The organism is Pantoea sp. FN0305 (assembly GCF_050113845.1).
In the GTDB taxonomy this organism is placed as follows: Bacteria; Pseudomonadota; Gammaproteobacteria; order Enterobacterales; family Enterobacteriaceae; genus Mixta; species Mixta alhagi.
Window position 1 is genome coordinate 1 of the sequence record NZ_JBNJSN010000002.1, and the last position, 225,443, is coordinate 225,443.

At 53.5% G+C, this 225,443-nt stretch carries 219 protein-coding genes, 8 tRNA genes, 1 other RNA gene, 5 pseudogenes and 1 other annotated feature (1 of these 234 running past the window's edge); of the genes and pseudogenes, 117 read left to right on the forward strand and 116 right to left on the reverse strand.

Going from position 1 to position 225,443, the window contains the following annotated elements; genetic code table 11:
- Nucleotides 1-342, forward strand: a pseudogene (locus ACQE3Y_RS03975) (VENN motif pre-toxin domain-containing protein); the annotation flags it as partial.
- A complete protein-coding gene (locus ACQE3Y_RS03980; RefSeq protein ID WP_426980938.1) occupies nt 339-800 on the forward strand; it encodes an immunity 42 family protein in 462 nt (153 codons plus the stop codon). The pseudogene ACQE3Y_RS03975 and the gene ACQE3Y_RS03980, both read left to right, overlap by 4 nt.
- 47 nt (nt 801-847) lie before the next feature.
- Here ACQE3Y_RS03980 and ACQE3Y_RS03985 read toward each other — a convergent pair whose 3' ends face one another.
- From ACQE3Y_RS03985 to norV, 4 genes are all read right to left on the reverse strand, one after another.
- Complete coding sequence (locus tag ACQE3Y_RS03985) at nt 848-1,027, reverse strand: SymE family type I addiction module toxin (protein WP_426980940.1); 180 nt, start codon at nt 1,025-1,027, stop codon at nt 848-850.
- Nucleotides 1,028-1,265: 238 nt separating this feature from the next.
- Nucleotides 1,266-2,129: an SAM-dependent methyltransferase TehB gene (gene tehB, locus ACQE3Y_RS03990; RefSeq protein ID WP_426980941.1), complete on the reverse strand. Its 864-nt coding sequence runs from the start codon at nt 2,127-2,129 to the stop codon at nt 1,266-1,268.
- 14 nt (nt 2,130-2,143) lie between these two features.
- The gene (gene norW, locus ACQE3Y_RS03995; RefSeq protein ID WP_426980942.1) at nt 2,144-3,277 is read right to left on the reverse strand and encodes an NADH:flavorubredoxin reductase NorW; all 1,134 of its coding nucleotides are present in this window, start codon (nt 3,275-3,277) and stop codon (nt 2,144-2,146) included.
- Between the two features lie 4 nt (nt 3,278-3,281).
- Nucleotides 3,282-4,748 carry an anaerobic nitric oxide reductase flavorubredoxin gene (gene norV, locus ACQE3Y_RS04000; RefSeq protein WP_426980943.1) on the reverse strand — a complete coding sequence of 489 codons (1,467 nt, stop codon included), beginning with the start codon at nt 4,746-4,748 and terminating at the stop codon, nt 3,282-3,284.
- Nucleotides 4,749-4,905: 157 nt separating this feature from the next.
- Here norV and norR point away from each other — a divergent pair, with 157 nt between their 5' ends.
- From norR to ACQE3Y_RS04030, 6 genes are all read left to right on the forward strand, one after another.
- Nucleotides 4,906-6,423: a nitric oxide reductase transcriptional regulator NorR gene (gene norR / locus ACQE3Y_RS04005; RefSeq protein ID WP_426980944.1), complete on the forward strand. Its 1,518-nt coding sequence runs from the start codon at nt 4,906-4,908 to the stop codon at nt 6,421-6,423.
- A 178-nt stretch (nt 6,424-6,601) separates the two neighbouring features.
- The gene (locus ACQE3Y_RS04010) at nt 6,602-7,123 is read left to right on the forward strand and encodes a DUF2778 domain-containing protein (protein WP_426980946.1); all 522 of its coding nucleotides are present in this window, start codon (nt 6,602-6,604) and stop codon (nt 7,121-7,123) included.
- Entirely contained in the window at nt 7,104-7,388 is a 285-nt protein-coding gene (locus ACQE3Y_RS04015; protein ID WP_426980947.1) for a hypothetical protein, read from the forward strand. Before ACQE3Y_RS04010 ends, ACQE3Y_RS04015 begins: the two co-directional genes overlap by 20 nt.
- A 178-nt stretch (nt 7,389-7,566) precedes the next feature.
- Complete coding sequence (locus ACQE3Y_RS04020; RefSeq protein WP_250652008.1) at nt 7,567-8,946, forward strand: glycoside-pentoside-hexuronide (GPH):cation symporter; 1,380 nt, start codon at nt 7,567-7,569, stop codon at nt 8,944-8,946.
- Nucleotides 8,943-10,985 carry a glycoside hydrolase family 31 protein gene (locus tag ACQE3Y_RS04025; protein WP_426980948.1) on the forward strand — a complete coding sequence of 681 codons (2,043 nt, stop codon included), beginning with the start codon at nt 8,943-8,945 and terminating at the stop codon, nt 10,983-10,985. The genes ACQE3Y_RS04020 and ACQE3Y_RS04025 overlap by 4 nt, the downstream gene beginning before the upstream one ends.
- Before the next feature lie 427 nt (nt 10,986-11,412).
- The gene (locus ACQE3Y_RS04030; protein ID WP_426980949.1) at nt 11,413-12,366 is read left to right on the forward strand and encodes an Rpn family recombination-promoting nuclease/putative transposase; all 954 of its coding nucleotides are present in this window, start codon (nt 11,413-11,415) and stop codon (nt 12,364-12,366) included.
- 149 nt (nt 12,367-12,515) lie between these two features.
- Here ACQE3Y_RS04030 and ACQE3Y_RS04035 read toward each other — a convergent pair whose 3' ends face one another.
- The 3 genes from ACQE3Y_RS04035 to ACQE3Y_RS04045 all read right to left on the reverse strand — a co-directional run bounded on the left by ACQE3Y_RS04035 (nt 12,516) and on the right by ACQE3Y_RS04045 (nt 17,826).
- Nucleotides 12,516-13,310 (reverse strand): SIR2 family protein, encoded by a 795-nt coding sequence (locus ACQE3Y_RS04035; protein ID WP_426974663.1) that lies wholly within the window; start codon nt 13,308-13,310, stop codon nt 12,516-12,518.
- The gene (locus tag ACQE3Y_RS04040) at nt 13,307-13,867 is read right to left on the reverse strand and encodes a non-canonical purine NTP pyrophosphatase (RefSeq protein WP_426974662.1); all 561 of its coding nucleotides are present in this window, start codon (nt 13,865-13,867) and stop codon (nt 13,307-13,309) included. Before ACQE3Y_RS04040 ends, ACQE3Y_RS04035 begins: the two co-directional genes overlap by 4 nt.
- 155 nt (nt 13,868-14,022) lie before the next feature.
- Nucleotides 14,023-17,826: an NAD(P)-binding protein gene (locus tag ACQE3Y_RS04045; protein ID WP_426981179.1), complete on the reverse strand. Its 3,804-nt coding sequence runs from the start codon at nt 17,824-17,826 to the stop codon at nt 14,023-14,025.
- A 695-nt stretch (nt 17,827-18,521) separates the two neighbouring features.
- Between ACQE3Y_RS04045 and zapE the strand changes: the two genes are divergently transcribed.
- Nucleotides 18,522-19,553 (forward strand): cell division protein ZapE, encoded by a 1,032-nt coding sequence (gene zapE, locus ACQE3Y_RS04050; RefSeq protein WP_426980951.1) that lies wholly within the window; start codon nt 18,522-18,524, stop codon nt 19,551-19,553.
- Nucleotides 19,554-19,713: 160 nt separating this feature from the next.
- A complete protein-coding gene (locus ACQE3Y_RS04055) occupies nt 19,714-20,571 on the forward strand; it encodes a glucose 1-dehydrogenase (RefSeq protein ID WP_426974660.1) in 858 nt (285 codons plus the stop codon).
- A gap of 47 nt (nt 20,572-20,618) precedes the next feature.
- Here ACQE3Y_RS04055 and ACQE3Y_RS04060 read toward each other — a convergent pair whose 3' ends face one another.
- From ACQE3Y_RS04060 to ACQE3Y_RS04080, 5 genes are all read right to left on the reverse strand, one after another.
- Nucleotides 20,619-21,440 (reverse strand): Cof-type HAD-IIB family hydrolase, encoded by an 822-nt coding sequence (locus ACQE3Y_RS04060; protein ID WP_426980952.1) that lies wholly within the window; start codon nt 21,438-21,440, stop codon nt 20,619-20,621.
- Between the two features lie 164 nt (nt 21,441-21,604).
- A complete protein-coding gene (locus tag ACQE3Y_RS04065) occupies nt 21,605-21,940 on the reverse strand; it encodes a hypothetical protein (RefSeq protein ID WP_426980953.1) in 336 nt (111 codons plus the stop codon).
- A gap of 59 nt (nt 21,941-21,999) precedes the next feature.
- The gene (gene sad, locus ACQE3Y_RS04070; protein ID WP_426980954.1) at nt 22,000-23,388 is read right to left on the reverse strand and encodes a succinate-semialdehyde dehydrogenase; all 1,389 of its coding nucleotides are present in this window, start codon (nt 23,386-23,388) and stop codon (nt 22,000-22,002) included.
- 576 nt (nt 23,389-23,964) lie between these two features.
- Nucleotides 23,965-24,201, reverse strand: coding sequence for a hypothetical protein (locus ACQE3Y_RS04075; protein ID WP_085067774.1), 237 nt, complete (start codon nt 24,199-24,201; stop codon nt 23,965-23,967).
- A 148-nt stretch (nt 24,202-24,349) separates the two neighbouring features.
- On the reverse strand, nt 24,350-24,520 hold the full coding sequence (locus tag ACQE3Y_RS04080; RefSeq protein WP_249893730.1) for a hypothetical protein: 171 nt from the start codon (nt 24,518-24,520) through the stop codon (nt 24,350-24,352).
- A 479-nt stretch (nt 24,521-24,999) separates the two neighbouring features.
- Between ACQE3Y_RS04080 and ACQE3Y_RS04085 the strand changes: the two genes are divergently transcribed.
- Nucleotides 25,000-25,194, forward strand: a complete 195-nt coding sequence (locus ACQE3Y_RS04085) for a hypothetical protein (protein WP_085067772.1) — start codon at nt 25,000-25,002, stop codon at nt 25,192-25,194.
- 53 nt (nt 25,195-25,247) lie between these two features.
- On the opposite strand, the gene ACQE3Y_RS04090 is transcribed toward ACQE3Y_RS04085, so the two are convergent.
- The 6 genes from ACQE3Y_RS04090 to ACQE3Y_RS04115 all read right to left on the reverse strand — a co-directional run bounded on the left by ACQE3Y_RS04090 (nt 25,248) and on the right by ACQE3Y_RS04115 (nt 30,996).
- Nucleotides 25,248-25,922, reverse strand: a complete 675-nt coding sequence (locus tag ACQE3Y_RS04090; RefSeq protein WP_426974656.1) for an ABC transporter ATP-binding protein — start codon at nt 25,920-25,922, stop codon at nt 25,248-25,250.
- The gene (locus ACQE3Y_RS04095; protein ID WP_426974655.1) at nt 25,915-26,754 is read right to left on the reverse strand and encodes an ABC transporter ATP-binding protein; all 840 of its coding nucleotides are present in this window, start codon (nt 26,752-26,754) and stop codon (nt 25,915-25,917) included. The genes ACQE3Y_RS04090 and ACQE3Y_RS04095 overlap by 8 nt, the downstream gene beginning before the upstream one ends.
- Nucleotides 26,744-27,601 carry an ABC transporter permease gene (locus ACQE3Y_RS04100; protein WP_426974654.1) on the reverse strand — a complete coding sequence of 286 codons (858 nt, stop codon included), beginning with the start codon at nt 27,599-27,601 and terminating at the stop codon, nt 26,744-26,746. Before ACQE3Y_RS04100 ends, ACQE3Y_RS04095 begins: the two co-directional genes overlap by 11 nt.
- Nucleotides 27,598-28,650: an ABC transporter permease gene (locus tag ACQE3Y_RS04105; protein WP_426974653.1), complete on the reverse strand. Its 1,053-nt coding sequence runs from the start codon at nt 28,648-28,650 to the stop codon at nt 27,598-27,600. The genes ACQE3Y_RS04100 and ACQE3Y_RS04105 overlap by 4 nt, the downstream gene beginning before the upstream one ends.
- Nucleotides 28,650-30,218, reverse strand: coding sequence for an ABC transporter substrate-binding protein (locus ACQE3Y_RS04110; protein WP_426980956.1), 1,569 nt, complete (start codon nt 30,216-30,218; stop codon nt 28,650-28,652). Before ACQE3Y_RS04110 ends, ACQE3Y_RS04105 begins: the two co-directional genes overlap by 1 nt.
- A 121-nt stretch (nt 30,219-30,339) precedes the next feature.
- Complete coding sequence (locus ACQE3Y_RS04115) at nt 30,340-30,996, reverse strand: CPBP family intramembrane glutamic endopeptidase (RefSeq protein WP_426974651.1); 657 nt, start codon at nt 30,994-30,996, stop codon at nt 30,340-30,342.
- A 216-nt stretch (nt 30,997-31,212) separates the two neighbouring features.
- On the opposite strand from ACQE3Y_RS04115, the gene ACQE3Y_RS04120 reads away from it, so the two are divergent.
- The 3 genes from ACQE3Y_RS04120 (at nt 31,213) to ACQE3Y_RS04130 (ending at nt 35,206) form a co-directional block, all read left to right on the forward strand.
- Nucleotides 31,213-33,825, forward strand: a complete 2,613-nt coding sequence (locus ACQE3Y_RS04120) for a bifunctional diguanylate cyclase/phosphodiesterase (protein ID WP_426980957.1) — start codon at nt 31,213-31,215, stop codon at nt 33,823-33,825.
- A 262-nt stretch (nt 33,826-34,087) separates the two neighbouring features.
- Nucleotides 34,088-34,384, forward strand: a complete 297-nt coding sequence (locus ACQE3Y_RS04125) for an I78 family peptidase inhibitor (protein ID WP_085067765.1) — start codon at nt 34,088-34,090, stop codon at nt 34,382-34,384.
- A gap of 279 nt (nt 34,385-34,663) precedes the next feature.
- The gene (locus ACQE3Y_RS04130) at nt 34,664-35,206 is read left to right on the forward strand and encodes a GNAT family N-acetyltransferase (protein WP_426974648.1); all 543 of its coding nucleotides are present in this window, start codon (nt 34,664-34,666) and stop codon (nt 35,204-35,206) included.
- A 44-nt stretch (nt 35,207-35,250) separates the two neighbouring features.
- Here ACQE3Y_RS04130 and ACQE3Y_RS04135 read toward each other — a convergent pair whose 3' ends face one another.
- Nucleotides 35,251-35,505, reverse strand: a complete 255-nt coding sequence (locus ACQE3Y_RS04135; RefSeq protein ID WP_085067763.1) for a biofilm development regulator YmgB/AriR family protein — start codon at nt 35,503-35,505, stop codon at nt 35,251-35,253.
- A gap of 398 nt (nt 35,506-35,903) precedes the next feature.
- On the opposite strand from ACQE3Y_RS04135, the gene cspE (ACQE3Y_RS04140) reads away from it, so the two are divergent.
- Complete coding sequence (cspE, locus tag ACQE3Y_RS04140) at nt 35,904-36,116, forward strand: transcription antiterminator/RNA stability regulator CspE (RefSeq protein ID WP_085067762.1); 213 nt, start codon at nt 35,904-35,906, stop codon at nt 36,114-36,116.
- A 184-nt stretch (nt 36,117-36,300) separates the two neighbouring features.
- On the opposite strand, the gene ACQE3Y_RS04145 is transcribed toward cspE (ACQE3Y_RS04140), so the two are convergent.
- Nucleotides 36,301-36,474 (reverse strand): general stress protein, encoded by a 174-nt coding sequence (locus ACQE3Y_RS04145; protein ID WP_250652022.1) that lies wholly within the window; start codon nt 36,472-36,474, stop codon nt 36,301-36,303.
- Between the two features lie 486 nt (nt 36,475-36,960).
- Between ACQE3Y_RS04145 and iraP the strand changes: the two genes are divergently transcribed.
- The gene (gene iraP / locus ACQE3Y_RS04150) at nt 36,961-37,215 is read left to right on the forward strand and encodes an anti-adapter protein IraP (protein ID WP_085067761.1); all 255 of its coding nucleotides are present in this window, start codon (nt 36,961-36,963) and stop codon (nt 37,213-37,215) included.
- Between the two features lie 44 nt (nt 37,216-37,259).
- Here iraP and proC read toward each other — a convergent pair whose 3' ends face one another.
- Complete coding sequence (gene proC, locus ACQE3Y_RS04155) at nt 37,260-38,072, reverse strand: pyrroline-5-carboxylate reductase (RefSeq protein WP_426981181.1); 813 nt, start codon at nt 38,070-38,072, stop codon at nt 37,260-37,262.
- 156 nt (nt 38,073-38,228) lie between these two features.
- Between proC and ACQE3Y_RS04160 the strand changes: the two are divergent.
- Together ACQE3Y_RS04160 and ACQE3Y_RS04165 are read left to right on the forward strand one after the other, a co-directional pair.
- Nucleotides 38,229-38,339, forward strand: a pseudogene (locus ACQE3Y_RS04160) (YetF domain-containing protein); the annotation flags it as partial.
- 11 nt (nt 38,340-38,350) lie between these two features.
- On the forward strand, nt 38,351-38,836 hold the full coding sequence (locus ACQE3Y_RS04165) for a YaiI/YqxD family protein (RefSeq protein ID WP_426974647.1): 486 nt from the start codon (nt 38,351-38,353) through the stop codon (nt 38,834-38,836).
- A 102-nt stretch (nt 38,837-38,938) separates the two neighbouring features.
- Here ACQE3Y_RS04165 and ACQE3Y_RS04170 read toward each other — a convergent pair whose 3' ends face one another.
- Nucleotides 38,939-39,673, reverse strand: coding sequence for a DUF2076 domain-containing protein (locus tag ACQE3Y_RS04170; RefSeq protein ID WP_426980959.1), 735 nt, complete (start codon nt 39,671-39,673; stop codon nt 38,939-38,941).
- 260 nt (nt 39,674-39,933) lie between these two features.
- On the opposite strand from ACQE3Y_RS04170, the gene aroL reads away from it, so the two are divergent.
- From aroL to ppnP, 4 genes are all read left to right on the forward strand, one after another.
- Complete coding sequence (aroL, locus tag ACQE3Y_RS04175) at nt 39,934-40,458, forward strand: shikimate kinase AroL (protein WP_426980960.1); 525 nt, start codon at nt 39,934-39,936, stop codon at nt 40,456-40,458.
- Nucleotides 40,459-40,643: 185 nt separating this feature from the next.
- A complete protein-coding gene (locus ACQE3Y_RS04180; RefSeq protein WP_250652027.1) occupies nt 40,644-40,835 on the forward strand; it encodes a YaiA family protein in 192 nt (63 codons plus the stop codon).
- A gap of 802 nt (nt 40,836-41,637) precedes the next feature.
- On the forward strand, nt 41,638-42,315 hold the full coding sequence (locus tag ACQE3Y_RS04185; protein WP_426974644.1) for an AroM family protein: 678 nt from the start codon (nt 41,638-41,640) through the stop codon (nt 42,313-42,315).
- Nucleotides 42,316-42,393: 78 nt separating this feature from the next.
- Nucleotides 42,394-42,678 (forward strand): pyrimidine/purine nucleoside phosphorylase, encoded by a 285-nt coding sequence (gene ppnP / locus ACQE3Y_RS04190; RefSeq protein WP_085067753.1) that lies wholly within the window; start codon nt 42,394-42,396, stop codon nt 42,676-42,678.
- Between the two features lie 78 nt (nt 42,679-42,756).
- Here ppnP and rdgC read toward each other — a convergent pair whose 3' ends face one another.
- On the reverse strand, nt 42,757-43,668 hold the full coding sequence (gene rdgC, locus ACQE3Y_RS04195) for a recombination-associated protein RdgC (RefSeq protein ID WP_250652029.1): 912 nt from the start codon (nt 43,666-43,668) through the stop codon (nt 42,757-42,759).
- A gap of 144 nt (nt 43,669-43,812) precedes the next feature.
- Here rdgC and mak point away from each other — a divergent pair, with 144 nt between their 5' ends.
- Nucleotides 43,813-44,721, forward strand: coding sequence for a fructokinase (gene mak / locus ACQE3Y_RS04200; protein WP_426980962.1), 909 nt, complete (start codon nt 43,813-43,815; stop codon nt 44,719-44,721).
- Nucleotides 44,722-44,737: 16 nt separating this feature from the next.
- Here the strand turns inward: mak and ACQE3Y_RS04205 are convergent, their stop codons facing one another.
- The 3 genes from ACQE3Y_RS04205 to sbcD form a co-directional block, all read right to left on the reverse strand.
- Nucleotides 44,738-45,109: a cell envelope integrity protein TolA gene (locus tag ACQE3Y_RS04205; protein WP_426974642.1), complete on the reverse strand. Its 372-nt coding sequence runs from the start codon at nt 45,107-45,109 to the stop codon at nt 44,738-44,740.
- Between the two features lie 70 nt (nt 45,110-45,179).
- Nucleotides 45,180-48,854: an AAA family ATPase gene (locus tag ACQE3Y_RS04210; RefSeq protein WP_426980963.1), complete on the reverse strand. Its 3,675-nt coding sequence runs from the start codon at nt 48,852-48,854 to the stop codon at nt 45,180-45,182.
- Nucleotides 48,851-50,080 (reverse strand): exonuclease subunit SbcD, encoded by a 1,230-nt coding sequence (gene sbcD / locus ACQE3Y_RS04215; RefSeq protein WP_426974640.1) that lies wholly within the window; start codon nt 50,078-50,080, stop codon nt 48,851-48,853. Before sbcD ends, ACQE3Y_RS04210 begins: the two co-directional genes overlap by 4 nt.
- A gap of 236 nt (nt 50,081-50,316) precedes the next feature.
- On the opposite strand from sbcD, the gene phoB reads away from it, so the two are divergent.
- The 6 genes from phoB (at nt 50,317) to proY (ending at nt 57,718) form a co-directional block, all read left to right on the forward strand.
- Nucleotides 50,317-51,006: a phosphate response regulator transcription factor PhoB gene (phoB, locus tag ACQE3Y_RS04220; protein ID WP_085067747.1), complete on the forward strand. Its 690-nt coding sequence runs from the start codon at nt 50,317-50,319 to the stop codon at nt 51,004-51,006.
- Nucleotides 51,007-51,020: 14 nt separating this feature from the next.
- A complete protein-coding gene (gene phoR / locus ACQE3Y_RS04225; protein WP_426974639.1) occupies nt 51,021-52,340 on the forward strand; it encodes a phosphate regulon sensor histidine kinase PhoR in 1,320 nt (439 codons plus the stop codon).
- A 12-nt stretch (nt 52,341-52,352) separates the two neighbouring features.
- Nucleotides 52,353-53,270: a PstS family phosphate ABC transporter substrate-binding protein gene (locus ACQE3Y_RS04230; protein ID WP_426980964.1), complete on the forward strand. Its 918-nt coding sequence runs from the start codon at nt 52,353-52,355 to the stop codon at nt 53,268-53,270.
- A gap of 194 nt (nt 53,271-53,464) precedes the next feature.
- Complete coding sequence (locus ACQE3Y_RS04235; RefSeq protein WP_426974638.1) at nt 53,465-54,568, forward strand: cobalamin-independent methionine synthase II family protein; 1,104 nt, start codon at nt 53,465-53,467, stop codon at nt 54,566-54,568.
- A gap of 405 nt (nt 54,569-54,973) precedes the next feature.
- Nucleotides 54,974-56,293 (forward strand): branched-chain amino acid transporter carrier protein BrnQ, encoded by a 1,320-nt coding sequence (brnQ, locus tag ACQE3Y_RS04240; protein ID WP_426974637.1) that lies wholly within the window; start codon nt 54,974-54,976, stop codon nt 56,291-56,293.
- Between the two features lie 69 nt (nt 56,294-56,362).
- Nucleotides 56,363-57,718, forward strand: a complete 1,356-nt coding sequence (proY, locus tag ACQE3Y_RS04245) for a proline-specific permease ProY (protein ID WP_426974636.1) — start codon at nt 56,363-56,365, stop codon at nt 57,716-57,718.
- Nucleotides 57,719-57,841: 123 nt separating this feature from the next.
- On the opposite strand, the gene ACQE3Y_RS04250 is transcribed toward proY, so the two are convergent.
- Both ACQE3Y_RS04250 and ACQE3Y_RS04255 read right to left on the reverse strand, forming a co-directional pair.
- On the reverse strand, nt 57,842-59,104 hold the full coding sequence (locus tag ACQE3Y_RS04250; RefSeq protein ID WP_426980965.1) for a mechanosensitive ion channel family protein: 1,263 nt from the start codon (nt 59,102-59,104) through the stop codon (nt 57,842-57,844).
- A gap of 110 nt (nt 59,105-59,214) precedes the next feature.
- Nucleotides 59,215-59,796, reverse strand: coding sequence for an ACP phosphodiesterase (locus ACQE3Y_RS04255; protein WP_426974634.1), 582 nt, complete (start codon nt 59,794-59,796; stop codon nt 59,215-59,217).
- A gap of 103 nt (nt 59,797-59,899) precedes the next feature.
- Between ACQE3Y_RS04255 and queA the strand changes: the two genes are divergently transcribed.
- From queA to secF, 5 genes are all read left to right on the forward strand, one after another.
- A complete protein-coding gene (gene queA, locus ACQE3Y_RS04260; protein ID WP_426980966.1) occupies nt 59,900-60,970 on the forward strand; it encodes a tRNA preQ1(34) S-adenosylmethionine ribosyltransferase-isomerase QueA in 1,071 nt (356 codons plus the stop codon).
- Between the two features lie 70 nt (nt 60,971-61,040).
- On the forward strand, nt 61,041-62,165 hold the full coding sequence (gene tgt, locus ACQE3Y_RS04265; RefSeq protein WP_250652041.1) for a tRNA guanosine(34) transglycosylase Tgt: 1,125 nt from the start codon (nt 61,041-61,043) through the stop codon (nt 62,163-62,165).
- 24 nt (nt 62,166-62,189) lie between these two features.
- Entirely contained in the window at nt 62,190-62,522 is a 333-nt protein-coding gene (gene yajC / locus ACQE3Y_RS04270; RefSeq protein ID WP_085067738.1) for a preprotein translocase subunit YajC, read from the forward strand.
- Between the two features lie 27 nt (nt 62,523-62,549).
- A complete protein-coding gene (secD, locus tag ACQE3Y_RS04275) occupies nt 62,550-64,397 on the forward strand; it encodes a protein translocase subunit SecD (protein WP_426980967.1) in 1,848 nt (615 codons plus the stop codon).
- A gap of 10 nt (nt 64,398-64,407) precedes the next feature.
- Entirely contained in the window at nt 64,408-65,376 is a 969-nt protein-coding gene (gene secF / locus ACQE3Y_RS04280; RefSeq protein ID WP_426974631.1) for a protein translocase subunit SecF, read from the forward strand.
- Between the two features lie 95 nt (nt 65,377-65,471).
- Here secF and ACQE3Y_RS04285 read toward each other — a convergent pair whose 3' ends face one another.
- Nucleotides 65,472-66,011 carry a DUF3251 domain-containing protein gene (locus tag ACQE3Y_RS04285; RefSeq protein ID WP_426974630.1) on the reverse strand — a complete coding sequence of 180 codons (540 nt, stop codon included), beginning with the start codon at nt 66,009-66,011 and terminating at the stop codon, nt 65,472-65,474.
- A gap of 170 nt (nt 66,012-66,181) precedes the next feature.
- On the opposite strand from ACQE3Y_RS04285, the gene nrdR reads away from it, so the two are divergent.
- The 6 genes from nrdR to pgpA all read left to right on the forward strand — a co-directional run bounded on the left by nrdR (nt 66,182) and on the right by pgpA (nt 70,259).
- Nucleotides 66,182-66,631: a transcriptional regulator NrdR gene (nrdR, locus tag ACQE3Y_RS04290; protein WP_038627640.1), complete on the forward strand. Its 450-nt coding sequence runs from the start codon at nt 66,182-66,184 to the stop codon at nt 66,629-66,631.
- 3 nt (nt 66,632-66,634) lie between these two features.
- Nucleotides 66,635-67,741: a bifunctional diaminohydroxyphosphoribosylaminopyrimidine deaminase/5-amino-6-(5-phosphoribosylamino)uracil reductase RibD gene (gene ribD / locus ACQE3Y_RS04295; RefSeq protein ID WP_426980968.1), complete on the forward strand. Its 1,107-nt coding sequence runs from the start codon at nt 66,635-66,637 to the stop codon at nt 67,739-67,741.
- Nucleotides 67,742-67,830: 89 nt separating this feature from the next.
- Complete coding sequence (ribH, locus tag ACQE3Y_RS04300) at nt 67,831-68,301, forward strand: 6,7-dimethyl-8-ribityllumazine synthase (RefSeq protein ID WP_085067733.1); 471 nt, start codon at nt 67,831-67,833, stop codon at nt 68,299-68,301.
- Nucleotides 68,302-68,320: 19 nt separating this feature from the next.
- Complete coding sequence (gene nusB / locus ACQE3Y_RS04305) at nt 68,321-68,740, forward strand: transcription antitermination factor NusB (protein WP_085067732.1); 420 nt, start codon at nt 68,321-68,323, stop codon at nt 68,738-68,740.
- A 57-nt stretch (nt 68,741-68,797) separates the two neighbouring features.
- Nucleotides 68,798-69,775, forward strand: coding sequence for a thiamine-phosphate kinase (gene thiL, locus ACQE3Y_RS04310; RefSeq protein ID WP_426974628.1), 978 nt, complete (start codon nt 68,798-68,800; stop codon nt 69,773-69,775).
- Nucleotides 69,756-70,259: a phosphatidylglycerophosphatase A gene (gene pgpA, locus ACQE3Y_RS04315; RefSeq protein WP_426974746.1), complete on the forward strand. Its 504-nt coding sequence runs from the start codon at nt 69,756-69,758 to the stop codon at nt 70,257-70,259. The genes thiL and pgpA overlap by 20 nt, the downstream gene beginning before the upstream one ends.
- Before the next feature lie 144 nt (nt 70,260-70,403).
- Here pgpA and dxs read toward each other — a convergent pair whose 3' ends face one another.
- Genes dxs through xseB form a run of 3 tightly spaced genes read right to left on the reverse strand, consistent with a single transcriptional unit; the run spans nt 70,404 to nt 73,430 of the window.
- Nucleotides 70,404-72,269 (reverse strand): 1-deoxy-D-xylulose-5-phosphate synthase, encoded by a 1,866-nt coding sequence (dxs, locus tag ACQE3Y_RS04320; protein ID WP_426980969.1) that lies wholly within the window; start codon nt 72,267-72,269, stop codon nt 70,404-70,406.
- Between the two features lie 19 nt (nt 72,270-72,288).
- Nucleotides 72,289-73,188, reverse strand: a complete 900-nt coding sequence (gene ispA / locus ACQE3Y_RS04325) for a (2E,6E)-farnesyl diphosphate synthase (RefSeq protein ID WP_250652047.1) — start codon at nt 73,186-73,188, stop codon at nt 72,289-72,291.
- Nucleotides 73,188-73,430 carry an exodeoxyribonuclease VII small subunit gene (gene xseB / locus ACQE3Y_RS04330; protein WP_085067726.1) on the reverse strand — a complete coding sequence of 81 codons (243 nt, stop codon included), beginning with the start codon at nt 73,428-73,430 and terminating at the stop codon, nt 73,188-73,190. Before xseB ends, ispA begins: the two co-directional genes overlap by 1 nt.
- A 231-nt stretch (nt 73,431-73,661) precedes the next feature.
- On the opposite strand from xseB, the gene thiI reads away from it, so the two are divergent.
- Nucleotides 73,662-75,110 carry a tRNA uracil 4-sulfurtransferase ThiI gene (gene thiI, locus ACQE3Y_RS04335; RefSeq protein ID WP_426974626.1) on the forward strand — a complete coding sequence of 483 codons (1,449 nt, stop codon included), beginning with the start codon at nt 73,662-73,664 and terminating at the stop codon, nt 75,108-75,110.
- A 38-nt stretch (nt 75,111-75,148) separates the two neighbouring features.
- On the opposite strand, the gene yajL is transcribed toward thiI, so the two are convergent.
- Together yajL and panE are read right to left on the reverse strand one after the other, a co-directional pair.
- On the reverse strand, nt 75,149-75,751 hold the full coding sequence (yajL, locus tag ACQE3Y_RS04340) for a protein deglycase YajL (RefSeq protein ID WP_426974625.1): 603 nt from the start codon (nt 75,749-75,751) through the stop codon (nt 75,149-75,151).
- Complete coding sequence (panE, locus tag ACQE3Y_RS04345; protein WP_426974624.1) at nt 75,705-76,625, reverse strand: 2-dehydropantoate 2-reductase; 921 nt, start codon at nt 76,623-76,625, stop codon at nt 75,705-75,707. The genes yajL and panE overlap by 47 nt, the downstream gene beginning before the upstream one ends.
- 132 nt (nt 76,626-76,757) lie before the next feature.
- On the opposite strand from panE, the gene ACQE3Y_RS04350 reads away from it, so the two are divergent.
- Nucleotides 76,758-77,249, forward strand: coding sequence for a YajQ family cyclic di-GMP-binding protein (locus ACQE3Y_RS04350; protein WP_250652051.1), 492 nt, complete (start codon nt 76,758-76,760; stop codon nt 77,247-77,249).
- A gap of 325 nt (nt 77,250-77,574) precedes the next feature.
- Here the strand turns inward: ACQE3Y_RS04350 and ACQE3Y_RS04355 are convergent, their stop codons facing one another.
- From ACQE3Y_RS04355 to ACQE3Y_RS04390, 8 genes are all read right to left on the reverse strand, one after another.
- Nucleotides 77,575-78,939, reverse strand: a complete 1,365-nt coding sequence (locus tag ACQE3Y_RS04355) for an MFS transporter (RefSeq protein WP_426974623.1) — start codon at nt 78,937-78,939, stop codon at nt 77,575-77,577.
- 126 nt (nt 78,940-79,065) lie between these two features.
- On the reverse strand, nt 79,066-79,953 hold the full coding sequence (gene cyoE, locus ACQE3Y_RS04360) for a heme o synthase (RefSeq protein ID WP_085067720.1): 888 nt from the start codon (nt 79,951-79,953) through the stop codon (nt 79,066-79,068).
- A gap of 13 nt (nt 79,954-79,966) precedes the next feature.
- The gene (locus tag ACQE3Y_RS04365; protein WP_141176762.1) at nt 79,967-80,299 is read right to left on the reverse strand and encodes a cytochrome o ubiquinol oxidase subunit IV; all 333 of its coding nucleotides are present in this window, start codon (nt 80,297-80,299) and stop codon (nt 79,967-79,969) included.
- Entirely contained in the window at nt 80,299-80,910 is a 612-nt protein-coding gene (locus ACQE3Y_RS04370; protein ID WP_085067718.1) for a cytochrome o ubiquinol oxidase subunit III, read from the reverse strand. The genes ACQE3Y_RS04365 and ACQE3Y_RS04370 overlap by 1 nt, the downstream gene beginning before the upstream one ends.
- Nucleotides 80,910-82,892, reverse strand: coding sequence for a cytochrome o ubiquinol oxidase subunit I (cyoB, locus tag ACQE3Y_RS04375; RefSeq protein WP_426974622.1), 1,983 nt, complete (start codon nt 82,890-82,892; stop codon nt 80,910-80,912). The genes ACQE3Y_RS04370 and cyoB overlap by 1 nt, the downstream gene beginning before the upstream one ends.
- Nucleotides 82,893-82,896: 4 nt before the next feature.
- Nucleotides 82,897-83,823 carry a cytochrome o ubiquinol oxidase subunit II gene (cyoA, locus tag ACQE3Y_RS04380; protein WP_085067716.1) on the reverse strand — a complete coding sequence of 309 codons (927 nt, stop codon included), beginning with the start codon at nt 83,821-83,823 and terminating at the stop codon, nt 82,897-82,899.
- 441 nt (nt 83,824-84,264) lie between these two features.
- Nucleotides 84,265-85,740: a muropeptide MFS transporter AmpG gene (gene ampG / locus ACQE3Y_RS04385; RefSeq protein ID WP_426974621.1), complete on the reverse strand. Its 1,476-nt coding sequence runs from the start codon at nt 85,738-85,740 to the stop codon at nt 84,265-84,267.
- Between the two features lie 54 nt (nt 85,741-85,794).
- Complete coding sequence (locus ACQE3Y_RS04390; protein WP_426974620.1) at nt 85,795-86,373, reverse strand: lipoprotein; 579 nt, start codon at nt 86,371-86,373, stop codon at nt 85,795-85,797.
- Between the two features lie 277 nt (nt 86,374-86,650).
- Here ACQE3Y_RS04390 and bolA point away from each other — a divergent pair, with 277 nt between their 5' ends.
- The 9 genes from bolA to ACQE3Y_RS04435 all read left to right on the forward strand — a co-directional run bounded on the left by bolA (nt 86,651) and on the right by ACQE3Y_RS04435 (nt 97,232).
- Nucleotides 86,651-86,965, forward strand: a complete 315-nt coding sequence (gene bolA / locus ACQE3Y_RS04395) for a transcriptional regulator BolA (protein ID WP_085067713.1) — start codon at nt 86,651-86,653, stop codon at nt 86,963-86,965.
- 308 nt (nt 86,966-87,273) lie between these two features.
- On the forward strand, nt 87,274-88,578 hold the full coding sequence (tig, locus tag ACQE3Y_RS04400; RefSeq protein WP_250652055.1) for a trigger factor: 1,305 nt from the start codon (nt 87,274-87,276) through the stop codon (nt 88,576-88,578).
- Nucleotides 88,579-88,918: 340 nt separating this feature from the next.
- Nucleotides 88,919-89,542 (forward strand): ATP-dependent Clp endopeptidase proteolytic subunit ClpP, encoded by a 624-nt coding sequence (gene clpP / locus ACQE3Y_RS04405; protein ID WP_085067711.1) that lies wholly within the window; start codon nt 88,919-88,921, stop codon nt 89,540-89,542.
- A gap of 129 nt (nt 89,543-89,671) precedes the next feature.
- On the forward strand, nt 89,672-90,946 hold the full coding sequence (clpX, locus tag ACQE3Y_RS04410) for an ATP-dependent protease ATP-binding subunit ClpX (protein WP_085067710.1): 1,275 nt from the start codon (nt 89,672-89,674) through the stop codon (nt 90,944-90,946).
- Between the two features lie 188 nt (nt 90,947-91,134).
- Complete coding sequence (lon, locus tag ACQE3Y_RS04415; RefSeq protein ID WP_426974619.1) at nt 91,135-93,489, forward strand: endopeptidase La; 2,355 nt, start codon at nt 91,135-91,137, stop codon at nt 93,487-93,489.
- Between the two features lie 337 nt (nt 93,490-93,826).
- Nucleotides 93,827-94,099 (forward strand): nucleoid-associated protein HU-beta, encoded by a 273-nt coding sequence (gene hupB / locus ACQE3Y_RS04420; RefSeq protein WP_038627591.1) that lies wholly within the window; start codon nt 93,827-93,829, stop codon nt 94,097-94,099.
- Between the two features lie 246 nt (nt 94,100-94,345).
- On the forward strand, nt 94,346-96,214 hold the full coding sequence (ppiD, locus tag ACQE3Y_RS04425; protein ID WP_426980970.1) for a peptidylprolyl isomerase: 1,869 nt from the start codon (nt 94,346-94,348) through the stop codon (nt 96,212-96,214).
- A gap of 139 nt (nt 96,215-96,353) precedes the next feature.
- On the forward strand, nt 96,354-96,725 hold the full coding sequence (locus ACQE3Y_RS04430) for a ComEA family DNA-binding protein (protein WP_426974617.1): 372 nt from the start codon (nt 96,354-96,356) through the stop codon (nt 96,723-96,725).
- A 108-nt stretch (nt 96,726-96,833) separates the two neighbouring features.
- Nucleotides 96,834-97,232, forward strand: a complete 399-nt coding sequence (locus tag ACQE3Y_RS04435) for a YbgC/FadM family acyl-CoA thioesterase (RefSeq protein ID WP_250652058.1) — start codon at nt 96,834-96,836, stop codon at nt 97,230-97,232.
- A 42-nt stretch (nt 97,233-97,274) separates the two neighbouring features.
- On the opposite strand, the gene queC is transcribed toward ACQE3Y_RS04435, so the two are convergent.
- Nucleotides 97,275-97,970 (reverse strand): 7-cyano-7-deazaguanine synthase QueC, encoded by a 696-nt coding sequence (queC, locus tag ACQE3Y_RS04440; protein ID WP_250652059.1) that lies wholly within the window; start codon nt 97,968-97,970, stop codon nt 97,275-97,277.
- Nucleotides 97,971-98,085: 115 nt separating this feature from the next.
- Nucleotides 98,086-99,123 carry a PLP-dependent cysteine synthase family protein gene (locus tag ACQE3Y_RS04445; protein ID WP_426974616.1) on the reverse strand — a complete coding sequence of 346 codons (1,038 nt, stop codon included), beginning with the start codon at nt 99,121-99,123 and terminating at the stop codon, nt 98,086-98,088.
- A 116-nt stretch (nt 99,124-99,239) separates the two neighbouring features.
- Between ACQE3Y_RS04445 and ACQE3Y_RS04450 the strand changes: the two genes are divergently transcribed.
- From ACQE3Y_RS04450 to amtB, 5 genes are all read left to right on the forward strand, one after another.
- Nucleotides 99,240-99,701, forward strand: a complete 462-nt coding sequence (locus ACQE3Y_RS04450) for an Lrp/AsnC family transcriptional regulator (RefSeq protein ID WP_426974615.1) — start codon at nt 99,240-99,242, stop codon at nt 99,699-99,701.
- Nucleotides 99,702-99,751: 50 nt separating this feature from the next.
- A complete protein-coding gene (locus tag ACQE3Y_RS04455) occupies nt 99,752-101,530 on the forward strand; it encodes a SmdA family multidrug ABC transporter permease/ATP-binding protein (RefSeq protein WP_426974614.1) in 1,779 nt (592 codons plus the stop codon).
- A complete protein-coding gene (locus ACQE3Y_RS04460) occupies nt 101,523-103,292 on the forward strand; it encodes a SmdB family multidrug efflux ABC transporter permease/ATP-binding protein (protein ID WP_426980971.1) in 1,770 nt (589 codons plus the stop codon). The genes ACQE3Y_RS04455 and ACQE3Y_RS04460 overlap by 8 nt, the downstream gene beginning before the upstream one ends.
- 249 nt (nt 103,293-103,541) lie before the next feature.
- The gene (gene glnK, locus ACQE3Y_RS04465; RefSeq protein ID WP_007886947.1) at nt 103,542-103,880 is read left to right on the forward strand and encodes a P-II family nitrogen regulator; all 339 of its coding nucleotides are present in this window, start codon (nt 103,542-103,544) and stop codon (nt 103,878-103,880) included.
- A gap of 35 nt (nt 103,881-103,915) precedes the next feature.
- A complete protein-coding gene (gene amtB, locus ACQE3Y_RS04470; RefSeq protein ID WP_426974612.1) occupies nt 103,916-105,199 on the forward strand; it encodes an ammonium transporter AmtB in 1,284 nt (427 codons plus the stop codon).
- Nucleotides 105,200-105,253: 54 nt separating this feature from the next.
- On the opposite strand, the gene tesB is transcribed toward amtB, so the two are convergent.
- Nucleotides 105,254-106,114 (reverse strand): acyl-CoA thioesterase II, encoded by an 861-nt coding sequence (tesB, locus tag ACQE3Y_RS04475; protein WP_426980972.1) that lies wholly within the window; start codon nt 106,112-106,114, stop codon nt 105,254-105,256.
- A gap of 215 nt (nt 106,115-106,329) precedes the next feature.
- On the opposite strand from tesB, the gene ACQE3Y_RS04480 reads away from it, so the two are divergent.
- Nucleotides 106,330-106,884, forward strand: coding sequence for a YbaY family lipoprotein (locus tag ACQE3Y_RS04480; RefSeq protein ID WP_250652063.1), 555 nt, complete (start codon nt 106,330-106,332; stop codon nt 106,882-106,884).
- Between the two features lie 30 nt (nt 106,885-106,914).
- Here the strand turns inward: ACQE3Y_RS04480 and ACQE3Y_RS04485 are convergent, their stop codons facing one another.
- Nucleotides 106,915-107,223: an MGMT family protein gene (locus ACQE3Y_RS04485; RefSeq protein WP_426980973.1), complete on the reverse strand. Its 309-nt coding sequence runs from the start codon at nt 107,221-107,223 to the stop codon at nt 106,915-106,917.
- Nucleotides 107,224-107,433: 210 nt separating this feature from the next.
- Between ACQE3Y_RS04485 and ffs the strand changes: the two genes are divergently transcribed.
- Nucleotides 107,434-107,530, forward strand: an RNA gene (gene ffs, locus ACQE3Y_RS04490) — signal recognition particle sRNA small type.
- Nucleotides 107,531-107,569: 39 nt separating this feature from the next.
- Here ffs and ACQE3Y_RS04495 read toward each other — a convergent pair.
- The 7 genes from ACQE3Y_RS04495 to ACQE3Y_RS04525 form a co-directional block, all read right to left on the reverse strand.
- A complete protein-coding gene (locus ACQE3Y_RS04495; protein WP_071883698.1) occupies nt 107,570-107,788 on the reverse strand; it encodes an HHA domain-containing protein in 219 nt (72 codons plus the stop codon).
- A gap of 27 nt (nt 107,789-107,815) precedes the next feature.
- Nucleotides 107,816-108,196, reverse strand: a complete 381-nt coding sequence (gene tomB / locus ACQE3Y_RS04500; RefSeq protein WP_085067696.1) for an Hha toxicity modulator TomB — start codon at nt 108,194-108,196, stop codon at nt 107,816-107,818.
- A gap of 148 nt (nt 108,197-108,344) precedes the next feature.
- On the reverse strand, nt 108,345-108,698 hold the full coding sequence (locus ACQE3Y_RS04505; RefSeq protein WP_426974609.1) for a hypothetical protein: 354 nt from the start codon (nt 108,696-108,698) through the stop codon (nt 108,345-108,347).
- 345 nt (nt 108,699-109,043) lie between these two features.
- Nucleotides 109,044-109,184 carry a type B 50S ribosomal protein L36 gene (ykgO, locus tag ACQE3Y_RS04510; protein ID WP_085067694.1) on the reverse strand — a complete coding sequence of 47 codons (141 nt, stop codon included), beginning with the start codon at nt 109,182-109,184 and terminating at the stop codon, nt 109,044-109,046.
- Nucleotides 109,185-109,199: 15 nt separating this feature from the next.
- On the reverse strand, nt 109,200-109,457 hold the full coding sequence (locus ACQE3Y_RS04515; RefSeq protein WP_085067693.1) for a type B 50S ribosomal protein L31: 258 nt from the start codon (nt 109,455-109,457) through the stop codon (nt 109,200-109,202).
- Between the two features lie 183 nt (nt 109,458-109,640).
- Nucleotides 109,641-112,790, reverse strand: coding sequence for an efflux RND transporter permease subunit (locus ACQE3Y_RS04520; RefSeq protein WP_426974608.1), 3,150 nt, complete (start codon nt 112,788-112,790; stop codon nt 109,641-109,643).
- A gap of 17 nt (nt 112,791-112,807) precedes the next feature.
- Nucleotides 112,808-114,004, reverse strand: coding sequence for an efflux RND transporter periplasmic adaptor subunit (locus tag ACQE3Y_RS04525; protein WP_426974607.1), 1,197 nt, complete (start codon nt 114,002-114,004; stop codon nt 112,808-112,810).
- Between the two features lie 140 nt (nt 114,005-114,144).
- On the opposite strand from ACQE3Y_RS04525, the gene acrR reads away from it, so the two are divergent.
- Nucleotides 114,145-114,774 (forward strand): multidrug efflux transporter transcriptional repressor AcrR, encoded by a 630-nt coding sequence (gene acrR, locus ACQE3Y_RS04530; protein ID WP_426974606.1) that lies wholly within the window; start codon nt 114,145-114,147, stop codon nt 114,772-114,774.
- Nucleotides 114,775-114,781: 7 nt separating this feature from the next.
- Here the strand turns inward: acrR and rsmS are convergent, their stop codons facing one another.
- Together rsmS and ACQE3Y_RS04540 are read right to left on the reverse strand one after the other, a co-directional pair.
- Complete coding sequence (gene rsmS / locus ACQE3Y_RS04535) at nt 114,782-114,937, reverse strand: pleiotropic regulatory protein RsmS (protein WP_426974605.1); 156 nt, start codon at nt 114,935-114,937, stop codon at nt 114,782-114,784.
- Between the two features lie 10 nt (nt 114,938-114,947).
- Entirely contained in the window at nt 114,948-115,190 is a 243-nt protein-coding gene (locus tag ACQE3Y_RS04540; RefSeq protein WP_426974604.1) for a GlsB/YeaQ/YmgE family stress response membrane protein, read from the reverse strand.
- A 129-nt stretch (nt 115,191-115,319) separates the two neighbouring features.
- Here ACQE3Y_RS04540 and ACQE3Y_RS04545 point away from each other — a divergent pair, with 129 nt between their 5' ends.
- From ACQE3Y_RS04545 to ACQE3Y_RS04585, 9 genes are all read left to right on the forward strand, one after another.
- Nucleotides 115,320-115,697: a DUF454 family protein gene (locus ACQE3Y_RS04545; protein WP_426980974.1), complete on the forward strand. Its 378-nt coding sequence runs from the start codon at nt 115,320-115,322 to the stop codon at nt 115,695-115,697.
- A 207-nt stretch (nt 115,698-115,904) separates the two neighbouring features.
- Nucleotides 115,905-116,456 (forward strand): adenine phosphoribosyltransferase, encoded by a 552-nt coding sequence (gene apt / locus ACQE3Y_RS04550; protein WP_085067686.1) that lies wholly within the window; start codon nt 115,905-115,907, stop codon nt 116,454-116,456.
- Nucleotides 116,457-116,535: 79 nt separating this feature from the next.
- Nucleotides 116,536-118,479: a DNA polymerase III subunit gamma/tau gene (gene dnaX / locus ACQE3Y_RS04555; protein WP_426974602.1), complete on the forward strand. Its 1,944-nt coding sequence runs from the start codon at nt 116,536-116,538 to the stop codon at nt 118,477-118,479.
- Nucleotides 117,821-117,882: a sequence feature (DnaX frameshifting element), on the forward strand. It overlaps the preceding gene by 62 nt.
- A gap of 54 nt (nt 118,480-118,533) precedes the next feature.
- Nucleotides 118,534-118,863 (forward strand): YbaB/EbfC family nucleoid-associated protein, encoded by a 330-nt coding sequence (locus ACQE3Y_RS04560; RefSeq protein ID WP_085067684.1) that lies wholly within the window; start codon nt 118,534-118,536, stop codon nt 118,861-118,863.
- Nucleotides 118,863-119,468 (forward strand): recombination mediator RecR, encoded by a 606-nt coding sequence (gene recR, locus ACQE3Y_RS04565; protein ID WP_085067683.1) that lies wholly within the window; start codon nt 118,863-118,865, stop codon nt 119,466-119,468. The genes ACQE3Y_RS04560 and recR overlap by 1 nt, the downstream gene beginning before the upstream one ends.
- Nucleotides 119,469-119,571: 103 nt before the next feature.
- On the forward strand, nt 119,572-121,440 hold the full coding sequence (htpG, locus tag ACQE3Y_RS04570; protein ID WP_426980975.1) for a molecular chaperone HtpG: 1,869 nt from the start codon (nt 119,572-119,574) through the stop codon (nt 121,438-121,440).
- Between the two features lie 249 nt (nt 121,441-121,689).
- Nucleotides 121,690-122,334: an adenylate kinase gene (gene adk, locus ACQE3Y_RS04575; protein WP_426974600.1), complete on the forward strand. Its 645-nt coding sequence runs from the start codon at nt 121,690-121,692 to the stop codon at nt 122,332-122,334.
- A 232-nt stretch (nt 122,335-122,566) separates the two neighbouring features.
- Nucleotides 122,567-123,526, forward strand: coding sequence for a ferrochelatase (gene hemH / locus ACQE3Y_RS04580; protein WP_426974599.1), 960 nt, complete (start codon nt 122,567-122,569; stop codon nt 123,524-123,526).
- A gap of 56 nt (nt 123,527-123,582) precedes the next feature.
- Nucleotides 123,583-124,887, forward strand: coding sequence for an inosine/guanosine kinase (locus ACQE3Y_RS04585; RefSeq protein ID WP_426974598.1), 1,305 nt, complete (start codon nt 123,583-123,585; stop codon nt 124,885-124,887).
- A 34-nt stretch (nt 124,888-124,921) separates the two neighbouring features.
- Here ACQE3Y_RS04585 and ybaL read toward each other — a convergent pair whose 3' ends face one another.
- Nucleotides 124,922-126,613 (reverse strand): YbaL family putative K(+) efflux transporter, encoded by a 1,692-nt coding sequence (gene ybaL, locus ACQE3Y_RS04590; protein ID WP_426974597.1) that lies wholly within the window; start codon nt 126,611-126,613, stop codon nt 124,922-124,924.
- A 504-nt stretch (nt 126,614-127,117) separates the two neighbouring features.
- Between ybaL and ushA the strand changes: the two genes are divergently transcribed.
- Nucleotides 127,118-128,830: a bifunctional UDP-sugar hydrolase/5'-nucleotidase UshA gene (gene ushA / locus ACQE3Y_RS04595; protein ID WP_426981182.1), complete on the forward strand. Its 1,713-nt coding sequence runs from the start codon at nt 127,118-127,120 to the stop codon at nt 128,828-128,830.
- 38 nt (nt 128,831-128,868) lie between these two features.
- Here ushA and ACQE3Y_RS04600 read toward each other — a convergent pair whose 3' ends face one another.
- The gene (locus ACQE3Y_RS04600; RefSeq protein ID WP_426980976.1) at nt 128,869-129,300 is read right to left on the reverse strand and encodes a multidrug/biocide efflux PACE transporter; all 432 of its coding nucleotides are present in this window, start codon (nt 129,298-129,300) and stop codon (nt 128,869-128,871) included.
- 122 nt (nt 129,301-129,422) lie between these two features.
- On the opposite strand from ACQE3Y_RS04600, the gene ACQE3Y_RS04605 reads away from it, so the two are divergent.
- Nucleotides 129,423-130,289, forward strand: a complete 867-nt coding sequence (locus tag ACQE3Y_RS04605) for a LysR family transcriptional regulator (RefSeq protein ID WP_426980977.1) — start codon at nt 129,423-129,425, stop codon at nt 130,287-130,289.
- Here ACQE3Y_RS04605 and ybaK read toward each other — a convergent pair.
- The 3 genes from ybaK to copA form a co-directional block, all read right to left on the reverse strand.
- On the reverse strand, nt 130,286-130,765 hold the full coding sequence (gene ybaK / locus ACQE3Y_RS04610) for a Cys-tRNA(Pro)/Cys-tRNA(Cys) deacylase YbaK (RefSeq protein WP_426974594.1): 480 nt from the start codon (nt 130,763-130,765) through the stop codon (nt 130,286-130,288). The two genes, ACQE3Y_RS04605 and ybaK, sit on opposite strands and share 4 nt — an antisense overlap.
- Before the next feature lie 167 nt (nt 130,766-130,932).
- Nucleotides 130,933-131,736, reverse strand: a complete 804-nt coding sequence (locus ACQE3Y_RS04615) for a TraB/GumN family protein (RefSeq protein ID WP_426980979.1) — start codon at nt 131,734-131,736, stop codon at nt 130,933-130,935.
- 116 nt (nt 131,737-131,852) lie between these two features.
- On the reverse strand, nt 131,853-134,438 hold the full coding sequence (gene copA / locus ACQE3Y_RS04620; RefSeq protein ID WP_426974592.1) for a copper-exporting P-type ATPase CopA: 2,586 nt from the start codon (nt 134,436-134,438) through the stop codon (nt 131,853-131,855).
- A gap of 174 nt (nt 134,439-134,612) precedes the next feature.
- Between copA and cueR the strand changes: the two genes are divergently transcribed.
- On the forward strand, nt 134,613-135,020 hold the full coding sequence (gene cueR / locus ACQE3Y_RS04625; RefSeq protein WP_426980980.1) for a Cu(I)-responsive transcriptional regulator: 408 nt from the start codon (nt 134,613-134,615) through the stop codon (nt 135,018-135,020).
- 35 nt (nt 135,021-135,055) lie between these two features.
- On the opposite strand, the gene ACQE3Y_RS04630 is transcribed toward cueR, so the two are convergent.
- The 5 genes from ACQE3Y_RS04630 to tesA all read right to left on the reverse strand — a co-directional run bounded on the left by ACQE3Y_RS04630 (nt 135,056) and on the right by tesA (nt 138,856).
- Nucleotides 135,056-135,520, reverse strand: a complete 465-nt coding sequence (locus ACQE3Y_RS04630) for an NfeD family protein (RefSeq protein WP_426974590.1) — start codon at nt 135,518-135,520, stop codon at nt 135,056-135,058.
- Nucleotides 135,520-136,437: an SPFH domain-containing protein gene (locus tag ACQE3Y_RS04635; RefSeq protein ID WP_250652079.1), complete on the reverse strand. Its 918-nt coding sequence runs from the start codon at nt 136,435-136,437 to the stop codon at nt 135,520-135,522. The genes ACQE3Y_RS04630 and ACQE3Y_RS04635 overlap by 1 nt, the downstream gene beginning before the upstream one ends.
- 55 nt (nt 136,438-136,492) lie before the next feature.
- Nucleotides 136,493-137,350: a co-chaperone YbbN gene (locus ACQE3Y_RS04640; RefSeq protein WP_426980981.1), complete on the reverse strand. Its 858-nt coding sequence runs from the start codon at nt 137,348-137,350 to the stop codon at nt 136,493-136,495.
- A gap of 80 nt (nt 137,351-137,430) precedes the next feature.
- Nucleotides 137,431-138,204 carry an SDR family oxidoreductase gene (locus ACQE3Y_RS04645; protein WP_426974588.1) on the reverse strand — a complete coding sequence of 258 codons (774 nt, stop codon included), beginning with the start codon at nt 138,202-138,204 and terminating at the stop codon, nt 137,431-137,433.
- A gap of 31 nt (nt 138,205-138,235) precedes the next feature.
- Entirely contained in the window at nt 138,236-138,856 is a 621-nt protein-coding gene (gene tesA / locus ACQE3Y_RS04650; RefSeq protein WP_250652681.1) for a multifunctional acyl-CoA thioesterase I/protease I/lysophospholipase L1, read from the reverse strand.
- Between tesA and ybbA the strand changes: the two genes are divergently transcribed.
- Together ybbA and ybbP are read left to right on the forward strand one after the other, a co-directional pair.
- Nucleotides 138,827-139,513 carry a putative ABC transporter ATP-binding protein YbbA gene (gene ybbA, locus ACQE3Y_RS04655; RefSeq protein WP_250652082.1) on the forward strand — a complete coding sequence of 229 codons (687 nt, stop codon included), beginning with the start codon at nt 138,827-138,829 and terminating at the stop codon, nt 139,511-139,513. The genes tesA and ybbA overlap by 30 nt on opposite strands.
- Nucleotides 139,510-141,918, forward strand: coding sequence for a putative ABC transporter permease subunit YbbP (gene ybbP / locus ACQE3Y_RS04660; RefSeq protein ID WP_426980983.1), 2,409 nt, complete (start codon nt 139,510-139,512; stop codon nt 141,916-141,918). The genes ybbA and ybbP overlap by 4 nt, the downstream gene beginning before the upstream one ends.
- Nucleotides 141,919-141,954: 36 nt before the next feature.
- Here the strand turns inward: ybbP and purK are convergent, their stop codons facing one another.
- The 4 genes from purK to ppiB all read right to left on the reverse strand — a co-directional run bounded on the left by purK (nt 141,955) and on the right by ppiB (nt 144,884).
- Nucleotides 141,955-143,022: a 5-(carboxyamino)imidazole ribonucleotide synthase gene (gene purK, locus ACQE3Y_RS04665; RefSeq protein ID WP_426980985.1), complete on the reverse strand. Its 1,068-nt coding sequence runs from the start codon at nt 143,020-143,022 to the stop codon at nt 141,955-141,957.
- Nucleotides 143,019-143,528, reverse strand: coding sequence for a 5-(carboxyamino)imidazole ribonucleotide mutase (gene purE / locus ACQE3Y_RS04670; protein WP_250652085.1), 510 nt, complete (start codon nt 143,526-143,528; stop codon nt 143,019-143,021). The genes purK and purE overlap by 4 nt, the downstream gene beginning before the upstream one ends.
- Nucleotides 143,529-143,673: 145 nt before the next feature.
- Nucleotides 143,674-144,390 carry a UDP-2,3-diacylglucosamine diphosphatase gene (gene lpxH, locus ACQE3Y_RS04675; protein ID WP_426980986.1) on the reverse strand — a complete coding sequence of 239 codons (717 nt, stop codon included), beginning with the start codon at nt 144,388-144,390 and terminating at the stop codon, nt 143,674-143,676.
- A complete protein-coding gene (gene ppiB / locus ACQE3Y_RS04680; protein WP_249893841.1) occupies nt 144,390-144,884 on the reverse strand; it encodes a peptidylprolyl isomerase B in 495 nt (164 codons plus the stop codon). Before ppiB ends, lpxH begins: the two co-directional genes overlap by 1 nt.
- A 245-nt stretch (nt 144,885-145,129) precedes the next feature.
- Here ppiB and cysS point away from each other — a divergent pair, with 245 nt between their 5' ends.
- From cysS to ACQE3Y_RS04695, 3 genes are all read left to right on the forward strand, one after another.
- A complete protein-coding gene (cysS, locus tag ACQE3Y_RS04685) occupies nt 145,130-146,509 on the forward strand; it encodes a cysteine--tRNA ligase (RefSeq protein ID WP_085067661.1) in 1,380 nt (459 codons plus the stop codon).
- 210 nt (nt 146,510-146,719) lie between these two features.
- Nucleotides 146,720-147,478, forward strand: a complete 759-nt coding sequence (locus tag ACQE3Y_RS04690) for a DeoR/GlpR family DNA-binding transcription regulator (RefSeq protein ID WP_426974584.1) — start codon at nt 146,720-146,722, stop codon at nt 147,476-147,478.
- Nucleotides 147,471-148,562: an oxidoreductase gene (locus ACQE3Y_RS04695; RefSeq protein WP_426974583.1), complete on the forward strand. Its 1,092-nt coding sequence runs from the start codon at nt 147,471-147,473 to the stop codon at nt 148,560-148,562. Before ACQE3Y_RS04690 ends, ACQE3Y_RS04695 begins: the two co-directional genes overlap by 8 nt.
- Nucleotides 148,563-148,639: 77 nt before the next feature.
- Here ACQE3Y_RS04695 and ybcJ read toward each other — a convergent pair whose 3' ends face one another.
- Both ybcJ and folD read right to left on the reverse strand, forming a co-directional pair.
- Complete coding sequence (ybcJ, locus tag ACQE3Y_RS04700; RefSeq protein ID WP_426974582.1) at nt 148,640-148,852, reverse strand: ribosome-associated protein YbcJ; 213 nt, start codon at nt 148,850-148,852, stop codon at nt 148,640-148,642.
- Nucleotides 148,852-149,718, reverse strand: coding sequence for a bifunctional methylenetetrahydrofolate dehydrogenase/methenyltetrahydrofolate cyclohydrolase FolD (gene folD / locus ACQE3Y_RS04705; protein WP_250652090.1), 867 nt, complete (start codon nt 149,716-149,718; stop codon nt 148,852-148,854). The genes ybcJ and folD overlap by 1 nt, the downstream gene beginning before the upstream one ends.
- A gap of 181 nt (nt 149,719-149,899) precedes the next feature.
- Between folD and ACQE3Y_RS04710 the strand changes: the two genes are divergently transcribed.
- Nucleotides 149,900-149,976, forward strand: a tRNA-Arg gene (locus tag ACQE3Y_RS04710).
- An 18-nt stretch (nt 149,977-149,994) separates the two neighbouring features.
- On the opposite strand, the gene ACQE3Y_RS04715 is transcribed toward ACQE3Y_RS04710, so the two are convergent.
- On the reverse strand, nt 149,995-151,143 hold the full coding sequence (locus ACQE3Y_RS04715) for a site-specific integrase (RefSeq protein WP_426981184.1): 1,149 nt from the start codon (nt 151,141-151,143) through the stop codon (nt 149,995-149,997).
- 54 nt (nt 151,144-151,197) lie between these two features.
- Between ACQE3Y_RS04715 and ACQE3Y_RS04720 the strand changes: the two are divergent.
- Nucleotides 151,198-152,335 (forward strand): annotated as a pseudogene (locus tag ACQE3Y_RS04720) (IS3 family transposase).
- A 34-nt stretch (nt 152,336-152,369) separates the two neighbouring features.
- Here the strand turns inward: ACQE3Y_RS04720 and ACQE3Y_RS04725 are convergent.
- The 3 genes from ACQE3Y_RS04725 to ACQE3Y_RS04735 form a co-directional block, all read right to left on the reverse strand.
- Complete coding sequence (locus tag ACQE3Y_RS04725; RefSeq protein WP_426974580.1) at nt 152,370-152,678, reverse strand: hypothetical protein; 309 nt, start codon at nt 152,676-152,678, stop codon at nt 152,370-152,372.
- Between the two features lie 3 nt (nt 152,679-152,681).
- The gene (locus tag ACQE3Y_RS04730; RefSeq protein ID WP_426974579.1) at nt 152,682-152,951 is read right to left on the reverse strand and encodes a hypothetical protein; all 270 of its coding nucleotides are present in this window, start codon (nt 152,949-152,951) and stop codon (nt 152,682-152,684) included.
- Between the two features lie 350 nt (nt 152,952-153,301).
- Entirely contained in the window at nt 153,302-153,955 is a 654-nt protein-coding gene (locus ACQE3Y_RS04735; RefSeq protein ID WP_426974578.1) for a LexA family protein, read from the reverse strand.
- Between the two features lie 80 nt (nt 153,956-154,035).
- On the opposite strand from ACQE3Y_RS04735, the gene ACQE3Y_RS04740 reads away from it, so the two are divergent.
- The 17 genes and pseudogenes from ACQE3Y_RS04740 (at nt 154,036) to ACQE3Y_RS04820 (ending at nt 165,076) form a co-directional block, all read left to right on the forward strand.
- Entirely contained in the window at nt 154,036-154,221 is a 186-nt protein-coding gene (locus ACQE3Y_RS04740; RefSeq protein WP_426974577.1) for a Cro/CI family transcriptional regulator, read from the forward strand.
- Between the two features lie 126 nt (nt 154,222-154,347).
- A pseudogene (locus ACQE3Y_RS04745) lies at nt 154,348-154,625 on the forward strand (CII family transcriptional regulator).
- A gap of 234 nt (nt 154,626-154,859) precedes the next feature.
- Complete coding sequence (locus ACQE3Y_RS04750) at nt 154,860-155,651, forward strand: replication protein (RefSeq protein ID WP_426974576.1); 792 nt, start codon at nt 154,860-154,862, stop codon at nt 155,649-155,651.
- A 1-nt stretch (nt 155,652) separates the two neighbouring features.
- Nucleotides 155,653-157,002, forward strand: a complete 1,350-nt coding sequence (locus ACQE3Y_RS04755; RefSeq protein WP_426974575.1) for a replicative DNA helicase — start codon at nt 155,653-155,655, stop codon at nt 157,000-157,002.
- Nucleotides 156,999-157,181 (forward strand): hypothetical protein, encoded by a 183-nt coding sequence (locus ACQE3Y_RS04760; RefSeq protein ID WP_426980988.1) that lies wholly within the window; start codon nt 156,999-157,001, stop codon nt 157,179-157,181. The genes ACQE3Y_RS04755 and ACQE3Y_RS04760 overlap by 4 nt, the downstream gene beginning before the upstream one ends.
- 1 nt (nt 157,182) lies before the next feature.
- Nucleotides 157,183-157,380, forward strand: coding sequence for a protein NinD (gene ninD / locus ACQE3Y_RS04765; RefSeq protein WP_426980989.1), 198 nt, complete (start codon nt 157,183-157,185; stop codon nt 157,378-157,380).
- Nucleotides 157,346-157,802 (forward strand): annotated as a pseudogene (locus ACQE3Y_RS04770) (YbcN family protein). The gene ninD and the pseudogene ACQE3Y_RS04770 overlap by 35 nt, the downstream one beginning before the upstream one ends.
- Before the next feature lie 186 nt (nt 157,803-157,988).
- On the forward strand, nt 157,989-158,540 hold the full coding sequence (locus tag ACQE3Y_RS04775) for a phage N-6-adenine-methyltransferase (protein WP_426974573.1): 552 nt from the start codon (nt 157,989-157,991) through the stop codon (nt 158,538-158,540).
- A complete protein-coding gene (locus ACQE3Y_RS04780) occupies nt 158,537-158,677 on the forward strand; it encodes a hypothetical protein (RefSeq protein ID WP_426974572.1) in 141 nt (46 codons plus the stop codon). Before ACQE3Y_RS04775 ends, ACQE3Y_RS04780 begins: the two co-directional genes overlap by 4 nt.
- A gap of 228 nt (nt 158,678-158,905) precedes the next feature.
- Nucleotides 158,906-159,148 carry a recombination protein NinG gene (locus ACQE3Y_RS04785; protein ID WP_426974571.1) on the forward strand — a complete coding sequence of 81 codons (243 nt, stop codon included), beginning with the start codon at nt 158,906-158,908 and terminating at the stop codon, nt 159,146-159,148.
- 157 nt (nt 159,149-159,305) lie between these two features.
- Nucleotides 159,306-159,431, forward strand: coding sequence for a YlcG family protein (locus ACQE3Y_RS04790; RefSeq protein WP_426974570.1), 126 nt, complete (start codon nt 159,306-159,308; stop codon nt 159,429-159,431).
- Nucleotides 159,421-160,035, forward strand: a complete 615-nt coding sequence (locus tag ACQE3Y_RS04795) for a hypothetical protein (protein WP_426974569.1) — start codon at nt 159,421-159,423, stop codon at nt 160,033-160,035. Before ACQE3Y_RS04790 ends, ACQE3Y_RS04795 begins: the two co-directional genes overlap by 11 nt.
- A gap of 208 nt (nt 160,036-160,243) precedes the next feature.
- Nucleotides 160,244-160,618 carry a hypothetical protein gene (locus ACQE3Y_RS04800; protein ID WP_426974568.1) on the forward strand — a complete coding sequence of 125 codons (375 nt, stop codon included), beginning with the start codon at nt 160,244-160,246 and terminating at the stop codon, nt 160,616-160,618.
- 159 nt (nt 160,619-160,777) lie between these two features.
- On the forward strand, nt 160,778-161,023 hold the full coding sequence (locus tag ACQE3Y_RS04805) for a phage holin (RefSeq protein WP_426974567.1): 246 nt from the start codon (nt 160,778-160,780) through the stop codon (nt 161,021-161,023).
- 3 nt (nt 161,024-161,026) lie between these two features.
- A complete protein-coding gene (locus ACQE3Y_RS04810; protein WP_426974566.1) occupies nt 161,027-161,539 on the forward strand; it encodes a lysozyme in 513 nt (170 codons plus the stop codon).
- Nucleotides 161,520-161,972: a lysis protein gene (locus tag ACQE3Y_RS04815; RefSeq protein WP_426974565.1), complete on the forward strand. Its 453-nt coding sequence runs from the start codon at nt 161,520-161,522 to the stop codon at nt 161,970-161,972. Before ACQE3Y_RS04810 ends, ACQE3Y_RS04815 begins: the two co-directional genes overlap by 20 nt.
- 152 nt (nt 161,973-162,124) lie before the next feature.
- A complete protein-coding gene (locus ACQE3Y_RS04820; RefSeq protein ID WP_426980990.1) occupies nt 162,125-165,076 on the forward strand; it encodes a hypothetical protein in 2,952 nt (983 codons plus the stop codon).
- Between the two features lie 79 nt (nt 165,077-165,155).
- Here ACQE3Y_RS04820 and ACQE3Y_RS04825 read toward each other — a convergent pair.
- Nucleotides 165,156-166,330 (reverse strand): IS3 family transposase gene (locus tag ACQE3Y_RS04825; RefSeq protein ID WP_426980991.1). Its coding sequence is split into 2 segments (ribosomal slippage): nt 165,156-166,093 and nt 166,093-166,330, totalling 1,176 coding nucleotides; the frame shifts between segments, so codons are not numbered across the junction.
- Nucleotides 166,331-166,886: 556 nt separating this feature from the next.
- Between ACQE3Y_RS04825 and ACQE3Y_RS04830 the strand changes: the two genes are divergently transcribed.
- Nucleotides 166,887-167,354, forward strand: coding sequence for a hypothetical protein (locus ACQE3Y_RS04830; RefSeq protein ID WP_426981198.1), 468 nt, complete (start codon nt 166,887-166,889; stop codon nt 167,352-167,354).
- Nucleotides 167,355-167,465: 111 nt separating this feature from the next.
- The gene (locus ACQE3Y_RS04835) at nt 167,466-168,287 is read left to right on the forward strand and encodes a Cof-type HAD-IIB family hydrolase (RefSeq protein WP_250652094.1); all 822 of its coding nucleotides are present in this window, start codon (nt 167,466-167,468) and stop codon (nt 168,285-168,287) included.
- Here ACQE3Y_RS04835 and ACQE3Y_RS04840 read toward each other — a convergent pair.
- Entirely contained in the window at nt 168,284-169,474 is a 1,191-nt protein-coding gene (locus tag ACQE3Y_RS04840; RefSeq protein ID WP_426980993.1) for an iron-containing alcohol dehydrogenase, read from the reverse strand. The genes ACQE3Y_RS04835 and ACQE3Y_RS04840 overlap by 4 nt on opposite strands.
- 243 nt (nt 169,475-169,717) lie before the next feature.
- Here ACQE3Y_RS04840 and gntT point away from each other — a divergent pair, with 243 nt between their 5' ends.
- The gene (gene gntT / locus ACQE3Y_RS04845) at nt 169,718-171,034 is read left to right on the forward strand and encodes a gluconate transporter (protein ID WP_085067644.1); all 1,317 of its coding nucleotides are present in this window, start codon (nt 169,718-169,720) and stop codon (nt 171,032-171,034) included.
- An 87-nt stretch (nt 171,035-171,121) separates the two neighbouring features.
- Here the strand turns inward: gntT and ACQE3Y_RS04850 are convergent, their stop codons facing one another.
- Nucleotides 171,122-171,367 carry a hypothetical protein gene (locus ACQE3Y_RS04850; RefSeq protein ID WP_426974082.1) on the reverse strand — a complete coding sequence of 82 codons (246 nt, stop codon included), beginning with the start codon at nt 171,365-171,367 and terminating at the stop codon, nt 171,122-171,124.
- A 1,325-nt stretch (nt 171,368-172,692) separates the two neighbouring features.
- On the opposite strand from ACQE3Y_RS04850, the gene cspE (ACQE3Y_RS04855) reads away from it, so the two are divergent.
- The 4 genes from cspE (ACQE3Y_RS04855) (at nt 172,693) to tatE (ending at nt 174,866) form a co-directional block, all read left to right on the forward strand.
- Complete coding sequence (cspE, locus tag ACQE3Y_RS04855) at nt 172,693-172,902, forward strand: transcription antiterminator/RNA stability regulator CspE (RefSeq protein WP_038627478.1); 210 nt, start codon at nt 172,693-172,695, stop codon at nt 172,900-172,902.
- 340 nt (nt 172,903-173,242) lie between these two features.
- A complete protein-coding gene (locus ACQE3Y_RS04860) occupies nt 173,243-173,668 on the forward strand; it encodes a GNAT family N-acetyltransferase (RefSeq protein ID WP_250652096.1) in 426 nt (141 codons plus the stop codon).
- Nucleotides 173,669-173,713: 45 nt separating this feature from the next.
- On the forward strand, nt 173,714-174,505 hold the full coding sequence (locus ACQE3Y_RS04865; protein ID WP_426980994.1) for a deaminated glutathione amidase: 792 nt from the start codon (nt 173,714-173,716) through the stop codon (nt 174,503-174,505).
- A gap of 160 nt (nt 174,506-174,665) precedes the next feature.
- Nucleotides 174,666-174,866: a twin-arginine translocase subunit TatE gene (gene tatE / locus ACQE3Y_RS04870; RefSeq protein ID WP_085067639.1), complete on the forward strand. Its 201-nt coding sequence runs from the start codon at nt 174,666-174,668 to the stop codon at nt 174,864-174,866.
- Between the two features lie 90 nt (nt 174,867-174,956).
- Here the strand turns inward: tatE and lipA are convergent, their stop codons facing one another.
- The 13 genes from lipA to leuS all read right to left on the reverse strand — a co-directional run bounded on the left by lipA (nt 174,957) and on the right by leuS (nt 188,496).
- Nucleotides 174,957-175,922: a lipoyl synthase gene (gene lipA, locus ACQE3Y_RS04875; RefSeq protein ID WP_085067638.1), complete on the reverse strand. Its 966-nt coding sequence runs from the start codon at nt 175,920-175,922 to the stop codon at nt 174,957-174,959.
- 172 nt (nt 175,923-176,094) lie between these two features.
- Nucleotides 176,095-176,754 (reverse strand): lipoyl(octanoyl) transferase LipB, encoded by a 660-nt coding sequence (gene lipB / locus ACQE3Y_RS04880; protein ID WP_426974084.1) that lies wholly within the window; start codon nt 176,752-176,754, stop codon nt 176,095-176,097.
- Between the two features lie 84 nt (nt 176,755-176,838).
- Nucleotides 176,839-177,102 (reverse strand): DUF493 family protein YbeD, encoded by a 264-nt coding sequence (gene ybeD, locus ACQE3Y_RS04885; RefSeq protein WP_085067636.1) that lies wholly within the window; start codon nt 177,100-177,102, stop codon nt 176,839-176,841.
- A gap of 99 nt (nt 177,103-177,201) precedes the next feature.
- Nucleotides 177,202-178,413 (reverse strand): D-alanyl-D-alanine carboxypeptidase DacA, encoded by a 1,212-nt coding sequence (dacA, locus tag ACQE3Y_RS04890; protein WP_426974085.1) that lies wholly within the window; start codon nt 178,411-178,413, stop codon nt 177,202-177,204.
- A gap of 149 nt (nt 178,414-178,562) precedes the next feature.
- On the reverse strand, nt 178,563-179,654 hold the full coding sequence (gene rlpA, locus ACQE3Y_RS04895; protein WP_426980995.1) for an endolytic peptidoglycan transglycosylase RlpA: 1,092 nt from the start codon (nt 179,652-179,654) through the stop codon (nt 178,563-178,565).
- Between the two features lie 10 nt (nt 179,655-179,664).
- Nucleotides 179,665-180,777, reverse strand: coding sequence for a peptidoglycan glycosyltransferase MrdB (gene mrdB / locus ACQE3Y_RS04900; protein ID WP_250652683.1), 1,113 nt, complete (start codon nt 180,775-180,777; stop codon nt 179,665-179,667).
- Between the two features lie 8 nt (nt 180,778-180,785).
- The gene (gene mrdA / locus ACQE3Y_RS04905) at nt 180,786-182,690 is read right to left on the reverse strand and encodes a peptidoglycan DD-transpeptidase MrdA (protein WP_426980996.1); all 1,905 of its coding nucleotides are present in this window, start codon (nt 182,688-182,690) and stop codon (nt 180,786-180,788) included.
- 53 nt (nt 182,691-182,743) lie between these two features.
- On the reverse strand, nt 182,744-183,214 hold the full coding sequence (rlmH, locus tag ACQE3Y_RS04910; RefSeq protein WP_085067632.1) for a 23S rRNA (pseudouridine(1915)-N(3))-methyltransferase RlmH: 471 nt from the start codon (nt 183,212-183,214) through the stop codon (nt 182,744-182,746).
- Between the two features lie 3 nt (nt 183,215-183,217).
- Nucleotides 183,218-183,535 (reverse strand): ribosome silencing factor, encoded by a 318-nt coding sequence (rsfS, locus tag ACQE3Y_RS04915; RefSeq protein ID WP_085067631.1) that lies wholly within the window; start codon nt 183,533-183,535, stop codon nt 183,218-183,220.
- Nucleotides 183,536-183,623: 88 nt separating this feature from the next.
- Entirely contained in the window at nt 183,624-184,268 is a 645-nt protein-coding gene (nadD, locus tag ACQE3Y_RS04920) for a nicotinate-nucleotide adenylyltransferase (RefSeq protein WP_426980997.1), read from the reverse strand.
- A complete protein-coding gene (gene holA, locus ACQE3Y_RS04925) occupies nt 184,269-185,300 on the reverse strand; it encodes a DNA polymerase III subunit delta (RefSeq protein WP_426980998.1) in 1,032 nt (343 codons plus the stop codon). It lies immediately after the preceding gene.
- Complete coding sequence (gene lptE, locus ACQE3Y_RS04930; RefSeq protein WP_250652102.1) at nt 185,297-185,899, reverse strand: LPS assembly lipoprotein LptE; 603 nt, start codon at nt 185,897-185,899, stop codon at nt 185,297-185,299. The genes holA and lptE overlap by 4 nt, the downstream gene beginning before the upstream one ends.
- Nucleotides 185,900-185,913: 14 nt before the next feature.
- Nucleotides 185,914-188,496 carry a leucine--tRNA ligase gene (gene leuS / locus ACQE3Y_RS04935; RefSeq protein ID WP_426980999.1) on the reverse strand — a complete coding sequence of 861 codons (2,583 nt, stop codon included), beginning with the start codon at nt 188,494-188,496 and terminating at the stop codon, nt 185,914-185,916.
- Between the two features lie 288 nt (nt 188,497-188,784).
- Here leuS and ACQE3Y_RS04940 point away from each other — a divergent pair, with 288 nt between their 5' ends.
- Entirely contained in the window at nt 188,785-189,267 is a 483-nt protein-coding gene (locus tag ACQE3Y_RS04940; RefSeq protein ID WP_250652103.1) for a zinc ribbon-containing protein, read from the forward strand.
- Between the two features lie 47 nt (nt 189,268-189,314).
- Here ACQE3Y_RS04940 and ACQE3Y_RS04945 read toward each other — a convergent pair whose 3' ends face one another.
- The 9 genes from ACQE3Y_RS04945 to miaB form a co-directional block, all read right to left on the reverse strand.
- Nucleotides 189,315-190,040, reverse strand: a complete 726-nt coding sequence (locus ACQE3Y_RS04945; RefSeq protein ID WP_426974091.1) for an amino acid ABC transporter ATP-binding protein — start codon at nt 190,038-190,040, stop codon at nt 189,315-189,317.
- Nucleotides 190,041-190,718 (reverse strand): glutamate/aspartate ABC transporter permease GltK, encoded by a 678-nt coding sequence (gene gltK, locus ACQE3Y_RS04950; protein WP_250652684.1) that lies wholly within the window; start codon nt 190,716-190,718, stop codon nt 190,041-190,043.
- Nucleotides 190,718-191,458 (reverse strand): amino acid ABC transporter permease, encoded by a 741-nt coding sequence (locus tag ACQE3Y_RS04955; RefSeq protein ID WP_250652105.1) that lies wholly within the window; start codon nt 191,456-191,458, stop codon nt 190,718-190,720. Before ACQE3Y_RS04955 ends, gltK begins: the two co-directional genes overlap by 1 nt.
- A gap of 154 nt (nt 191,459-191,612) precedes the next feature.
- Nucleotides 191,613-192,509 carry an amino acid ABC transporter substrate-binding protein gene (locus tag ACQE3Y_RS04960; RefSeq protein ID WP_426981001.1) on the reverse strand — a complete coding sequence of 299 codons (897 nt, stop codon included), beginning with the start codon at nt 192,507-192,509 and terminating at the stop codon, nt 191,613-191,615.
- A gap of 384 nt (nt 192,510-192,893) precedes the next feature.
- Complete coding sequence (gene lnt / locus ACQE3Y_RS04965) at nt 192,894-194,426, reverse strand: apolipoprotein N-acyltransferase (protein ID WP_426981186.1); 1,533 nt, start codon at nt 194,424-194,426, stop codon at nt 192,894-192,896.
- Between the two features lie 44 nt (nt 194,427-194,470).
- Nucleotides 194,471-195,349: a CNNM family magnesium/cobalt transport protein CorC gene (gene corC / locus ACQE3Y_RS04970; protein ID WP_085067620.1), complete on the reverse strand. Its 879-nt coding sequence runs from the start codon at nt 195,347-195,349 to the stop codon at nt 194,471-194,473.
- A 77-nt stretch (nt 195,350-195,426) separates the two neighbouring features.
- Nucleotides 195,427-195,900, reverse strand: a complete 474-nt coding sequence (gene ybeY, locus ACQE3Y_RS04975) for an rRNA maturation RNase YbeY (RefSeq protein WP_250652106.1) — start codon at nt 195,898-195,900, stop codon at nt 195,427-195,429.
- Entirely contained in the window at nt 195,897-196,949 is a 1,053-nt protein-coding gene (locus ACQE3Y_RS04980; protein WP_426974094.1) for a PhoH family protein, read from the reverse strand. Before ACQE3Y_RS04980 ends, ybeY begins: the two co-directional genes overlap by 4 nt.
- A 208-nt stretch (nt 196,950-197,157) precedes the next feature.
- A complete protein-coding gene (gene miaB / locus ACQE3Y_RS04985; RefSeq protein ID WP_426974095.1) occupies nt 197,158-198,582 on the reverse strand; it encodes a tRNA (N6-isopentenyl adenosine(37)-C2)-methylthiotransferase MiaB in 1,425 nt (474 codons plus the stop codon).
- A 175-nt stretch (nt 198,583-198,757) separates the two neighbouring features.
- Between miaB and ubiF the strand changes: the two genes are divergently transcribed.
- A complete protein-coding gene (gene ubiF / locus ACQE3Y_RS04990; RefSeq protein WP_085067616.1) occupies nt 198,758-199,930 on the forward strand; it encodes a 3-demethoxyubiquinol 3-hydroxylase in 1,173 nt (390 codons plus the stop codon).
- An 85-nt stretch (nt 199,931-200,015) separates the two neighbouring features.
- On the opposite strand, the gene ACQE3Y_RS04995 is transcribed toward ubiF, so the two are convergent.
- From ACQE3Y_RS04995 to nagB, 11 genes are all read right to left on the reverse strand, one after another.
- Nucleotides 200,016-200,090: transfer RNA gene (locus tag ACQE3Y_RS04995), tRNA-Gln, on the reverse strand.
- A 26-nt stretch (nt 200,091-200,116) separates the two neighbouring features.
- Nucleotides 200,117-200,191 (reverse strand) — tRNA-Gln (locus ACQE3Y_RS05000).
- 6 nt (nt 200,192-200,197) lie between these two features.
- Nucleotides 200,198-200,274, reverse strand: a tRNA-Met gene (locus tag ACQE3Y_RS05005).
- 21 nt (nt 200,275-200,295) lie between these two features.
- Nucleotides 200,296-200,370: transfer RNA gene (locus ACQE3Y_RS05010), tRNA-Gln, on the reverse strand.
- A gap of 35 nt (nt 200,371-200,405) precedes the next feature.
- Nucleotides 200,406-200,480, reverse strand: a tRNA-Gln gene (locus ACQE3Y_RS05015).
- A 22-nt stretch (nt 200,481-200,502) separates the two neighbouring features.
- A tRNA-Leu gene (locus ACQE3Y_RS05020) sits at nt 200,503-200,587 on the reverse strand.
- Between the two features lie 7 nt (nt 200,588-200,594).
- Nucleotides 200,595-200,671 (reverse strand) — tRNA-Met (locus ACQE3Y_RS05025).
- A 218-nt stretch (nt 200,672-200,889) separates the two neighbouring features.
- Nucleotides 200,890-202,557 (reverse strand): asparagine synthase B, encoded by a 1,668-nt coding sequence (gene asnB, locus ACQE3Y_RS05030; protein WP_085067615.1) that lies wholly within the window; start codon nt 202,555-202,557, stop codon nt 200,890-200,892.
- A gap of 291 nt (nt 202,558-202,848) precedes the next feature.
- Nucleotides 202,849-204,069 (reverse strand): DNA-binding transcriptional regulator NagC, encoded by a 1,221-nt coding sequence (gene nagC, locus ACQE3Y_RS05035; RefSeq protein WP_085067614.1) that lies wholly within the window; start codon nt 204,067-204,069, stop codon nt 202,849-202,851.
- A gap of 6 nt (nt 204,070-204,075) precedes the next feature.
- Nucleotides 204,076-205,224 (reverse strand): N-acetylglucosamine-6-phosphate deacetylase, encoded by a 1,149-nt coding sequence (gene nagA / locus ACQE3Y_RS05040; RefSeq protein ID WP_426981002.1) that lies wholly within the window; start codon nt 205,222-205,224, stop codon nt 204,076-204,078.
- A gap of 67 nt (nt 205,225-205,291) precedes the next feature.
- Complete coding sequence (gene nagB, locus ACQE3Y_RS05045) at nt 205,292-206,092, reverse strand: glucosamine-6-phosphate deaminase (RefSeq protein WP_085067612.1); 801 nt, start codon at nt 206,090-206,092, stop codon at nt 205,292-205,294.
- A gap of 342 nt (nt 206,093-206,434) precedes the next feature.
- Here nagB and nagE point away from each other — a divergent pair, with 342 nt between their 5' ends.
- The 4 genes from nagE (at nt 206,435) to chiP (ending at nt 213,507) form a co-directional block, all read left to right on the forward strand.
- Complete coding sequence (gene nagE, locus ACQE3Y_RS05050; RefSeq protein WP_426974367.1) at nt 206,435-208,462, forward strand: N-acetylglucosamine-specific PTS transporter subunit IIBC; 2,028 nt, start codon at nt 206,435-206,437, stop codon at nt 208,460-208,462.
- 155 nt (nt 208,463-208,617) lie between these two features.
- Complete coding sequence (glnS, locus tag ACQE3Y_RS05055; RefSeq protein ID WP_250652112.1) at nt 208,618-210,285, forward strand: glutamine--tRNA ligase; 1,668 nt, start codon at nt 208,618-208,620, stop codon at nt 210,283-210,285.
- 201 nt (nt 210,286-210,486) lie between these two features.
- Complete coding sequence (mtr, locus tag ACQE3Y_RS05060; protein WP_426981003.1) at nt 210,487-211,737, forward strand: tryptophan permease; 1,251 nt, start codon at nt 210,487-210,489, stop codon at nt 211,735-211,737.
- A gap of 366 nt (nt 211,738-212,103) precedes the next feature.
- Nucleotides 212,104-213,507: a chitoporin ChiP gene (gene chiP / locus ACQE3Y_RS05065; protein WP_426981004.1), complete on the forward strand. Its 1,404-nt coding sequence runs from the start codon at nt 212,104-212,106 to the stop codon at nt 213,505-213,507.
- A 77-nt stretch (nt 213,508-213,584) separates the two neighbouring features.
- Here the strand turns inward: chiP and fur are convergent, their stop codons facing one another.
- The 4 genes from fur to ybfF all read right to left on the reverse strand — a co-directional run bounded on the left by fur (nt 213,585) and on the right by ybfF (nt 216,255).
- Complete coding sequence (gene fur / locus ACQE3Y_RS05070; protein ID WP_085067602.1) at nt 213,585-214,028, reverse strand: ferric iron uptake transcriptional regulator; 444 nt, start codon at nt 214,026-214,028, stop codon at nt 213,585-213,587.
- Between the two features lie 361 nt (nt 214,029-214,389).
- On the reverse strand, nt 214,390-214,920 hold the full coding sequence (fldA, locus tag ACQE3Y_RS05075) for a flavodoxin FldA (protein ID WP_085067601.1): 531 nt from the start codon (nt 214,918-214,920) through the stop codon (nt 214,390-214,392).
- Between the two features lie 139 nt (nt 214,921-215,059).
- Nucleotides 215,060-215,335 carry a LexA regulated protein gene (gene ybfE / locus ACQE3Y_RS05080; protein WP_085072204.1) on the reverse strand — a complete coding sequence of 92 codons (276 nt, stop codon included), beginning with the start codon at nt 215,333-215,335 and terminating at the stop codon, nt 215,060-215,062.
- 155 nt (nt 215,336-215,490) lie between these two features.
- Complete coding sequence (gene ybfF, locus ACQE3Y_RS05085; protein WP_426974099.1) at nt 215,491-216,255, reverse strand: esterase; 765 nt, start codon at nt 216,253-216,255, stop codon at nt 215,491-215,493.
- A gap of 252 nt (nt 216,256-216,507) precedes the next feature.
- Between ybfF and seqA the strand changes: the two genes are divergently transcribed.
- Together seqA and pgm are read left to right on the forward strand one after the other, a co-directional pair.
- A complete protein-coding gene (gene seqA / locus ACQE3Y_RS05090; protein ID WP_426974100.1) occupies nt 216,508-217,059 on the forward strand; it encodes a replication initiation negative regulator SeqA in 552 nt (183 codons plus the stop codon).
- A gap of 24 nt (nt 217,060-217,083) precedes the next feature.
- Entirely contained in the window at nt 217,084-218,724 is a 1,641-nt protein-coding gene (pgm, locus tag ACQE3Y_RS05095; protein WP_250652117.1) for a phosphoglucomutase (alpha-D-glucose-1,6-bisphosphate-dependent), read from the forward strand.
- A gap of 60 nt (nt 218,725-218,784) precedes the next feature.
- Here the strand turns inward: pgm and kdpE are convergent, their stop codons facing one another.
- Nucleotides 218,785-219,462 carry a two-component system response regulator KdpE gene (gene kdpE / locus ACQE3Y_RS05100; RefSeq protein WP_250652687.1) on the reverse strand — a complete coding sequence of 226 codons (678 nt, stop codon included), beginning with the start codon at nt 219,460-219,462 and terminating at the stop codon, nt 218,785-218,787.
- Between the two features lie 262 nt (nt 219,463-219,724).
- On the opposite strand from kdpE, the gene ACQE3Y_RS05105 reads away from it, so the two are divergent.
- The 7 genes from ACQE3Y_RS05105 to pxpA form a co-directional block, all read left to right on the forward strand.
- Nucleotides 219,725-219,928: a YbfA family protein gene (locus ACQE3Y_RS05105; RefSeq protein WP_250652118.1), complete on the forward strand. Its 204-nt coding sequence runs from the start codon at nt 219,725-219,727 to the stop codon at nt 219,926-219,928.
- 171 nt (nt 219,929-220,099) lie between these two features.
- Nucleotides 220,100-221,053 (forward strand): YbgA family protein, encoded by a 954-nt coding sequence (locus tag ACQE3Y_RS05110; protein ID WP_426981005.1) that lies wholly within the window; start codon nt 220,100-220,102, stop codon nt 221,051-221,053.
- A gap of 21 nt (nt 221,054-221,074) precedes the next feature.
- Nucleotides 221,075-222,538: a deoxyribodipyrimidine photo-lyase gene (phrB, locus tag ACQE3Y_RS05115; protein ID WP_426981007.1), complete on the forward strand. Its 1,464-nt coding sequence runs from the start codon at nt 221,075-221,077 to the stop codon at nt 222,536-222,538.
- On the forward strand, nt 222,525-223,268 hold the full coding sequence (locus tag ACQE3Y_RS05120; RefSeq protein WP_426981008.1) for a type 2 GTP cyclohydrolase I: 744 nt from the start codon (nt 222,525-222,527) through the stop codon (nt 223,266-223,268). Before phrB ends, ACQE3Y_RS05120 begins: the two co-directional genes overlap by 14 nt.
- Before the next feature lie 175 nt (nt 223,269-223,443).
- Nucleotides 223,444-224,100, forward strand: coding sequence for a 5-oxoprolinase subunit PxpB (gene pxpB, locus ACQE3Y_RS05125; RefSeq protein WP_426981010.1), 657 nt, complete (start codon nt 223,444-223,446; stop codon nt 224,098-224,100).
- Nucleotides 224,094-225,026 (forward strand): 5-oxoprolinase subunit PxpC, encoded by a 933-nt coding sequence (gene pxpC / locus ACQE3Y_RS05130; RefSeq protein WP_426981011.1) that lies wholly within the window; start codon nt 224,094-224,096, stop codon nt 225,024-225,026. Before pxpB ends, pxpC begins: the two co-directional genes overlap by 7 nt.
- Nucleotides 225,016-225,443, forward strand: partial view of a 5-oxoprolinase subunit PxpA gene (gene pxpA, locus ACQE3Y_RS05135; protein ID WP_426981013.1) — the 5' portion only. The gene runs 313 nt beyond the window's last position; 428 of the gene's 741 nt are visible here — the first part of the coding sequence; its start codon is at nt 225,016-225,018; the stop codon falls past the right edge of the window. Before pxpC ends, pxpA begins: the two co-directional genes overlap by 11 nt.

A 225,443-nucleotide genomic window follows, 5' to 3' on the forward strand; every position in this document is an offset into this window, starting at 1 on the left:
GGGAAAGGAAGCCCCTTACCTACGCCACAACCAACTGTTGCATCTAATGGTTTGGTATATAAATCGAATCCAAAGCATACTCCAGGTCAGCCAAGTAATAGACCTAATGCAGGTATTGAACCTCAGGATTCACTAAAGCTTTTTGAGCAATCAATTCCGAGCACAAAACAATACCCAAATAAAGAGGTTCGCTTTACTGTTGATAGCCAGGGGAATGTACACCGTTTTGTTGGTACGAATGGTGAGTATCACTGGAACGGAAGTACCGCAGATAAGAATGCTTTGACCAGTGACCAAATACCAACCGCAATCCAGAAAAAATTAGGAGTCAGAATAAAATGATTTATGGTGATCCGCATTGTTTTGCTCTCCAGTTTGATATTGTTGAATGCTGGAATGAACCGGATGATATCTGGAAAAATGGCCTTTTTACTTTATATATTGAGGGTAAAAAACTGTTTGATGTAGTAGATGTTTTTGAGTTGCGAACTACGTTTAGCTTTTATTCAAATGCACCAATTAATGAATTAGTTATCAACGAGTTGAATGTAAGTGCAGTTGAGCTATACAAGAATGCTAAAGATTATTTTCTTGGCGATGGTGAAGAATTGATTAATGGTTTATTTGATATGACTTGTGTTCCGATGGAAGATAATCGTTGCTACCTATATTTTATCAAGACAAATACTGGTGATAGGCTTGTATGGAGCACTGATGCTGGCGATAGTATAAAGGAAACAGTTCTCCCGTCCGGGACAATACTTAATGTAATTAATAAATTAAAAGTCTGCCCTTTATAAATCAATCCCGGCCATCTCGCCGGGATTTTACTATGCATACCAGTCAGTTACCCTTCCTCAGCCAGCCGTATCACCAGTTGCCCCGGCTGGCTGGTGACGTCCACCTTCTGCTCGGTCTCAAAGCCCATCTCAGCCAGCCAGTCGCCCTTAAGATGCAGACCGGGCGACTGGCTGTAATACAAAAACTCCCCGCTGCGCGTCGCATGTCTGCGGCTGATATAGCCCACAGTGTACCGGCGGGTTGTGGTTGTGACGGTCTCTGGCCACCGCTGCCCTTGTAAATAGACCCGTTTTAGTTCCATGCACTTTTTGAGATCCCGGCCAGATATAAGCCCTGAAAAAATCGTTTTCCCGCCGCTGCAACCAACCCGTTTATCTGGCTAAGCCGCGTCAGTTATTTAATCTGGCTGACCGCCGCATAGCTCAGGTAAGCGCTATCCGCAGTACCGTTGAGCAGACAGATACTCAAACCGGCTTACGCGCCAGCAGCGTTGCGAAGCGCAGCTTAATACGATTACCTTGCGCGTCAGTTTTATGCAGCGCGCCGGGGTTCTCGTTGTACTTCAGAATATCCCAGCCGTCGTAATAGCCCAGCAGCTCGCTGCGGCTAAAGGTAAAGGGGAACGGCATCGGACAGGGATAGTCCGGCGTACTCATTGCCGCCACAATCAGATTGTGGCCGCCCTGCGTGGTGGCCTGCTGCATCTGAGCAATCAGCCCCGGGATCGTCTCCGGCTGCAAAAACATCATCACCACGGTAGAGAGCAGAAAATCGTACTGCTTCTCAATCGTGACCTGATTTAAATCGCACTGCTGCAGGCGAATCCCCTCCAGCGCCTCGGTGGCAATAATCTGTCGCAGGCCATTCAGGCTGTCGCTGTTTTTATCCCAACCCTCAACCTCAAACCCCTTCTGATGCAGATAAAGCACATTGCGCCCGTTGCCGCAGCCTAAATCCAGCACGCGCCCCGGCGGAATGTTTTTTGCCGCTTCCACCACCTCAGAATGCGTCGGCGTTAGCTGATAGCGGCGGTGATAGTAATCCTCCGGCTTGCAGTAAAGTGCCAGCTGGCACTCCATGTCCGGGCTGAAACCGGTCACGCGATGCAGTTGCTCCGGCCCCAGACGCGGCGGGCGGGAATCAGCGGTTAAGGTTAAAGTCTCGGTTATCTCGCCCAGCTCAGTCAGCAAGGCGAGATCCAGCGTGCCTTTATACAGCTTCGGCTGCGCCCAGCTGCCCGCCTCGGTGCGGTAAGGCTGCTGCCAGGCGGGCGGCAAGGTATCACTGTTCCAGCGCGGCAGCGTTTGATAACAAATCAGGTCGGTCATGTTTGGCTCCGTGTTTAACGGGTTAACTGTTTCAACAGGGGAAGCGCCTGCTTCATATGATCTTCACTGACCACGAACGCTTTGAGCTGTCCGACAGCGTCCACTCCTTTTGCCACAATGCCCGCTTTACTGAACTGCATCTCCCAGTTCAGATCGGGATCGCCCGCGCTGCCTGCCAGGTGCAGCGGCAGATCCGGCGTTTTAACCCTTACCAGCATCGCCGGCAGGCTCAGGCTGGCGCTGTTGCCGGTCAGGTTTTTCGCCAGCGTCATCGCTGCCAGCTGAGCCGGTTGCAGGTACGGCATCAGTTTGCCCTGGATCTCTGCACAGTCGCCCAGCGCAAAAATATCGGGATGCGACGTGGTCAGCCGATCGTCTACCACGATGCCGCGCCGCGTGGTCAGGCCCGCCTGTTGGGCCAGCGCAATGTTCGGACGCAGGCCAATGGCACATACCGCCGCATCGCAGGTGATCTGCTGGCCGTTGCTCAGCGTGGCGACCAGCGTATCGTGATAGCGCGCCAGCGAAGCCAGTTCGCTGTTAAAGCGCATCTCCACGCCTGCTTGCAGCAGGCGATGTTGCAAACGACCGCTGATTTCCGGCGGCATCAGCGCGGATAACAGGCCGCCGCTGCGATCGATTACCGTTACCTGTTTACCGGCGCGATTAAGGTCCATCGCCAGTTCAGTGCCGATGAGTCCGCCGCCAAGCAGCAGCACGCGTTGCGCGCCCTGCAGGCTCTCTTCACACTGCCGATACTCCTGCTGGCTGTTCAGGGTATACATCAGCTCACTGCCGCTGACCGGCGGCACCAGTGCCTCGGCTCCGGTAGCCAGCACCAGCTTGCCGTAGGCGAAGTCGCCTGCCGTGGTCTCAATGCGATGCGCGGCGGCATCAATACGCGTTACCCGCGTATGCGGATGCAGCATGATGTTGTTCTTCTCCGCATACTCAGCGGCGGTAACGCGGGTCAGATCGTCGGCCCGCTGCGCCAGAGAGAAAACGTGGCTCAGCTCTGGCTTATGGTATTCATCGCAGCTATCCGCCGCGATCAGGCGGATAGCGATCTCTTTATTCTGCTGACGCAGATTTTTAATCAGCTGTCGGGCGGCAAAGCCGGAGCCGATAATGACAATATCTGATGACATAGTCTTAGCCCTCGTACGGGTCAAAAACGTCTTTACCCATGCCGCATTCCGGGCAGAGGAAGTCGTCCGGTACGTCAGCCCAGGCGGTGCCCGGCGCAACGTCCTGAGAATCTTCGCCGGTCGCCGGGTCATAGACCCACAGGCATACGCTACAGATCATCTTTTGTTCAGCATCGCCTGAGGCGACGCTTTCCGGCGCGGCGCTAACCGGCACATTCAGCGCGGCGGCAGGTGCAGCGGCAGGCTCCGGCTGGGCAACGTTTGCTGGCAGCGGAGAGAGTGCCCACTGACGCGCAATAGTGCGGCCATGCTCACGGCACGCTTCCAGCGCTTTGCCGTCCGGACGCCATTTAGTTTTCAGGCTAAGGGACATCTCAAAGCCTGCGTCCTGTAAGCGGGTAGAGAGGCGATCCACCGCACCGCCGCTCCAGCCGTGCGAGCCGAAGGCGCTGGCGTGTTTGTTGCGGAAGCGCAGACCGGTGATCTCTTCAACCAGACCAGCGATTTTCGGCATCATCACGTTGTTCATGGTAGAGGTACCCACCAGCACGCCTTTTGAGCGGAACACATTGGTCAGCACTTCGTTTTTGTCGCTGCGCGCCACGTTAAAGATTTTCACTGCCACGCGCGGGTCAACTTCGTTAATGCCCTGAGCAATGGCATCGGCCATCATGCGGGTGTTGTTGGACATGGTGTCGTAGAAGATGGTGATGCGATCTTCCTGGTAGTCCGCCGCCCATTTCAGGTACAGCTCTACAATCTGCGTCGGGTTATCGCGCCATACCACGCCGTGAGAAGTGGCGATCATGCTCACCGGCAGGTTAAAGCCAAGGATTTCATTGATTTTCGGCGTTACCAGGCGGCTGAACGGCGTCAGAATGTTGGCGTAGTAGCGCTGGCACTGCTCAAACAGCTCAGTCTGGTCTACTTCGTCATTGAACAGATGTTCATCGCAATAGTGCTGACCAAAAGCGTCGTTACTGAACAGCACCGCATCTTCGGTCATATAGGTCATCATGCTGTCCGGCCAGTGCAGCATTGGCGTTTCCACAAAGATCAGCTTTTTGCCGTTACCGATATCCAGCGAGTCGCCGGTTTTCACCACGTTAAAATTCCACTCCGGATGATGGTGATGGCCATTAATTGAATCGATAGCGTTTTCAGTACAGTAGATCGGCGTATTGGGAATACGCGTCATCAGCTCGGTCAGCGCGCCCGCATGGTCTTCTTCCGCATGGTTGATGATGATGTAGTCGATTTTATCCAGATCGATTTCCTGCATCAGGTTGGTCACGAATTCACGGCTGAATTTATGATCGACGGTATCAATCAGGACGTTTTTCTCTTCTTTTATCAGATAGCTGTTGTAGCTGCTGCCTCGCAGCGTTTTATATTCGGTACCATGAAAATCACGTACTTCCCAGTCACGTTGGCCTACCCAGGTAATGTTATTTTTAACGTGAATGCTCATTTTGGTTCCTCAACAGGTTCATAAAGTTTCTTTTCTTATTGCATGCGGCGTGCCAACTTTTATTTCGTTGATATTTAAGCGTTTTAATTTTCGTGATTGTTAAAGTGACAATTGAGGTTTATTGTGTTTTCAACAATGGCATTGTGGAAAAGACAGCATGTCTATCTCAGTTGAAGGCCTGGCCGCGCTGGCCGTAGAGATCCAGAACGGACTTTCCCGCTCCGATCGTTTTAGCCGGATGATCGCCAGTATTCATCACCTGCTGCGGTGCGATGCCACCGCACTGTTGCGCTATGAGGCGCAGCATTTTCGTCCGCTGGCGACCGCCGGACTGGCACCGGATGTAATGGGGCGTCGTTTTAAAATCGAGGCGCATCCGCGTCTGGAAGCGATTGCCCGCGCCGGAGATGTGGTGCGTTTTCCGGCGGACAGCGATTTACCCGATCCCTATGATGGATTGATCCCCGATCGGCATGAGCTGCATGTGCACGCCTGCGTTGGGTTACCGCTGTTTTCCGGTCAGGATCTGATCGGTGCGTTGACGCTGGACGGCATGAATGCCAGCCAGTTTGATGATTACAGTGATGAAGAGCTGCGTGTGGTGGCAAGCCTGGTCGGCAGCGCTCTGAACAACGCGCTGCTACTGGAACAGCTGGAGCAGCCGGGCAACGCCTTTACGCTCGGCGCTCACCGGCAAAGCACCGGCGAAAGCAGCGAAATGATTGGCGAGTCGCTGCCAGTGCAGCAGCTAAAGAAAGAAATTGCGGTGGTGGCACCTACCGATCTTAATGTGCTGATCAGTGGCGAGACCGGTGTGGGGAAAGAGCTGGTGGCGCAGGCGCTGCATCGCCAGTCGGCGCGTGCTGCCAGCCCGCTGATTTATCTGAACTGTGCGGCGCTGCCGGAAACGGTGGCGGAAAGCGAGCTGTTCGGTCATGTGAAAGGGGCTTTTACCGGTGCGGTACACGATCGTACCGGCAAGTTCGAAATGGCCGATAACGGCACGCTGTTTCTGGATGAAATTGGTGAGCTGACGCTGACGCTACAGGCAAAATTGCTGCGGGTACTACAGTATGGCGATTTGCAGCGCGTCGGCGAAGACCGACATCTGAAAGTGGACGTGCGCATTCTGGCCGCCACTAACCGTGACCTGCGGCAGGCGGTGGCGGAGGGCAGTTTCCGCGCCGATCTGTATCATCGTCTGAGCGTATTTCCGTTGCAGGTTCCGGCGCTGCGCGAGCGTGGCGAAGATATTATTTTACTGGCCGGTTACTTCTGTGAGAAATGCCGGGTGAAATTTGGCCTGCAGCATATCGCGCTCAGCGCGGCGGCACGCAGCATGTTGAGCGGCTACGGCTGGCCTGGCAATATTCGTGAGCTGGAACATGCTATCTATCGCGCCACTATCGTTGCGCAGGCGGATGCCCGCAACGGCGATATTTTGCTGATGCCGCAGCACTTTTCCCTGGATAGCGCAACGGAAGTGGCGGCAACGCCGCCGCTGGCAGAAACCCTGCCGCAGCAGAGCCTGCAGGACGCCACGCGAGATTTTCAGCGGCAGTATATTTCCCGGGCGCTACAGGCCAGCAATAATAACTGGGCCGCCTGCGCCCGGCGGCTGGAAATGGACGCGGGTAATCTGCACCGTCTGGCGCGCCGGTTAGCGTTGAAATAGGGCAAAAGGTAGCTATGAGCGGCCTTTTGCTACCCAGTTGTAAACAGGATAAATTACAAGATTCGGTTAATTTAATAATTAACTCATTGAAAATTATTAAAAATAAACATTTACAGTGGGGCTTGGCTGCGTATTATTTGTGCATAGTGAGGATAATATGCAATGCAGGGAGGTATCTGTGCCGCTACATGGAAAGTTCGTTATTAACGATGCTGATTACGCGCCGTTGACAATATATGGTGTTGGCACCTTTATGGCCTGGTCGGGAAACGATATTTATCGTAATAAAGGAGGCTGCGTGGCTATACCCGATAATGGCCCTTTACCACCGGGGAAATACTGGATCGTGGTTCGCGCATCCGGTGGCCCAGGTTCTATAGCTAAAGCGCTGATAAAAGATACCGCCAACGGTTTTTTAGGGGATCCGTCTAATCATTGGGAGTGGTTCGCCCTTTACCGTGATGATGCCAGGATAGATGATTTTACCTGGATTAATGGCGTGCAACGCGGTCAGTTTCGTCTTCATCCAGCTGCTGGGCAAAAACAATCGTTGGGATGTATCACTTTACTGCATAAACCAGATTTTCAGCTGATTCGTACCCTGTTGCTCCACACCAATAAAATTAGAGTTCCGCGTGCTGAAGGGCTTTTATCATATGGCACTATTGAGGTGGTTAGCTATGGCAACAGCTGTCCGTAAAACCTGGCGGATTGTACTGTTTATTGCGCTGTTTCTGTTTTCGCTGCGCTTTATCCATCCGTACCCGATACAGTTCACGATCAAACAGTCTGGCCAACTGACTCAAATCGCAAATCGCCTGGGCTTTCGTGATCCGGAGATGTTTTATCTACTGGCGGTTATGCTCATCAATACGCTTATCACCTGCATACTCTATTTTATAGCCGTGCGTGGCTGGCGGCTGTGGCGGCAAAGAAAAGCGAAACCCGAACATCGTAACCCGTAACGCAATTTATCGTGGGCGGTCACCACAATCTACAGTCAGCTTGTTACCCGTATCACATAAAATAAAAAACATAAGACTTTAATCAGATCCCGCAATTGTTGTCGTTTGCCTGGCTCTCTATAACTGCTTTTCAGAGCCAGGGAGGGTGCCCCTTTGCAAACCAACAAGGCGGACCAAGATGCGAGCAACCTTATCGGTTAAAGAAAAAGTCAGTTACGGTCTGGGCGATATGGCAAGCCATATCGGCCTGGAAAACGTTATTATTTTTCTCACCTTCTATTACACCGACGTGGTCGGCTTACCGGCAGTGTTTGTCGGCACGCTGTTTCTGCTGGCGCGCATTGCCGATGCTATCGTTGATCCGGCGATGGGGCTGATCGCCGATCGCACCCATACGCGCTGGGGGAAATTTCGCCCCTGGCTGCTTTGGCTGGCGGTGCCGTTTGGTATCAGTTGCCTGTTAATTTACGCCGTACCTGAGTCGCTGTCGCTGACCGGCAAGATGATTTACGCCAGCGTAACCTACTGCCTGATGATGCTGCTTTATACCGCCATCAATATTCCCTACTGTTCGATGGGCGCGATCATCACCTCTGATGATACCCAGCGTGTTTCTCTGCAATCCTGGCGCTTTTTCCTCGCCACGCTGGGCGGAGCGATGTCCACTTTCCTGATGATCCCGCTGGCGGAGTGGCTGGGCGGCGGCAATAAGCTGGATGGCTATTTCAACGCCATGGCGGTGATGGCGAGCCTGGCGGCGGTAATGTTTTTGCTCTGCTTTTACAACACCCGTGAACGCGTCAGCGTCAAAGGCACCCATGAAAACTTTCGTGCCGACCTGCGCGATATGTTGCGTAACGATCAGTGGCGTATTGTCGCGCTGCTGGTGTTTTTTAATATCGCCTTCGGCGTGGTGCGCCTTGGGGCGATGATGTATTACGTTACCTATTATCTGGGCGATGCCAGCCTGTTTATGTGGCTGCTGGCCGCGCATATTGTTGGCAAATGTGTCGGCAGCGGGCTGGCAAAGTGGATGACCCGGCATCACAGCAAGCTTAAAGCCTTTACTTTTAGCGCCGTCGCCTGCGGTTTGTTAAGCATTTCCATTCTGTTTCTGCCAGCAACGCTGACGCTGCTGGTGGGCATGACCTTTATCGTTTCCAGCTTCTATCAGGTCACCACCACGCTGATGTGGGTCATGATGTCCGATGTGGTGGACTACGGTGAATATCGTCAGGGTAAACGCATGGACGGCACCATTTTTTCCACGCTGCTGGCGGTGCTGAAAATGGGCATGGCGGTGAGCGGAGCGATTGTCGGCTGGACGCTGGGGCTCAGCGGCTACGTGGCGCAGGCACCGCAGCAAAACCCTGCCGCTATGCTGGCTATCATTGCGCTTTTCTCCGTGATCCCCGGCGTGCTTTCACTCTGTAGCGCCCTGACTATGCGCTGGTATCGGCTTAATGACGACACGATGCGCCAGATTAACCAACATAAAACCGTGGCGGCGCAGCCCGCCGATGGATCTAACGCTTTGCAGCCACAGGAGTTGTCATGAGTGAATTACGTGCAGAATCGCACCGTCTAATCTGGCAGTTCGATCGTCAAACGCTAATTATCGAGCCGTGGGGAGAGAACAGCCTGCGGGTACGCGCCAGCTGCCAGCCTGACATTACGGATACTGACTGGGCATTGCTGCCAACGGCACCGCTGCGGGTAGAAATTACACAAGGAAACGAGACGCTTAGCCTGCGTAACGGCAATATTACCGCCACGCTGAACCAGCGCGGCCAGCTGGCTTTTTATAATCAGCACGGCGAACTGTTGCTGGAAGAGTTCTGGCGTCAGCGCACCACGGTAGGTATTGGTGCCACGGAGAAAAGTCAGGATAAATATATCAGCGCGCTGAAGCTGGATGGTCGCGAGTTCCGTCCGATTCCGGGCGGCAAATATCAGCTGACGGTGCGTTTCGAGGCGCGGCGTGACGAAAAGATTTACGGGATGGGGCAGTATCAGCAAGAGGGGCTGGATCTCAAAGGATGTACGCTGGAACTGGCGCAGCGTAATTCTCAGGCCAGCGTGCCTTTTATGGTTTCCAGTCTCGGCTATGGCTTGCTGTGGCATAACCCGGCTATTGGCGAGGCGACCTTCGGTAAAAATATTACCCGCTGGCAGGCGCAGGTCACCGATCAGATGGATTACTGGATCACCGCCGCCGATTCACCAGCGCAGATTGTGCGCCAGTATGGCCGCGCGGTAGGCACTGCGCCAATGATGCCCGATTTCGCTACCGGTTTCTGGCAGTGCAAGTTGCGCTACCGCACCCAACAGGAGGTGCTGGAGGTGGCGCGCGAGTACCGCAGGCGTCAGCTACCGCTATCGGTCATTGTGATCGACTTTTTCCACTGGCCAAATCAGGGCGACTGGTGCTTTGATCCGCTCGACTGGCCAGATCCGGCGACGATGGTCAAAGAGCTAAAAGAGATGGGCATCGAAACCATGGTCTCGGTCTGGCCGACGGTGGATAGCCGAAGCGCCAACTATGCGCGTATGAAATCGCGGGGATTGTTAGTCAACAGCGATCGTGGCGTATCGGTTAATCTGGATTTCCTCGGCAATACCACCTTTTTTGATGCCACGCATCCGGCGGCGCGAGAGTTTGTCTGGCAGGAGGTGCGGCGCAACTATTACGATCTCGGTATTCGTACCTTCTGGCTGGACGAGGCGGAGCCGGAGTATCGCGCTTACGATTTTGATAACTATCGCTACCATCTGGGGCCGGTGCTTGAGGTGGGAAATATCTATCCGCAAAAGTTTGCGCAAGGCTTTTGGGAAGGACTGCAACAGCAGGGCGAAACGGAGATCGTCAACCTGGTGCGCTGCGCCTGGGCGGGCAGCCAGCGTTATGGTGTGCTTGCCTGGTCGGGAGATGTCCATTCCTCATTTCATGCGTTGCGTAATCAATTCTCGGCTGGTCTGAATATGGCGATGGCCGGTATTCCCTGGTGGACCACCGATATTGGCGGCTTTCAGGGCGGAAATATTCACGATCCCGGTTTCCATGAACTGCTGATCCGCTGGTTCCAGTGGGCGGTATTCTGTCCGGTGATGCGTCTGCACGGCTATCGTGAACCGCAAATTCAGCCGCAAGAGGCCTGGCGTAACGGCATTGCGCAATGCAACAGCGGGTCGCCGAATGAGGTCTGGAGCTATGGCGAGGAGAACTACGCGCTGATGAAGGAATGTCTGCTGTTGCGCGAGCGTCTGCGGCCCTATATTCGTCAGCTGATGCAGGAAGCGCATCAGCAGGGCGATCCGGTGATGCGTCCGCTGTTTTATCACTATCCGCAGCAGGCGGAGAGCTGGCAGATAGAAGACCAATATTTGCTGGGACAGGATCTGCTGGTGGCGCCGGTACTGCATGCCGGTCAGCGTGAGCGCCGCCTTTGGTTGCCCGCAGGCGATTGCTGGATTACGCGCAGCGGGACGCAGTATCAGGGCGGTCAGTGGCTGACAGTAGAGACGCCATTGCATGTCATTCCGGTGCTGGTACGTGCCGAGGCTGACCCGGCGTTGGTGGCGGCGATGCGCGCCTGATTAATCGTAACCCTTTGCCTGAGGAATAACACCTCAGGCAATCAACTTAGCCAGAAACGCGCCAGCGTCTTATATGGCGCATCCTCCTTCGAAACACACTTCGTACCATCAGGCTCAATCCATTTTTATTAGCGCGTTATTAGCGAAAAAAGTGGCTGGGGATAAATTATAAATAGTGACGGAATAGTAAAGAAAATAATTTGTCTTTTTTAAACTTGCCCGCTAATAAGTAATTATTTTATGATAATTGAAATTATTTGACTGTTTTTTAAAGAGATTGATAATTATAAGTCATAACGTGATGCGTTAATTTATTTTGCTGATAATTACGTTATATTCATCGCTCAGAATCGTAATGTTGCCGGTAAATTAATTCAGGGAAGTTAATTATGAAGGGCTCTGTTTATCATTTTCAAAGTATGCGCGGATGAAGAAAAAAGGTTACACGCCAACGCCGCACGATGCCACGTTCCGGCTGTTTCTGACGCAGCCGGAGATCGCCCGGGATTTCATGGAACTCCATCTTCCGAAGGAGCTGCGCGTCATTTGCGATCTTAATACGCTAAAGCTGGAATCCGGCTCTTTTGTCGAGGATGATCTTCGTCAGTACTTCAGCGATGTGCTTTACAGCCTGAAGACCTCCGCGGGTGATGGCTATATCCACGTCCTGGTAGAACATCAGTCGGCTCCGGATAAGCATATGGCGTTCAGACTGATACGCTATGCCGTGGCGGCGATGCAGCGTCATATCGAGGCGGGCCATAAAAAGCTGCCGCTGGTGATACCCATGCTGTTTTACACCGGTAAACGCAGCCCCTATCCCTATTCCACCCGATGGCTGGATGAGTTTGATGATCCGGCACTGGCAGAAAAACTTTATAGGAGCGCTTTCCCACTGGTGGATATCACTGTAATACCTGACGATGAAATTATGAACCATCGCAGCATGGCAGCACTTACGCTGCTGCAAAAACATATTCACCAGCGTGACATCGCTACTCTTATTGATCGTCTGGCTACGCTGCTGATGGCTGATTATCTCTCTTCACCCCAGGTAATGGCACTGATACACTATCTGTTACAGGCGGGTGAGTCAGCCGATGCCGAAACCTTTGTTCGAGAACTGGCACAGCGTGTGCCGCAACACGGAGACGCACTTATGACCATCGCACAGCAGCTTGAACAGAAGGGGATTGAGAAAGGTATCGAAAAGGGGATTGAGAAAGGTATCCAGCTTGGTGAACAGCGCGGCATTGAAAAAGGGCGTAATGAAGGCAAACTTGAAGTTGCACGCAGCCTGCTGAAAATGGGCATGTCTCGCGAGTCTGTTTTGGAAGCCACCGGTCTTACTGAACACGAGCTGGCACAGCTTCGTCACTGATGTTTCATCCTTTACACTCCCTGCCTGGTCGTCAGCATTAGAGTAAAATGTCGGCCACATAAAGGGAGCGTGCGCTGCTCTTCCAGCAAAAGAGGCGATTTACCCCATCTCCTCTTTGTGGCCGTGCATAGCCACCCGCAGGGTAAGCCTCAGGCAATCAACTCAGCCAGAAAATCCCCCAGCGCCTTACGCGGATCATCCTCTTCCGAAACAATCATCTCAATACCCCACTGGCCTAATACCTCTTTTGCCACCGGATTACTCCGGTTAGTAAACAGATAAGAAGTGGGACGAGCGGAAGCCAGTCCGGTGCGGCCCCACATTTTTGTCAGACGATAGAACAGCAGGCGGATATTAAAATCGCTGATGCTGTAGCCGACAAAAAGCACTGAATTACCCATGACATCGTGCGTCAACTTAATATCCAGCGGCGAATCAAAATAGAGACGTTCAAAATAGCTGCTTTCATCCAGCACAATAGAGGTATCGTCATCAAAATCGCCGTGCAGCTTAATAATATGACGGCGGTTTTCAGTAAGTGAAACCAGATCGGCGGCGTTCGCCACTTTGTAATAGGGCACCTTGTGCGCGTCATGCGCCATCTCCAGCCAGCGATCGTAGTTGGTGGTATAGATGCGTGAAAAATGTCCCTGGGTAATCATGGTGTGAATTTCTGAGGAACGCACATCAATATCAGGACGGTGCCACTCGCGATCCATCCAGCTGCGCAGCGGACCCAGCGATCCCTTTTTCTGCTTGTAATACTCCGCCAGTGACAGATGGGTGCCGTAAGTATTGAAAATTTTCGGATCGTAGCCCAGCTCCTGTGCAAGATGAGCAATCAGCTCATGCCACTCCGGCAGGCCCAGGTTGCGTGAAACGCCTGCCCCGGCGAAAAGAATTAACTTTCCGGCATCGTAGGCACGTTTCAGTTCAGGTTTCATGGCAGATTCCTTGCGGTTTTCAAAAAGGCAGCAAAGCGATCCAGCGCCAGCCGCCGCATCGAAATTTCATGCTTTAGCTCACCCATTTCGGCAAAAGTCTGCGTATGGCCTTCCGGCACAAAGATGCAATCCCAGAGAAATTCACGCGAACCCGCAGGCTCAGCGATGATCTTACCGCGTACCTCGCCGGAAAACTGATACATTTTGCGCCCGTCGCAGTAGCCCAGAACGGTTTTCGCCGTGGCGCTCTGGCTGTCCAGCGCCTGCACCAGCGCGGTAAAGCGATCGGCATCCAGTCGATGCCAAAAAATGCGTGTCAGCCCGGCGGGCAGGCCGTTCAGCCCGTCCAGGTAAAGACCGGTATGCTCGACAAACAGCGGCCGCCCAATCAGGGAAAAGGCTTTGGTAAGTTTGTCGTGTACCAGCTCAACTTCATCTTCCGTTTGTATTTCCTCAATCCGACAGGCCACGGAGAGCACTTCTACACCGATGGGCTCAAGGATTTTACGTACTTCGTCCAGCTTGAGTTCATTACTGGAAAGAAACCGTATTTTCATTGCTTCACCTAATTCTGTCTCTGCCGGTATGGTTATGATTATGTGCGCAGGAAAGCGCCGACCGGTGTCAACCAGTGTAGACCAGATAGGGATGGGAAGGCAGCAGGGAAAAGCAGGGAAGGGGCATCGGGCAGAAAACCCGATGCCAGTTAATTTTAGTAGCCGGTTTCCTGTGTTTTCAGCGATCCTGCACGCTCTTTAACAAATTCCGCCGCGCGCTTACCTGCAAGGAAAGCGTGATCGGAGTTGTAGTATTCCCACTCGCTGTAGCGCCCCGATAGCAAAATATCCTGCTGTAGCAGCCAGTCGCGAATCAGCGCAATACTGGCTTTACGCGCATGATCGTACACCACGTAGGCATAGGGAATATCAATCTGATTAGCAGTAAGAATCGGGTCGTCGGCGGTAATCATACCCACCGCGATACACTCCTGGATGCAGCGCTCAATTAACGCATCGCCCTCTGCCGGCAGCGGCTTATCCGGCGAATAGCTGATCTCGAAAGTTAAACCGCAGCCTCCGAGCGGATTACAGAGCGGACTGGCATTACCCTGTACAAAGATGCGATGAAACAGGGTATCGCCCGGATAATAGATCCAGTGCTTCTCGGTTAGATTGGCGCGTCCCACGCCGATATTGACGCAGCGAATGGATACGTGACGCAGTTTTGCCACCGCATCGTGGATCTCCTGCGGCGCTTCATCACCGATCATTGCAATCAACTGTGGCAGCGGCATGGTACTGATCAGCTGATCGTAGCGATAGCGCCGTCCGTCAGTCAGCACGGCGATATGCTGTTCAGGATGCAGTTCGGCCAGCATGCTGTTGGTCTCCAGCTCACAGGCGAGATGCGGCAGAAAACCGTTCATCAGCGCCTGGAAGCCGCCTTCCAGCGGATAGCCAAAGCGCGCGTTCGGCCCCATGGGTTTCTCCAGCGGTGCCAGCGCGCCCTCAATGATTTGCGCCAGATCCGGCAGCGGTACGCGTCCGCCCAGCCAGGAGGTTTCCATCTCCGTTAGCGGCAGCGCCCAGAGTTTGCGGTTATATGGCAGGGCGAAATGTTTAGCGATGCCGCGTCCCCAGGTACGGAAAATAAACTGTTCAAAGTTCTCTGGCTGCGTCGTATTTTCCTGTCCGGCGAAGAGATCGCCATCTGGCACCGTGCCGTCGGCGCAGCAATCATGGCGTCTGGTTACCGATAGCGCGCTATTTGACGCTTCTGCGGCTTCATGGCTGACACCGTAGCGCGCCTCAATTGCGCCAAGGATACACTCTTTAATCACCTCGGCAGGCAGGCCATAGAGTGAACCCTGGAAGGGGTAGCGGGTATAAATGCCGTCGTTATAAACCCACGCTTCGCGCATCTGCCAGTGCAGGTTATCGCCCAGCAGCATTTCATACATTTTCAGGACATATGGGTCCTGCGAAAACATGATGTGTCCGGCATAGTCAAAGGTGAATCCTTTGTCCGTAATCGAACGACACCAGCCGCCTGGCGTGGCATTTTTTTCCAGTACCACGGCGCCTTTACCATAATGGTAGCCCGCGCTCAGTCCGGTTGGTCCGGCACCGATAATCAGACAGGGAACCACTGACTGTTGCTCGGTAGCAGGATTCAGGCGGCGGGTGATTTGCTGTACTTCATCGGCAATCACTGGCATGACGCTTTCCGGCACGGGCATAGGTGTTTTGGCAGCCCCTTTTTTCATCAGCGAGAACATCTGTTCCGCTGCCGCATCCCACGATGTGGCTGCCACCACCGCCTGCATGCGCTGCGCCAGCTGCTCACGATCGTCGGGGCTGATGCTCAGCGCCCGCTCACAGGCGTGAATAAACTCTTCGGGACGGTAAGCGATTGCGACCAGCTCTGCATAATGTCGTGCGACATCGGTAATCGCGGTGCTGACAATGGGCAGTTGGGCCGCCATATACTCCAGCACTTTGGTCGGGCTGATAAATTTTGTTGAGGCGTTTAAAGCGAAAGGCATCAGGCACACATCCCAGCCGGCAAGAAACTGCGGCAGCGCCTCGTAAGGTTGCTGACCCAACCAGTGGATATTAGCGCGCTGCGGCAGCGTAGCCGGATCGATTTTCACTACCGGACCAACCATCACAATTTGCCATTCCGGGTGCGCATCGGCCAGCGCGGCTACCAGCGACAGATCGAGGCGCTCATCAATTACGCCGTAATAGCCAAGGCGCGGGCGCGGTAGCATCTGCTGCTGTGGATGTCCGTTGCTGCGATCCAGCGCCTGTTCAAAATGAATGGCATCGACGCTGCTGGGAAAGCAGTAAATGGCGTGATGCTTGTGCTTTTTCGCTTCATACAGGCTGGAGCCGCCGGTAAACACCAGATCGGCACGCGCCATCAGCGCCGATTCACGTTGCTGAAGCTGGCGCGGAGCCATATTAAAGGCGGAAAGCTCATCCATGCAGTCATAAACCACCAGCGAAGGTGTAAAGGGCGTAAGCAGAGGCAGCGCCATCGGCGTATAGAACCAGACGACCGGTTGCTCTTGTTCATCCACCAGTGACGTCAGTAACAGCTGCAGCGTTGCGATTTGATCATCATGAAAACCCGGCGCGGCGATTGGCGTATGCGGCTGAATAACGGTGACGTTGGGAGCAGGATTCGAATAATGCAGCGCTGGCGATCCCGCCTCGTAAATCGGCTCTTCAATAAACAGCACGCGATAATGCTGTGCCAGACGAGACAGCAAATGCTGCGGACGCTGAAAAACAAAACCCCAACGCAAATGGCTAAAAACGATCAAAGTCTTTTGCTGCATACCATTCTCCTTATTCTCCGCGGTCGGAGCGATAAATGACTGAAAGTTCTGTAAAGTACGCTGCGCCTGGCAGAGCGCCGTGGCGTAGGGTTGATTGATAATGCGAAGAAAAGGATCGGGGCCATGGTGGTCGAGATCCCACAGCCCGCTACGCGGCCAGGCAAGCGGGTCATTCCATGCTGGTCGGTCGATAATGGGATAGAGGCAGACGCCGCACAGCTCAGCGCCGCTGAGCTGTGCCTGCGCAATATGCGCGGTCACCTCCGCGATCCAGGCACCGCGTCCGCTGCCTATATGGCTGGTTTCCGAGAGCAGTACCGGGCGTTGATAACGCTGATGCAGCTCCGTCAGCATTTGATGCAGCGGCTTGCGCCGACGATCGCCCAGATGCCAGTGCAGCCGATTCATGGAAGGGAATGCCCACTGATTATCGTGATAATAATTCGCGCCGATCAGGTCGAGATAGTGCGCCGCCCCGCCCAGCTCCGGCGCCAGTCTGCCGCTCAGCATATCCCATGCCTGAAACTGCGCGTTACTGTGGGACTGTGCCGTCAGCTTTGCCTCTGGCATATCCCCTTCTGACACCAGATGGATAATGGGATCGCAGTGCAGAATGCGCGCCCGGCTGTCGGCCTGCCAGATTGCGTCGCAGGCGGCCAGTGTCGCCTTAACTAACTGACGTTTACAGGCGTCGGCGGGATCGGATTCCGGCAGGTTAGCGCAGGGAAACAGTCCAACGGCAATCCCCCAGCTCAGGAAAGAGATTTCATTTATCGGCGAGTAGATCGGCAGTGTGGAATAAGGCGCAAGGAAACGCACGGTGGCCGCGCAAAAGGCGGCAAAGCGTGGAATAAAATCGTCAGAGAAAAGAGTAAGATCTTCTGGCCAGCCATAGTGACAGAGTGTCCAGCAGATTTGAATGTCCTGCTCCTGCGCCGCCTCGATACGCGAAACCAGCGAGGAAAAATCATATTCACCGTTGCGTTCGATAAGCCGCCAGCCCACACTTTCACGCACCGAATTAATATTAAAGGCTTTTAGCGCTGCATAATCCTCTTTAACCCGTATCAGGTGAGCGTTAGTGTCATTCATCGCTAACCGGGTGCCGTGCGGGTTAATATGATCCGCGCCTTCATAACCTGCCTGCCAGAATGAGGCAAAGGGTGTCATCATTATTTCTCCTGCAGCTTTGCCAGCATAATAAAGCGCGCAGCTGCATCCGCTGAATCAAAAGTAACGGCAAAAGCCGCTCAAATTTGTAGGCCATTAAAAAGCATGCCAGAAGGCAGAACCTGGTGGCTGTATAAGCAAGAGTAGAGGCTGGGGAGCCCTGGCAAATTAATAAAGTGATAAAAGACTAATTACGGTTACGCTTGTTTATATTGATTTAATTAAATAATTTAACAATGAGAAGGGTTAGCTTAAGTATAGGCAAGCCTGATCGCTGCGCAAGAAATGCGCGCCTAACCCTAATAAGTTAGGAATATCCTTATAGTGGTAAAGATAAAGAGGTGATTTTTATTAATGTATTTAGCAAAATAAGCGTGACGGTAACAGCGCCAGCTTATTTATTAATAAACGCCGCCAGAGAAAATTAAAATGATAAATAATAGAGTGTTGAAAAATGGTTTCGCTTTTTTTCCAGTAATAACCGGGCATGCGCGTGTTATGAATGTTTGAGCTACTTAAGCGCTTTGGTTATATATAAAAAAGCAGAAAGATGAGGGGCAATTTTAAAAAGATGGATGCTAAATTCTGTAACCGCATAACGCTCGGCGTTTTCCTCTACAGCGCGCCTTCGCCCTGCTGTTATTACTTTCTGTCCCGGCTATGATAGCGAAGAGATAACGCAACGGGACAGTGAAATGATGGAAACACGGCGGCAGGATACATCTGTTTTTCAACAGGTCATGCAGCAGCAGGCCGCAGAAAAAAACATCGTTCTGGACGGGCAACAGCTACAGCTTATTACCCGTCTGGATGCGTTAATCGCACCGGTGCTGTCACGCGCTCAGCGGTTTCATCACGGGCTCTACATCTGGGGCGAACCGGGACGCGGCAAATCATTTATTGCTGATGCGTTTTTTAACTGGGCACCGCTGGCGCAGAAAAAACGCGTGCACTTTCATCTTTTTTTCCGCGAACTGCATCAGATAATTGCGCGCGGCAGTAGCGTTGAGGCCGCGATCGAAGCCTGCATTGGCCGTTGTCAGCTGCTCTGCTTTGATGAATTTCATCTGCATGATATTGGTGATGCGATGCTCATCAAGCCTTTGCTGGAGCTGCTGTTTCAGCGCGGCGTATTGCTGGTTGCGACCTCAAATCATCCACCGGAAAATCTGCTGGCTAATCCGCTCTATCACCAGCGCTTTCTCTCATCGATTGCGTTAATCAGAGAGAAAATGGAGGTCATCGCACTAACCGGAGAAAAAGATTACCGCACGCTAACGCATGAAGCTCAGGGCGCGTTCAGATGTGGCGGACTGCTGATTGGCGCCACGCAGGCGCAGCGGGAACGGCTGGAACTGCCTGCACCGGCAGAAGCACCGGTGCCGTTAAAGGTAGGCTATCGTATCCTTGAAACGCTCTCACCTGCCGGGGCGTTTCTGCATTTTTCTTTCAGCGCGCTGTGCGCCGCGCCAACAGCGGTGATGGACTATTTACAGCTCTGCGAGCAATACCCGCAGTGGCTGGTGGAAGATGTGCCGCCGTTGGCCCAGGTTTCGCCTGCTATTCAGCAGCGTTTTATTAATGTGATTGATGTGCTCTACGATCGCCAGTGCCGGCTGTTTTTAACCACGGATTATCCCCTGGCGACGCTGACGCAGGGTGTGGAGCTGGATGATATTCAGCGCACCCACAGCCGCCTGAATGTGCTGCCGGTTTATCAGAGATAATGCCGCTGCGCTTGCGTTACGAGCGAGTCAACTATACTGAAACGGTATTCGGTTATTCAGTCATAGCAGCTTATGCTGCTGTATTAACTGAATAATAAGATGTTCCTGCATTGTATTGACGGCCTTTGTCGCCGTTCACCTGAAAGGAGACGTTTCTGTTATGACCAGTCGACCACAGCCGCCGCAGCCAGAGCAGCAGCAAGATGTACCCGGCACTATTTTTGATATGCAGCCAGCGCCCGATCACGGTGAAACCAGCTATAAAGGTTCGGGCCGCCTTGCGGGTAAAAAAGCGATTATTACCGGTGGCGATTCCGGGATTGGCCGCGCCGTGGCTATCGCCTATGCACGTGAAGGGGCCGATGTACTGATTTCCTATCTGAATGAGCATGAAGATGCCAAAGATACCGCTCGCCTGATTGAAGAAGCAGGGCAAAAAGCTGTGCTGGTGCCGGGCGATATTACCGAAGCGGAACATTGTCGCCATATTATTCAGCAGGCGGTCAGCAACTTCGGACAGATCGATATTCTGGTCAATAATGCGGCCTTTCAGATGACCCGGGATTCGTTGGATGAGATCAGCGATGAAGAATTTGACCGTACGATGAAGACCAATCTTTACGGCATGTTTTATCTCTGCAAAGGGGCGGTGCCGCATATGCCTGCCGGCTCATGCATTATTAATACCGCCTCGGTTAATGCCGACCAGCCGAAACCGAAACTGATTGCCTATTCAGCAACCAAAGCGGCAATCGTTAATTTTTCCGGTAGCCTGGCTGCGCTGCTGGCTGAAAAGGGGATTCGCTCTAATGTAGTGGCGCCTGGCCCCATCTGGACGCCGCTGATCCCCTCCACCATGCCCGTAGAGCAGGTGAAAAATCTGGGTAGTGAAGTACCGCTCCAGCGCGTCGGGCAACCGGCCGAACTGGCACCCGCCTATGTGATGCTTGCCAGCGATGAGGCCAGCTATATTTCTGGCTCAACCGTTGCGGTTACCGGCGGCGTTGCGGTTATCTGATACGAGAGTACGGCAGCCACACGCTGCCGTGATTCAGCAAAGCGGGATCAGTTGAAGGGATACTCTTTTGCCAGCAGGCGTGCAATGACATTCAGCGCGCCTTCATCATCATGACTCTCTGTACGGTAGCGCGCTGCCGCCGTTACCGCTTCTGTGGCGTTCGCCATTGCAAAACTGTAGCCCGCCTGACGCAGCATTTCGATATCATTGCCGCTATCGCCGATCGCCACTACCTCGCAATCGTCGATGCCCCAACGCTGCTGAAGCAAGCCGATCCCGTGCGCCTTGTGCAGGCCAGGAATAATCAGGTCAACAAAGCCGAAACCGCTGGAAACCGGATGCACAATATTCTTTGCCGTATTAAGCGCTTTGGTTAACCGCTCAATTAGCGGAGCGACACCATCATGCGGCAGATTAAGCGAAAATTTAAAAATGGTGTCATCGATATTGTTGAGATCGGCGCACTTTTCCAGGCGACGATAGTGATTTGACAGCAGCGCCACCACCTCGTCCGGCATCGAGGGAGAGATATAAGCACTACGCTTGCCGCAAACCACAGTATGAATTTCCGGCTCTTCGGCTAAGATTGCCAGCACCTGCCGGACACTCTCCGCACTAAGCTCTCCGCAAAATACCTCTTGATTTTGATCGCTGATCCAGGCGCCGTTTTCCGCCACAAATGCGATTTCATCAGCGATTTCACGGAAATAGCTGTGCAGCTGATAATACTGATTGCCGCTGGCCACCACAAAACGGATGTTTCGTTCTTTCAGCTGAGCATACTGACGCAAAAAACGCGTTTTGTTATAACGCTTGGCGGAATCAAGAAATGTTCCATCCATATCAACCGCAACCAATTTTACCGCCACCGGGTTCTCCTTCAGATAACAGATCGAGTTTTCGCCGCCCCGCGCCAGCAAAGGCGGAGTGGGTCGCTAAGATTAACAAGGATAGTGGCTGGAAGAGCGCTGTAAATGAGAATGTGAAAAAGCGGATTAGCGCCAGCTTTTTCACAGGGAGAAGCAGAGGGGGTTTACGGATTAACCACTAAGGTAGCCAGAGCATGCTGACAGGCATTTGTATCCTGAGCCAGTTTGATTTTTTCCGCGTCAGGCACTGTTTCCCAGGCATTTATCGCCCGGTCGGCTGCGATATGGTTAAACCTGATACGTTGCAACGCATACTCATTATTACTTCCTTCAATGATATTACGCATACTCGCAGCGTAGTTATCGTTCTGCTTACCAACCACGCCACACAGGATCCCTGAATAATAATCCTGATCGTCAGGATCGACATAGGTTAGGTAGCGCCATGTCATCACGCCTGCCACGCCCAGCAATAGCAGAGCTATCCACTTTTTATACAAACGTCTGTTTCCCTTATAGCAAAGGCCTGAAATAACGCCTTTCAGGCCAGATCATGATATTAGCGACGGTTACGCCACACGGTCTGCACATTACAAAACTCATGCAGGCCGAAGTGCGACAGCTCACGACCAAAGCCGCTTTTTTTCACGCCGCCGAAAGCAACGCGTGCATCGCTGGCGCTGTAGCCATTGATAAACACGCCGCCGCACTCCAGACGTTCCGCCATGTCAGCCGCCAGCGCGTCGTCTGCGCTGTAGATGGTAGCCATCAGGCCGAAATCGCTGTCGTTCGCCAGCTGTAGCGCATGCCCGGCATTATCTGCCACGGTGATTGCCGCTACCGGACCAAACATCTCCTGACGAAACGCCGTCATCGCGGGCGTCACGTTGCCCAGCACGGTCGGCATGTAGTAGTTGCCTTCACCAGCCAGCTTCTCTCCTCCTGCCAGCAGGGTTGCGCCTTCAGCCAGCGTTGCCATAACCTGCTGATGAAGTTCATCGCGCAGGTCGTAGCGCGCCATCGGACCGACGGTGTTGTCTTCCATGCGCGGATCGCCCATTTTCAGCTGCTTTGCGGCCGCGACAAACTTTTTACTAAAGGCGTCGGCAATGTCACGTTCAATAATAAAGCGCTTGGCTGCGGCACACACCTGCCCCGTATTCTGATAGCGTCCGGCAACGGCAGCCCGCACCGCCGCATCCAGGTCGGCATCCTTCAGAACAATAAAGGGATCGGATCCGCCCAGTTCCAGCACGCATTTTTTCAGCGCCGCGCCAGCCTGTGCGCCGATAGCCGCTCCGGCACGTACGCTGCCGGTAACCGTTACCGCCGCAACACGCGCATCGTTAATCGCCTGACTTACGCCGTCGTTGGTGGCGTTAATCACCCGGAGCAGGTGAGAAGGTAAACCGGCATCGTTAAACAGTTCCTCAATCAGCAGAGCGCAGCCCATTACGTTCGGCGCATGTTTCAACAGATAACTATTGCCCGCCAGTAAAATCGGTATGGCGCCGCGCAACACCTGCCATAGCGGAAAATTCCAGGGCATTACTGCCAGCACCGGGCCAAGCGGACGATACTCAATCACGGCCTGATTATTTTCTACCTGCGTCGGCTCGGCTGCCAGCATGGCGGGGCCATGTTCAGCATACCAGTCGCAGAGCTGCGCCGATTTTTCTACCTCGCCGCGCGCCTGCAGTATTGGTTTACCCATCTCGGCGGTAATCATCTGCGCCATCTCTTCGCCACGCGCCCGGATAGCGGTAGCCAGATCGCGTAATTTTTGCGCACGCTGCGCCAGCGGCTGCTGTCGCCATTGCTGGAAGGCCTGATGGTTTTCGGCGATAGCCGCATCAACCTGCTGCGCGCTGATGTAAGCAAGGGCGGAAAGAATTTCGCCGCTGGCAGGATTGCGCGAAATAGCATGCGTTTCTGGGGGAAATGACATAAGGGTTCCTTGAATATTTATATTGCTGATGGACTTACCTTAACGGTGATGAGTCGTGATGAAAAGTGAATAATGATGAGGGAATTGCTGTCAAAAAAAGAAGGGTTGCTGTAATTGTGCACCAGAATTGGAACAGCTTTTGTTATTGTCCCGATCGGATAGCGCTTCCTGCCTGCTAATAAGCGTCCGGCACAGAGGCAACTGCTGGGGAAAAGTCAGCTGGCGCGATAAAAGCAGGCATGAAAACAGCGAGGCCAACGTTTTAGCTACAGTAACAAAGCTTATTGATATGTTCGGCTGTGTAACGTCCAGGGAGAAGGTGATGTTGCTGAAGCTACTGATTAATCTGGCGTAACAGGATTTTCCTTACGATTCCTTAACGCCAGAATAGTTAAGATTGTGTTATCTTAACTGCGCACTGCTGGTGATGTGGCATTGTGCGCTTCAGTTTGCCATTTATGATGGCTTTTTCCCTTTGAGGTATGGAAACACTTTCCCGACGCGTATTTACGGTCGGGTTTTTCATCAGTTACAGGGGAAGCGATGACATTATGCGTAACAGACAGATTTATTACTTCAGGCCGCTTCAGGCCAGTGCAGACGGCGTGCCGGACGATTACCAGAGCCGGGAACGCGCCAGGCCTTGGCCGGATCGCCCGCGACAAACTCCAGCGTGGGTGAGAAATAGAACGGCAACCAGCCGTCGTAACCACTTTCCCACTCCCAGCGTACCGGGCAGGGCCAGAGAATACCATCTTCCAGAATGTAATAAATCCATCGTCCGCTGGGACGACGGGGCTTACGATTTTTCATGGGATTCACAACGATGTTGGTAAGTGCAATAACAGCTCATATTTTGACCTTTTTAATGGCGGATAGCAACCTGCCATCCGCCATTAAAGGAGATGTTTACGTTCTCTTACCTGATGCCTGGTGAACAAGAAGGTGCCCGCACAGAGCATTAACGATGAACTTCGCCACACAGCAGAACCGCATTAGGGCGGCGCTGATGAATACGCGCGGCCATGTGTTCGCAGGCGGCACGGGTGGGATAAATATGTTCGGTAACCGGCAGGGCATCACAGGCGTCATGACCACAGGCGCTAACTAAAAGCACAAATCCAATCAACATTCTCAGCTCCTTTTGCGCGCCCGGTGTCGGCTTCTTTTTTTCTTCCGTTGTTAAGTATAGCTGATAAGGCTGTATGAAGATTTGTTTACCTGAGCTAAGCCTGGTCCTGACATTACGCTAAACAACGAAACCCGGCGTAATCTCACAGGAGTGCAGGCTTATTCTTTTAGCCTTAGCACTGCGGATTGCCAATAAAAACTGCTGTCTGTCAGGAATAAGGAAGCGATGCCATTCTAAAAAACAGACATTCAGTGAGACGTCTGATAATCAGCGGATCGTCGCAGAACCTCAATAGTTGAGGGTTCGTTATCCTCATGCGCAGCAGATAAAACGCATTATTGGTATTGGTAAAAATAAAAACAGAGCGATTTATCTGATTCAATAAAAATCAGCCAGCTAACGTCACGTGCAGGCGCGGTTTTTTGGCGGCGTTTAGGCTAAACTCTGCCATTTCCACCCTTAATGACAGGAACGTTTTTATGTCGAATGAAATTGCTCATCCTTCCAGCAGCCCAAAACAGGCTGCGCTGCAGCTGGTAATTGAACTGGTACGCGCCGGCAAACTTAGCCCGCTTCAGGGCGATGCCAGCAACATGATCTCTATTTATGAGCAGTTCAAAACGCATTTTGAATCAGACAAAAAGAAAGACGCCTCCGATTCTGCGATCTCCTGAGTAGCTTAAAGCGCAGCAGGTACAGAGCAAAAGGTTACGTGTCCCGCGCCGTTTCAGGCGCGGGTAGCAATAATACGGCCTTCCGCCATCTGTACCGCGCGATCGCACATATGATCGATAACATCCGGATCGTGGCTCACCAGCACCATGGTTAAGCCGTCCTGCTGCTTTAGCTGATTAAGCAGATTGAGGATTTCCGCCTGTACCGACATATCCAGCGCGGAGGTCGGCTCATCCAGCAGCAGCACTTTCGGCTTTAACAGCAGCGCACGCACAATCGCCACGCGCTGACGCTGACCGCCGGAAAGCTGATGCGGGTAGCGATCGGCCAGCGCCGGATCCAGCCCAACGTGGTGAAAGCCTGCATTAATGCGATCGTTAATATTATCCTGCTTCAGCAGTTTTAACGGCTCGGCCAGAGTACGGCGCAGCCGATGGCGCGGATGCAGCGAGGCATACGGATCCTGAAAAACCATCTGCACCTCGCGACGCAGGTCGCCGGTAAAGATTTTACCCGGCAGTGCCTGGTGTCCGGCCAGCTGCATCTCTCCCTGCCAGTGCGGATTCAGGCCCGCCATGACCCACAGCAGCGACGACTTGCCGCAGCCGGAAGGCCCGACCAGCCCAAAGCATTCACCAGCGTTTACCGTCAGAGAAACCTCATGCACCACGGTGCGTAAATCGTAGCCCTGGCGATGTGCCACGCTAAGGTTCTGCAAATCAATCATGCTCAGGCTCCTTCTCCAGCATGCTGCGATCCAGCACCGGCAGCGGCTGACCATGCGTAGCCTTGCTGGGGCGGCATGACCACAGCGTGCGCGTATAAGGATGGGTAGCGCGCGGTAGCTCGGCGGCGGGCAGATTATCAAGCAGCTGACCTTTATACATCACCATCACCCGTTCACAATGTTCAGAAACCTGTTGCAGATCGTGACTGATCAACAACAATCCCATGTTGCGTTCTTCAACCAGTCGGCGGATCAGCGCCAGCACCTGATCGCGCATCGCATGGTCAAGCGCGGAGGTAGGCTCATCAGCGATCAAAAACTGCGGATCGGCGATCAGCGCGATCGCCAGCATCACGCGCTGCCCCATGCCGCCCGAAAGCTGATGCGGATAGCGTGTCATCAGCTGAACCGGCTGCGGCAATCCGACCGCAGCCAGCATCTCGGTAACCTTTTCCCGACGCTCGGTGCGGCTCAGACGATGGTGCAGTCTCAGCGGCTCCTCTACCTGCCAGCCGATGGTACGCGTGGGGTTAAGGGCATATTTGGGGTCCTGCATCACCATCGCCAGTTCGCTGCCGCGCAGCTGGCTCCAGCGTTTTTCATTCAGCGTCAGCGCATCGCGTCCGGCAACCTGCAGCTGCCGCGCCTGCAAATGCAGACCCGGGGCCAGCAGACCCATCAGAGAGCGTGCCGTCAGCGATTTCCCCGAGCCGGATTCGCCAACCAGCGCTACGCGCTCGCGGCCCAGGGTAAAACTTACCTGCCGTACCAGCGGTGTGACATGGCTGTGAATCGTCAGGTTATCGGCGATGATCAAAGGTTCAGTTGCCATGGCGGGTATCCAGTCGGTCACGCAGGCCGTCGCCTGTCAGGTTAAAAGCAAGGCTGGCGAATAAGATGGCGCAGCCCGGCGCAGCCGCCACCCACCACTGATCGAAAATCACTTTACTGCCTTCCGCGACCATTGAGCCCCATTCAGCGGTAGGCGGCTGTACGCCCATGCCAAGAAAGCCAAGACCGGCGGCGGAAAGAATAATCCCGCCGAGGCTGAGCGCGGCGCGCACCACGGCGCTGGGCAGACAGAGCGGCAGAATATGCCCAAACATCAGGCGCAGCCCGGTTATGCCCTGCATTCGCGCGGCAGCCAGATAATCACTGCGGCGCAGCGCCAGCGTTTCCGCACGCGCCTGACGCGCAAAGGGCGGCCAGCTGGTTAACGCCAGCGCCAGTGCGCCGTTAAGCAGGCCGGGACCGAGGATGGAAACCAGCGCCAGCGCAATCACCAGATTAGGCAGCGACAGGAAAATATCAGTGATCCGCATCAGCACACGCTCGGTCCAGCCGCCGAGGTAGCCCGCGACAATGCCGATCAGCAGCCCGAACGGAATGGTCAGCACTAAAATCAACGACACCAGCAGCAGCGTTGGGCGTGCGCCATAAATCACGCGCGACAGCAGGTCGCGACCAAAGCCGTCGGTGCCAAACCAGTGAGCGGCAGAAGGGGGCAGCAAACGGGCAGAGATAGTTTGCGCATTGGGATCGAAAGGCGCCAGCAGCGGAGCCAGCAGCGCGGTCAGTACCAGAATGGCCACCAGCGTGGCGCCAACTGCCAGCGTCGTCAACCGACGGCGGCGCGGTGCCGGCGTGACGATTTCCGCGTCGGATAAATGTTGTGTCATCGGGTTCTCGGATCGGTTAACCAGGTCAGCGCATCAACCAGCGCATTAAGCAGCACAAAGCAGCTGCCGATCAGCAGCGTTGCACCAAGAATGGCGGGCACGTCGGAGGCAAACAGCGCGGTCGTCAGATAGCGGCCCAAGCCGGGCCAGGCAAAAACCGTTTCCGTTAATACCGAGCCTTCCAGCAGCGTGGCGTAGGAGAGCCCCAGTACGGTAATCAGCGTGCCGCGTACGTTAGGGAAGATATGACACAGCAGAATACGCCCGCGACTGGCGCCTTTCGCCCGCGCCAGCGTGACATACTCTTTGCTGTTTTCTTCCAGCAGGGCGGCGCGCAGCAGGCGGGTAATGCCCGCCATCGACAGCATCCCCAGCACCACCACCGGCAGCCATAAATGTGCAATGGCGTTGCGGAACATCTCTCTGTCGCCCGACAGCCAGCTGTCAATCAGCACAAAGCCGGTTTTCGGCTCCAGCGTGTAGATCCAGATGTCATCCAGCCGTCCCGGCCCGGCAGACCAGTGCAGAACCGCGTAGAAGAGCAGCAGCCCCAGCAGCCCCAGCCAGAAAACCGGCACCGAATAGCCCAGCAGCGAAATCAGACGCGCCAGATTATCCAGCAGGCTGCCCGGCTTCCAGGCTGCCAGCAATGCCAGCGTAATACCGAATACCGCGCCGAAAATCATGGCGCAGGTGGCCAGCTCTAACGTGGCCGGAAAGGTGCGCGCCAGATCGCTGGCGACCGGCTGGCTGGTGATATTGGAGACGCCCAGTTCGCCGTGTGCCAGATGGCTCAGATAACGCCAGAACTGTACCGGCAGCGGCTTATCCAGACCTAAATCGTGACGCACCTGCTGATAAGTGGATTCGCTGGCGTGATCGCCTGCCACCTGTAACACCGGATCGACCGGCGACAAATGGGAGAGCATAAAGGTGAAAGCCAGCAGGCCCAGCAGCGTGACCAGCAAGGAGAGCAGGCCCGTGACGAGACGACGGCCACCGCGCCAGAATTGCCGGGCAAGCCCGGCATGCGTTGTGCGGGTTGCCATTACTTACTGACCTGGCTGTAGTAAACCATATCGGGGTTGATGCCCTGAACGTAGCCTTTCAGATTATCGCGTACGGCGATCAGGTTACGTGCCTGCAGGCCGACCACGTAAGGAGAGGTTTTCATCACTTCGCGCTGCATCGCCTGATAAAGCGCAACGCGCTTCGCCGGATCGCTTTCTGCGGTAGCGGCCAGCGTTTGCTTACTCAGCTCAGGAATATGCCAGTTAGAGCGCCAGGCGAGGGTTTTGCTGCCATCTTCCGGGTTATAGGCGAAGGCGGAGGCGTTGGTATTCGGATCGAAATAGTCCGCTCCCCAGGCGTTTAACGTGGCCTCATATTTATGCGCTTTCACATTGGTCGCGACTTCGGTGCTCAGGCCGGGGATCAGCTCTACCTTGATGCCGCCTTTTGCAAAGCTGGCCTGCAGTGCCTGGGCGATATCCAGATAGGGCGGCTGGTTACTGACCACCAGTTTAAAGCTGACATTGTTCAGCCCCGCTTTGGCTAAAATCGCCCTGGCTTTTTCCGGGTCGTACTGATAGGGCGTTTCGTTCAGCGCGCCCGGGAAGCCTTCCGGCAGGAAGGATTGATGCACCTGGAACTGGCCTTTCAGCAGGTCGTTGGCGATACCCTGATAGTCAAACAGGTAGCGTGCAGCCTGCCACAACGCCGGATTTTTCAGCGCGGGCTGCGCGTCGATATTGAACTGCATGTAGTAAAGCGAGGCCATCGGGATCGCCAGCGGTTTGACGCCCGGTTTGCCTTTCAGCGCGGAGATCTGGTCAACGCCAAGATTACGGGCAATATCTGCATCGCCCTGTTCCAGCAGCAGGCGGCGGGTCGCTGCTTCCGGAACGTTTTTGATCAGAATATTTTTCAGCTTCGGCGCATCGCCCGGAGAACGGGGATTGGCGGTCAACAGCACCACTTCATGCGGCACAAAGCGACGGATCTGGAAGGGGCCGCTACCGGCGGAATGGGTAGCCAGCCATTTGTTGCCCAGATCGTTATTTTTCTGGTTAGCCAGTACGGTTTTGGCATCCACAATCGAGGAGACCGGCGCGGCCAGCAGGCTCAGCACATAGGTTGGGCTGACATTGGCCTGCCAGCTAATCTGCACGTGGCGATCGTCGATTTTCTTCAGCTGGCTATCCACATTCTCTTTGGTCCAGCCGAGCTGGGTAAGAATAAAGGAGGGATCAAGGTTCAGCTTAACCACGCGCGCAAGGGAAAACATCACATCTTCCGGACGCACCGGATTGCCAGAGGCAAAGGTAGCGCCGTCGCGCAGCGTAACGATCAGGCTACGGTTATCTTTGCCCGCTTCCCAGTGGCTGGCCAGGGTTGGTTTCAGCTCGTTAGGATTCTGCGGATCGGACTGTAACAGGCGTTGATAAAGGTTGGTAAAAGCCTGCACGGAGGTGAGTTCAAATCCTTCAGCCGGATCGAAGCTACTGGCATCATCAATTGACTGGGCGATCACCAGCGTATCGGGAGGCGTTGCCGCGTTAGCAGCAAAGCTGGCGCTCAGGGCCAGCGTCAGAACTGCGGGAGCAAAAATTTTCATGACGTTCCTTACCGTTTTTTTCGCGAGTGTAAGGGAACTGAACAGCAGGCTGATAGTAGATTATTCGCTATGCTTAGCAGAAAAAGTTATAAAGCCGTTAAAATAGTTATAAATCCGCACTTCAGGCGTGTTGCACAAACCAGATGGACGGCAGCAGGGCAATCAGATTATTAAGCATATGCAGCACTACCGGCAGCAGCAAACCGTTGCCGCGCAGGCGCGCATAACAAAGCAGCACAGAAAATAGCGTCAGCACCGCCAGGGTTTGCCAGTGGATATATTGCGTATGCATTACGGCAAACAGCAGCGATGTCAGCAGAATGCAGGCAAAGCGGCTACGCGGCGCCCACAGCAGAAATGCCTGCAGCAGAAAGCCGCGAAACAGAATCTCTTCAAAAATCGGTGCCAGCAGCACGGCCGAAAACAGCAGAATGCCGAGCGAAAACGGCGTCTGTTGCGCCTGATCTTCCAGCCAACGCTCCGGTTGTAAAAACTGCGTTTGCGCCACCATCAGCCCCAGCAGCAACAGCATAAACAGCAGCGTGGTTTTCGGCTGCAGCCGTCCCAGAGGAATATCACTGCGGCGCGTTTGATAAAAACGATACAGCGGCCACAGCACGGCAAACTCAAACAGACAGAGAACCGGCACCAGCAACCCTTGTTGTTGTAGCGCGCTGTAATTGGGAAACCAGGTGATCGCAAGGGTAATCAGGTAATAAAGCGCAAAACTGCCGAGGTAAAACAGCGTCAGAAAGACTCTGCCGTATTGGCTTTTCATAGGCGGCTTAAACAAAAAGGGAAGAAGGGAAGTGTAACAACCGCCAGAATCGCTGTCGAGACGTCGGAGCGGCGCGCTTTTTTGCTAAACAGTGGCCGCCAGAGGCCGATAAGGAATATACGCGTGAAAAAAGCAGGAGCATACGCCGCGCCGCGATAGTTGCTGCGTAATGAATAGCGGAGGTTACGTAAACGCATTATTACCGGGGTTTTGTTGATGAATCTACCTTCTTTATTATCTTTTAACCTTCGCACTGAGGACACGCCCGCGACGCTTTTTACGCGTCGAACGCTGTTGGTTCTGGGCTGTATGTTTGCCACCGTGTTCCTGACTACCGCAGTGTTTATTATCGCTATTGCGATGCGGCAGAATACCACCGCACTGACGCAGGAGAAGTTCTTGTTGCGCAATGCCTGGCAGGATCGCCAGCAGTCTATTCTGAGCGATATCCGTGATTACGCATTCTGGGGCGAGGCCTGGAATCATCTGCATTTACAGGTAGATAAAGAGTGGGCCTTTACGCAGCAGAATTTTGGGCCGGGGCTATATGAAGAATATCACTATGAAGGAATCTTCGTTGTGGATGGCAGCGGTCGGACGCGCTATGCGGTGATTGATGGCCAGCTCTCCGATATGCCCATTGAATCACTGCTGGGCAAACAGGGCACCGTCATCGTGCAACAGGCGCGATCCTTTACCAGCGGAGATAACGCCCTGATCAAAAACGCACGTATTAAAGGATGGCCTGCAATTGTTGCCGCTGCGCCAATTACACCGGGTAAAGTGCCGGGGCTGGGGACGATTCCCGGACCGCCATCGGTGATGATTTTTGTTGACCGCTATACGCCGAATAAACTGCTGGCGCTGGGCCACAGCATTGGTATCAAAAACATGCATGCCCCTGTTGGATCGCAAACCGTAGCGACAGGCCTGATGCTGACGATAGAGCAGAGCGAACCTTTGCTTCTTGCCTGGGATAGCAGTACGCCCGGACACCATTTGTTAATGGTGACTGTGCCGCTGCTGGCGCTAACCATGCTCATGCTGGGTATTATTTCCCGGCGGGTGATCCAGCATGCGATGGATAACGCCCGGCTTTCCGACTGGCGCTTTGAGCAGCTCCGTCAAAGCAAACGTGAACTGAGCGACAGCGAGGCGCGCTTTCGCGATGTGGCGGAGGCCTCTTCTGACTGGATATGGGAAACCGACTCACGGGGCGTGCTGACCTATCTCTCCTCACGTTTTACGGCTGTAACCGGCTATGAGATTGCGATACAGCTTGGCAAACCGATAGATTGCCTGCTGGGCAGCTGCAGCCAGCCAGTTTCGGAATGGATACAGCGACAAAATAACAGCAACGACCGGCGTACGCTGCGCTGCCATTATCATTCGGCACAGGGCGAAGAGCGTATCTGTAGTCTGGTGGCGAAGCCGATAGAGGTGCAGGGCATAAAGGTCGGCTTTCGCGGCACCGTCTCGGATATTACGCTGGAAGTAGAAGCTCAGGCGCGTATCCAGTATCTGTCGCAACACGATACGCTGACCGGCCTGCCGAACCGCCACCGGATGAATGAATTTTTAAACGGCAAACTGCAGGAGCAGCCAACCGCCGCACAGCCGCTGGTAATGTTCAGTCTCGATCTCGATCACTTTAAGCCGATTAACGATCTGTATGGTCATGCCGCTGGCGACCAGGTATTAAACGAAGTCTCGCAGCGGCTGCGCGTCTGTCTTGGCGAGGAGGATCTACTGTCGCGACAGGGCGGCGATGAGTTTATTTTGCTGCTGAGCGGCCTGAGCAGCCATGAAGAGATTGAAGCGCGCTGCCGTTGTTTGATGGATGAGATCCACAAACCCTTTAATGTTGCCGGACAGTTGGTGAATGTTGGCGCCTCGATCGGGATTGCGTGTGCGCCGCAGGATGCGCTACAGCCGGAAGAACTGCTCAGAATGGCTGATATTGCGCTGTACCAGTCTAAAAATCTGGGGCGTAACCGCTGGGTTTTTTATTCGCCGGAAATGTCAGAGCAGCTGGTGCGGCGACGCGAAATGGAGCGCGCGCTGGGCCAGGCGGTGGTGCGCGATGAGCTGCGCCTGTTTTATCAACCGCGCTATTCGCTGCACAGCGGCAGCATGGACGGCGCGGAGGCGCTGCTGCGCTGGCAGCCGTCGCCGCCTGCGTTGGTGATGCCTGATAGCTTTATTCCACTGGCGGAAGAGACCGGACTGATTATTCAGATCAGCGACTGGGTGCTGCAGCGCGCCTGCCGTGATGCGTTGAGCTGGCCTAAGCCCTTCTATGTATCGGTGAATATTTCGCCGGTTGAGTTTTGCCGTGACGATCTGGCGGAACGTGTTGCCACGGTTTTGCGGGTAACCGGGCTGCCTGCGGAGCGTCTCGAACTGGAGATCACTGAAAATGTCACGCTTGAAAAGCCGGATAAAGTGCTACGGATTATGCAGCGTCTCAAGGCGCTTGGTGTGCGGCTGACGGTCGATGACTTTGGATCGGGCTATGCCTCATTGGGTTATCTGAAAACCTTCCCGTTTGATGGCCTGAAGATGGATCGCTCTTATATGAGAGATTTCCCGCATTCGCAGCAGGCGCACTCTATCGTTAACGGCATCATTGGACTGGGCAAAGCATTTTCACTGGTGATTACCGCTGAAGGCATAGAAAACGCGGAACAGTTTGCCGAACTGCAGGCGATCGCCTGTGATGAAGGGCAGGGATATTATCTTGGCCGACCAATACCCGCTGCGGATTTTATACATATGCTGGAGACGGTCGGGCAGAAACAAGTCAGTGAAACGGGTCAGCCGGGCTGACCCGTAGGGCGCTTAACGAACACGGATGGCCACGCAGGTCATCAGCACCGCAAAGCCGATAAAGACAACCAGTTCCATACAGCACCTCCTAAGAATAATCTTAGAAAATTATACGAATGGGGTGGTTGTTTTTTAGGCGATTTGTGCCGTTTTTATGACTGGGATCACAGTTCACTGTGGGTTAAGCCTTTCTGCACGTGCCAGACGATCGGTTAGGCTTTAAGGTCGGTAACTGAACGACTGGCCAAACAGGAGAATCGTGGTGAAATTTTATGGAAAGCTCGCGCTGATTACGGCGCTGGTTACGCTGGCGGCCTGTCAGCATGGGCAAAAAAATAGCGATAGCGCGGCGGTGACCGATCCTGATGCCGATCGCTGCGGCGCATCTGCCTATCAGAATTATGTTGGGCAGCCTTTATCGGCGCTGAGCAAGTTGCAGTTTGAGCATCCGGTACGGGCGATCCCTTACAATTCAGCCGTAACGATGGATTTCAATCTTAACCGGTTAAATTTCCTCGGCGATAAAGATAACGTTATTACCCGCGTCTATTGCGGCTAATAGTGTAACGGGCATGGCCGGAAAGTGTTTATGTCATCACTGTCACGCTGTTGTCATCATTAGCCGCCAGGATACAGGGAAACAGAATGATCTCCCCGTCATATAACACTGCAATGCTCGTCTTATTCATCCCGCCGCGTGCGGGATTTTTTTTGCCTGTTGCGTATCGCAGAATACAGCACGACCACAATCGGCTACGCTTGAAAAAAACGGCGCAGTGGCCGGATGGTTATAGCGATAGCGATAGCGATAGCGATAGCGATAGCGGGAGCAGGGAACATGCAGAAAAAAAGTACAGAAGTGATTGAGGCCACCACCGATTTGCTGGCGGCGCTACAGTCGCTGGACTACCGTTTTACCATTACCCAGGAGCTGGAAGCCGTTTTCGATCGCCCGGTGCGTGATGGTCTCTATTCCGTTACGCCGCGGGAGAAAAATTATTTTAACGATCCGCAGCAGTTTAGCCCGTTAGTTGATAGTCGCGACGGCGCGCTGTATGTGGCGCGGGTAGAAGGACAGCCAGCAGGTTATCTGGCGGTAAGGCGCAACTGGAATGGTCTGGCGCTGGTGGAGGATATTGCCGTTGACGGCGCTTTCCGGCGCTGCGGCTGCGGCTGCGCGCTGTTACAGCGTGCCATCCGTTGGGCGCGTGAACAACAGCTGGCTGGCGTGACGCTGGAAACGCAGAATACCAACGTGGCCGCTTGCCTGCTGTATGAAAAAATGGGGTTTGAGCTGGGCGGCATTGATCGCCAGCTTTATCGGGCGCTGCATGCGCATCCGGCGGAAACCGCGCTCTACTGGTATCTGTGGTTTCATTAAGCGCTTCGCCGCCGAAAGCAGAGTTGTTACAGCTGCGCCACTGGCTAAGGCATTTCGGCGGTGCTACTCATCAGCTGCGCCAACACATTACGATAGCTCTGCAGAACGCTTTCATCTTTTTCTAAATCCAGCTTCTTGATGACGCTGGCAATCAGCGCCTTATCGGTAGTGGGTTGGCCCGTCTGCATCAGCTCCGTCATAATGATAGCTAACAGCTCCGCTTCTTTGGGGGCATGCCATGCCGGGCTGTTAAAATAGTCGGTTATTTCCCGGCCAGCGCTGGTGGATTGTGTTCGCATTGTCAACCTCCAAAAACGCAGCATCGACCCACCATAAAGCGGGCCGTCAGATAATTAACAGGAAAAGCATGCCTTCGTCAGGCAAAACCGAGGACGTTGTCATCGTCTGTAAATATTGGCTATTTTTTAAACATAGAAGCGACAGCGAAAAAAGTCAGTAACAACCTGAAATATTTTTAGCGCGAAAATCTTGCTTGCATTGCCCCAGCGATTATGAGTAAATGCATCGTCGGTTTGTTAAACAGAACCGGGTATGCGAGCAGTTTTAGTAAAGCAGTCTGCAGTGTAAGAGTTATCTCTGATATCCCTTCTTCAGTATCGCCTTCCTGAGTGCCCCATAACATCTGTACACAAACCTGTTGCCCTCAGGGCGTTAATATCGAATGAAGGAAAGACAAATGTCTGCAAAACTGACTGGTTTAGTAAAATGGTTCAACGCTGAGAAAGGCTTTGGCTTTATTTCTCCGGCTGACGGCAGCAAAGATGTATTCGTACACTTCTCGGCCATCCAGAACCAGGGTTTCAAAACGCTGGAAGAAGGTCAGAGCGTTGAGTTCACCATCGAAAACGGTCCGAAAGGCCCGGCTGCTGCTAACGTAAACGTACGCTAAGCTGCCAGAATTCAAAAAACCCGCCTTTATGGCGGGTTTTTTATTGCCTGTTTTTTGCCGTCAGGTGACTTAGCGACCACTGCCGCCGTAAAAACAGACAAAAAATAACCCCGAAACAGCATTACTGCTCCGGGGTTTTAGTATCCTGCATTACCACAGCAGATAGCTTGGCAATGAAACCGGGTCAGGACTTACGGCCACTATTGCTGCTTTGTCCGCCTTTCTTACCCGCTTCGGAGGCTTTTTCACGATCGTTTTTGAAGTTGCCGCCGCTCTGCTGACCACCTTTTTTACCGGCTTCAGAGGCTTTTTCTCGGTCTTCTGCGAAGTTTCCTGAACCACCACGACGTTCTGCCATTATCGTCTCCTGATTACTTTTCCAGTTTGGTAAGCATCTTAGAATATGTATTATCAGTTGATTAATGCATATTCTGCGTTGTATCAATATGAATAATAGATGACTTCACTGATACTTCCAGTTATTGTAATTTACGGTTTCGTTTATTTAATTGATTGTTTTTAATAGCATTTATATAAGGATTTTTTTGCATTTTATATAAGTGACTGATGGTTAACAGAATAAATAATATTCAACCAAAGGTTTTACTTATCCTTTCAGGATCAATCTTAATAAGGTGCAGGGTTATATTTCGCTACGCTTGTTAAATGAATTAATCTGTGGATTATGAAGGCTAAATGCGATCTCAGCGCTCACTTATGTATAAAAAATCATCCTTTTTAGCAAAGCTATTCTATAAATATTGAAAAATATCAGCACCATCTGCTGTCATTTTGTTAACTGTAGTGATAGTGTCTGCGTTTACATTGTTACTGGGATCGTGTGATGAAACAGCTCATTGCAGAACTACTGGTTAAGTTGGCGGAAAAAGAAGCAGAGTCTAAAGAACTGGTTGCCCAGGTTGAAGCGTTAGAAATTGTGGTAACAGCGCTACTGCGTAAATTGGGTGACGAACAGCGTCAGGAGCTAAACAGAGGTATCAGCGAGGCGTTAATCGTCGCCTCGGACGGCGCCAGCGCCGAAGATGCCAATTTGCTCCATGGCTATATCGACAAGCTGCTTAATCATCCCCGCTATTGATAGTAAAACAGCCACATCGCAATCTGCGATGTGGCTGTTTGATCTCAACGCTTGCTTAATGCTTCCGAGCGCGCCATGCAGGCCTCCATTGAGGCGATCACGGCCGAGCGCAGCCCTTTCTGTTCCAGCACTTTAACCGCCTCGATGGTGGTGCCGCCTGGCGAACAAACCATATCTTTCAGCTCGCCGGGATGCTTGCCGGTTTCCAGCACCATTTGCGCGGCGCCTTTTACCGCCTGTGCGGCAAATTCATACGCCTGAGCTCGCGGCATTCCGCCCAGGACTGCGGCATCCGCCATTGCCTCAATAAACATAAAGACGTAGGCCGGCGCCGAGCCGCTAACCCCAACCACCGCATGGATAAGATATTCTGGTACAACGGCAGCTTTACCAAAACTGTTGAAGATCGCCACGATTTCGTCGACTTCTTCCGGGGTGACCAGCGGATTCGGCGTAACAGAGGTCATGCCTTCGTTAACCAGTGCAGGCGTATTGGGCATAACGCGCACAATTTTACGATCGTGTCCCAGCGTCATTGCTAAGGCATCCAGCGTTACGCCTGCGGCAATCGAAACCACCAGCGTCTCTTTATTCAGCGCGCCGGCCGCATCCTTAAGCACTTTCAGAATCACATTGGGTTTTACCGCGCCGAATAAAATATCCGCTTCTCGCGCAACCTCGTCGGCGCTTTGCGCGGGGGTAATGCCATATTGCTGCGCCATAGCCTGGTTGGTTTCTGTTTTATGGTCATAAACCCAGATGTTTGCTGCATCAACCTGGCCACCTGAAATCAGTCCGCCAATTATTGCTTTGGACATATTTCCGCAGCCAATAAAGCCTATTTTTTTCTCCAGCATGGTATTTCCCTCTGCGTAGCCATTTTTCATTACGCATCAGCTTACGTGATTCTGCCGCTTTATTCAGCTTCAGCTAAACTCCAGAGAGGTATAAGGAGAAAAATGGAAAATTTTCAGCAAGATGAAGATAAAGAATGCCACTATCCGGGAACCGCAGAGCGTATCCTGACTTCAGCGCGAAATAGGCAGGGGTTGGAGCGCCTTGATCAGATAAAGTTTGCCATTCTGGAGAAGAACGGCAAAATCAGCATTATTCCTCAATCCTGACAGGAAAGCCGATGCCAATTTGGGTGGATGCGGATGCGTGTCCAAAAGTCATAAAAGAGGTGCTCTATCGTGCCGCAGAGCGCAGTCAGACAGAACTGATTCTGGTAGCTAATCAGCCGCTCAGCGTGCCGCCATCACGTTTTATTCGTACGCTGCGTGTCGCGGCCGGTTTTGATGTAGCGGATAATGAAATCGTGCAGCGCGTGAGCCGCGAAGATTTGGTTATCACTGCTGATATTCCGCTGGCGGCGGAAGTGCTGGCAAAAGGGGCGGCGGCGCTGAATCCTCGCGGTGAACGCTACAGCGATGCCACTATTCGTGAACGCCTGACGATGCGCGATTTTATGGATACGATGCGCGCCAGCGGTGTGCAGACCGGCGGGCCGGCAACGCTAAATCAGCGCGATCGGCAGCAATTTGCGGCAGAGCTGGATAAATGGCTGTTACAACAGCGGCGTCATCGTGAGCAGGGCAACGCAGCGGGACAGCGTGGTTAGCAAATAAAAACGCCGGTGGGAGCTATCTTCCACCGGCGTTACGCTTTAGCACTGGCTTGTCAGCCTGACGGCTGTGTGGCTTATGCGCGTCAGGAAGGCGCTTCAGATAAAGCTGTCATCGTCATTGAAATCGTCATTGCCGAAATCGTTGCTGTCGAAACCGGCATTATCATCCTGCTGCCAGCTGGCATCCTGTAAAAATGCCCGATCGTCGACATTATTAAACGTATCCAGGCTGGTATCGAGCGGCTGAGGATCGGGCAGGGCAGGCTCATTAATAATGTTCACAATCTCTTCCGGCTGGGAGTGATGGAACATGCTGGTCAACATATCCGCCATTACTACACCACCCGCCACGCCCACTGCCGTTTGCAGCGCGCCGCCAAGAAAACCGCTACCGCCGCGTGCGGCGCCGTAAGGCTGCTGTGCATAGGGCTGCTGCTGCGGGGCATTATTGTACGGCTGTTGCGCGTAAGGCTGCTGCGGGGCGTTATTCCATACCGGCTGCTGCGGCGTAGACTGGCGCTGTCCGCCGCCAAACAGGCTGGAAAGAAAACCGCCGCTGCTCTGGCGAGCCGGTTGTTGCTGTGCCTGAGATAGCTGCTGTTGCGCCTGCGTCAGCTGGTTTTCCAGTTCGGTAACCTGTGCGCTCAATTTTTTCATTGCCGCTTCCTGAATCAGGATCGCCTGCGCCATATAGTAGGGCGCAGAGGGCTGCTGGCGGAGCTGCTGTTCAATCAGGCGCTCTGCTGCGGCATCACGTGGCGCAGACTGGCTTTCAGCCTGTTTTAGTCGGCTAAACAGACTTTCAATTAGACGTTGTTCTTCGCTCTGCATGGAACCTCCTTAAACAAGCGGTATCTCTTTATTTTGGTTGCTCTGTGGTGAAAGTAAATTAGCACTGCGTAAGTAAATATTGCCGGGAAGAACAGAGCATTCCGGTTCTGCTAAAAAGCGATGCATGGTTAAAAGCCTTTCCGATGCGTAAAAACAACGTTACAGCTGGCCCACAATATTTTTTCTCGGTATGATGCCCGCCATGCATAATTTGATGACCAGCTGCGGCGGAACGCAGTCATGGCGGAGGACAGGCTGTCATGTCGTTACCCATTTTTCTCATTGGCGCTCGGGGTTGCGGTAAAACCACGGTAGGTGAATCACTGGCGCAGGTACTGGGTTATCCTTTTTGCGATACCGATCATTATCTGCAGCAAAGCACAGGAAAAACGGTAGCGGAGATTGTCGCTGCCGAAGGCTGGGAAGGGTTTCGTCAGCACGAAACTGACGCCTTGATTGCGGTTACCGCACCGGAAACCGTTATCGCTACTGGTGGCGGCATGGTGTTGGCGGAAGCCAATCGTTGCTTTATGCAGGAGCGGGGGCAGGTTATCTGGCTACAGGCCAACGCTACGGTGCTGGCAGCTCGTCTGGCCGATTATCCGCAAACCTCGCAGCGTCCTACTTTAACCGGCCGTTCTATCACTGAAGAGATGGCGGAAGTGCTTGATGAACGCGCAAGCCTTTATCAGCAAACCGCACATCATATAATAGATGCCATGCAGGCGCCTGAACGGGTTGTCATGGCTATCCTGAACGCCTTACCTGTGGCGCGCGCCAGCTAAGCATGAGCCTCGCCTGCGGGGCCGTCGGTTATTAATCCGTCTGTTTTTGTTACCTTTCTTTTCCATTTCCCTGCCGCACTGGCGTGATTGTCTATACTTACTGCTACGCGCGCAAAAGCGAACGTTCTCGGCAGCAAGCGGCCTGAGAGTAGCGGAAACCACTTTCACCATAAGAGGGAAGAAAAATGCCAACAAGACCACCCTATCCACGTGAAGCCCGGGTTGTTCAGGTTGATAAAGGCGCTACAGGACAAGGCGCAACGCGCTACGAACTACGCGCCGATCACCCGAAACCCAACTCGCTGATTAGTGAGCATGAAAGCGAACAGGAAGCGCTGGATGCGAAAGAACGTTACGAGAATAGCGACAAAGAGTAATTCAGTCGGGCAGGGATGCCTGTGTAATAGCCTGCCGGATATACCCCGCTTAATAAGCCTGTTATTTGATCAATTAAATTAATCTTTCTCCGATTTTCTTTTGTTATTTTATCCAGATATTTTGCTAACCCTCTCCTCTTACTAAACGCGACTTGATAAAAATTACTGTTCTCTTTGAGCGTATAAAGGATCTCGCCTCAATGGCGGTTAAGGCTTGACTCCTTCCGGTTGATATTTTATTTTGCCCCTGCATTAATAATCGCCTGTGCTATCTAATTTTTACAGCTGTTAACCTCTGATGTCGTTTTTGTCATAAAACTGCTACCCTGCTGGCCAGCCTTTTGAAAGAAAAATGTTGGGAGCTGAGCATTTAATCGCTTAATATTCAGTCAATATAAGCCTGAAGAAAATGATGACCAGAAATAATCGATTTTTCAGTGATTAATCATCGAATCTGCGGGTGGTTTTTCATCAATTGTTATGCCAGGATAATATTAAATCGCTGATTGATTTATTAGCAGAATAATATTTTATTAATTTGCCATTACGGCAGTTAATAAGCCTGTTGCAAATAAATTACTGGGCTACCGTCATTAAGGGTAAGATGATTTTTATTAGTACAAGGTTAAATAACCTTTATGAAAAAGCGGTTTTTTATTGGGCAGAAATAATTAAAATCAGCGGCAGAAATATTGCCGGGCACCTGTTTTACGCCTGTTGCCGGTAAAACGGCACCCTAATGGCATAACGAATAGCTGGCCTGTAACCGGCCCGGCAATTTACTTGTATCGAAGAAGTAAATATGAAACAGACACTGGTAATACTTACCATCGCATACTCGCCGGACTATGATATCTCGCCGTTACTGTTGGAATCGCTGTCTGAAGCACAGCTGGAGCCAGTCAGTCTGCTGAACGCGCTTTCCTGCGAAGAGATAAATGAAAAATATGCTCCGCGTAAGGGCGAGAAGGCGCAGATAGTGCGGTTAGCGGAGGGCACAGAGATGCTGCTCGCGACCAGCCGCATTGAGCGGGGGCTGCAGCAGCTTATCAGCCAGCTGGAGTCGCGCGGCGTTGAAAATATTCTGTTGCTGGGTTGCGGGCAGTTTACTGAACTGCAAGCCCGCCATGCGCTTCTTATGGAGCCGGACCGCCTGATCCCTCCGCTGGTCGGCGCGATTGTCGGCGGCCATCAGGCGGGCATTATTGTTTCGGCTAATGAACTACTGCGTCAGCAGGCAGGTAAATGGCGCGTTCTGCGTAAGCCCGCCTGTTTTGCCGTTGCCGATCCGCTGCAGAGTGATAATCAGGCATTATTTGATGCCGGACTGATGCTGCTGGAGCAGGGCGCGGATGTGGTGGTGTTGGACAGCCCGGCCTATCACTCGCACCACTGTGACAGCTTACAGCAGTTGCTGGGTATTCCGGTGCTACTCTCCTGGCAATCGCTGGCGGAAATGGTCGCCGGAGTGCTGGCATAATCGACAATTTCAGATGACAAAACACGCGTTTAGCCCCTACACTGCCGATTCATCTATTGTGGTTTCGGGGGACGATGCATGCTGAACGTAAGCGAGTACTTTGAGGGAAAAGTGAAGTCGATCGGTTTTACCAGTGCCAGCACCGGACGCGCCAGCGTTGGGGTGATGGTGGAAGGTGAGTATGCCTTCGGAACCGGTCAGCCAGAGGAGATGACGGTGATCAGCGGCGCATTAAACGTGCTGTTACCCGGCGAAACCGAATGGAAAATCTATGAAGCGGGCGGTGTGTTCCACGTTCCCGGTCACAGCGAGTTTCATTTGCAGGTCGCAGAGCCAACCGCCTACCTGTGCCGTTATCTGTAACGCTAAATGTGCGCCGCCAGCGGCGCACATCCGTTACTGGCGCAGGACTCAGGAGAGTCCCACGCTGGGCAGCGCTGATTAACGCTGTGCCTCGCCGCCTAACGCTTCGGTCAGGTTACTGACCAGCGCCGCCAGTTCGCTGGTCATCAGAATAAAGTCTGCATCGAAACGCTGCGCAAAATCTTCCCGATCGATATCATCGTTTTGTTCACGTAGCGTATCGGCAAACTTCAGGCGCTTCAGAGAGCCATCATCCGCCAGCACCAGCTGAATACGTTCCTGCCAGTCCAGCGCCAGTTTGGTTACCAGCTTGCCTGCTTCAATATGGTTAGCAATCTCATCGCAAACCAGATCCTGTTTCTTACAGCGGATAACGCCGCCATCTTCCAGAATGGCTTTTAGCTCCGCTTCATCCATCAGTGCAAAGCCTGCCGGCAGATCGCCGGAGCGTACCCATTCGGTTAAGGTCAGCTCAATCGGATTTTCCAGCGTCAGCGGCACCACCGGCAGCGAACCGATGCTTTTACGCAGCAGCGCCAGGGTATCTTCCGCTTTTTTCGCGCTGGCGCAGTCCACCATAATCAGGTTATTGACGCTGTCGATCCAGAGATAAGTCTGGCTGAAGCGGCTAAAGGCGCGCGGCAGCAGACTATGCAGCACCTCATCCTTCAGCGAATCTTTTTCTGTTTTTTTCAGCTTGCGCTGCTGCTCTGCTTCCAGTTTCTCAATTTTGGCTTCCAGCGCCTGCTTGATCACTGGAGAAGGCAGGATTTTCTCTTCTTTACGGGCGCAAATCAGGATCTGTCCGTTATTGACATGCGTCAGGGCTTCACTACGCGAACCCATTGGCGAAACCCAGCCGGTTTTCGCCATATCCTGACTGCCGCACGGGGAAAAGGAAAACGCAGCGAGTTGTTTTTCCAGGTCGTCTGCGGACAGTGGAATGTCACGATTCAGACGATAAATCATCAAGTTTTTAAACCACAACATAGGGTTTTCCTTTGCCGGATGTGTATAAATTCACAGGTCATAAACGGTGCGCGCATGATAGCGAAACATCGGCGACGGGTCATTGCCTTTCCAGGCGCTGCCTTCTAATGTAACGCTCATCCTGACAAAAAAGAGGAATATCCTGTGCGTATTGGCATTGATTTAGGCGGTACCAAAACAGAAGTGATTGCCCTTTCTGATGCCGGTGAAACCTTGTTTCGCCATCGCGTTCCGACGCCGCGCCATGACTATCCGCAAACGCTACAGGCGATTGTCGATCTGGTCCGGCTGGCGGAGGAGAAAACAGGTCAGCAGGGCAGCGTCGGGCTGGGTATTCCCGGTACGCTGTCGCCTTATAGTCAGCGGGTTAAAAATGCAAACTCCATCTGGCTGAACGGCCAGCCGCTCGACAGAGATCTGGCGCGTCTGCTGGATCGTGAAGTGCGCATTGCCAACGATGCCAACTGTCTGGCGGTTTCAGAGGCGGTAGATGGCGCGGCGGCGGGCAGGGCGCTGGTTTTTGCGGTGATTATCGGCACCGGTTCCGGCGCGGGTATCGCTATTAACGGTGTCAGCCATGCTGGCGGCAACGGCAATGGTGGTGAATGGGGGCATAATCCGTTGCCGTGGATGGATGAGGATGAGCTTCGTTTCCGTGAAGAAGTACCGTGCTACTGCGGGCAGAAAGGCTGTATCGAGACCTTTGTGTCCGGTACCGGCTTCGCGACTGATTACCAGCGTCTGAGCGGGAAAAGCCTAAGCGGCGCGGAGATCGTTGCGCTGCTGAACCAACAGGATCCCTTAGCTGAACTGGCAATGAGCCGTTATGAGTTGCGTCTGGCGAAGTCGCTGGCACAGGTGGTTAATCTGCTCGATCCCGATATTATCGTACTGGGCGGCGGAATGAGTAACGTTGAGCGCCTCTATCAGACATTGCCAACGTTGATGAAGCCCTGGGTGTTTGGCCGTGAATGCGAAACGCCAGTGGTGAAAGCGCAACACGGCGACTCCAGCGGCGTGCGCGGCGCCGCCTGGCTGTGGCCGCTGGCCTGATCGAGGCGGAAAGCGCTTAGCCAGGGCGAAAGGTCACCATAATATTTTGCGGCGCGCCCGCTGGCGGCGTGGGGAGCTGCCGATCGCTGCTGACAGCCTGCCAGGCTTTCAGACAAAGCGCTTCGTCGCCCTCAGTGCGTAACACCTGATAGCCGCGCCGGGGATCGTAACCGATCGTTACATCGCAGCGCTGACCGTGATAACGATCCGCACGATCAAAATGGCGGGATACGCGCTGTTCTATTTCATTCACCCACGCGCAGTGCGCATGCTCCGCGTCGCTACAGCGGGCGGCAGAGTCAGGATGCGCGGGAGCGGGCTGAGGCGAGAGCTGACAACCGCTCAGCGCCAGCAGGGCAAACGCCGGGGCGAGGCGAAAAAACCACATATTTTTTCCTTACAGACTGATGAGTTGCGCAGCGCACGGTATCATGCGCGCTGCGCCGACAACAGGCGCATCAGACTGAAAATTGCCGCTCCAGTCGGCTGTAGCCAAGGCCGTTAACCTTACGCACTTTTATCTGTACCGGAATGCGCTCTTTCATCGCCTCGACATGGCTGATCACGCCAATGGTTTTGCCACTGGCGTTTAACGCATCCAGTGCATCCAGCGCGGTATCCAGCGTATCCGCATCCAGCGTACCGAATCCCTCATCAAGGAACAGGGATTCAATCCGGGTTTTATCACTGACCAGATCCGAAAGCGCCAGCGCCAGCGCCAGGCTTACCAGGAAGCTTTCGCCGCCCGACAGCGTGCGCGTATCCCGCCTGGCATCAGCCTGCCAGGTATCCATTACCTGCAGCTCCAGGGTATCGCTTGATTTACGCTGCAGCAGATAACGCCCATGCAAGCGATCAAGCTGCTGATTCGCCAGCCAGACCAGGTGATCAAGCGTCAGACCCTGCGCAAAGCGCCGGAATTTATCGCCGCTGCTGGAGCCGATCAGCTGATTAAGGTAACCCCAGTCTTCGACCTGCTGGGTATTCTCTTCAATTTGCTGCAGCAAACTCTGCTGCTGCTGACGCTGCGCATTATCGCTCTCCAGCTGCTGACGCCGTTGCCCTTGCTGACGAACCGTGTCATGCAATAGCTGCTGCTGCGCTGCCAGTACGGCTTCCAGCTCCGGTAGCGTGAGGTTTACATCATCAGGACGTTCAAGCTCATGCTGCGCCAGGCTTTGTTCAGCGCGCAGCGCCAGCGTCATGGCCTGCTGACGCTGCGCCTCCAGCTGCTGACAGCGCTCACGCAGCGCCTGCGCCTCCTGCTCATCCAGCAGTGCGGCACGGAAAGCCGCTTCATCACTAAAATGGCTCGCCTCCAGTGCCTGATTAAACTGCATTAACCGCTCGTCGTAACGTTTCTGTGAGGTCTCCAGCTGCTGCGCCAGCGAATTATGCTGTCCGGTCAGATTATTTAATTGGTCCTGACTTTGCTGCCAGCGCTGTTGCTGTTCACGCGCCTGATTTTCCGCCTGCAACAGACGCTGCTGCCACTGCTGACGAACTTCGGCAATTGTGCTGTCACCCAATAGGCCGTGGCGTTGCTGACGCAGCGTCTCCAGCTGCTGCTGCTGTGACCGCAGCAGGGTTTCAGCACGTTGTTTCTGCTGCGCCAGCTGGGCCAGCTCTTCGTTGACCGCGTTCAGCGCCGTATCGCAGGCGGCGAGGCGCGTCGCAATATCGGTAAGTACTTGCTCGCTTTCCTGCCAGCGCCGCCATTCCTTCTGACGCGCTTCCAGCCACGCCTGTTCGGCCTGCGGCTCCGGCGGCGTAAGCTGATGCTGAGCCAGTTCCTGTGCCAGCGTTTCAGTAAACTGTTGTCGCTGCGTCGTGAGTTGCTGACACTGCTGTTCCGCATCCTGCCGCTGCTGCTGACTGTAGCGCAGCTGCTGTTCCGCCAGCTGGCGCGCCTGTTGCTGTTGTTGCCAGCGTTGCTGACAGGCCGCCAGCGCCTCTTTTGCCTGCTGCAGGCTGCGGGCAGCCTGTTCCAGCTGCTGAAGCTGCTGCTGTAGCCGCTGCTCCTGCTGCTCCTGCTGGCCGATCCAGGCGCTAAGCCCCGCTTCATCCTCCAGAGACAGCGCCAGGTTCGCCGCTGCCAGCAGCGTTTGCCATTCATCCTGCTGGCGCAACAGCTCGCTATGAAGCGTCTGCTGCTGCTGGCTTAGTCGCGCCTGCTGGTTTTGCAACGCCTTTAGCTGTTCGCTACAGGTGACGCCGGCAATTTTTAACTGCTCCTCCTGCTGGCGTATCTCTTCAAGGCGCTGCTGATTTTCCGTTAAGGTCAGCGTCTGGTAGCGTTCCACCGCCGGATGCTCGGTGGATCCGCATAGGGCGCAAGGCTCACCGGCGACTAAGCGCGCGCGTTCCTGCTCAAGGCTAACAATGCGGCGTTCCAGCTCCAGACGCTTTTCCAGATCGACGCGATGCTGATGCTTCTCTTTCCACGCCTGGCGCTGCTCTGTAAGCTGCTGCGTTTGTAGCAGGATCTGCGTATCCAGCGCCTGCAGCTCCTGCTGTTGCTGGGCGTAACGCTGGCTCAGCGGGCGCAGCGTAGAGGAGACGATAGCCAGTTGCTGCCGCAGCGGGCGCTGCTGCTGTAGCTGCTCCAGCTGGTAACGCAGCGTGCTTTCCGGCTGTTGCTGAAGTGCAGTAAGTGCTTGCTCTGCCTGCTGTACCTTCTGGCGCGCCAGCTCCAGTTCGCTTTCCAGCGGAGCGGCCTGAGTCATCAGTTGCGCAAGCTGATGTTGCTGTTCGTCGCACTGTTGCTGATGCTGGCGCTGCCGGTTCTGCAATATGCTCAGGTTCTCCTGAAGCTGTTGCTGTTGCTGAAAACGCGCACGCCAGCCGCCCAGCAGATCGCCCCAGTTCACAACCTGAGCATGATCGCTGCGCCACTGTTGCTCTTGCTGCTGTTGCGTATGCAGCGTCTGATGTTCACTGCTCAACTGCTGCTGACGCTGTTGGCGCTGCTGTAGCGCCTGTTGGTTTTCCTGCAGCGTTTGCTGCTGAAGGCTAAGCTGCTGCGTCAGCGTATCAATTTGATGGTCAAGCGGGATCACCTGTTCGTTGATCAGGCTTTCCTGCTGTCGCCATTGCGTATTCAGCTGCTGCTGTGCCTGTTCAGCCTGTTGCTGTTTGTTCTGTAAAGTTTGTAACTGCTCACTGGCCTGCTGAAGTGAAGCGGAGAGCTGCTGTGCCTGCTGGTTAAGCTGTGCCAGATCCTGCTGTAGCTGCTGACGCTGCTGCCAGAGCGGACGCAGTTTTTCCGCCGGTTCCGATCGCGCCAGTTTCTGACGTTCCGCCTCGGCACATTGCCAGTTATTTTCCGCCTGCTGCTGCGCGCTGCGCGCCTGGTTTTTTTCTTGCTCCAGACGCTGCTGCTGACTCAGCCACTGCTGCTGCTGTCGTAGCGCGTTAAGCTGGAGATGCAGTTGGTTTTCCTGCTGCGCCAGCGCCGCTATTTCACTTTGCAGCGCTATTCGCGTCGCTTCATCCAGCAGCGCCATGCCAGCGGCGCGCGCCCGAAGCTGCTCCAGCTCCACGCGCGCCTGTTTATGTTGCTCATAAATACGCGATGAGAGCTGACCGTAAATCTCAGTGCCGGTCAACTCTTCCAGCAGCTCGGCACGATCGTTGGCGTCAGCGTTCAGGAAGGCGGCAAATTGTCCCTGCGACAGCATCATCGATTTGGTAAAGCGGGCAAAATCGAGACCGGTTAACTGAGCGATCATCTCCAGCTTATCTTTCACCTTATCAGCAACGATGACGTTATCCGCACAGCGCGCCAGCTCCACACGCGGCGCCTGCAGATTGCCGTCCACCGCGCCGCGCGCCCGGTTCTGGCTCCAGAAGGCGCGCCAGGCTTCACCTTGCACCTCAAACTCCACTTCGGCGAGGCATTCGGCGGTATCGCGGCTGATCAGCTCATTTTGCGTTTGGGATATTTTCCCCAGACGTGACGTTTCGTGATAAAGCGCCAGGCAAATCGCATCAAGCAGGGTGGTTTTACCGGCACCGGTTGGGCCGGTGATGGCGAAAAGTCCGCTGCTGGCAAAGGGCTCGCGGGTGAAATCAATTTTCCATTCGCCTTTGAGCGAGTTGATGTTTTTAAAACGCAGGGACAAAATTTTCATGGCTGGCTCTCCTCGCCCTGATAAAGCGCATCCAGCGTGCCGCTAAATAACTGGCGTACGCGCGTGCGCCGCGCCTCATCCATTTCCTCTTCCTGTTCCAGGCGTCGTTCAAAAACCTCCTCTACCTTTAGTTCGTTCAGCGTCTCATTTTGCAGACGAGCAAGCGCTCGCTCACGCTGTTCGCGGCTGCGGCGCATCAGCAGCACCTCCACCGGTAAACCTTCAGTTAGCGCCTGGATATGCTGCTGCATGTTATGCAGATATTCCTGAGTGGTGATTTCGATATCCAGCCACACCGGACGTGACGGAGAGGCATTGGCAAAGGGTTTTAGCTGCTGCTCGATCTCTGCCAGCGTGCCCTTGATGGTCTGCATTGGCTGAAAACCAGGCACCGGCAGCGGCTCAACGCTGGCCAGCTTGCCGTCGGCAAAACTCACCAAAAACACGCTTTTCTCGCTGCCCAGCTCATCGAAGCTGAGCGGCAGCGGAGAGCCGCTGTAGCGAATATGTTCGCTGCCGGCGATGCGCTGTGGGCGATGAATATGCCCGAGGGCAATATAGTCAGCGGCGGGAAACGCCTGCGCCGGAAACGCATCCAGCGTGCCGATATAGATATCGCGCACCGCTTCGCTTTTGCTGACGCCGACGGTGGTCAGATGGCCGGTAGCGATTACCGGCAGCGGTTTTTCCGCCTGCTGGCTAAGCTGACGAGCATGCTGGTAGCTGCGCTGATAGTGCTGCGTAATGGCGTTCAGCAGGCTGATCTGCTTTTGTTCGCCGGACTGACCCGCCTGGCTGCGCATAATGTCACGTGGCCGCAGGAAAGGGATGGCGCACAGCACCGCGCCCGGTGTGCCCTGGCGCGTGGTTAAGGTCAGCACCTGCTCTTCGGGATCGCTGCTGGCAGCGGCAATCACGCGCGTGTTCAAACAGGCCAGCAGTTCGCGTGATTCGTTGAGCGTGGCGACGGAATCGTGGTTGCCGCCCAGCACAATCAGCTGGCAGCCGGTGCGATGCAGATCCACCACGAAACGGTTATAGAGTTCACGTGCATAGCTGGGCGGCGATCCGGTATCAAAGATATCGCCGGCGACAATCACCGCATCGACCTGATGCTCTTCAACACGCTCAATCAGCCAGTGAAAAAAGGCCTGATGCTCGGCGGCACGGCTGCGGGTATAAAAAAACTGACCGAGATGCCAGTCTGAAGTGTGAATAATGCGCATAAAACTCCCAGCTAATAGCAGAACGCCGGGGCGATTATAACCAGAGCTAAGCTGCAGAGGGGAACTGGATTGATCATTACCTGCGTCTGGGTTTCAAAAAATGGTTACTGATTGCTTCACAAAAGCGTTACGAAAGCACCATTGGGGCCGTGCATTTTTCATAAATCTGTCATAAAACTGACGCATAATGACGCCGCAAATCCCCGTGACCAAGAGTCACATTCGCAGGAGCAATAATGGCTAAGCGCATTCTGGTTGTCGAAGATGAAGCCCCCATCAGGGAAATGTTGTGTTTCGTGCTGGAGCAAAATGATTATCAGCCCATCGAAGCGGATGATTATGACAGCGCTGTCAACCTGTTAATCGAGCCATGGCCCGATCTGATCCTGCTGGACTGGATGTTACCCGGCGGCAGCGGCATTCAGTTTATCAAACATCTCAAGCGCGAAGCGATGACGCGCGATATCCCGGTCATGATGCTTACCGCGCGCGGCGAAGAAGAAGATCGCGTGCGCGGCCTGGAAGTGGGCGCCGATGATTACATCACTAAACCGTTCTCACCAAAAGAGCTGGTGGCGCGCATCAAGGCGGTAATGCGCCGCATTTCGCCGATGGCGGTTGAGGATGTGATCGAAATTCAGGGGCTGAGCCTGGATCCTTCTTCGCACCGCGTGATGTCAGATACCACGCCGCTGGAGATGGGCCCGACAGAATATAAATTGCTGCACTTTTTTATGACGCACCCGGAGCGCGTGTACAGCCGTGAACAGCTGCTGAACAATGTCTGGGGCACCAATGTTTACGTTGAGGATCGTACGGTTGACGTGCATATTCGGCGGCTGCGCAAGGCGCTGGAGCTGACCGGTCACGATCGCATGGTGCAAACCGTACGTGGAACGGGTTATCGTTTCTCCGCTCGTTACTGATCGGAGTCTGCCTCGTGCTGGAACGCCTCTCCTGGAAGAGATTATTACTGGAACTGGTGCTGGTCTGTTTGCCCGCGCTGCTGGCTGGCCTGATTATCGGCTATTTGCCGTGGTTCCTGCTGTGCGCCGTACTGCTGTTGCTGGGCTGGCACTTCTGGAATTTGCTGCGTCTGTCACACTGGCTGTGGACCGACCGCTCTATGACGCCGCCTGGCGGTCAGTGGAGCTGGGAGCCGCTGTTTTATGGGCTTTACCAGATGCAGCTACGCAACCGCCGCCGTCGCCGCGAATTGGGAAACCTGATTAAGCGGTTTCGCAGCGGGGCGGAATCCCTGCCCGATGCGGTGGTGCTGACCACCGATGAGGGCACTATTTTCTGGTGCAACGGTCTGGCACAGCAGCATCTGGGGCTGCGCTGGCCTGAAGATAACGGTCAGAACATCCTTAATCTGCTGCGCTATCCTGAGTTTTCCCGCTATCTGCGTCAGCAGGATTTTGTTCGTCCGCTGACGCTGGTGATGAATAATCAGCTGCATATGGAATTTCGCGTAATGCCCTATAGCGAAGGGCAGTGGCTACTGGTGGCGCGCGATGTTACGCAGATGCACCAGCTGGAGGGCGCGCGCCGTAACTTCTTTGCCAACGTCAGCCATGAGCTGCGCACGCCGCTTACGGTGCTGCAGGGCTATCTGGAAATGATGGGCGATGCGGTGCTGGAGGGAAAATCCCGTGAAAAAGCGCTGCAAACCATGCAGGAGCAGACGCGCCGGATGGATGGTCTGGTTAAACAGCTGCTGACGCTTTCACGCATTGAGGCTGCGCCCGCTATCGATCTGGCGGAGAAAGTGGATGTGCCGATGATGCTGCGCCTGCTGCAGCGCGAAGCGGAAACCCTGAGTAATGGCCGGCATCATATTGCGTTTCATGCCGATGCGCAGCTAAAGGTGTTCGGTAACGAAGAGCAGCTCCGCAGCGCCATCTCTAACCTGGTCTATAACGCGGTCAACCATACGCCGGAAGGCACGCATATTGAGGTCAGCTGGCAATTCTGCAAACAGGGCGCGCTGTTTGCAGTGAAAGATAACGGGCCGGGCATTGCCCAGGAGCATCTGCCGCGTCTGACCGAGCGATTTTATCGGGTGGATAAGGCGCGATCGCGGGCCACCGGCGGCAGTGGACTGGGGCTGGCGATTGTTAAACATGCCCTGAGTCATCACGGCGCTCGCCTCACCATTACCAGCCAGCCGCATAAAGGGACCTGTTTTAGTTTTATCCTGCCGACAAGGTTGATTGTCAGCCAGCATCTGCCGGACAATGCGGCGCGTAAAATCTGACGGATGCAAAGTATGAAAATCATCATGGTGCTGCTGCTGCTGTTTTCCGGCGCGCTGCAGGCAAAACCCGCGCTGCTGGCAGGGAATCTCAGCAGCGTTGGCTCAGATACGCTGGGCAACCTAATGGCGCTGTGGGGCGAAAGTTTCAATCTTCAGTATCCGGGCGTTAATGTGCAGGTACAGGCCGCCGGATCCTCCACCGCGCCGACCGCGCTTGCCGCAGGCGCGGCACAGCTGGGCGCAATGAGCCGTCCAATGCAGCTTTCGGAACGTCAGCTTTTTCAGCAGCGCTACGGCTATCCGCCGCTGGCGGTGCCGGTCGCGCTGGATGCGCTGGTGGTGGTGGTGAATCAGGATAATCCGCTGACCCGGCTCAATGCGCAGCAGCTGGACGCGATTTTTTCCGTGACGCGGCGCTGCGGGGCACCCCGTTCACCGCATACCTGGGGCGATTTGGGATTACAACAGCTCAGCTGGCGCGATCGTTCGCTACAGCGGCTGGGGCGTAACTCGGCGTCCGGCACCTGGGGTTTTTTCAAGCAGCAGGCGCTTTGCAACGGCGATTTTCGTCGTGACGTGGGCGAATATCCTGGTTCTGCGGCAGTGGTGCAGGCGGTAGCGGGCAATCTTAATGCCATCGGCTATGCCAGCTTTGGCTTCCATATCAGCGGCGTGAAAACGCTGGCGCTGGCAAAAGAGGGCGAAGCGGTAATGCCCGATGCCACAACGATTCGTAATGGGCGCTATCCCTATGCACGCCCGCTTTATATCTATATCAATAAGCCGCCAGGCAAGATGCCGGAGCCGCTTACCGCCGCGTTTTTACGTCATGTGCTTTCTCCGCAGGGGCAGGCGCTGGTGACCCAGGCGGGCTACTTACCTCTTTCCGAACGGCAAATCCATCAGGCAAAGGCGCTGCTGGGATTATAAGCGCGCCGGTTTTTTCAGCATAAACATGAATATTTTTCATGTCTTGTGAATTTTCCTCCCTTGCCGCTGAACAAAAGTCATGAGACGCTGATTTCAGACATTTAGACATCCAGAAGTCTTAAATATAAAGTTCTGAAACTATTTCATCGGTAAATCAGCGGGGCGGGATCGCCTCGTTACAGGAGTTGAAAATAATGCAAAGAACAACCGCCCCTTTCCGTGCCGACGTGGTTGGCAGCTTTTTACGGCCTGCAGCGATCAAGCGCGCCCGCGAGCAGTTTGCCGCCGGAGAGATTGATGCTGCGGCGCTGCGTCGTGTGGAAGATGAAGCGATCCGCCACGTCGTAGAACAGCAGCGCGCCTGTGGTTTGCAGGTGGTAACCGATGGTGAATTTCGTCGTGCCTGGTGGCACTTTGATTTCTTTGACGGTCTGCAGGGCGTGGAGCGCTATGAGGCGGAGCAGGGGATTCAGTTCAACGGTATTCAAACCAAAGCGCGCGGCGTGCGCGTAACCGGCAAGCTGGGCTTTGGCGATCATCCGATGCTGGAAGATTTCCGCTTCCTTAACAGCATCAGCGGTGACGCTGTCGCTAAAATGACCATCCCCAGCCCGAGCGTGCTGCACTTCCGTGGCGGACGCAAGATGATTGATGCTGAGGTCTATCCAGACCTGGCGGACTATTTTGACGACCTGGCATTAACTTACCGTGATGCCATCAAAGCCTTTTATGATGCAGGCTGCCGCTATCTGCAACTGGATGACACCGTGTGGGCCTATCTCTGCTCGGAAGATCAAAAGCGTCAAATTCGTGAGCGCGGCGATGACCCGGAAGAGCTGGCGCAAACCTATGCGCGCGTACTGAACAAAGCGCTGGAAGGCAAACCAGCAGACCTGACCGTTGGGCTGCATGTCTGCCGGGGTAACTTCCGTTCTACCTGGATCTCTGAAGGTGGCTATGAGCCGGTAGCGGAGATTCTGTTTGGCGGCGTCAATATTGATGCCTTTTTCCTGGAGTATGATAACGAGCGCTCCGGCGGCTTCGAACCGTTGCGCTTTATTAAGCCGGGCAATCAGCAGGTGGTGCTGGGGCTGATCACCACAAAAGTCGGCGAGCTGGAAGATCCGGAAAGCGTGAAGGCGCGTATCGCTGAAGCAACGCAGTATATCGATATCAATCAAATTTGCCTCAGCCCGCAGTGTGGCTTTGCCTCCACCGAGGAAGGCAATAATCTTACCGCGCAGCAGCAGTGGGATAAACTGCGTCTGGTAGTGGATATTGCAAAAAACGTCTGGTGAGTGGCGTAAATGTGTGCAAACAGGCGCGTAAAAACGCGCCTTTTGTGCATTCAGGCCGACAACAATGAAGAAATTAACGCCGGGCTGGTGAAAAAAAAGTCACATCATGTAATGTGCTTTAGGCATAGCTTGAAGTGATTCTCTGGTCTGAAGCCTATATTCGTTATATCACTCTGCTTTTCCGATCCTGTATTGCCTTTCTTCGCTATAAACGTTTTACTTACGCCGCTTATCGCGGCTTTCCTCTGTGAAAAGAACAAAATTAGCTCATATCACTGCGTTTGCGGTCGTGAACAGACATTACTTAATTGATTTGTCCTATCCGACAGCATGTTAGCGTAGAGAGGGTGCAGTAAGCATTCACACAACATCCACCGCAACATCTGTAGCAGGCAATTCAGCTTTATGACACATCGTTTAACGTCGAAAGACATCATTGCGCTGGGCTTTATGACTTTTGCCCTGTTTGTTGGCGCAGGCAACATCATTTTCCCTCCCATGGTCGGTTTACAGTCAGGCGAACATGTCTGGATGGCGGCGCTTGGGTTCCTGGTTACCGCAGTGGGTCTACCGGTTATTACGGTGATCGCGCTGGCACGCGTTGGCGGCGGTATCGATGCGCTAAGCTCGCCAATAGGCAAAGCGGCTGGCCTGCTGTTGGCTACGGTCTGCTACCTTGCTGTAGGGCCGCTGTTCGCCACGCCGCGCACGGCGACCGTTTCCTTTGAAATCGGTATTGCTCCGCTGACCGGCGATGGCGCGATGGCGCTACTGGTTTATAGCCTGATCTATTTCGCGCTGGTGATCGCTATTTCACTTTATCCGGGCAAACTGCTGGATACGGTGGGGCATATTCTGGCACCGCTGAAAATCTTTGCGCTGTTTATTCTGGGCGTGGCGGCGCTGCTGTGGCCTGCGGGAACGCATATTCCGGCTACCGACGCCTACCAGAACGCGGCCTTTTCCAGCGGTTTTGTTAACGGCTATCTTACAATGGATACGCTGGGTGCGCTGGTGTTCGGCATCGTTATCGTTAATGCCGCGCGTTCACGCGGCGTGGACGACGCACGTCTGCTGACGCGTTACACCATTCTGGCCGGTCTGATTGCCGGTGTCGGCCTGACGTTGGTCTACCTGAGCCTGTTTCAGCTGGGGTCCGGCAGTGGTTCGCTGGCCGATCAGAATGCCAACGGCGCGGCAATCCTGCACGCCTATGTGCAGCATACCTTCGGCGGAATGGGGAGCTTCTTCCTGGCGGCGCTGATCTTTATCGCCTGTATGGTAACGGCGGTGGGGCTGACCTGTGCCTGTGCCGAATTTTTTGCGCAATATCTGCCGTTTTCCTATAAAACGCTGGTGTTTATTCTGGGCCTGTTCTCGATGGTGGTCTCTAACCTGGGCCTGAGTCATTTGATTCAGATCTCCATTCCGGTGCTCACTGCCATCTATCCGCCGTGCATCGTACTGGTTGTGCTCAGCTTTACCCTGAGCTGGTGGAACAAAAGCGCCCGCATTATTGCGCCGGTTATGCTTGTTAGCCTGGTATTTGGTATCATCGACGCGATTAAAACCACCGGCTTTAAAGATGTGCTGCCTGCCGTTAGCCAACACCTGCCGCTGGCCGAGCAGGGGCTTGCCTGGCTGCCGCCTTCGCTGGTTATGCTGATCGTTACGGCATTAGCCGACCGCATGATGGGGCAAGAGCGGGTCAGGGCGCATCATTAAACCTGATACAATTCGGTCTTAACCACGGGCATGCCCGTGGTTTTTCATTTCCACAGGTAAGATGTCATTATGCAAGAAACCAATAAGCTCAAACGCGGATTGAGCACACGCCATATTCGTTTTATGGCGCTGGGATCGGCGATTGGGACCGGGCTGTTTTACGGTTCTGCCGATGCAATAAAAATGGCCGGGCCGAGCGTGCTGCTGGCCTACGTTATCGGCGGTGCCGTGGCGTACATTATTATGCGTGCGCTGGGCGAAATGTCCGTCAACAATCCGCAGTCCAGCTCTTTCTCGCGTTACGCGCAGGATTATCTTGGCCCGATGGCGGGCTACATCACCGGCTGGACCTACTGCTTTGAAATCCTGATAGTTGCGATTGCCGACGTTACCGCGTTCGGTATCTATATGGGCGTCTGGTTCCCCGACGTGCCGCACTGGATTTGGGTTCTGAGCGTGGTGCTGGTGATCGGCGCCGTTAACCTGATGAGCGTCAAAGTCTTTGGCGAGGTGGAGTTCTGGTTCTCTTTCTTCAAGGTCGCCACCATTATCATTATGATCGCAGCGGGCCTGGGCATGATTATCTGGGGGATCGGCAACGGCGGCCAGCCAACCGGCATCCATAATCTGTGGACCAATGGCGGTTTCTTTGCGCACGGCATTGTCGGCATGCTGCTGTCGCTGCAGATGGTGATGTTTGCCTATGGCGGCATTGAAATTATCGGTATCACCGCCGGTGAAGCGGAAGATCCGCAAAAATCGATTCCGCGTGCCATTAATTCGGTGCCCTGGCGTATTCTGGTTTTTTACGTGGGTACGCTGTTTGTGATTATGTCGATCTATCCGTGGAACCAGGTTGGCACGCAGGGCAGCCCCTTTGTTTTGACTTTCCAGCATCTGGGCATTGCGGCTGCGGCCTCTATTCTGAACTTTGTGGTGCTGACCGCCTCGCTCTCGGCGATTAACAGCGATGTATTTGGAGTGGGGCGCATGCTGCACGGTATGGCGCAGCAGGGCCATGCGCCAAAGATGTTCATGAAAGTCTCCGATCGCGGCATTCCGTGGGTAACGGTTGTAGTGATGATGCTGGCGATGTTGATTGCGGTTTATCTGAACTACCTGATGCCGGAAAAAGTGTTCCTGGTTATCGCCTCGCTGGCCACCTTCGCCACCGTTTGGGTATGGATTATGATCCTCTGTTCGCAGATCGCTTTCCGCCGTACGTTGAGTAAGCAGCAGGCGCAGGCGCTGAAGTTCGCGCTGCCGGGCGGCAGCTATACCGCCATTTTCGGCGTGCTGTTCCTGGTGTTCATTATCGGTTTAATCGGTTATTTCCCGGATACCCGCATTTCGCTCTATGTCGGTGCGATCTGGATTGTGCTGTTGCTGGCGGGCTATAAGCTGGTGCGTAAGAAGTCAGCATGATAAAAAAAGCCGCAGCGATGCGGCTTTTTTTATGGGTATAGTAATTAATGCCTTTCTGGTTATTAACCGCCCTGAATGAAGTCTGTATTTCAGGGCCAGATATAAACAGAGTTGGGTGGCTGACTAAAGGTGAGGCTTATTCTCTGCGTTAGCGGCAAAAGCACGCCAGTCATAACCGGTCGGCGTTTGATGGACGCGCAGACCAAAGGCTGGCAGCACCGCATAGATATAGTCAAAAATATCAGCCTGAATACGCTCATACTCCAGCCATACCGTGGTATTGGTAAAAACATAAATTTCCAGCGGCAGTCCATCGGTACCGGGTGCCAGTTGTCGCACCATCAGGGTCATGTTTTGATGGATCTGCGGATGACTTTTCAGCCAGGCCTCCAGCCAGGCGCGGAAAGTACCGATATTAGTCAGATGGCGTCCATTTAACGGTATGTTTAAATCGCTGCTTAAATGCGCATTATGCTGTTCGATCTCAACCATTTTCTGTTTGATATAAGGCGTTAATAGCTGCGCATGCTGTAGCTGTTCCAACTCATCCTTGTTCAGAAAGTGAATGCTGGTGGTATCGATATTGATGCTGCGCTTGATCCGGCGTCCGCCTGATTCCGACATACCACGCCAGTTTTTAAACGAGTCGGCAATCAGCGCATAGGTGGGAATAGTGGTGATGGTGTTATCCCAGTTGCGCACTTTTACCGTTGTCAGCCCAATATCGATTACGGCACCATCTGCGCCATATTTAGGCATATCCAGCCAGTCGTTCAGCTTTAACATGTCGTTTGCCGACAGCTGAATACCCGCCACCAGACCCAGAATCGGATCTTTAAACACCAGCATCAGCACGGCGGTCATCGCGCCCAGGCCGGTAATCAGCACCAGCGGCGATTTACCCATCAGCACTGAAATAATCATGATGGCAAACAGGATAGCTGCCACCAGCTTGATACTCTGAAAAATACCGCGCAGCGGCAGCTGTCGGGCAAGCGTGCTGTTAGCTGATAGCTCCAGCAGAATGTCTAACAGCGAAAACAGCATCAACAGTAAAAAGAGCATCATCCAGACCTGCGAAAACACCAGCAGAACGGCGTGCAGCGGCTCACTGTTGGACAAAAACAGGTCGATCTGGATATTGAGCAGAACGCCCTGCAGCAATAGGGCAAAGCGGTTAAAAAGGTGATTATCGATTAATGATTTCGCCCATTGCTGGCTTGAGGCGTAGGCGCGACGTTTTAACATCGGCAATACGGCACGGTGAAGCAGCCAGTGAGCGAGCAGCGAGATCAGTAATACGATAGCAATAACTATCGCTAAAGAGAGCGGCGTGGCGTAAGGCACATCAAAATGATGAAGCCAAAAAAGAATTTGGTGTTGCATATTATCTCCCTGAGAATAGTGCTCTTCCTGTTGAAATAAGAATTCCGCAACTGCCCTGCGGAACAGGCCCGGCCTGCAGGAACCAACATAACGGCCAGGCTGAGAAAAAGCTATAGCTGCTGTGCGGCAGCGCGTGCCATTAATTGTGGATAAAATTGCCAGAAAAAAGTTTCAAGCGCCGCGTAATTATTAAAAAAATCCTGCCAGGAATCGGCCAGCGCCGCCAGACGCGGACGCCGTGCTGCCATTCCGCATAAAACCTGTTGCAGGTAATCGGCTTCGGCGTAGCGTTCCATCCAGCGTTCACGCCACAGATAGCCGTTAAGCCGCTGAAAACCTTCTGGCAACTGCGGCAACATCGGCTCGATTTGCGCCTGAGCGCGCGCCAGAAACAGCGGCAGCGACACCTCTGGCTCAATGCGATCCCAGTGACGTGATAAAAAATGATCCCACACCACATCCAGCGTAACAGGCGCAACCCGACGCGTTTCGGGACGAAACAGCCGTTTGGCGCTCAGGACTTCGGGTAAGGAGTCGGTAAGGGCATCAAGGCGACGGTGTAGCGCGATGCCGGCGGCGATATCGGCAGGCCACTGTAGGTGCGGATTGCCGCGTACATAGTCCGCCATCAGGTTGCCTGTCAGCGAGCTGTTGGCAAGCCGGGCTAAATGGAGATGAGCAAGAAAGTTCATCCTGGCATTATACGCTAACAGAATGGTTACCGGGTAACAGTTCAGAATTTCCCGCTTTTCCGCTAGACTATGCCGCCTGTTTGTTAGCCGTAAGACATTGAGCATGCGCGTCGCTGATTTTTCTTTTGAATTACCTGAATCATTAATTGCCCACTATCCGCAGCCTCAGCGTAGCGGATGCCGACTGCTGTCGCTGAACGGTCCTGATAGCGCTTTAAGCCACGGCGTGTTCACCGATGTGCTGGATAAGCTTAACCCCGGCGATCTGCTGGTGTTCAATAACACCCGCGTCATCCCGGCGCGTGTCTATGGGCGTAAAGCCAGCGGCGGTAAGATTGAAATGCTGGTAGAACGCATGCTGGATGACAAGCGTGTGCTGGCGCACGTCCGCGCCTCTAAAGCGCCGAAGCCGGGCGCAGAGCTGCTGTTTGGCGATGATGAAAGCGTGCGGGCAACAATGGTTGCGCGTCATGATGCGCTGTTCGAAATTCAATTTGATGATGAACGCGACGTACTGGGCATTCTCAACGCTATCGGTCACATGCCGCTGCCGCCCTATATCGATCGTCCAGATGAAGAGGCTGACCGCGAGCTTTATCAAACGGTTTACAGCCAGAAGCCGGGCGCAGTGGCCGCGCCGACCGCTGGTCTGCACTTCGACGAGCCGCTGCTGGCCGCGCTGCGGGAAAAAGGCGTTGAGATGGCATTTGTGACGCTGCACGTGGGCGCGGGAACCTTCCAGCCGGTGCGCGTGGACAGCATTGAAGATCACATCATGCATTCCGAGTATGCTGAAGTGCCGCAGGAGGTTGTGGATGCGGTGTTAGCCTGTAAGGCGCGCGGCAACCGGGTGGTCGCTGTGGGCACCACCTCGGTGCGCTCGCTGGAGAGCGCGGCGCAGGCGGCACAGGATGCGCTGATTGCGCCGTTCTTCGACGATACCCAAATCTTTATCTATCCCGGCTATCGCTATCAGATTATTGATGCGCTGATCACCAATTTCCATCTGCCGGAATCCACGCTGATTATGCTGGTTTCCGCGTTTGCTGGTTATCGCCACACCATGAACGCCTATCGCGAGGCAGTAGCTGAGCAATATCGCTTTTTCAGCTACGGCGATGCGATGTTTATTACCCGCAATCCCCAGGCGCCGGAGGAAAAAGTCGGCGGCTGATTAACCGACGCCGCAGCTGCGGCGTCGTGATATTAACCATGCATCAGACTGTTTCTCTGATGGAGGCAACGTGAAGTTTGAATTAGATAAAAAAGATGGCCGCGCGCGTCGTGGTCGTCTGGTTTTTGATCGTGGCGTCGTAGAAACCCCGGCCTTTATGCCGGTGGGCACCTACGGCACGGTAAAAGGCATGACGCCGGAAGAAGTCAAAGAGACCGGCGCGCAAATTCTGCTGGGCAATACGTTCCACCTTTGGCTGCGTCCGGGGCAGGAGATTATGAAGCTGCATGGCGATCTGCATGATTTTATGCAGTGGCAGGGGCCGATTCTCACCGACTCCGGCGGTTTTCAGGTCTTCAGCCTTGGCGACATTCGTAAAATCACCGAAGCGGGCGTCCATTTTCGCAATCCGATTAACGGCGATGCGATCTTCCTCGATCCTGAGAAATCGATGGAGATCCAGTACGATCTCGGTTCCGATATCGTGATGATCTTTGATGAGTGCACGCCTTACCCGGCGGACTGGGATTATGCCAAACGCTCGATGGAAATGTCGCTGCGCTGGGCGCAACGCAGTCGTGACCACTTCGATAAGCTGGGCAACAAGAATGCGCTGTTCGGCATTATTCAGGGCAGCGTTTACGAAGATTTACGTGATGTCTCAGTCAAAGGACTGGTGGAGATCGGCTTTGATGGTTACGCTGTGGGCGGCCTGGCGGTCGGTGAGCCGAAGGAAGATATGCACCGTATTCTGGAGCATGTCTGCCCGCAGATCCCGGAAGATAAGCCACGTTATTTAATGGGCGTTGGCAAGCCGGAAGACCTGGTTGAAGGCGTACGTCGCGGTATCGATATGTTCGATTGCGTCATGCCGACGCGTAACGCGCGTAACGGTCACCTGTTTGTCACCGACGGCGTGGTTAAAATCCGTAATGCCAAACATAAAGATGATACGTCGCCGCTGGATGCAGAGTGTGATTGCTACACCTGTCGCAATTACAGTCGCGCCTACTTGCATCATCTTGATCGTTGTAACGAAATACTCGGTGCGCGTCTGAATACCATTCATAACCTGCGTTATTACCAGCGCCTGATGGCGGGTTTACGCCAGGCTATTGAAGAAGGTAAATTAGAGTGCTTCGTCAGTGAATTCTATACGCGGACGGGCAAAGCGGTTCCGCCATTAAACGCTTGATAATTAAACAATGAGGGAAAGTTGATGAGTTTTTTCATTTCTGACGCAGTGGCAGCAGCAGGCGCACCGTCGCAGGGAAGCCCCTACACGATGGTTGTGATGTTGGCGGTTTTTGGCCTGATTTTCTATTTTATGATCCTGCGTCCGCAGCAAAAACGTGCCAAAGAGCATAAAAAACTGATGGACTCGATCGGCAAAGGCGATGAGGTATTGACTACCGGTGGTCTGGTGGGTCGCGTGACCAAAGTGGCCGACAACGGCTACATTGCTATCGCACTCAACGATAACAACGAAGTAGTTATCAAACGTGATTTCGTGGCTGCCGTCCTGCCGAAAGGTACTATGAAGGCGCTGTAATTCTTTGTTTTCCCTAAGGGAACTGCCGTGTTAAACCGTTATCCTTTGTGGAAATACATTATGCTGATCGTGGTGCTTGCCGTCGGTCTGCTGTATGCACTTCCCAACCTTTATGGAGAGGATCCGGCTGTTCAAATCACTGGCGCGCGCGGAAGCGCCGCCAGTGAGCAAACGCTGGACCAGATCCAAAACGTCTTAAAACAAGAGCATATTCAAAGCAAATCTATTGCGCTGGAGCAGGGCGCTATCCTGGCGCGTTTCTCTACCACAGATGTGCAGCTGCGCGCGCGTGAAGCGCTGATGAAAACGCTGGGCGACGATTACGTCGTCGCACTCAATCTGGCGCCTGCCACGCCGAAATGGCTGGATATGCTGGCAGCGCAGCCGATGAAGCTCGGTCTGGATCTGCGCGGCGGTGTCCACTTCCTGATGGAAGTTGATATGGATACCGCGCTGGGTAAGCTGCAGGAGCAGAATACCGACAGCCTGCGTAGCGATCTGCGTGAGAAAGGCATTGCCTACACCAACGTACGCAAAATCGAAAATTACGGCGTGGAAATCCGCTTCCGTGACGCCGATGCGCGTGACAATGCCGTTAACTATCTTTCAACGCGTCATCGCGATCTGGTGATTAGCAGCCGTGGCGATAACCTGCTGCGTGCGGTAATGAGCGATGAGCGTTTGCGTGAAGCGCGTGAATATGCTGTTCAGCAGAACATTAACATTCTGCGTAACCGTGTTAACCAGCTGGGTGTAGCGGAGCCATTGGTTCAGCGTCAGGGAGCCGATCGCATCGTGGTTGAGCTGCCGGGCATTCAGGATACCGCGCGCGCGAAAGAGATTTTGGGCGCAACGGCAACGCTGGAATTCCGTCTGGTGAATACCGTGGTGGATGCCACTGCAGCGGCTAAAGGCCGTGTACCGGGCGATTCAGAAGTGAAGCAAACGCGCGAAGGCCAGCCGGTTGTGCTGTACAAACGGGTGATCCTCACCGGTGACCACATTACCGATTCCACCTCCAGCACCGACGAATATAATCAGCCGCAGGTTAATATCTCGCTCGATAGCGCGGGCGGCAACATGATGTCGACCTTTACCAAAGATAATATTGGTAAGCCTATGGCGACGCTGTTCGTTGAATATAAAGACAGTGGTAAGAAAGATGCCAACGGCCGCTCTATCCTGGTGAAACAGGAAGAGGTAATTAACGTAGCGAATATTCAGTCACGCCTGGGCAACAGCTTCCGTATTACCGGCATCAACAACCCGAATGAAGCGCGTCAGCTTTCGCTGCTGCTGCGCGCCGGTGCGTTGATTGCGCCGATTCAGATTGTTGAAGAGCGCACCATTGGCCCAACCATGGGGCAGCAGAATATTACCCAGGGTCTGGAAGCCTGTCTGTGGGGCTTGATCGCCTCGATCGTATTTATGGTGGTTTACTATAAAAAGTTCGGCGTCATTGCCACCAGCGCGCTGGTGGCCAACCTGATCCTGATCGTCGGCATTATGTCATTGCTGCCGGGCGCGACCTTAACCATGCCGGGCATTGCCGGTATCGTTCTGACGCTGGCGGTGGCGGTGGATGCTAACGTGCTGATAAACGAGCGTATCAAAGAAGAGCTGAAGAATGGCCGTACTATTCAGCAGGCAATTCATGAGGGCTATAAAGGGGCGTTCTCCAGTATCATTGATGCCAACCTCACTACGCTTATCACCGCGATTATTCTGTATGCGGTTGGCACCGGCTCGATTAAGGGCTTTGCCATCACCACCGCCATTGGTGTGGGAACCTCGATGTTCACTGCCATTGTTGGTACGCGTGCCATCGTTAACCTGTTGTATGGCGGCAAACGCATCAACAAGCTGTCTATCTGAGGAGTAGGTTGTGGCACAGGAATATAGTGTTGAACAATTAAACTACGGCCGTAAAGTTCATGACTTTATGCGCTGGGATAAGCTGGCCTTTACCCTGTCAGGGTTGCTGCTGATCGCATCAGTGATCATCATGGGCGTACGCGGGTTTAACTGGGGACTCGATTTTACCGGCGGTACGGTAATTGAAATTTCTCTGGAAAAACCTGCCGAGCTGGATACGTTGCGCGGCGCGCTGGAGAAATCAGGCTTTGTTGAGCCGCAGGTGCAGAATTTCGGCAGCAGTCGTGACGTAATGGTCCGTCTGTCGCCGAATGCCGGCAACGCAGGGCAGGCGTTGGGCAATAAGGTGGTCTCGGTAATCAACGAGGCTGCCGGCCAGAATGCGACCGTTAAGCGTATTGAGTTTGTTGGCCCCAGCGTCGGCAGCGATCTGGCGCAGGCGGGCGGTATGGCGCTGTTGATGGCGCTGATCGCTATCCTGATCTATGTGGGCTTTCGCTTCGAGTGGCGTCTGGCGCTTGGTGCCGTGCTGGCGCTGGCGCATGACGTCATTATTACGCTCGGTATCCTGGCGCTGTTCCATATTGAGATCGATTTAACCATCGTCGCCTCGCTGATGTCGGTTATCGGTTACTCACTGAATGACAGTATCGTGGTTTCCGACCGTATTCGTGAAAACTTCCGTAAGATCCGTCGCGGAACGCCTTATGAAATCGTGAACGTTTCGCTGACTCAGACGCTGAGTCGTACCATTATGACCTCAGCAACCACGCTGGTGGTGGTGCTGATGCTGTTTATTTTCGGCGGCGCGCTGCTGGAAGGGTTCTCGCTGACGATGCTGATCGGCGTTTCCATCGGTACGGTTTCTTCTATCTACGTTGCTTCCGCGCTGGCGCTGAAGCTGGGCATGAAGCGTGAACATATGCTTCAGCAGAAAGTAGAAAAAGAGGGCGCTGACCAGCCTTCCATTCTGCCGTAAGGCAACGGTGGTAAGCTAAATAAAAGGCCGCGTAAGCGGCCTTTTTCATTTCCGCAAAGCGCGGCCTAATCCCTTTAACCTGTTATTTGCGCCGCTCAGTTTAACGGCTCAATATTATGTACCCGTACATATCCTAACTGCTGCGGCGACAGGCCGCTCAGGCGCAGCGGAACCGGCTGTCCGGCTTTAGGCAGCAGAGTATTACGTACCTCAATGGTTTGCGACAGCGCACCGGCGCTGAGAGGTTTGCCGGTGGCGCTATCCAGTTCTCCCCATTCGACCTGCATTCTCAGGTTTTGCAAAGGGCGATCGTCTGCCGAACGCAGCGTAAGCAAGGCGCGGGTGCCGCTCGCCTCTGGTTCAATGCGCGTCAGCGTTAACATCAGTGGCCCCGCCTGGCTTTTTAGCTCAACGCGCGTATTCGCCGCTGGCAGCAGCCATGCGCCCTGGCTGGAGTGGCTGTTTAACTGGTTTTGCTGTTCCAGCGCGCTGGCCTGGCGCGTCAGCTGATTAACCTGCTGATTAAGCTGTTTCACCTCGCTCTGTAGCGCCTGATTTTTTGCCGGAGAAGGAGCAGCGCAGCCGTTAAGCAGCGCTGCGGTCAATAACGGCAGCAGAAAAAGACCCTTTTTCATTTTCACTCTCCTTTTAACGCTTTTACTTACAAGCTTAGGTGAAAGCGTACGGGAGGGCGAAAAAGCGCACGGGCCGCACAGAAAAATGCGTCGTCAGCCCGCCGAGGCTTTGGTTGTCAGGGGCTTCGGGGTACACTAAGGTTTCATTTCGTGAAGAATCAGGATATGTCATGCATTGCCCATTCTGTTCCGCCGTGGATACCAAAGTAATTGATTCTCGTCTGGTTGGTGAAGGCACCTCTGTGCGCCGCCGCCGTCAATGCCTGGACTGCCATGAGCGTTTTACCACCTTTGAGGTGGCGGAACTGGTGATGCCACGCGTGATTAAAAGCAACGATGTCCGCGAGCCGTTTAATGAGGATAAGTTGCGCAGCGGCATGGTTAAAGCGCTGGAAAAGCGCCCGGTTAGCTCTGATGCCGTTGAAAACGCCATTAGTCATATCAAAACTCAGCTGCGCGCTACAGGCGAACGCGAAATTCCCAGCAAAATGATCGGCAACCTGGTGATGGATGAGCTGAAAAAACTCGATAAAGTTGCCTATATTCGTTTTGCATCCGTCTATCGCAGCTTTGAAGATATTCGTGAATTTGGCGAAGAGATCGCCCGTTTACAGGATTAAGCTATGCGCGATGAAGAGTATATGGCGCGCGCGCTGGAACTGGCGCGGCGCGGTCGTTTTACCACTACGCCGAATCCCAACGTTGGCTGCGTTATCGTACGCGATGGCGTTATCGTGGGCGAGGGCTGGCATCAGCGCGCCGGTGAGCCGCACGCGGAAGTGCATGCATTGCGGATGGCAGGCGAGCAGGCCAGGGGCGCGACCGCTTACGTTACCCTGGAACCCTGTAGCCATCACGGTCGTACGCCGCCGTGCTGTGAAGCGCTGATTGCCGCTGGCGTCAGCCGGGTGGTTGCGGCGATGCAGGATCCTAACCCGGAAGTGGCTGGACGCGGGCTTTATCGTCTGCAGCAGGCAGGGATCGACGTCAGTCACGGGCTGATGATGGCGGAAGCTGAAGCGCTGAACCGTGGTTTTTTAAAACGCATGCGCACCGGCTTTCCCTTCGTTCAGCTAAAACTGGGCGCATCGCTGGATGGTCGTACGGCGATGGCCAGCGGCGAAAGCCAGTGGATAACCTCGCCCGAAGCGCGGCGTGATGTGCAGCGCCTGCGCGCGCTCAGTTCTGCCATTCTTAGCAGCAGTGCGACCGTGCTGGCTGACGATCCGGCGCTGACGGTTCGCTGGGAGGAACTGGGTGCCGCCACGCAGGCACACTACCCGCAGGAAAATTTACGCCAGCCGGTACGGGTGATTATTGACAGCCAGAACCGGGTAACGCCGCAGCATCGCCTGCTGCATCAGCCGGGTGAAACCTGGCTGGCGCGCCTGCAGGCAGATGAGCAGCAAAGCTGGCCGCAGGCGGTGCAGCAGTTGCGAGTTCCGCCGCGTGATAACCGGCTCGATCTGGTTTCGCTGATGATGCTGCTGGGTAAACAGCAGATCAATCAGGTGTGGGTCGAAGCGGGCGCTCAACTGGCGGGTGCGCTGCTGGAAGCGGGCGTGGTGGATGAGCTAATTGTTTATATGGCGCCGAAGCTGCTGGGCGATAGCGCCCGTGGATTGTGCGCTTTACCCGGCCTGAGCGAGCTGCGTGACGCGCCGCTGTTCAGCTTCAGCGATGTGCGTCAGGTAGGCCCGGATCTGCGCCTGACGCTCAGGCCGGTTTAACGCCCTGCGGAAAAGCGGAAGCAGAGTGCGAAAGAGTGTGGTAGAATCCGCCCCCCTGCGGGGCCAATAAGAACCCTGAAAGGAAAATTATGAAAATTATCGAAGCTGCTGTTGCTACGCCAGAAGCGAAAGTCGCGATTATCATTGCGCGTTTCAACAACTTCATCAATGAGAGCCTGCTGGATGGCGCGATTGATGCGTTAAAGCGCATTGGTCAGGTGAATGATGAAAACATCACCGTTATCTGGGTGCCGGGCGCCTATGAATTACCTATGACGGCTCGCGCCGTTGCCAATGCCGGAAAACATGATGCGGTTATTGCCCTGGGCACCGTAATCCGTGGCGGCACTGCGCACTTCGAATATGTTGCCGGTGAGGCCAGCTCAGGTCTTGCCAGCGTCGCTATGAACAGCGACATCCCGGTCGCCTTTGGCGTCCTGACCACTGAAAATATCGAGCAGGCTATTGAACGCGCTGGTACCAAAGCGGGCAATAAAGGTGCGGAAGCTGCACTGACCGCGCTCGAAATGATTAACGTATTGAAAGCCATTAAAGCCTGATTTTTGTAAGGGGATTTTTGTGAAACCTGCTGCTCGTCGCCGCGCCCGTGAGTGTGCTGTCCAGGCGCTTTATTCCTGGCAGTTGTCCAATAATGACATTGCTGATATTGAATATCAGTTTCTCGCGGAACAGGATGTCAAAGATGTTGATATCAACTATTTCCGCGAGCTGCTGGCTGGCGTTGCGACCAACAGCGCATACCTTGACGGTTTGATGAAGCCTTACCTGTCACGCCAGCTGGAAGAGCTGGGTCAGGTAGAAAAAGCCATTCTGCGCGTCTCTCTGTATGAACTGAGCAAACGCAGCGATGTGCCCTATAAAGTGGCTATCAACGAAGGTATCGAGCTGGCGAAAGTGTTTGGCGCTGAAGACAGTCATAAATTTGTTAACGGCGTGCTGGATAAAGCCGCTCCGCAAATCCGCCCCAACAAAAAATAAGCAATCGAGGCCGGATTCTTTCCGGCCTTTTCTATTCAGGTTCAGCGGAACTTCATTATGTCATGTGGCGAATTTGAACTGATCGCGCGTTATTTTAATCGCGTGACAAGCTCACGTCGCGATGTGGAAAAAGGCATCGGCGACGACTGCGCGTTACTGAACGTGCCGGAAAAGCAAACCCTGGCTATCAGTACCGACACGCTGGTAGAAGGCATCCACTTTCTGCGCGATATCCATCCTGCCGATCTCGGTTATAAGGCGCTGGCGGTTAATCTGAGCGATCTCGCCGCCATGGGTGCCGATCCTGCCTGGCTGACGCTGGCGCTGACGCTGCCGGATGTGGACGAAGCCTGGCTGAAAGCGTTCAGCGACAGCCTGTTTGAACTGCTGGACTACTACGATATGCAATTGATCGGCGGCGATACCACGCGCGGGCCACGTAGCCTGACGCTGGGTATTCACGGTCTGGTGCCTGCGGGGCGCGCTTTGCGCCGCAGCGGTGCACGTCCCGGCGACTGGATTTACGTTACTGGCTCGCTGGGCGACAGCGCAGCAGGTCTGGCGTTGTTGCAGCATCGCGTGCGTATTACCGATCCTGCGGTCCACGAGGCGCTGATAAAGCGCCACCTGCGTCCTATGCCGCGTATTTTACAGGGGCAGGCGCTGCGTAATCTTGCCAGTGCGGCCATTGATATTTCTGATGGGCTGATCTCTGATTTAGGGCATATCCTCAAGGCCAGCGAGTGCGGCGCACGGGTAAATCTCGATGCCCTGCCGTTATCTTCTGTACTGCGCGATCATTTCGAACCGGAGCAGGTAATGCACTGGGCGTTAAGCGGCGGTGAGGATTACGAGCTCTGCTTTACCGTGCCTGAAATCAACCGTGGCGCGCTGGACGTAGCGTTGGGTAAGCTGGGCGTGCCCTATACCTGTATCGGCCAGCTGGCACCGGAATCAGAAGGGTTGGTGTTGTTACAGGATGGCAAACCAGTCATGCTGAAATTGAAAGGATTCGATCATTTTGACGCGCGATAAAGATCTGGCGAAAAGTCGCCTGCGCCTGAGCAATCCGTGGCACCTGATGGCAACCGGTTTCGGTAGTGGCCTGTTCCCGTGGGGGCCGGGCACCATGGGATCGCTGGCGGCGCTGCCATTCTGGTGGCTGATGACCTTTTTACCGCAGGATATCTATTCGCTGCTGGTGATGTTCGGCATCTGTATCGGCGTTTATCTCTGTCACCGTACCGCCAAAGATATGGGCGTTCATGACCACGGCAGCATCGTCTGGGATGAGTTTATCGGTATGTGGATTACGCTGATGGCCATCCCAGTCAATAGCTGGCAATGGGTGCTGGCTGGCTTTGTGACTTTCCGCGTGCTGGATATATGGAAGCCCTGGCCGATCCGCTGGTTCGATCGCAACGTGCATGGCGGGATGGGGATTATGGTGGACGATGTGATTGCCGGGATCCTCTCGGCCGCGCTGCTGTGGTTTATTGGGCATCACTGGCCGCTGTAACGGCTGAAGCGTTGCCCGACCCGAACAACACCTTTATCGCAAAAGTAGCAGGTAAAGGAGCGCTGTACAGAGAGCGTGGGGAAGCATACAGCCGAACAATGTAGCGCCGGTCAGCGGTTTACGCAGCTCCGGCGCTAAACAGCGTTACTGGGCCAGCCACTCAGCGATCTGCTGCTGAATGCCTTCAGCGTCCAGCTGATAGTCGTGTCGGATCTCATCCTGGGTGCCCTGCGGGATAAACTCATCCGGCAGACCGATATTCAATACCGGCACCGCAACACGCTTCGCCATCAGCAGTTCATTAACGCCGCTACCTGCGCCGCCTTTAATCGCGCCTTCCTCCAGCGTCACCAGCGATTCATGGCTGGCCGCCAGTTCCAGTATCAGCGCCTCATCCAGTGGTTTAACGAAACGCATATCCACCAGCGTGGCGTTCAGCGCGTCGGCTGTTGCCTGTGCTTCCGGCAGCAGCGTGCCGAAGTTGAGGATCGCCAGCTTTTCACCGCGACGTTTTATTACGCCTTTGCCCAGCGGCAGTGAGACCAGCGGCTGCATAGGCGCGCCGGTGCCGGTGCCGCGCGGATAACGCACTGCGCTTGGCCCGGCCTGATAGTGATAGCCGGTATAGAGCATTTGACGGCATTCGTTTTCGTCGCTGGGCGTCATGATCACCATGCCGGGAATGGTACGCAGGAAAGCGAGATCGAACGCGCCCTGGTGCGTTTGTCCATCCGCGCCGACAATACCGCCGCGATCGATAGCGAACAGTACAGGCAGCTGCTGAATTGCCACGTCATGAATCAGCTGATCGTAAGCGCGCTGCAGGAAAGTGGAGTAGATTGCCACCACCGGCTTGTAGCCGCCGATAGCCAGTCCGGCAGCAAAGGTCACCGCATGCTGCTCGGCAATTGCTACGTCGAAATATTGGCCCGGATACTGGCGTGAAAAGCCCACCATACCAGAGCCTTCACGCATCGCTGGCGTAATCGCCATCAGCTTGTTGTCGTCTGCTGCGGTTTCGCACAGCCAGTCGCCGAAAATCGCGGAGTAGGTGGGTAAACCGCCAGAACTTTTAGGCAGCGCGCCGCTGGCCGGATCGAATTTAGGCACGGCATGCCAGGCGATAGGATCGTTCTCCGCCGGCGCGTAGCCTTTGCCTTTTTTCGTCATGATATGCAGAAACTGCGGACCTTTCAGATCGCGCATATTGCTGAGGGTATGCACCAGCGTCAGTACATCGTGACCATCAACCGGGCCGATATAGTTGAAGCCCAGTTCCTCAAACAGCGTTCCAGGCACCACCATACCTTTAAGATGTTCTTCGGTACGTTTAACCAGCTCTTTAATCGGCGGCAGGCCGGTTAGCACCTTTTTGCCGCCTTCACGCAGGCGTGCATAGGTTTTACCAGAGAGGATTTGCGCCAGGCGATTATTAAGCGCGCCAACGTTTTCTGAAATCGACATTTCGTTATCGTTCAGAATCACCAGCAGGTCCGCTTTGATATCACCGGCATGGTTCATCGCCTCAAAGGCCATCCCGGCGGTGATAGCGCCGTCGCCAATAATACAGGCGGTACGACGGCCCTGGCCCTCTTTGCCTGCGGCCACCGCCATACCAAGACCGGCGCTGATTGAGGTAGAGGAGTGTCCCACGCTCAGCACGTCATATTCGCTTTCTGCCCGCCAGGGGAATGGATGCAGGCCATTTTTTTGGCGAATGGTGCCGATGCGGTCGCGGCGTCCAGTCAGAATTTTATGCGGGTAGGCCTGATGACCGACATCCCACACCAAATGATCGAACGGCGTGTTATAGACGTAGTGAAGCGCGACGGTCAGTTCAACCACCCCGAGGCCCGAAGCAAAATGGCCGCTGGAGCGGCTGACGCTGTCCAGCAGGTACTGACGTAGTTCATCGCACAGTGCCGGCAACTTCTCTTTCGGCAGTTTACGCAGTTCTTGCACGGTATCGGCAAGCGCCAGCGTCGGGTATTTTGCAGTATCAAAACTCATCAGAGACTCATTGTGGAAGTTATTTATCGCGTTCGATAATGAAGCCTGCCAGCGCATGTAAGGCGGAGGTGTCCAGAGAAAGTGCGGCCAGCTGATCCAGCGCGCCGAGCGCTTCCTGATAGAGGTCCTGCGCTTTCTGGCGGGCATCGTCCAGCCCCATCAGAGCCGGATAGGTGCTTTTGCCAAGTTGCTGATCGGCACCCTGCTGTTTGCCCGTTACTGCGGTATCGCCCACCACATCCAGAATGTCATCCTGAACCTGAAAGGCGAGCCCGATCGCATTGGCATAACGATCGAGCAGCGGCAGGGCTGCACGCCCGCGTTCGCCGGCGCTCAGCGCGCCAAGACGAACGGCAGCGCGAATTAACGCACCGGTTTTATGACGATGAATTTTTTCCAGCGTCGCTAAATCGATCTGCTGACCTTCCGCCGCCAGATCCAATGCCTGACCGCCGCACATGCCTGCCACGCCGCTGGCCTGCGCCAGCTCAGAAATCATGGCGATGCGGTCCTGCGGTTGAACGCCATGCATCGGCGCATCGGCAAGGATCGAAAAGGCCAGCGTTTGCAGCGCATCGCCCGCTAAAATAGCGGTATCCTCGCCAAATTTAATATGGCAGGTTGGCTGTCCACGGCGCAGGCTATCGTCATCCATAGCCGGAAGATCGTCATGAATCAATGAGTAGGCGTGAATGCATTCAACGGCGGCGGCGGGCGCGTCCAGGGTATCCGTGTCGGCCTGTAACATATCGCCGACCACATATACTAAAAACGGACGCAGCCGTTTACCGCCTAATAATGCCCCATATTGCATGGCATTAACCAGAGGAGAACTCTGAAAGGGCAGGGGAGCAATAAAACGCGACAGCGCAAGGTTCACCCGCTGATGATAGTGGGCAAGCAGTTCAGCAAAATCCATTATTCAGCATCCGGCGTAAAAGGCGTCAGGGCGGCATCTTTATCATCGTTAAGCAGGATCTGAACGCGCTGTTCCGCCTGCTGCAGGGTTTTTTGCCCTACTTTTGCCAGCTGTACGCCGCGCTCAAATTCATTCAGCGCCTCTTCCAGCGGTAAATCGCCGCTTTCCAGACGGGTAACTATCTGCTCCAGCTGCTGCAGGGACGTCTCAAAACTAATGGGCTGTTCGGCTTTTTTTGGCATAGTGATTATTGGCTCACAGGTTTTTTATCTATAGCAAGCGGACATGGTAGCCGACTCGAAATGATTAGCAAAATAATGATAGAGCATGACGGTAAAACAGGCAGCTCAAAGACAAAAGTGATATACTGCCGCGCCTCGGAAGCAAAGGACGCAGGTGACTTTGCAATTCATTGATTTTATCAGTTAAGTGCCGCTGTTTTTAGCACTTAATTATCTCAGAGCTGTGCTGCCATGAAGTTTATCATTAAATTATTTCCTGAAATCACCATCAAGAGTCAGTCGGTGCGCTTGCGCTTTATCAAAATCCTTACGGGTAATATTCGTAACGTACTGAAGGATCTTGATGAAACTCTGGCAGTGGTGCGTCACTGGGATCATATTGAAGTACGATCCAAAAATGAAAGCCTGCGTGAAGTTTATGTCGATGAGCTCACGCGCATTCCCGGTATCCATCATGTGCTGGCAGTAGAAGATCGTACCTGGACCGATATGCACGATATTTTTGAGCAGACGCTGGCCGTTAACCGCGAACGTCTGGAAGGGAAAACCTTCTGCGTACGCGTTAAGCGTCGGGGACAGCATCCGTTCAGCTCGCAGGATGTGGAGCGCTATGTCGGCGGCGGTCTGAATCAGCATATCGCCAGCGCGCAGGTAAAGCTTTCGCATCCGCAGGTTACGGTCAATCTGGAGATTGAGAACGAGCGCCTGATACTGGTGACCGGCCGCCATGAAGGCCTGGGCGGCTTCCCTATCGGTACGCAGGAGGATGTGCTGTCGCTGATTTCCGGCGGTTTCGACTCCGGCGTTTCCAGCTATATGCTGTTGCGTCGCGGCTGCCGCGTACATTACTGCTTCTTTAACCTTGGCGGCGCGGCGCATGAAATCGGCGTTCGTCAGGTGGCACACTATCTGTGGAATCGTTTTGGTCGCTCGCATCGCGTACGTTTTGTCGCCATCAATTTCGAGCCGGTGGTGGCGGAGATTCTGGAAAAAGTGGATGACGGCCAGATGGGCGTGGTACTGAAGCGCATGATGGTGCGTGCGGCTTCGCAAATCGCCGAGCGCTACGGCGTGCAGGCGCTGGTGACCGGCGAGGCGCTGGGTCAGGTATCCAGCCAGACGCTGACTAACCTGCGCCTGATTGATAACGCTTCTGATACCCTGATCCTGCGTCCGCTGATTTCGCATGATAAAGAGCACATCATCAATCTCGCGCGCCAGATCGGCACGGAAGACTTTGCCCGTACCATGCCGGAATATTGCGGTGTGATCTCGAAAAGCCCAACGGTCAAAGCGGTGAAGAGCAAGATCGAAGCGGAAGAAGCGAATTTCGATTTCAGCGTGCTGGAGCGTGCGGTGCAGGAAGCGACCAACGTTGATATTCGTACCATCGCAGAACAGTCACAGGAAGAGGTGGTGGAAGTAGAAACCGTTGCTTCTGTTTCAGCGAACGAAGCGCTGCTGGATATTCGCTCGCTGGATGAGCAGGAATCTAAGCCGCTGAAGGTGGAAGGGATGGATGTGACATCGCTGCCGTTCTTCAAACTGGCCACCCATTTTGGCGATCTTGACCAGAGCAAAACCTGGCTTTTGTACTGCGATCGCGGCGTGATGAGCCGTTTGCAGGCGCTCTATCTGTATGAGCAGGGCTTTAAGAACGTGAAGGTGTATCGTCCTTAAGCCAGTAGTGAGGCCAGCCGTCCGGCTGGCCTTAAAGCTTAAAACGGGTCGCGATAATCGTAAATCCCCGCCGCCATCACCAGCTGTTCCCCCACTTCCCGTGCTTTCTCTTTTCCTGCCAGCAGATCGATCAGCTTCAGGGCAAAATCTATCGCCGTGCCTGGCCCCTGGCTGGTCAGTAAGTTAACGCGGGGATCCCAAACCACGCGTTTTTCCACCCATTTTTCCGCCGGGATAGTCTCTTTTAATCCAGGAAAACCGGTCATATTCCCCAGTGGAAAGAGATCGTGCGGCACCAGTACCGTGCCAGCTGCGGCGCAAATGGCGGCAACAATGCGTCCGGAAAGATGAAACTGGCGCACCGTCTCCACCAGCAGCGGACTATCGCGGAAGGCCTCCGCGCCCTTCAGGCCGCCTGGCAGCACGATAGCCGCAAAATCGTTGTCTGCAACCTCGACCAGCGGCGCATCCGCCAGCAGTCGCACGCCACGTGAACAGACAATTTCGCAACTGCCATCGCCGTTGACGCTGGCGGTGGTGACATGAATTCCACCGCGCACCAGCAGGTCGATAGTGGTGACGGCTTCGGTTTCTTCAGTGCCATGTGCCAGGCAGACCAGCACCGATACGTTCGCGTTCATAATCTTGTTCCTTACGCTTGATCAGCTCATATAGCCGGGCATTCTCCGGCACGGCAATCCCCTGCGCCCGCGCGCGCTGCAGCAGATAACCAGTAATATATTCAATCTCAGTGCGACGCTGGGACCGGATATCCTGCAGCATAGAGGAGACATTAAGCGCGGTGCTGGCAATCACGGAATAAATATACTCCTTCAACTGACCGGCGCTGGTATGCAGCCCTTCCCGCGTCATAACCGCCGCAACCTCATCACAGAGCAGGGAAATTTGCTCCGGCCAGGCGATCAGTTCGCCGTTTAAGCAGTCATGGATGGCGCTGAGAGGATTGATAACACAGTTAACGGCCAGCTTCTGCCAGCATGCGGCAGAGACATTATTATGCCAGGCAACATCCGGCAGCGCCTGATGCAGCATTTCAGCCAGATCGCTTAACGCCGCGCTATCAGCGGAGCCCGGTCCAATATGTGTGGTGCCGCTGGCAACGTGCAGGATAACCGTACCGTCATGTTTAGCTGCATGGGTAGTAACGCCACGCAGTAACGGCTGCGTCAGGCTTTTCAGCTCTTCCAGCGTGCCCATACCGTTATGCAGCAGCAATACTGGGCAGTCTGGCGGCAGCAGGCTTTGCAGATTCTTTACCGCGCCGGAAACTTGCCAGGCTTTAACCGTAACCAGCAGAAGATCGCACTGGCTAAGAAACAGCGGATCGTTGGCAATAAAGGTTTTATTTACCACTGAACCGTCGGTATCAATAACGTTCACCGAACACCAGGGCTGCGGAACCCGTAGCCAGCCCTGTACCTCATGCCCCTGTCGATCGAGCGCCGCCAGCCAGAGCTGACCAAGCGCGCCGCAGCCAAGTACCGTAATTTTCATGCGTCCTCCCGCAGGCGGTTTTCAGAGCCTTACCGGCGAGTTAATTGAGTATAGCTATGCCTAAGGGCTATTTTCCTTGCCATGCACAAGCAGGTATTATGCCTGTCACTTTGGAGTCTGGAGAAAAAAATTATGCCATCTTTCGATATCGTTTCTGAAATCGACATGCAGGAAGTACGAAACGCGGTAGAAAACGCCAACCGTGAGCTGTCAACCCGCTTTGATTTTCGTAATGTCACTGCCAGCATTGAGCTGAATGAAAAAGCGCAGACCATTAAAGTCACCACCGAGTCCGATTTTCAGGTGAAACAGCTGGTGGATATTCTGCGTGAGAAGCTACTTAAACGCGGAATTGAAGGCGCAGCGCTGGAAGTGCCGGAGCAGATCGAGCATAGCGGCAAGAGCTGGAGTCTGGATGCCAAACTCAAGCAGGGTATCGAGACCGATATGGCGAAGAAGATTGTTAAGCTTATCAAGGACAGCAAAATTAAAGTTCAGGCGCAGATTCAGGGAGAAGAGGTGCGCGTTAACGGTAAGTCGCGCGACGATCTGCAAAGCGCCATCGCGCTGGTGCGCGGCGGAAACCTGGGCCAGCCGTTCCAGTTTAAAAACTTCCGCGATTAATTAAATGTGATAGCACCGTATCGATAAGCGGGGCGCGTAATGTACTGACAGACATCACCGACGTCTGCGGCACAGGCAGGCCGGGCAGAAGAGTAAAGCGTCCCGCGGCAGGGACGCCGCGGGCCGAGCTGTCAGGGATGACGTTTTTTGCGTCTTTACGATCGGACCGGCCTGCCTGTGCAGGCACCGGCCCTTATTTGAAGGCTGCCCATACAGCCTTTCTGCGCCTCAGACCGCAGTGATGGTATCAGGCCGCGTTGATAGTGCCAGGCCGCGTCATGCGGCCCTGATTGTATCGATGCTGCCAGCGGGGAAGGGCAACGCGTCAGGCGCTGGCAATCAACGCTTCCAGCTCAACCCGGCTGGTCACCTTACTGTCGATTTTAATATAGGCGCTACGCTCTTCCGGCACGATAAACACCGAAGAGACGCCGCGCTGCGCTTTAAGTTTTTGCTCAAGGCGCGGATCATTAAGTGCATTCTCACTCAGCACGATACGCAGGCTACTGACATAAGGCGGCTCCTGCATGGTACTGCTAAGCAGCAGCCACAGCGTAGCGACAATCGAGCCCAGCAAAAACACCGTTTGCGCATCAAACCGATCGAAAACCCAGCCGCCCATGCTGCCGCCTATCGCCACGCCCAGAAACTGGCTGGTGGAATAAATTCCCATCGCGGTGCCTTTATAACCGGCCGGGGATTCTTTACTGATTAATGAAGGCAGAATGGCTTCCATCAGATTAAAGGCGAGGAAAAAAAGCTGCACGCCAATTACCAGCGTCCAGAAGTGATTTCCTGCTCCCCAAAGTACAATCTCGGCGATAAGGATCAACGCGACACAGCAGATAAAAACCCGCTTCATACGGCGTTTCACTTCGGCATAGATAATAAAAGGCACCACGCCAACAAACGCCACCAGCATGGTGATCAGATAAACCTTCCAGTGCTGCTCAGCCGGGAAACCCGCCAGCTCAAACTGACCGGGCAGGGCAACGAAACTCGACATCAGCAGAATATGCAGGCAGAAAATGCCGATATTCAATTTCAACAGGCGCGGCTGCATCAGCACTTCGCGAATACTGCCTTTCACCATTCCCGATTCGCGGTTCAAAACATGATGCGGCGCGTTAGGCACCACCAGCAATGTAATCACAATACCGCAGCTGGCCAGAATGGCGATCATCCAGAACAGCGCATGCAGGCCGAAGGCATGCGTAATGATCGGACCCAGCACCATCGCAATGGCAAAGGTCACGCCAAAGCTGATGCCGATAAACGCCATCGCTTTGGTGCGGTTCTGCTCACGTGTAAGATCGGAGAGCAACGCCATAACCGCGGCGGCAATCGCCCCGGAGCCCTGCAGGGCGCGACCGAGAATGACTCCCCAAATCGAGGTGGTACTGGCTGCAATCACGCTGCCGAGCACAAAAACCAGCAGGCCGCCGACAATAAGCGGTTTCCGGCCAATACGATCGGAGAGCAGGCCAAATGGTATCTGGAAAATAGCCTGAGCCAGACCATAAATACCAATCGCCAGGCCAATGAGCGCTTCGCTTGCACCCTGTAAAGCCATGCCGTATGTGGTGAGCACCGGTAAAACCATAAACATGCCCAGCATACGCAAAGAAAATACGGTGCCTAAACCCCAGGTTGCGCGCAGCTCAACCGGTGTCATTTTGTTATCGTTCATTGCAACCTCAATATTATTACTGACACTATTTTAAGGAGCAGGGCAGGGCGGGTAAAACGGAAGTTTTTAAGCAGTCGTAACAAAAAGAAAGGGCGCAAGAAGCGCCCTTAGTGATGTAGCTTACGATTAGCGTACGTAAGTCAGCAGGTTTTCTGACACCGGTGCCATAAAGTCAACCGACATCATCACGCTTAGCGCCGTGATAGCGACAATGGAGAACACAAACAGTTTACGAGCCCAAACGCGATCGTTTGACGTTTTATAACCTGAAAGTGCCATTCCCAGCCACCAAACGCTTACTGCCGCCGCAACCACCAGATATTTGTAGCCAGCGTAGCCGCCCAGCGTCAGCATCAGCGTGGCAATCATAAACGCCAGAATGTAGAGCGTAATATGATTTTTTGCCACGGAGATCCCTTTCACCACCGGCAGAACCGGAATATTTGCTGCCTGGTAATCTTTAAAGCGGAAGATAGCAATCGCATAGGAATGCGGCATCTGCCACAGGCTAAAGATCGCCAGCAGGATCAGCGCGCCAGCATCAAACTCGTTAGTCACTGCGCAGTAGCCAATAACCGGCGGCGCAGCGCCGGAAAGACTACCAATCAGCGTACCGTAGACTGATTTACGCTTCATATAGAGGCTGTAAATGCCGACGTATACCACGAAGCCCATGACCGCCAGCCACATGGCCAGCGGGTTTGCTCCGAAATACAGCAACGCAAAGCCAGCAATACCTAATGCGGTTGCATAAACCAGGGTTACTTTCGGAGAGATGAGGCCTTTTACCAGCACTCGATTCTTGGTTCTCTCCATTTTTCTGTCGATGTCGCGGTCGATAAAGTTGTTATAAACACAACCTGATGCGACCACCAGTGAGACACCAACCAGGGCGGTGAGAAACAGGGTGTAATCAATACTGCCTTTCGAAGCCAGCAGAAAACCCCCGATAACAGAAATTAAATTCCCGAAAATAATTCCTGGTTTTGTTACTTGCAGGTATTGCTTAATCATCACGAGCGACTCTTTAGTGGGACATCATCATGTTGTAGTTGAGGTTCCACATGATCCACAGCGAGCCGACGACAACAATCAGAATAATTATGGCGGAGAACACAATCGCCACAAAGTTCCAGCCGCCTTCAGATTTGGTATCAAGGTGCAAGAAGAAGACCAGGTGAACAAGCACCTGAACTACCGCACACACCAGAACCACGCTGAGAATTGTGCCATGCGAAGCGCCGCCATCCATTACCATCCAGAACGGAATAGCCGTCAGGATGACAGAGAGGATGAAGCCAATCATGTACGATTTCACGCTGCCGTGAGATGCGCCATGTTCGTTAACAGAATGACTCATTACATGGCCCCCATCAGATAGACAACGGTAAATACGCAGATCCATACCACGTCGAGGAAGTGCCAGAACAAGCTCAGACACATGATACGCGCGCGGTTGGTGGCATTCAGACCATTTTTAGCAATCTGGAACATCAGAACCAGCATCCAGATCAGACCAGAGGTTACGTGCAGACCGTGCGTACCAACCAGCGTAAAGAAGGCTGACAGGAAGCCGCTGCGATCCGGGCCGAAGCCTTCTGCGATCAGATGATGGAACTCATAGATTTCCATCGCGATAAAGCCAAGTCCGAACAAGAACGTCAGCGCCAGCCAACGGTTAACTGCGCCTTTTTTGCCGTTGTTCATGCCGATAACGGCCATACCGTAAGTAATGGAACTCAACAGCAGCAGGGCGGTTTCGACCAGTACGAACGGCAGTTCGAAAATGTCTTTACCTGCCGGACCACCGGCAGTGTTGTTGACCATAACTGCATAGGTCGCAAACAGCGTTGCGAAGATAATGCAGTCGCTCATCAGGTAGATCCAGAAGCCAAAAATCTTATTGGCTCCCGCATCGTGATGCCCATGCTCCGCATGGGCGTCGTGCTGTTTAGACAGTGTTTGTGCCATTATTTCAGACCTGCTTTGCTGATATCTTTGAAGTGCTGATTTTCAATTGCTTCGACCTCTTTGACCGGAACATAGTAATCAACGTCTTCATCGAAGCTTTTAACGATCCAGCTAACAATCATCGCCACGAAGGACAGACCCATCAGCCACCAGATATGCCAGATGGCAGCGAAACCAAAGACCGTTGCGAACAGGGCGATAATCAGGCCCGCGCCGCTGTTTTTCGGCATATGGATCTCTTCATAATGAGCAGGCTGCTTATACGCTTCACCTTTTTCTTTCATTTCCCAGAAGGCATCACGCTCATTGATGTGCGGAACCACTGCGAAGTTATAGAACGGCGGCGGAGAGGAAGTTGACCACTCCAGCGTACGGCCACCCCATGGGTCACCGGTCAGATCGCGGTTCAGGTGACGGTCGCGTACAGAAACCCAGAACATGATCAGCTGAGAGAGGATACCCAGCGCAATCAGGCCAACACCTACGGCAGCAACAACCAGCAGCGTATGGAACTGCGGATCGATATCCTGGCTCAGACGACGGGTCATGCCCATAAAGCCCAGCGCGTACAGCGGCATAAAGGCAACGAAGAAACCGATAATCCAGAACCAGAAAGCGCGTTTACCCCAGGTTTCGTTCAGGGTGAAACCAAATGCTTTCGGGAACCAGTAGGTCACACCGGCCATACAACCGAATACCACACCACCGATAATCACGTTATGGAAGTGCGCGATCAGGAACAGACTGTTGTGCAGCACGAAGTCAGCACCCGGAACCGCCAGCAGAACACCGGTCATACCACCCACAGAGAAGGTGACCAGGAAGCCTACGGTCCACAGCATGGCAGAGTGCATCTGAATGCGGCCCTGGTACATGGTGAACAGCCAGTTAAAGATCTTAACGCCGGTCGGGATGGCGATAATCATCGTCATAATGCCGAAGAAGGCGTTAACGTTCGCACCCGCACCCATAGTGAAGAAGTGGTGCAGCCAAACGATAAAGGACAGAACGGTAATAACCACGGTTGCCCACACCAGCGAGGTATAACCAAACAGGCGCTTTTTCGAGAACGTGGCAACCACTTCTGAGAACACACCGAACACCGGCAGAACCAGAATATAAACTTCCGGATGGCCCCATACCCAGATCAGGTTGACATACATCATCATGTTGCCACCCATATCATTGGTAAAGAAATGGAAGCCCAGATAACGGTCAAGGGTCAACAGCGCCAGCGTCACGGTCAGTACCGGGAACGCAGCGATGATCAGCACGTTAGTACACAGTGATGCCCAGGTGAAAACCGGCATTTTGAACATGGTCATGCCCGGCGCACGCATTTTCAGGATAGTAACGAAGAAGTTAATACCTGTTAATGTCGTACCGATACCGGAAAGCTGCAGACTCCAGATCCAGTAATCTACCCCAACGCCTGGACTGTATTCCGCGCCTGACAGCGGGGGATAGGCCAGCCAACCGGTCTGAGCAAACTCGCCCACGGCCAGAGAGAGGTTAACCAGAATCACGCCGACAGCGGTGAACCAGAAACTCAGGTTATTAAGGAAAGGGAACGCCACATCGCGCGCGCCGATCTGCAGAGGAACAGCAATGTTCATCAGACCAACAACGAACGGCATCGCTACGAAGAAGATCATAATTACGCCGTGGGCGGTAAAGATCTGATCGTAGTGATGAGGAGGCAGGAAGCCCGCTTCCCCGGCGGAGGCCAACATCTGTTGACCACGCATCATGATAGCATCGGCAAAGCCACGCAGCAGCATGACAAATGCCAGGATCACATACATGATACCCAGTTTTTTGTGGTCGACTGACGTCAGCCATTCGGTCCACAAGTATTTCCACTTACCGAAGTAAGTCAGCGCAGCGACAAGGGCCAGACCACCAAGAATGATGGCGGCCACCGTAACCATGATAATAGGCTCATGGTACGGCACTGCATCCAGTGTTAATTTTCCGAACATCGTATTATTCCTCGGCTCCCGCGTGAGAGGCTTCACTCATGTCCATGCCTTCATGACCTGACATGTCCATCGTCCCGTGGTTCATCTTGAATTTTTCAATAACCTGCTTGAACAATTCAGGATCCGCACTGGAGAAGTACTCAACCGGATGGTTTTCGCTTGGCGCTGCCAGTTTTTCGAATTCATCCATGGTGGTTAAGGTATTCGGTGCCTGTTTCGCTTTGGCTACCCATTGCTCGAAGCTTGCCTGATCGGGAGTAGCAATAGCGTTAAACTTCATTCCTGAGAAACCACGACCGCTAAAGTTAGACGAGATGCCCTTAAAGGTACCCGGCTCGTTAGCAATCAGGTGCAGCTTGGTCTGCATCCCCGCCATCGCGTAGATCTGGCTGCCGAGGGTCGGAATGAAGAAGGAGTTCATGACGGAGTTTGAGGTGATTTTGAAGCTCACCGGAGTATTCGCCGGGAACGCAATCTCATTAACCGTGGCAATACCCTGTTCCGGATAGATAAACAACCATTTCCAGTCCAGTGCGATAACATCGATCTCAACCGGTTTCACGTCAGAAGCCAGCGGTTTGCCAGGTTCCAGCGCGTGGGTTGATTTCCAGGTCAGCACGCCAAGGAAGAGGATGATCAGGATCGGAACGGTCCAGACCACTGCTTCCACTTTATTGGAGTGGGACCAGTTAGGGCTATATTTTGCATTAGTGTTGGACGCACGATACTTCCATGCGAACACCACGGCCATCAGAATTGCGGGTATAACAACGATCAACATCAAGCCAAAGGCTGTCAGTATCAGCGAACGTTGCTCCATTGCAACCTGTCCTTTGGGATCTAACAACGCACTATCACAGCCACTTAACAATAAAGTGCCTGCAATTAATGACAAAATCCCCAAACTTTTATTGTATTTCCTGAGTCTCATTTAACGACCTCAATGACAAGGGCTCTATTGTCGTTTAAGTGTGGCGGCATTTTACGGGAAGGTTTATGCAGTGTAAACCAGCTTAAGAACGTGTCAGAAGGGTGTTGACACCTTTTGCCAAGGGTGTCACATCTGTTGCAGAAGGTGACGGAATATTAATGTAGACAGGTGGTTGAGTTAATATAACGAAAAAGGATGTCTCAAATGAATTATAGGAAGGGATGATTCTAAACAACGTAATCGCGCCTCAATAGTTTAACAAGCCTGTATCATTTGCGAGATAATTATTAAACATAAATAATTACGCACCGTATTTTAATATTAGACGCAGTTTGTTGAACGCGACGGATAATTTTTTCCGTAAAATTAGTTGGTAGAAAAATTCAATGCTGAAGGCTTTTATTAGGTCCGGACGGAAACTATTTTTACCGTCCGGCTTAATTAAGCGGGTATCGTTTTGCGCTGCGCCAGGTAGTCCAGCAGCGTACCGGTAGATATACCCAACAGCATCAACAAGCAGCCGAGGTTAAACAAAGGAAACAACGAGGGCAGGCTCATCAACCCGGCGGCTTCCAGCGCCAGTGCTAACAGCCAAAACGCCAGCAGCGCGCTGCCAGTGGCCAGCAGACGCAGCGCCCAACGATAGCCAACAGGCCAGCGCTGACGCGGATTAAAGTGCTGACTCTCCTGCGACTGCAGCAGGCTCTGTTTGCTGGCTGCCAGCAGCAGCAGGCCTGGCAGAGCAGCAATTACGGAGAAAGCATAAAATGTCGGCCAACCCCACAGCTCTACCAGCCAGCCCGCTGCCGGACCAACATAAACCCGCCCGACTGCCGAGAGCGCCGAGAGTAAAGCGAACTGCGTAGCGGAAAATGAACGATTACACAGGCTCATCAACAGTGCGACAAACGCGGCAGTGCCCATTCCGCCACACAGGTTTTCCACAAATACCGCGCCAGCCATACTCCACATATGCGGCGGCGTAACGGAAAGCAGCCAGTAGGCCAGATTAGAGAAAGCTTGCAGTACGCCAAACAGCATTAGCGCACGAAACAGACTCAGACGCTGCATTAATACGCCGCCGTAGAGCGCGCCGATAATGGTCGCCAGCAGCCCGAGCGATTTATTGACCAGCCCGACGTCGCCAGCGGAAAAGCCGACGCCGCGAATCAGAAAAGTGGTGGTCAGGCTGGCGGCAAAAGCATCCCCCAGCTTATAAAGCACAATCAGCGACAGCATCAGCCAGGCATTATTGCGGTTGAAGAAGTCGCGCAGCGGCGCCATCACGGCTTCTTCCAGCGTACGGGGCCGGGCAACCACATCGGTCGGCTCCTTTGCCAGCAGGGTAGCAATCAAACCGGGCAGCATCATTAACGCCATCAGCCAGTAGGTTGCCTGCCAGCCTAAATAGCGATCCGCCAGCCACAGCGCCAGCCCGCCCGAAACCAGCATCGCCAGGCGATAGCCTAATACGGTGATCGCTGCGCCGCTGCCGCGCTCTTCCGGCGGCAAAATATCGGTTTTCCAGGCATCGAATACAATATCCTGCGAGGCGGAACAGAAGGCGACCAACACCGCCAGCGCGGCCAGTAGGGTCAGATGACGCGAAGGCTCCATGCTGCCCATCAGCGCAATGCCGCCGATCAGCAAAAGTTGCGTGATCACCAGCCAGCCGCGACGCCGTCCCAAAAAAGGCGGCGTAAAGCGATCCATCAGCGGCGACCAGAGAAACTTAAAAACATAGGCTTGTCCAACCAGCGAAAAAAAGCCGATGGTTTTAAGATCCACACCCTCAACCGTCATCCACGCCTGTAGCGTACCGGAAGTCAGGGCGAGGGGAAGGCCGGAGGCGAAGCCCAGCAGGAGCAGGATGGCTGCATTGCGCTGGGTAAACATACGCAGAAACTGATTATCCATAACGACTCTTTTCCTGTAGGCACGCCCGGCATCCTGCCGGGCTACCGAAAATCATTAACGCGCGTTCTGCTTGATAAAGCTACTCACACTGGTGTCCTGTGCCATATCAGAAATGACATCGCTCAGGGTAGAGTTAACGGCCTTGGTGATTTTTTCATTGGTGGCGTTAAATGCGCCTTCGACGCTGTAGGTTTGGCGATAATTTTTCACCTGCTTATTGCCGTTTTTGGCGTTGGCAATAATGGAAATGTCCGCTTTGGTGGTGATGCTATAGCGCAGGTTGCCCTGAGTGACATCGGCATACAGGTTGTTCACCACGATCTGCAAATCTACCGCGCCGTTAGGGCCAATCATATAACCGCGAGCGGTCATCTGCTTCTCCAGCACTTCCTGCAGCAGGAAACGCAGATCGCGGCTTGGCGTCAGCGTCACCAGCTGAGCATCGCGAGTAACTTTGGCCAGCGCCTGGTCGGAACGTTGATCGGCACCGTTAATGCTAACCGTAACGCCCATCAGGCTCGGATCTTGCTGAGGCAGCTGGATAGTAGGTTGGACATCAATCGTATTGCTGTTGTTCGCACAGCCAGCCAGGATAAAGGCAGCCAGCAGAGGGAAGAAAAGTTTTTTTAGCATGCTTATTTTCTCGTAAGTCTGAATGATATTGCTGACAAAACAGCGGGCATCATATCATTGCGTTTCTGTGAAGAAAGCCCCGACGGCGTGTAAATTCATCACTCCGCTTGTTTTTTCAACATAGCGTAACGCGATTTACTGTGAGCAGGCGCGCAGTCGCACGCTCTGGTCGTAACAAGCGGGACAGTTTTTTTTACATTAGCTGCGGAAACGGGTTAAAACCGACTAATATTTAAAGGGATGGGGCGTAGCTCTCTGCCGTAGAGGAGTGGATGTCATGATTCGCGAACAAATAGAAGAAAAGTTAAGAACCGCCTTTCAACCGGCCCACCTGGAAGTTCATGATGAGAGTTATCGTCATAATGTCCCTGCGGGATCGGAGAGCCACTTCAAAGTGGTGATCGTCAGCGATAGTTTTACCGACCAGCGCTTTTTAATGCGCCACCGTGCTATTTATAGCACCCTGAGCGAAGAGCTGGCCGGCAGCGTTCACGCGCTGGCGTTGCATACCTATACGTTGAAAGAGTGGGAAGGGTTGCAGGATACCGTACTCCCTTCGCCTAACTGTCGCGGAGCAGGGATGTTGGCCTGAAACGAGGAATTAACCAAAACGGCCTGAGGGCCGTTTTCTTTTGTCTGAATTTCGCCCAGTTCAGCACCTGAATAAAGATGTTTTTCACTTATTTTCCACCAAACTGCGAACCGGTGCCCGGTTTGCGTTCTCGACGCGGTAAAACGATGCCGCTATAATGCTGCGTCTATTTTTCCGGAATTGCTTCGGGACGCTTCTGGTAACAGGGAATGGTTCTTCATCAGAGGCCGTCCCGGTTGTTGGATAGCGCGGACTTTTATCTGCGCTATCTGAAGTTGACCGAGCTCGTGATTTTTTGAGGTAACAAGATGCAAGTTTCAGTAGAAACCACTCAGGGCCTGGGCCGTCGCGTTACGATTACTGTCGCTGCTGACAGCATCGAGAACGCTGTGAAAAAAGAGCTGGTCGATGTAGCGAAGAAAGTCCGTATCGACGGTTTCCGTAAAGGCAAAGTGCCGATGAGCGTTGTGGCGCAGCGTTACGGCGCCTCTGTTCGTCAGGATGTGCTGGGCGACCTGATGCAGCGCAACTTTGTTGACGCCATCATCAAAGAGAAAATCAATCCGGCCGGCGCGCCGAATTACGTACCGGGCGAATACAAACAGGGTGAAGATTTTACTTACTCTGTAGAATTTGAAGTGTATCCGGAAGTTGAGCTGCAGGGTCTGGACGCAATCGAAGTTGAAAAACCGATTGTAGAAGTGACCGACGAAGATGTGGACGCAATGCTGGACACCCTGCGCAAACAGCAGGCGACCTGGAAAGAAAAAGAAGGTGAAGCGGCCGCTGAAGATCGCGTTACCGTTGATTTCTCCGGCTCCGTAGACGGCGAAGAGTTTGAAGGCGGTAAAGCTTCTGACTTCGTACTGGCTATGGGTCAGGGCCGCATGATCCCGGGCTTCGAAGAAGGCGTTGTGGGTCATAAAGCTGGCGAAGAATTCACTATCGACGTGAAATTCCCGGAAGATTACCACGCGGAAAACCTGAAAGGGAAAGACGCGAAGTTCGCTATCGTGCTGAAAAAAGTTGAAGAGCGCGAGCTGCCGGAACTGACTGAAGAATTCATCAAACGTTTCGGCGTGGAAGATGGCTCTGTTGCTGGCCTGCGTGCGGAAGTGCGTAAAAACATGGAGCGCGAGCTGAAAGGCGCCGTGCGTAACCGTGTTAAAACTCAGGCGATTGACGGCCTGGTAAAAGCCAACGATATCGACGTGCCGGCTGCACTGATCGACAGCGAAATCGACGTACTGCGTCGTCAGGCTGCACAGCGCTTTGGTGGCAATGAGAAACAGGCTCTGGAACTGCCGCGTGAACTGTTCGAAGAGCAGGCTAAGCGTCGCGTAGTAGTGGGTCTGCTGCTGGGCGAAGTGATCCGCACCAACGATCTGAAAGCAGATGAAGATCGCGTGAAAACGCTGATCGAAGAAATGGCTTCTGCCTACGAAGATCCGCAGGAAGTGATCGAGTTCTACAGCAAAAACAATGAGCTGATGAACAACATGCGCAACGTTGCTCTGGAAGAGCAGGCAGTTGAAGCGGTTCTGGAAAAAGCGAAAGTGACTGAGAAAGCCACTAAGTTCCAGGATCTGATGAATCAGACCTCAATGGCTTGATTTTTCATGCGTTAAATGTTGAAAGCCCGCTGCCGCAAGGAGCGGGCTTTTTATTTATCCCTTTCAGAAAACGCTTTTTGTGTACCTTTTTGACTAATTAAGCGTCAGGTTATTCGGTATGATGCTATTCCAGGTTAGCGATTGAAGAAAACGTTGTTATGCTTGAAACAACGGGCACACGCCCCAAGATAGTTTTCCGAATATCGTGAAAAGTGAAAAGCTGGCTGATTGACCGTCCGGATGGCGTCGGAGAGTGGCAACGTGAAGCATGGTTTTCATGTTCTCACTTAAGTAGAATCGGTACAGAATGTTGCCAATGAAATTTATCCAGGAGACGGTAATGTCATACAATGGCGAACGTGAATTTTCAGCACCTAACATGGCGCTGGTGCCCATGGTGGTCGAACAAACCTCGCGCGGCGAGCGTTCTTACGACATTTATTCCCGCCTGTTAAAAGAGCGCGTCATTTTCCTTACCGGTCAGGTTGAAGATCATATGGCGAACCTGATCGTGGCCCAGATGCTGTTTCTGGAAGCGGAAAACCCAGAAAAAGATATTTACCTGTATATCAACTCACCGGGCGGCGTGATTACCGCTGGTATGTCGATTTACGATACCATGAAGTTTATCAAGCCGGATGTCAGCACCATTTGTATGGGGCAGGCTTGCTCAATGGGGGCTTTCCTGTTGACGGCTGGCACTAAAGGCAAGCGTTACTGCCTGCCTAACTCCCGTGTAATGATCCACCAGCCGCTGGGCGGCTATCAGGGCCAGGCGACAGATATCGAAATTCATGCCCGTGAGATTCTTAAAGTTAAACAGCGCATGAACGAACTGATGGCGGAACATACCGGCAAATCGCTTGAGCAAATCGAACGTGACACCGAGCGTGACCGTTTCCTCTCAGCGAGTGAGGCGGTAGAGTATGGTTTAGTTGATTCTATCCTTACGCATCGCCAATAAGACTCCATCCCGCTGCATACGCTATAGTTACAGCAGACAATGGGTGAAGAGTGGCTACGAATGAGGGCAGTCAGTCTGGCTGCCATCGCCGCATTTAACTGCGGACGAGATAAATAAAGAGGTTAGCTGATGACAGATAAGCGCAAAGACGGTTCAGGGAAGCTGCTGTACTGCTCTTTTTGCGGTAAAAGCCAGCATGAAGTGCGCAAGCTGATTGCCGGGCCGTCAGTGTATATCTGCGACGAATGTGTCGATTTATGTAATGACATTATTCGCGAAGAGATAAAAGAAGTCGCGCCGCATCGAGAGCGTAGCGCGTTACCGACTCCGCACGAAATTCGCCATCATCTTGACGATTACGTTATCGGTCAGGAAAGGGCGAAAAAAGTGCTGGCGGTGGCGGTGTATAACCATTACAAACGCCTGCGCAATGGCGATACCAGCAACGGTATTGAGCTGGGCAAAAGTAATATTCTGCTGATTGGTCCAACCGGTAGCGGTAAAACGCTGTTGGCCGAGACGCTGGCGCGTCTGCTGGACGTGCCCTTCACGATGGCGGATGCCACCACGTTGACCGAAGCAGGTTATGTGGGTGAAGACGTTGAGAATATTATCCAGAAATTGCTGCAGAAATGTGACTACGACGTGCAGAAAGCGCAGCGTGGCATCGTTTACATCGATGAAATTGATAAAATTTCCCGTAAATCAGACAACCCGTCGATTACGCGTGATGTGTCCGGTGAAGGCGTGCAGCAGGCGTTGCTGAAACTGATCGAAGGCACGGTTGCTGCCGTACCGCCGCAGGGCGGACGCAAGCACCCGCAGCAGGAATTTTTGCAGGTTGATACCTCCAAGATTCTGTTTATCTGCGGTGGCGCTTTTGCAGGCCTGGATAAAGTCATTTCCCAGCGTGTGGAAACCGGCTCCGGCATCGGTTTTGGCGCGACGGTAAAAGGCAAATCGCAGAAAGCATCGGAAGGGCAACTGCTGGAGCAGGTTGAGCCGGAAGATCTGATCAAATTTGGTCTGATTCCTGAGTTTATTGGTCGTTTGCCGGTGGTGGCGACGCTCAATGAGTTGAGCGAAGAAGCGTTAATTCAGATTCTGCGTGAGCCGAAAAACGCACTGACGAAACAGTACCAGGCGCTGTTTAACCTGGAAGGCGTTGAGCTGGAATTCCGTGACGAAGCGTTGACGGCCATTGCGCAGAAAGCGATGTCGCGTAAAACCGGTGCCCGTGGCCTGCGTTCTATCGTAGAAGCCGCTCTGCTGGATACGATGTACGATCTGCCTTCAATGGATGATGTGGAAAAAGTGGTGATTGACGAGTCTGTGATTGAAGGGCAGTCAAAACCCATGCTTATCTACGGCACTCATGAAGCGCAGCAGGCATCTGGCGAATAATTCGTCAACACAACCAGCAAGTTAGTTATAAAAGGGGGAATTTGTCCCCCTTTTGTTTTTCTCACGTCCCGGACATTGAATGTCTGGCAAACATCCCCATATACTCAATTACCTGTGGGTTCCCTGGCACATAGCCTGCACTATGCGGTACCCATCACCTGGCGGACTTTAAACTAAGAGAGAGCTCTATGAATCCTGAGCGTTCTGAACGCATTGAAATCCCTGTGTTGCCTTTGCGCGACGTAGTGGTTTATCCGCACATGGTAATTCCGTTGTTTGTTGGTCGGGAAAAATCGATTCGGTGCCTCGAAGCCGCAATGGATCATGATAAAAAGATCATGCTGGTAGCACAGAAAGAGGCTTCAACGGATGAACCTGGCATTAACGATCTCTTCTCTGTAGGGACCGTTTCTTCTATTTTGCAAATGCTGAAACTGCCGGACGGCACTGTAAAAGTGCTGGTTGAGGGGTTACAGCGGGCACGTATTACCCAGCTTGCCGATAACGGTGAGCATTTTACCGCCCAGGCGGAATACCTGGCTTCTCCTGAGATTGAAGAGCGCGAGCAAGAAGTGCTGGTGCGCACCGCCATCAACCAGTTTGAAGGCTATATCAAGCTCAACAAAAAAATTCCGCCTGAAGTACTGACCTCGCTGAACAGCATCGACGATGCCGCTCGCCTGGCCGATACCGTGGCGGCGCATATGCCGTTGAAGCTGGCTGATAAACAGTCTGTGCTGGAAATGTCCGACGTTAACGAACGTCTGGAATATTTGATGGCGATGATGGAATCGGAGATCGACCTGCTGCAGGTAGAAAAACGTATTCGTAATCGCGTCAAAAAACAGATGGAAAAAAGCCAGCGCGAGTACTATCTGAACGAGCAGATGAAGGCCATTCAGAAAGAACTGGGCGAAATGGACGATGCGCCAGATGAATATGAGGCGCTGAAGCGTAAAATCGACGCATCCAAAATGCCGAAAGAGGCGCGCGAAAAAGCTGAAGCCGAGCTGCAGAAGCTGAAAATGATGTCGCCAATGTCAGCAGAAGCGACCGTGGTACGCGGCTATATCGAATGGATGGTTCAGGTTCCGTGGAATGAGCGCAGCAAGGTGAAAAAAGACCTGCGTAAAGCTCAGGAAACGCTGGATACCGACCATTACGGCCTCGAGCGTGTGAAAGACCGCATTCTGGAATACCTGGCGGTACAGAGCCGCGTTAACAAAATTAAAGGGCCGATTCTGTGTCTGGTTGGGCCGCCGGGCGTGGGTAAAACCTCGCTGGGGCAATCTATCGCTAAAGCGACCGGACGTAAGTATGTGCGTATGGCGCTGGGCGGCGTGCGTGATGAGGCGGAAATTCGCGGGCATCGTCGTACTTATATCGGCTCTATGCCTGGTAAACTTATCCAGAAAATGGCGAAGGTTGGCGTGAAAAACCCGCTGTTCCTGCTGGATGAGATTGACAAAATGTCATCTGACATGCGCGGTGACCCGGCTTCAGCGCTGCTTGAGGTGCTGGATCCTGAGCAGAACGTCGCTTTTAACGATCACTATCTGGAAGTGGATTACGATCTCTCCGATGTGATGTTTGTTGCGACCTCTAACTCAATGAATATCCCGGCGCCGCTGCTGGACCGTATGGAAGTGATTCGTCTCTCCGGCTATACCGAAGATGAAAAACTCAATATCGCCAAACAGCACCTGTTGCCGAAACAGATCGAGCGTAACGCGCTGAAATCCAGCGAAATCGCCGTAGATGACAGCGCGATCGTCGGCATTATTCGTTATTACACGCGTGAAGCGGGCGTGCGTAGCCTTGAGCGTGAGCTCTCCAAGCTGTGTCGTAAAGCGGTGAAAGCGCTGCTGCTGGATAAAAATCTGAAGCATATCGAGATCAACGGCGATAACTTGAAAGATTTCCTTGGCGTACAGCGCTTCGATTACGGTCGCGCCGACAACGAAAACCGCGTTGGTCAGGTAACTGGTCTGGCGTGGACGGAAGTGGGTGGCGATCTGCTGACTATCGAAACCGCCTGCGTGCCGGGCAAAGGCAAGCTGACTTATACCGGCTCGCTGGGCGAAGTTATGCAGGAGTCAATTCAGGCGGCATTAACCGTGGTACGCGCGCGCGCAGAGAAACTCGGCATCAACGGGGATTTCTACGAGAAACGCGATATTCACGTGCACGTGCCGGAAGGCGCCACGCCGAAAGATGGACCGAGTGCCGGTATTGCGATGTGCACCGCGCTGGTTTCCTGTCTGACAGGCAACCCGGTACGCGCTGATGTGGCGATGACCGGCGAGATCACGCTGCGTGGTCAGGTGCTGCCTATTGGCGGCCTGAAAGAGAAGCTGCTGGCAGCGCATCGTGGCGGGATTAAAACGGTGTTGATCCCGGATGATAACAAGCGCGATCTGGAAGAGATCCCGGAAAACGTGCTGGCCGATCTGGACATTCATCCGGTTAAACGCATTGAAGATGTATTGACCCTGGCGCTGCAAAACGCACCTTATGGGATGCAGGTTGTCACGGCAAAATAGTGACTATCCCTAAATAATTCGAGTTGCAGGAAGGCGTCGAGGCAGGGAGTCCCCAGGAGCTTACTGTAGTAAATGACTGGGGTGAGCGAGGACAGCCAACGCGCATGCAGCTTGAAGCATGACGGGTATAAAGACAAAATCAGTTAAAAAGCGTAGCTGGCAAGTCAAATGGGACTTGCCAGCTTTTTTTTGTGCCGCTAATTTAGAGGGCTGTTGAAACAACGACCCAGAGAATTCCCGTTGTTTCGGCTCAACAACCTTGATATAACTGGCTGCGCGTTCGCGTCTGGCTGGAAGTCGGCTGCGATAGTGAATAATAAAAGAGGGGATGAACAGAGTGAATAAGTCACAATTGATCGACAAAATTGCCGCAGACGCTGATATTTCTAAAGCGGCAGCAGGACGTGTTTTAGATGCTTTTATTGGTTCAGTTTCTGATTCCCTGAAATCAGGCGAAGAAGTGGCTCTGGTTGGCTTTGGTACGTTTTCCGTACGTGAGCGTTCTGAACGCACTGGCCGTAACCCGCAGACAGGTAAAGAAATTACCATTCCAGCAAGCAAAGTACCTGGCTTCCGTGCCGGTAAAGCGCTGAAAGACGCGGTGAACTGATTTACGGTTAACACCATTAGAGCAATTTCTTTGGTGGAGAGAGGACGGATATTGCGTTCTCATGTAACATACGGGCACATCAGACAATTGATGTGCCTTTTTTATTCTGACAGGTGACAAACGTCAGCAGCGGATGTCAGAGCATGGCCAGGCACAGTCGGCCTGAAAGCAGCAACGCGCACGCCTGCAAGGATGGGGTGCCTGCGTGAGGTTTACATTCACATTACAGCGGAGTGTTGTCATACCATGATGGACAATTTACGTGCGGCGTCGAATCATGTCGTGCTCAAGATTATTCTGGGACTGATTATCCTGTCATTCGTGCTGACCGGCGTTGGCAACTATCTGATTGGCGGTAACGGCGATTACGCAGCCAAAGTCAATGGCCAGGAGATCAGCCGTGCCCAGCTGGATCGCGCATTTAACAACGAGCGTAGCCGCCAACAGCAGATGCTGGGCGAGCAGTTCTCGCAGCTGGCAGGCAACGCAGGCTATATGCAGCAGATGCGTCAGCAGGCGCTGGCTCAGCTGGTAGATGAAATGCTGCTGGATCAGTACGCCAAAGAATTAAATCTGGCTATCAGCGATGAGCAGATCAAACAGGCCATCTTTAATCAGCCAGCGTTTCAGACCAACGGTAAGTTTGATAACGCCAAATATCTGAGCCTGATTAACAACATGGGCTTTACCGCCGACCAGTATGCTGAAGCGCTGCGCAAACAGTTAACCACCCAGCAGCTTATTTCAGCTATCGCCGGTACTGACTTCATGCTGAGCGGTGAAACCGATGCGCTGGCGGCGCTGGTTTCCCAGCAGCGCGTTGTGCGTCAGGCCACGCTGAATGTGGATGCGCTGGCAGCACAGCAGCAGGTTAGCGATGACGAAATTAAAAATTACTATGCTCAGCACAAGAGCAGTTTCCTGGCACCGGAGCAGTTCCGCGTAAGCTATATCAAGCTTGATGCAGCCAGCATGCAGGAAAGCGCCAGCGAAGCGGATATTCAGAGCTGGTACGAGCAGCACAAGGCTGAGTATGCCCAGCCTCAGCGTAACCGCTACAGCATTATTCAGACCAAGAGCGAAGCTGATGCACAAGCTATTCTGGAGCAACTGAAGAAGGGCGCCGATTTTGCCGCGCTGGCGAAAGAAAAATCCGCCGATCCGATCTCCGCACGTAAGGGTGGCGATATGGGCTGGCTGGAGCCTTCCACCACACCGGATGAACTGAAAGAGGCTAACCTGACCAGCAAAGGTCAGCTGTCAGGCGTAGTGAAATCCTCCGTTGGTTTCCTGATTGTGCGTCTGGATGATATTCAGCCAGAGCAGATCAAACCGCTGGCGGAAGTGCATGATGCGATTGCGGATAAAGTGAAGCAGGAAAAAGCGTTGGATGCTTACTATAAGCTGCAGCAAAAAGTCAGCGATGCGGCAAGCAATGATAATGAATCGTTAGCCAGCGCAGAGCAGGCGGCAGGCGTGAAGGCGGTGGAAACCGAGTGGTTTGGCCGTGACAATATTCCGGAAGCGCTGAACTTTAAGCCAGTTGCCGAGGCGATTTTCAACGGTAATCTGCAGGGCGAAAACGGCACGCCGGGCAGCAACTCCGATATGATCACCGTTGATGGCGATCGTGCTTTCATCCTGCGCGTGAACGACCATAAGCCGGAAGCGGTCAAAGCGCTTGAGGAAGTGAAAACGCAGATCGCTGAAACGCTGAAGCATGACAAGGCGGAAAAACAGGCTAAAGCGCAGGCGGAAAAAATCCTGGCCGATCTGAAAGCAGGCAAACAGGATGCATTAAAAGCAGCGGGCCTGGCGTTTGGGGAGGCGAAAACCTTCACGCGTAACGATCGTGATGCCATTGTCCAGTCCGTGTTTGCATTGCCACAGCCACAGGCGGGTAAACCGGTTTATGGCAGCAGCGAAGATATGCAGGGCAACATTGTGCTGCTGGCGCTGGATGAGGTAAAAGCCGGAAGCCTGCCTGACGCGCAGAAAAAAGCCCTGGCGCAGGGCGTAACCCAAAATAATGCGCAGATCGTCTTTGATGCGTTGTTAAGCAATCTGCGTAAGGATGCGAAAATCAAGTACGGTGCTGCGGTAGAAATGCAGTAACTCCCGCATAAAAAATGCAATCCGTTGCAAATATAAAGGCCGCTTTCGCGGCCTTTTCCATATCTTATCTTTGCCTTTTGTACTGAACCTCCGTTGTCTTTACTGTCTCTCCTGCTGTTACACACAAGGAGACATCAGCATGCATAAGAATTTTCTTTCAGCGCTCTGCTTATCATTAACCATGAGCGCCTTCTGCTGGACATTGACGGTTCCAGGCGCGCTGGCAGCCAGGGAGAGCGACAGCGCTATCCCAGCAGCGGCCAGCACGGTTAACGCATCCCGGACGGAAAGCGCCGACAAACCACAGGCAGCAGAAACCATGGTGAGCATTAACAGCGCATCGGCACAGGAGCTGGCGGCGGTAATGAACGGGGTTGGGTTAAAAAAAGCGGAAGCGATTGTGAGCTATCGTCAGCAGTTTGGACCCTTTACGGAACTGGAACAGCTAAAAGAGGTGCCGGGGATTGGCAGCACGCTGGTGGAGCGTAACCTGTCACGGCTTAAATTGTGATCCTGTTCCCAGCGCGAAGGACAACTTTTTCAGCCGCCGCGCACCGCTGCTAATCTGAAGAGGTCATACCAGATCGTATGACCTTTAACATTGATAAGGCAAGGCGCTATGCAGACCCTGATAAAAGTACGTGGCTATCATTTGGATGTTTATCAACATGTTAATAACGCGCGCTATCTGGAGTTTCTGGAAGAGGCGCGCTGGGAATGGCTGGAGAAGCTAAACGCTTTCCACTGGCTCATGGAAAACAAGCTGGCCTTTGTAGTGGTAAATATCAATATAAATTATCGCCGCCCGGCGTTGCTGGGCCATGTGCTCTGTATTAATAGTCGGCTACTGCAGCTGAACAGCAAAAGCGGAGTGATAGGTCAGGAGGTAACGCTGGAAGAGGATGGCTCTGCGATTGCCGATGCAACCTTGACCTTTGTCTGTATTGATCTGAAAACGCAAAAAGCGTTGCCGCTGGAGGGAGAATTACTTACGCGAATGGAGACGCTACTTAGCTAACGATAACAGCCGGGAAGGGCCCGGCTGCTTTTACCCAACTGTTTAGCCTAATCCGGTTTTCTGCTGCATGCTGTGCATCACGGCGGCGGGATCGTCCTGATAGCTTTTTAGCCCGTTTGCCCGCAAATGGCAGGCAGCACACTCACCGCAGCCGTCACCCTTGATACCGTTATAGCAGGTCAGCGTATCCTGACGAACCAAAGGCAGCTGTTGCCAGTAGTCTGCCAGCGCCCAGGTCTCTGCTTTATTCAGCCACATCAGCGGCGTTTCAAAACGTACGGCGCGCGCCATACCCAGTTCGATAGCGTGATTTAACGCTTTGACAAACTCATCGCGACAGTCCGGATAGCCAGAGAAATCCGTCTCGCAAACGCCGGTAATCACCGCCTCAGCCTCAACCTGATAAGCATAAATTGAAGCCAGAGTAAGAAAAAGAATATTGCGTCCCGGCACAAAGGTGCTGGGCAAACCGCTGGCGCTGGCGTCATATTGCGGTACCGGAATATTATCGCGTGTCAGGCTGCTGATCGCCAGCTCATTCAGTAACGTAACGTCCAGCACCTTGTGAGCGCGAGCGCCAAGCCGTATTGCCAGTTCGCGCGCAACATCGATCTCCTGACGATGACGCTGACCATAATCGAAGGTAACGCAGTGAACTTCGTCATATTGCGCTAATGCCTGAATCAGGCAGGTTGTGGAGTCCTGCCCGCCGCTGAAAACTACCACTGCTCGTTTCATTTTTTAGCCTTACTGAACTTGTTCACACTTATGGTAATGCCTGAAACGCAAGAAAGGTAGTCCACCCGCTGTACGGGGCAGAGCAGCCAAAGCGTCTTAAACGCATGGCTTTTGATTAACTATGCATCTGCTCCAGCCATGGCGTCAGGTCGCCTACCTGATTTTTAACCCAGTGCGGATCATACCAGGTATCCAGATAGCGATCGCCGCTGTCGCAGAGTAGCGTCACAATAGCGCCTTCTCGCTGCTGCTGGCGCATCCGCTGCGCAACCTGAATCGCACCCCAGAAGTTGGTGCCGGTAGAGGCGCCCGGTTTACGACCGAGGATCTGGGCCAGATAATGCATTGCGGCAGCGGAAGCCGCATCGGGAACGCGTAGCATCTCGTCAATAACATCGGGTATAAAAGAGGGCTCGACGCGTGGACGACCAATTCCCTCGATACGACTGCCGCTGATGTTACGTAAGGCTTTATCGCGCGTATGCCAGTAATCATGGAACACAGAGTTTTCCGGGTCCACCACCAGTAAATGCGTAGCATGTCCCTGATAATGTAAATAGCGCCCAATCGTGGCTGAGGTGCCGCCGGTGCCGGCAGACATAACAATCGTATCCGGCACAGGAAAAGGTTCGCTGGCCATCTGTCGAAAGATGCTTTCTGCAATATTATTATTGCCGCGCCAGTCGGTAGCGCGTTCGGCGTAGGTAAACTGATCCATAAAATGGCCGTTAAGATCGCGCGCCAGCCTTTCAGACTCTTCATAAATGGCGCAGGGATCGTTAACAAAGTGGCACTGACCACCATAAAAGGTAATCTGTTCAACTTTACGGCGTGCGGTGCTGCCAGGCATCACGGCAATAAACGGCAGGCCAAGCAAACGTGAAAAATAAGCTTCGGAAACGGCAGTGCTGCCAGATGAGGCTTCGACAATCGTGGTGCCAGGTTTAATCCAGCCGTTACACAGGCCATAGAGAAACAGGGAGCGGGCCAGGCGGTGCTTTAAACTGCCGGTTGGATGCGTGCTTTCATCTTTAAGATAAAACCAGATGCCTGGAAACTGGGGGAGCGTAAACCGAATCAGATGTGTTTCGGCGGAGCGCTGAAAATCCGCATTGATTTCATTAATTGCGTATTTAACCCACTGGCTGCTCATGATCCTGTTTCCCCCGGTAATAAAGGCAATCATCGTAAGGCATTCAGCGGAAAAAATGTTTGCCTTATTTCCTGTATAATTGGGTATCCATAGCAAAACTTTCTCCGGAGACGCCGGTGTTAGATAAAATTGATCGCAAGCTGCTGGCGTTGCTGCAGAAGGACTGCACGCTGTCGTTACAGGCGCTAGCCGATGCTGTTAATCTCACTACCACGCCCTGCTGGAAACGGCTCAAAAAGCTGGAGGATGAGGGCATCATTCGCGGGCGCGTTGCACTGCTGGATAGTGAAAAGCTGGGGCTGGGATTAACTGCCTTTATGCTGATTAAAACACAACAGCATAACCGGGAGTGGTATCAGGAGTTTGTTAGCGTGGTAAAGGACCAGCCCGAAGTCATGGCGTTTTATCGCATGGCGGGCGAATATGATTATTTGTTACGCATCCAGGTGGCCGATATGAAACAGTATGATGCGCTCTATAAGCGTCTGGTCAACGGCGTTAACGGCCTGATTGACGTGACCTCCAGTTTTGCCATGGAAGAGATAAAATACACCACGGCATTACCTGTTGAACCCTGATTTTTTCTGCAGCCTTTTGGCTGATCATTTAACCCTGCGGGACAATTTTTGTGCGATTGTTTAGCCAGTTAAGTTGGTATTTTCTTCGTGAGTGGCGGCGCTATCTCGGCGCGGTTTCTCTGTTAATCGTCATTGCGATTTTGCAGCTACTGCCGCCTAAAATCGTGGGCATTATTGTGGATGGCGTAACGCTGCATCACCTGAGCGCTGGCTCAATCATGATGTGGATTGGCATCATGCTGGTAACCGCGCTGGTGGTCTATCTGCTGCGCTACGTCTGGCGTGTACTCTTGTTTGGCGCCTCTTATCAACTGGCGGTAGAGCTGCGGGAAAATTTTTACCGTCAGCTAAGTCGCCAGCATCCGGAGTTTTACCTGCGTCACCGTACCGGCGATCTTATCGCGCGGGCGACCAATGATGTAGACCGCGTTGTTTTTGCTGCCGGTGAAGGGGTGCTGACGCTGGTGGATTCGCTGGTGATGGGCTGCGCGGTACTGATTGTGATGAGCACGCAAATCAGCTGGCAGCTCACGCTACTGGCGCTGGTGCCAATGCCGGTTATGGCGCTGATGATTAAGCGTTACGGCACACAACTGCATCAGCGTTTTAAGCTGGCGCAGGGTGCATTTTCCTCCCTCAACGATCAGGCGCAGGAAAGCCTGACCAGCATCCGCATGGTGAAAGCCTTCGGTCTTGAGGATCATCAGTCCCGGCAGTTTGCGGCGATAGCGGCGGACGCCGGTGAGAAAAACCTGCGCGTGGCGCGCGTGGACGCCCGCTTTGATCCTACGATCTATATCGCGATTGGCTTATCTAATTTGCTGGCGGTTGGCGGTGGCGGCTGGTTGGTCTGGCATCAGCAGATGACGCTGGGCCAGTTAACCAGCTTTGTTATGTATCTGGGCCTGATGATCTGGCCAATGCTGGCGCTGGCGTGGATGTTTAACATTGTTGAGCGCGGCAGCGCGGCGTGGAGCCGTATTCGTTCGCTGCTGTCAGAGGCACCGGCGGTGGCAGACGGCAGTAAGATATTGCCGGAAGGACGCGGCGTGCTGCAGGCGGCAATCCGCGAATTCAGCTATCCAGGCAACGCACAGCCTGCGCTGCGCAACCTGAATTTTAATCTCAGGCCTGGGCAGATGCTGGGTCTGTGCGGCCCCACCGGGGCGGGGAAAAGTACGCTGTTGAGCCTGATTCAGCGCCATTTCGATATCTCTCAGGGCGATATTCGCTATCACGGTATCCCGCTGACGCAGCTGCGGATTGATAGCTGGCGCGGGCGGCTGGCGGTGGTGAATCAAACGCCGTTTCTGTTTTCCGATACCATAGCGAACAATATTGCGCTGGGGCGTCCTGGCGCCAGTCGCGATGAAATTGAACGCGCCGCTAAGCTGGCAAGCGTTCATGAAGATATTCTGCGCCTGCCGCAGGGATATGAAACCGAGGTGGGCGAACGCGGCGTGATGCTCTCCGGCGGTCAGAAGCAGCGTATCTCTATCGCGCGCGCCCTGCTGCTGAATGCCGAAATCCTGATACTGGATGATGCGCTTTCGGCAGTGGATGGGCGGACCGAGCATCAAATTTTGCATAACCTGCGTCGCTGGGGACAGGGTCGAACAGTGATCATCAGCGCTCATCGCCTGTCGGCGCTTACCGAAGCCAGTGAAATTTTGGTTATGCAGCATGGCGTTGTGGCGCAGCGTGGCGAGCATAACGCGCTGTTACAGCAGAAGGGGTGGTATAGCGATATGTATCGTTATCAGCAGCTGGAAGCCGCGTTGAGTGAGGATGAAGTTAGCCGCAGCAGTGAGGAGAAACAGCATGGCTGATACCAGAAAACTTTGGCCGACGCTGAAAAGGCTGCTCTCCTACGGCAAACCCTGGCGTAAAGCGCTCTCGCTGGCGGTGCTGATGCTGTGGATCGCTGCCGCTGCCGAAGTGCTGGGCCCGGTGCTGATTGGTTATTTTATCGATCATTTTATTGCGCAGCATCAAATGCCCATTGGGCTGGCGATTGGCCTGGCCTGTGCGTTTATTCTGCTGCAGGGGCTGGCGGCGCTGTTGCATTACTGGCAGGCGTTATTGTTTAACCAGGCGGCGGTGGGTGTTGTTCAGCGACTGCGATCTGATGTGATGGATGCGGCTTTGCGTCAGCCGCTCAGCGCCTTTGACCAGCAGCCGGTGGGCCAGATTATTTCACGCGTGACCAATGATACTGAAGTCATAAAAGATCTCTGGGTGACGGTTGTCGCGACCGTATTGCGCAGCGCGGCGCTGGTTGGCGCAATGCTGATCGCCATGTTTAGCCTGGACTGGCGCATGGCGCTGGTAGCGGTGGTGATTTTCCCGCTGGTGTTCACCGTGATGCTGATCTATCAGCGCTATAGTACGCCAATTGTTCGGCGGGTTCGCAGCTATCTGGCCGATATCAATAATGGCTTTAATGAAGTCATCAACGGCATGAGCGTTATTCAGCAGTTTCGTCAACAGGCACGATTTGGCGAGCGGATAGGGGAGGCCAGTCGATCGCACTATCTGGCACGCATGGAGACGTTAAGGCTGGACGGCTTTCTGCTGCGTCCCTTGCTCAGCCTGTTTTCAGCGGCTATTTTGTGCGGTTTGCTGATGCTGTTTAGTTTCTCGTCGGTTGGCGTATTTGAGGTTGGCGTGCTGTACGCCTTCATCAGCTATCTGGGACGGCTAAATGAACCGCTAATTGAATTGACCACGCAGCAGTCGATGCTGCAGCAGGCGATTGTTGCTGGCGAGCGCATTTTTGAGCTCATGGATGCACCGCGTCAGCATTACGGTCAGGAAGATCAGCCTTTGCAAAGTGGCCGCATCGATATTGAACATCTGAGTTTTGCCTATCGTGACGGACGCAATGTGCTGGAGGACATTTCACTTCAGGTTCCTTCACGCAGCTTTGTCGCCCTTGTCGGTCATACCGGCAGCGGTAAGAGTACGCTTGCCAGCCTGCTGATGGGCTACTATCCAGTGAAGCAGGGGCGCATTTGTCTGGATGGACGTCCGCTGGAACAGTTCAGCCATCAGGCGCTGCGTCAGGGAGTGGCAATGGTTCAACAGGATCCAGTGGTGCTGGCCGATAGCTTCTTCGCCAATGTAACGCTGGGGCGTGATATCAGCGAACAGGCGGTTTGGGAGGCGCTGGAAGCGGTTCAACTGGCAGAGCTGGCACGCGGCCTCTCTGACGGCATCCATACGCGCCTTAATGAACAAGGTAATAATCTGTCGGTAGGGCAGAAGCAGCTGCTGGCGCTGGCGCGTGTCCTGGTTGCCGAACCGCAGATCCTTATTCTGGATGAGGCGACAGCCAATATCGATTCCGGCACCGAGCAGGCGATTCAGCGTGCCCTGCAACAAGTCAGAAAGAAAACCACGCTGGTGGTTATTGCGCACCGTCTTTCTACCATTACCGAAGCGGATACGATTCTGGTGTTACATCGTGGACAGGCCGTTGAGCGCGGCACGCACACTGAGCTACTGGCGCGGCAGGGGCGCTACTGGCAAATGTATCAGCTGCAGCAGGTAGGCAGTGAGCTGACAATGGGCATTACTGAAGGAGCCTGATCCCTTCTTGCACCTTTTTCAGGCGTGATTATCAGAATGTTCTCTGGAAATGCGCACCAGGTTGTCATAACGCACCTTTATGGTGCGTTTTTTTCTGCTGTGTGCGGCCATTTTTCCTGTCACAGGCGCGCTCGTGCCGATTACGCCGCTTCCTGCTCTACTTTCACTCTCGGTCCATAGCTGGCACAACCTTTGCTTTACCCTCCCTGTGTCAGATGCCTGACCAACATGATTAAGCAAGGGGAGCGTATGAAGCTGGTTACCGTTGTCATCAAGCCATTCAAACTGGAGGATGTGCGCGAAGCGCTCTCTTCTATCGGCATCCAGGGATTGACCGTCACAGAGGTTAAGGGATTTGGTCGTCAAAAAGGCCACGCTGAACTCTATCGTGGCGCTGAATATAGCGTGAATTTTCTGCCGAAAGTCAAAATCGATATCGCCATTGCTGACGATCAACTGGATGAAGTAGTGGATGTGATCAGTAAGGCGGCCTATACCGGCAAAATTGGCGACGGCAAAATTTTTGTTGCTGAGCTGCAACGCGTTATCCGTATTCGCACCGGTGAAACTGACGAAGCCGCTCTTTAAGTCGGGTTCGGTAACTTGTGATGGGATGGAATAAAATGAATAAATTAATGACCAAAGGCCTCGCTGGCCTGGCGCTGTTACCATCGCTGGCGATGGCGGCGCCTGCCGTTGCGGATAAGGCGGATAACGCCTTTATGATGATTTGCACCGCGCTGGTGCTGTTTATGACAATTCCCGGGATAGCGCTCTTTTATGGTGGCCTGATCCGCGCTAAAAACGTTCTGTCACTGCTGACGCAGGTCTCTGTGACCTTCGCTATGGTGTGCGTAATCTGGGTGCTGTATGGCTACTCTCTGGCATTTAGCGAAGGTAACGCCTTTTTCGGTGGCCTGGAGTGGCTAATGCTGAAAAATATCAGCCTGACGGCATTAAGCGGCACCATTTATCAATACATTCACGTGGTCTTTCAGGCCTCTTTCGCCTGTATTACCGTTGGACTGATTGTTGGCTCTATTGCCGAGCGCATTCGCTTCTCAGCCGTACTGATCTTTGTGGTTATCTGGCTGACGCTGGCTTACCTGCCTATTGCCCATATGGTCTGGGCGGGCGGCTTCCTGGCGCAGGATGGCGCGCTCGATTTTGCAGGCGGAACCGTGGTTCATATCAACGCCGCCGTTGCCGGCCTGGTTGGTGCTTACCTGGTAGGTAAACGCGCAGGCTTTGGCAAAGAGGCATTTAAACCGCATAACCTGCCGATGGTATTTACCGGCACGGCGATCCTCTATGTTGGCTGGTTTGGTTTTAACGCCGGCTCAGCGGCGGCGGCCAACGAGATTGCTGCGCTGGCTTTCCTGAACACCGTGGTAGCCACAGCGGGTGCCGTACTCTCCTGGACCTTTGGCGAATGGGCGCTGCGTGGAAAGCCTTCGCTGCTTGGTGCCAGCTCCGGCTTTATCGCAGGTCTGGTAGCGATTACGCCTGCCTGTGGCTACGTTGGCGTTGGCGGTGCGCTGCTGATTGGTCTGATTGGCGGTCTCGGCGGCCTGTGGGGCGTCACTGTCCTGAAAAAATGGCTGCGCGTGGATGACCCGTGCGATGTGTTCGGCGTACACGGTGTTTGCGGCATTATTGGCTGCATCCTCACCGGCGTTTTCGCCTCCTCTTCACTGGGCGGCGTGGGTTACGCTGAGGGCGTCTCCATGGGCCATCAGATTTGGGTACAGCTGTTTAGTGTGATTTTAACAATCATCTGGACCGGCGTGGTAGCCTTTATAGGTTTCAAAGTCGCGGACATGCTGGTAGGACTGCGTGTGCCGGAAGAGCAGGAGCGTGAAGGGCTTGATGTTAACAGCCACGGCGAGAATGCTTATAATCAGTAATCGACATTAAATAAAAGAAAAGGACGATACCCGGTATCGTCCTTTTTCATGGTATCAACTGCGCTGACGCATTACGCCTTCCTGCACCGTGGAAGCAACTAACACGCCTTCCTGGGTATAAAACTCTCCACGTACAAAGCCGCGCGCCCCGGAAGCCGACGTGCTTTCTACGCTGTATAACAGCCACTGATTCAAATCCACCGCACGGTGAAACCACATAGAGTGATCGATGGTGGCAACCTGCATACCTGGCTCCAGAAAACCTTTGCCGTGAGGCTGTAACGCAACCGGAAGAAAGTTCAGATCGGAAGCGTAGCCCAGCAAATATTGATGGATACGCGCGTCATCAGGCATTGCACCGTTAGCGCGTAGCCACACCTGGCGCGTTGGCGCATCGACATGACCTTTTAACGGATTGTGGAAGGTTACCGGGCGGATATCTAATGGCTTTTCGGCAAGGAACTTTGCGCGCACCTTTTCCGGGATCATGTCGGCCAGCCGCTGGGCAATCTCCGTTTCGCTGGGCTGTCCCTCCGGACCGGAAACATCAGGCATCGGTTTTTGATGTTCAAAGCCGCTTTCCGGTGCCTGGAAGGAGGCGGTCATGTAAAAGATAGGTTGGCCATTTTGAATAGCGGCAACGCGGCGCGCGCTGAAGCTGTGGCCATCCCGCAGCGTTTCGACATCATAAATAATCGCTTTCTGGCTATCGCCCGGTCGCAGAAAATAGCTGTGGAAAGAATGGATATTCCTTTCCACAGGCACGGTGTGCTTGGCGGCATGCAGCGCCTGTCCCACGACCTGCCCGCCAAAAACCTGGCGCAGACCTAAATCCTCGCTTTGGCCGCGAAACAGGCCTTCCTCAAGTTTCTCCAACTGCAACAGGTTAAGGAGATTTTTTAATGCCTGGCTCATCAGATGTTCCTCAATAACATTACCGCTTTAGTTTGCGAGATCCGACCAGCTCCTGCAACTGTGCCAGACGCTAAAGGTTCAGTTAATAAAAATGAACCCGGCAGTCGCCAGGCAAAAAAGCGGATCCTGTGCCAGAATTAAGCACATACAGCGTCTTATAGCTGTTTCGGCCAATTTGTCGCCGACACGACATTGATCAGAAGGAGAGGTTATCAATGAAATTCTGGCATGTAATGAGCGGAGCAGCGCTGGCCGTTGCCCTTGCAGGTTGTGCAGATAAAAGTGCAAATATTCCTGTTCCCACGCCGGGCGCAGAGTTAGCAGGACAACCCGTTATTGCCCAACCCAACGTGAGCGGTTCCATCTATATCCGGCAAAAAGTGGCGTTACCGCCGGATGCAGCATTAACGGTAACCCTTTCAGACGCATCCCTGGCGAACGCTCCGGCCAAAGTGCTGGCGCAGCGCGTGGTTCTTACCGAGGGTAAACAGGCGCCTTTCCGTTTTACTTTGCCTTTTAACCCGGCCGATATTCAGCCTGACGCGCGCATTCTCTTAAGCGCAGCGATTACTCAGGATAATAAGGTTATTTTTATGACCGAATCGGTTAAACCGGCAATCAATAGTGGCGGAACAAAAATCGACTTAACCCTGGTTCCGGCTACATCGGTTGCTATGCCGACCCGCAGTGGCGCAGCGACAACCGTTCCGTCTACGTCGCCGACTCAGGTTACGCCATCCTCATCAATACCTGCACCAACCAGTTTCTAAATATGTTTATGGGGGCCAGCGGTGCTGGCCTTACCATTGCCATCGGTAACGCGCCAGATCAACTTCTCCGGCATCGCTGATTTCAATTCCTTCCGCTTCCAGCGCATCACGCTGCCGCAGCAAATCATCCCCTTGCAGGGATATCTGTCCGTGGCGGTTAATAATCCGATACCAGGGCAGGCGACTATCGGCAGGCAGACGCTTTAATAATCCGCCAACCTGACGCGCTGCACGTGGCGAGCCGGCCAGGCGCGCCACATCGCCATAGGTAGCAACGGTGCCAAAGGGAATAGCGGCGATAACCTGTATCACACGCTGAGAGAAAGAGTCATTTTCCATAGCGGCTCCTGCTTTAGGTTTGTGCTTATCCTCGCAAAAAGCAGCATGCAAAGAAATATGCCAAAGCGGTAACACTGCCATGAGAGAAAATACTCAAGAAAAACGGAGGGTTGTTTAATAAAACAACGGTTGAGGGCCTGCGGCTTGCATTTACCCCAGGCATCATTGATAATGCCTTCGCTCTGTAACGGAGCACGTCAATGGGGGCCCTGTTGGTTCTCCCGCAACGCTAACTTGTGAACTCGGTCAGGTCCGGAAGGAAGCAGCCGCAGCAGGTGACGCGTGTGCCGGGATGTAGCTGGCAGGGCCCCCACCATTTTTATCCATCCCGTTATTCCTCATCTATTTAGCGTACATATTTCCATACTGATACTGGGACTTTATCGTACAGCTTATTCATTGTTAATTCAGCCAAACGATGATCCGCAGCAGAATAAAAAACAGCCAGTTCATCATCAGGTAATTCATATTTATTCTTTTCAATAACACGCTCAAGTGTATCAATGGATCGGCAACGTCTTAAGCGCATCAGATAGTCAGTCTTGGTCATAATTTTTTCTGTCATGGTTAAACCATAATAAATTAACGGTTGCTAAAATGAATGGCTTGGCTGTAAAGGAAGCTGAGCGCACTCTTCTGCGAAAAGGTTAAACAAACGTCTGGCGGAACGCTGCCAGCGTTGTAGATCCTGAACATTGATGCCGTAATTACTGAAAAGCATAAAGGTATCATCGAGGTAATCATCTATTTGAACAATGAGATCCTCATCCTCAGCATGCTTAATTTTATAATTCATAGTGAATGAAGCAATATGTTCAATCAGATCATTCAGTTGTAAATTAGAAGCGGACGTAGGATCATTAACCCAGCCATGATGGCTGTCACCTAACGTTGCCATACTTTCGTCGTACAGATTTTCACACAAGAAATTCAACTGGGCAATATCATGCCGTTTCGGTGAGTATTCGTCCATCTTTTTTCCCTCCATACATCGACCATTGTCTGCATGCGAAACAGTGAAAAAAGCACCGTACTATAGGGTTAATATTAAGATTCGTTAGTTGATCAGACAAGGTAAATATAACGTAAGCTTGCTCTTTTCAGATAAGGTATGAGTAAATTTAAAGTTCATCAGCGGTGGAAGGGCGCGTATCATCAATAAAATTAAAGGCCAGTGCGCCAGGAATTACCTCAAACTCAACGCTTTCCCGTTGGGATTCTGTCTGATTAATGTCAAGACAAGCATTGAATACATTCCAGTCGAACTGATAGTACAGTTTATATCTTTCATCATTTATTGGCTCTACAGAAATAATCTTAACCGATCCCGGAACAAAAAGCGCATTCTGTGAATACCATTGCAGGTCGCCGATCAGCATTTTTTCTATTTTGGGAATATTCTGTAGGATTAGACTTTTTAATTTTAGCGGGTTTCTCTCATCTTGCAAAATATCGCACGGGATAATTTTTCTCACTTTACCTCCGCTGAGCGTATCCAGACTTAGGATAAGAATGAGATTAAGTATGCCAGAAGACAAGCAGGGTTAATTAATATTGAGCCTAAATTTATGCCAGTAAATGTCATGCTTTTACAGGCTAATGTTTAACTGATGTAAACTTACTTCGTTGAATTTTATAAATTTAGAGCAAAGCGATAGCTTAATCAAGCTACTTTATTGACATAAAAGGATACAATTTTCCTACAGCTATGGTTTAAGCCGCAGTGGTTGATTGCTGTTTAGCGTGATGAAAAGCAGAGAATAAAAAGCGATTGAGCAAAAAAAGTATCAGGCCAGCGTAATCGCCAGCCTGCTACCTGTTTAACGTTTTTTCTTACCGCCCTGAACGGCTTTGAAGCGCGGATTACTTTTGCAAATGACATATACGCGACCGTGCCGGCGAACTATCTTGCAGTCCTTGTGACGCTGTTTAGCCGCGCGTAACGAGCTTAAAACTTTCATAACCCCTTTTTCTCCTTAATCATTTTTGCCGAAAAAACGGCCATAACGTTGATTAAAGCGCGCTGAGCTTCCTTCACGGCTGTAGTCTTTTTGCTTGCCCGTATAATGTGGATGCGAAGCAGAAGAGACATCCAGCGCAACATAGGGGAAAGTTTCACCGTCGATTTCAATTGTCCGGTCGGTTTTAATCGTCGAACCTGTTTTAAAGTAGTGATCGACGCTGGTGTCGTGAAAAACGACGGTACGGTAATGGGGATGAATACCCGGTTTCATAGCGGCTCCTTTTGATATGTTATATCATAACATAAATTAATTATGCGCCTTTCATTTGCGTTATGCAACGGGTCGATGCTGCCGCACAGAAGATGAAGTGAACCGCGAGGGATAACAGCCTGAGCAGGGGATGAACCAGGTAAAAAAAGAGGCCACATAAAGTGGCCTCTGGTTAACGCATGATTAATGCTGGTGTTCTACAGGATGGCCCTGTTCCAGCTCTTCCTTATGTTTGCTGAAGCGGCGACGCACCACCACAAAGAACACAGGAACAAAGAAGATAGCCAGCACAGTCGCCGTTACCATGCCGCCCATGACGCCGGTACCTACCGCGTTCTGCGCGCCAGAACCTGCGCCAGTACTGATAGCCAGCGGCAATACGCCGAGGATGAATGCCAGAGAGGTCATCAGGATAGGACGCAGACGCATACGGGTTGCTTCCAGCGTCGCTTCCACCAGTCCTTTCCCTTCTTTTTCCATTAGATCTTTGGCAAATTCAACAATCAATATCGCGTTCTTCGCTGATAGCCCCACGGTAGTTAACAGGCCTACCACAAAGTAGACGTCGTTACTCAGACCGCGCAGCGTAGTGAAGATCAGGGCACCAATCACCCCTAACGGCACTACCAGCATAACGGCGAACGGAATTGACCAACTCTCATAGAGCGCTGCCAGACACAGGAACACCACAATCAGTGAAATGGCGTAGAGCGCAGGTGCCTGGTTGCCGGAAAGGCGTTCCTGATAGGACATACCGGTCCAGTCATAGCCAATACCCTGCGGCAGCTGTGAAGCTAACTCCTCCATCAATGCCATGGCATCACCCGAGCTGCGGCCTGGTGCCGCCTGTCCCAGAATTTCCATGGCCGGGAGGCCGTTATAGCGTTCCAGGCGCGGCGAACCATACTGCCACTGCGCTGAAGAGAAGGCAGAGAAGGGCACCATATCACCGTTAGACGCGCGCACGTACCATTTATTGATATCGTCCGGCAGCATACGTGAATCGGCTTTACCCATCACATAGACTTTTTTCACGCGGCCGCGATCGATAAAGTCGTTAACGTACGAGCCACCCCAGGCAGCGCCCAGCGTGGTGTTGATATCGGAAATGGAAACGCCCAGCGCCTGTGCCTTTTCCTGATCAACCGTCAGCTTGTACTGCGGCGTATCTTCCAGACCGTTGGGGCGTACGCCCACTAACGTATCAGGATGCTGTGCCACCATGCCCAGCAGCTGATTACGCGCCTGCATAAGTTTGTCATGACCCAGGTTAGCCTGATCGATCAGTTCAAAGTCGAAACCGGTGGCGTTACCCAGCTCGATAATTGCCGGCAGGTTAAACGGAATAACCATGGCATCTTTAATTGAGCTGAGCGCCTGCATGGCGCGACCTGCAATGGCTGGCACCTTGTTTTCTGCGCCGCCACGCTCTTCCCACGGCTTAAGGCTGACGAAGGCGATACCGGTGTTTTGTCCGCGACCAGCAAAGCCGAAGCCGTTAACGGTAAACACCGACTCAACGCTGGCTTTCTCTTTGGTCAGGAAATAGTGAGTGACCTCATCCAGCACCTTCTGCGTACGCTCCTGCGTTGCGCCTGCGGGTAGCTGAGCCTGGGCCAACAGCAGACCCTGGTCCTCTTCCGGCAGGAACGAGGTAGGCAGACGCATAAACAGCACGGCCATGCCGATTACAATCAGCAGATAAAGCAGCAGATAACGACCGGTACTGCGTACGATATGCCCAACGCTATCCACATAGTGGTTAGTGCTCTTATCAAACAGGCGGTTAAACCAACCGAAGAAACCGGTGGTTTTGCCGTGATCGCCTTTTTTGATCGGCTTCAGCATGGTGGCGCAGAGCGCCGGAGTCAGGATCAATGCCACAATTACCGACAGCACCATTGCAGAAACAATCGTAATGGAGAACTGACGATAGATAACCCCGGTCGAGCCACCAAAGAAGGCCATAGGAACAAACACGGCGGAGAGCACCAGCGCAATACCTACCAGCGCGCCCTGGATCTGTCCCATCGATTTACGCGTCGCTTCTTTTGGCGACAGCCCTTCTTCAGCCATAACGCGTTCGACGTTCTCTACCACCACGATGGCGTCATCCACCAGCAAGCCGATAGCCAACACCATCCCGAACATCGTCAGGGTGTTTATCGAGTAGCCGAACGCATTAATAATGGCGAAGGTCCCTAACAGAACCACCGGCACCGCAATCGTTGGGATAAGCGTGGCGCGGAAGTTTTGCAGGAACAAATACATGACCAGGAACACCAGCAAAATCGCTTCAAACAGCGTTTTTACCACCTCAAAGATAGAGATTTTAACAAACGGTGTGGTGTCATAAGGGTAAACTACTTTCAACCCGGCAGGGAAAGTGGGCGAAAGACGCGCCAGCTCAGCTTTTACCGCTTCGGCAGTATCCAGCGCGTTAGCACCGGTTGCCAGCTTAATACCGAGACCGGAAGCGGGCTGGCCGTTAAAGCGTGCGATGATTTCATAGTTCTCACCGCCCAGTTCAATGGTTGCCACATCACGCAGACGAACCTGAGATCCATCCGAATTTACTTTCAGTAAGATCTTACCGAACTCTTCCGTGGAGGTCAGACGCGTTTGCGCGATGATTGAGGCATTAAGCTGTTGACCTTTCACCGGCGGCGTACCGCCCAACTGACCGGCCGCGACCTGGGCGTTTTGCGTAGAAATCGCATTCACCACGTCAACCGGCGTCAGCTGATAATTATTCAGCTTATGCGGGTCCATCCAGATACGCATAGCGTACTGCGCACCAAACAGCTGGGTATCGCCCACGCCGGTGGTACGGCTGATAGGGTCTTTGATGTTTGAAGAGACAAAGTCCGCAATATCGTTCTGCGTCATGCTGCCATCTTCACTCACAAAGCCCGCTACCATCAGGAAGCTGCTGGAGGATTTTTCAACCTGGATACCCTGCTGCTGAACTTCCTGCGGCAGAAGCGGCATCGCCAGCTGCAGTTTATTCTGTACCTGCACCTGGGCGATATCGGCATTAGTACCCGACTGGAAAGAGAGGGTCAGCTGCAGCGAGCCGGATGAATCGCTATTGGAGGACATATACATCAATCCATCAATACCGTTCATGTTCTGCTCAATAACCTGCGTTACCGAGTCCTGCAGCGTTTTAGCATCCGCACCTGGATAGTTTGCGTTAATCTGTATCGCTACGGGAGCAACGTTTGGATATTGCTCAATCGGCAGCTTAAGAATCGATAGCGCACCCGCCAGCATGATAATGATGGCGATTACCCACGCAAATATGGGGCGATCGATAAAGAACTTAGCCATGTATCAGTGGCTCCTGTTTAAGACTGAGGTTTTTCAGATTGCTGTTGCGACTGCTGCTTCGCTTTCGCATCATCTGTTACTTCCTGTGGCGTGACTTGTGCGCCAGGTTTTGCACGTTGAATGCCGACCGAAATCACGCGATCGCCAGCCTGTACGCCCTGGGTTACCAGCCACTTATCACCAATTGCCTGCTGAGCGGTCACGTTACGCATGGCCACTTTATTATCCTGGCCCACCACCATTACCGTTGCCTGACCGGTTGGCGTGCGGGTTACCGCCTGTTGCGGAACCAGGATAGCGTTTGGATTGGTGCCTTCTTCCAGACGCGCACGAACAAACATACCCGGCAGTAGACGATGATCCGGGTTTGGGAACACCGCACGCAGCGTAATCGAGCCGGTTGTCTCATCAACGGTAACATCAGAGAATTCCAGGGTACCTGGATGCTGATATTCGGTACCATCAGGCATCATCAGCGTTACGTTGGCTTTGCCGTCGGTTTGCTTTAACTGGCCCGACTCCAGTTCGTTACGCAAGCGCAGATATTCATCGCTGGACTGGGTCACGTCGACATACATTGGATCAAGCTGCTGTACGGTCGCCAGCGCATTGGTTTGCCCGGTCTGCACCAGCGCGCCTTCGGTAACAGACGATTTACCGATACGGCCACTAATAGGAGAGGTAACCCTGGTGTAGGCCAGATTGATGCGCGCCGTCTCCACGTTAGCTTTAGCGACGGCTACTGCGGCGGCCGTTTGGCTCTGCGTGGCCATCGCCTGGTCGTAATCCTGCTGGCTGATATATTTCGTACCCAGAAGCGGCTGATAACGTTTTACCGTGACGGCGGCAATTTGGGCATTGGCCTGCGCCTGGGCGAGATCGCCTTTGGCACTGTTATAAGCGGCCTGATAAGGCGCAGGGTCGATCTGGTACAGCGATTCGCCAGCCTTAATATCGGTGCCTTCCACAAAATTACGTTTCAAAATAATGCCTGAAACTTGCGGACGTACTTCCGCCACGCGATAGGCGGAGGTCCTGCCCGGTAGCTCCGTGGTAATTTTCAACGGTTCGCTTTTCAGCGTTACTACACCAACTTCCGGCGCCTGCTGCTGTTGGCCTGCCTGTTCGGACTTATCATCACATCCTGTAAGCAAAAAGCTGCCTGAAAGCATCAGGGCGGCCGCCAGAGGCGTTAACCCTCTGTTATTTTTCATAAATCAACCTCGAGTGTTCGATATCGATTGGTCAATGGATCACAAACCGTTGAGCCATTGCTGCGTTTAAATTATGGTCATGCTATGGTACATACATTCGCAAATGTATGTAAATCTGCCGCTTGGTAAAAGCACTCACTATGGCACGAAAAACCAAACAGCAAGCCCTTGAAACACGACATCAAATTATTGATGCCGCCATTGAACGCTTCTCGGAATTCGGTGTTTCGGCGACCTCGCTTGCTGATATTGCCACCGCGGCTGGCGTAACGCGTGGCGCTATCTACTGGCATTTTAAAAACAAGACCGATCTACTGAATGAGATCTGGGCGCAGTCTGAGACTGGCCTGGAGGACGTTGAGCAAGAGTATCAGGCAAAATACCCAGACGATCCACTTTCTGTGATGCGCGCCATGCTGCGTTATGTTTTTGAAGCGCCAGCGCGCGACAAACGGCGGCGCTCACTGCTGGAAATTATTTTCCATAAATGTGAATTTGTGGGTGAAATGCTGCCGTTACAGATTATGCAGCAGAACCTCTATCTGGAATGTTACGAAAAGATAGAGCAGTCCCTGAGCCACTGCATCAAGGCCGGACAACTGCCCGCTGAGCTTAATATGCGGCGGGCGACGATTGTGATCCGCGGCTATGTTACCGGCATTGTCGAAAACTGGTTGTTTATGCCAGAGAGTTTCGATATTGAACAGGATGCGCCGATCCTGGTGGAAACGCTGATTGATATGCTAAAAACCAGCCCCAATCTCAGTTAGCCCGTCCTTAGCTAAGTACAGAAAATTGCTGTTTTTTTTCAAAATCACGGCGCACAATCTCCAGCGCTGCCAGCACGGTTTCTGGCGGGATCTCGTTTTGTTCCAGCAGCATAATCAGATCCACCGCCAGTTTTATCTCATCAGAGGCGCTTTCCAGCGACATATTGTGCTCCTTAACGTCGTATAACCCGTGCAACCGCCGTCAGCAGTAATGCACCCGTCAGCGCCAGCAACAGCGCGCGCGGATGCAGGCTGGCCAGCGTGCCCCAGTTAAAATACACGCTAACATAGCCGCCGACCAGGGCGCCAATGGTCGCTAAAACCAACGTTGGTAGCCAGCTGCCGCGCCCTGACATCAATTTGCTTGCTGTCAGACCAACCAACAGACCCACAACCAGCCAGGATAACAGTCCCATATTGATGTCCTTATTAAGCGCCAATTTTAAACCTGTAAATAACAATAGATAAAATAGCCTGTCAGCGGCTGCAGCACAGCCCGCGGGCTGTGATAAAGTGATCCCGGTAGTTTTTTCACGGGACAGGGCATGCAGCGTATCATCTTACTGATTATTGGCTGGTTGGCGATCGTGCTGGGCACGCTGGGTGTGGTTTTACCGCTGCTGCCGACCACGCCGTTTATTTTACTGGCTGCCTGGTGCTTTGCCCGTTCTTCGCCACGCTTTCATCAATGGCTGTTGTATCGCTCCTGGTTTGGCGTGTATCTGCGTCACTGGCAGCAATACCGTGCGCTGCCACCGGGCGTAAAACCGCGCGCCATAGTGCTTATTATCTGTACCTTCGCCATTTCAATCTGGCTGGTGAAAATCTTCTGGCTGCGGATTATGCTGCTCTGTATGTTAGCGGCGCTGCTGCTGTTTATGTGGCGGATGCCGGTGGTTGCAGGGGATAAAACCAAGGGTTAAGGCATAAATTGACTTTTTACCTTATCGATTTTCAAACACTTAAACTGCCAGCATGGCAAACAGAGTTGCATTTGTCCTGCGGTTTGCTTAGATTTGTTCGTTTTCGTGCGTGGCTTCCCTGATTTCCTTATTTTTCGTCTGCGGAATTATCCGTCAGCGTAAAGCGAGGCTGCGCGAGTCAGTTTAGTATTCACCAGGCATAACATTATGACCGCGACTGCACAGCAGCTTGAATTTCTTAAAGACAGTATTAAAAGCGTTCCGGACTATCCGAAACCGGGTATCCTGTTTCGTGATGTTACCAGTCTGCTGGAAGATCCGCGCGCTTTCGCCACAACGATTGATCTGTTCATTGAACGCTTCCGCGATCGGGGAATTACCAAGGTAGTGGGTACCGAGGCGCGTGGCTTCCTGTTTGGCGCGCCGGTAGCGCTGGGTCTGGGCGTTGGCTTCGTGCCGGTGCGTAAGCCGGGCAAACTGCCGCGGGAAACCTATAGCGAAACCTACGATCTGGAATATGGCAGCGACCAGCTTGAACTGCATCGCGATGCGATTAAGCCAGGCGATGTGGTGCTGGTGGTGGACGATCTGCTGGCTACCGGCGGCACCATTGAAGCGACCGCTAAGCTTATCCGCCGCGCCGGTGGTGAAGTGAAAGACGCCGCCTTTGTGATCAACCTGTTCGATTTGAACGGCGAAGCCCGCCTTAACGCGCTGGGTATTGATTGCTACAGCCTGGTCGCCTTCCCGGGCCACTGAGTTTCCCGCCTTCAGCCTCGCCGTAGCGGCGGGGCTGTGTTAGCATGTCCCACTGGTTTTCAACACATCTTGTGAACGAATGAGTTATCAGGTCCTTGCCCGCAAGTGGCGTCCACAAGCGTTTTCCGATGTCGTTGGTCAGGAGCATGTTTTGACTGCGCTGGCGAACGGTTTGTCGCTGGGACGAATCCACCACGCTTATCTTTTTTCCGGCACCCGAGGCGTCGGGAAAACCACCATTGCGCGTTTGCTGGCCAAAGGGCTCAACTGCGAAACCGGTATCACCGCCACGCCCTGCGGCGTTTGCGATAACTGCCGCGAAATCGAACAGGGTCGCTTTGTCGATCTGATTGAAATCGATGCCGCCTCGCGAACTAAAGTTGAAGACACCCGCGATCTGCTGGACAACGTGCAGTACGCGCCCGCGCGCGGTCGCTTTAAGGTCTACTTGATCGATGAAGTGCATATGCTGTCGCGTCACAGCTTTAACGCACTGCTGAAAACCCTTGAAGAGCCGCCAGCGCACGTTAAATTCCTGTTGGCCACCACCGATCCGCAAAAGCTGCCGGTGACCATACTTTCCCGTTGCCTGCAATTCCATCTCAAAGCGCTGGATGTCGATCAAATCCGACAGCAGCTGGAATATGTGCTGGAGCAGGAAAATATCACTGCGGAGCTGCGCGCATTGCAGCTGCTGGCGCGTGCGGCGGACGGCAGTATGCGCGATGCGCTGAGTCTGACCGATCAGGCGATTGCCAGCGGCGAAGGGCAGGTTACCACTGAAAGCGTCGCCGCGATGCTGGGCACGCTGGATGACGAGCAGCCGCTGGCGTTAATCGAGGCATTAGCCGCCGCCGATGGTCAGCAAACCATGTCGCTGCTGCAACAGGCGGCCAGCCGTGGCGTTGAATGGGAAGCGCTGCTGGTGGAGATGCTGCGTCTGCTGCACCGTATCGCCATGATCCAACTGCTGCCTTCAGCGCTTAGCGAAGAGTATGCGGCAGTGGAGCAGCGCCTGCGTGAACTGGCGCGCGTGGTTCCGCCAGCCGATGTGCAACTCTATTACCAAACCATTCTGATGGGGCGTAAAGAACTGCCGCTGGCGCCCGATCGCCGTATGGGCGTAGAAATGGCGCTGCTGCGCGCGCTGGCTTTTCACCCGCAGGTAGAGATCGCCGAGCCGGTCACGCGACCGGTGATGTCGCCGCAGCCTAATGTACAAACGCCGCCTTCCGCCGCTGCCGCCGCGTTTTCCGCTCCGGAAGCAGCGCAACCGCAGCCGGCACCCGCCTCTGGCGCGCCGGAGACGCCTCTGCCCGACACAACCAGCCAGCTACTGCAGGCGCGTACTCAACTATTGCGCCAGCAGGGAGCAACCAAAACAAAAAAGAGTGAGCCGGCAGCGCTAAGTGCGCGGCCGGCAGGCTCGGCGCTGGAACGTCTCGCTCAGGTAACGGAGCGCGCCGCCAGACGACCAGCGGCAGAACCGGCAGCGCCAGCGAAAAAAGAGGCCTACCGCTGGAAAGCGCAAAATACGGTAGCCGAAAGCGAAGCGCCGCAGGTAGCGACGCCGAAGGCGCTGCGTTCCGCACTGGAGCATGAAAAAACGCCGGAGCTGGCCGCCAGACTGGCTGAGGAGGCGCTGGAGCGCGACGCCTGGGCCGCTGAGATCGCCACGCTGACATTGCCGAAACTGGTGCAGCAGCTGGCGCTCAACGCCTGGAAAGAGGAGACGGCGCAGGGGATTTGCCTGCATTTACGCAGCAGCCAGCGTCATCTTAACTCTACTTCAGCACAGCAGGTATTAACCGAAGCATTAAGCAATGCCAGCGGTAAGTCGGTTGAATTGACTATCATTGAAGATGATAATCCTGCGATATTGACGCCTCTGGAGTGGCGTCAGAAGATTTATGAAGAAAAACTGGCGCAGGCGCGTCAGTCCATCATTGCGGATAGCCATATTCAGACGCTGCGTCGTTTTTTTGACGCCGATCTGGATGAGGAGAGTATTCGCCCCGTTTGAATCGCCGCATAACCGGTAACGGCTTACGCGGCCCGAGCAAAAAGAGAGAACGCTATGTTTGGTAAAGGCGGTTTGGGTAACCTGATGAAACAGGCCCAGCAGATGCAAGACAAAATGCAGCAGGTACAGCAAGAGATTGCTGAAATGGAAGTCACCGGCGAATCTGGCGCTGGCCTGGTTAAAGTCACCATTAACGGTGCGCACAACTGCCGTCGTGTAGAGGTGGATCCAAGCCTGCTGGAAGATGACAAAGATATGCTGGAAGATCTGGTCGCTGCGGCTTTCAACGATGCGGCGCGCCGTATTGCTGAAGCGCAGCAGGAGAAAATGTCATCCGTTTCCGCCGGCATGCAGCTGCCGCCGGGCTTTAAGATGCCGTTCTGATGCAAACCAGCCCTTTGCTGGAATCGCTAATGGAAGCGCTGCGCTGTTTGCCGGGCGTTGGCCCGAAATCAGCACAGCGCATGGCGTTTCAGCTATTGCAGCGCGATCGCAGCGGAGGCATGCGTCTGGCTCAGGCGCTGACGCGCGCTATGTCAGAGATTGGTCACTGTACGGACTGCCACACCTTTACCGAACAGGAAATTTGCACCATCTGCGCGAACCCGCGTCGCCAGCAAAACGGGCAAATTTGCGTGGTAGAAAGCCCGGCAGATATCCATGCCATCGAGCAAACCGGGCAGTTTGCCGGACGTTACTTTGTGCTGATGGGGCATCTTTCACCGCTGGACGGCATCGGCCCGCATGATATTGGGCTGGACAGGCTGGAACAGCGGCTGGAAAAAGAGACCATCCAGGAAGTGATCCTGGCGACCAACCCCACGGTGGAAGGCGAAGCCACGGCGAACTATATCGCCGGGCTTTGTGCGCAGTACGGCGTGGATGCCAGCCGTATCGCGCACGGCGTGCCGGTTGGCGGCGAGCTGGAAATGGTTGACGGCACCACGCTGTCGCATTCGCTTGCCGGACGCCATAAGATTAAATACTGACCACTTGCTGGCACATTCTCATGTGCCAGCTTGAAAATAGTTTTCCCATCCCCATCTCTTCCTCAACGTTCGATAAACCTGTTTCAGTTGAGGTAGCAAAACCATGAAAGGACAAGAGACGCGTGGTTTCCAGTCAGAAGTTAAACAGCTTCTGCACCTGATGATCCATTCCCTCTATTCGAATAAAGAGATCTTTCTGCGCGAGCTGATTTCCAACGCTTCGGATGCGGCGGATAAGTTGCGCTTTCGCGCACTTTCCACGCCGGATCTGTATGAAGGCGATGGCGAGCTGCGCGTTCGGGTTTCTGTCGATAAGGAAAACCGCACGCTGACGCTGAGCGATAACGGCATCGGTATGCGTCGCGATGAGGTGATCGAGAACCTCGGTACCATCGCTAAATCGGGCACCAAAGCTTTCCTCGAGTCGCTTGGCTCCGATCAGGCAAAAGACAGCCAGCTGATTGGTCAGTTCGGCGTCGGCTTTTACTCTGCGTTTATCGTTGCCGATAAAGTCACCGTACGTACCCGCGCAGCGGGAAGCGCGCCGGAAGAGGGTGTGTTCTGGGAATCTGCTGGCGAAGGCGAATACACCATTGATGACCTGACTAAGGCGGATCGCGGCACTGAAATCACGTTGCATCTGCGTGAAGGTGAAGATGAGTTCCTCGACAGCTGGCGCGTACGCAGTATCATCAGTAAATATTCCGATCACATCGCGCTGCCGGTTGAGATCGAAACCAAAGATGAAGAAAACGACACCACCAGCTGGGAAAAAATCAACAAGGCGCAGGCGCTGTGGACCCGCAACAAAGCGGAAGTCAGCGATGAAGAGTACAACGAATTCTATAAGCATATCGCTCATGACTTTAGCGATCCGCTGACCTGGAGCCACAACCGCGTAGAGGGCAAACAGGAATATACCAGCCTGCTCTATATTCCGGCGCGCGCGCCGTGGGATATGTGGAACCGCGACCATAAACATGGCCTGAAACTTTATGTTCAGCGCGTCTTTATCATGGATGACGCTGAGCAGTTTATGCCGAACTATCTGCGCTTTGTGCGCGGCCTGATCGACTCCAACGATCTGCCGCTGAACGTCTCGCGTGAAATTCTGCAGGATAACCGCATTACGCAAAACCTGCGCAGCGCGCTAACCAAACGCGTTCTGCAGATGCTGGATAAACTGGCGAAAGATGATGCTGAAAAATATCAGCAGTTCTGGAGTGAGTTTGGTCTGGTGCTGAAAGAAGGCCCGGCCGAAGATCACGCGAACCAGCAGGCGATCGCGAAACTGCTGCGCTTTGCCACCACCAACAGCGAAGGCGCGGCGCAAACCGTCTCGCTGGAAGAGTATGTCAGCCGCATGGTGGAAGGGCAGGAGAAGATCTATTACATCACCGCCGACAGCTATGCCGCAGCGAAAAGTAGCCCGCATCTGGAGCTGTTCCGTAAGAAAGGCATTGAGGTTCTGCTGCTCTCCGATCGTATCGACGAGTGGATGATGAGCTACCTGACCGAGTTCGATGGCAAAGCCTTCCAGTCAGTGAGCAAAGCGGACGAAACGCTGGATAAGCTGGCTGACGAAGAGAACGAAGCGCATAAAGAAGCGGAAAAGGCGCTGGAGCCGTTTGTTGATCGCGTGAAAACGCTGCTGGGCGAGCGGGTGAAAGAGGTACGTCTGACGCACCGTCTGACCGATACGCCCGCTATCGTGACCACCGACGCCAATGAAATGAGCACCCAGATGGCCAAGCTGTTTGCAGCGGCCGGGCAGGCGGTGCCGGATGTGAAATACATCTTTGAGCTGAACCCGGATCACGCGCTGGTGAAACGCGCGGCGGATACGCAGGAGGAAGCGCGCTTTGCTGAATGGGTTGAGCTGCTGCTCGATCAGGCACTGTTTGCTGAGCGCGGTACGCTGGAAGATCCGAACCAGTTTATTCGTCGCATGAACCAGCTGCTGCTGGCCTGAATATCATCAACGTAAGCGTTAAGCCGGCCAGTGCGCCGGCTTTTTTACCTCGGCATTGATTCTGAAAAACAGCGGTTCCTTGCCGTCAGGCTGGATCCTATGGATAAATCGGTTAATGATAGCCGCAGGTAACGCACCCATTAACGCCAGAGCCGCTTCCAGACCCGTTTCCTTGTGATGATCGGGGCTTAATGGTATGTTCTTGGCCTTCTCAGTTAGATCAAAGCGATTCGCAAGGGGATTTACGCAATGCGTATTATTCTGCTCGGCGCTCCAGGCGCAGGTAAGGGTACACAGGCTCAGTTCATTATGGAGAAATACGGTATTCCGCAAATCTCCACGGGCGACATGTTACGTGCGGCGGTAAAAGCCGGTACGGAGCTGGGCAAACAGGCGAAAGCCATTATGGATGAAGGCAAACTGGTTACCGACGATCTGGTTATCGCGCTGGTAAAAGAGCGTATTGCCCAGGACGATTGCCGTAACGGTTTCCTGCTGGACGGTTTCCCGCGCACTATTCCGCAGGCTGATGCGATGAAAGAAGCTGGCATCAAGATTGACTGCGTACTGGAATTTGATGTGCCGGACGAACTGATCGTTGAGCGTATCGTTGGTCGTCGCGTTCATGCGCCTTCTGGCCGCGTGTATCACGTAACCTTTAATCCGCCGAAGGTGGAAGGCAAAGACGACATCACCGGCGAAGAGCTGACCATGCGCAAAGACGATCAGGAAGAGACGGTTCGTAAGCGCCTGGTGGAATACCATGAAATGACCGAGCCGCTGGTGGCTTATTATCAGCAGGAAGCGCAGGCGGGTAATACTCAGTACCATAAAATCGACGGTACGCGTAAAGTGACCGAAGTCAGCGCTGAGCTGGCGAAAATTCTGGGCTAACGCGCCGCGTTGATTCCATTGTCAGGAATATCCGCTGGATATTCCTGATTCATCTTCTTTCTGCCACTGTTTCCCCATTCTCTCTGCCTGTTTCGCACTATCCTCTATACTTTGCCGCTAAGCGTTTTCATCTCTTGTAAGGAAAGGTTTTTCCGGCGAGCTTATCTGTCTCAGCCAGGGTAAAATCAGCGCGTAAAACGAATTAATCCATTTGAAAAAACAGGGATATACGATGAGGCAAGATAAACCCGGCGTCTTGCTGGTCAACCTGGGTACGCCCGATGCGCCAACCACGCCAGCGGTTAAACGCTACCTGAAACAGTTTCTCAGCGATAAGCGTGTAGTGGATACGCCGCGCTGGCTCTGGTGGCCTATTCTGAACGGCGTCATTCTGCCGATCCGCTCTCCGCGCGTATCAAAGCTGTATGCGTCGGTATGGATGGAAGAGGGCTCGCCGCTGATGGTATTCAGTAAACGCCAGCGTAATGCGCTGGCCGCGAAGCTGGATATTCCCGTTGAGCTGGGCATGAGCTACGGCAATCCCAGCCTGAAAAGCGCGGTCGACAGTCTGATGGCGCAGGGCGTAACGCGCCTGATTGTGCTGCCGCTCTATCCGCAGTTCTCCTGTTCAACGGTGGCGGCAGTATGGGATGGTCTGAGCAGCGTTTTCGCCGGCTATCGTTCGATGCCAGACGTGCATTTTATTCGCGATTATGCTGAGCATCCGGCTTATATTGCCGCGCTGAAAGCATCGGTTGAACGCTCCTTCGCGCAGCATGGAAAGCCCGATCTGCTGGTAATGTCTTATCACGGTATTCCCCAGCGTTTCGCCAACGAAGGCGATGACTACCCGCAGCGCTGCCGCGATACAACTGAGGCGCTGACGCGTGCGCTTGGGCTGAGCGATAGCGAAGTGATGATGACCTTTCAGTCACGTTTTGGCCGTGAACCCTGGCTGACGCCCTATACCGATGAAACCATGCGTGGCTTACCGGCGAAAGGCGTGCGCCATATTCAGATTATGAGCCCAGGCTTTTCTTCCGACTGTCTGGAGACGCTGGAAGAGATCAGCGAACAGAACCGTGAGTTCTTTATGCATGCTGGTGGTGAAAAGTTTGAATATATTCCGGCACTGAATGATGACGCTGAGCATATTGATATGATGCTGGCGTTGGTGAATGCGCATCGCTGAGTAACGGCGGGGAGTGTGGTATCATTCTCCGCCTGTTTATTCTGAAGCTATCAACCATGAAATTTCCCGGCCAACGCAAATCCAAACACTATTTTCCCGTCAACGCCCGCGATCCGCTATTACAGCCGGTGCAACCTGAAAGTGAAACCGGCACCAGTTGGGTGGTCGGCATCGACCAGACGCTGGTAGACATTGAAGCAAAAGTGGATAATGCCTTTGTGGCGCGTTACGGACTCAGCGTTGGTCACTCGCTGGTCATTGAAGATGATGTGGCGGATGCGCTCTATGCCGAGCTGATGCGTGAAAATCTGATTACCCATCAGTTTGCCGGGGGCACCATCGGCAACACCATGCATAACTACTCGGTGCTGGCCGATGACCGCTCGGTGCTGCTGGGCGTGATGTGTAATAACGTGCAGATTGGCGGTTACGCCTATCGCTATCTGTGTAATACCTCCAGCCGGACCGACCTTAACTATCTGCAGGGCGTGGATGGTGCTATTGGCCGCTGCTTTACGCTCATCAGCGATAACGGCGAACGGACTTTTGCCATCAGCCCCGGCATGATGAATCAGCTGCGGCCGGAGAATATTCCTGAACAGGTAATTGCTGGCGCTTCAGCGCTGGTGCTGACATCCTACCTGGTGCGCTGCAAAGCAGGTGAACCGATGCCGGAAGCCACCATGCAGGCGGTGGCCTGGGCAAAGCAATATAATGTGCCGGTGGTGCTGACGCTGGGAACCAAACATGTGATTGCCGAAAATCCGCAGTTCTGGCGTGACTTCCTGCGCGAGCATGTCGCTATTTTAGCGATGAACGAAGAGGAAGGGCTGGAGCTGACCGGTCATGCCGATCCGCTTCTGGCGGCGGATAAAGCGCTGGAGTGGGTAGATCTGGTGCTGTGCACCGCTGGTCCAAATGGGCTTTACATGGCGGGCTATACCGAAGAGAGCGCGAAGCGACAAACTAATCTGCCGCTATTGCCTGGTGCAATTGCAGAATTTAATCAGTATGAGTTCAGCCGTGCAATGCGCTATCAGGATTGTCAGCAGCCGCTGCGCATCTATTCGCATATCGCGCCCTATATGGGCGGGCCGGAAAAGATCATGAACACCAATGGCGCAGGCGATGGCGCGCTGGCAGCGCTGCTGCATGATATTACCGCTAACAGCTATCACCGTAATAATGTGCCTAACTCCAGCAAACATGTGCGTAACTACCTGACTTATTCCTCTCTGGCTCAGGTCTGTAAATATGCTAACCGGGTAAGTTATCAGGTACTGAATCAGCATTCGCCGCGTCTGACACGCGGCCTGCCGGAGCGGGAAGATAGCCTGGAAGAGGCGTACTGGGAGCGATAATGACCATGGCGCGGCGTAACGCCGCGCCATCTGTTTATGAAGGATTGTGCGGCGTTAGCATTGGCCGCGTTTCCAGCCCGGCTTTCAGCATCGCCAGCATACTGTTGGCGATCTCCCGTTCGCCCATAATGACGTTATCAGCGCCGCGCTCCAGAATGTAATGCACTTCATCGTCATAATGTGCACGGGCGATAATCTCCAGATGCGGATGTTTTTCACGCGCTGCCGCGATAATTTCACCTGCCTCATAGCCGTTGGGAATGCTCATCAGCAGCCAGCGTGCGCAATCCAGTCGCGCCAGCTCCATGGTTTCAGCACGCGCCGCATTACCTAAAATAACCCGGATGCCTTGCTCACGCAGCGCTTCAACGCGCGGGCGTGAATGCTCTATCACCACAATCGGGATTTCAGCCTCTGTTAACAGCTGGCCCACCAGGCAGCCCACACGACCATAACCGACAATCACCGCATGGTTACAGATATTGACCGGGAGCTGTTTTTCTTCTTCCGTGGCCTCTTCCAGACTCCGCTCTTCGAAATTCTCATTTTTATCCAGATAGCGTTCCAGCAGAGTAAACAGAATCGGGTTGAGCATGATCGACAGAATCGCGCCAGCCAGTACCAGGTTACGCCCTTCATCGCTGAGCATATTCAGCGAAATACCCAGACCGGCAAGAATAAAGGCGAACTCGCCGATTTGCGCGAGGCTGACTGAGATAGTCAGTGCGGTGCGCCGCGAATGGCCCAGCAGGGTCACCAACAGCCAGGCCGCCAGCGACTTACCGAAAACGATAATAGCCAACACGCCCAGCACCGCCAGCGGTTGCTGAATAAGTATCATCGGGTCGAACAGCATGCCCACGGAAACGAAAAAGAGTACGGCAAAGGCATCGCGTAACGGCAAGGTATCGTGCGCGGCGCGATGGCTTAACTCCGACTCATTCAGCACCATGCCAGCGAAGAAGGCACCCAGCGCAAAGGAAACATCAAAAAACTCCACCGCGCCAAAGGCGATGCCGAGCGCCAGCGCCAGCACCGACAGCGTAAACAGCTCGCGTGAGCCGGTGGCGGCGCTGCGTGCCAAAATCCAGGGAACGACCCGGCGGCCTACCACCATCATCAGCACCATAAAGGCGGCGACCTTACCAATGGTAAACAGCAGATCCCATGCCAGCAGCGCAAAGCTGGCATTGCCTTTTTCCATCATGCCGGCAATCGCTGGTAGCAGTACCAGCGTGAGGACCATAACTAAATCTTCAACAATCAGCCAGCCTATTGCAATCTGACCGCGCTGCGTATCAATCAGCTGGCGCTCTTCCAGCGCCCGCAGCAGCACAACGGTACTGGCGGTAGAGAGACAGAGACCAAACACCAGCCCGTTCATCCATTCCCAGCCCAGCGCCATGCTCAGCCCCATTCCCAACAGCGTGGCAACGGTAATTTGCGCAACAGCGCCTGGAATTGCGATCGCTTTGACCGCCATAAGATCTTTCAGCGAGAAATGCAGTCCAACACCAAACATCAGCAGAATAACGCCCAGCTCTGCCAGTTCCTGCGCCAGACTCATATCTGCAACGAAACCCGGTGTGAAGGGACCTGACAGAACACCCGCCAGCAGATAGCCCACCAGAGGAGAAATGCGTAGCTTGCTGGCGAGCATTCCTAAAAGAAAGGCGAGGACAAGGCCTCCGACGATGGTGGTAATCAGCGGGGTGCTGTGGTGCATGCTTTCTCCTTCTGTGTGTAACTGTGTCCGGTTGTAAATAGTGTAAAACAATATGGGGTCATCGGCTTGAAAATAAATGGATAAAAACTTAAAAACAGAAGGGTTCTCTAAAAATAAATGGATAACTGAGATTTGTTTTACTTATGATTGGTTGATCTTGATAAATAAGGTGTTCTGTTATTGATGGAATTGCAAAAAAGTGGAGGTAAAAACAGCTAATTTGTCATATCAGATTAATGAAATGGCGGTAAAAGAACATAAAGATGAAGAGACTACTGTTTTACTGTTAATTTTCTGCTGCGGCAAAATTAGTGTCCTGGAGTCGCTGGCAGCATTGCGGGGCTGGCGCACTTCAGGCATAACTAGCCTTAGCATAGCGTCTGCGTTACAAATCCGCAGGTTTGCCTTACTATTATGGCAGCAAATGCCAGTCTGCTACCGGCTGACCGGTCAGAAAGCGTGTCGACAAGGAGAATAACGTTGCGTTTTATCAATACTCTTATCATGGGCGGGATACTCTCCCTGAGCATGCTTTCATCACAGGCGCAGGCCTGGGAAAAGGGCCGCGTCTATAAATTTACCGTACTGCATACCAACGATCACCATGGTCGCTTCTGGCATAACGAACAGGGCGAATATGGTCTGGCGGCGCAAAAAACGCTCATGGACACCATTCGCTATGACGTTCAGGCGCACGGCGGCGCGGTACTGATCCTCTCCGGCGGCGATATCAATACCGGCGTGCCGGAATCGGATCTGCAGGATGCGGAGCCCGATTTTCGCGGTATGAATCTGGTTGGTTATGATGCGATGGCGATCGGCAATCATGAGTTTGATAATCCGCTTTCCGTCCTGCGTCAGCAGCAAAAATGGGCCAAGTTTCCTCTGCTCTCGGCCAACATTTATCAAAAAAGCAGCGGCCAGCGTCTGTTCCAGCCCTGGGCGTTATTTAACCGGATGGGGTTAAAAATAGCGGTTATCGGCCTGACCACCGATGACACCGCTAAAATTGGCAATCCTGAATACCTGACGGATATCGAATTCCGACCTCCGGCCAGCGAAGCGAAGCAGGTAGTGGAAGCGCTGCGCGCCAGTGAAAAGCCGGACGTGATCATTGCCGCCACCCATATGGGGCACTACGACGACGGTAAGCATGGTTCTAACGCGCCGGGCGATGTGGAAATGGCGCGCGCCTTGCCGCAGGGCTATCTCGATCTGATTGTCGGCGGCCATTCTCAGGATCCGGTATGCATGGCGCAGGATAATCTGAAGCAGGTGGATTATGTTCCCGGCTCGCCCTGCGTGCCCGATCGTCAGAACGGCACCTGGATTGTACAGGCGCATGAGTGGGGCAAATATGTTGGCCGGGCCGACTTTACTTTCCGTGACGGCGTGTTGACGCTGGAAAATTATCAGCTGATCCCGGTTAACCTGAAGCACAAGGTAAAGAACAGCGAAGGCAAAGATGAGTGGATTAACTACCAGCAGGAGATCGTGCCAAACAGCGCCATGATGAAGCTGCTGACGCCCTTCCAGAAAAAAGGCGAGGCGCAGCTGAATGTGAAAGTCGGCAGCGCTGACGCGCGGTTGGAAGGCGATCGCAGCAAGGTACGTTTTGTACAGACCAATCTGGCGCGCCTGCTTCTTGCTTCGCAGATTGCCCGCACCAAAGCGGACTTTGCCGTGATGAGCGGCGGCGGAGTGCGCGATTCGATTGAGGCTGGCCCCATCAGCTATAAAGATGTGCTCAAAGTCCAGCCGTTCGGCAATACGCTGTGCTGGGTTGAGATGAAAGGCAGCGAGGTAGAGAAATATCTGGCGGTGGTGGCGAATAAGCAGGTGGATTCTGGTGCCTATGCGCAGTTTGCTAATGTCAGTCTGATCGCAGACGGGCAGGGCGTGAGCGAAGTAAAAATCAACGGCGAGCCGCTGCAGGCGGAGAAAACCTACCGCATGGCAACGCTGAGCTTTAACGCCAACGGCGGTGATGGCTATCCGGTTATCAATACGCTGCCGGGCTTTGTGAATACTGGTTTCGTGGATGCGGAAGTGCTGAAGCAATATATCGAACAGCATTCACCGCTGAAGGCGGAGGCGTATGCGCCGAAAGGCGAAATTATTTATCGTAGCGCGGCGGAAAAGCAGGAACTGGAAAAGCAGGAGAGCCGCCGCCGCACTTATCCCCAGATGATTCTGGCCTGGCTCAGCGGTAAATAGTGTTGTCAGGCCCGTGGGTTTACGCGACGGGCCTGAATTTAACCGCTATGGCAGGGCGCGCGCCATTTTTCCCGCAGTTTGTCCCAAATCCAGTTATAAACCACCGTGTAGGGCAGAAAGAACAGGAAGAAGCCAACTTCCAGCATAAAGGCCTGCAGCAACCCAATGCCCAGCATCATCGACGCAACCGGCAGGCCAATAAGAATAAAACCGCCTTCAAAGCAGAGGGCATGCATTATGCGCAGCCACACTCCGCGCTTGATGCGATCGCGTGGAAAGAGCCGGTCAAACACAGCGTTATAAATAATATTCCATACCATAGCGATGGTTGAAAGCGCCAGCGCCAGCGCGCCTATCTGGAACAGCGGTTTGTTCATCACTGCCGCCGCCAGCGGCGACACGATCAGGATAGCCAGCGCCTCAAAACCTACCGCGTGTAATACGCGTTCTTTAAACGAACGGGACTGCATAATATCTCCTTCAGAGCCAGGCAATGACCTTTACCGTACAGGCTCTTAATAAGCCGGACCTTATTTTCGCCGCGCTTTGCGTTAGAATGAAGTTATCTCCCATCGGAAAAAGCGATAGAACCATGCGTTACGCACCGGAATCATTGCAGGCTTTTGTCCAGACGGTGGAAAAAGGATCTTTTTCTGCGGCGGCGCGCGCGCTGGGAAAAAGTCAGTCTACCGTTAGCGCCGCGATTGCCAATCTGGAAGCGGACCTGGGGTTTAAACTGTTCCATCGCGCCGGGCGTGAACCGGTACTGACCGAAGCGGGGGCGCATGCGCTGCGTCAGGTGCAGGAGATTTTGTCAGCCAGCCAGCGGCTTGATGAACTGGCCGTGCGGCTGTCAGATAATGTTGAGCCGCGTCTGAGTATGGCGATTTCCGATTTCTGGCAGGCGGATCACCATGAGCAGCTGCTGAAGCGTTTTGCCGCACGCTATCCGCATATTGAGTTCGAATGTATGATTGCTGAGGATGAAGACGTTATCGACCTTCTGCAAAGCAATCGCATTCATCTTGGCGTTATTCGCGTGCAGACAGCGTTACCTGTGACCATCGCCGCCTCGCGTTTGCAGGTCCAGGCGCAAATGGCAGTATTTATTCATCGCGACCATCCGCTTAGCGCACAGAGCCAGGTGAGTCAGGCGGAGCTGGCGCAGGTCAGGCAGCTAAAGCTCAATACCTGGGCTGGCGTAAGGGAAAATATTTCATGCGGCCAGGTCTGGTCGGCACCTTCATATTTGCTGCTGCTGGAGATGGCGGAGCAGGGGTTTGGCTGGTCGATTCTGCCGCGCTGGCTGGTGGAGCAGTTTGGTCACGGCGTATTGCATATGCTGCCGGTTGCGGGCTGGCCGCAAAATATTGCGGTGGATGCCGTGTGGTCAACGCGTACCCCGCCGGGACCGGCAGGGCGCTGGATGATCGATCAGCTTTGCGCGCAGCGCGCCTAATCCTGACGCGCGATATCTGTCAACGTCGCCTCTAACAGCGCAGCCAGATCGCTGGCGGCCAGTTCTATATCCAGACCGCGCTTGCCGCCCGAAATAAAGATAGTGGGAAATGTTGCAGCCTGACTGTCAATAACCGTCGGCAAACGTTTCTTTTGCCCCAGCGGGCTGATGCCGCCAATCAGGTAGCCGGTAACGCGCTGAGCCTGCTGCGGATCGGCCATTTCCGCTTTTTTTGCGCCCAGAGCTTTCGCCAATTTTTTCAAATCAAGCTGGCTGGCGACCGGCGTTACCGCGACGGCCAGCTGTTTGTCGTCGCCGTTCAGCGCTACCAGCAGCGTTTTATATACCTGCTGCGGATTCAGGTTAAGCTTACGCACCGCCTCATCGCCGAAGTGCGTTTCGTTGCTGTCATGCTCATAAGGATGCAGCGTAAAGGAGATCTTTTTCTTTTCCAGCAGTTTAATTGCGGGCGTCATTGCTTTTTCCTGACAGTGAAAAATGACAATATGGTGAAAAATAACGCTGGTGAAATCATCGGCTTTGAGAGAAAATTGCCTCGCGTCAGTAATTCCGTTGCTGATGAATAACCAAAATCATAAACAAATTCCTCTTTGACGGGCCGATAGCAATATTGGCCTTTTTTTTATCTGCGTCTTAACAGGTCAGGCAGATTATTCTCGCCGTAGAGGTGCAGCGCGCCAACCGCCACAACATAACGCCCTGGCGGTAGCGCGCGCAACAGGCTATTCCAGCGCTGATTGCGCTGGCGCATCAGCAGATCGTTGAGCTCAGTGCTGAAGGTGGTCGGCAAGGCGGTCTGGCTCTGCTGCGGCGGCTTTTCAAGCCACCAGCTAATCATGGTTTGCAGCAGGCGGGCATTGGTATGCCAGTGTTCCAGCGTATCCGCCAGCAACGACTGACCATTTTCCGGCAGGGTTTTAAGAATATCGAGCTGCTCGCTGGCGCCTTCCAGTTCGATGATGCGTCGTCCCTGCGCCTGCGCTGCCTGCAACAATTGATAATCGATACCGTAATCGGGACGGAGCCCCAGCCGCTGTGCCTGTTGCGCCTGAAGCATCAGCGCGATTTGCCATAAAGGCAGCGCCTCAAGCTGTGCCAGATCAAGATGCATTTCATCGCACAGGCGGCTCAGCTGCTGCAGAGTGGCGTCATCCACTCTTTCCGCCAGCGGGGGCTGTGCCTCGCTATAGGTAAAAGGAGAGGCGCTGCCGGTAATATCCGCTTCAACAATCAAAGCATCCGCTTTTTCCAGACGCTCCAGCAGTTGCGGGGGCAGCGGCATCATATTGCGGGTGCCCATATGAATACTGCCGACCAGATGCAGTTCGCGCTTGCCCGGCAGCCAGATATCCGTGGCTGGCCAACGGTAATGCTTCGGAACCAGCATGCGAAACAGCATTGTCAGATTGTGCCGCCATCTATCCATTCTTTCACCCTTTGCTGCCAGTAAACTCCCCATGCTAGCGGTTTCACTTACCGATGAACAGGTGAAAGCGCTGGCTTCCGTTCAGCAAGCCAGCGCCAGGCGCAGAGGAAGTCGCGTTACTGTCCGGGTGGCTGAAAGCGCAACAGCCGGTTAGCGTTGCTCACCACGGTGATCGAGGAGAGCGCCATCGCCGCACCGGCAATAACCGGACTGAGCAGCGTGCCGGTCAAGGGCCAGAGCACGCCAGCGGCGACAGGAATCGCCAGGGAGTTGTAGATAAAAGCGCCCAGCAGATTCTGCTTCATATTACGCAGCGTGGCTTTGGCAATCGCCAGCGCATCCACCACGCTGTGAAGATCGTGGCGCATCAGCGTAATGGCCGCGGTTTCGATCGCTACGTCGCTGCCGCCGCCCATGGCAATCCCGACATCGGCCTGAGCCAGGGCGGGCGCATCATTAATTCCATCGCCAATCATCGCCACCTTATGCCCCGCCTGCTGCAACTGAACAATTGCCGCTGCTTTGCCATCCGGCAATACACCCGCAATCACCCGATCCAGCCCGGCCTCGCGCGCAATGGCGTTGGCAGTGATTTCATTATCCCCGGTCAGCATAATCAGCTGATAGCCCAGCCCATGCAGGCGCTGCAGCGCGCTAACGCTCTCTTTACGCAGCGGGTCGCGGATTGCCAGCAGGCCAGCCAGCTGGCCCGCCACCGCCAGAAATACCGGCGTCGCGCCTTTAGCTGCCTGTTCACTGGCAAGGGATGCGGCCTGTTCCGCCTCGATCTGCTGCTGCGTCAGCAGGGCAGCATTACCCAGCAGCATCGGCTTGCCCTCCAGTTGGGCGCTAACGCCCATACCGCGTAGGGTGCGAAACTGGCTGTTTTCCGGCAGGGCCATCTCCCCGGCGCGATCGCGAATCGCTTTCGCCAACGGATGGTTGGATCCTTGCTCCAGTGCCGCCGCCCAGCGCAAGACCTGCTCTTCGCTAAAGCCGTTAAAAGTAATGATCTGCGTGACCTGAGGCGCGCCCTGCGTTAGCGTCCCGGTTTTATCAAATACCAGCGTATCCAGTTCGCTGGCACGCTGTAGCGCATCGGCATCGCGCACCAGGACACCAAACTCCGCCGCTCGCCCAACGCCTGCAATAATCGACATCGGCGTCGCCAATCCTAAGGCACAGGGACAGGCGATAATCAGCACGGTAGTGGCAATCACCAGCATATAGACCATTGAAGGCTGCGGGCCGAAGAAATACCAGACGGCGGCGCTGAACAGCGCGATCATAACCACCACCGGTACAAAGACGGCGGAAATACGATCGGCCAGCTGTCCGATTGCCGGTTTGCTGCTCTGTGCCTGACGCACCAGCTGGATGATGCGCGACAGCGTGGTGTTCTTACCGACGGCGCTGGCGCGGAACAGCACGCTACCGTCCTGTACCAGCGTACCGGCATGTAAGGCTTCGCCTGCCGATTTTTGCTGCGGCAGCGGCTCGCCGGTCAGCATCGACTCATCCAGCCAGGCCTCGCCCTGGGTGATAATGCCATCAACCGGAACGCGATCGCCTGTAGCCAGCCGTAAAACCATTCCCAGCTGAACGTCGCTTAATGCAACGGCTTGCTCGCCGTCAGGGGTGACGACACGTGCCGTGGCTGGGGTTAAATCCAGCAGCCGCTCCAGGGCTTTTGACGAACGCTGACGCGCCCGCTGCTCCAGCGCATGACCCAAATTAATCAGGCCGATGATCATCGCGCTGGCTTCATAATAGAGATGACGTGCGGCGGGCGGGAAAAATTCTGGCCACAGATTAACGCTGATGGAATAGAGCCAGGCCGCGAGCGTACCCAGCGCAACCAGCGTATCCATTGTGGCGGAGCGGTTCAGTAAGCTGCGCCACGCGCTGCGATAAAAATGTCCGCCTGCGACCACCATCACCAGCAGCGTCAGGACGCCGACCACCAGCCAGCCGCTACGGTTGCTGGCGGTCAGCATCATATTGTCGCCGAACATGCCATAAATCATCAGCGGTACGCCAAGCGCCAGCGCCAGCGCTGATTGCCAGCTAAAGCGCCGCATCGCCTGGCGCGCGCTGACCTGCTGTTTTTCGCGCCGCTCGCTCTCATCGCCAATCACTTCAGCGCCGTAGCCCGCAGCCGTTACAGCGGCAACCAGCGCATCTGGCTGCACGGATCCTATTACCAGAGCGCTGCGCTCGGCAAGGTTAACGCGTGCCTGCTGTACGCCTTCAACCTGAGCTAACGCTTTTTCAACCCGGCTCACGCAGCTGGCGCAGCTCATGCCGTCGATCAACAGCTGATAGCTCTCTGCGGCTTCGTCTGCCTGCGTTGAAAGCGCCGCGCTATGCGCTGCGGCGTCGGCTTTAGTTGAAAAGTGTGCATGACCCGCTACCGGCTCGGCCTGAGCGGGATTTGATACCTTATCCGCTGCCAGCTGGCTTTCTGATGCTGACAGCGGTTCAGGCTTTGGGTGCGCATTGTCCTGCAGACTCGCCTGATAGCCCGCCTGCTCAACGGTAGCGATCAGCGCTTCTGACGCGGCGTCGCCGATCACCCGCGCCTCGTTCAGCGAAACCTCGGCTTGCTGTACGTCCTGACGCTGCTCCAGCGCCTCTTTTACGCGTTTCACGCAGTGGCCGCAGGTAAGGCCATCCAGCGCTAACAGAGTGGTATGTGACATAAGCTTCTCCCTCTTTTCAGGCACAACAGATTATCAGAGCTGTAAGCTTAAACCTTCCATTAAGGGGAAGGTCAAGTTTTTAGCAGGTGAACGCTTTGCCATGATCGTGATTTTTGTAAAGCACAGGCGGCGGATCGGCGTTATCCTGCCTGTAATGGTCTGAAGGGGAACAGAATGAACATTAGCGATGTGGCTAAAAGAACCGGCTTAACCAGTAAGGCAATCCGCTTTTATGAAGAAAAAGGGCTGGTAACGCCGCCGTTGCGCAGCGAAAACGGCTACCGCAGCTATACGGCACGTCATCTGGACGAGCTGACACTGCTGCGACAGGCGCGGCAGGTAGGTTTTACGCTGGACGAGTGCCGTGAACTGGTGCATCTGTTTAATGATCCGGGGCGTCACAGCGCAGATGTCAAACAGCGCACCCTGCTGAAAGTTAAGGAAATTGAAGCGCATATCGATCAGCTTAAGGCAATGCGTGAACGGCTGCTGGCGTTGGCGGAGGCGTGCCCCGGCGATGAGAGTGCAGATTGTCCGATTATTGATAACCTGGCCGGCTGCTGTCATCGCAACGAAAAATAGCGGCCTGTCCAGGAGCGATCTATCTTTGGTAAAAGTCAGCGGCCTGCATTTTCAGCCGCCAGCGGCCGGATGCGTAAGGTCACGCCTTCCACGCAAATCACCACTACACGCGTACCGGCGGGGAGATCGCTGTCAGCCTGCACGCGCCAGCTGCTGTCGCCGACGCGCACATGGCCCAGCCCGTTAACCAAAGCTTCATCCAATGTCAGATGCATACCCGTCATCTGCATCCCACGCTGGTTAAGCAACATGCCGGGCTGTTTTTGGCGCAGCGCGAGCCAGCGATACCACAGAAAGGCGGCGAGTAACGTCAGCAGCGCGAACAGCACCCCCTGGGTTCCCCATGAAAAGGGCAGCAGCCAGCGGATGATGCCCACCGCCAGTGCCGCCAGACCGCTCCAGAGCAGATAGCCGCTGGTGCCCAGCATTTCCGCAATCAACAGCAGGCCGCCCAGCGTTAACCAGAACCAGTGAGGATGATTAATGACGGCCGCCAACATTATTTATTACTCCGCGACTGTTTGCTTTCGTTCAGCAGCTCGCTGATCCCGGCAATGGAACCCATAATGCTGGTAGCATCCAGTGGCATCAGCACCACTTTGCTGTTATCGGCAGAGCCAATTTTTTGCAGCGCATCGGTATATTTTTGCGCAACAAAGTAGTTCACCGCCTGGATATCCCCGGCAGCAATCGCTTCCGATACCATTTTGGTGGCGCGTGCCTCGGCTTCCGCGGCGCGTTCACGCGCTTCCGCCTGCAGGAAAGCGGCCTGACGATCGCCTTCCGCTTTTAATATTTCCGACTGTTTTTCCCCTTCTGCACGCAGAATCGCCGCCTGACGAATGCCTTCTGCCGCCAGAATATCGGCGCGCTTGGTGCGCTCTGCTTTCATCTGGGCGTTCATGGCGGCGATCAGCTCCTGCGGCGGGCGCACATCGCGGATCTCTATACGTGTCACCTTGATGCCCCACGGGTTGGTTGCCTCATCCACAATATGCAACAGACGGGTATTAATACTGTCACGCTGCGACAGCATCTCATCCAGTTCCATGGAACCAAGCACAGTACGGATATTGGTCATCGTCAGATTAAGGATCGCCTGGTCAAGATTGCTGACCTCATAGGCGGCGCGCGCCGGATCCACTACCTGAATAAAGCAGACGGCATCAATGGTGACATTGGCGTTATCTTTGGAGATGACTTCCTGAGAAGGAACATCCAGCACCTGCTCCATCATGTTGATCTTGCGACCAATACGATCCATAAAGGGTACTAAAAGATTTAAGCCGGGCTGCAGCGTTTTGGTATAGCGACCAAAGCGCTCCACGGTCCACTGGTAGCCTTGTGGCACAATTTTTATGCCTGACCAGACGATAATTAACGCAACGACAATAAGCACGGGGATCACAGCAAGCATAAAACCTCCAGACTGTTTTATGACGGGCCAAACCCTGGCCCGTTGTCGGCAGAGATTAGTAGAGCAGGGAGTATAACAGGCGGCGATATTTAGCCGCCAGCGCATCGCCGGTGCCGAGCGCCGCCAGGATCTCCTGCAGCATTTTACGCGTTTGACCGTCGGCGGCGTTGAGATCGGTTTTCAAAAAGCGATAAAGCAGCTCAAGCGCCTCTTCGTTACGGCCAACCTGATGCAGCTGCAGCGCCAGTTTGCTTGCCAGCTCGGCATTCTGCGGCTCGCTCTCCAGCTGCTGCTGAAGCTGCTGGATTTCCGGAGTATCCGCCGCCTGCTTCAGCAGGTCGATCTGCGCCATCAGCCCCTGATAGCGGGTATCCTGATCCTGCAGCGGAACTACTTTCAGCACGCCTTCCGCCTCATCGCTGCGGTTAAGCGAGATCAAGACTTCAGCCAGCAGAAAGCCGATTTCGCTGGATTGATTACTGAGCTGCCAGGCCTCTTTCAGCAGCGGCAGCGCGTCCAGCGGTTTCCCCTGCTGCACCAGCTCGAGCGCCTGCTGCGCCTTTAGCTCTTCTTCACGCGGCAGCACTTTCTGCAGCAGGGCGCGAATAGCCTCTTCCGGCTGCGGTCCCTGGAAGCCATCGACCGGCTGACCATTCTGGAACAGATAAACCGTAGGAATGGCGCGCAGGCCGAACTGGGAAGCAACCATCGGCTCATTATCGCAGTCCAGCTTCGCCAGCACGAACTGCCCGGCATACTCCTGTGCCAGACGCTCCAGCACCGGCGTAAGCTGCTGGCAGTGCTGGCTGCGTTCAGACCAGAAATAGAACAGCACCGGCACCGTCATGGACTGTTCCAGCGTCTGCTGCAGGTTAGATTCGTTGATATTAATAATCGAAGCGTGTAATGACATGTATGCGTCTCTTTGTCTGATGACTTTAATACGATATTGGGGCGTTGCCTTCGGCTTCAAGCCAAATTTGCGCTGCCGCGTTAGTTGCCGCGTAAAATGCGATCCAGTATCCAGCCTGGCAGCAAGCGCCGCAGCCAACTCATCACATGCGCGACCAGCGTCACAGGATAGCGCAGGCGTGGATGACGGCTCTCCAGCGCATGACGCAGCTTGGGCAGTATCGCCTCCGGTGGCAGCGTAAAGCGTGCCGCAATACCGGGATTTTTAATGGGTTTTTCCTGCTGTGTCTGATTCACGTTGTCGGTAAAGCGCGTATGAATAGGACCGGGCTCTATCAGGCTAACGCGAACGCCGCTGCCATGCAGCTCCATACGCAGAGCATCGGCCCAGGCCTCCAGCGCATATTTACTGGCGGCATAGGCGCCGCGTCCCGGCGTGGAGATCAGGCCCATGACCGAACTGGTATTGATAATGCGCGCATCGCCGCTGGCGCGCAGGGCAGGCAACAGTAGCATTGTTAACTGATGAGTGCCGAACAGGTTGCTGGCAAACTGTTGCTCCAGCTGCTGACGCGTCAGGGTTTCCAGCGGGCCATAAACGCCATAGCCAGCATTATTAAACAACCCATACAGCCGCCCTTCGCTCAGGGCGATCGCCTGTTCCGCCGCCTGCGTTACGCTCTGTGCATCGTTGAGATCGAGCTGAATTCCGGTAAATCCCAACGCATTCATGCGCGCCACATCTTCCGGCTTGCGACAGGCGGCCAGCACGCGATAGCCGCGCATCAAAAGATCGTTGGCTGCAACCAGGCCGATTCCGCTGGAGCAGCCGGTAATTAATACGTTTTTTTGCATAACTTTACGTCCGTGGCTTCTGTGCCGTTTATTACTCATGCTTAACTAGGGGAGCCAGTTCTTTATCCATCAGATCGGTAATAAATGCCTGCGCATCCGGCGCGGGGTGAATACCGTCTTGCTGCATCCACTGTGGTTTAAGATAGACCTGCTCCATAAAGAAGGGCACCAGCGGAATATTGTGTTGTTGGGCCAGTTTGACATAAATGTTATTAAAAGCATCGTTATACCGACGACCATAGTTCGCCGGCAGACGGATCTGCATCAACAGAGGCTGAGCATTGGCCGCCTGAACCGTTGTGATAATTTTACTTAAGTCCTGCTCGATATTTTGCGGTGGGAAACCGCGCAGGCCATCATTACCGCCCAGCTCGATCAATACCCAGCGAGGATGGTGCTGTTGCAGCAGCGCAGGCAGACGCGCTAATCCTTGCGCAGCGGTATCGCCGCTGATGCTGCCGTTGATCACCTCTGGCTGCTGCTGCCATTTTTTATCCAGCAGGGCTGGCCAGGCCTCACTGGCCGACATGCGATAGCCCGCACTCAGGCTGTCGCCGAGAACCAACAGTGATTCTGCGGACGCCACACGCGTAAGTAACAGTAATAACAACAGGAAGGGATAATGCCAGCGGAAAACATTGTTGAAGTTCATCATCTTACTAAATCCGTCGGTGAAGGGGAGCATCAGCTGTTCATCCTTACCGGAGTTGACCTGGTTGTCAAACCGGGGCAGAGCATCGCCCTGATTGGTGAATCAGGATCGGGCAAGTCTACTCTGCTGGGCATTCTCGCCGGGCTGGATGATGGCAGTAGCGGAGAGGTCTGGCTGTGCGGCGAACCGCTGCAAAAAATGGACGAGGAGCAGCGCGCGCAGTTGCGGGCGCGTCATGTCGGCTTCGTCTTTCAGTCTTTTATGCTGGTTCCCACCCTGAACGCGCTGGAAAACGTACAGTTACCTGCATTACTGCGCGGCGATCCTGAGCGACAGAGTCGCGATCAGGCGCAGGCGCTGCTGGAGCAGCTGGGACTGGGAAAGCGGCTGCATCATTTGCCGTCGCAGCTTTCCGGTGGCGAACAGCAGCGCGTGGCGCTGGCGCGCGCCTTTAATGGTCGTCCTGACGTGCTGTTTGCCGATGAGCCGACCGGCAATCTCGATCGGCAAACCGGCGATCGCATTGCCGATCTGCTGTTCTCAATGAACCGTGACAACGCTACCACGCTGATTCTGGTGACCCACGATCTGCAGCTGGCGGCGCGTTGCGATCGGCGGCTGCGCGTGCGTGATGGCAAGCTGTGGGAGGAAGCATGATCTGGCGCTGGTTCTGGCGCGAATGGCGCTCGCCCTCGTTGCTGATCGTCTGGCTGGCGCTCACCTTGTCGGTTGCCTGCGTACTGGCGTTGGGTACGCTGGGCGACCGCATGGAAAAAGGGCTGACGCAGCAAAGCCGCGAGTTTATGGCGGGCGACCGCACATTAAGCAGTACGCATCCGGTGCCGCAGCCGTGGCTGGATCGGGCGCAGCAACTGGGCCTGAACGTCTCCGCCCAGCTCACCTTTATGACCATGACCTTTGCGGGCGAAGCGCCGCAGCTGGCGGCGGTAAAGGCGGTGGACCAGTCTTACCCGATGTTTGGCGAACTACGCACCGAACCACCGGGGCTGAAACCGCAGCCCGGCAGCGTACTGCTGGCACCACGGCTGATGACGTTGCTGGGCGTTAAACCGGGCGATGAACTGGACATCGGCGATACCCGGTTGCATATCGCCGGAGCGGTTTTACAGGAGCCGGACGCGGGTTTTAATCCTTTTCAAACCGCGCCGCGTCTGCTTATGAATCTCGCCGACGTTGAAAAAACCGGCGCGGTGCAGCCGGGAAGCCGCCTGACCTGGCGCTATAAAGTGGCTGGCGCTGCGGAAGCGTTAGGACGCTACGATCGCTGGATTACGCCACAGTTAAAAAGCGATCAGCGCTGGCTGAGCGTGGAAAACTCAGAAGATGCGCGGGGGCGATCGATGCAGCGCGCCCAGCAGTTTTTACTGCTGTCTGTCCTGTTGACGCTGCTGCTGGCGGTGGCGGCGGTGGCGGTGGCGATGAGCCACTATTGCCGCAGCCGCTACGATTTGGTCGCGGTACTGAAAACGCTGGGTGCCGGACGCAGCGCCTTACGCAAACTGATTGTCGGCCAGTGGCTGGCGGTGCTGCTGCTGGCGGCGCTGGCCGGTAGCGTGCTGGGGATGGGCTTTGAGCGCCTGCTGTTAACTCTGCTGCGTCCGGTTCTCCCTGGCGAACTGCCCGCCGCCGGACTCTGGCCATGGATCTGGGCGCTGGGCGCGCTGTTTACCATTTCCCTGCTGGTGGGTCTGCGTCCTTATCGGCTGCTGTTGGCGACGCAGCCGCTGCGTGTACTGAGACAGGATGTCATCACTGCCGTCTGGCCGTTACGCTACTATTTGCCGATCATGGCGCTGGTGGTGATTGCGCTGCTGGTGCTGCTGGTGGGCAGCAGTAAGCTGCTCTGGGCATTGCTGGGCGGGGTGGTGTTGCTGGCGGCGCTGTTGGCGGGGTTGGGATGGGGAGCGCTCTGGCTGCTGAGCCGACTGACCGTACGTCGACTGGCGCTGCGCCTGGCGATAAATCGTCTGCTGCGCCAGCCGTGGGTAACCTTAAGTCAGCTGGCGGCTTTTTCGCTCTCTTTTATGCTGCTGGCCCTGCTGCTGGTGCTGCGCGGCGATCTGCTCGATCGTTGGCAGCAGCAGTTGCCTGCCGACAGCCCTAACTATTTCTTGCTGAATATCAGCCGTGAACAGGTAGCGGACGTGCAGCGTTTCCTGACGCAGCATCAGATTGAGCCCGGCACTTTTTATCCCGTTGCGCGCGTGCGTCTGACAGAGATTAATCAACAGGCCGTGGATCCACGCCGTGACAACGCGCTAAACCGCGAACTTAATCTGACATCGTTATCGCGCCGCCCGGAACATAATCCGATTGTGGCCGGACAGTGGCCGCCGCGCGCCGGAGAGGTGTCGATGGAAGCGGAGCTGGCCGATCGTTTAGGCGTGAAGCTCGGCGATACCCTGACCTTTACCGGCGATACGCAGCAGTTTAGCGCTAAAATTAGCAGCCTGCGTAAAGTTGACTGGGAGAGCCTGCGGCCTAACTTTTTCTTTATTTTCCCGCCGGGAGCGCTGGATGAGCAGCCGCAAACCTGGCTTACCAGCTTCCGTTATGATGGCGGCACCGGGACGCTGGCCCAGCTGAACCGTGCTTTTCCGACGCTCAGCCTGCTGGATATCGGGTCGATGATGCGCCAGATAGGGCAGGTGCTGACGCAGGTGAGCCAGGCGCTGGAAATTATGGTGGTGCTGGTTACCGCCTGTGGCCTGCTGCTGCTGCTGGCTCAGGTGCAGGTAGGGATGCGACAGCGACGGCAGGAGCTGGTGGTTTATCGCACGCTGGGTGCCGGGAAAAAGCTGCTGCGTTCAACGCTGTGGTATGAGTTTACGCTGTTAGGCATTGTGGCGGGTGTGGCGGCGGCGCTGGGCGCTGAGGCGGCATTATGGGGATTGCAGCGTAAGGTGTTCGATTTTCCCTGGGAGCCTGACTACCGGCTCTGGATTGCGTTGCCGTTAAGCGGGGCGCTGCTGCTTTCATTGTGCGGCGGCTGGTTGGGAGTACGGCTGCTGCGCGGTAAAGCGCTGTTCCGCAGTTTCTGATGCTGGCGGTCCGCCGAAAACGGACCGCCATACCGCTTAGCGCAGCGTAGCCTGCGCCCATTCAATGCCGCTGACATACTCTGGCGGCAGCATCGGCACCAACGCCTGAAGCGCAGCCGCAAGGCGCTGCCTGTCGGGATCGCTCAGATTCAGGTGGCCTACTTTACGACCGGGCCGCACCTCTTTTTCATACCAGTGCAGATGCACCAGCGGCTCGCTGAGCCACTGCTGATTAAGCGCCGTGCCGATCAGGTTCACCATCACCGATGGCATACTCACTACCGGCAGCGGCAGCGGCAGGTCAAGAATCGCACGCAGGTGCAGTTCAAACTGGCTGATGGAGGCGCCATTTTGCGTCCAGTGCCCGCTGTTATGCACGCGCGGTGCCAGCTCGTTGATCAGCAGGCCTTGCGGCACCACAAAACATTCCATCGCCATGACGCCAACGTAGTTAAGCTCATGCATAATCGCGCTCAGCATCTGCTCCGCCTGCTGCTGCAGGGCCGGTTCAGGCTGCGGCAAGGCTACGCTGGTGCGCAAGATCCCATCCTGATGCAGGTTATGCGTCAGCGGATAAAACACTGTTCTGCCGTCATGTCCACGCGCGCCCACCAGCGAAACTTCACCAGAAAAGTTGATGCCCTGCTCAACGATGCATTCGCCGTAGCAGTCTCCGGGCAGCGCATCGGTTTCTCCGGCGCGCAAACGCCACTGACCGCGGCCGTCATAGCCGCCGGTACGACGCTTAACAATCGCCAGTTCGCCCAGCTGCGCGAACACCTGCGGCCACTGTTCAGCAGAAGAGAGCAACTGCCAGGGCGCGGTTGCCAGCCCCAGCCGATCGAGCAGCTGCTTTTGCGTTAAACGGTCGGCAAGCAGCGGAAAAATATCGCGGTTCACAAAGGCTGAATGGCGCGCCAGTTCACGCGTCAGCGCGGTTTCCGGCCAGCGCTCAACTTCAGCGGTGATCACGCTCTGCTGAATCGGCAACGCTTCCGGCTCAGCATCCAGACCAACTGGATAAACCGCGATACCCAGCGGTTCGCCCGCCTGACGCAGCATTCTTCCCAACTGACCATTTCCCAGTACGCAAACCGGCTTCATGCTTCCTCCCGCGGATCGGGGTTATTTAGCACCTCATCGGTTTGCGCCTGTCGCCAGGCGGCAAGTCGGGTCGCTAGCTCACGATCGTGTGTCGCCAGAATTTGCGCTGCCAGCAGTGCGGCATTGGCCGCGCCCGCTTTACCAATCGCCAGCGTACCCACCGGAATACCACGCGGCATCTGCACAATAGAATAGAGGCTATCAACGCCGCTCAGCGCCGCGCTCTGTACCGGCACGCCCAGCACCGGCACCAGCGTTTTTGCCGCCAGCATGCCAGGCAGATGCGCCGCGCCGCCGGCACCGGCGATAATCACCTGAAAACCGTTATCCGCCGCGCCTTCGGCAAAGCTGAACAGCTTATCGGGCGTGCGATGCGCAGAAACGATTTCAACATGGAAAGGAACGTCCAGAACGGTAAGGATTTCCGCAGCGAACTGCATAGTGGCCCAGTCACTTTTTGAACCCATGACAATGGCAATGCGGGTCGGGGCGGCGTTAAGAGACATGCGGATGTGACTCCTGTGATTATCCAAAGGTCACCGGCGTGGTTTTCACGCGGTCGGGAAGGGCACAGAGAATAACATGACTCAATCGGAAGGAAAACGGTTGCGTAGCGGGTTTACCTGAGTAAAAGCGGCGTGCTGACCGCTTTTAAAAGGGGAAGTGGATCAGAGACAGGTGCTGCGGGGTAACTTCAATCATTGACCCTTCGCTGTGCCAGGCACCCAGCACCAGACGTTCCGCTGGCTGGCCATTCACTGTCAGCGTATGTACCGCCGGACGATGCGTATGGCCGTGGATCAGCCACTGCACCTGATGGCGTGCCATCGTCTCCATTACCGCCTGAGGATTCACATCCATAATCTCAACCGCTTTATGCTGATTAGCATCTTTACTGCTGTCGCGCATACGCAGCGCAATACGCTGACGCAGCCGCAGTGGCAGGGCGAGAAACAGCCGTTGCAGCCAGCGCTGATGCACTTTACGGCGAAAACGCTGATAGCCTTCATCATCGGTACAGAGCGTGTCACCGTGCATTATCAGCACCGAACGACCATAAAGATTCAGCACCTGCTCTTCCGGCAGCAGCTGCATGCCGCTGGCGCTGGCATAGCGTTTGCCCAGCAGGAAATCGCGATTGCCATGGATGAAGTAAACCGGCAGCGGCAGCGCCTGCAGCGCAGCGGCAATCTGCTGATGCAGTGGATTGGGATCGTCATCGCCGATCCAGGCCTCAAACAGATCGCCCAGAATGTACAATGCATCAGCATTTTGCGTTTCGCGCTGTAAAAAACGCAGAAAACCGGCAGTAATTGCCGGTTCTTGCTGACACAGATGCAGATCTGCGATGAATAGCGTGCGTGACATTACTCGCTAACGGTGACTTTCTGAATGATCACGTCTTCTTTCGGCACGTCCTGATGCATGCCGCTGCGGCCGGTGGCTACACCTTTGATTTTATCAACCACATCCATGCCTTCTACCACTTCGGCGAACACGCAGTAACCCCAGCCCTGCAGGCTTTCGTCACGGAAGTTCAGGAAGTCGTTGTCTGCTACGTTGATAAAGAACTGCGCGGTAGCAGAGTGCGGGGCGGAAGTACGTGCCATCGCCAGCGTGCCGCGGGTGTTTTTCAGGCCGTTGTTGGCCTCGTTACGGATTTCCGCTTTGGTAGCTTTCTGCTGCATGCCCGGCTCAAAGCCGCCGCCCTGGATCATAAAGCCATTGATCACACGGTGGAAAATGGTGTTGTCGTAGAAACCTTCACGACAGTAGTCCAGGAAGTTCTGCACGGTTGCAGGCGCTTTGTCATCAAACGTTTTGATCACGATATCGCCATGATTAGTCTGGAAAGTAACCATAATCTCATCCTGTAAAGGTTGGTGTTTTCAAGATACTGTACCCGCACGCTGAAGCAGAGTGCCAGGCCAGTTTTAACAGACGCCTCTTATAACATAATTCGCGCGCTGGCGTCAGTAAGCGCAATGGGCCTTTTCTGCCTGCCGCAAGTGCGCTGCGCGGTGTACTTTCTTGCATTGCGCGACGCTTACGTGAAAAATAGACCTTCTGGTTTCGTTTATCCGCACACGCTTATACGGAAAGTTCAATGCTTAAAATTTTTAATACCCTGACGCGACAAAAAGAGGAATTTAAACCGATTCATGCCGGAGAAGTGGGCATGTACGTGTGCGGCATTACCGTTTATGACCTCAGCCACATCGGCCATGGCCGTACTTTCGTGGCTTTTGATATTGTGGCGCGCTACCTACGCTACAGCGGCTATCAGCTGAAATATGTGCGCAATATCACTGATATTGATGACAAAATTATCAAGCGCGCCAATGAAAACCGGGAAACGGTAGAAGAGCTTACCAACCGCATGATTGCGGAAATGCATGCTGATTTCCGTGCGCTGAATATTCTGCCGCCCGATCTGGAACCGCGCGCCACACGCCACATCAGTGAAATTATTGAGCTGGTGGAAAAGCTGATTGCTCGTGGTCACGCTTATGTTGCCAGCAATGGCGACGTGATGTTTGCCGTGGACAGCGATGCGGATTATGGCTGCCTTTCCCGTCAGGACCTGGAGCAGCTTCAGGCGGGCGCCCGGGTGGAAGTAGCAGATGTGAAACGCAATCCGATGGATTTCGTTTTATGGAAAATGTCGAAGGCGGACGAGCCAAGCTGGCCGTCACCGTGGGGCGCCGGACGTCCGGGCTGGCATATTGAGTGTTCGGCAATGAACTGCAAACAGCTGGGCGAGCATTTCGATATTCACGGCGGCGGATCTGACCTGATGTTCCCGCACCATGAAAATGAAATTGCGCAATCTACCTGTGCGCATGACGGCCCGTACGTTAATTACTGGATGCACTCCGGCATGGTGATGGTGGATCGCGAGAAGATGTCTAAATCTCTTGGCAACTTCTTTACCATTCGCGATGTGCTGCAGCACTTTGATGCGGAAACGGTGCGTTACTTCCTGATGTCCGGTCACTATCGTAGCCAGCTTAACTATGGCGAAGAGAATCTGAAACAGGCACGCGCGGCACTGGAGCGCTTGTATACCGCACTGCGCCACACCGATGCCAGCGCTGAAGCCGCAGGCGGAGAAGCTTTTGTGGCTCGTTTCCGTGAGGCAATGGATGATGACTTCAATACGCCGGAAGCCTATTCGGTGCTGTTCGATCTGGCGCGTGAGGTCAACCGCCTGAAAGCGGAAGATATGACTGCCGCAAACGGGCTGGCCGCACGCCTGCGCGAGCTGGCGGGCGTGCTGGGCCTGCTGGGTCAGGATCCTGAACTGTTCCTGCAGGGCGGGGCGCAGGATGACGATGTCGCGGAGATTGAAGCGCTGATCAAGATGCGTAACGATGCGCGCCAGGCCAAAGACTGGGCGCAGGCGGATATCGCGCGTGACAAGCTGAATGCGCTTGGCATTGTGCTGGAGGATGGGCCTCAGGGCACTACCTGGCGTCGTAAATAAACCTCTGTAAGGCCGGTACTCACCGGCCTTTTTTTTGCTCTCTTTACTTCCCGCTAACGCTATCCTTTAGCGAGCCCTTTCTGATAAGCTTGCAGTAGCTTGCAGTATCTTGCAGTATCTTGCAGTATCTTGCAGTATCTTGCAGTATCTTGCAGTATCTTGCAGTATCTTGCAGTATTCTGCTGTATATTGCTTTCATGGAGGATATTTATGCATAAAGCCGCACGGCAAAAAGCCTTATTAACGCTGCTCAGCGAGCAGGGACAATCCAGCGTGACGCAGCTTGCTCAGATAATGCAGGTATCGGTTGATACCGTGCGCCGCGATCTGAACGATCTGCAACAGCAGGGGCTGGCGCAGAAAAATCATGGCGGGGCGATTGCGCTGGATCTACCGGCCATGACGCGTCGGGCGCGCAGCGCGCTACTCAACACAACCAAACAGCGGCTGGGAGAAGCGGTTGCGGCGCAGATCCCGCCGGGCAGTACGCTGATGCTGGATGCAGGCAGCACGGTGCTGGCGGTAGCCGCTGCGCTGACCGTTCCGGCGCGGGTAATTACCGCCTCGCTGGATATTGCCTGGGCGCTGAACGATCGCCCGGGGATTGAGCTCATTTTGCTGGGCGGGCAATGGGACACTGAGCAACGCCTGTTCGCTGGTGCCGCCACGCTGGCGATGCTGCAGCGTTATCGTGCCGATATTGCTGTGCTGGGCGCCTGCGCGGTGCATCCCACGCTGGGACTTAGCGCCAGCCATGAGGCGGATGCAGAAATCAAACGCGCCATGCTGGCATTCAGCGCCCAGCGCTGGCTGGTAGCCGATCATTTAAAACTGAATCGCTGCCAGCCTCATCGGGTCGCGGATTTAGCTGAGATACAACGCCTGTTTATCGATCGTCGCTGGGATGAGCTGCCTGCTTTATCCTCTACCGACGTCTCTGTTATCGCTGAAGGAGAACAACATGAGTAACACCGCTACGCCTGCAAAGATGCTTAACGTTGTGCTGATTGGCTATGGTTTTGCCGGTAAAACCTTTCATGCACCGCTGATCTCCGCTACGGCGGGCCTGAACTTGTATGCTATCGCCTCCAGCGATGCCGCCAAAGTCCATGCCGATTTTCCTGGCATGCGTGTGATCGCTGAGCCACAGCAGGCGATCGCCCATCCCGAAATCGATCTGGTGGTGATCGCCTCGCCGAACACCACGCACGCACCGCTGGCGCGTCAGGCTCTGGAAGCGGGCAAGCATGTGGTGGTTGATAAACCCTTTACGCTGGATATGCAGGAAGCGCGGGAGCTGATCGCGCTGGCGCAGGAGAAAGGGCTGTTGCTGTCGGTATTCCACAATCGCCGCTGGGACAGTGACTATCTCGGCGTGCGCCAGGCAATAGAGCAGGGGCAGGTGGGGCATGTGGTGCAGTTTGAATCACATATTGATCGTTTCCGTCCGCAGGTTCGCGTGCGCTGGCGCGAGCAGAACGTGCCGGGCAGCGGCCTGTGGTTCGATATCGGCCCACATCTGATTGATCAGGCGCTTCAGCTGTTTGGCTTGCCGGAGAGCGTTCAGGGCAATATCGCCACGCTGCGTGATAATGCGGAAGTGAATGACTGGGCGCATGCGGTCTTAAATTATCCGTCGCATCGCGTGATCCTGCATTGCAGCATGCTGGTGGCCGGTGGCGTAGCGCGCTTTAGCGTACACGGCACCAAAGGCAGTCTGATTAAAGCACGGGCCGATCGCCAGGAAAGCCAGCTGCTGGCTGGGGTGACACCTGGCAGTGCAGGGTGGGGCGAAGATGATGAAGCGATGGTGCTTTATAGCGGCGAAGCGCAAACGCAGCTGCCTGTGCCAGCGGGCGATCAGCGTCAGTATTATATTCAGATCGCCAATGCGCTGAACGGTGCGCAGCAGAATCCGGTACCGCCTGAGCAGGCGCTGGCGGTAATGGCAGTACTGGAGGCGGCAGTAAAAGCATCAGAAAGCGGTCAGGCCCAGTCGCCAGCGCTCAGCGCCGGGGAAAAGAGTGCGCTGCGTTTTCCGCAGGTGCAGTAACGGTGCAGCAATAAAAAACAGCCGGCTTAGCCGGCTGTTTCACATTCAACAGTGGCGATCTCATCGCCTCAGCGGCATCAGGCCGTTACTGTTACGCGCTGACCCTCAAACTCAACCGTTTGTCCCGCCACAATCTTGCAGCGTTTACGGGTTTCAACCTGGCCATCAACGGTAACCAGTCCGTCGGCAATCAGGTTTTTGGCCACTGCGCCGCTCTCTACCCAGCCTTCAAGCTTCAGCAGGTCGCATAAATCCACATGCGCATGTTTACCCAGGGAAAATGTCGCCATTATACGGCTCCTTTATCGTGATAGTCTTCGCACGCCTGCAGCGTATTTTGGATCAGCGTTGCCACCGTCATCGGTCCAACGCCGCCTGGCACCGGGGTAATCCAGGATGCACGTTCGGCCGCGCCCTCGAAATCGACATCGCCCACTACTTTGCCGCTTTCTAAACGGTTAATGCCCACATCAATCACAATGGCGCCCGGCTTAATCCATTCACCAGGAATAAAGCCCGGCTTACCGACGGCGACCACCAACAGATCGGCGTATTGAATATGATGACGCAGATCTTTGGTAAAGCGATGCGTAACGGTGGTCGTGCAGCCTGCCAGCAGCAGTTCAAGGCTCATCGGACGTCCAACGATATTCGATGCGCCAACCACTACTGCATTCAGGCCGTTGGTTTCAATGTTATAACGCTCCAGCAACGTGATAATGCCGCGCGGCGTGCAGGGACGCAGCAGCGGAGCGCGCTGGCACAGGCGGCCTACGTTATACGGGTGAAAACCATCTACGTCTTTATCCGGGGCAATGCGTTCCAGCACCTTGACGTTATCAATACCCGCAGGCAGCGGCAGCTGCACCAGAATACCGTCGATCTCGTGGTCATTATTCAGGGCGTCAATCAGCGCCAGCAGCTCAGTTTCGCTGGTGGTGACGGGCAGATCGTAAGAGCGAGAGATAAAACCGACTTCTTCGCAGGCGCGGCGCTTGCTGCCAACATAGATCTGAGAAGCGGGATCTTCTCCCACCAATACCACGGCCAGACCCGGCGCGCGTTTTCCGTGCGCCAGACGCTGTTTCACTTTTTCGGCAACTTCAAGGCGCACCTGCTGCGCAATCGTTTTACCGTCGATAATTTTTGCTGCCATCAGTGAAGAAATCCATCTGTTTGAGTGAATCGGGGAATGGGGCATATTTTGTCAGAAGCACAGGCTGCTGTCAGTCCCTGAATCACGCTGGCTGGTTACATCTTCGGCGATGGGAACGACACGGCTGCAAAAACGTTGACTCGTTGTCTTTGCGCCGTATAATTCGACGCAACGCATCAATGCGCCCTTAGCTCAGCTGGATAGAGCACCGGCCTTCTAAGCCGTAGGTCACAGGTTCGAATCCTGTAGGGCGTGCCATTAAATATCAACCACTTATCACTCGCCTCTAGCTTTCAGATTTTCAACGTGGGACAGATTTGGGACACGACTTCCAAAAATCGCGTCAATTTGCCTCGCATGCTCCGTTAAATGGTTAGGCGCCAGATGTGCATAACGCTGCACCATCTCGATGCTTTCCCAGCCACCCATTTCCTGCAGCGCGGATAGCGGAACTCCTGACTGAATGAGCCAGCTTGCCCAGGTGTGTCGAAGGTCATGAAATCGAAAGTCCTCAACGCCGGCTCTTTTTAACGCTGCCCGCCATGCAGTGTTTGAATCGACGCGCATTTTTCTGACGCTGGCCGTTGTCGTTCCGTCATTCCGCTTCACAGCTTCGGTGTGTACGAACACCCAGTTGTGATGCTTGCCAAGCTGCCGCTTCAGAACGGCGCAGGCTGTGTCATTCAATGCAACGCCAATTGCTCTGCCTGACTTGCTTTCCTCCGGGTATATCCATGCCACCTTGCGCTGCATGTCAATCTGCTGCCATTTCAGATTGACGATGTTCGACCGGCGCAGCCCTGTCGCCAGTGCAAACTCTACGGTAGACTTGAGCGGCTCAGGACATTCATCAATTAGCCGCTTTGCTTCAGCGGGTTCGAGCCACCGTACCCGCTTATTTCTTTCCTGCGGCACCTTGATAACAGGTGACTTCTCGATCCACTTCCATTCCCTTTCAGCTGCACGCATCAGCGCCTTCATCAACGCCAGATGCTTGGCCTTCGTCGATGTGGATACCGGCTCCGGCTTATACATCCCAATATCGATTCCTTTCTTCTGCATCGATGCAGCACGCTGCTTCCATCTTTCCGCTGCTTTTCGGTTGGTCATCCTGCTGACCGCAGCGTAAATTTTCGCCTCGCTGATATCCTTCAGAAAAACACCTTCAAAATGCATGAGCCAGAATCCAATCCGGCCCTTATCTGCATCCAGAGATTTCTTGTGCGCTTTCTCTTCCAGCCAGCGCATGCAGGCTTCTTCGAATGTGACGTCAGGAAAGTCACCGAGACGCTCTATTCGCCACAGTTCAGCCTTCCGGCGGTCGTGCAGCTCCTGTGCTTGCTTTCGGTCCTCTGTGCCAAGAGATTCCTTAATTCGCTTGCCGCCCGGCGTCGTGTAACTCCCGTATGTAGTGGCATAGTGAATTTGGGCACCTGAACAGAGGTGATATGCTCACCTCAGAACATTACAGGTGTCCCAATGAAAAGAAGAAATTTCAGCGCAGAGTTCAAACATGAATCCGCTCAACTGATTTTTGACCAAAACTATACGGTTGCAGATGCTGCCAGCGCTATGAATTTTGGTCTGTCCACAATGACGCGATGGGTGAAGCAGTTGTGTGATGAGCGGCAGGATAAAACACCAAAAGCCTCCCCTATTACCCCGGAATAGATCGAAATACGCGAGCTGAAGCAAAAGCTACAACGCATTGAAATGGAAACAGAATATTAAAAAAGGCTACTGCGCTCTTGATGTCAGACTCCCTGAACAGTTCTCGTTAATCGGGAAACTCAGAGCGCAGTAGCCTGTGGCCATACTCTGCCACGTGTTCGGGGGGCATCGCAGCAGCTACAAATCCTGGAAAAACCGCCCTGAAAAGCCAGACGGCAGGCGGGCTGTATTACGCAGTCAGGTTCTGGAGCTGCATAACATCATCCATGGCTCTGCCGGCGCAAGAAGTATCGCCACAATGGCAACCCAGAGATACTACCAGATGGGCGCTGGCTTGCTGGCAGGCTCATGAAAGAGTTGGGGCTGGTCAGTTGCCAGCAGCCGACTCACCGGTATAAACGTGGCGGTCATGAGCACGTTGCTATCCCGAATCATCTTGAACGACAGTTTGCCGTAACAGGGCCAAACCAGGTGCGGTGATGTGACCTATATCTGGACAGGCAAGCGATGGGCGTACCTCGCCGTTATTCTCGACCTGTTGGCAAGAAAACCAGTGGGCTGGGCAATGTCGTTCTCGCCGGACAGCAGACTCACCATGAAAGCGCTGGAAATGGCATGGGAAACTCGCGGTAAGCCCGTCGGAGTGATGTTCCACAGCGACCAGGGCAGTCATTATACGAGCAGGCAGTTCCGGCAGTTACTGTGGCGATACCGGATCAGGCAGAGTATGAGTCGGCGTGGAAACTGCTAGGATAACAGTCCAATGGAGCGCTTCTTCAGGAGCCTGAAGAACGAATGGATGCCAGTGACGGGTTACATGAGCTTCAGTGACGCAGCCCGCGCAATAACGAATTATATCGTTGGGTATTACAGCGTACTCAGGCCGCATGAATATAACTGTGGGTTATCACCAGACGAATCGGAAGACCGATGCGAGCGCTGTTGACTCCAACCACAAAAAAGAATCGCGGATGCTTTCGCTACTGAGTTATCAGTCCATCTTCTATCGCCTGCTGAATGTACGCCGGGAGGTCAACGAGACAGGCATTAGCGATGTTTTTTTCCTCTCGTTCGGTAGCATTCTTAGTTCTCATAATGCTGTCCTGTAGCGCCCTCAGTACGTCGCTCTGTTTATCCCACTTGCTTAGCGTTGCGCGGCCATTGCGCTTATCGTTCAGCGGCTGTCCATTTGTCATCGCGACTGTTTCAAAATGTTTCTGAAGTCGTTCATCAAATCGAGTCTCTTTCTTAGCGAGAGAGGCTTTCAAAATCTCCAGTCGCTTACTCATCCATTACCTCGCCGTTACGATATCTTTTGCTTGACGGAAGCCCGCACTGTAGATAGCCACAGCCGGCAGACATACAGCACCGCCTTCATTCCGATCGCGAAGACTCGGCAGAGTGGTTGCTTTCACTACCTTTGTGCTGCATCCAGAAGCGGCTACAGCGATTTTACGAGCCAGATGCTCATCTGCCTGACGTTGTGCCTGCATCTCTGCACGGCGTGCTCTACGACGATTTCTGGCGTTATCGGAAGCCAGAATGGTGATGACTACTGTCATGGTGTACCTCTGGTAATTGGCTTAGGTGATGTGGTCTGGAATCGAACCAGAGGTACGGCTGTTATGCCCGCGTCTGCCACTGCGCTACCACATCCCAAAGCCAACTTCTCTTTGGTTCCCCGCATTTCTGCGGAGACAAACTTCATCAATGTTAAAGAGCGATCCAACATCCTGTTGGCTAGTGCGTCCTGCTGATGGTATTTAATTTAAGATAACTTAAATTTAAGATCAAGAATGATTTTAAAGAAACTTTAATTATTTTAAGTGTCAGATGATAATCAATGACTTAAAGATATGGGATTTAAGGAGGGATAATAAAAAACCCGCACGATGGCGGGTTGGATTTGTGATCACGATCTTCTTTTTCTGTATCTTCGATGCTCAACCATCGTGCCGATTATCCTTATAGGCACCTGATCAGAGCGCATAGTGGGATAGTCTTCATTTAGCGGGACCAGCTCGAAAACGTCCTGACCATCAATGACGCCCCTTGGGCGATATTTTTTAAAGAGAGCTTCCTCTTCGCCGTTTTTTGCCACGACGAAATCACCTGGCAAAGGAGCCACTTCAGGATCAATTACTATCGCATCCCCTTCACGGAATTCCGGCTTCATTGAGTCGCCCTTGATTATCAAGGTAAATGCTGAGTCTGATAAGTCCATATTAGTATGCAGAAACTCTATATCTCCCTCTATAGAACGAATAGTACATTCCGCCGTCCAGTATCCAGCTTGTACGTAACTGATGATAGGCACTGCGCGGAAGTCCACCGTTGCAGGGGCGACATTGCTTTCGGAATCATCTCCGTTATGCAGGTAAGAAGGTGCGCACCCCAGCGCGTCCGACAGGCGAAGCAGGTTATCACCCCGTGGTGCGGTCTCATCCTTCTCCCATTGAGAGATAGCGACATGAGATACACCAACTCTGGATGCTAAATCCTTTTGCGTCAACCTTAGCTCTTTGCGTCTCGCACGTATGCGATCACCGATCGTTTGCATATTCATAATTAAGATATCTTAAATCCGGTTGACTTAAGTTTCCTTTAGATAGATAATTTAAGTGTTCTTTAATTTCGGGCAAGTCCATGTACAAGAAAGATGTAATAGACTACTTCGGAACACAGCGCGCGGTAGCCAAGGCATTAGGTTTAACCGATGCCGCTGTATCTCAGTGGAAGGAAGTTATTCCTGAGAAAGACTCCTACCGATTGGAAATCGTCACCGCTGGCGTTCTGAAGTATCAGGGCACTATCTATCGCCCTGCTGCATAAGTAACACCTTTTGTAACACCGTTCTTTAAAAACCTGCGCCGCTCCAGCCGAAATGCCGGAGCACATTTGTGGCAAATCCCACGGTTTGCTCATGTAACCAATTAACTAACAAAGGAAGTCTATGTAATGGAAATTACAAGCACACGCAAGAAAGCCAATGAAATTACAAGAATATTTTCAACCGTATCGCAATTCGCAGACAGAGAAAGATAGCTAACGAGCTTGGCGTTGAAGAGTCTCAGATAACCAGGTGGAAGAGCAGCATGCTCCCCAAGATGGCGACGTTGCTGGCGATTCTTGAATGGGGCGTGGAAGACGATGAGATGGCGAATCTGGCTAAGCAAGTGGCTAGATTACTGAAAAAAGAAAAACCTCAAAACTGCGCGAACAGACTTGAGGCTTAATTCATTGAAAGTAGCTAATTTCAACAAGGTAATTATGACACGAAAGCACATTTAAGGGAACTACCTGACCCACAAAAACCTTGCTCGTCTCGACTTCATCTGCTCTACCAATCCGGTCGTTGTTGAGAAGCTGAAAGGCATGCGGCAAGACCACAAAGCGAAGGGGAAGGGCAATTGAGTAACTTAGCAAGACTAGCAGACTACCGCCCTTCTACGGAGGGCATGGAGCACAGAGTGGCCGATATCGATGATGGGTATACCAAAGTCGCTAACGAGCTTCTGGAGACCATTGCCAGCGCTGATTTGACCGCTCGCCAGTTGAAGATAATGCTCGCCTACATGCGTAAGACATATGGCTTCAACAAGAAGTCAGACCGCATTGCTGATGAGCAGATCGCATCCATCACCGGTATCTCCCGCCAGAACGTTAACAAGGCGAAAAAGGAGTTGCTGGAAATGAATTGTCTGTTCAGAGAAGGCAGTCAAATCGGCATCAACAAGGAGGTTTCAGCATGGCGTTTCAGCAAGAGTCACCAGGTTAGCAACCTTGTCTCTAAAGCAGAGACAAATAAAGTCTCTAACTTAGAGACAAATGAAGTCTCGAATCTAGAGACACACAAAAGAAACTCTTTAAAGAAAAAAGAAACCCCTATATCCCCAGAAGGGAATCGTTCGGTTCCTAAAGAAAAACCAAAGCGTCAGGTAGTCAGTAAATACCACTTCGACCGTGACCGCCTGAAAGACACATGGAACCGGAAAGCGGAATCATTCGGCCTGCCAAAAATTTTGAGCATCAGTGACACGACAGAAAAGGGCATCAAACGCCTGTACGACTCCCACCTGAAGCACTGCAAAGAAACTGGCCGACCTGCACAGCAGATTGACGTGTTTATCAACGGCTACATCGAATTTGGCTACAAGCCAACTGATTGGGCATGCGGTGCCAACCCTGCTGGCAAGCGATACGGAATCGACACGGCGCTGACCCAGAAGAAAATCGACGAAATCATCAGCCAGGAGCAGTGACATGGAGAGCTACGATTTTGAAGAGCAATTGATTGGGGCTCTCATGGTGAAAGGCGATCACGTGGATTGCCGTGAAATCGCCGGAAAGCTGCCGGTTGATGCGTTCGCTAACCACCACCTGCGCAGCATGTACAAGGTCATCTGCAGCCTGCTGGAGAAAGCTGAGCCAATCGATATGTTCTCAGTTCAGGATGGCGTTCCGCAGGAGAGCAAAGACTTCGTGCTGGACGTGGTGAAGCGCTGCAGTTCAGCAGCAAACATCAAAGCCTGGGCGAAGCGGGTGCGGCAGTGCTGGATGGTTAGGCGTGGTGAAGCCGAGTTGCTGAAAGCGGTTGAGACGCTGCGAAGCATCAGCGCCCACGACATCAACGATCGGATTGCAGAAGTAACCGGCATCCTGTCAAAACTACAGTTTGAGACCAACGATAAACTCCCGCGCCGTATTGGCGATTTGATACCCGACTACCTGAATGTGCTGGAAGAGCGCATGAGAGGCTCTGAGTCAGGGCTGTACCTGCAGACGGGCATTGAGGCGATCGATGACGCTTACGGTGGTTTTGACCGCACAGACCTCATCATCATCGCCGGTCGTCCTGGCATGGGTAAAACCGAGCTGGCAATCAACATCGCTAACTCGATTGGGCGCCAGAAAGGGCGGGGATTGCTGATGTCTATGGAGATGTCAGAAACGCAGGTTGTTGAGCGCCATATCGCTGACCGTGGCGGCCTGTCAATCACCACACTGCGTAACCCGCTTGGGATGGTTCAGGAAGATTACACGCGGCTTACCACGGCGACCGGAACGCTTCTGGATGAAGATAACTACGTTCTGGCTGGCTCATTCACCATCGACGAAATCATTGCTCAGGCTGAGCGGATGAACATGGATGGCGGACTTAGCTTCCTTGCTATCGACTACCTGACCCTGATTGATATGCCAAAGGCTGACCGGCCCGACCTGGCTATCGCCGAAGTCACCCGCAAGCTTAAGCAGTTCTGCCTGCGCAACAAAGTGCCGGTAATCCTGCTGGCTCAGCTTAACCGCAACGTTGACGGACGCGGCGACAAGCGGCCAAACATGGGCGACCTGGCTGGCTCCAGCTCAATTGAGAAGGATGCCGACGTGATTATCTTCCCATACCGGGATGAGGTTTATCACGATAACAGCGACCTGAAAGGCATTGCTGAAATCATCATCGGGAAATACCGCTCAGGCCAGCCGCAGACGTTCTATATGGGCTGGAAGAGTGGTCACTTCGTTAACATCGACCAGCAGGCTGCAGCCAGGCAGTACGCCGAAAACCAGAACAAAGAGCAGCCAGCCAACGGCTGGCGCTACGGAGGCAAATGATAAACAAGCTAACCGCTGATATTGCACGTCGTCACATGGGGCACCTCAAAGAACACCAGGCAAACCCAAAGGTTGGTCTGAGCATTAGAGAAGAACTCTACATGCAAGCCCTTGAGATAGCGCTGCCAGTGCTTGAGCAGCAAGAGAAGGCGCCCGGCAAGCATCAGGAAGGAGAGTGATATGACAAACCAACATCTGTACTGCTGCGACAGATGCCAGATACCCAAACCAGCAGACAGATTCCGCGAAGACCTGCCCTGGTGGCATAAGTGGTGCATTCGATGTGAGGCATCGCCAGTGGGTCAATTCCCGATCCCGGAAAAAGATGAGCACCGGAGGAGAGATGGAGATACCGAAGGACGGCTTACGCCTCCATAAATCAAACTTCAACGCCATCGGGCAACAGCTTCAGCCTCTGCTCGAATCCGGCGAATGCTACAGACTCACGATTAAACCCTGGCGCGACAAACGCAGCCTCTCCCAGAACGCTTTATCTCATATGTGGTACGCAGAAATCGGCGCCTTCCTCATCCGGCGCGGTAAGCCTTTTGCGTCTCCTGAATGGGTAAAAGACGCCATGAAACACACCTATCTCGGCTACGAAGAGCGGGAGATGGTTGATGTGGTAACGGGGGGAGAAAACCACTACCCGTTCGCTACGGCACACCTCAGACCTCGCTACCGGTGATATACATTTCTACCTGACGCAGGTTAAAGGCTGGGCGCTGAATATTGGTTGCAGCCTGACTGTTCCCGACGACAGCGAATACGCGAAGCTACGAGACAAGCAAAACCAATGACCTTTTTCACCGATATAGGCGCAGCCATTGATGAGGCTGTGTGGCTTGCTCACGTCTGTCAGAAACCTCACTGCGTATATCAGCGCAGCGCGGCAGAGATGGAAGTGGACCCATATGACCCGACACGTTATCCCATGTACACGACAGCCCAGCAGGGGGCGTAAACGCTGAGGACAGGAGCGCAGCATGACAGATTATACAGGCAGTAACACACCGCCAGACATTCAAGACTTTTGGCAAACGCCGGTGGATCTATTTCTGGCTCTGGACAGAGAGTTTCACTTCGTGGCGGACATTGCGGCAAGTGATGCCAACCACCGACACCCGGTTTACCTGACCGAGGCGGATGATGCTCTTGCGCCGGAAACGAACTGGGAAATGCTTCCAGATGGATATCTCTGGTGCAACCCGCCGTACAACGATATCGGCCCGTGGGTACAGAAAGCCAACGCGCTTCCAGAAGGAAGTCATGGCGTAGTGATGCTTGTGCCAGCGGATACCTCTGTAGGTTGGTTTAAAGAGGCGCTGAAAGAAGTAACGGAAGTTAGGTTTATTACCGGTGGGCGGATTTCCTTTGTCAGGGCAGACACGGGCAAACCAGTAAACGGGAACAACAAAGGGTCAATGCTTCTTATCTGGAACCCATTACATCGGCGTAAAGCAATGACGAGTTATGTCGACCACAACGAGTTAATGGTGTATGGCAAGCATTTGGCATCAATCAGGAGTGCAGCATGAACAAACGAACACCGTTCAGCGCTGACGACGCAGCATACATCCGGCGGGTTGCCGGAAAAGTGCCGGTTGATGTTATTGCCCGACAGTTGCGGCGGCCCGTTAAAGGGGTTCAGAACTGGGCGTACCGGGGCAGATAAAACTACGCGTTCCTGATGCAGTAATGAGCCGCTACTGGCAAAACGTAACCAATCGCAGGAGTGAATCATGAGCGGATACACACGCCATACACCTGAACAGTGCAGCCGAGTTAAGAGGCTTCGCCAGCAGGGACTGAGCTTTCAGATAATCAGCGAGCATATGGGATTCAGCGTTGACCAGCTTCGCTATATGGACAGCAGAGCAAGATTCATGGAGAGCCGCGCAAGATGAGGTCACTAACTCAGAAAGCGATAGATAACCTTATCTTCCAGCCTACAAAGCGATCCCGCCTGTCCGGGAATATCGGAGAGTACAAGCCGCGGCTCATTGAGAAGGTAGGTCAGGAAGCCTTCGATCGTCTGATGGGGCCGCATGAGCTGAAGAAGTGGACGCGGCAGGAGTTGCAAGAATTGACCGCGCTTTATCGACAGAAAACCAGAGAGCTGAGTAAGCAAAGAGAGGCAGCATGAAATGGATGCTTTTTATCTATCCGGTTGTTATGGCGGCAGTGCTGGCATGGGCAGCCTGGAGAATAAAGCGGGATGACAGAGCGATCTCTGTGAAGTGGCGCGCTATCAGCTTCATGCGTCGCTATCAAATGATTAAATTACTAACGAGAGGCAGTTCATGACCGAATACCTCAAAGAGAAGTGGCTGAAGCTTCGCATCATGAAAATGCGCGGCATGTATGAAATCAATTACCGCATATTGCGCAACACAGCAAAAATCATGGAGGCGAAACATGCAGGCTGAAGCACTGACCCAGTTAGCTCAGGTGATGCGCAAATCCGACCTGAAGAAGCGTTACCTCAAGCCCGTAAAGCTCATAACTCCTTTGCAATCCGCATGGGTGCGTTGCCTGCTTGATGTATGGGGCGAGAAGTACGGCGGCCATGTGGGGCCAGATTCAGGGAAGTGCAGCGTTATCGGCAGGCTGATGATACGGCAGGAGTGGAACGACAGAGAATCAGAGCGGATTATGGACGTGGTAAACAATCTGCATAAGCAGGGATATCGCGGAGATGAGCTGTTCATCAAAGCGAAGCAGCTCATTAACCCGCAGAACTCAGTAAGCAATCTCCTCGACCGCGCCAACGAGCAGGAAGATGCTGACCTGGTTGAATCTGTCATCTGCAGCACATTCGCACCCGATAACCCGATTCGTCATGTAGCCATTAAATACTACTGCGAGCGCAAATGCGCGCAAGACATTGCTGTTGAGTTGTCTCGGCTCACCGGTATCTCGCCTGAATCAGCATGGCGACGCATCAGGTGGTGTCGTGAATTACTTGAGGCTAGTGTCTTTCACTCGGTAATGCGCGAACTTGATGCTAACAAGCAGAAGATTGCTGCCTAAACCGGATGAGTTGCAAAAATAACTTGAAAACGCGAAATAAAACTGCTAAATTTCTGATATGCTCGTAACAAAAGTAGTTGAGCAAAAGGATTTAAGCCCTGACAGCAATGTCGGGGCTTTTTGTTTTAAAGCTCCAGAGTCCTGACATTAAGCAGGGCTGTTTTTATTACAATCTGAAAGTTATAATTTCTCTTTTCACGGAGGAATTATGAAATTTATCGGCATTCTCATTTTGCTGACATCTACTTCATCCTTTGCTGCTCTATCTGAACCGGAAAAATCAGCGGGTGAGTTATGCGAAATGGAGTGGAGAATTACTGACAGGTCAGCCTCTACAAAAGAAAATGTCCAGCAGATAGTTAACGAAGAAATTAAGACATTTAAATCAGATGGGCATGTACTTTCCGATTACTCAATCGACGAAAATGAATTTATAAAGGTTTCTATCGAGGGTGGTGAAGGTTTCAGGAAGATGGTCGGAGAAATGACCACACCATACTCAGAAGCTAGAGGTTTTTTTAGGGAAAGAATGATGCCGCTGTGCATCAAGAATGTTTTGCAAAACCTAAGGAAAAATCCATAGCGCATCTCATGTTACTTTACACAAGGCTCACTTCGGTGGGCCTTTTTCTTTTGCGCACGGCGATACACTTCAACCTTCATTCTGACGCTTCGTCGCCGATGCGCACTTTATCCCTTTCAACAACGACACACAGCACCGACCGTTTTTGCGGAGGTGGTAATGAGTATCAACCATATGAGCAAACTGGCATCAGGCGCAGCTTACGGCGCATCTGCTGGGGCAGTAGCCAACGGCCTGTTGACCCAGCTCAGCCCTGACGAGTGGAGCGCCGTGGGCGTTATCGCAGGCATCATTGTGGCTTTATTCACATTCGCTATTAACTGGTACTACAAACGTAAACGCACTCTGGCGCAGATTCAGGCTCTCCAGCGCTGGCCCACGCAGCAGGAACTGAATGAGGATTAGCATATGGCTATGTCAAACAGCCTGCGTAACAAATTGCTGGCCGCAGCTGGCGGCGGAGCGATGCTGATTACTACCGTTTTCCTCGGTGGTAAGGATGGCGTGGAAGGGCGTGTATACGACCCCTATAAAGACGTTGGGGGAGTGTGGACAGTTTGTGACGGCATTACCGGCGCCGGAGTAATTCCAGGCAAGCGCTACTCCGATAAGGAATGCAACCGCCTGCTGTGGAACCGCGTGAGTCTGGTAAAGGCTCAGGTCGATCCGCTGATGAAAGTTTCTCTCGGCGAATATCAGCGTGCTGCCATCTACAGCTTCACCTATAACGTTGGCATCGGTGCATTTTCCAAATCGACATTGCTGAAGAAGCTCAACGCCGGCGATGTTGATGGCGCCTGTGAAGAGTTGCGCCGCTGGGTATACGCAGGCGGGGTGAAGTGGCGCGGCCTGATGAACCGCCGCGACATGGAGCGTTCAATATGCCTGGCGGGGAGTGCTGATGATCTGGCTGACAAATAACTGGCGTTCCCTGTTATGGTTACTTCTTGCTGCCTGTGTGGTGATATTCGGCTCGATTGCTCATCACTACCACACAAAATATGCAAGCGCTGCTAGTCTGGCGGAACAGAGGCAGGAAACTATCAATGATCTGCAACGCAGACAGAAAAGTGTTGCGGCCCTCGACCAGAAGTACACAAAGGAGTTAGCGGATGCGCAAAAAACCATTAGCGATCTGCATCGGGATGTTGACTCTGGCCGCCGTCGGTTGCAGCTCAACGCCACCTGCCAGAAACAATTCCCCATCGCCGCCACCGGCATGGATGATGCAGCCAGCCCCGGACTTACTGACGCCGCTGAGCGGGATTATTTCACTCTCAGAAGCCGAATTGAAACCGTTACCAAACAACTAACGGGGCTGCAAGCCTTCGTGCGTGAGCAGTGCTTCAAATAGGCTTAAATAAAAGGCTAATAAACTATCTTCTTTGCTTTACCATATTGAATGTATTACCCATCGGCTTTATCAGTGATCTTTTATATATACGATTTTACTGTTCAATCCTTGGATTGACTCACCTGTAGTTCCAACTTGATAAGGAATGCTATATGGCTTCAGAAAATACACAGGCAGTCGCAACAGGCCCTTCAAATGCTGGTTACAGCGTTGCTGAAACAATCGAAGAAATTAAAGCAATGACACCTGAGCCTGGCGTCATTGTATTCTTTAATGGTGGCTTTTTTAAATATGATCCTGCTGATGATAACACTCCCGATGATGGTGTAATCACCTTAGTTACAAACAATGGAAGCCGACTGAAGCGCCAGTTTGACGGCGATGTACAGGCTTCATGGTTTGGGGTAATTGCAGATGGCAAGACAGATTGCCGTGAAAAGCTGATTCAAGCTTGGCAGTATGGCCTTTCAACAGGAAGAACCATTAAAATGCCTGTTGGGAAGGTAAATATTGGCAGTGGATTTGAAGAGTCCCGAAAGGTCGGAACGGCTGATACTGGAACAGCTCGAATTTTATTGGTAGCAAAACCAGAAGACCCCGGTTGTGTCATTGATGCTTATGGCTGCGTTCTGGTGCCAGAGGACAAAGCGCCAGAATATGACAGTCCAGACCCAGCCTTCGTAACCATTACTCCTAATTCTCAGTTGGCTACTAACGGTGTTTATCCTACAGGCACGGTGTTTAGCTTTATTGTCGCTGATCAGACAATCAAATATACAACCAAAGCTGGCGATCAAGGTACGCAGGTTGTTAAAGGATTGGTTGCTTTGTTTAACAGTAAAGATGCCTTATCATTATGGGTGGCAGCAGAAACATCAGTGAAATCTGAAGAGGGTTATTACCTGCCGGCACTAAAATATGGTCGTACTAAGGGAACAAATGATTTTCCTTCCCAGGGCTCACTGACCAACGTTACCAGAGCGGTAAACAACGGCTGGTATAACGAGATGAGACACTTCCTGTTCTTTGGCTCAGGTTCAGGTGCAGTGGCAAAAGTTAAAGACAATGACGCTTCTGAAGGTGTATTTAGCCCGACTGACACCAATTGTCCATTTCCACCGTTTACCATTAAAGGGCTGGAATTTGATTACAGTAAGCAGTCATATCAGGGCGGCACGGCAGAAAATCCAGGTGTTAACCATGCAAAGCCCTGGGGAAATGGCGCGCGTCTTATGGATGTTCAATACGCTGTCTATTTCCAGCTTGTTGACTGCAAATTCAAAAATAACTACGGCAATGGCATCCGCCTGCTAAAATGCTATCGCCCACGTATTCAGGGCTGTCTTGGTGAAAATATTAGTGCTAACCAGGTCGTTGCTTCAGCTACAGGGGCCGAAGACGCGGATCATACCGGTGGCTTTATTTTTGCCAGCTCATGCTATGGAATGGTTGTTGATGGTACAACCGTACGTAATACCCGACGTTTTGAAGCCGATTATACGACGTCCAAGGGAATCCAGACCAAAGGTGGTATTTGTGGTTATATTGGTATCTGGAATGAGTATCCCATTGACCATGAGACAGTGTGGTCTAATGATAGCCTTGCTTTCCAAAAATATGTCCCACAGATCCTATTTAATCTCCATAAAAAAAATGAATCAATTTTAAGCACCGATCATATTGCTTCTGGCAATGCCATCATGAATTGCCAGGTAGAAGGATATACCCTGGGTATTAAGGCCGAAAATAAAGTTGAAGTGACGCTTTATAACGTTCAAGTGCGTGATTGCTATATCCCTTTCCAATCATCTAATAGTCGTATGCGTCTTCATGGCTGTACAGGTTCTTTTGGCATCTGCGATCCAGCTGCCGGACTGATGCGTAACCCTCAGCTTGGTTTTGCATCCATTACGGCTATTCTGAGCGCAAAAGATTTCGATCCAAGGCCCGAATACATTAAAGCTGAACAATTGGGATACAGTGGCGCATCCACAGACAAAGCAGGTCTGACAGCTCATGGATGTACTTTTACTGCAAAAGGTGGAGCACTAATTTCGGCTGCGATTACAGGCGTAACAATTGATTCATGTGTGCTTGTAGCAGATGGTACAGCAGATATCCTTAACCGCGTCGCACCAAACCGCAAGTCCGCTGGCTTGAGTTTTACCAACAATACGATCCTCGTAACGAAAAACAGTGAATCTGCGGGCATGGTTATTCGTGGTCAGGATTCAGCTCGTATCTGTAACAACACTTTCCTTAACCTGAATAAAGAAGAGGTTTTTGCGATTGTGTTTGGTGATAACCAGGTCAGCGGGAGTGGCTCGGGCGTTGTTGCTATTGACGGCCGTGGGTATTTTCTTTTTTCAGGTAACCGCCTATATGGTGCTGTTTCGCTGAGTTCGAAAAATACCTATGCCTTAGTTCATTCTCGTGATAACACATTCCATGCGTGGCCTAAAAATCAGGCTGGTGCCTATCCTGATACGAATAAGCTAAATCCTCTATATTTTTCTACCGGTGTATCTACATCAAATGTTCGCGGCATTGTCAGTGATGGCGATACTATCCTTGTTAAAGCCGATTTTACCGCGCCCGTGATTAATGACGTTGGTAATAATACCCAGCTTCGTAATCTTACCATTCGTTTTGTGGAATACGAAACCGATGAAAAACCGCTTACAACTGGGCTGATGACTTCACTGATTCAGACATGGGGTAATGGGGAAATGACTCTGGATAACGTGCAGGTTATTGGCAATGATGTGCGGAAGATTCCGCTTATACAGGGCGGTACCGCGAATACAAAAGCCTGGGGGCTGACCTTCCGCAATGTCCGTGATGACAGTGAAGATGCACCGTTAATTCTCTCCGGTTCTACGGTGGAAGGGCCTTTACGTCTGGAAGGTGTCAACCATTATGGGATGGGTAAAAAGTTATTTGGAAGTGCTGCTAAAGAGATGAATCTGAGCGCTAATATCAGTAAACAATACCAGCCTTATCTGGGCGAGCGCCTGACTTATCATACGGAGCTGGTTCCTACCAATCCGCAGGGTGCCATCTGGAACGGTTCTACATGGGTGACTTACAGGTTCAGTGCATAAGCGGTTAAGAAAACGCTTGAGAAAGTTGGCTTAGGTGTCCGCTGGCCGCCTAAGCCAACCTCACTTTATTTAGTGATCATTACAAGGGGCATGAATCACCACGGATAATCCAGACACTTCTGAGCCGTTGATAATACTGATTTTCATATTCCGTCGGTGGCATCTGATCATTCGACCCATGTCGACGCTTACTGTTATAAAACATTTCGATGTAATCAAAAATATCGCTGCGGGCTTCTTCCCGCGTTCCGTAGATCTTTTTCTTTATCCGCTCGCGTTTCAGTAACTGGAAAAAGCTTTCTGCAACCGCATTATCGTGACAGTTACCACGACGGCTCATACTCCCCTCCAGTCCGTGTGATTTCAGGAACGACTGCCACTCATGGCTTGTGTACTGACTCCCTTGATCAGAATGAACCAGCACCTGTTTTTGGGGATTACGCCGCCATACAGCCATCAGCAGTGCATTCAGAACAATATCCTTTGTCATCCAGGGTTGCATTGACCAGCCAATAACTTTGCGCGAGAACAGGTCAACAACTACGGCCAGATACAGCCACCCTTCGTGAGTTCGGATGTAAGTTATGTCCGTTACCCAACGTTCATTCGGTGCTTCCGGGTTGAACTGACGCTGGAGTCTGTTGGGTGCCACGATACTGGCTTCACCTTTATGCGCTCGTGGGCTTCGATACCCGACCTGAGCCTTTATCCCGGCACGCTTCAGCCGCCAGACCCGGTTAATCCCGCACTGTTGCCCGCTATCTTTCAGGTCGAGATGGATCTTGCGATAGCCATAAACGCAACCGGACTCCAGCCAGAACTGTTTGATTTGTCCTGTCAGCCTGAGAGCCGCCTGATGCTGTGGTGAATGCGGCTGCTGAAGCCAGGCGTAAAACCCACTCGGATGAACATTCAGCACCCGACAGAGCAGACGAACAGGCCAGCAACAGGTGTTGTCACGGATAAAGGCGTACCTCAGTCGGACAGCTTTGCGAAGTACGCCGCGGCTTTTTTTAATATGTCCCGTTCGTCAGTAACCCGCTTCAGCTCCTTCTGGAGTCGGCGGATCTCAGCCTGAGCATCTGACTGTTCTTTGTTGGTGGAAGAGTCCGGTCCATACTTCTTTATCCAGGCATAAAGGCTGTGGGTAGTGATATCGAGACGTGTTGCAACGCTGGAAACAGAATAACCACGATCAACAACCTGTTTTACCGCTTCAATTTTAAACGCTTCGGGATAACGTTTACCGCTCATGAGCACCTCTCTTTTAAGTCATCTTAAATGACTCCGGGGTGTCTGTTAAACCTGTGGCGATTCATTCAGCCAACTATAAGCAGATTCGTTTACCGTTCAGGGTAATTTAATTCAGCAGTTACATAGGGTTGGTAGACATCGCTGATGCCAACCAGTATGAGGAAAAACCAAAATCCGTCTTTTTCCTGCTAACAAGGCAACTGGCATCTGAATCTGTTTTGCAACCTGACTCATAAAGCGTCCGGAACAGGGCATTTAATTTGGCCTTTATGGCAGATAAGACTTACACTATTACTGTTGTGCGTTTTTTGCTCAGAAGGCTTTTTTGCTGGTGCGTCGTTAGCGAGACCTTATGGTTACCGCCTGATGAAGCATTATCAGGAACAAACGATGCTTTGATAAGTTATCAAATTATCGTTAAGCCTGAATTTCATGTTATTAAAAGGATCGTTTATGCAACGTGTTCAGCTTAATCATATTACTTTCGATATTGGTTTCGATAATGGGCTTTACTTTGCTCATGCCACGTCTTGCCCGTCATCGACAGGCAAGAGTATTGAAGAATTATCTTCCAGTCTGGCTGAACTCACTGGAATCAAAAAAGAAGATTTATCTGCACATATCAGCGATATACTTTCCTGATGATATATCACCAGGTGCTCTCGTAAGAAAGCGTCTGGTGAGCATCTTTAATCGGCTAAAATTAAGATATTCTCTGGTTAACACCGTTGATTTTTACACGCTGCTCCGAACCAGAAATCAAACGATCCTTGATATTTCCTCATCTTCTCCTTTTTACCGAGCCACCGTTTCGATGCATCGGCCCTTATCCGTTATCCATACAGACATGCCGGAAGAAACGCCTCCGGTGATGAACGTTCTCAATGAGCGCGAACGTATTTTTCAGGTGCTGAAAGAGACTAACGGGGTGGTTGCCGGTCCTCGCGGTGCGGCCTGCCGTTTAGGCTTAAAACGCGCCACGCTGCTGTCGAGAATGAAAAAATCAGGCATCAAGGCGAAGTAAAACGCGTTAGCCAGCCGTTAAAAGAGCGGCCAGCGTTAAGATGTTGCAGGAGGCAGCAAAAGCGATCGTCAGCTAAGATCACCCTCAGTTAGCGTAAGCAGAGGCAAAATAATGGCGGATATCAAACTTATTGCTGTTGATATGGATGGCACCTTTCTTGATGACCGGAAAAATTATAACCGTGCGCGCTTTGCCGAACAGTATGCAGAGCTTAAGGCACGCGGAATTCGGTTCGTGGTTGCCAGCGGCAACCAGTATTATCAGTTGCGCACCTTTTTTCCTGACATTGCACATGAGCTCGCCTTTGTGGCAGAGAATGGCGCTTATATCGTTGAGGCGGGCGAGGATCGCTTCGTGGGCGAGTTTCCAGCTGGCGATGTGGCAAAAATTATCGATACGCTGGCACGCGGCAATTACCCTGCGCTGAATTATGTGCTGTGCGGCTACCACAGCGCCTGGTATTTTTCCTCGGCGCCCGCTGCCTACATTGAAAAAATGCGCCGCTACTGTTATCGCCTCCAGCCAGTAGAACGGCTGGATGAGATTCACGATCGTCTGTTTAAATTTGCGCTGAATCTCTCGGATGAGTACGTTCCGGTATTGATGGCAGATATTGAACGACATCATGCTGGCGTCGCGACCGCCGTGACCAGCGGCCATGGCTCTGTTGATCTGATTATTCCCGGCTTGCACAAAGCGCACGGCCTGGCGCTGCTGCAGCAGCGCTGGGGAATAACCCATCAACAGGTGCTGGCGTTTGGCGACGGCGGCAACGATCTGGAGATGCTTAGCCAGGCCGGTTTCGGTTACGCTATGGCTAACGCGCCCGAAAGAGTGAAGGCGGCAGCAAAGTATCGGGCACCGTCAAATAATCAGGAAGGCGTGCTGGATGTTATCCAGTTGCTGCTGGACGGACGCCCTCCCTTTGATTAGTCGGTACAGCAGTACGCCTGCTCCAGCATCCAACGCCTTTGCGCGAGGCTGTAATTAACCAGCGAATTTTTACTGTTGGCGCGCGCCACTATCCACTCGACTTCGCTGGCGCTGAGCGCAAGCCGTTGCTGCCAGAAAGGAAATACCGCATGCTGTTGAAGCCACTGCGACAGATAGCTTGCCGGCGTCGGGTGCGCTGCGCCAAACAGCGCCAGCTGTAGCTCGGCCATTAATGCCTGCTGCTGCGGATGTTCGCTGTTGTCCAGCAGCGCTAAAAAGGGCAACAGCAGGCGGCCACAGACTTCACCGTGATGCCAGGCTTTGATAGCGCCCAGCTCGCCCGCAATACCGTGGATAACGCCTAACCCGGCCATGCTCAGGCTTAACCCTCCCAGCCACGACGCCATCAACATCGCCTCGCGCGCTTCGGCTCCGCGTTCATCCTGACGATTAAGATCCGGCCAGCCCTTAATAAACTGACGCATACCGTTAAGCGCGGTTTGCCGGGTGAACATATTCCCTTTGGCTGAAAGCCAGGCTTCAAACAGATGAGTAAAGGCATCGATGGCGCAGCAGGCGAGGACCTTATCGGGCGCGCCGTCGAGTAAATCAGCATCAAGAATGGCAACCTGCGGCACAAAATTAGCGTGACGTAATGAAGCCTTAACCTTGTTATCGCTCTGGTCGGTGACTACCGCATTTTGCGTCACTTCGCTCCCGGTGCCCGCCGTAGCTGGAACGGCAATTAATGGCAGCGTTTCGCCGCTGACCGGCGTATCGCCTGTTTTTTCCAGATAGCGCAACGTGTTAAGCGGGTGCTGGCTCATGGCGGCGAAGGCTTTGGCCGCATCCAGAACGCTGCCGCCGCCAATTGCCACCACGCGTTCAACCTTGCCGCGCCAGCGCGCGACCCAGTGGTCAATATTATCCGGCGAGGCTTCATGAGTAACGACTTCATAGCCGATAAGCAACGGCTTAAGCGCCGGACTGATAGCAGCGTAGTGCGAGCTGTTAAGGAAAGAGCGGCTGCAAAACAGGAGTGTCGCTTGCGGTGTTTGCTGAAGTAGCGGTAGCAGCTGTTGCAGGCTGCCCCGGCCAAAAAAAGTTTGTCGGTTAGTGATCGTCTGGCTGGTCAACACGTTTACTCCCGCCACGGTTTGGTAAGGAGAGGTGAGTTTAACAGTCAACCGCTCCGCTATGGATAGCTTATAAACGTTAACATGGCGGTAAAAAGTTGATCATCTTCGCAAATCAATAATTCTACCTGCGGCTCTGATTCCAGTGACAATTTGTTACCGCTACCATGTTATCGGTAACAATACGGCAACGCTTTCACTTGCTGCTAAGCATGTCACTCAGTTTATTCCTGTCGTGACCCACAATGATAAAGTCGGCCGTTATTCCTGGCGGCCATTCACCGGAGAAAAATTATGCCATTAGTTATCGTTGCGGTTGGAGTCGCGCTGCTGCTCCTGCTAATGATTCGCTTCAAGCTTAATGGATTTATTGCGCTTATTTTGGTTGCGCTGGTGGTGGGAATAATGCAGGGAATGCCGGTCGATAAAGTGATCGCCTCCATTAAAGCTGGCGTTGGCAGCACACTTGGCAGCCTGGCGCTGATCATGGGATTCGGCGCAATGTTAGGGAAGCTTCTGGCGGACTGTGGCGGGGCGCAGCGGATCGCCACTACGCTGATTGCTAAATTTGGCCACCGTCATATTCAGTGGGCCGTGGTATTAACCGGCTTTACCGTGGGTTTTGCTCTGTTTTATGAAGTGGGGTTTGTGTTGATGCTGCCGCTGGTGTTCAGCATTGCAGCCTCGGCGCGCGTGCCGCTGCTCTACGTTGGCGTACCAATGGCCACCGCTTTATCCGTAACGCATGGCTTCCTGCCGCCGCACCCGGGTCCGACCGCTATTGCCACGCTGTTTAACGCCGATATGGGGAAAACGCTGTTGTTCGGTACGCTGCTGGCGATTCCGACGGTAATACTGGCGGGGCCGGTTTATGCGCGCTTTCTGAAAAACATTGATAAGCCTATTCCGGAAGGGCTTTACAACCCGAAAACCTTTAGCGAAGAGGAAATGCCAGGCTTTGGCGTCAGCGTCTGGACCGCGCTGGTACCGGTTGTGCTGATGGCTTTACGTGCCGTAGCGGAAATGGTTCTGCCGAAAGATAACCCGTTGCTGCCCTGGGCGGAGTTCTTTGGCGATCCGGTAATGGCAACCCTGATAGCGGTACTGATTGGTATTTTTACCTTTGGCCTTAATCGTGGCCGTAGTATGGAAGAGGTGATGGATACGCTGACTGATTCCATCAAGATTATTGCCATGATGTTGCTGATTATCGGCGGCGGCGGCGCCTTTAAACAGGTGTTAGTGGACAGCGGCGTGGACAAATATATTGCCGGTCTGATGCATGCTACTAACCTGTCGCCTATTTTTATGGCCTGGTCGATTGCCGCCGTACTGCGTATTGCGCTGGGATCGGCAACCGTTGCCGCCATTACCGCGGGTGGTATCGTCGCGCCGCTGATTGCCACTTCCGGTGCCAGCCCTGAGCTGATGGTGATCGCCGTGGGAGCAGGCAGCGTTATTTTCTCGCACGTTAACGATCCTGGCTTCTGGCTGTTCAAAGAGTATTTTAACCTGACCATTGGTGAAACCATGCGATCATGGTCAGCGCTGGAGACCATTATTTCGGTTTGCGGGCTGGTGGGGTGTTTGCTGCTCTCTGCTCTTATCTAAGCTAAGGCAGCAGCGACGCTGATATTCCCGGTTGCGCTGCTGCCCGAAGCATCAAGCGCCAGGGCATCCTGCGGGGTCCCTGGTCATTTAATGCGGCTGATTAAAACCCGCTTTTATCATTTGCTCGCGCAGCGCCCGCGTAATTTCACGATTGCCGCCGGTGACCGGATAGATAACGTTATTAACCACATCATCCAGATAGTGCTCATCAAACTCCTGTAAAGAGAGCTGGTCGCCGCCCTCATCGTTGATGGCAATCGTCCCCTTGATATGATTACCGGCATGGTTCGCCTTCAGACAATATCTGCCCATATTGGTATCAATCGTACTCATAAGGCCTCCTTTTTACAGGCTGACAAAAAGTCACTAAGACACCGGGTTGATACCCGCCTTAAGTTTAGCGTTCTTTAATGCACAGAGCGAAGCGGCAGGGCAGGGGAAAAGTGAAGAGCGCGACCGGGCTCGCAAAATGCAAAATCCCAATCCTTAACTATACTTAAGCGACAGATAACGTTGCGGTTGTTGACCAAATGGCGCTCAGGTTTTCTTGATAACTGACCGCAGCGCACTTTACTTATCGACTCATCGCCATAGTCGTCTACAGGGAGAATAGAATGAAGATTATACTTTGGATTATTGCAATTATCTTTATCGTTGGGTTACTAACGCTTACCGGCGTATTCAAGATTCTGTTTTAGTTTAACTGGCGGCACCTCAGGCAGGTGCCGCTTTTCTAAGGCCTGAGTCGGCTATTGCGCTGCCTGATAAGGCAATGGGCAATAGGATCTATTTCTGTATGGGGTAATACATCCTGTACGGTAAAAGGTTTAAAGCAATAAGCACATACCGCGCCGTGGTGAAATTTCCCTTTTTGGTCCCCGGTAGTATAGCGAAACCTTTTGCTGCCACAGGCGGTACATCGTACTTTCATGACCATCCTTATCTTCCTTACTGCTGATTTCGCGGCGTGAAATATCTTAGCAAAAACACATGAAAGATCTATAAATTTACTTAATCTGTTTAAGGTTGTTATGATCACGCGCTAAATAAATGAAAAGTAAGTAAATTTAAAGCATGCTTTTCACTGGACCAGGCTATAAAGATAAGAAAAAGCTGATTTCAATGATTTTTCTCAATAATAGAGCAATTTTTAACCTGTAGATATTCCTTTCTCATTAGAAAAAGGAAAGAGTGTGATGCGTGCTACCTCTGATATTACCTTGATGCACAAGAGGCCTGCTGTTAAAAGCTAAAGCCAGACTAAATGAGATGGGTGTGGGATAACTTTACGGCGATAAAAAATGCTGTTTATCTTTTGCTCAATGTTGTTATCGTCTGGCATGGTAATTTTTCGCCGCAAAGGTTGAGACGCTGGAAAACATCCGTTTTTACCGCATTTTTTTAGAGAGCAGATCAATAACAAAATTTATCTTAATTAAATCATTGGGTTATGATTTGTTGAGATGAAGAGGTGAAGGCGACTGCTCTGGAAAGACGATTCTCTGTGGTATTTAATGACTTCTACAAAGTAGTCACATACGAAAAAAAGGCGATATTTATCACTTTTTCTTCACGACGCACTGGACAAAAGGCGCGGCAATTGCTGTACTTAACCCCGACACAGTTTAGTGTCCATTTTTCATGTAAAGGTAATATAGATGTCCAAGATCAAAGGTAACGTTAAGTGGTTTAATGAGTCCAAAGGATTCGGCTTCATTACTCCGGAAGATGGCAGCAAAGACGTATTCGTACACTTCTCTGCTATCCAGAGCAATGGTTTCAAAACCCTGGCCGAAGGTCAGCGCGTTGAGTTTGAAATCACTGACGGCGCAAAAGGCCCATCTGCTGCTAACGTTATCGCTCTGTAAGTTAACAGTCAGAATTTTAAAAACCCGCCTGCTGGCGGGTTTTTTTTGCCTGAGTCAGCGGTAGAGATATAAACCGATAAAACCAATCAGCGAAACGCAGCTTAACGTCAGAGCAAAGAGTTCAGACAGGCTACGCGGCATCAAATTTTTCATTATTACTCCTTCCCGTAAAATCTTCCCTCAGTGTGCCGTCGCAAGGTTAAGGAAACATTAATTATTGCGTGACCGCACATAAAAAGCGGGAGTTATGTTTTACCTGCGGTATCCGCTTGCTTCCCTGCCTTAACTACAGCTATAAACAGGTAACCCCAACGCGGTAAGCGTATCTGAAGGAGCCGCAATGAACATCAGGCCAGCTCAAACTAAAGACAGTTTCGCCTTAATCTCTTTACTGCATGAATTAGGCTACGGTGGCACCGAAGGCCTGATGAACCACCGCTTACAGCAGTTGATTGACCATCCCGATGAGATGTTGATGGTGGCCGAGGACAGGCAAACCGTGCTGGGCTTTTTATCACTGCATTTTATTCCACAGCTGGCGCTGGCCGGTGACTTTGCTCGTATCAGCTATTTCTGTATTGCCGACGGTGAGCGTAGCAAGGGCGTCGGGCAGCATTTGCTACAGCATGCTGAACAGCTGGCGCGTGAACGGGGCTGCGATCGCATGGAGGTGCATTGCCATGAGGCGCGTATCAAAGCTAACCAGTTTTATGCGCGTGAAGGCTATAGTGAATCGCCCTGCTACCGTATCAAACGGCTGGCGTAAGAGATCATGGTTCTGACAGCGGGTCAGCGTAAGGGAGGGAAAAAGATGAAAGTCGCTATGGGGCAGTTTGCTGTCGTGCGTGAATGGCAGCAAAATGCGCATACCTGTATTGAGCTGATGCAGCAGGCGCAGCAGGCAGACGCTGCATTGCTGGTGCTGCCTGAAGCGGTATTAGCGACCGATATCCAGGACCCAGGGCTGGCGGTAAGAGAGGCACAGCCGCTGGATGGCCCTTTTCTGACTCAGTTGCTGGCTGCCAGCCGTGAAAGCACGCTAACGACGATATTGACCCTCTATGTCCCTGATGGCTCACAGCGGGCGATTAACGCACAGGTGGCTCTGCGCGGCGGGGAAATTGTTGCACGCTACGATAAGCTGCATCTTTACGATGCATTCGCGATGCAGGAATCACAGCACGTCACCGCTGGCCTGGCTGTTCCGCCTTTGCTGAAAGTGGGCGAAATGAAAGTCGGCATGATGACCTGTTACGATATCCGTTTCCCGGAGCTGGCACGTCGCCTGGCGCTGGATGGTGCCGATGTGCTGGTACTGCCATCGGCGTGGGTCAGAGGGCCGCTAAAAGAGATGCACTGGGACGTGCTGGTTACCGCAAGGGCGCTGGAAAATACCTGTTATGTGATTGCGGTAGGCGAATGCGGACCACGTAATATCGGCAGCAGCCTGATTGTCGATCCGCTGGGCGTCGCCATTGCCCGCGCTGCGGAAAACCCGGCGCTGGTATTTGCCGAACTGGATGCGCAGCGCGTTAAAAGCGCCCGCGAAAGGCTGCCGGTTTTAGCCAATCGTCGCTTTAGCCGCCCCGAACTGAATGCCTGACGCCTGATATCGCTCAGGCGAGCCGGAGCTGAATAAGCAACCACCCCCTTGTTTTGCGCGTCAAAAAAATTTGTAATCTGTTACAAGTGGCGGTTGTATTGGGTAACGTTCTGCGCGTTAATAGCCGACGTTGGCTTCTCGTTTAAGGTAAATAGGTGTTATGGAAGGTATCAGCATTGCCAAGTTACTGGTTATTGGTGCGTTGATCGTACTGCTGTTCGGTACGAATAAACTCCGTTCGCTGGGTGGTGATTTAGGTGCCGCCATTAAAGGCTTTAAAAAAGCGATGAAGGATGAGGATGCGGCACCGGCTGCGAAAGCAGAAGAAATGCCTGCTGAGCGCGTCACCCATAAAGAGTAACCCCTGCGGCAGCGTTAAGTTACAAATTGTAACTTCGCAGCGGTAATAAAAAAACGCAGCTCATGGCTGCGTTTTTTTGCAACAAAGCGCTTATTTAACTTCCAGCCCTTTCGCCTGCAGATCGGCGTGATAAGAAGAGCGTACAAAAGGACCGCAGGCGGCGTGGGTAAAGCCCATCGCCAACGCTTCTTCTTTCATTTCATCAAATTCTGCCGGGCTGACATAGCGCTGAACCGGCAGGTGATGACGGCTTGGCTGCAGGTACTGACCCAGCGTAAGCATGGTCACGCCATGACGACGCAGATCGCGCATCACTTCGATAATTTCCGCATTGGTTTCGCCCAGACCCACCATCAGGCCCGATTTGGTCGGGATATCCGGATGTGCTTCTTTGAAACGCTCCAGCAGTTTCAGCGACCACTCATAATTAGCGCCGGGACGCACCTGACGATAGATACGCGGCACGTTTTCCAGGTTGTGGTTAAACACATCCGGCGGCGTTGCGGTCAGGATCTCCAGCGCACGATCCATACGGCCACGGAAATCTGGTACCAGCGTTTCGATTTTTATCGTTGGGTTTTTTTCACGAATTGCGGTGATGCAATCGGCAAAATGCTGTGCGCCGCCGTCACGCAGATCGTCGCGATCCACTGAGGTCACGACCACATAGCGCAGGCCCATATCGGCAATGGTTTGTGCCAGTTTGGCTGGCTCGTTGCTGTCTGGCGTAAGCGGGCGACCATGCGCCACGTCGCAGAATGGGCAGCGACGAGTACAGATGGCACCCAGGATCATAAAGGTGGCCGTACCGTGGTTAAAACATTCTGCAAGGTTAGGGCAGGAGGCCTCTTCACAGACAGAGTGCAGACCGTTTTTACGCATCGCCGCTTTAATGCCCTGAATACGGCTGGAGTCGGCGGGCAGTTTGATCTTCATCCATTCCGGCTTGCGCAACAACTCCTGGCGCTCGGTTACCACGGTTTTCACCGGGATTAACGCCATTTTGTCTGCGTCGCGATATTTGACGCCGCGTTCCATCTGAATCGGTTTACTCATAAGCTTGCAGTTTCCAGGTTGGATTGCAGTTTGAAAAGAGGCGGTAACTCAACGAGCCGGCTGCTTTTTCAACTTTATTTGAAAAAAGTGCAAAAATTATATCATTTCAGCGCCTGACAAACAGCCTGACGGCGTGCTAAAAAGTTGCAAATTTGTAAAGCAGCCTGCACCTTTACAAAAAAGCAGAGTGCTCCGCTGGTTGCCAGCTGGCCGACGGGATCGCCACCTGCTGCAAAAACTTTTCAATCAGCACGGGCTGCACCTCTTGCGGCGTGATACCAGCACGAAACGCACTTAGCTGCGTCATCTCCAGTCCGGCGTAGCCGCAGGGATTAATGCGCTGAAAAGGCGCAAGGTCCATAGCGATATTCAATGCCAGCCCATGAAAAGAGCAGCCCTGACGAATACGTAGCCCGAGCGAACAGATTTTTTTGCCATCCACATAGACGCCGGGAGCATCGGGGCGCGCATAGGCTGCCACATCATAATGCGCCAGCGTCTCAACCACCGTTTGTTCGATAGCGGTAACCAACTGACGTACACCCAGCTTGCGGCGTTTCAGATCGATTAATACGTACAATATCTGCTGCCCCGGGCCGTGATAGGTCACCTGGCCGCCGCGATCGCTCTGCACCACGGGAATATCGCCGGGCATCAGTAAATGCTCAGCCTTACCCGCCTGACCCTGCGTAAAAACCGCAGGATGCTCTACCAGCCACAGCTCATCCGGCGTATCGGCAGTACGGCTATCAGTAAACTGATGCATGGCAAGAGAGACAGATTCCCAGGGGCGCAGACCCAACGGGCGAACAATAAGAGGAGGCTGCTGCAAAACGTGCTTTCCGTTCCAGATAAAGAGGGAAGTATAACGCTGCTCCTGGACGAGCTCTACCCGCCCAGGCTGACGCGCATGGAATTACAGCACCATACGCACAATTTCGATTTTGCCCAGCTCTTCATACAGCGTTTCAACCTGCTCAATATGCGTCGCGGTGATGGTAATCGAGACAGAGTGATAGTTGCCTTTGCTGCTGGGTTTTACATCTGGCGTATAATCGCCTGGCGCATGACGCTGCACCACTTCCACCACGTGATCAACCAGCTCCGGCTGTGCCAGTCCCATGACTTTATAGGTAAAAGAACAGGGAAATTCGAGCAGTTCGTTCAGTTTGGTTTTCATAGAGACTCCGGTGCTAAAAAAAAGACTCCCGCCGCAGCGGGAGCTTACACATAATCAGGATATAAGGGCGAACAGAGCGAATATCAACCGCCTCGCGCCTTAACCGAACCAGTGGTGGAACATCAGCTTAATATAATCCACGATGCGGCTAAAGAAACCCCCTTCCGGCACTTCATTCAGTACCACTAACGGGCGTTGCTCAATTGTTTTGCCATCCAGCTGGAAGTTAATGGTACCGACCACCTGATTTTTCTGCAGCGGCGCATGCAGTTCGGTATTGCTCAGCACGTAGCTGGCTTTCAGATCTTTCATCCGTCCGCGTGGAATGGTCAGATACATATCCTTACTGACACCAAGCTGAACGCGATCGCTGTTGCCAAACCATACTGGCTCAGAGGCGAACTCTTTTCCAGCTTTCAACGGCGCAACGGTTTCAAAGAAACGGAAGCCCCAGGTCAACAGCTTTTTACTTTCAACTTCACGGCCTTTATAAGTATGGCCGCCCAGTACCGCCGAGATCAGACGCATCTGGCCTTCAGTCGCGGACGCGACCAGGTTATAACCGGCTGCGGAGGTATGGCCCGTTTTGATGCCGTCGACGTTCAGGCTGGTATCCCACAGCAGGCCGTTACGGTTCATCTGACGAATATTGTTGAAAGTGAACTCTTTCTCTTTATAAACCGCATACTCTTCCGGCACATCACGGATCAGCGCCTGACCAATCAGCGCCATATCGCGCGCGGAACTATACTGGCCATCTGCATCCAGACCATGCACCGTCTGGAAGTGAGTGTTTTGCAAGCCCAGCGCTTTGACATAGTTGTTCATCAGGCCGACAAACGCATCCTGACTGCCTGCCACATAGTCTGCCATAGCGACGCAGGCATCATTGCCGGACTGCAGCACGATACCGCGCGTCAGCTGGGAAACCGGTACGCGATCGCCCGGCTTCAGAAACATCAGCGAAGAACCACGGAACACCGGATTTCCGGTCGCCCAGGCATCCTGGCCCACAGTAACCATATCGTCCTGATGAATTTTGCCTGCTTTCACCGCCTGGCCAATAACATAACTGGTCATCATTTTGGTCAGGCTGGCCGGGTCGCGACGCGCGTCGGCATTCTTTTCAGCAAGGACTTTCCCGGAGTTATAGTCGATCAGGATATACGCTTCTGCGTCAATCTCCGGTACGCCAGGGATCATGGTTTTAAGATTAATATCTTCAGCCAGCGCGGCCTGGCTCAGGCTCAGGGCAATCACGGTGCCCGCCGCCAGGCGCTTAAAATAGTGACAGGTTTTCAGCGTATTCATGTTAAGGACAACATCATCCGTGGAGGTTAGTGAAAAAAAGTGCCTTACTATAGCAAAAGGCGTTTTTACAGGCACCCAACTTTGCGTTGACAAAATAAACAGCCAGCCTGTTTTCTGTTGTCTTAACGCAAAGTGGCCGCCGTTGGTTTTTACATGCCGCTTTGAATCACGGTAATAAAGGATTGCTGACTGGCTTCACTAATCAGCCGCTGCTGCAGCGCCGCCGCCTGTTGACGGGAAGCAAACGGTCCCAGCTGTACGCGATAAAGTTTACCGCTGCTGGCTACCGTACCCGGTACGCCAAACTGCGATTTCAGTTTCTCCGCCCACTGTTGCGCCCGACCGGCATCGCTGAGCGCGCCAACCTGGACCACATAATTTCCCGCTGCCGCAGAGGGTGCCGCCGCCGACACGCTGCCAGCCGCAGGCGATGGCGAGGCCGCTGGCGTTTCTGGCTCGCTGCCTTCCAGTACGCCCGCATGGAGCGGCGTTGGTGCACCAAGGAAGCCGCTGCTGCGTACCGGTGCGCCGATTGAGCTATCGCTGGTGAGCGTACTGTTATCCACTGGATGTATATTTTGCGGCTGTTCAGTCGCTGCTGGCTGTCCCGCCGCAGCGGAGCCGCCCATCATCATGGTTCCGCCACCGATATCGGGAGGCGACGGTAAGGCGTAGCTCTGTTTGGCAACCACGGTGCCAATGGTGCCAGGACCGGAAAGCGAGCCGTCCGGCGCAACCTTGATGTAATCAACACGTACGCGCGTGTTATTAGATATGTTCAGTCGATCCCCGGCCGCGCGCGAAAGGTCAATAATGCGGCCTGGCGTGTAAGGGCCGCGATCGTTAACGCGCACCACCAGTTGCCTGCCGTTGGCAAGGTTGGTTACCCGCACATAGCTGGGCAGGGGCAGGGTAGGGTGAGCTGCGGTTAACCCTTCCTGATCGAAGGTTTCACCGGTAGCGGTACGCGTACCGTTGGCCTGCTCGCTATACCAGCTGGCCAGTCCGGTTTCGCTATAGTTAGAGGGATCTTTTATAATCCGCCAGGTTTTGCCATTGACGCTGTAATCCTGGCTGGTGGCCGGATTTATCGGCTCATAGCGCGGCTCGACGCCGCCGATCTCCACAACCGGGCCGTTATAAGCAGGCTGCTGCGGAGCGGGCGTCTGCTGTTCTGTGGGAGTCGTACAGGCGGCGAGCAGCAGCGAAGCTGCACCCACCCAAAGCCAATCCTTACGCATCGAGAGCCTCTTAAACGCTTTTAGACAATAATTTTCGGTGTGTGTGAATCGACATAACGATGCCAAATCCAGCCATCAGTACAATCAGCGCCGAGCCACCGTAGCTTACCAGCGGCAAAGGAACGCCAACCACCGGTAAGATACCACTAACCATGCCAATATTAACGAAAACGTAGACAAACAAAATCAGCATCAGGCCGCCAGCCATTACCCGGCCAAACGTGGTTTGAGCACGCGCAGCGATAACCAGGCCGCGCATGATCAGCATCAGATAGAGGGCCAGCAGGATCAGGACGCCTACCAGCCCCAGCTCTTCAGCCAGCACCGCAAAGATAAAGTCGGTATGACGCTCCGGCAGAAACTCCAGCTGTGACTGGGTGCCATGCAGCCAGCCTTTACCGCGCAGGCCACCAGAGCCGATAGCGATCTTCGACTGAATAATATGATAACCGGCACCTAGCGGATCGCTTTCCGGGTCGAGCAGCATCATCACGCGGTCACGCTGATAATCGTGCATCAGGAAAAACCACAGTATCGGAATAAAGGCGGCGACCAGCAGTACGGCCACGCCGATCAGCTTCCAGTTCATACCGGCTAAGAACAGCACGAACAGGCCAGAAGTGGCAACCAGAATCGAGGTGCCGAGATCGGGCTGAGCGGCTACCAACAGCGTGGGCACAAAAATCAGCACCAGCGCAATACCGGTATTCTTTAACGTCGGCGGGCAAATATCGCGGTTAATAAAACGCGCCACCATCAGCGGAACGGCGATTTTTGCGATCTCCGAAGGCTGAAAGCGAACTATGCCAAGATCCAGCCAGCGCTGCGCGCCTTTACTGATATGCCCGAAGGCATCTACCGCAATCAATAGCACCACGCAAACCAGATAAAGGTAGGGCGCCCAGCCTTCATAGACGCGCGGCGGCACCTGCGCCATCGCCACCATTACCGCCAGTCCCATAAAAATCTGGCCGATTTTACGCTCCATCATGCCGGGATCCTGACCGCTGGCGCTCCACATAACAAAGGCACTGTAGATCAGCAGGCAGGAGATAATAATCAGGAACAGGGGATCGATATGAATCTTGGTCCAGATCGATTTTTTTTGCGGATTATCGTTCATGGACATCGTTATTCACCTTCATAACCGGGCGGGGTCGGCGCGGCATCCGGCAGCACCGTATTATTATCGCCTAACATAATGTGGTCGAGGATCTGGCGCATCACCGTGCCCACAGCCGGACCTGCACCGCCATTCTCCAGGATGATGGTTACCGCTACGCGCGGCTTATCGTAAGGTGCAAACGCAGTCATTAACTTATGGTCGCGCAGCCGTTCTGCAATTTTGTGCGCATTATAGGTTTCATTCTCTTTCAGGCCGAACACCTGTGCCGTACCGGATTTTGCGGCAATTTTATAGGGCGCGTTGTCAAAACTTTTATGTGCGGTGCCGTTAGGCCGGTTAGCTACGCCGTACATGCCATCTTTTGCAATCTCCCAATAGCCGGAGTGAATATCGCCAATCGGGGCAGACGGCGGCTGACGATAAGGCACCAGCACGTTGTTTTCCCGCGTGGCGCGCAGCAAATGTGGCGTTTTGATTAAGCCGTCGTTGATTAAGATCATCAACGCTTTGTTCATCTGCAGCGGCGTTGCCGTCCAGTAGCCCTGACCGATACCCACCGGAATAGTATCACCCTGATACCACGGCTTTTTAAAGCGCTTCATTTTCCATTCGCGCGTCGGCATATTGCCGGGGTTTTCCTGCGGCAAATCGATACCGGTGCGCTGGCCGTAGCCAAATTTATTCATCCACTCTGACAGGCGATCGATACCCATATCATAGGCAACCTGATAGAAGAAGGTATCCGCTGACTCTTCAAGGGATTTGGTCACATTCAGCCGACCGTGTCCCCACTTTTTCCAGTCGCGGTAACGTTTTTCAGAGCCGGGCAGCTGCCACCAGCCAGGATCGAACAGGCTGGTGTTACGATTGATAACCCCGGCGCTTAACGCGGAGACGGCGACATAGGGCTTCACTGTTGATGCCGGCGGATACGCGGCCTGAATCGCACGGTTATAAAGCGGGCGGTTTTCATCCTGCAGCAGCGCCTTATAATCCTTGCTGGAAATGCCATCAACAAACAGGTTTGGATCGTAGCTTGGCGTGGAAACCATCGCCAGAATCTCGCCGGTACGCGGATCGCTCACCACCACCGCCGCGCGGCTGCCGACCAGCAGCGTCTCAATATATTGTTGCAGCTTAAGATCGATGGTCAGCCAGATATCACGCCCGGCCTGCGGCGACTGCTCATGTAACTGACGGATCACACGGCCACGGTTGTTGACCTCAACCTCTTCATAGCCGGTTTTACCGTGCAGCACATCTTCGTAATAGTTCTCAATGCCCAGCTTGCCGATATCGTGCGTTGCCGCATAGTTAGGCCATTTACCCTCTTTATCCAGGCGCGCTACGTCACGATCGTTAATTTTAGAGACGTAGCCCACCACATGGGTCAGCGTTTGACCGTAAGGGTAGTAGCGCCGCTGGTAACCTTTTACCTCAACGCCGGGAAAGCGATACTGGTTCACGGCGAAACGGGCAACCTGCACATCATTCAGCGCGGTTTTTAAGGGGATGGAGGTAAAGCGACGCGACCGCTTGCGCTCTTTCTCAAAATTCTCAATATCATCATCGGTGAGATCGAGCACCGGCCGCAGCGCCTGTAGCGTCTGTTTGAGGTTATCAACTTTTTCCGGCACCAGCTCCGCCTGATAAATGGTGCGGTTCAGCGCCAGCGGCGTGCCGTTGCGGTCATAGATAATGCCGCGGCTGGGCGCCACCGGCACCAGCTTGATGCGGTTTTGGTTAGAGCGGGTGCTGTAATCTTCGAAGCGTAAGATCTGCAGATGATACAGGTTGAAGACCAGAATACCGGAGAGCAATAAAATGCCGACGAACGCCAGCAGCGCCCGCCGTACAAACAGGGTTTGCTCGGCAGTATAGTCACGAAAAGCGTTACGTTGAGATTTCATCCGCTGTTTGAGATGTCCGTTTGGCCTTATCGGATTATTCACGATGATCCGGATTATTCACGATGATAAGGATGATTCGCAGTAATGCTCCATGCACGATACAGGCTTTCTGCAACCAACACGCGTACCAGCGGATGAGGCAGCGTAAGCGCTGAAAGAGACCAGCTCTGTTCCGCTGCGGCTTTGCAGGCTGGCGATAACCCTTCCGGGCCGCCAATCAGCAGGCTGACATCGCGGCCATCCTGCTTCCAGCGCTCCAGCTGTTGGGCAAGCTGTGGCGTTTCCCAGGGTTGTCCGGGAATATCCAGCGTCACAATACGGTTACCCTTGCCGACGGCAGCCAGCATCGCTTCCCCTTCTTTTTCAAGAATGCGTTTGATATCCGCGTTTTTACCGCGCTTGCCGGCAGTGACCTCGGTCAACTCCAGCGGCATATCTTTTGGAAAGCGACGCAGGTATTCCATAAAGCCGGTTTGAACCCAGTCCGGCATTTTGGTGCCTACGGCAACAAGCTGCAACTTCACGACTTAACTCCAGAGCTTTTCCAGCTCATACAGGTGACGACTCTCTTCCTGCATGACGTGAACAATAATTTCACCGAGGTCGACCACCACCCAGTCGGCAACGTTTTTCCCTTCCACGCCAAGCGGGATCAGGCCCGCAGCGCGGGACTCTTCCATAACGTGATCGGCAATAGACATCACGTGACGGGAAGAGGTGCCGGTACAAATGATCATACAATCGGTAATGCTGGATTTACCCTGCACGTTGATAGCAATAATGTCCTGACCTTTCAGATCATCAATCTTATCAATAACGAAATCTTGGAGTTCTTTACCTTGCAAAAGGTTCACCTTTTAAGCGTTTCTGTTGTCTGTCAAACGCGCTTCGCGGCGCCTGAAAAATTGAGCGGCGCAGTATAACATGCGCTTATCAAGGGCGATATAAGCCCTGATGATTGATATAGTCGATAACCGCGGGCGGAAGCAAATCTTCACAGGAGAGCCCCTGATGACGACGGCGACGAATATCGGTAGCGGAAACCGGCACCAGCGGCGTATCTGCCAGCCAGATCAGGCCGGCAGGCTGCTGATGTAAGGCTGAGGCGTCCGCTGTCTGATGCTGCTCAAGCCAATCCTGAAGCGCTGACGTTGGCATCGCGCGATCGTAACCTGGGCGCTGGCAAACCAGCAGATGACAGAGATCCATTAGCTGTTGCCAGCGATGCCATGTATGCAGGCTAAGCAGTGAGTCCTGACCAATGATAAAGGCCAGCGGCTGATGCGCCCCGCGTTCAGCGCGCAGCTGCTCCAGCGTTTCCACCGTATAGGAAGGGGTCTGACGTTCCAGCTCGCGCGTATCAAGGTTAAACAACGGACGATCGGCAATCGCCAGCCTGACCATCGCAACGCGTTGCTCGGCGCTGGCTTCAGGCTGAGGGCGATGCGGCGGGACATTATTCGGCAGCAGTGTAACCTGATGTAAACCGACCTCCTGCGCCAGTGCCTGAACGGTTTTCAGATGGCCGTAGTGGATCGGATCAAAGGTGCCGCCAAAGAGCGCATGCAGAGAAGCCATTTAAAATTCGCCTAATTCCGCAGGAAGGGCTTTATTACACAGCAGCAGCGAAAGAGTTTCTATCTCCGGCCACAGCCGCTGGCCGTAATCCTGTTTAAGAGTGATTTCCAGGCGCGTTAACAGCTGAATAGCCTGACGGATTTGCACTAACGTCAGGCGTTGCAGCGCTTCGCTGAACAGAGCGCGACGATTTTGCCATACGCGATGCTGATCGAACAGAGTTCGCAGCGGAACGTTGCTCTGCTGGCGCTGTAGCGTCAACAGCAGCAGCAATTCACGCTGCAAAGTGCGGATTAAAATCACCGGCTCGCTCTCTTCGGCGGCAAGCTGCCGAAGGATATGCAGGGCGCGTTTGCTTTTCCCCGCCAGCAATGCATCAACCCAGTGAAAAGGCGTAAAGTGCGCTGCATCGCTGACCGCCTGCTCCACACGCGGCAGCGTGAGTTTGCCGTCCGGCCAGAGCAGTGATAAACGTTCCAGAGCCTGTGCCAGCGCCAGCAGATTCCCTTCATAGCAGTAGCACAGCAGCTGACAGGCAGCTTCATCCAAATCCAGCTGCATGCTTTTGGCACGCGCGGCAACCCAGCGCGGAAGCTGGGCATGCTCAGGCGTTGCGCAGGGCACCAGCACCGCCTGGGCGCTGAGTGATTTAAACCAGGCGCTGTTTTCCTGCGCTTTGGTCAGCCTGTTGCCGATAATAATTGGCAGAATATCGTCATGCAGCAGCGTACTTAGCTTTTCCAGCTGGCTGGCCATCGCTGCGTTGGGACCGTTTTCCGGCAGCGTTAAGGTCAGCGTCTGGCGACTGGCAAACAGGCTCATCGCCTGACAGTTGCCAAATACGCTGTCCCAGTCGGTCTGGTTATCCAGCACCACGCTGAAATGTTCAATAAACCCCTGCTGCTGCGCACTGGCCTTGATGACATCATGGCTCTCCTGCAGCAGTAGCGGTTCATTGCCCATTAGCAGATAACAGGCACGCAGCCCCTCATGGAGCTGCGTGCGGAGTTGCTCAGGGTAAATCCTGATCATTGCAGGCTGGTAGCCGAAGAGGAGGAGACTTCCGGTGAATCTTCACCCGGTGCCAGCACATCTGATGACGGCAGCGTCTCTTTATCATTCAGCTGGGCGGTGTGTACTGTCAGCAGCTTACGGACCAGTTGCTCCGCGACACGCTGACGCATTTCATCACGGATGATGATTTGCTCGGCATCTTTCGCCAGCGCTGCCAGCGGGTTATCCACGAAGGAACGATAGGTCGTGGCGCTGATCGGGTAGATCCCCTTACCAGGGATAACCACCTGAGCGCTGACGGTCATTACCATGGAATATTCCGCCGTGACGCCGTTCTGGAACACCGATGCCGTATCCTGACCCTGACGTTCAGCTGCCAGGCGCAGGGTAGGCAGATCGGTACGGGTGCCCGCATTCTCTGCTTCCACAATCGTAATGTTATTCAGGCGTAGCTGCTGACGCACCGTGCGCGCTAACGGACCGTAGGGATCGCTGCTTTGCAATACCAGGGTACGCAGCTCATGCGGCACCTGAGTGGTACTACGCAGATGGAAGCCGCAGCCGGCGGTAACCAGTACCGCCAGGCCAAGTAAAAAGGTAAAAATCGGATGTCGCACAGTTCCTCCTGAACTTAACCTACCACCAGGTTAAGCAGTTTGCCCGGGACGTAAATCACTTTACGAATGGTGACGCCGTCCAGGTATTTCGCTACCAGATGCTCCTGCGCAGCCAGCGCCTGAACCTGCTCCTGAGTCGCATCCGCCGGCACGGTAATTTTACCGCGCACTTTGCCATTAACCTGTACCACTACCAGCACCGAATCTTCCACCATAGCGGCTTCATCGGCTACCGGCCACGGCGCATTGTCAATTTCACCTTCGCCACCCAGCGCCTGCCACAGCGTAAAGCTGGCGTGCGGAGTGAAAGGATAAAGCATACGCACTACGGCCAGCAGCGCTTCCTGCAGCAGAGCGCGATCCTGATCGCTTTCCTGCGGCGCGCGCGCCAGTTTGTTCATCAGTTCCATGATCGCCGCGATGGCGGTGTTGAAGGTCTGACGGCGGCCAATATCATCAGAAACTTTAGCGATGGTTTTATGCAGATCGCGACGCAGCGCTTTCTGGTCATCGTTAAGGCGGTTGATATCCAGCGCGACGGTAGCGCCTTTCTGACTGTGTTCGTAAGCCAGCTTCCATACGCGTTTCAGGAAGCGGTTAGCGCCTTCAACGCCTGATTCCTGCCACTCCAGCGTCATCTCTGCCGGTGAAGCAAACATCATAAACAGGCGAACAGTATCCGCGCCGTAGCGCTCTACCATCAGCTGCGGGTCAATACCGTTATTTTTCGATTTTGACATTTTGCTCATGCCCGCGTAGATCACTTCGCGGCCTGAGGCGTCGGTCGCCTTAACGATACGCCCTTTCTCATCGCGTTCAACGGTGACCTCTACCGGAGAAACCCAGTTACGCTCGCCGTTTTCGCCCAGATAATAGAAGGCGTCCGCTAACACCATGCCCTGGCACAGCAGGCGTTTTGCCGGCTCGTCAGAGGTGACCATGCCCGCATCACGCAGCAGCTTATGGAAGAAGCGGAAATACATCAGATGCATGATCGCGTGTTCAATGCCGCCGATATATTGATCCACCGGCAGCCAGTAGTTAGCCGCAGCAGGATCGAGCATGCCCTGATCGTAGTCGGGACAGGTGTAACGTGCGTAATACCAGGACGATTCCATAAAGGTATCGAAGGTGTCGGTTTCACGCAGCGCTGGCTGGCCGTTAACGGTGGTTTTTGCCCACTCCGGGTCTGCCTTAATCGGGCTGGTAATGCCATCCATAACCACATCTTCCGGCAGGATAACCGGCAGCTGATCTTCCGGCGTTGGCATTACCGTGCCATCTTCCAGGGTGACCATCGGGATCGGCGCGCCCCAGTAACGTTGACGAGAAACGCCCCAGTCGCGCAGACGATAGTTAACTTTACGTACGCCCACGCCTTTTTCAGCCAGACGGTCAGCGATGGCGTTGAAGCCCGCTTCATGGCTAAGACCATCAAACTCAGCAGAATTAAACAGCGCGCCTTTGTCGGTCATGGCGGCTGCACTGACGTCTGGCTCGCTGCCGTCGAGATTCAGCACCACCGGTTTAATCGGCAGGTCATATTTTGTGGCGAATTCCCAGTCGCGCTGATCGTGAGCGGGAACAGCCATTACCGCACCGGTGCCATACTCCATCAGTACGAAGTTAGCGACCCAAACCGGCACTTTTTCACCGCTCAGCGGATGAATTGCGAACAGGCCGGTCGCCATGCCTTTTTTCTCCATGGTAGCCATTTCAGCTTCCGCTACCTTGGTATTACGGCACTCGGCAATGAAATCAGCCAGCGCCGGATTATTCACCGCCGCCTGAGTGGCCAGCGGATGACCTGCGGCTACCGCCACGTAGGTTGCGCCCATAAAGGTATCGGGACGCGTGGTATAAACGGTAACTTTCTCTTCGCTGCCGTCCACATCAAAGGTGATTTCCACCCCTTCAGAACGCCCGATCCAGTTGCGCTGCATGGTTTTAACCTGTTCCGGCCAGTCTTCCAGCTTGTCCAGGTCGTTCAGCAATTCGTCGGCGTAGTCGGTGATTTTAATAAACCACTGCGGGATCTCTTTACGCTCAACTTTGGTATCGCAGCGCCAGCAGCAGCCATCAATAACCTGCTCATTCGCCAACACGGTTTGGTCGTTGGGGCACCAGTTAACCGCTGAAGTTTTTTTATAAACCAGGCCTTTTTCATACAGCCTGGTGAAGAACCACTGTTCCCAGCGATAATATTCCGGCTGACAGGTGGCCAGTTCGCGGCTCCAGTCATAGCCAAAGCCCAGCAGTTTCAGCTGGTTCTTCATGTATTCGATATTGGAATAGGTCCAGGGGGCCGGCGCGGTTTTGTTTTTTACCGCGGCGCCTTCCGCAGGCAGACCGAAAGCATCCCAGCCGATCGGCTGCAGTACGTTTTTACCCAGCATACGCTGGTAACGGGCAATCACATCGCCAATGGTGTAGTTGCGCACATGGCCCATATGAAGGCGACCAGAAGGATAGGGCAGCATTGAGAGGCAGTAATATTTCTCTTTGCCTTCTTCTTCGGTCACTTTGAAGGTCTGTTGTTGATCCCAGTATTGTTGAACATGGGATTCGATCTCTTCCGGGCGGTATTGCTCTTGCATGGCAGCCTGTGGTCCTTTATGAATAGCGCGAAGCCTGAACTGTGTAGATAAGATCCGCATAGCATAGCCGATAAGGCTTTGCTGCAACAACACCTGACGGCAACCGGCAGGCCATTTCTCTGCAAGCTGGAAGCATGGCTGCAGAATTTGCTGCGAATCGCGGCGCAGGCGGAGTAAATTCGCGAGAAGCGCTAGAATTAATGACAACCCCGCTACACAGAGTGCTGACCAACCCAACGCGCGGAGGGCGCAGGCTCGTAGTCATCAATCGCGATAACAGGAGAATATATGAATAAGGTGGCGCAGCATTATCAGCAATTGATCTCTTCGCTCAGTGAACGTTTAACGCAGGGGGAACGCGATATCGATGGAATGGTAGAGCGTGCCAGGCAGCAGCTTATAATGAACAGCGATTTGTCACGTAACGAGGTGAACGAAGTCACGCGAGCGGTCCGGCGTGACCTGGAGGAGTTTGCCCGCAGCTATCATGAAAATGAAAGCGACCCTACAGACAGCGTTTTTATGCGTGTAATCCGTGAAAGCGTATGGAAAGAGCTGGCTGATATCACCGATAAAAGCCAGCTGGAGTGGCGTGAGATTTTCCAGGATTTGAATCACCATGGCGTTTATCAGAGCGGCGAAGTAGTGGGACTGGGTAATCTGGTTTGTGAAAAGTGCCACTTTACCCGGGCGATCTATACGCCAGAGACGCTGACGCTTTGCCCTGAGTGCGGGCATGACCATTTCCAGCGCCAGCCTTTTACGCCCTGAACCTGATACTTTTGCGTAGCAGGGCAGCCAGCAGGCTGCCCTGAAGATCAATGCAGGATTTTGGCCAGAAAGTCTTTAGCGCGATCGGAGCGCGGATCGGCAAAAAAGGCCTCTTTCTGAGTGTCCTCAATAATTTTGCCCTCATCCATAAAGATGACCCGGTGCGCCACTTTACGGGCGAAGCCCATTTCATGGGTCACCACCATCATCGTCATGCCTTCATGGGCCAGCTCCACCATCACATCCAGCACTTCGTTAATCATTTCAGGATCGAGCGCCGAGGTGGGCTCGTCAAACAGCATGGCGACCGGATCCATACAGAGCGCGCGCGCAATGGCTACGCGCTGCTGCTGCCCGCCGGAGAGCTGAGCCGGAAATTTATTGGCGTGCGCGGAGAGCCCTACGCGCGCCAGCAGTTTCTGGCCTTTGTCGCGCGCCTCATCTTTGTTGCGCTTCAGTACTTTAATCTGCGCCAGCGTCAGATTTTCTATAATGCTGAGGTGAGGGAAGAGCTCAAAGTGCTGGAATACCATCCCGACTTTAGCGCGCAGCTGGGCCAGATTAGTTTTTTTATTGTTCAGCTGGATGCCATTGACCTCAATGGTGCCCTGCTGAATGGGTTCCAGCCCGTTTACGGTTTTGATCAGCGTCGATTTGCCGGAGCCGGAAGGGCCGCACACTACCACCACTTCACCTTTATTAACCTGGGTTGAACAATCGGTCAGCACCTGAAAGTGACCATACCACTTCGAAACGTTTTTCAGGGTAATCATTTAAACCGTCCTTTTTCTTTTTAGATAGCTGACCAGCATTGACGCGCTAATACTGATAACGAAATAAACCAGACCGGCAAACAGGATCATCTCTACCTGAGTGCCGTCACGCTCGCCAATCGACGTGGCGGTGCGGAAAAAGTCAGCCAGACTTAACACATAAACCAGCGAGGTGTCCTGAAACAGCACAATGCCCTGCGTCAGCAGCAGCGGCACCATGGCACGAAACGCCTGCGGCAGAATAATCAGCCGCATGGTCTGAAGCGGCGTCATGCCGAGCGCCAGCCCGGCACTGGACTGACCACGAGAAATACTTTGAATACCGGCGCGGATGATTTCTGAATAGTAGGCTGCTTCAAACAGCGAAAAGGCCACCATAGCTGAAATCAGGCGAATATCGGTTTTGGGCGAGAGTCCCAGCACCTGCTGTAAAAAGCTGGGCACCACCAGATAAAACCACAGCAGCACCATGACCAGCGGCACGGAGCGGAACAGGTTCACATACAGGTTGGCAAACCAGCTGATTGGCTTAAACGTAGAGAGGCGCATTACCGCCAGCAGAGTGCCCCAGAGAATGCCAAATACCACTGCCGTCACGGTGATTTTCAGGGTAATGACCAGGCCGTTAATCAGGTAAGGCAGGCTGGGGATAATCGAAGTCCAGTCAAATTCGTACATCATTTACTCCCCATATTGCCGGGCAAACGCACCTTGCGCTCTACAAGGCCCATTAACAGCATGATCACCAGATTAATGCCGATGTAGGCGAGCGTGATGGCGGTAAAGGATTCATAGGCGTGGGCGGAATAGTCCAGCAGCTTGCCCGCCTGCGCGGCCATATCCACCAGGCCAATAGTGGAGGCGATAGCGGAGTTTTTTACCAGGTTCAGCATTTCCGAGGTCATCGGCGGTACGATCACGCGATAGGCGTTAGGCAGCAGCACATAACGATAGGTTTGCGGCAGCGTTAACCCCATTGCCAGGCCAGCGCTCTGTTGTCCACGCGGCAGCGACTGAATCGCTGCGCGCACCTGTTCACAAACGCGTGCGGCGGTAAAAAGCCCAAGACAAATGGTTGAGGAGAGGAAAAACTGCAGGTTAGGATCGAGTTCGGCCTTAAACCACATCCCCAAATCTTCACCCACCAGTTCCGGCGCTACCAGATACCAAAAAAAGAACTGAACGATTAAAGGAATATTACGGAACAGCTCAACATAGCAGGTGCCAATTGCTGACAGCAGGCGGCTGGGGGCCGTACGCAAAATGCCAAAAAAAGAGCCAACGAAAAAGGCGATAATCCAGGCGCATAACGAAACGGTAACCGTGGTTTGCAACCCTGACCACAGCCAGCCGAGATAGGTGGTGTTTCCAAACGGGGCCTGTTCAAAGAAAATGCCCCAGTTCCAGTCAATACCCATAACAAACTCCGGTAAAAAAGGGTAGCTAAGCTACCCTGAAGATTGATGAGAGGCTTCTGTGGATCGTGAGCCGGGGAACGACCGACTCACGCTGTCTGTCCGAGCCTATTTTCAGCAATCGAGTGGGCGACGCATCGCCCTGTTTTCATTGTAATTAATTCAACGCTTTGTCATTTGGCGTTTTAAACAGCGTTTTCATGTCTTCAGAAAGCGCAAAGTTCATATTGAGGTTTTTCGGTGGGATAGGCTGTTTAAACCAGGTATCAAACCACTTTTCTGCCTGACCGGAGGTTTGCGCCTTCGCAATGGTTTCATCGACCAGCGCTTTAAACGCCGGATCGTCTTTGCGCAGCATACAGCCGTAAGCCTCTTTCGACTGCGGCGTGCCGACAATTTCCCAGTTATCCGGCTTTTTGGCTTTGGCGCGTTCACCCGCCAGCAGGGCGTCATCCATCATAAAGGCCACGGCGCGGCCGGTTTCCAGCGTGCGGAAGGAGTCACCGTGATCTTTGGCGCTGATAATGCGCATCTCCAGTTTTTTCTCATCGTTCAGCTTATGCAGCAACACCTCTGAAGTGGTGCCCGATGTCACAACCACGGTTTTGCCTTTCAGATCGGTGAAGTCTTTAATCGGGCTGCCTTTTTTAACCAGCAGGCGCGTACCGATAATAAAGACCGTATTGGAGAAGGCGGCCTGTTTCTGGCGCTCCAGGTTATTAGTGGTGGAGCCGCACTCGAAATCGTAGGTGCCGTTTTGCAGCAGAGGGATGCGGTTTTGCGACGTCACCGGCAACATTTTGACCTGCAGATCGGGTTTATTCAGTTTGGTCTTAATGGCATCGACGATGGCGTTAGAATAATCCTGAGAGTAACCCACCACTTTCTGTTGGTTATCGTAATATGAAAAGGGAACGGAAGACTCACGATGCCCGACAACAATCACGCCGTTATCATTAATTTTTTTCAGCGTGCCGGTGAGTTCTTCGGCCTGGGCTGCGCCTGCTGCTGCACTGAGCAACAGCAGAGACAGTGCAACTTTGCGCATCTGCATGTTCCAACTCCTTCATGTTTTTGGCACCTAATTCAGGGACCGAGATAGGTTATTAATGCCTGCCGCTTTTCTTTTGGTTCCAGAACGGGTTCTGAATAATTCTTAACATAGCGGAATGTTAACGTAATGAAACAGAAAAGTTTGTTTTTTGCGAAGTCCGCCGCACCAAATCAATGCATTTCTGCTGCTCTGCGCCAAAGGGGAGCGCTGGCTGACCCTGCATGGTGCAAAAGCTGACGGCCCGTTGGCGTGAGCGCGGAAAGCACGGTTTCGCTATCAAACTAATGCAAAGCCTGTGCCAGTGAAGGTATGAAAAAAAGATGTCGGTTTGATGAAACAAGAGCAGAGGGGAAAACAGGCGAAGCATGGGCTTCGCCTGGAAAGTTAGCGGCGAGAGCGGCGCGCCGTAAAAATTGCAGCCAGAGTAAACAGCAGCGTTATCAACCAGACGGTAAGATTGCCGGTGCGTGCGTAAGGCGTCAGACCGGTTGTCGGCGTGACCTTCGCTTCCAGTACCTGACGAGTAAACTGCGGAATAATGTGCTGCACTTCGCCATCGGCGCCAACAACGGCGGTTACACCGTTATTGGTGCTGCGTAATAGCGGACGGCCAAGCTCCAGCGCGCGCATGCGCGCCATCTGGAAGTGTTGCCACGGGCCGATAGAGTGACCAAACCAGGCATCATTCGAGACCGTTAGCAGAAAATCGGTTTGCGCAGTGAAGTTATCCCTGACCTGCTGGCCCAGCACAATTTCATAGCAGATAGCCGTGGTCAGATTATAGCCCGCCACCTGTAGCTGAGGCTGTAGATAGTTGCCACGGCTGAAAGAGGACATTGGCAAATCAAAGAAGGGAGCCAGCGGACGCAGTAACGACTCCAGCGGCACAAATTCACCAAAAGGCACCAGATGATTTTTCTGGTAGCGATTGCCGCCGTAATAGTTGTAGGGCTCTTTTCCGCCCAGCACGATCACCGAGTTATAGTCGTGATAGCGGTTGCCTTCCAGGCGTGAATCCACGATGCCGGTAATCAGCGTACTGCCACCCGCCTGCAGGGCATCATCAAGCTGGTGTAAAAATGGCTGCTGGTTTACTTCCAGATCGGAAACGGCGGATTCCGGCCAGATGATAATCGGCGCTTTGCCCATATAGTGACGCACGCTGTCGCTGTAAATGCGCAGCGTATTACGCAGCTGTTCCGGATCCCATTTCAGCGACTGCGCAATGTTTCCCTGCACCAGCGCAACGTTTACCGCTCGCGCTGGCTGCGCCTGATACCAGCTAATATAACGCAACGGCCAGGGCAGCAGCAGCAGCGCCAGCGCCGCCAGCGCTGGCCACAGACGTCGCTGCATTAATGCGTAAACTGCCAGCCCGGCGATAATCATTAGCAGGAAGGTGACACCTTCCACGCCCGCCAGCGGAGCCAGCCCTTTTAGCGGACCGTCAATCTGACTGTAGCCGAACTGCAGCCACGGAAAACCGGTCAGGATCCAGCCGCGCAAGAACTCACTGACCTGCCAGGCAACCGGCGCCAGTAATACCAGCCTTAACAGGCTCGCTTGTGGACCAAGACGATTCACCACTGCGGCAAATAGTAGCGGATAGAGCGCCAGATAAGCAGCCAGCAGAATAACCAACAGAACATTGACCGGGCCAGGCATGCCGCCAAAAGTGGCGATGCTGACGTATACCCAGTTTATGCCGCTGCCGAACAGGCCAAAGCCCCAGGCGAAGCCGATAGCGGCAGCCTGCGGCGTGGTGCGTTGTAAGGTCAGCGCCTGTAAGCCGATCAGTGAAAGCAGCGCGGCAGGCCAGAAATCATACGGGGAAAAAGCCAGGGTGCCGACGGCGCCGGCACCTAAAGCCAGCAGCAGGCGAACCTGCTGACGGGCGTAAACAGAGGCAATAGCCATAAATGTGTTATTCATCCAGAATCAGGCAATAGCCCTACAAAGCGTTATTCATCCAGCACAGGCAGTGGAGCATTTTCCGGTATCCTTACATGCACCTGAATGATACGACGGCTGTCCGCCATCGCGACTTTAAACTGATAGCCTTCAATGTCGATGCTTTCACCACGCGCCGGCAGATGACCAAACGCCTGCATCACCAGACCACCAATAGTATCGACCTCTTCATCGCTGAACTGCGTGGCAAAGGCTTCATTGAAGTCTTCAATCGGCGTCAGCGCACGAATGGTATAGGCGTGACGACTAAGCTGACGAATATCACGATCTTCTTCATCATCATATTCATCTTCAATTTCACCCACTATCAGCTCAAGAATATCTTCAATGGTCACCAGGCCGGAAACACCGCCAAACTCATCGATCACGATCGCCATATGGTAGCGCTGAGAACGAAACTCTTTCAGCATGCGGTCCACGCGCTTACTTTCCGGCACGACAACGGCTGGACGCAGCACCTTTTCCATGCTGAACGGCTCTGATCCACTGCTCATAAACGGCAGTAAATCTTTTGCCATCAGGATCCCTTCGACATGATCTTTATCTTCGCTAATCACCGGGAAGCGGGAATGGGCAGACTCAACAATGACCTGCAGACACTCTTCCAGGCTTTGATTGCGCTTCAGCGTAATCATTTGCGAGCGGGGGATCATGATATCGCGGACGCGCTGCTCAGCGATATCCATGACGCCTTCCAGCATGTCACGCGTATCCTGATCGATCAGTTCGTTCTGTTCGGAATCACGAATGAGTTCCAACAGTTCTTCACGGTTTTTAGGCTCACCATGAAAAAGCTGGTTGAGAATGAGGGAAAAAAAGCCCTTTTTACTACTGGGACTGTCGCTGTTTTGTGAATGGTCGTCGCTCATGGCGTTCTGGTATGGGTCTCTCTTTATGAGGATCGGCCTGCCAGCCTTTGCCGGCAGGATTTAACAACAGGCAGCCTTTACGGCGCCTCTTTCTCCGAAATGTACGGATCGGGATAACCAAGAGCAAGCATTATCTCGGTCTCCAGCGATTCCATCTCTTCGGCTTCATCATCTTCGATATGATCGTAACCCAGCAAGTGCAGGGTGCCATGAATAACCATGTGCGCCCAGTGCGCCTCCAGCGCTTTCTCTTGCTCGGCGGCTTCCTGCTCGACAACCTGACGGCAAATCACCAGATCGCCCAGCAGCGGTAACTCTATGCCGGGTGGCGCTTCAAAAGGAAAAGAGAGCACGTTAGTCGGCTTATCCTTTCCGCGCCAGGTCAGGTTAAGATCGTGGCTTTCCGCTTCGTCCACTACGCGAATAGTGACTTCGCTTTCGGGCTGAAACTGTAGCAGCACCGCTTCCAGCCAGCGACGGAAATCCGTTTCGGCCGGCAGGCCGCTGGCCTGTTCGCAAGCCAACTGTAAATCGAGAATAACCTGACTCATTTCTGTTCCTGTGCAGCTGCCTGCGCTTCGCGCTTACGTTCTTCGGCCAGTTTATCACGACGCTTCTGATCGGCCTCTTCCCAGGCCTCATAGGCCGTTACGATACGGGCAACAACCGGATGACGCACCACGTCTTCGCTGTGGAAGAAGTTAAAGCTGATCTCTTCGACGTTTGACAGCACCTCGATCGCATGGCGCAGACCTGATTTGGCGTTGCGCGGCAGGTCGATCTGGGTAATGTCGCCGGTAATAACCGCTTTGGAGTTAAAACCGATACGGGTCAGAAACATCTTCATCTGCTCAATGGTGGTGTTCTGACTTTCGTCGAGAATGATAAACGCATCATTCAGGGTACGGCCACGCATATAAGCCAGCGGGGCAACCTCAATCACGTTACGCTCTATCAGCTTTTCTACGCGCTCAAAGCCCAGCATTTCGAACAGCGCGTCATAAAGCGGGCGCAGATAGGGATCGACCTTCTGGCTTAAATCACCGGGCAGAAAGCCCAGCTTTTCACCCGCTTCGACGGCCGGACGCGTCAGCAGAATACGGCGTATTTCCTGGCGCTCCAGGGCATCAACCGCAGCAGCCACCGCCAGATAGGTTTTACCCGTACCCGCAGGGCCTACACCGAAGGTGATGTCATGGTCGAGGATGTTAGCAATATACTGCGCCTGATTCGGCGTACGTGGCTTAATAACGCCGCGTTTGGTTTTGATATTTACCGCTTTGCCATATTCAGGCACGCTTTCCGCCGTCTGCTCCAGCACGCGGCTCTCTTTAATCGCCAGATGAATCTGTTCCGGCTCGATGTCCGGGATAACGCCGCGTACCGGCGCGGTATCCACATACAGAGTACGCAGGATATCCACAGCGGCATTCACGCAGAGCGCGCGTCCAACCAGCTTAAAGCTGTGATCGCGATGGCTGATCTCAATGCCCAGCCGACGCTCCAGCTGCTTCACGTTATCGTCAAACGGACCACACAGGCTCTGCAACCGGTTGTTATCAGCAGGTTCTAATTCTATTTCGCGTGTTTCGATATTCAAACTAATCCTTTGGGTCGCTCAGGGCCAGGTTGATAATTAACAGGGACTTGCCGCCTGAGATACAGGCGAACCATAGCAGAAGTATTTATGGCATGACCAAAAGGCGCAAGCTGTAAAGCCGATATTTGGGCGTTGCTTTCAGAAAGCAAGTGCAATGAGGTGAAATTGTGCGGTGGGCAAGCGCTGCCCACCGTTGAATGACATCATATCAGGGTTGGAAAATGGCCACGCCAATTTCATTTTCTTTACGGGTACGCGCAATGACGGAAGCCGGGCTTTCTGCAACGCGCAGGCCCATCTCTTGCTCGGTACGAACCACCACGCCACGCAGAGAATTAGTATAGACGTCCACGATTTCCACATCGACGAACTTGCCGATCATCTCCGGCGTGCCTTCAAAGTTCACCACGCGGTTGTTTTCCGTACGGCCTGAAAGCTCCATCACATTTTTACGTGATGGCCCTTCAACCAGGATGCGCTGCACGGTGCCCATCATGCGACGGCTCCATGCCATCGCCTGCTGGTTAATGCGATCCTGCAGAATATAGAGACGCTGCTTTTTCTCTTCTTCGCTGACATCGTCCGGCAGATCGGCAGCCGGCGTGCCGGGACGCGCAGAATAGATAAAGCTGAAGCTCATATCGAAGTTAACGTCGGCGATCAGCTTCATGGTTTTTTCAAAGTCTTCCTGTGTTTCGCCAGGGAAGCCGATGATAAAGTCAGAGCTGATTTGAATATTCGGACGCGCTTCCCGCAGCTTGCGGATAATCGCTTTATATTCCAGCGCCGTATGGGCACGCTTCATCAGGGTCAGGATACGGTCAGCACCGCTCTGCACCGGCAGATGCAGGAAGCTCACCAGTTCCGGCGTATCGCGGTAAACCTCGATAATATCGTCGGTGAATTCGATCGGATGGCTGGTGGTAAAGCGAATGCGATCGATACCGTCAATCGCCGCCACCAGACGCAGCAGTTCGGCAAAAGAACAGATGCCGCCATCGAAAGCAGGGCCGCGATAAGCGTTAACGTTCTGGCCCAGCAGGTTCACTTCACGAACGCCCTGAGCAGCGAGCTGGGCAATTTCCAGCAGAATATCATCGCAGGGACGGCTGACTTCCTCACCGCGCGTATAAGGCACCACGCAGAAAGTACAGTATTTGTTGCAGCCTTCCATAATGGAAACAAACGCCGTCGGACCTTCAGCGCGCGGCTCCGGCAGGCGGTCAAATTTCTCAATTTCCGGGAAGCTGATATCCACCACCGGGCTTTTCGAGCCGCGCACGGTATTGATCATTTCCGGCAGGCGATGCAGGGTTTGCGGGCCGAAGACAATATCGACATAGCTGGCGCGCTGACGAATATGGTCACCTTCCTGCGAGGCGACGCAGCCACCCACGCCAATAATCAGTTCAGGATTACGCTCTTTCAGCGTCTTCCAGCGGCCCAGCTGATGAAAGACTTTCTCCTGTGCCTTTTCGCGGATAGAGCAGGTATTAAGCAGCAGAATATCAGCTTCTTCCGCCACTTCCGTGAGGGTATAGCCGTGCGTACTCTCCAGCAGGTCGGCCATTTTAGATGAATCGTATTCGTTCATCTGACAGCCCCAGGTTTTGATATGCAGTTTTTTACTCATCTAACGTGCCATTTATCAGTGCAGGAAGGATTGCAGGGCGCGTATTGTAATGCTTTGCTGCTGTTGTGACCAGTGTATCGGCTTTTCTGTTTTTCGCAGGATTTCCGGTACACTTTAACTTAACGGGCTCGCGGACCTGTCGCCGCGAGACGGCAGGGCACAAAAGGATAAATTTATGCATCAAACGCAATTCGATGTCGTCGTGGTTGGCGGAGGTATGGTTGGCGCGGCGCTGGCAAGTGGGCTGGCGCAGCAGGGCTTTCAGGTTGCCGTACTGGAGCGAGACGTTCCGGCGGCTTTCGATCCTGACGCGCCGCCAGATATTCGCATTTCCGCCATCGGCTGCGCCTCGGTGGATTTACTCAAACAGCTGGAAGTCTGGCCGGCCGTACAGCAAATGCGCTGTGCGCCCTATCGTAAGCTGGAAACCTGGGAATGGCAGACGGCGCGCGTACAGTTTGATGCCGCAAGTCTTGGTCTGCCAGAGTTGGGTTACATGGTGGAGAATTCGGTATTGCAGCTGGCGCTGTGGCAGCGTCTGCAACAGCAGCCGGTTAGCCTGTTCGCGCCAGCAAAATTGAGTGCCTTGCAGCAGCATAACGGCGGCTGGCAGCTGGTGCTGGAAGATGGCCAGACGCTTACGGCCCGGCTGGTGATCGGTGCCGATGGGGCGAACTCTCAGGTGCGCCAGCTTACCGGTATTGGCATTCAGGGCTGGAACTATAGCCAGTCCTGTATGCTGATAAGCGTGGAGTTGGATCATGCGGCAGGCGATACCACCTGGCAACATTTCACGCCAGAGGGGCCTCATGCGTTGCTGCCGCTGTTTGATCGCTGGGCGTCGCTGGTCTGGTATGACAGCCCGGCCCGCATTCGCCAGCTGCAGACGCTGTCGCCAGAACAGTTGCAAAAAGAGGTAGAACGCTGTTTCCCGTCGCGTCTGGGGCGTTTTCGCGTGCAGCAGGCTGCCTCTTTCCCGTTAGTGCGTCGTCACGCCAATCGTTATGTGCAGCCGGGGCTGGCGCTGGTAGGTGATGCGGCGCATACCATCAATCCGCTGGCCGGGCAGGGGGTAAATCTGGGCTACCGCGACGTTGATGCGCTGATTGAGGTGTTAACCACGGCTCGCAACCAGGCGGAAGAGTGGTCTTCAGAGCGGGTCTTGCTGCGTTATCAACGTCAGCGCCAGAAAGATAATTTGCTGATGCAGAGCGGTATGGATCTCTTCTATTTTGCCTTCAGCAACCGCCTGCCACCGCTGCGCGTGCTGCGTAATGTGGGATTGATGGCGGCAGAACATGCTGGCGTGCTGAAACGTCAGGCGCTGCGTTACGCGCTGGGATTGTAAACGAGGCGGGCGGAAGGCAGCGCCCGTTGAAATACCAGATACGCAGACGCAAAAAAGCCCGCAGAAGCGGGCTTTTTACACTGTTTGGCTGGGGTGCAGGGATTCGAACCCCGGAATGCCGGAATCAGAATCCGGTGCCTTACCGCTTGGCGACACCCCAATAAAATGGGATAAACAGTTTTTAATTGGCTGGGGTACGAGGATTCGAACCTCGGAATGCCGGAATCAGAATCCGGTGCCTTACCGCTTGGCGATACCCCAATAAAATGGTGGCTACGACGGGAATCGAACCTGTGACCCCAGCATTATGAGTGCTGTGCTCTAACCAGCTGAGCTACGTAGCCAAATTTTATTGCTTTCTGATGTGGCTGGGATACCTGGATTCGAACCAGGGAATGCCGGTATCAAAAACCGGTGCCTTACCGCTTGGCGATATCCCAAGATCCGATTACGCATCAGTTTCACATCAGAAATATGGCTGGGGTACCTGGATTCGAACCAGGGAATGCCGGTATCAAAAACCGGTGCCTTACCGCTTGGCGATACCCCATCCGCTAAACCGATGACTGAAATGGTGCGGGAGGCGAGACTTGAACTCGCACACCTTGCGGCGCCAGAACCTAAATCTGGTGCGTCTACCAATTTCGCCACTCCCGCAAAAAGATGGTGGCTACGACGGGAATCGAACCTGTGACCCCAGCATTATGAGTGCTGTGCTCTAACCAGCTGAGCTACGTAGCCATCTTTTTTCGCGCTACCTTCATCGGCGTTGCGGGGCGCATTATGCGTATTGCACTCAAGAGCGTCAACAAGTTTTTTGTCGTTTTTTACCATTCGCACACTGTTTGACTGGCTTGTAACCAGCATGATGATAAAAACGACAATTTTTGATCGTAACACCGCCAGATGCAATAAAAAACGGGCCGCGCAGGCCCGTTTTAGCAGTGATGTGAGATCGCTTATTTATAGGCGGACTGGTGTACGCCAACAGCGCGCCCAGACGGATCGTCCATGCTTTTAAAGGCTTCATCCCACTCAATGGCTTTAGCAGAAGAGCAGGCCACAGACGGACCGCCTGGAATACACTCTGCCGCGCTGGGTAGCGGGAACAGCTCTTCGAAGATCTCGCGGTAGAGATAGGCTTCTTTTGATGTTGGCGTGTTGTACGGGAAGCGATAGCGCGCGGTTTCCAGCTGCTGAGCGCTTACCTGCTGTGCGGCGACTTCTTTCAACGTATCAATCCAGCTGTAGCCTACGCCGTCAGAGAACTGCTCTTTCTGACGCCAGGCCACGCTTTCCGGCAGGTAAGAAGAGAAGCATTCACGCAGAATATGTTTTTCCATTTTGCCGTTGCTGCCGCACATTTTATCCTGTGGGTTGATGCGCATCGCCACGTCGAGGAACTTTTTATCGAGGAAGGGCACACGCGCTTCCACACCCCATGCGGACATCGCCTTATTGGCACGCGCACAGTCATACATGTGCAGCGCCAGCAGCTTACGGACGTTTTCCTCATGGAACTCTTTCGCGTTTGGTGCCTTATGGAAGTAGAGATAGCCGCCAAACACTTCATCGGCACCTTCGCCAGAGAGCACCATTTTAATGCCCATCGCTTTAATCTTACGTGACATCAGGTACATCGGCGTAGAGGCGCGGATGGTGGTGACATCATACGTTTCAATGTGATAGATCACATCGCGAATCGCATCCAGACCTTCCTGCACGGTAAAGTGAATTTCATGATGCACCGTACCCAGGTGATCGGCGACGGAACGGGCCGCTTTCAGATCGGGCGAGCCTTCCAGACCAACGGCGAAAGAGTGCAGCTGCGGCCACCAGGCATCGCTCTTATCCTGATCTTCCACGCGTTTTGCCGCAAAGCGTTTGGTGATCGCTGAAATAATGGACGAATCCAGACCGCCTGAAAGCAGCACGCCGTAAGGCACATCAGACATCAGATGACCTTTTACTGACTCTTCCAGCGCATTTTTCAGCGCGGTTGCATCGGTAGAGTTGTTGGCGACGCTGTCATATTCCATCCAGTCACGCTGGTAATAACGACGAATTTCGCCGTCGGTGCTAGAGAGATAGCTTCCCGGCGGGAATTCTTTAATGGTGCGGCATACCGGCACCAGCGCTTTCATCTCTGAAGCCACAAACAGGTTGCCATGCTCATCGTTGCCCATATAGAGCGGGATAATTCCGATATGATCGCGGCCAATCAGCCAGCTTTTCTTTTCGCTATCGTAAAGGATGAAGGCGAACATGCCCTGCAGGTCGTCCAGGAAATCAACGCCCTTCTCCTGATAAAGCGCCAGGATCACTTCGCAGTCGGAGCCGGTCTGAAACGCATAGCGATCGCTCAGCTCTGCGCGCAGCGCCTGGTGGTTGTAGATTTCACCGTTAACGGCCAGAACGTGGGTATGGGCTGCGTTGTACAGGGGCTGCGCGCCGTTGTTAACGTCAACAATCGACAAACGTTCATGCGCCAGAATGGCATGATCGTCAGCATAGACACCGGACCAGTCCGGGCCGCGATGACGCATCAGGCGTGAAAGTTCTAACGCTTTTTTACGCAGTTCTGAAGCGTCGCTTTTCAGATCGAGTACACCGAAGATTGAACACATAACCTACTCCTGATCTCACCTAAACGGTGATGTTTTCATTAAGTGATGTTGGATAAGCAACGCCTGTCGTTGCGTGATGTATAAGAAAATGCGCTATCTGGTACATGCAATGCAAGCGATTTCCCTTTTTCTTGATAAAAAGGTTGTTGTCAGGCGTCGGATATTAGATTTTATCTAATAAAAAGCGCTGAAAATTGTGGATTCATCAAAAAAGATGCTCCGATGAGCAAAAAACATCCGTGCGGGCGCAACGCAAAAAAAAAGCCAGCCGTGAAAGGCTGGCGTTAGCGGTTATTCTTCCAGCAGATGCTGGAGCAGGGCACCATTCAGCATGGCGCGTTTGGCCAGCGCGAAAGCGCCAATGGCGGAACGATGATCCAACTCCGAGCGCACGACCGGTAAATTTTTACGAAACGCCTTTAACGTTTGCGCATTGATACAGCTTTCAATAGCCGGGAACAGCACCTTTTCCGCTTCGGTGATCTCGCCAGCCAGCACGATTTTTTGTGGATTAAACAAATTAATCGCAATCGCGATCGCTTTACCTAAATAGCGCCCGGCATGCTCAATCACTTCCGTCGCCAGCCTGTCACCGCGATTGGCTGCTTTGCAGATAGCGTGAATCGTACAATCATCCAGCGTTAACGTACTGGGGTAATCTTGCTGCAACAGACGACGCACGCGATTTTCCAGCGCGCCGTTGGCGGCAATGGTCTCCAGACAGCCAAAGTTGCCGCAGTGGCAGCGCTCGCCCAGCGGATCCACCTGAATATGACCTATCTCCCCTACGTTGCCGTTGCTGCCAAGGAAAATATGACCGTTAGTGATGATGCCCGCCCCGGTGCCGCGATGTAAGCGCACCAAAATAGAATCTGCGCAGTCGCGACTTGCACCGAAATAGTGTTCCGCCAGCGCCAGGCTGCGAATGTCATGACCAACAAAGCTGGTAACGTGAAAACGCTGTTTAAGATTGGCGACCAGCGGCCAGTTATTGACCGTGATATGTGGCATATAACGGATGATGCCACTATGGGGATCCACCAGGCCCGGCAAAATAACAGAGATGGCAATCAGCTCACGCAGCTTACGCTGATGAGCGGCAATAAAGTGATCGATGGCATTGAAAAGCGCATGCTCCAGCGTCTCCTGGGTGCGCTCAGGCAGCGGGTAATGCTCCTCCGCCAGCGACTTACCGCTCAGGTCGTAGAGCGTGAGCGTGGCGTCGTTACGCCCAAGGCGCACGCCGATGGTATGAAAGCCTCGCGTTTCGGTAACGATCGAAATAGCGCGACGACCGCCGGTAGAGGCCTGCTGATCGACCTCTTTTATCAGACCGCGCTCAATAAGCTGGCGGGTAATTTTTGTGACGCTGGCTGGCGCAAGCTGGCTATGCTCCGCAATCTGAATACGGGAAATCGGACCCATCTGATCGATAAGACGGTAAACCGCTGCGCTGTTTAACTGCTTTACGAGATCGACATTTCCTATTTGTGCCTGGCCGCCAGTGGTCATCAATGATTACTCGCTAAAGACTTCGTTACCGTTAACGATAGTCTTGATAATGTGATAATCGCGTGTGAAAACAGCCAGGTTTGCTACTTTTCCAGCTTCAATAGAGCCTAACTGTTTATCCACGCCCATTGCACGGGCTGGATAAAGCGTTGCCATACGCAAGGTTTCATCCAGTGAAATGCCGACATGTTCAACGCAGTTCTCTACTGCTTCGATCATCGTTAGCGCCGATCCGCTCAGTGTCCCGTTTTCGTCAACACACAGCCCGTTTCGATAGTATATTGTTTTACCGGCAAAAATGAACCGGTCAATGGCTGCACCGGCCGGCGCGGTGGCATCAGTAACCAGTACCAGCTTATCGCCTTTGATGCGTTTTGCGTTGCGCACGTTAGCGTAGTGAACATGCAGGCCGTCGGCAATAATGCCGCAGTAAACTTCTGGCGTATCCAGCAGTGCGCCAATCAAACCAGGTTCGCGACCGGTTGTTACCGGCATGGCGTTATATAAATGGGTGGCAAAGCTGATACCGGCGGCAAAACCGCTACGCGCTTCATCATAGGTAGCATGAGAGTGCCCGGCGGAAACAATAATGCCAGCATCATGTAATTGACGGATCACTTCGGTGCCCGCCATTTCTGGCGCCAGGGTAACTTTGGTAATCACATCGGCGTTATCGCACAGGAATTTCACCAGTGCCGCATCGGGTTTACGGATTAACTCTGCGTGGTGGGTGCCTTTTTTCGCCACGTTCAGCCACGGGCCTTCAAGATGCAGGCCGAGCGCCTGATGGGAATGCAGTTTCAGCCAGCTACGCATCACCTCGACCGCCCGCACCATCAGCTCATCGCTGCTGGTAATCAGGGTAGGAAGAAAGCTGGTGCAGCCTGACTTTTCATTCGCTTTTTGCATAATAGCCAGGGTTTCCACGCTAATCGCATCAATATCATCATTAAACTGGACGCCGCCGCAGCCATTTAGCTGAACGTCAATAAAGCCGGGAGCAATAATTGCACCGCCCACATCACGCTGTTCGCATTCCGCTGGCAGCTCATTGTGAGGGCAGACACGTTCAATCAGGTCGTTATTAATAATAACAGCGTGATTATCCAGGATCTCATGGCCGGTAAACACGCGACCATTTACTAAAGCGTACATAATATTCTCCCGACTCAAGGCGGCATCTGTCCGGCAGGTTAACCGGACAGGGGGTTAAATCCAGTGATTATAAATTCTGCATATTTTCCGCTTCCATTTCGCGGAAATACTTGACCGTTTTTACCTTCAGCTCCATGGTGGAAGGCTCATCGCAAACCACTACTGCTTTGGGATGAAGCTGCAGACAGCTGATCGTCCACATATGATTAACGTTGCCTTCGACTGCTGCCTGTAGCGCCTGCGCCTTCACATGGCCGGTCACCAGAATCATCACTTCTTCAGCATCCAGCAGCGTGCCAACGCCCACCGTTAAGGCATACTTAGGTACCTGATTCACATCGCCATCGAAAAAGCGTGAGTTAGCGACGCGGGTATCATGCGTCAGCGTTTTGATGCGAGTACGGGATGCCAGCGAAGACGCAGGTTCGTTAAAGGCGATATGACCGTCATTGCCTACGCCGCCCATAAACAGGTGGATTTTTCCATAAGCACGAATTTTTTCTTCATACTGGCGACATTCTGCGTCAATATCCGCCGCATTTCCATTAAGAAGATTGATGTTTTCTCGCGGAATATCAACGTGATCGAAAAAATTACGATACATAAAGCTGTGGTAGCTTTCAGGATGTTCTTTCGGCAGGCCGACATATTCATCCATATTGAAGGTGACGACGTTCTGAAAGCTAACCTGGCCCGCTTTGTGCATTTCAATTAAATGTTTATAGGCTTCCAGCGGCGTACCACCGGTGGGCAGACCAAGTACAAAAGGGCGTTCGCGCGTGGGTTTAAAGGCGTTAATACGGTTTACGATATGACGAGCGGCCCATTTACCTACCTGGGAAGCATTTGCCAGGGGAATTAGTCTCATAGTTGACCTCGTTTAAGGAGTATTATTCAAACCGGTTAATGGACGGTAAAGCCACCTAATCTAAGCGTATTTTGATGTGTTAACACTTACCGTAAAGGAGATCGCCGTCCGGATATTTTTAATCATAAAATAAGTAGGGGGAGATAACCAGCGCTATGCAACCTTCAATCAAGTTTATGGTGACAACTGTCACATACGGAGCGGTTTTAATTTGCGAAGCGAATTAAATTCTTTTTACACTGCATAGCATGCTGTACTTTCGTTAGGTTATCTGAGGGATGTGATAATAAAAGTAACAGCTTCAGACGCCTTTTTTGATTCTCACAGGGGGAAAGAGTGAATATTCTTAGTTATTTGCAAAAGGTGGGCCGGGCGCTGATGGTGCCTGTTGCTACGCTACCCGCCGCCGCAATTTTAATGGGCGTCGGTTACTGGCTCGATCCCGATAGTTGGGGAGCGGGTAACGCACTGGCCGCGCTGCTGATTAAATCGGGCGGCGCGATTATCGAACATATGCCTGCGCTGTTTGCCGTGGGTATTGCTTATGGCATGTCGAAAGATAAAGACGGCGCCGCGGCGCTATCGGGCTTTGTAGGCTTTCTGGTCGTGACCACGCTCTGTTCTCCAGCGGCAGTGGCGATGATTCAGAAAATGCCGCTGGAGCAAGTGCCAGCCGCATTCGGCAAAATTGATAACCAGTTTGTCGGTATTCTGGTGGGTATTCTCTCTGCTGAAGTTTATAACCGCTTCAGCCACGTAGAACTGCCGAAAGCGCTCTCCTTCTTTAGCGGACGCAGGCTGGTGCCCATTTTGGTCTCCTTCCTGATGATCCTGATCGCCTTTATTCTGATGTATGTCTGGCCGCTTATTTTCAACGCGCTGGTCACTTTTGGCGAACATATTCAAAAACTGGGTTCTGCTGGCGCCGGCGTTTATGCCTTCTTTAACCGCCTGCTGATTCCGGTCGGTCTGCATCATGCGCTGAACTCTGTTTTCTGGTTTGACGTGGCGGGCATCAACGATATCCCTAATTTCCTCGGCGGCGCGCAGTCCATTGCCAGCGGTAAAGGGATTGTTGGCGTAACGGGGCAATATCAGGCGGGCTTCTTCCCGATCATGATGTTTGGTCTGCCGGGCGCTGCGCTGGCGATTTATCAGTGCGCGCATCCGGAAAATCGCGCCAAAGTAGGCGGCATTATGATCGCCGCAGCGTTTGCGGCTTTCTTTACCGGTATTACCGAGCCGCTGGAATTCTCCTTTATGTTTGTGGCACCGGTGCTTTACTTTATCCACGCGGTCCTGACCGGTATTTCAGTGTTTATCGCTGCGAGCATGCACTGGATTTCCGGTTTCGGCTTCAGCGCTGGGCTGGTGGATATGGCGCTGCAATCGCGCAATCCGCTGGCAACCCAGTGGTATATGCTGATCCCGCAGGGGCTGGTGTTCTTTGTTATCTATTATCTGGTGTTCCGTTTTACCATCAAACGCTTCAACCTGCTGACTCCGGGTCGTGAACTGGCGGTTTCCGGTGATGAGACGGATGGCTACGATGTAAATGTTGAAAATAACCTGCAGGGCGAAACGGAAACCGAATCCCTGGCGCGTCGCTATATTAGCGCGGTAGGTGGTTCAGCTAACCTGACGCATATTGATGCCTGTATTACGCGTCTGCGTCTGAATGTAAAAGACAGCGCAGCGCTGAACGAACAGCTGGCGAAGCGTTTAGGCGCATCCGGCGTGATCCGTCTGAACAAGCAGAGCGTACAAATTATTGTCGGCACCCAGGCGGAATCCATCGCCTCAGCAATGAAAAACGTCCTGGCAAAAGGACCGGTAGCGGCATCCGGTGGCGCAGCGCCACTTATCGCCGCTGAGCCTGCAGTAAAAGCGGCTCCGGCAAGCGCTCAGCAAACTATTGCCACCCTGGTCGCGCCGGTAAGCGGTGAAATTGTGCCGATTGATCAGGTGCCTGATGAAGCTTTCGCCAGCAAAGCCGTGGGTGATGGCGTAGCAATCAAACCTACCGGTAAAACAGTGGTAGCGCCGATTGCCGGAACGGTAGTGAAAATCTTTAACACCAATCATGCATTCTGCCTGGAAACGGCAAATGGCGTGGAAATCGTGGTGCATATGGGGCTGGATACCGTGGCGTTAGCGGGTAAAGGCTTTACGCGACTGGTGGAAGAGGGCGCAACCGTAAGCGCCGGTCAGCCGGTGCTGGAAATGGATCTCGATTTCCTTAATGCCAACGCCCGCTCCATGATCAGCCCGGTGGTGGTGAGCAATATCGACGACTTCACCGGAATGACATCGCTGGCCACCGGAACGGTGATTGCAGGCGAAAGCAAACTGTACGAAATCCAGAAATAACGCGCCTCTGCGTTAAACCTCTTCAGGCAGGAAGCGATTCCTGCCTTTTTTCTGTCTCAGCGCTAACAAACGGTTGTTTCCCTTGCACGCTTTGTGGATCATATCCGTTATTTCATGGTTATAACGACCAGACATTTCGTGTTGAGGATACAGTGATGAGTGAGGCTGAAGCCCGCCCAACTAATTTTATTCGTCAGATCATCGACGAAGATTTGGCGAGCGGCAAGCACAGCAGTGTGCATACCCGTTTTCCACCGGAACCAAATGGCTATTTGCATATTGGTCACGCAAAATCTATCTGCCTGAACTTTGGCATCGCGCAAGATTATCAGGGCGAGTGTAACCTGCGTTTTGACGATACCAACCCGGTAAAAGAAGATATCGAGTATGTCGAGTCAATCAAGCGTGACGTGCAATGGTTGGGTTTCCAGTGGAGTGGTGAAGTTCGTTACTCCTCCAACTATTTTGACCAGCTTTATCACTACGCCATTGAGCTGATCAACAAAGGTCTGGCTTATGTCGATGAATTGTCGCCGGAACAGATCCGCGAATATCGCGGCACGCTGACCTCGCCGGGTAAAAACAGCCCATACCGCGATCGCAGCGTAGAAGAAAACCTGGCGCTATTTGAGAAAATGCGCAACGGTGAATTTGCTGAAGGCACCGCCTGCCTGCGCGCTAAAATCGATATGGCATCCAACTTTATCGTCATGCGCGATCCGGTGCTGTATCGCGTGAAATTTGCCGAGCATCATCAGACCGGCAACAAGTGGTGCATCTATCCGATGTACGATTTCACCCACTGCATTTCCGATGCGCTGGAAGGGATCACCCATTCGCTTTGTACGCTGGAGTTCCAGGATAACCGCCGTCTGTATGACTGGGTGCTGGATAACATCACCATCCCGGTACATCCGCGTCAGTACGAATTCTCTCGCCTGAATCTTGAATACGCCATTATGTCCAAGCGTAAGCTGAACCTGCTGGTCACAGAGAAAGTGGTGGAAGGCTGGGACGATCCGCGCATGCTTACCGTTTCTGGTCTGCGCCGCCGTGGTTATACCGCTGCGTCTATCCGCGAATTCTGCCGCCGCATTGGCGTGACCAAGCAGGATAACATCGTGGAGATGGCGGCGCTGGAATCCTGTATTCGTGACGATCTGAACGAAAATGCGCCGCGCGCAATGGCAGTGCTCGATCCGGTGAAAGTGGTGATTGAGAACCTGCCCGCCGGTCATGAAGAGATCATCAGCATGCCAAATCATCCGAATAAGCCGGAGATGGGCACGCGTTCAGTGCCTTTTAGCCGTGAAGTCTGGATCGATCGCGCTGATTTCCGTGAGGAAGCGAACAAGCAGTATAAACGTCTGGTGCTGGGTAAAGAGGTGCGTCTGCGCAATGCCTACGTTATCCGTGCCGAGCGTATCGCGAAAGATGAAGAGGGTAATATTACCTGCATTTTCTGCACCTGCGATGTTGATACGCTGAGCAAAGATCCGGCGGATGGCCGTAAAGTGAAAGGCGTTATCCACTGGGTATCGGCAGAACATGCGGCACCGGCCGAGTTCCGTCTTTACGATCGTCTGTTTAGCGTGCCGAATCCGGGCGCGGCGGAAGATTTCCTGGCGACCATTAACCCGGAATCGCTGGTGATTAAGCATGGCTTTGTCGAGCCAGGCCTGAAGCAGGCTGAAGCCACCTCGCCTTACCAGTTTGAACGCGAAGGCTATTTCTGTGCCGACAGTGTTTATTCCAGTCCGCAGCATCTGGTATTTAACCGTACCGTTGGCCTGCGTGACACCTGGGCTAAAAGCGGCGAGTAAGACGTTTCAATAATCAAAGGCGGCTTAGTGAGCCGCCTTTTTTTTGCTTGTTGCAACCCTGGCAGCGCATTGAGCCGTTTTTTATGACATGTACTAGTTCATGAGTTCACTATCGGGTAGAATATCTTCCTTAATGGCCTCTCAGCCAGACAGAGTGCCAACTGAACATTAAATGAACAAATATCATTCTAAGGACATGTTATGGAAACAGCGGTTTCCGCCAGCAAGCTTCCCTCAATACTATGGGGCACGCTGATCATTACCGGTACGATAGTCGGAGCCGGTATGTTTTCGCTGCCGGTAGTGATGTCCGGTGCCTGGTTTAGCTGGTCATCAGCTATTTTATTATTTACCTGGCTCTGCATGCTGCTGTCCGGGCTGATGTTTCTGGAGACGAGCCTGCACTATCCGGGCGGGGCGGGCTTCGATACGCTGACGCGCGATCTGCTGGGCCAGCGCTGGAACCTGCTTAACGGTGCGTCCATCCTCTTTGTGCTGGGTATTTTGACCTATGCCTATATTTCAGCCAGCGGCGCTATTTTGCAGCATACCTTTGCTATGCTGGCGATGCCGGTTTCTGCCAGAGCGGCGGGACTGGGTTTTACACTGTTGGTGGCGCTGTTTGTCTGGCTGGGGACGGTCGCAGTCAGCCGCGTTACGCTGATCTTTCTGGGCGCGAAAGTTATTACTTTCTTTCTGCTGTTCGGTGGCCTGCTTGGACATGTTAAGCCGGCGTTGCTGTTTGATACCAACGCAACGGAAAGCCATTATCTTCGCTATGGCTGGATGGTGATTCCTTTTTGCCTGGCCTCGTTTGGTTACCACGGCAATATTTCCGGACTGCTCGGCTATTACCAAGGCAATGGTAAAAAAGTGGCGCGCTGCTTATTGCTGGGAACCCTGGCGGCGCTGATGATCTATCTGGTCTGGATTATTGGCACCATGGGGAATATTCCACGCACGGACTTTATTGCGATAGCCCAACGCGGCGGCAATATCGATGCACTGGTTGACGCGTTAGGTAATCTACTGCAAAACGCCTCGCTTAGCGTACTGCTCACTATTTTTTCAACTTTCGCCGTTGCCAGCTCATTTCTTGGGGTTACGCTGGGGCTGTTTGATTATCTGGCCGATTTGCTGAAAATGGATAAGGGTGCGACAGGGCGGTTAAAAACCACGTTGATCACATTTGTTGTGCCGCTTTCCGCAGCGTTAATCTGGCCGAATGGTTTTCTGGTGGCGATTGGCTATGCCGGGCTGGCCGCCACTGTTTGGGCGGTTATCACACCGGCGCTGTTGGTCTGGCGTGCCAGACAACGCTTTCCGCAACCCCAGGGCTGGCGTTTAAAAGGCGGTAATCTGCCGGTGCTGCTGGTGCTGTTGTTTGCCGTTCTGAATATCGTGGTGTCGTTACTGAGCTACGCTGATTTACTTCCGGTCTACGCCCGCTAAATTTATTCTCAGGACGTTTTATTTACCGTCCTGAGAATAAGCATCACGTTTGTATTTATTTATCAGATTAATTACTGTGAAATAAATTATTTAATTATCGCTATTTTTAAGGCTATTTTCCGCTATTGACCATCCCTTTATCAGGCAGGGAAAGTCGCCTGAATATAATGATGTTTTTATAATAAAAAACTTTATCTTCTTGTTAAAACTCAACGTCTATTATGCGGCTAAGATCATGGTTTAATACATTAATCTCTTTTGCGTATTGATAATTTATGATGTGAAAAATATTCTTACTTACGCAGCTGAATCTATTTCCCAATGTTTGCTGCTGTTTTTTATTTTTCCGTCAAAGAGGAATTAATCATGCGCGCCTTAACAGGGAAGCGTAAGGCTACTGGCTGGTCAGTTTCCATTATCACTGCGCTTTCAAGCCTTATTATCCTTCCACCTGCTCATGCCACCGGCTTTTTAGAAGATGCATCGCTTACGGGCGCTGTTTATTACTGGCAGCGGCAGCGCGATCGTAAAGATATGGATCCTGCAAGCGAAAAGTATGGGCAATATCAGGCTAATCTGCATCATGCCACCTTTAACAGCAGCCTGGATTTTAATTCCGGCTACGCGGCAGATTTTATCGGCCTGGATGTGGCGTTATTTGGCGCGTGGGAAATAAGCAATAGCGGCCCGGCAGCGCCAAATGAAATCGGCTTCAGTAAAGCGAGAACGGCCTGGGATGAAGAGTGGGGCGGCGATCGCAGCGGTGCCAGTTTGTATAAAGCGGCTTTAAAAATGAAAGTGGGAGATTACTGGTTGCGGGCAGGATATTTGCAGCCTCAGGGGCAAACGCTGCTGACGCCGCACTGGAGTTTTTTACCCGGCACCTATCGCGCTCTGGAGGCTGGGGTGCATCAGGATCTGTCTGACGCGGGGGCGCTGGATATCTCCTGGATTTGGAGCGATCGCTATAAAGCGCCCTGGTATCAGCATCTGTATTCGTTCCGCAAGGCCGATGGCAAAACCGGTATTCCCTGGCTGCATGCGGTCGGTGCCCGCTATGATTTTAAAAACCGGGTAATCCTGGAAGCTTCATGGGGCCAGGCGGCAAATTATATGGATCAATATTTCGCCAAAGCCTCATGGACCATGCCGCTGGCGGGTAATGATCTGCTTACCAGCTATCAATTTTATGGTGCGCATGACCATGAAAAAGGTGGGGCAGCGAACGGCAACGATGTTTATGATGGGGTGGCCTGGCTGCAGGCGCTGACTTTTAGCTATAACCAGGGACCTGTTGATTTCCGTCTGGAAGGAACCTGGGTGAAAGCGGAAGGCAATCAGGGCTACTTTCTGCAGCGTATGACGCCCTCCTATGGCAGCTCTAACGGGCGTCTTGATATCTGGTGGGATGCGCGCTCCGACTGGAACGCCAATGGTGAAAAAGCGATTTTTACCGGGGTGATGTATGACTTAAGCGGCTGGGATCTTCCTGGCTGGACGGTCGGAACCTCTTACGTCTGGGGCTGGGATGCCAAACCCGCTACCCATCCGCAATGGGATCAGCAACAGCGCATCAGGGAATCGGCCTGGAATCTGGACCTGCTTTATACCATTCAACAGGGCAGGGCGAAGGATACGCTGTTTAAGCTGCACTTTACCCGTTACGACAATCACAGCAATCTCCCCAGTTACGGCGGCGGATACGGTAATATTTTCCAGGATGAGAAAGACGTGAAGTTTATAGTTATCGCCCCGTTCACTGTTTTTTAACGCATGCGGGCAGCCTGAAGGGTAAAAAAAACCGGTGCCTGAGCACCGGTTTTCATTTTACTGCATAGCATAATTGATTATTTATCGTGTAATGTTTCGTCTTCGCGGCAATCGCCCAAAGCGCAATGACCATACAGATAAAGGCTATGGTTGGTCAGCTTGATACCGTGACGCGTGGCGATTTCACGCTGGCGGGATTCGATAGACTCATCACTAAATTCGATTACCTTGCCGCAGTCCAGGCAGATCAGATGATCGTGGTGCTGCTGCTGGGTCAGTTCGAAAACGGATTTGCCGCCTTCAAAGTTATGGCGGGTAACGATACCGGCATCGTCAAACTGGTTCAGGACGCGATAAACCGTCGCCAGCCCGATCTCTTCGCCCATATCAATGAGTCGCTTGTATAACTCTTCCGCACTGACGTGATGGCTCTCAGGTCCCTGAAGCACTTCCAGGATTTTTAGTCGCGGAAGTGTGACCTTCAGTCCGGCCTTCTTTAATGCGGTGTTATTGTCAGTCATGCGGATATTGTCCTGTTACTTTGCTAGTCACAATGTGGCTGAACAGCCATGAACATCGGTCGACGCTAAGCTAATAGCGTCTCATTATAGAACTGATGCTTCGAAATGAAAACCGTAAGGGTGCGCGTGAAATCGCAAGTGGAAGTAAAGAGAAGATCGCTACGTCCGGCGTTGTTCATGCCCATATGATGCTGTGTTTACATTTCGCTTGATCCTGCCGCTTTACAGCACCACGGCAGGAAAGCGCGCGACCGATACGGGTATTCTACCGACTCAATGATAAAATTTTCAAACCCGTATCTATCATTTCTATAGGAAATACCTGTTACGCAATGTGATTTACAGCACAATGCGCGTTAAATCAGGCTTCCAGAATTTCCTGCAGGTGCAGTTCTGCATAAATCTGTTTAACCCATTTATCAACGCGTTCGTTAGTCAATTCGGGCTGACGGTCTTCATCAATGGCTAAACCAAGGAAATGCTTATCATCTGCCAGGCCTTTCGACGCTTCAAAATGATAACCTTCGGTTGGCCAGTGACCAACAATCACCGCGCCGTTTGGCTCGATGATATCGCGAATAGTCCCCATCGCGTCGCAGAAGTATTCAGCGTAATCTTCCTGGTCGCCGCAGCCAAACAAGGCCACCAGTTTGCCGTTGAAGTCGATCTCTTCCAGCGTCGGGAAAAAATCGTCCCAGTCACATTGTGCTTCGCCGTAGTACCAGGTCGGGATGCCTAACAGCAGAATATCAAAAGCTTCCAGGTCTTCTTTACTGCTCTTGGCAATATCATGCACTTCGGCAACATCGCTACCGAGCTGTTTCTGGATCATCTTTGCAATGTTTTCTGTATTGCCGGTATCGCTGCCAAAGAAAATACCTACGATTGCCATGAGTTTAGTAACCTCTTGAAACTTAAAAATATGGTAACTGCCCGTTGTATGCAGATTACGGCAATAATAGCAGAGACCGTCAGGAGGCGGAACTCGTAAAGCCGCTGCATTTGTTTCTTAGTGCGCTTCTTCCAGCCGTTCAAAGCGCCTGCAACTGGGCGAGAATCATCTCTTCGATCAGCTCGCTGCGGCTGACGCCACGTTCGGCAGCCATCGCATTAAGCGCATCGACGGCCTCACTGTTCATCTTCAGTTCAACGCGCCGTAACCCGCGGACTTTGTCACGCTTCAGCTGGTTGCGCTTGTTGATACGAAGTTGTTCATCACGCGACAGCGGACTGGTTTTCGGGCGACCCGGGCGACGTTCATCTGCGAAGAGATCGAGCGTGGTCCGGTCCGTTTGTTCTTTTGCCATAGAATCGTGATACTGAATGGGCTGCGCGTGTGCGCCGCGCATGGTGACGTTTGGGCCGGTTTGCCGCCAGTTTAATAGCGGCAAAATTTTAGCGCGCCATCATACCCTGACCAAAGAGCGAGGACAATCTTTGTTAGCCTGTTAACATATTGCTTTTACAGCGCTAAAAAACGCCGCACGGCCCGCAGCACCGCATCCGGTTTCTCAGCATGAACCCAGTGGCCTGCGCTGGCAATCACGTGCGCCCGCGCCGCTGGAAACTGCGCCAGCAAAGCATTGCGATGAATATCATCAAGATAGGGAGAAAGCTCGCCGCGAATAAACAGCGCCGGGCCGTGCCAGGCGGGCACATTTTCCCAGCCGGAGATGCTGCTGTAGTTGTCCCAGAGCGCCGGAACGTTAAAACGCCATGCGCCGTCGTGGAAAGATTTCAGCAGAAACTGGATAACGCCTTCGTCAGCGATGATCCCGCGCATTACGCTGGCTGCTTCACTGCGCAACTGCACTTTCGCGGCGGTTACAGCATTAACCGCCGCGAAAATTTCATCATGACGCCGGGTGCGATAGTTAACCGGGGCGATATCAATTAATACCAGCTGTTCGATCCGCTCAGGTGCCAGCGCCGTCATGGTCATGGCGATTTTCCCGCCCATGGAGTGACCCATCACTGCGATTTTATCGATGCCGTGCGCATCGAGCGTATCCAGCATATCCTGCGCCATGGCCGCATAGGACATTTCATCGCTGCGCGGTGAAAGGCCATGATTACGCACATCCACCTGAATCAACGGACGATCCGCTTTTAAGCCGCGCGCCAGCACGCCTAAGTTATCAAGGCTGCCGAACAGGCCATGAATAAGCAGAAGGGGGAGCGCGTCCGGATCGGACTGTTCAGTTTGCAGGCGAGTATTCAAATTCATGGCAAAGTTCTTACAGTTGAAAGGAAAGCATAGGTTATCATGATTTATAGACTGCCTGCCGGTCAGTGGTTGTTTGCCGGATTGCTTTGCGGCATATTCTGACTTTTGCCTGCAAGCGCCAACGTCGCTACCGACCCGCAGGATTTAACTTTATAATCCTTATGTTAGAACCAGCGCACAGATTGTACAGCTGAAATTTGCTATTACGCGCTGCGCCTGGATCTGCCACAAGCAATTACCGTACGGATAAAGATGAAAACGATTGAAGTCGACGAAGAACTCTATCGCTATATTGCCAGCCACACGCAGCATATCGGTGAAAGCGCCTCCGACATTTTACGGCGGATGTTGAAATTTACCGCTGGTCAGAGCGCGCCGGTTGCGGTTGCGGCCCCGGCACCTGCTGTTAGCGTGAGTCAGGAAAATGAAGTCAGCAAGCCAACCACGCGTGCGCAAGATCGGGTGCGTGCTGTACGCGAGCTGCTACTCTCTGATGAGTACGCCGAGCAGAATAAGGCGGTAAATCGCTTTATGTTGATTTTATCTACACTATATCGTCTTGATCCCGAAGCGTTTGCTGAGGCCACCGCATCGCTGCAGGGACGCACCCGCGTTTATTTTGCCGGCGATGAACAAACACTGTTGCAGCATGGCACCCATACCAAGCCGAAGCATGTTCCCGGCACGCCGTACTGGGTGATCACCAACACTAACACAGGCCGCAAATGCAGCATGGTAGAACATATCATGCTGGCTATGCAGTTCCCACCGGAGCTGTCAGATAAGGTTTGCGGCACCATTTAACTGAAGCGTCAGGGAGAAGCGCCAATGGCCAATCACCCCCGTGCCGGGCAGCCAGCCCAGCAGAGCGATTTGATTAACGTTGCACAATTAACATCCCAGTATTACGTTCTGCAGCCAGAGAAAGGGAATGCGGAACACGCGGTGAAGTTTGGCACATCAGGGCATCGCGGCAGCGCCGCACGTCAGAGTTTCAATGAAACGCATATTCTGGCTATTGCTCAGGCCATTGCTGAAGAACGTAAAAAGAACGGGATCGCTGGCCCTTGTTACGTGGGTAAAGATACCCACGCGCTGTCAGAGCCGGCGATCATTTCCGTGCTGGAAGTGTTAGCGGCCAACGGCGTTGATGTCATTGTGCAGCAGGATAACGGTTATACGCCAACCCCGGCCATCTCTAACGCAATCCTTGAATATAACAAAGCGGGCGGCGCTCAGGCTGACGGCATCGTGATTACGCCTTCCCATAATCCGCCGGAAGATGGCGGTATTAAATATAATCCGCCTAACGGTGGCCCGGCTGACACCAACGTTACCAAAGTGGTGGAAGACCGTGCGAATCAGCTGATTCAGAATGATTTGCAAGAGGTTAAACGCCTGTCGCTGGAGCAGGCCTGGGCCAGCGGCCATATTCAGGAAAAAGATCTGATTCAGCCTTATGTTGAAGGGCTGGCCCAGGTTGTGGATATGGAAGCGATTAAAAAAGCGGGCCTGAAAATCGGCGTTGATCCGCTGGGCGGCTCCGGTATGGAATACTGGAAACGCATCGCCGAGCATTATCAGCTCGATTTGACCATCGTTAACGACGCTATCGACCAGACATTCCGCTTTATGCATCTGGATAAAGATGGCGTGGTGCGCATGGACTGCTCATCAGAATGTGCGATGGCCGGTCTGCTGGCGCTACGTGATAAATTCGATCTGGCGTTTGGCAATGACCCGGACTACGACCGTCACGGTATCGTCACGCCTGCAGGTCTGATGAATCCGAACCACTATCTGGCTGTGGCAATCAACTATCTGTTCCAGCATCGTCCGCAGTGGGGCAAAGAGGTTGCCGTAGGTAAAACGCTGGTTTCCAGCGCCATGATTGACCGTGTGGTTAACGATATCGGCCGTAAACTGGTGGAAGTGCCGGTGGGCTTCAAATGGTTTGTGGATGGTCTGTTTGACGGCAGCTTCGGCTTTGGCGGCGAAGAGAGCGCCGGGGCGTCTTTCCTGCGCTTCGACGGTACGCCGTGGTCTACCGATAAAGACGGGATCATCCTCTGCCTGTTGGCGGCGGAAATCACTGCCGTAACCGGTAAAAACCCGCAGCAGCACTATGACGAGCTGGCAGAACGTTTCGGCGCGCCAAGCTACAACCGCTTACAGGCGTCTGCGACCTCTGCACAGAAAGCGGCGCTGTCAAAGCTGTCGCCGGAAATGGTAAGCGCGGCAACGCTGGCGGGCGATCCTATCACCGCGCGTTTAACCAGCGCGCCAGGCAACGGCGCTTCGATTGGCGGCCTGAAAGTGATGACCGAAAACGGCTGGTTTGCTGCACGTCCTTCCGGTACGGAAGATGCTTACAAAATCTATTGTGAAAGCTTCCTCGGTGCGGAACATCGCGAAAAAATCGAAAAAGAAGCCGTAGAGATTGTGAGCGCAGTGCTGAAAAACGCCTGAGTTTAATCGCTACGAAAAAGGCGCTGAATCTCAGCGCCTTTTTTTATGGCCAGCGTAGCGCTACGGCATAAAGCGATAGCCGATACCGGTTTCGGTAAGCAGGTGCGCCGGACGGGCGGGATCCTGTTCCAGCTTTTGCCGCAGATGGCCCATATAAATGCGCAAATAGTGACTGTGTTCCACCGCGTTCGGCCCCCAGACATGGCTTAACAGCTGCCGCTGTGTCAGTACCTTGCCTGGATTATTCAGCAGCAGCGCCAGTAAACGAAATTCGGTAGGCGTCAGATGCAGAGTCTCACCATTACGCACAATATGATGCGCAGCCAAATCAACCTGAACCTGAGCGAAATGCACCACTGGATCTGGCGTCTGCAGCCCTGTGTGACGGCGCAACGCAACGCGAACGCGCGCCAGCAGTTCACCAACGCCAAACGGCTTAGTAAGAAAATCGTCTGCGCCGGCATCCAGCGCCATGATTTTGTCCTGCTCCTCGCTGCGTGCGGAAAGCACAATCACCGGGACGCTGCTCCACTGGCGAAAATCACGAATAAAGTCGATGCCGTCGCCATCCGGCAGGCCAAGATCAAGGATAACCAGATCGGGTTTGCGGGTCGCGGCTTCCATCAGCCCACGCTGTAAAGTTTCGCTGTCATAAACGCGCAGGGCTTCGTTTTCCAGCGCCACGCGCAGAAAACGGCGAATCTCTTTTTCATCTTCAACAATCAGTACGCTGGTCAAAATCATGCTTCCCCAACGTCATAAAGCAATGACGGAAAGCGCACTTTAGCAAAACCCGCTGCGCTTTGCGTGGTAATCGGTTTTTCCGGCACAAGATGATCACTTTAAATCAACATTTATGTAACTTTCTTACAGGTAAAATCAGAGGATGCACTTTTTTTCAGCGATCGAGTGGTCGGATGAGTAGTGAAATTACACAATGCGGCGTATGATGATTAACTAATGAACAATTATTCGCTGTTTAACCCTCCGGGAGGCCCAGGTGAGCTATTCAATTTACCCTTTGCATAAAATTATCCTGCGTCGCAGCGTTGTAGTGGTTATTGGCCTGCTGGCGCTTCCGGTCATGCTGTTTCGCAGCGATCGTGCACGCTTTTACAGCTATCTGCACCGCGTCTGGAGTAAAACCAGCACCAAACCCGTTTGGCTGGCGCAGGCTGAAGCCGCAGGCGGAGACATCTACTAGCCCTGGTTTTTTCCACGCCCGGTTCAGCCTTGATGATAACCGCTCACTGAGATCCCGCCCTGTTGGCGGGATTTTTTTGCGTTGTACCACAGCATCACTGCATTTTCGGTGCGTCATTCAACAGCTTCAGCTACACTTAAACTTATACAAGAAGTTATGGGTTGTACAAGTATGAGTGAGAAAATCCCGGTAGGAATCAGCGCCTGTCTGTTGGGCGACAGCGTGCGTTTTGATGGCGGACATAAACGGCTGACTTTTGCCACGCAAGAGCTGGCTCCCTATGTACGCTATGAGCCCATCTGTCCGGAAATGGCGATTGGCCTGCCTGTGCCACGTCCGGCCCTGCGTCTGGTGAAACATCAGGACGAGATTTCACTCTGTTTCAGCAAAAACGGTGGTGAAGAGATTACCGCTCAGATGCGCGATTTCGCCACGCGGAAAGTTGCTGAGTTGCATCATTTGTGCGGCTATATTCTGTGTGCCAAATCACCCAGCTGTGGGATGGAACGGGTACGCATTTATGAACCCGACGGCAAGAATAACCGCAAAGAAGGCATCGGGATTTTCGCACAGGCGCTACAGCAGGAGATGCCCTGGCTGCCAATGGAAGAGGATGGGCGTTTGCATGATGACACGCTGCGTGAAAATTTTGTCGGGCGCGTTTATGCGCTGCATGAGTTTAATCAGCTCTGGCGCGAAGGGTTAACGGCCCATAAGCTGATGTCGTTCCATACCCGCTACAAGCTGCTGCTGCTGGCGCATTCACAGCCGGAATATCGTGAACTGGGGCCGTTTGTGGCGGCAATGAACGATTACGCTTCGCTGGAGGCGTATGCCATTGAATATCGCAATCGACTAATGAAACTCATGAAGCATCCCGCCACGCGCCGCAATCACACCAACGTGTTAATGCACGTTCAGGGCTATTTTCGTAAACAGCTGACGTCGTCGCAGCGGCAGGAGCTGGCCTCGTTGATCGATCGCTATCGTCAGGGAGTGCAGCCGCTGTTGGCCCCCATCACCTTGCTCAAACATTATATGAAAGAGTATCCGCAACAATGGCTGTCGCAGCAGCGCTATTTTGAACCCTATCCAGAAACGCTGCGCCTGCGCTACGGCCGCTGAGTTGAGCATACAGGAGAGGTAATGGCCACCCATTTGGTCTGGCTGCGCAATGATCTGCGTATCAATGACAACAGCGCGCTCTGGGCCGCCTGCCGTCAGCGCGATGCAAACGTCATGGCGTTATTTATCGCTACGCCGCAGCAGTGGCGTCAGCATGATATGTCGCCACGCCAGGCTGACTATATCTGGCACAGCCTGCAGCTCCTCCAGCAGGCGCTGGCGGCAAAAGGTATCGTTCTGCATTATTACCAGTGTGCTGACTTTAGCGCGTCCGTTGATTATCTGACGGCTTTTTGCCGTGAACAGCAGGTTGATGCGCTGTTCTATAACTACCAGTATGAGTTTAACGAGCGGGAGCGGGATGCGGCGACGGAGCGCAGGCTGACGCAGCAGGGCATCACAGTACAGGGTTTTGATGACAGCGTTCTCCTGCCGCCAGGCAGCGTCCGTACCGGCAGTCAAAAAATGTATAAAGTTTTTACTCCCTTCAGTAAAGCTTACCTGCAACGGTTACGCATCTCGTTGCCGGAATGCCTGCCCGCGCCGGAACCGCGCAGCCAGACGCTGCCGCAGACGTTACCTGCATTAGCGCCCTTTGATTATCCCCGACAAGCGTTCGATCATCAGCTTTTTCCGCCAGGCGAAGCCGCGGCGCTACAGCGTCTGCGTGCGTTTTGCAGACAGCCGGTGCTGAACTATCCTGAACAGCGCGATCTGCCTGCGCTGGACGGCACCAGCAGACTATCGGTCTGTCTGGCGACGGGAACTTTATCGCCGCGCCAGTGCCTGCATCGTTTACTGCGCGAACAGCCACAAACGCTGGAACAGGGGCGGGCCAGCGTCTGGCTGAACGAATTAATCTGGCGAGATTTCTACCGTCATTTGCTGGTGGCTTTTCCGGCGCTGTGTAAAAACCAGCCCTTTATGACCTGGACGAAACAGGTTGCCTGGCAGGATAACCCTCACCATCTCACCGCCTGGCAGCAGGGAAAAACCGGCTATCCGATTGTCGATGCGGCGATGCGCCAAATGAACCGCACCGGCTGGATGCATAACCGGCTGCGCATGATTACCGCCAGCTTTCTGGTTAAAGATCTGCAGATCAACTGGCAACTGGGCGAACGCTATTTTATGTCGATGTTAATTGATGGCGACCTGGCCGCTAACAATGGCGGCTGGCAGTGGGCGGCCTCAACCGGCACCGATGCGGCGCCATATTTCCGAATTTTTAATCCCACCACGCAGGGCGAGCGTTTTGACAAACAGGGCGAGTTTATCCGCCGCTGGCTACCGGAGCTGGCGAAGGTGCCGGATAGCCACATCCACGATCCGCACGGCTGGGCAAAGAAAAATAATCAGCGACTCGATTATCCGTCACCAATCGTGGAACATAAGGCGGCAAGAGAAAAAACGTTAGCTATTTTTGCCGCGGCGCGCAAAGCGTCCCATGTTATGCCCCTGGAGTCGATGAATGAACAATTTTGAACTGGAGAAAATCGTTAACCAACAGCTGAACAGCGCCGCCTTTAGCGACTATGCGCCAAATGGTTTGCAGGTTGAAGGGCGCGATGAGGTGCGGAAAATCGTGACCGGCGTAACCGCCAGCCAGGCGTTGTTGGATGAGGCGGTGCGTTTACAGGCGGATGCGGTCATGGTGCATCATGGCTACTTCTGGAAAAACGAAGCGCCAGTGATTAAAGGCATGAAGCGCCGTCGCCTGCGTACCTTACTGGCGAACGATATTAATCTCTATGGCTGGCATTTGCCGCTGGATGCGCATCCGCAATTAGGCAATAACGCACAGCTGGCGCAGGCGCTGAATATTAACGTACAGGGCGAAATACAGCCGCTGGTGCCGTGGGGAGAGCTAAAGGAGAGCCTGAGCGGAGCGCAGTTGGCGGAGCGCATTAATCGCGTATTAGGACGTCAGCCGCTGCACTGTAGCGACAACGCGCCGTCGCAGATTCGCCGTATCGCCTGGTGTAGCGGCGGTGGACAGGGCTTTATCGACAGCGCTGCGGACTTCGGCGTGGATGCCTTTATCACCGGCGAAGTATCGGAACAGACGATCCACAGCGCCAGAGAAAACGGGCTGCACTTTTTTGCCGCCGGTCACCATGCCACTGAACGCGGCGGCATTCGTGCACTGGGCGAGTGGCTGGCAGCGCATCACCAGCTGGATGTGACGTTTATTGATATTGCTAACCCAGCCTGAGTTCCTTGCGATTTTCCCCTGATGGTTCTTTTCCTGACGATGACGACGGCGTTTCCGTCGTCATTTTCGTAACTTCACCTGATGCAAAGCGGTTGACACGCCTGCCTCATCTCATCATAACTATCTGCTCAAAATAGATAAGTTTTAGCGACTTAGTGATAACAGGAGGTAAGTTTTGCAAAGAGCACGTTGTTACCTGTTGGGAGAACGCGCGGTCGTGCTTGAACTGGAACCGCCTGTGTCGCTGTTCAGCCAACAGCGAATTTGGGGATTAACCCAACGCCTGCGCGACTATCCGCAGGTGCTGGAAGCGATCCCTGGAATGAATAACCTCACTGTCATTCTGCGTGACCCACAGCATCAGGCGCTGGACGCCATTGAGCGTCTGCAGACCTGGTGGGAAGAGAGCGAAGCCGCAGTGCCGGAATCGCGCGAGGTCGCCATTCCGGTGGTCTATGGCGGTGAGGCCGGCCCCGATTTGGTGGCGGTGGCGCGCCATTGTCAAATGACGCCGCAGCAGCTGGTTGAGGCGCACGCCGCCGGTGACTATGTGGTCTATTTCATCGGTTTTCAGCCCGGCTTCCCCTACCTGGGCGGGTTAGACAGCCGCCTGCACGCGCCGCGCCGCGCTGAACCGCGCGTGCTGGTGCCCGCGGGCTCGGTGGGCATCGGCGGCAGTCAGACCGGTATCTATCCGCTGGCCTCGCCCGGTGGCTGGCAACTGTTGGGACGAACCACGCTAGCGTTATTTAATCCTCAGCATCAGCCGCCCACGCTGTTGCGCCCGGGAGATAAAGTGCGCTTTGTGCCGCAGAAGGAGGGCGTATGCTGAAAATTATCCGTGCCGGAATCAATACCACACTGCAGGACTGCGGTCGTAGCGGCTGGCGTCAGCTTGGCATCAGCGGCGGCGGCGTGCTGGATGAACCGGCGATGCGCACCGCAAACCTGCTGGTGGGTAATCCGCAAACAGCGGCGGTGCTGGAAATTACGCTGGGCCAGTTTTGTGCGGAGTTCGATCGCGACGGCTGGTTTGCATTAACAGGGGCTGGCTGCAATGCCGATATAGATGGTCGCCCCGCCTGGACCGGCTGGCGTCTGCCGGTAAAAAAAGGCCAGCGTTTGACGCTATCGATGCCGGTACGCGGTATGCGCAGCTACCTGGCGATTAACGGCGGCTTTGATATTGCTCCGGTGCTGGGATCCTGTAGCACCGATACCAGGGCGGAATTTGGCGGCTGGCAGGGGCGGCGTCTGCAGGATGGCGATCTGTTGCCGCTGGCGGCACCCACGCATGATTTCAGCAAAACCGCCGGTGTACGACAGCTGTTGTGGGGCAATCGCCTGCGCGCGCTGCCAGGGCCGGAGTATCACGAGTTCAGTAAAGAGTCTCAGGAAGCCTTCTGGCGCGTTTCCTGGCGGCTCGATCCGCAGAGCAACCGTATGGGTTATCGCCTTCAGGGACGGCCGCTGACGCGCAACGTTAATCGCGAGCTGCTTTCACATGGCCTGTTGCCGGGCGTGATTCAGGTTCCCCATAACGGTCAGCCAATTGTGCTGATGGCCGATGCGCAGGCCACCGGCGGCTATCCGCGCATTGCCTGTGTGATCGAAGCGGATCTTCATCATCTGGCGCAGATCCGTCTGGGCGAGCCGATCCACTTTATACACTGTACGCTGGAGGAGGCGTTACAGGCGAAGCGGCAGCAACAGCAGGTTATTGAGCGCATGGCATGGGGGCTGGAAGATGAAAATTGATTTAAACGCGGATCTGGGCGAGGGCTGCAGCCATGACCGCGAGCTGCTGCAGTTAGTGACCTCAGCCAATATCGCCTGCGGTTTTCACGCGGGCGATGCGCAAACCATGCTGCAGTCGGTACGCTGGGCGCGGGAATTTGGCGTGGCGATTGGCGCGCATCCCTCTTTTCCCGATCGGGAAAATTTTGGGCGCAGCGCTATGCAGCTGCCGCCGGAAACGGTCTATGCCCAGGTGCTGTATCAGATTGGCGCATTAAAAGCCCTGGCGGAAAGCGAAGGTGGAGAACTGACGCACGTTAAGCCGCATGGCATGTTGTATAACCAGGCCGCGCGCGATGGGCAACTGGCGGAAGCGATTGCCCGGGCGGTTAAGGCGGTAAGCCCTGAGCTGCTGCTGGTGGGGCTGGCGGGCAGTGA

What these genes read in the sequence shown, in the direction of transcription:
- ACQE3Y_RS03980 (WP_426980938.1), top strand. Translation starts at nt 339, where the DNA reads ATGATTTATGGTGATCCGCATTGTTTTGCTCTCCAGTTTGATATTGTT.
- tehB (WP_426980941.1), bottom strand. Translation starts at nt 2,129, where the DNA reads ATGACCGACCTGATTTGTTATCAAACGCTGCCGCGCTGGAACAGTGAT.
- norW (WP_426980942.1), bottom strand. Translation starts at nt 3,277, where the DNA reads ATGTCATCAGATATTGTCATTATCGGCTCCGGCTTTGCCGCCCGACAG.
- norV (WP_426980943.1), bottom strand. Translation starts at nt 4,748, where the DNA reads ATGAGCATTCACGTTAAAAATAACATTACCTGGGTAGGCCAACGTGAC.
- norR (WP_426980944.1), top strand. Translation starts at nt 4,906, where the DNA reads ATGTCTATCTCAGTTGAAGGCCTGGCCGCGCTGGCCGTAGAGATCCAG.
- ACQE3Y_RS04015 (WP_426980947.1), top strand. Translation starts at nt 7,104, where the DNA reads ATGGCAACAGCTGTCCGTAAAACCTGGCGGATTGTACTGTTTATTGCG.
- ACQE3Y_RS04020 (WP_250652008.1), top strand. Translation starts at nt 7,567, where the DNA reads ATGCGAGCAACCTTATCGGTTAAAGAAAAAGTCAGTTACGGTCTGGGC.
- ACQE3Y_RS04025 (WP_426980948.1), top strand. Translation starts at nt 8,943, where the DNA reads ATGAGTGAATTACGTGCAGAATCGCACCGTCTAATCTGGCAGTTCGAT.
- ACQE3Y_RS04030 (WP_426980949.1), top strand. Translation starts at nt 11,413, where the DNA reads ATGAAGAAAAAAGGTTACACGCCAACGCCGCACGATGCCACGTTCCGG.
- ACQE3Y_RS04035 (WP_426974663.1), bottom strand. Translation starts at nt 13,310, where the DNA reads ATGAAACCTGAACTGAAACGTGCCTACGATGCCGGAAAGTTAATTCTT.
- ACQE3Y_RS04040 (WP_426974662.1), bottom strand. Translation starts at nt 13,867, where the DNA reads ATGAAAATACGGTTTCTTTCCAGTAATGAACTCAAGCTGGACGAAGTA.
- ACQE3Y_RS04045 (WP_426981179.1), bottom strand. Translation starts at nt 17,826, where the DNA reads ATGACACCCTTTGCCTCATTCTGGCAGGCAGGTTATGAAGGCGCGGAT.
- zapE (WP_426980951.1), top strand. Translation starts at nt 18,522, where the DNA reads ATGATGGAAACACGGCGGCAGGATACATCTGTTTTTCAACAGGTCATG.
- ACQE3Y_RS04055 (WP_426974660.1), top strand. Translation starts at nt 19,714, where the DNA reads ATGACCAGTCGACCACAGCCGCCGCAGCCAGAGCAGCAGCAAGATGTA.
- sad (WP_426980954.1), bottom strand. Translation starts at nt 23,388, where the DNA reads ATGTCATTTCCCCCAGAAACGCATGCTATTTCGCGCAATCCTGCCAGC.
- ACQE3Y_RS04075 (WP_085067774.1), bottom strand. Translation starts at nt 24,201, where the DNA reads ATGAAAAATCGTAAGCCCCGTCGTCCCAGCGGACGATGGATTTATTAC.
- ACQE3Y_RS04080 (WP_249893730.1), bottom strand. Translation starts at nt 24,520, where the DNA reads ATGTTGATTGGATTTGTGCTTTTAGTTAGCGCCTGTGGTCATGACGCC.
- ACQE3Y_RS04085 (WP_085067772.1), top strand. Translation starts at nt 25,000, where the DNA reads ATGTCGAATGAAATTGCTCATCCTTCCAGCAGCCCAAAACAGGCTGCG.
- ACQE3Y_RS04090 (WP_426974656.1), bottom strand. Translation starts at nt 25,922, where the DNA reads ATGATTGATTTGCAGAACCTTAGCGTGGCACATCGCCAGGGCTACGAT.
- ACQE3Y_RS04095 (WP_426974655.1), bottom strand. Translation starts at nt 26,754, where the DNA reads ATGGCAACTGAACCTTTGATCATCGCCGATAACCTGACGATTCACAGC.
- ACQE3Y_RS04100 (WP_426974654.1), bottom strand. Translation starts at nt 27,601, where the DNA reads ATGACACAACATTTATCCGACGCGGAAATCGTCACGCCGGCACCGCGC.
- ACQE3Y_RS04105 (WP_426974653.1), bottom strand. Translation starts at nt 28,650, where the DNA reads ATGGCAACCCGCACAACGCATGCCGGGCTTGCCCGGCAATTCTGGCGC.
- ACQE3Y_RS04110 (WP_426980956.1), bottom strand. Translation starts at nt 30,218, where the DNA reads ATGAAAATTTTTGCTCCCGCAGTTCTGACGCTGGCCCTGAGCGCCAGC.
- ACQE3Y_RS04115 (WP_426974651.1), bottom strand. Translation starts at nt 30,996, where the DNA reads ATGAAAAGCCAATACGGCAGAGTCTTTCTGACGCTGTTTTACCTCGGC.
- ACQE3Y_RS04120 (WP_426980957.1), top strand. Translation starts at nt 31,213, where the DNA reads ATGAATCTACCTTCTTTATTATCTTTTAACCTTCGCACTGAGGACACG.
- ACQE3Y_RS04130 (WP_426974648.1), top strand. Translation starts at nt 34,664, where the DNA reads ATGCAGAAAAAAAGTACAGAAGTGATTGAGGCCACCACCGATTTGCTG.
- ACQE3Y_RS04135 (WP_085067763.1), bottom strand. Translation starts at nt 35,505, where the DNA reads ATGCGAACACAATCCACCAGCGCTGGCCGGGAAATAACCGACTATTTT.
- cspE (WP_085067762.1), top strand. Translation starts at nt 35,904, where the DNA reads ATGTCTGCAAAACTGACTGGTTTAGTAAAATGGTTCAACGCTGAGAAA.
- ACQE3Y_RS04145 (WP_250652022.1), bottom strand. Translation starts at nt 36,474, where the DNA reads ATGGCAGAACGTCGTGGTGGTTCAGGAAACTTCGCAGAAGACCGAGAA.
- iraP (WP_085067761.1), top strand. Translation starts at nt 36,961, where the DNA reads ATGAAACAGCTCATTGCAGAACTACTGGTTAAGTTGGCGGAAAAAGAA.
- proC (WP_426981181.1), bottom strand. Translation starts at nt 38,072, where the DNA reads ATGCTGGAGAAAAAAATAGGCTTTATTGGCTGCGGAAATATGTCCAAA.
- ACQE3Y_RS04165 (WP_426974647.1), top strand. Translation starts at nt 38,351, where the DNA reads ATGCCAATTTGGGTGGATGCGGATGCGTGTCCAAAAGTCATAAAAGAG.
- ACQE3Y_RS04170 (WP_426980959.1), bottom strand. Translation starts at nt 39,673, where the DNA reads ATGCAGAGCGAAGAACAACGTCTAATTGAAAGTCTGTTTAGCCGACTA.
- aroL (WP_426980960.1), top strand. Translation starts at nt 39,934, where the DNA reads ATGTCGTTACCCATTTTTCTCATTGGCGCTCGGGGTTGCGGTAAAACC.
- ACQE3Y_RS04180 (WP_250652027.1), top strand. Translation starts at nt 40,644, where the DNA reads ATGCCAACAAGACCACCCTATCCACGTGAAGCCCGGGTTGTTCAGGTT.
- ACQE3Y_RS04185 (WP_426974644.1), top strand. Translation starts at nt 41,638, where the DNA reads ATGAAACAGACACTGGTAATACTTACCATCGCATACTCGCCGGACTAT.
- ppnP (WP_085067753.1), top strand. Translation starts at nt 42,394, where the DNA reads ATGCTGAACGTAAGCGAGTACTTTGAGGGAAAAGTGAAGTCGATCGGT.
- rdgC (WP_250652029.1), bottom strand. Translation starts at nt 43,668, where the DNA reads ATGTTGTGGTTTAAAAACTTGATGATTTATCGTCTGAATCGTGACATT.
- ACQE3Y_RS04205 (WP_426974642.1), bottom strand. Translation starts at nt 45,109, where the DNA reads ATGTGGTTTTTTCGCCTCGCCCCGGCGTTTGCCCTGCTGGCGCTGAGC.
- ACQE3Y_RS04210 (WP_426980963.1), bottom strand. Translation starts at nt 48,854, where the DNA reads ATGAAAATTTTGTCCCTGCGTTTTAAAAACATCAACTCGCTCAAAGGC.
- sbcD (WP_426974640.1), bottom strand. Translation starts at nt 50,080, where the DNA reads ATGCGCATTATTCACACTTCAGACTGGCATCTCGGTCAGTTTTTTTAT.
- phoB (WP_085067747.1), top strand. Translation starts at nt 50,317, where the DNA reads ATGGCTAAGCGCATTCTGGTTGTCGAAGATGAAGCCCCCATCAGGGAA.
- ACQE3Y_RS04230 (WP_426980964.1), top strand. Translation starts at nt 52,353, where the DNA reads ATGAAAATCATCATGGTGCTGCTGCTGCTGTTTTCCGGCGCGCTGCAG.
- ACQE3Y_RS04235 (WP_426974638.1), top strand. Translation starts at nt 53,465, where the DNA reads ATGCAAAGAACAACCGCCCCTTTCCGTGCCGACGTGGTTGGCAGCTTT.
- brnQ (WP_426974637.1), top strand. Translation starts at nt 54,974, where the DNA reads ATGACACATCGTTTAACGTCGAAAGACATCATTGCGCTGGGCTTTATG.
- proY (WP_426974636.1), top strand. Translation starts at nt 56,363, where the DNA reads ATGCAAGAAACCAATAAGCTCAAACGCGGATTGAGCACACGCCATATT.
- ACQE3Y_RS04250 (WP_426980965.1), bottom strand. Translation starts at nt 59,104, where the DNA reads ATGCAACACCAAATTCTTTTTTGGCTTCATCATTTTGATGTGCCTTAC.
- ACQE3Y_RS04255 (WP_426974634.1), bottom strand. Translation starts at nt 59,796, where the DNA reads ATGAACTTTCTTGCTCATCTCCATTTAGCCCGGCTTGCCAACAGCTCG.
- queA (WP_426980966.1), top strand. Translation starts at nt 59,900, where the DNA reads ATGCGCGTCGCTGATTTTTCTTTTGAATTACCTGAATCATTAATTGCC.
- yajC (WP_085067738.1), top strand. Translation starts at nt 62,190, where the DNA reads ATGAGTTTTTTCATTTCTGACGCAGTGGCAGCAGCAGGCGCACCGTCG.
- ACQE3Y_RS04285 (WP_426974630.1), bottom strand. Translation starts at nt 66,011, where the DNA reads ATGAAAAAGGGTCTTTTTCTGCTGCCGTTATTGACCGCAGCGCTGCTT.
- nrdR (WP_038627640.1), top strand. Translation starts at nt 66,182, where the DNA reads ATGCATTGCCCATTCTGTTCCGCCGTGGATACCAAAGTAATTGATTCT.
- ribD (WP_426980968.1), top strand. Translation starts at nt 66,635, where the DNA reads ATGCGCGATGAAGAGTATATGGCGCGCGCGCTGGAACTGGCGCGGCGC.
- ribH (WP_085067733.1), top strand. Translation starts at nt 67,831, where the DNA reads ATGAAAATTATCGAAGCTGCTGTTGCTACGCCAGAAGCGAAAGTCGCG.
- thiL (WP_426974628.1), top strand. Translation starts at nt 68,798, where the DNA reads ATGTCATGTGGCGAATTTGAACTGATCGCGCGTTATTTTAATCGCGTG.
- dxs (WP_426980969.1), bottom strand. Translation starts at nt 72,269, where the DNA reads ATGAGTTTTGATACTGCAAAATACCCGACGCTGGCGCTTGCCGATACC.
- ispA (WP_250652047.1), bottom strand. Translation starts at nt 73,188, where the DNA reads ATGGATTTTGCTGAACTGCTTGCCCACTATCATCAGCGGGTGAACCTT.
- xseB (WP_085067726.1), bottom strand. Translation starts at nt 73,430, where the DNA reads ATGCCAAAAAAAGCCGAACAGCCCATTAGTTTTGAGACGTCCCTGCAG.
- thiI (WP_426974626.1), top strand. Translation starts at nt 73,662, where the DNA reads ATGAAGTTTATCATTAAATTATTTCCTGAAATCACCATCAAGAGTCAG.
- yajL (WP_426974625.1), bottom strand. Translation starts at nt 75,751, where the DNA reads ATGAACGCGAACGTATCGGTGCTGGTCTGCCTGGCACATGGCACTGAA.
- panE (WP_426974624.1), bottom strand. Translation starts at nt 76,625, where the DNA reads ATGAAAATTACGGTACTTGGCTGCGGCGCGCTTGGTCAGCTCTGGCTG.
- ACQE3Y_RS04350 (WP_250652051.1), top strand. Translation starts at nt 76,758, where the DNA reads ATGCCATCTTTCGATATCGTTTCTGAAATCGACATGCAGGAAGTACGA.
- ACQE3Y_RS04355 (WP_426974623.1), bottom strand. Translation starts at nt 78,939, where the DNA reads ATGAACGATAACAAAATGACACCGGTTGAGCTGCGCGCAACCTGGGGT.
- cyoE (WP_085067720.1), bottom strand. Translation starts at nt 79,953, where the DNA reads ATGATTAAGCAATACCTGCAAGTAACAAAACCAGGAATTATTTTCGGG.
- ACQE3Y_RS04365 (WP_141176762.1), bottom strand. Translation starts at nt 80,299, where the DNA reads ATGAGTCATTCTGTTAACGAACATGGCGCATCTCACGGCAGCGTGAAA.
- ACQE3Y_RS04370 (WP_085067718.1), bottom strand. Translation starts at nt 80,910, where the DNA reads ATGGCACAAACACTGTCTAAACAGCACGACGCCCATGCGGAGCATGGG.
- cyoB (WP_426974622.1), bottom strand. Translation starts at nt 82,892, where the DNA reads ATGTTCGGAAAATTAACACTGGATGCAGTGCCGTACCATGAGCCTATT.
- cyoA (WP_085067716.1), bottom strand. Translation starts at nt 83,823, where the DNA reads ATGAGACTCAGGAAATACAATAAAAGTTTGGGGATTTTGTCATTAATT.
- ampG (WP_426974621.1), bottom strand. Translation starts at nt 85,740, where the DNA reads ATGGATAATCAGTTTCTGCGTATGTTTACCCAGCGCAATGCAGCCATC.
- ACQE3Y_RS04390 (WP_426974620.1), bottom strand. Translation starts at nt 86,373, where the DNA reads ATGCTAAAAAAACTTTTCTTCCCTCTGCTGGCTGCCTTTATCCTGGCT.
- bolA (WP_085067713.1), top strand. Translation starts at nt 86,651, where the DNA reads ATGATTCGCGAACAAATAGAAGAAAAGTTAAGAACCGCCTTTCAACCG.
- tig (WP_250652055.1), top strand. Translation starts at nt 87,274, where the DNA reads ATGCAAGTTTCAGTAGAAACCACTCAGGGCCTGGGCCGTCGCGTTACG.
- clpP (WP_085067711.1), top strand. Translation starts at nt 88,919, where the DNA reads ATGTCATACAATGGCGAACGTGAATTTTCAGCACCTAACATGGCGCTG.
- clpX (WP_085067710.1), top strand. Translation starts at nt 89,672, where the DNA reads ATGACAGATAAGCGCAAAGACGGTTCAGGGAAGCTGCTGTACTGCTCT.
- lon (WP_426974619.1), top strand. Translation starts at nt 91,135, where the DNA reads ATGAATCCTGAGCGTTCTGAACGCATTGAAATCCCTGTGTTGCCTTTG.
- ppiD (WP_426980970.1), top strand. Translation starts at nt 94,346, where the DNA reads ATGATGGACAATTTACGTGCGGCGTCGAATCATGTCGTGCTCAAGATT.
- ACQE3Y_RS04430 (WP_426974617.1), top strand. Translation starts at nt 96,354, where the DNA reads ATGCATAAGAATTTTCTTTCAGCGCTCTGCTTATCATTAACCATGAGC.
- ACQE3Y_RS04435 (WP_250652058.1), top strand. Translation starts at nt 96,834, where the DNA reads ATGCAGACCCTGATAAAAGTACGTGGCTATCATTTGGATGTTTATCAA.
- queC (WP_250652059.1), bottom strand. Translation starts at nt 97,970, where the DNA reads ATGAAACGAGCAGTGGTAGTTTTCAGCGGCGGGCAGGACTCCACAACC.
- ACQE3Y_RS04445 (WP_426974616.1), bottom strand. Translation starts at nt 99,123, where the DNA reads ATGAGCAGCCAGTGGGTTAAATACGCAATTAATGAAATCAATGCGGAT.
- ACQE3Y_RS04460 (WP_426980971.1), top strand. Translation starts at nt 101,523, where the DNA reads ATGGCTGATACCAGAAAACTTTGGCCGACGCTGAAAAGGCTGCTCTCC.
- glnK (WP_007886947.1), top strand. Translation starts at nt 103,542, where the DNA reads ATGAAGCTGGTTACCGTTGTCATCAAGCCATTCAAACTGGAGGATGTG.
- amtB (WP_426974612.1), top strand. Translation starts at nt 103,916, where the DNA reads ATGAATAAATTAATGACCAAAGGCCTCGCTGGCCTGGCGCTGTTACCA.
- tesB (WP_426980972.1), bottom strand. Translation starts at nt 106,114, where the DNA reads ATGAGCCAGGCATTAAAAAATCTCCTTAACCTGTTGCAGTTGGAGAAA.
- ACQE3Y_RS04480 (WP_250652063.1), top strand. Translation starts at nt 106,330, where the DNA reads ATGAAATTCTGGCATGTAATGAGCGGAGCAGCGCTGGCCGTTGCCCTT.
- ACQE3Y_RS04485 (WP_426980973.1), bottom strand. Translation starts at nt 107,223, where the DNA reads ATGGAAAATGACTCTTTCTCTCAGCGTGTGATACAGGTTATCGCCGCT.
- ACQE3Y_RS04495 (WP_071883698.1), bottom strand. Translation starts at nt 107,788, where the DNA reads ATGACAGAAAAAATTATGACCAAGACTGACTATCTGATGCGCTTAAGA.
- tomB (WP_085067696.1), bottom strand. Translation starts at nt 108,196, where the DNA reads ATGGACGAATACTCACCGAAACGGCATGATATTGCCCAGTTGAATTTC.
- ykgO (WP_085067694.1), bottom strand. Translation starts at nt 109,184, where the DNA reads ATGAAAGTTTTAAGCTCGTTACGCGCGGCTAAACAGCGTCACAAGGAC.
- ACQE3Y_RS04515 (WP_085067693.1), bottom strand. Translation starts at nt 109,457, where the DNA reads ATGAAACCGGGTATTCATCCCCATTACCGTACCGTCGTTTTTCACGAC.
- ACQE3Y_RS04520 (WP_426974608.1), bottom strand. Translation starts at nt 112,790, where the DNA reads ATGGCTAAGTTCTTTATCGATCGCCCCATATTTGCGTGGGTAATCGCC.
- ACQE3Y_RS04525 (WP_426974607.1), bottom strand. Translation starts at nt 114,004, where the DNA reads ATGAAAAATAACAGAGGGTTAACGCCTCTGGCGGCCGCCCTGATGCTT.
- acrR (WP_426974606.1), top strand. Translation starts at nt 114,145, where the DNA reads ATGGCACGAAAAACCAAACAGCAAGCCCTTGAAACACGACATCAAATT.
- rsmS (WP_426974605.1), bottom strand. Translation starts at nt 114,937, where the DNA reads ATGTCGCTGGAAAGCGCCTCTGATGAGATAAAACTGGCGGTGGATCTG.
- ACQE3Y_RS04540 (WP_426974604.1), bottom strand. Translation starts at nt 115,190, where the DNA reads ATGGGACTGTTATCCTGGCTGGTTGTGGGTCTGTTGGTTGGTCTGACA.
- ACQE3Y_RS04545 (WP_426980974.1), top strand. Translation starts at nt 115,320, where the DNA reads ATGCAGCGTATCATCTTACTGATTATTGGCTGGTTGGCGATCGTGCTG.
- apt (WP_085067686.1), top strand. Translation starts at nt 115,905, where the DNA reads ATGACCGCGACTGCACAGCAGCTTGAATTTCTTAAAGACAGTATTAAA.
- dnaX (WP_426974602.1), top strand. Translation starts at nt 116,536, where the DNA reads ATGAGTTATCAGGTCCTTGCCCGCAAGTGGCGTCCACAAGCGTTTTCC.
- ACQE3Y_RS04560 (WP_085067684.1), top strand. Translation starts at nt 118,534, where the DNA reads ATGTTTGGTAAAGGCGGTTTGGGTAACCTGATGAAACAGGCCCAGCAG.
- recR (WP_085067683.1), top strand. Translation starts at nt 118,863, where the DNA reads ATGCAAACCAGCCCTTTGCTGGAATCGCTAATGGAAGCGCTGCGCTGT.
- htpG (WP_426980975.1), top strand. Translation starts at nt 119,572, where the DNA reads ATGAAAGGACAAGAGACGCGTGGTTTCCAGTCAGAAGTTAAACAGCTT.
- adk (WP_426974600.1), top strand. Translation starts at nt 121,690, where the DNA reads ATGCGTATTATTCTGCTCGGCGCTCCAGGCGCAGGTAAGGGTACACAG.
- hemH (WP_426974599.1), top strand. Translation starts at nt 122,567, where the DNA reads ATGAGGCAAGATAAACCCGGCGTCTTGCTGGTCAACCTGGGTACGCCC.
- ACQE3Y_RS04585 (WP_426974598.1), top strand. Translation starts at nt 123,583, where the DNA reads ATGAAATTTCCCGGCCAACGCAAATCCAAACACTATTTTCCCGTCAAC.
- ybaL (WP_426974597.1), bottom strand. Translation starts at nt 126,613, where the DNA reads ATGCACCACAGCACCCCGCTGATTACCACCATCGTCGGAGGCCTTGTC.
- ushA (WP_426981182.1), top strand. Translation starts at nt 127,118, where the DNA reads ATGGGCGGGATACTCTCCCTGAGCATGCTTTCATCACAGGCGCAGGCC.
- ACQE3Y_RS04600 (WP_426980976.1), bottom strand. Translation starts at nt 129,300, where the DNA reads ATGCAGTCCCGTTCGTTTAAAGAACGCGTATTACACGCGGTAGGTTTT.
- ACQE3Y_RS04605 (WP_426980977.1), top strand. Translation starts at nt 129,423, where the DNA reads ATGCGTTACGCACCGGAATCATTGCAGGCTTTTGTCCAGACGGTGGAA.
- ybaK (WP_426974594.1), bottom strand. Translation starts at nt 130,765, where the DNA reads ATGACGCCCGCAATTAAACTGCTGGAAAAGAAAAAGATCTCCTTTACG.
- ACQE3Y_RS04615 (WP_426980979.1), bottom strand. Translation starts at nt 131,736, where the DNA reads ATGGATAGATGGCGGCACAATCTGACAATGCTGTTTCGCATGCTGGTT.
- copA (WP_426974592.1), bottom strand. Translation starts at nt 134,438, where the DNA reads ATGTCACATACCACTCTGTTAGCGCTGGATGGCCTTACCTGCGGCCAC.
- cueR (WP_426980980.1), top strand. Translation starts at nt 134,613, where the DNA reads ATGAACATTAGCGATGTGGCTAAAAGAACCGGCTTAACCAGTAAGGCA.
- ACQE3Y_RS04630 (WP_426974590.1), bottom strand. Translation starts at nt 135,520, where the DNA reads ATGTTGGCGGCCGTCATTAATCATCCTCACTGGTTCTGGTTAACGCTG.
- ACQE3Y_RS04635 (WP_250652079.1), bottom strand. Translation starts at nt 136,437, where the DNA reads ATGCTTGCTGTGATCCCCGTGCTTATTGTCGTTGCGTTAATTATCGTC.
- ACQE3Y_RS04640 (WP_426980981.1), bottom strand. Translation starts at nt 137,350, where the DNA reads ATGTCATTACACGCTTCGATTATTAATATCAACGAATCTAACCTGCAG.
- ACQE3Y_RS04645 (WP_426974588.1), bottom strand. Translation starts at nt 138,204, where the DNA reads ATGCAAAAAAACGTATTAATTACCGGCTGCTCCAGCGGAATCGGCCTG.
- ybbA (WP_250652082.1), top strand. Translation starts at nt 138,827, where the DNA reads ATGCCAGCGGAAAACATTGTTGAAGTTCATCATCTTACTAAATCCGTC.
- tesA (WP_250652681.1), bottom strand. Translation starts at nt 138,856, where the DNA reads ATGAACTTCAACAATGTTTTCCGCTGGCATTATCCCTTCCTGTTGTTA.
- ybbP (WP_426980983.1), top strand. Translation starts at nt 139,510, where the DNA reads ATGATCTGGCGCTGGTTCTGGCGCGAATGGCGCTCGCCCTCGTTGCTG.
- purK (WP_426980985.1), bottom strand. Translation starts at nt 143,022, where the DNA reads ATGAAGCCGGTTTGCGTACTGGGAAATGGTCAGTTGGGAAGAATGCTG.
- purE (WP_250652085.1), bottom strand. Translation starts at nt 143,528, where the DNA reads ATGTCTCTTAACGCCGCCCCGACCCGCATTGCCATTGTCATGGGTTCA.
- lpxH (WP_426980986.1), bottom strand. Translation starts at nt 144,390, where the DNA reads ATGTCACGCACGCTATTCATCGCAGATCTGCATCTGTGTCAGCAAGAA.
- ppiB (WP_249893841.1), bottom strand. Translation starts at nt 144,884, where the DNA reads ATGGTTACTTTCCAGACTAATCATGGCGATATCGTGATCAAAACGTTT.
- cysS (WP_085067661.1), top strand. Translation starts at nt 145,130, where the DNA reads ATGCTTAAAATTTTTAATACCCTGACGCGACAAAAAGAGGAATTTAAA.
- ACQE3Y_RS04690 (WP_426974584.1), top strand. Translation starts at nt 146,720, where the DNA reads ATGCATAAAGCCGCACGGCAAAAAGCCTTATTAACGCTGCTCAGCGAG.
- ACQE3Y_RS04695 (WP_426974583.1), top strand. Translation starts at nt 147,471, where the DNA reads ATGAGTAACACCGCTACGCCTGCAAAGATGCTTAACGTTGTGCTGATT.
- ybcJ (WP_426974582.1), bottom strand. Translation starts at nt 148,852, where the DNA reads ATGGCGACATTTTCCCTGGGTAAACATGCGCATGTGGATTTATGCGAC.
- folD (WP_250652090.1), bottom strand. Translation starts at nt 149,718, where the DNA reads ATGGCAGCAAAAATTATCGACGGTAAAACGATTGCGCAGCAGGTGCGC.
- ACQE3Y_RS04725 (WP_426974580.1), bottom strand. Translation starts at nt 152,678, where the DNA reads ATGAGTAAGCGACTGGAGATTTTGAAAGCCTCTCTCGCTAAGAAAGAG.
- ACQE3Y_RS04730 (WP_426974579.1), bottom strand. Translation starts at nt 152,951, where the DNA reads ATGACAGTAGTCATCACCATTCTGGCTTCCGATAACGCCAGAAATCGT.
- ACQE3Y_RS04735 (WP_426974578.1), bottom strand. Translation starts at nt 153,955, where the DNA reads ATGAATATGCAAACGATCGGTGATCGCATACGTGCGAGACGCAAAGAG.
- ACQE3Y_RS04740 (WP_426974577.1), top strand. Translation starts at nt 154,036, where the DNA reads ATGTACAAGAAAGATGTAATAGACTACTTCGGAACACAGCGCGCGGTA.
- ACQE3Y_RS04755 (WP_426974575.1), top strand. Translation starts at nt 155,653, where the DNA reads ATGGAGAGCTACGATTTTGAAGAGCAATTGATTGGGGCTCTCATGGTG.
- ACQE3Y_RS04760 (WP_426980988.1), top strand. Translation starts at nt 156,999, where the DNA reads ATGATAAACAAGCTAACCGCTGATATTGCACGTCGTCACATGGGGCAC.
- ninD (WP_426980989.1), top strand. Translation starts at nt 157,183, where the DNA reads ATGACAAACCAACATCTGTACTGCTGCGACAGATGCCAGATACCCAAA.
- ACQE3Y_RS04775 (WP_426974573.1), top strand. Translation starts at nt 157,989, where the DNA reads ATGACAGATTATACAGGCAGTAACACACCGCCAGACATTCAAGACTTT.
- ACQE3Y_RS04780 (WP_426974572.1), top strand. Translation starts at nt 158,537, where the DNA reads ATGAACAAACGAACACCGTTCAGCGCTGACGACGCAGCATACATCCGG.
- ACQE3Y_RS04785 (WP_426974571.1), top strand. Translation starts at nt 158,906, where the DNA reads ATGAGGTCACTAACTCAGAAAGCGATAGATAACCTTATCTTCCAGCCT.
- ACQE3Y_RS04790 (WP_426974570.1), top strand. Translation starts at nt 159,306, where the DNA reads ATGACCGAATACCTCAAAGAGAAGTGGCTGAAGCTTCGCATCATGAAA.
- ACQE3Y_RS04795 (WP_426974569.1), top strand. Translation starts at nt 159,421, where the DNA reads ATGCAGGCTGAAGCACTGACCCAGTTAGCTCAGGTGATGCGCAAATCC.
- ACQE3Y_RS04800 (WP_426974568.1), top strand. Translation starts at nt 160,244, where the DNA reads ATGAAATTTATCGGCATTCTCATTTTGCTGACATCTACTTCATCCTTT.
- ACQE3Y_RS04805 (WP_426974567.1), top strand. Translation starts at nt 160,778, where the DNA reads ATGAGTATCAACCATATGAGCAAACTGGCATCAGGCGCAGCTTACGGC.
- ACQE3Y_RS04810 (WP_426974566.1), top strand. Translation starts at nt 161,027, where the DNA reads ATGGCTATGTCAAACAGCCTGCGTAACAAATTGCTGGCCGCAGCTGGC.
- ACQE3Y_RS04815 (WP_426974565.1), top strand. Translation starts at nt 161,520, where the DNA reads ATGATCTGGCTGACAAATAACTGGCGTTCCCTGTTATGGTTACTTCTT.
- ACQE3Y_RS04820 (WP_426980990.1), top strand. Translation starts at nt 162,125, where the DNA reads ATGGCTTCAGAAAATACACAGGCAGTCGCAACAGGCCCTTCAAATGCT.
- ACQE3Y_RS04835 (WP_250652094.1), top strand. Translation starts at nt 167,466, where the DNA reads ATGGCGGATATCAAACTTATTGCTGTTGATATGGATGGCACCTTTCTT.
- gntT (WP_085067644.1), top strand. Translation starts at nt 169,718, where the DNA reads ATGCCATTAGTTATCGTTGCGGTTGGAGTCGCGCTGCTGCTCCTGCTA.
- ACQE3Y_RS04850 (WP_426974082.1), bottom strand. Translation starts at nt 171,367, where the DNA reads ATGAGTACGATTGATACCAATATGGGCAGATATTGTCTGAAGGCGAAC.
- cspE (WP_038627478.1), top strand. Translation starts at nt 172,693, where the DNA reads ATGTCCAAGATCAAAGGTAACGTTAAGTGGTTTAATGAGTCCAAAGGA.
- ACQE3Y_RS04860 (WP_250652096.1), top strand. Translation starts at nt 173,243, where the DNA reads ATGAACATCAGGCCAGCTCAAACTAAAGACAGTTTCGCCTTAATCTCT.
- ACQE3Y_RS04865 (WP_426980994.1), top strand. Translation starts at nt 173,714, where the DNA reads ATGAAAGTCGCTATGGGGCAGTTTGCTGTCGTGCGTGAATGGCAGCAA.
- tatE (WP_085067639.1), top strand. Translation starts at nt 174,666, where the DNA reads ATGGAAGGTATCAGCATTGCCAAGTTACTGGTTATTGGTGCGTTGATC.
- lipA (WP_085067638.1), bottom strand. Translation starts at nt 175,922, where the DNA reads ATGAGTAAACCGATTCAGATGGAACGCGGCGTCAAATATCGCGACGCA.
- ybeD (WP_085067636.1), bottom strand. Translation starts at nt 177,102, where the DNA reads ATGAAAACCAAACTGAACGAACTGCTCGAATTTCCCTGTTCTTTTACC.
- dacA (WP_426974085.1), bottom strand. Translation starts at nt 178,413, where the DNA reads ATGAATACGCTGAAAACCTGTCACTATTTTAAGCGCCTGGCGGCGGGC.
- rlpA (WP_426980995.1), bottom strand. Translation starts at nt 179,654, where the DNA reads ATGCGTAAGGATTGGCTTTGGGTGGGTGCAGCTTCGCTGCTGCTCGCC.
- mrdB (WP_250652683.1), bottom strand. Translation starts at nt 180,777, where the DNA reads ATGAACGATAATCCGCAAAAAAAATCGATCTGGACCAAGATTCATATC.
- mrdA (WP_426980996.1), bottom strand. Translation starts at nt 182,690, where the DNA reads ATGAAATCTCAACGTAACGCTTTTCGTGACTATACTGCCGAGCAAACC.
- nadD (WP_426980997.1), bottom strand. Translation starts at nt 184,268, where the DNA reads ATGGCTTCTCTGCATGCGCTCTTTGGCGGCACCTTTGATCCGATCCAC.
- holA (WP_426980998.1), bottom strand. Translation starts at nt 185,300, where the DNA reads ATGATCAGGATTTACCCTGAGCAACTCCGCACGCAGCTCCATGAGGGG.
- leuS (WP_426980999.1), bottom strand. Translation starts at nt 188,496, where the DNA reads ATGCAAGAGCAATACCGCCCGGAAGAGATCGAATCCCATGTTCAACAA.
- ACQE3Y_RS04940 (WP_250652103.1), top strand. Translation starts at nt 188,785, where the DNA reads ATGAATAAGGTGGCGCAGCATTATCAGCAATTGATCTCTTCGCTCAGT.
- ACQE3Y_RS04945 (WP_426974091.1), bottom strand. Translation starts at nt 190,040, where the DNA reads ATGATTACCCTGAAAAACGTTTCGAAGTGGTATGGTCACTTTCAGGTG.
- gltK (WP_250652684.1), bottom strand. Translation starts at nt 190,718, where the DNA reads ATGTACGAATTTGACTGGACTTCGATTATCCCCAGCCTGCCTTACCTG.
- ACQE3Y_RS04955 (WP_250652105.1), bottom strand. Translation starts at nt 191,458, where the DNA reads ATGGGTATTGACTGGAACTGGGGCATTTTCTTTGAACAGGCCCCGTTT.
- ACQE3Y_RS04960 (WP_426981001.1), bottom strand. Translation starts at nt 192,509, where the DNA reads ATGCAGATGCGCAAAGTTGCACTGTCTCTGCTGTTGCTCAGTGCAGCA.
- lnt (WP_426981186.1), bottom strand. Translation starts at nt 194,426, where the DNA reads ATGGCTATTGCCTCTGTTTACGCCCGTCAGCAGGTTCGCCTGCTGCTG.
- corC (WP_085067620.1), bottom strand. Translation starts at nt 195,349, where the DNA reads ATGAGCGACGACCATTCACAAAACAGCGACAGTCCCAGTAGTAAAAAG.
- ybeY (WP_250652106.1), bottom strand. Translation starts at nt 195,900, where the DNA reads ATGAGTCAGGTTATTCTCGATTTACAGTTGGCTTGCGAACAGGCCAGC.
- miaB (WP_426974095.1), bottom strand. Translation starts at nt 198,582, where the DNA reads ATGAGTAAAAAACTGCATATCAAAACCTGGGGCTGTCAGATGAACGAA.
- ubiF (WP_085067616.1), top strand. Translation starts at nt 198,758, where the DNA reads ATGCATCAAACGCAATTCGATGTCGTCGTGGTTGGCGGAGGTATGGTT.
- asnB (WP_085067615.1), bottom strand. Translation starts at nt 202,557, where the DNA reads ATGTGTTCAATCTTCGGTGTACTCGATCTGAAAAGCGACGCTTCAGAA.
- nagC (WP_085067614.1), bottom strand. Translation starts at nt 204,069, where the DNA reads ATGACCACTGGCGGCCAGGCACAAATAGGAAATGTCGATCTCGTAAAG.
- nagA (WP_426981002.1), bottom strand. Translation starts at nt 205,224, where the DNA reads ATGTACGCTTTAGTAAATGGTCGCGTGTTTACCGGCCATGAGATCCTG.
- nagB (WP_085067612.1), bottom strand. Translation starts at nt 206,092, where the DNA reads ATGAGACTAATTCCCCTGGCAAATGCTTCCCAGGTAGGTAAATGGGCC.
- glnS (WP_250652112.1), top strand. Translation starts at nt 208,618, where the DNA reads ATGAGTGAGGCTGAAGCCCGCCCAACTAATTTTATTCGTCAGATCATC.
- mtr (WP_426981003.1), top strand. Translation starts at nt 210,487, where the DNA reads ATGGAAACAGCGGTTTCCGCCAGCAAGCTTCCCTCAATACTATGGGGC.
- chiP (WP_426981004.1), top strand. Translation starts at nt 212,104, where the DNA reads ATGCGCGCCTTAACAGGGAAGCGTAAGGCTACTGGCTGGTCAGTTTCC.
- fur (WP_085067602.1), bottom strand. Translation starts at nt 214,028, where the DNA reads ATGACTGACAATAACACCGCATTAAAGAAGGCCGGACTGAAGGTCACA.
- fldA (WP_085067601.1), bottom strand. Translation starts at nt 214,920, where the DNA reads ATGGCAATCGTAGGTATTTTCTTTGGCAGCGATACCGGCAATACAGAA.
- ybfE (WP_085072204.1), bottom strand. Translation starts at nt 215,335, where the DNA reads ATGGCAAAAGAACAAACGGACCGGACCACGCTCGATCTCTTCGCAGAT.
- ybfF (WP_426974099.1), bottom strand. Translation starts at nt 216,255, where the DNA reads ATGAATTTGAATACTCGCCTGCAAACTGAACAGTCCGATCCGGACGCG.
- seqA (WP_426974100.1), top strand. Translation starts at nt 216,508, where the DNA reads ATGAAAACGATTGAAGTCGACGAAGAACTCTATCGCTATATTGCCAGC.
- pgm (WP_250652117.1), top strand. Translation starts at nt 217,084, where the DNA reads ATGGCCAATCACCCCCGTGCCGGGCAGCCAGCCCAGCAGAGCGATTTG.
- ACQE3Y_RS05110 (WP_426981005.1), top strand. Translation starts at nt 220,100, where the DNA reads ATGAGTGAGAAAATCCCGGTAGGAATCAGCGCCTGTCTGTTGGGCGAC.
- phrB (WP_426981007.1), top strand. Translation starts at nt 221,075, where the DNA reads ATGGCCACCCATTTGGTCTGGCTGCGCAATGATCTGCGTATCAATGAC.
- ACQE3Y_RS05120 (WP_426981008.1), top strand. Translation starts at nt 222,525, where the DNA reads ATGAACAATTTTGAACTGGAGAAAATCGTTAACCAACAGCTGAACAGC.
- pxpC (WP_426981011.1), top strand. Translation starts at nt 224,094, where the DNA reads ATGCTGAAAATTATCCGTGCCGGAATCAATACCACACTGCAGGACTGC.